Source organism: Hydrogenoanaerobacterium saccharovorans (genome assembly GCF_003814745.1).
Lineage (GTDB): Bacteria > Bacillota > Clostridia > Oscillospirales > Ruminococcaceae > Hydrogenoanaerobacterium > Hydrogenoanaerobacterium saccharovorans.
Window position 1 is genome coordinate 114,462 of sequence record NZ_RKRD01000002.1, and the last position, 230,686, is coordinate 345,147.

Genomic DNA, 230,686 nt, shown 5'->3' on the forward strand with positions numbered 1-230,686 from the left:
ATTGCCCTACGCCAATTGCCTTGGGGTCAATCTTAACCAGTTCTGCCAAAGGGTCTTGCAAACGTCGTGCAATCGAAACCGCACTGCGCAGCGATACATCGTATTCGGGGAATTCTTCCGCGGCAAGTTTGCTAGCGGAATATACCGAAGCACCCGCTTCGCTTACCACCATATAGGCGGCTTGGCAGTCCAGTTCCTTTAACAGGTCGGCAATGAATACCTCCGATTCGTGCGAGGCGGTGCCGTTGCCAATCGCGATGGTGGTAACCTTATGTTTTAGTATAAATGCTTTTGTGATGCGCTTTGCCTCTTCCATTTTACCCGCACTGCCCAATGTGGGGTAGATGACGCCTGTTTCGAGCACTTTACCCGTCGCGTCTACCACCGCAAGCTTGCAGCCGGTGCGGTAGCCGGGGTCAAGCCCCAAAGTTACCGAGTTTTTTACAGGCGGTTGAATCAGCAGATGGCGCAGATTTAAACCGAACACTTTAATTGCCTGTTCCGCTGCAGTTTCGGTAAGCTGGCTGCGGATTTCGCGCTCAAGCGAAGGGAAAATCAAGCGGTCGTAGCCGTCTTCCGCGGCGGCTTTTACAATGGCGGAAGATGAATTTTCGCCTTTGATGTAATGGCGGAATAAAATGGATTTGCACACATCGTTATCTGCCGCTATGGATACTTTCAAGAAATCTTCGCGCTCGCCGCGGTCAATAGCCAACACGCGGTGCCCTGCAATGCGGTTTACCGGCTCCGAATATTCGTTGTACATTTCGTAAACGCCCATATCGTCTTTGGTGCCCGCCGTTTTTACCATACCAAACTTAAACATGTATTGGCGCAGCAGCTTGCGGCAGTCGGCGTTATCCGAAATCATTTCCGCAATAATATCTTGCGCGCCGGCAAGCGCTTCTTCTGTAGTGGCAACGCCTTTTTCTTCGTTGATGTATTCGGTAGCCGCAGTTTGCGGTTGAAACGACGGCTCTTGCAGTAAAATCTTCACCGCAAGTGGTTCCAACCCTTTTTCTTTCGCCACACTGGCGCGGGTTTTGCGCTTTGGTTTGTAAGGGCGGTAAATATCCTCCACCTCAGACAAGGTTTTGGCATCTGCAAGGGCTTTTTCTATTTCTTCGGTCATTTGCTCCAGAGCTGTGATGGAGGTGCGTACTTCGTCTTTGCGTTTTTCTAAACCGCGCAAATAAGTAAGACGCTCAAACAGTTCGCGCAGAACCTGATCGTCCAGCGAGCCGGTAAGCTCTTTACGGTATCGTGCGATAAACGGGATGGTGTTTCCGTCATCAATCAGCTTGACGGTGTTTTCCACCTGCTGTTCGCGCAGTTTGAATTCGGCAGTGAGTTGTTTTATCAAATCCATGTTGTCCCATTCCAATCATAAACAAAATATAGGCATATTATACCATGATGCTGTAATTAAAACTGTAAAATCTACAAATCCTATCGATGGTGTTTGTTTTGTATTACCATAAGTATGTATATTTTTCTGTACTATTATCCAACCCCGTCCTTTTGGAAATTGTGTTTTAGTATACCACAAACGCAACGCGGTTGTGGTATGATAGCGCATCGGAACGGCAGCATGCGGCGCGAGCAAACTGCCCGGCGCATAAAGCTGGTATAATAACCGCGTTGCGGTTATTATACCACAAAACACGTATTTTGTGCGCATAAAACCCAATTTGGGTTGAACCTTTCGTACCGCAAGTATTATTCTTTTCTGATAAAACAGTACGCGGTCGGAACGTGCTCGCGCAAGAAACAGCGGTGATGATGTTGGGCTGCTTTTGAGCACCGTGAGCACCTAAAAATAATATGAGATGTTTACAGTTTACGCTTGCTTTTATACGTTTTTATGTCAAAAAAGCAGGTACATGCGCTGTTTTTCTTGACTATTGCAGAAAACAACCTAAAATAATAGGTAAGGTATTGTTAAATTTGATTATGAGGTGCAGAATATGTTACAAGTGAAACCGTTTCGCGCAATGCGCTTTAACACGCAAAAAGCAGGCACAATCAGTTCCCTTTGCTGCCCGCCGTACGACATTATAAGTGAAGAGCAGCGCAAGGCGTACATTGCTGCAAACGAGCATAATATTATTCGTTTGGAGCTGCCCCGTGGCGAAACCCCTTACGAAACAGCGGGTGCAACCTTAAAAGAGTGGCTTGCCGAGGGCGTTCTTGCGCAAGACGATAAGGCAGGCATCTATCTTTACGAAGAAGAATTTACCGTTAAAGGTGAAACCAAGCGTGTCAAGGGCTTTATCTCGCTGGTAAAGCTGGAAGAATTCGAAAAAGAAATTATTCTGCCGCATGAAGAAACTTTGTCCAAGGCAAAAGCAGACCGATTTAACCTGATGAGCAGTACCTACTGCAACTTTAGCCAAATTTATTCTTTGTATTTTGATGAAAATAGAAAAGTAGCAACTATAATAGAGCGACTCTCCGCCGGCAGACCGGACGTGGAGTTTACTGCGGAGGACGGTATTGTTCACCGCCTGTGGTGCGTATATGAGCAAGAAGAGATCAACGCCGTTGCCAAGCTGATGGAGGACAAAAAGGCATATATCGCCGATGGGCACCATCGTTACGAAACCGCACTGAACTTTCGTAATCATCTGCGTGAGCAGGGCGTTATTACCGATGACAGCCACCTCGGCAACTATGTGATGATGATGCTCGTGAATATGGAGCACGAAGGGCTTGTGGTGTTCCCCACCCACCGCATTGTAAAAAATTTGGCAAGTTTTGATGAGCAAGCTGTGCTGCATGCTTGCGAGCAGTATTTTGATATCGAAACGAAACAGGGTGATATGCAGGCGCCTTTGGAGGAAAAGTACAACCAAGGCAAAAAAAGCTTTGTGCTTTATACAGGCAAAAAAGAGTGGCGCCAGTTAACGCTTAAAGACGATAAAGTGATGACTGAATTGCTGCCCGAAATGAGCGAAGCATATAAAAATTTGGATGTCTCTATCCTGCATACCCTTGTGTTGGAGCGTATTTTCGGCATTGATAAAGAAAACATGGCAAATCAGGTGAATTTGCGCTATACCCGCGATTTTGATGAGGCAATCGAAGCGGTAGACGGCGGTGAAGCAAACTGTGCGTTCATCATCAACCCTACCCGTGTAAGCGAGATTGCGGCGGTTGCGGAAGCAAAAGAAAAAATGCCCCAAAAGAGCACCTATTTTTACCCCAAGCTGATTACAGGGCTTGTGATGAACAAACTGCAATAAGTATAAGTTACGAAAAGAGCTGAGGTTTTGGAACTGCAAATGTTACTCGCAATCCAAGCGATTGCCAACCCGGTATTGGATTATTTGTTTATTGCTGTTACCATACTGGGCGAGCCGATAGCCGCGATTATCGTGCTCACCGTTGTATATTGGTTATGGGATAAAGAAACCGGCGAGTATATGAGTTTTACACTGCTGCTCTCGCTGAATATAAACGGGCTTGTTAAAAATATATTTAAGCTCCCCCGCCCCATAGGTGAAAAGGGCGTTCGCACCTTGCGCCCCGAAACTGCCACGGGCAATTCGTTCCCAAGCGGGCACACGCAAACGGCAGCAACGCTTTATTGCTCTTATGCATGGCGTGTGCGCCGTACGTGGATTACTGCGGGTGCGCTGTTGCTCACCGTGCTGACGGCAGTTTCAAGGCTGTACCTTGGTGTACATTGGCCCAAAGACGTACTGGCAGGGCTGCTGCTGGGCGTTGCAGTTTCTATCGGCGGGTACCTGCTGTTTACCAACATCAACCGCGATGGCTGTGAGCGGGTGTATCTGCTTACGGCGGCAATATTTTTACCGCTTGCAATTTTGTTGGCAGATGCCGATTTTGCCAAAAGTTATGGAATGCTGTTGGGTTTTGCTGTGGCAGTGCCGTTGGAGCACCGTTATGTAAAGTTTTCAACCGATTACCTGACACTTGGTGGAAAACTTAAGCGCGAAGCATTGGGTTTGGCGGTGTTAATAGCCGCCAAGTTATTACTCAAAATGGTTTTGCCTGCTACCCTGCTGTTTGATGCTTTAGAATATGCGATGATTGCGTTTATTACGTTTTTTGTATGCCCTATGTTGTTTGTAAAATTGCGCATTTAAGCATAAAAAGCCCCGATGACGAATTGGTTCATCGGGGCTTTTAGTATGAAGAATCATTATCGTTCGCTGACATAAGAATCATCCTCCCCGTAAAAGATGAAGTCATCCAAATCACCGGACACATGGAACCAATCGAAATGGAGCGGGGTGATGTCATCCGATAGTTTCTGAGGTTCCGTTTGATGGTTTTGGTTGTTTTTATCCATAGTACCGCCTCCTTTTCTTTTGAGAGCTAATGATTATTCTATGCGCAGGCAAAAGAAAAGATGCATGGACTAAAGACGATACGCCCAAAACTACTTATGAAACTGCTAAAGGGACGGTATTACCGTCCCTTTAGCAGTGTTAAACTATTTCTATCGAGTCTAGATGGAGATATCAGTATTTGTACTATAAGCATACAACGAAACCATAAGGTTCGTCAAGCGCTATCGGCTTTTTGCCTGTTTTATTCTACTGTATCATGTTATACTTAGCATAACATAACACCCAAATGTGTTGGGAATATGAAATCTCGGTTGATATCCTACCAAATAATCGGCAAGCAGTACAGCAAAGGAGGGTAAATTCATGCAAATATCCAAGGATAATGCAATGAAAATTGTCACCGAAATCAGCGGTATCATCAATCAGCATGTCAATATGATGGACGAGCGGGGCATCATCATCGCAAGCACTGACCCAGAGCGGCTGGGCACATTTCATGCCGGTGCGGCGCAGGTTGTATCAAATAAGCTGGAAGAACTCATCGTGCAAAACAACAGTGAGTACGAGGGCACACGCAAAGGCATCAACCTGCCCATTGTCTTTCAAAACGAGGTAGTCGGGGTCATTGGTATTACGGGCGAACGCGAAAAGGTGGTAAAATACGGGCAGATTATTAAAAAAATGACTGAGATTCTTTTGCTTGACACCAGTGCCAAAGAACAAAAAAAGATTGATGACCGCATTCGTGCCCGCTTTTTGGATGAGTGGGTTTTTGGCGATGCAGGCAATTTTAATCAGCCTTTTATCGAGCGCGGTATCGAGCTGGGGATAGATATCACGGTACCCCGCCGTGTACTGGTGGCATCGATTATAGAATTAAAAAATTACAGCGATAATCCGGAAGGGCAGCGGCTGATTGACAATGTGAATAAAACGGTAAGGCATATGATGGAACAGACAAGCGGCGGTGTATTTATGAAAACGGCGTTTCAGTTCGTTTGTTTGGTACCCGATTGCCCCGATGAACAAATGAACAGGCTTGCGGAGCAGATTGCCCGCACGGTATATGGTGCGTTCCAGGTGCGCCTCGCAATTGGGATAGACAGCCGAGCGGCAAGTTACAGCCTAATACACCAGTCCTACATCAAAGCAGAAAAAGCTTTGCGGGCATGTGTGTCCTCTTCTGATAAAAAGCCGCGTTTTTATAACGACATCAATGTGGAGCTGTTTATGGGTGATATTCCAAAGGCAACCAAAGAAGAATTTGTGCGCAGAGTATTTCGGGGCTGTACACCGGAAGAAATTGAAAACTGGATGCCCCTTTTGCAGGCATTTTTTGATGTTGACGGCTCGATAGGGCTTGCAGCACAACGCCTGTTTATACACAAAAACACGTTGCAATATAAACTGAAAAAACTACATGAGCTTACAGGATACGACCCCCGCAGCCTTTCGAATGCGGCACTGTTTACCATGGCAATCCAGTTTTACAACGAAAACCGCGATGAATTGCTGCTGTATTGATAAACATGCACAACTTGCCTTGCGTATTTTTTATACGTTTGTTTTGAGTAACATAAAATTGTCAATAATTGTGGTAACGGTAATATAGACATGACTGTTATAGATGCTATACAATAATGATAGTGAACAACTGTTTTGCTATAAAATTTTGTGTAAAATGACAGTTGGGCGGCTGCGGGCGGTATGCCGCATCACAAATTATTACTTGATGGGGGTAGTTACTATGACCGGTATCACACTTATCGTTACCTTTGTCATTGCAATTATTGTAATGATACTCGCAATCTCCAAATTCAAGCTGCATCCGTTTTTAGCCATTATGGGTATTGCACTGTTGCTTGCCATTGTTGTGGGCATTCCTCTCAAAGAGATCCCCTCCACCATTGGCGCAGGCTTTAGCGGCACATTTTCAAGCATCGGTATTGTCATCATTTTGGGCGCGCTGATCGGTTTGTATCTTGAAAAAACAGGCGGTGCTATCAAACTGGCAGATGCGGTCATCAAGGTTGTGGGCAAAAAACGCCCTGAACTTGCCATATTGCTGATGGGCTGGATTGTTTCTATTCCCGTTTTCTGCGACAGTGGCTTTGTCATTCTCAACCCAATCCGCAAAGCAATCCGTCAAAGAACATTGACGTCAAGCGTGGCTATGACGGTGGCACTCTCGGGCGGCCTTTATATTTCGCACGTATTTATTCCGCCTACACCGGGGCCGATTGCGGCTGCAGGTACTTTGGGTATTGGCGCCAATATGCTGCTGGTAATCGGAATGGGCGCACTGGTTTCTATCCCGTGCCTGATTGTTGCTTATTTCTTTGCAAAATACATTGGTAAAAAAGTAAAATCCAAAGATGAAATTGACGATAAAGAAGTAGTCAAAACTTATGAGCAATTGGTAAAAGAATACGGTAAACTGCCAAGCACGTTTATGTCGTTCGCGCCGATTATACTCCCCATTGTTCTGATGGCGTTGGGCTCTGTTTCAGCCATTCTGGGCTGGCAGGGGATGACAAGCGAACTTTGCACCTTCCTTGGTACGCCCATCATTGCGCTTACCGTTGGGTTGCTGTTTGGAATTGGCCTGCTTGCATCTACCAATAAAATGGGCGATTTCCGCGAATTAACCGACGAAACGCTCAAAACAGTTGGCCCTATCCTGTTTGTTACAGCGGCGGGCGGTGTGCTCGGCAAGGTAATTACCACTGCAGGCTTTGTCGACTACATTAAAGAAAACGCTTCGTTCCTCTCCACAATCGGTATCTTCTTCCCGTTTATCATTGCAGCGATTTTAAAAACGGCGCAGGGCTCATCTACCGTTGCCATTACCACAACTGCGGGTATCATGGGCTCGTTTGCCGAATCAGGTACGATGATGGAGGCACTTGGGCTTACCACGCCGTTGGCGGCGGCACTTACCGTAATGGCAATTGGTGCGGGCGCTATGACGGTATCGCACGCAAACGATTCGTATTTCTGGGTTGTTACCAACTTTGGTGAGATGAACCCGCAGGACGGTTACAAAACGCAGACTATGCTCACTTTACTGATGGGTATTGCAGCAATTATCTTCATTTGGGTTCTTTCCTTGTTTATCATCTGACACAAATAAATCTTCCAACACATCCACACTCGCGTTGCAGAACACAGAAAAGCCGGACATTTTCTGTCCGGCTTTTCGGCTAAATAAAGGTGAAATTTATGAAAAAGATATTATTAATCCCCGATTCTTTTAAAGGTACCATGAGTTCAACCGAAATCTGTTCGATTATGGAGGAACGTATTCGTGCCTATTACCCCGATGCGGAAGTGATTTCCATCCCCGTTGCCGACGGTGGCGAGGGCAGCGTAGATTCGTTTCTTGCAGCTGTGGGCGGTAAGCGCGTAGCCGTAACGGTAAAAGGCCCTTATATGCAGGATATAGAGGCTTTTTACGGCGTAATAGACAACGGCAGCACAGCGGTGATAGAGATGGCGGCTTGTGCCGGTTTGCCCCTTGTGGGCGAAAACCGCCAGGCACACAAAACCACCACCTACGGCGTTGGGCAGTTGATGGCACATGCGGCAATCAGTGGCTGTAAAAGAATGATTGTTGGGCTTGGAGGCAGTGCGACCAATGATTTAGGGGCGGGTGCGGCAGCGGCGTTGGGTGTGTGCTTTGCCGATAAAGATGGCAATGAATTTGTACCGGTGGGTGAAAATCTCTCTCAAATCGCACATATTGATACAAGCAGATTACTGCCTGAGCTGAAGAATATCGAAATTATTACCATGTGTGATATCGATAACCCTTTGTACGGAAAAAACGGTGCGGCTTATGTGTTTGCACCGCAAAAAGGGGCAGACCCTGCGATGGTAGAGTACCTTGATGCTCAGCTCAAAGCGGGTGCAGAGGTGATTCGCAGCCAACTTGGTACGGATATTGCACAGCTTGCGGGGGCAGGTGCGGCAGGTGGTATGGGCGGAGGAATGGTTGCGTTTTTCGGCTCGCGTTTGCAGATGGGAATTGAAACGGTACTGGATACAGTGGGCTTTGACAGCCTGCTTCAGGGTGCAGACCTTGTGTTTACCGGTGAGGGTAAAATTGATGACCAAAGCCTGCGCGGCAAGGTGGTGATTGGTGTGGCGCGCCGTACCAAAAAAGTGGGGGTACCGCTGATTGCAGTGGTTGGCGATATTGGTGATCACATCGAAGCGGCATACAGCGAGGGGGTGTCGGCGGTGTTCAGCATCAACCGCGTTGCCGTTGATTTTTCAGAGGCAAAAAAGCGCAGCAAAAGCGATATGGCACTTACCATCGACAATTTGATGCGCTTTATAAAGAGTATGAACTTTTAAACTTACACCTAGTTAATATAGAGGGTGACTTAAAGGCATTATCGTTGACCCGATGATGCCTTTGCCTATGTTACACCAATGCCTGTGCATTCAATCTAAAAAAAACACCTCTTCAAGAGGCTTTTCTAAGAATTTCGAAAGTTTCATAGCCAGCTCAAGAGTAGGATTGTATTTATCATTTTCAATTGCAAGTATGGTTTGCCTTGTAACTCCCAACAAATCAGCTAAATCCTCTTGGCGTAAGCCTTTCGCCTTTCTTAATTGTTTAATTTCATTCCTCATGATGCTTTTCTTCTTTGGTTATTTTATGTGTAAAATACAATTTGCTGAACCAAAAAATTGCCCCTTGCAATGCCACTAATAAAATTACGGGGCTTTCATGGTTACCGCGTGCAAGTTCTACAACTTCCCATATTGAGAGAGTAAGCACTAAAAATACCCAAGAAATTTTCATTGATTTAAAATAAATTGCCATCTCCATTTCGTCTGCTTTTTTAAATAAGTTTTTCATATCAAACACTCCTTGTAAATGTAAAATTGTTTTTACATTTGTAGTATAGCACTTTTTCAAATATTGTAAAGACTTTTTAACATTTTCTTTATTGAAAATATATAAAGTTAGCCCCAGGCTAGTATCTTCTCTTAAATCTTTTAAACGATGATAGAACATAGAACCACCTCAAGCTACATGCTAATATATCTCTAAACGAGATATTGAATTATATCCCAAGATGAGATATTCGTATACCGAAGTGATAATATGGCAGACTACGAAAAAATGTACACGGTGCTGTTTAACAAAGTTACCGATGCAATTGAACAACTGCAAACAGCCCAACAGGTAACCGAAGAAATTTACATCTGTACCGCACAAAAACCCAACGAAAAAGAGGACGGATAACCCCGTCCTCTTTTTTAAATGCCAACGACAGAGCGCAAAAAAGCCACCCGCTTTTACGGATGGCTTTTGCAGCGTTGCTTATACTTGAACTGTTTTAAGTTTACGGTATGTAATATACTGGAATGCAGCTACACCGCCTACCAGACCGATACCGCACAAGTCGGTAATCAACCCCGGTATAATCAGCATCAAACCGCCTGCCAGCAAGAGGATGCGCTCCCACCAAGCAGTTTTTCCCATGAGGTAACCCGTCATACATGCGCTTACACCCAGCATACCAATCAGTGAGGTGCAAATAATCTGAATCACCTCGTACCAAACGGTGTCGATGAGGATAAGCTCAGGTGACAGCACAAAGATATACGGAATAATGAATGCTCCGATGGCAAGCTTTGTGGCATTGCAGCCTGTTTTAAATGCATTGCCCCCCGAAATAGCAGAGCCGGCATAGGCAGCCAAAGCGACCGGCGGGGTGATATCGGCAAGAATACCAAAGTAAAACGCAAACATATGCGCAGCCAGCGCAGGCACACCCAGTTTCATAATAATGGGTGCCGCAATGACAGAGGTAATCAAGTAGTTTGCGGTGGTAGGTACGCCCATGCCCAATACCAAAGAGGTTATCATGGTAAAGAACAGGGTTGGCAAGATTAAACCGCCTGTTAGCGAGAACAGCCCTTCACCCAGTTTGAGCCCCAAACCGGTGAGCGTAACCACACCTACGATGATGCCTGCAACCCCGCATGCACATGCAACACCGATAGTGTTTTTTGCACCCGATACCAATGCCGAAGCTACCTCTTTAAAAGGTACCCAGGTGGATTTTCTTAAATACGGCACTACAATCGAGGCGGCAATACCGCCGAGTGCAGAAAAAGTAGGAGTTTTGCCCATAATCAGCAGGGCGACGATTGCTACCAGCGGGAGCAATAAATGCCCTTTATCGCGCAGCAAAGGCCAAATTTTTGGCAGTTTTTCGCGCGGAACACCTTTGAGCCCCAACTTTTTAGCCTCAAGATGAACCATAATCCAAATACCTGAAAAATAGAGTATAGCGGGAATGATAGCTGCTTTTGCTACATCGAAATAATTTACGCCCACAGCCTCGGCAATAAGGAACGCCGCCGCACCCATAATAGGGGGCATAATTTGCCCGCCGGTGGATGCCGCCGCCTCAACTGCGCCTGCAAACTCGGGCGAATAACCAAGCGATTTCATCAGCGGGATGGTGAATGAACCGGTTGTTACCGTGTTGGAAACCGACGAACCCGAGACAGTACCCTGCAGGGCACTGGTAAGTACGGCAACCTTAGCGGGGCCGCCCGCCGAAAAGCCTGCAATTCCGTTGGATAGATCGATGAAAAACTGCCCGATACCGGTTTTTTCAAGGAACGAGCCGAACAGAATAAACAGAAAAATAAAGGTTGCACATAACCCGAGAGGCATACCCATAATCCCTTCGGTGGTATAAAACAGATGGGAAATAATACGCGATATGCCGTAGCCGCGATGATTCATAAATCCGGGCATATAAGGCCCGAAATAAGCGTAGAGAATAAACAGTGATGCAATCACCACAATGGGGATGCCGACAATGCGGCGGCAAGCCTCAAGCACTAATACAATGCCGATTGCGCCGATAATCAGGTCGAGCGTGGTATACGCACCCGAACGTGCCACCAAGTCTTTGTAGTTGATGATATAGTATCCCGCAATACCTACAAATGCCAATCCTAAAACAAAATCAAGCGGATGCATTTTGTTGCGGTCGCCTTTTGAAGTTGCGGGGTAAAGCCAAAACCCTAAAAGCATGACAAAGCCCAAATGAACCATTCTTTGCAGCTGTGCGGGCAGTGTACCTAAAATTGAGGTTCCCAGCTGGAAGAGCGAAAATGCTATCAGCAGTACCGTTATTATCAAGTGCCACGAACCGCTTAATCTACGGTAAGCAGATTCTTTATCAATATCAGCCAAGAGAGCGTCGGGGTTAACCGAAGGAACAGTGTTGGTATCTTTTTTGGTATCGGACAAATCGATCACCCTTTTCGTTGGTTTATTAATTGTTGGCAAAGGCCCAGCAGCCGCTGAACAGCGCTGGCTTTGCGAACGGTTATTGCAACTGGTTTGCGCGGAGCGAGTTTGTACAAAACAAGGCTTTTATCCTCATAATAAAACATGTGCTGCGATACAATCCCCGCTGTATAGTCAATTTGGTGCCTATAATGATCGGCAAAATCCAAAATGACAAATTGCTCGTCTGAAGAATAGGTCACTTCGGGTGGTACAGTGTCTATCATGCCTGCACCGTAGCTTTCAAAATAGCCTTTATCCAATGTGATGGTAAGGCGTTCTGCGTCGATCTTGTACACTTCGCGTATCAACCCTTTGTTGACCGAATGGCGAAACTGTACTTCAAAATTGTCTGCCTGCACAGGGTACTCCCCCAAAACCTTGCCTTGCGAAACCACCAGCAAGCTGGGCGGAAAGAGCGGTAAAAACAGTAAAATGATGATAATTAAAACGGAAAAAGCGGGCAGGAGAAGTCCCGCCCACTTAACGTATTGTTTCATGGGTGCGCCTTTCGTTTAGGCAATACCTTTTTCTTTAAAATATTTCAGTGCTCCGGGATGAATGGTGGTAGAAATACCGCCCAATGCGGTTTCCAAAGCAACTTCTTTACCTTTTGCATGTGCTTCGCCCAGTTCGCCCAGGTTTTCGAACAATGCTTTCGTCATGTTATAAACAACATCTTCGCTAAGTTTTTCACTTGCAATGAGGGTAGCTTTAATAGCAAGTGTTTTTGCAGGTGCATCGGTGTTGTAAACATCTTTGCCAATTTCAAATGCGGTGTAGAACGGGTATTTTTCAATCATAGCAGCAAGCTTATCATCTTCAAAGCCCAGCAGTTTGATAGGCTGAGAAACCATCAGCTCTACAATAGCGGTGTTTGGCACGCCTGCCGATACAAAAAATGCATCGATTTGACCATCTTGAAAAGTGCTAGCGGATTCTTTAAATGAAAGGTGCTGTGCTTTGATGTCTTCAAAGGTCATTCCGTACATTTCCAAAGTCTGTTTTGCGTTTGCTTCAACGCCCGAACCAACATCGCCAACAGAAACTTTTTTGCCTTTCAGGTCTGCAATCGAGTTGATTCCGCTGTCTTTGCCTACAACGATTTGAACTACTTCGGGGTAAAGGGTTGCAATTGCGGTAAGCCCGCCGATTTTTTCTTTAAAAAGTTCAGTGCCGTTCACAGCGTAGTCCAGCACGTCATTTTGTACAATTGCCAGGTCCGCATCGCCCGATGAAATGAGGCGGAGGTTTTCGGTAGATGCACCGGACGAAGTGATGGTGATATCAACATCTTCTACATGCCCGTTGATAACCTGCCCGATTGCACCCCCAAACGGGAAATATGTACCGGATGTACCGCCTGTTGCCATAATGAATTTGTTGCCGTTGCTTTGCGGTGCACCGCAGCCCGCAAACATTGCAAGCACCAGTGCCGATACAAGCAGCATACTCAATACCTTTTTCATAAAAGTCCTCCTTTTAAAAATAGTAGTTTGTCCGGCACAAAACTACCGGGTTTGTGCCGGATGCCAATGAATTTTTCTTCTTCGTACTATTCATTATAACTGATTAAAGACAGGCAGGCAAGGCTTACAACGTAAAGATGTTAAGAAAATATAAATATTTTTGAATGATGTGACAAATATTCTTGCATAATTTGTGCAAAAATGCCCTTTGCTGTCGAATAATATAAGTGGGGGGTTACTTATGCAGATAAACTCTTGCCTCGTACGGCCGTAATGTAATTTTTTCGGTGCACGGCTCGCAGGGATAGTTGGCAATTAGCAGTTGTTTTTCATCGTCGGCAAAGCGTTGCGGCAGATGATATTCCACGTTTTGCTCTGCAAAGCTGCAAATGGTTAAAAGTTGCTGCTCGCCGCGTGTGCGGGTAAATACAAACAACTCTTCGCTTTCGGGCAAAAGCAGGTCAAAAGAGGCATAAACAATGATGGGATATTGATGCCGCAGTTGGATGAGCTTTTGATAATAAGAGAAAACAGAGCCTTCTACCTCCACTTGCGCCGCTGCATTGATGCGCTTATAATTCTCGTTTACCGCAATCCACGGCTCTGCGGTTGAAAACCCTGCAAACGCGCTGCTATCCCACTGCATGGGGGTGCGTGCATTATCGCGGCTGATGCGGTTGATGTAACAAAGCATCTCTTGGGGCGAAACACCCTGTTGCGTCGTCATTTCATGGTACGCATTGATGGCTTCGATATCACGGCAATCATCAATGGAATGGAACACCGTATTGGTCATTCCCAGTTCTTCCCCTTGATAGATGTAAGGGGTACCCTGCTGCATGTGCAGGCAGGTTGCAAGCATTTTTGCCGATTGCGCCCAATATTTTTTGTCATTGCCAAAGCGAGATACCACGCGCGGCTGGTCGTGGTTATTCCAATAAAGGCTGTTCCATCCGCGGCCCTCCAGCCCCTTCTGCCATTTTGTAAATACTTGTTTGAGGTCGGTCAGGCGAAAGCGTCGGTCAGTCCATTTGCTGCCGCCTGCTGCTTCCAGCCCCATATGCTCAAACTGGAACACCATATTCAGTTCATGCTCATTTTCACCGGTGTAGCGCTGCGCATCTTCTGTAGTTGCGGCAGGTGTTTCGCCTACGGTCATAACATCGTATTTCGAAAGAACGCGTTGGTTCATTTCCTTTAAAAATTCATGCACGCGCGGGCCGTTGATTATATAAGGAGACGGGTTGCCGTAAAGTCCGCCGTATGTCTCGCCGTCCTGAAAAGATTGCTCTTTAGAAATCATATTGATTACGTCCATACGGAACCCATCAATGCCCTTGTCGAGCCACCAAACCATCATGTTATAAATCTCATTGCGTACTTTTGGGTTTTCCCAGTTTAAGTCGGGTTGTTTTTGCGAGAACATATGCAGGTAATATTGCCTTGTTGCATCATCATACTTCCAGGCACTGCCGCTGAACACCGACCCCCAGTTGTTTGGCGGTTTACCGTCTGTTTTACCGTCGCCCCAAATGTAATAATCGCGATAAGGGTTGTTTTTGCTTTTGCGGCTTTCGGCAAACCAAACGTGCTCGTCCGATGTATGATTCACCACAAGGTCTAACACCAGTTTAATTCCGCGATGGTGCGCCTGCTGCAACAGTTCATCAAAATCCGCCATTGTGCCGAATTCTTGCATGATTGCTTGATAGTTGCGGATGTCATAGCCGTTGTCATCATTGGGGGAATCGTAGATAGGAGAAAGCCAGAGTACATCAATTCCCAGCGCTTTAAGATAATCGAGTTTTGAGATGATTCCCTGTAGATCGCCGATACCGTCGCCGTTGCTGTCCTTAAAGCTGCGGGGATAAATTTGATAGACTACACTTTCTTTCCACCAATTTGCCATTTTTATACCGCCTTTCTGTTTTTAGATGTATGATTTCACTTCATTGCAAAAATCCAAAATATTACATTATTATAATAACATGTAATCAAGCAGATAGAAAGCTCTAAATTTACTTGCAGGTATTATGTTTGGGTGCAAAATCTTAAAATGAGACAAATTGTTCTCAAATCAAATATTAAGACATCAAGTAATATTGAGGGGAAATAATGAGAAAAATTGAAAAAAACAGCGATGATATTTTGCGATTTGCCTAGAAACAAGTAGGATATTTATTCAAAATAACGGTAAATATTACAAGTTATCCAAAGCAGAGCTTTAAATTTCAACAAAAATTTTTGTGTCAAAATGATACAAACTGTGAAATTCACTACCGTTATCGACACAGTTCGTAAGTATAATGCACAATAGGACACAACTACAATTGATTTACTATGAGAAAATATCAAATATGCATAAAAACATGTTGAAATACAGATTTTTTGTGAATATACTGAGACTAGAGAAGAAAACATAAGGTATCAAAATGAGACACTGGAGGTCAGCGTTCATGTCGATCAGTAAAGAAAAGTATCAGAAATACGTCAACATTTTAAAAGAAGAACTCATTCCCGCTTTAGGGTGCACTGAGCCGATTGCAATTGCATATGCAGCAGCAAAAGCTCGTGAAGTACTCGGCACAATGCCAGAAAAAATTGTTGCAGAGTGCAGCGGCAACATTATTAAAAATGTAAAAGGCGTAATCGTTCCTACTACGAAAGACCTGCGCGGCATTGAAGCGGCAGCAATCATCGGTGCAGTAGGCGGCGATTCAAGCAAAGAGCTCGAGGTGCTTACCGGTGTTACACAACAACATCTCGATTTGGCAAAAACGATGATTCAAAAACACGTTTGCGAAGAGAAAATTCTCAATACTCCTGCAAAACTTCATATCATTGTTCGTATGTACAAGGGCGACCAAAGCTCAATGGTAGAAATTATTCACACCCATACAGGCATTGTACGTATTGAGAAGAATGACGAAGTATTGCTGGATGTTCCCCACAGTCAAGAAGAAAATAACGATGGGCAAACCGACCGCAGCTGCCTCAATGTAGAAGATATTATTGAATTTGCAAACACTGTCGTTATCGATGACATCAAAGAGGTACTTGCAAAACAGGTGGAGTACAACACCGCGATCTCCAAAGAGGGGCTAAACAAAATTTACGGCGCCAACATCGGCATAACCTTGCTGAGCACTTACGGCGATGATGTTAAGGTTCGTGCCAAAGCGGCAGCAGCTGCCGGCTCAGACGCCAGAATGGGCGGCTGTGAAATGCCGGTTGTTATCAACTCGGGCAGCGGCAATCAGGGTATGACGGTATCGCTGCCGGTTATCGAGTATGCAAAAGAGCTTTCGGTAACCACAGAAAGGCTTTACCGTGCATTGTGTGTAAGTAACCTGATAGCGATACATCAAAAAACAAAAATTGGCAGACTGTCTGCTTACTGCGGTGCGGTGAGTGCGGCAACAGGTGCAGGTGCAGGAATCACCTATTTGTATGGCGGCGGCATAAAAGAAATTTCGCAAACCATCACCAGTACGCTGGCAAATGTCTCCGGTATTGTGTGTGACGGAGCAAAGCCTTCTTGTGCCGCAAAAATCGCATCCAGCCTGGACGCAGCGCTGCTTGCCTGCTATATGACAATGCAGAGCAGAGGCTTTAAATCGGGCGAAGGTATTGTAAAAGACGGTGTCGAAGGCACCATCGACAGTGTTTCAAGATTGGCAAAAGACGGCATGCAGGTGACAGATGAGGAAATACTAAAAATCATGATTGACGATTAAGTTTTAATTGACATCAATGTTACCCGGGAATATAATTCATAACATACTAAACATATAGGAATTTAAAAACGATTCCCGGCACTCACGCATTCTAACTTTATCTGTTCACGGGATAACGCAAAATCTGTTTATGCGCAGCCCGTTGAAAAGAGCCTTAAGAAACAAAGGAATATCAAAAAACGAAAGGAGAAGATTGCTCAATCATCGGTACGGAAAACCGTACGTAGAGCAATCAAGAGCATTATGAAGAGAGCATTAAGCATTATCCTGGCAATTGCTATGATGGTATCCATGCTGGCAGGCTGCGGCGCTGCTAATAATTCTTCTAAAGCAGAATCCGGATCAGAGGCTGATGGCGGCTCGGCACCAGCAACAAGCGGTGTTGTTAAAATTGCTGTAGCAGGCCCTATGACAGGCGACAACGCAGAGTACGGCAAAGGGTTCCTCAATGCTGCTGAAATGAAAGCAGAAGAGTGGAACAAAGAAGGCGGCGTTCTTGGCAAAAAAGTTGAGATTGTTGCATTCGATGATAAAAACTCTGGCGAGGAAGCTGCTTCCATCGCTCAGAAAATTGTCAGCGACAAAGAAATTGTAGGCGTTATCGGTCACTTTGCATCCGGCGTTTGCATGGTTGCTGCTCCCACTTACGAAGAGAATAAAGTTATTGAAATCTCTCCGTCTGCTTCTCACCCCGATTATTCCGGCATCGGCGACTACATCTACCGTAACAATACCGTTATCAGTGTAGAGGCAGCTGCAGGCTTGGATATTGCTGTAAACGATTTGGGTAAAAAGAACATCGGTATCATCTCCATTAAAACCGACTGGGGTACCTCTACATCGGCTGTTGTAAAAGGCTTAATCGAAGAGAAAGCTGCAGACGGCGTTAAATTGGTTGCTCACGAAGAAGTTATGGAAGGTTCTGACGACTACAGCCCGGCTATCACTAAACTGAAAGCTGCCGGTGCAGACGTTGTTATCTGCGTTGGTATGTACAGCTTGGTTGCACCTGTTGCAAAACAGTACAAACAGGTTGACCCTGCAATCGAAATTGTTGGTTTCTCCAACTCCTACAGCCAGCAACTCCTTGAGCTGGGCGGCGAAGCAGTTGAGGGCGTACGTTTCCCGGTAATCTTCTTCTCCGGCTCCAGCGACCCCAAAATCAAAACATATGTTGATACTTTTACAGAGAAATACGGCACTGCACCCAGCGCTTTGACCTCTCAGGCTTACGATTCTGTCGGCATGCTGCTTGAAGCTATCAAAACTGCCGGCACAACCGAAACCGACAAAGTAAGAGAAGCATTGCAGAATATCGATTACCCCGGCGTAACCGGTCAGACCAAATTTGACGAGATTGGTGACGTTCAGAAAGCATTTGTTAAAGTTACTGTAAAAGACGGACAGTTTGTTCAGCTGTAAGTAGCAGAACAAACATAGTTCAGTAGACGGTCAACAGAAATCTTAAGGCTTTTATCGGAAACTTCGGAGGGGTTGCCCCTCCGAAGCCACCCGATCATCGTGCAGGCTGTTATAAACTGAATCGTTGAAACAGAAAATGCGCAGTTACATAGATGCGCAGTTGAAAGTAAAGGGAAGGAGTAATGTTGTCGGGATCTTTCCCCGCCAACCGTGGCAGAAATGATTATACAACAATTATTTAACGGTTTGGCACTGGGTATGGCGTACGCGCTTATTGCGGTTGGCTATTCTCTGGTGTTTGGTATCCTCAGACTGATTAATTTCTCGCATGGTTCCATCTACGCCTTTGGTGCACATATGGCTCTTTTGTTTGTTGGGATGAACTTTGGTATTCTTCCGGCAATCGCGCTGAGTATTTTGTTTACCGGCTTGCTTGGTGTAGTTATTGACAAAACCGCATTGGAGCCCCTCAGAAAGAAAAATTCTATTCCTATTGCATCGCTGATTACCACCATTGGTGTATCAAATATTATTCAAAACCTGCTGATGATCTTCTTCGGCAGTGAAAAGAAAGCATTCCCCGCATTTTTTGACTTCGGTATGATTAGTTTGGGCAGTGTACAAATTAATTCAACACAGATTATTATGTGCCTGGTTTCGCTCATCCTGTTGGTGTTCCTTACGGTTATCATCAACAAAACCAAAATCGGTCTTGCAATGCGTGCAACCGAGCAGAATGCAAAAGCTGCCAGCCTGATGGGCATTAATGTAAACTTTGTTATTTCGTTTACATTCTTCCTCGGCGGTGCTTCTGCAGCAATTGCAGGCGCACTCATCAGCGGCTACTACCAGATTATCTACCCTACAATGGGCTTTATGGTAGGATTAAAAGCGTTTGCTGCGGCAGTACTCGGCGGCATCGGTGTTTTGTACGGATCGGTCGTCGGCGGACTGGTAGTTGGTGTTTCCGAAAGCTTTGCGGCTACATTCCTCGGCTCCACCTACCGCGATTCTTTGGCATTTATCATCCTCATCATTGTACTGATCGTGAAGCCTACCGGGCTGTTCGGTAAGAAAGGTATTACGAAGGTGTAGAATATGAGCAAAATAAATACAACTAATACAACAACCAATAAAAAAAGCGCTATTTTTGAGATGGAAAAGTTTATTGAGAAATATAAGCTCCCCATCGGTATTGTTTCGGCAGTTGTGCTGATTGCCCTGCCTTTGCTGGGCCTGAGCCAGTACATTATGCGTATTCTTATTATGATTGGCATTTACTCTATGCTGGGTATGGGGCTGAACATACTTACCGGTTATACCGGCCAGGTGTCACTCGGCCACGCCGGGTTCTATGCAATCGGTGCTTATTGCTCTGCATTGCTGTCGCTTAAATTCGGTTTTAACTTTATCATTGCGGCGTTGCTGGGTGCTTCGCTTGCCGCAATTTGCGGTTTGCTGCTTGGCTTGCCTACCCTGCGCCTCAAAGGCACGTATCTTTCTATTGTAACGCTTGGCTTCGGCGAAATTGTTAAAATGGTATTGATGAACTGGGATAAGGTTACAAACGGTACGCTGGGCCTTAAAAATATCCCCCGCCCCTCGCTGTTCGGCTTTGAACTTACCCTTTCCAACAATGGTATCTACTACATGATGCTTGCACTTGTGGCACTGGTTACCGTGAGTTGTATTGTTATCATCCGTTCTAAAATCGGCAGAGCGTTTCTCTCGATTAAAGAGGACGAGCTTGCCGCAACGATGATGGGCATTAAAACTACCCGTTACAAAGTTCTGGCATTTGTTATTTCTGCATTCATCACCGGTATTGCAGGTGCGTTTTACGCTTCGATGATCAGCTTTATCGACCCGAACTCGTTTACCTTTGATACCTCTACCCTAATTATAAGCATTGTAATTCTCGGCGGTATGGGTACCATCCGCGGTATGTTCTTGGGCTCTGCAATTCTTATTTCGTTCCCAGAAGTATCACGTTTCTTAATGGATTACCGTTTCGTGGTATACGGTCTCATCTTGATTTTGATGATGAGATTCCGTCCGCAGGGTGTGCTCGGCTGGAAATCGCAGATGCCTTATAAATTCCCCAAGCTTGCCCGCAAGGCAATGGACAAAACAGAAGCAAAAGCATAAATCAACGGAAAATGATAGAAAGGAGAAGCTGTCAGTCATTTGCATCTGACAGCGACCAAAACGAAATGGCATATTTACAGGTGAATGGTATAACCAAACAGTTTGGTGGACTCCTCGCCGTTGATTCCGTCAGCTTCGAGGTAAACAAGGGCGAGATCATCAGTGTCATCGGCCCGAACGGCGCAGGCAAAACCACAGTTTTTAATATGCTCACCGGCGTATATCAAATCGATAAAGGTGAGATAATCTTTGACGGCAAACCAATCCACAACAAAACCCCGCAGGAAATTGTAGAGGCAGGCATCTCCAGAACATTCCAGAACATCCGCCTGTTCCCCAACCTGCGTGTGATCGAGAACGTTCTCGTAGGTACACATATCCGCACCAAATACAACTTCTTCGACGCATTCTTCCGCACAAAACGCTTTCAAGAAGAAGAGGCAGAAAAAACACTGCGCGCTGTAGAAATTCTGCGCTCCATCGGGTTAGAGAGCAAGATGCACGACTATGCGCAGAACCTGCCCTACGGCGAGCAGAGAAAGCTTGAGATTGCCCGTGCAATTGCTACCGATGCAAAAATTATTTTGCTGGACGAGCCTGCTGCAGGTATGAACCCGCAGGAATCGGAAGAGCTGCTTCGCTTCATCCGCGAACTGCGCGACAAAGGCTATACCATCATTCTCATCGAGCACGATATGAGTGTGGTTATGAATATTTCTGACCGTATTTATGTTATCGACCATGGCAAAAAGATTGCGCAAGGTCTGCCCGCTGAGATTGCCAACAACCAGAATGTTATCCAGGCTTACCTTGGAGGTGTGAAAAAAGATGCTTAGTATTAAAGATTTAAATACCTACTACGGCAATATTCACGCACTGAAGGGCATCAACATGGAGATTGAGCAGGGCGAAATCGTATCGCTCATCGGCAGCAACGGTGCAGGCAAAACTACAACTCTGGGCTCTATTGCAGGCCTCATTCCCGCACGTTCGGGTTCGGTTATCTTCAAAGGGCAGGATATTACCAACGTGCCTGCACACAACCTTGTAAAACTGGGCATCAGCTTGTCTCCCGAGGGACGCGAGGTGTTCCCTGCACTGTCGGTGCAAGAAAACCTGCGCTTGGGTGCTTATATTAAAACAGATAAGGCGAAAATCAAAGAATCATTCGAGCGTGTTTACGATTTGTTCCCCCGTTTGAGAGAAAGAATCAACCAGTCGGCAGGTACCCTGTCGGGCGGTGAACAGCAAATGCTGGCAATCGGACGTGCGCTGATGTGTGAGCCCGAACTGCTGCTGCTGGACGAGCCTTCACTGGGCCTTGCACCCAATCTGGTGCTGATGATATTCGAGCTAATCGAATCCATCAATAAAAAACATGGCACCACCATTCTTCTGATTGAGCAGAATGCAAACATGGCGCTTTCTATTTCGCACAGAGCTTATGTACTTGAAACCGGACGCATTTCGATGTTCGGTAAAGCATGCGACTTAGCGAACGACCCGAGAGTAAAAAAAGCTTACCTTGGCCAGATGTAGTAACTCGCTTTATTTTTACGTTTGACATACGAAATACAGATGGAGGTCAAATTATGAAAAAGATTATCAACCACCCCAACCATGTGGTTTCTGAACTGCTTGTTGGTATGGCAAAAGCTCATCCTGAGCTGAAATACACCGAAAAACTGGAGGTTATCTCCAGAAAAGACAAAACCAAAAAGAAAGTCGGCGTAGTTTCCGGCGGCGGCTCGGGCCACGAGCCTGCACATGCAGGTTATGTCGGTACCGGTATGCTGGATGCGGCAGTTGCGGGCAACGTGTTCTCTTCCCCCAGCCCCGACCGTATTATTAAAGGCATTGAAGAAGCAAATAGCGGCGAAGGCGTTTTGCTGGTCATTAAAAACTACTCGGGCGATATCATGAACTTTGGCATGGCAAAAGATATGGCTGAAATGGACGATATCCGTGTGGAAAGCGTTGTAGTAAAAGACGACGTTGCAGTACCTGACAGCACCTACTCCACCGGCCGCCGCGGCATTGCAGGTACCGTGTTTGTTCATAAAATTGCAGGCGCAAAAGCAGAAACCGGTGCAAACCTTGATGAAGTAAAAGCAGCAGCCGAAAAAGCCATTGCAAACATCCGCAGCATGGGTATGGCGATGACCTCTTGCACCCTGCCTGCAGTAGGCAAACCGGGCTTTGTCCTCGGCGATGACGAGGTAGAAATCGGCATGGGTATCCATGGCGAACCCGGCGTTGAAAGAACTACCGTTAAAACAGCAGCCGAGGTTGCACAGATTTTGCTCGACAAAATTCTTGCCGATTACGACTACAGCAACTCTGAAGTTGCACTGCTGGTCAACGGTTTGGGTGCAACCCCTCTGATGGAGCTTTACATCCTCAACAACGAAGTAGAGAAAATTCTCACAGAAAAAGGCATCAAAATTCACAGAACATTTGTGGGCAACTACATGACAGCACTTGAGATGTCCGGCTGCTCGCTGACATTGATGAAGCTGGATGATGAGCTGAAAGAATTGCTGGATGCACCCTGCAACACCCCTGCACTGAAAATTTTCTAGGAGGATTTCGAATATGGGATTTCAATTAACCAGTAAAGACTATACCGAATATATCAAATTGGCATATGCTAAAATTCACGAAAACGGCGAATATGTAACCGCGCTCGACTCTGCAACCGGTGACGGAGACCACTGGTCCAACATCAACATGGGCTTCGAAAGCTTGGTAGAGGCAATCCCCGACCTGGAGACTTTGAATTTGTTCGACTGCTTCAAAAAAATCGGTATGATTATGATGTCGGTTATCGGCGGCAGCGGCGGCGTTTTGTACGGCAGTGCTTATATGGAAGCTGCTAAAACCCTCAAAGGCAAAGAAGTGATTGAAAACCAGGATATGTGCAATGTTTTGGAAGCGATGCTCAACGGCGTTATGAACAGAGGTAACGCAAAACCCGGCTTTAAAACTATGATTGACACCCTGCACCCCGCTGTGGAATGTTATAAAGATTGCATTGCAAAAGGCCTTTCTGAAAAAGAGACCGTTGCTTTGGTAAAAAAAGCTGCTCTTGACGGCGCACAAAGCACCGCCGATATGGAAGCAGTACGCGGCAGAGCTTGCTACCAGGCAAACAAAGGCGTGGGGCACCTTGACCCCGGAGCAGTTACCATGTCCTATCAGGTAGAAATTCTGATGGATTATATTGCATCCAAGCTGTAATTGTTTTTGAAAGAGCAGTCAGAACAGGAGGCTACCCCGAATGTTATTAGCTGAAATGAAGGACGTTGTTACAAAATTTGCGGACGTGATCTCTAAAGTATTGGATGTAGACGTATTGATTGTAGACAGCAACTTAAAAACTGTCGGCAATACTTACCGCTATTTTGATAAATTTACCCTGATTCGTCGTATCTCTGTTATCGGGCAAGTGATTACTACAGGCGAAGTGGTTGCGGTAGATGACCGCGCAAACCATAATGCCTGCAAAGACTGCCCCGATTACAACGAGTGCGAAATGAGCGGATTTATCGGTGTCCCCATTTTTTATAATAATACGGTGGTTGGTGCAATTGCTTTGGTTCTGCCCAAATCGAAAATACCGCAGATTTTTAAGGATGTTCGTAATTCCGTTGAGTTTTTGGAGCGCATGGCGGATTTGCTTTCGAGCAAGCTGCAAAACAGCGACGATTACAACAACCTAAACGTAATCAAGCGCGAACGCGAAGTGATTATGGATTCGATTGACGACGCAATGGTGTCGATGGATGACATCGGTTACATCACTTACTACAACAAACGCTTTGAACAGTACTTCGGTATCAAAGAAAGCTGCGTAGGCAAATTCATCAAGGATGTAATTCCGCACCGTTATATTAGCGAATTTATGTCGAATTACAACGAATTTTCGGGGCGCCTGATGTATTTTGAACAGAACGAAAATACCTTTTACGGGTATGTTTCTTGCCGGAATATCAACATCAACGAAAGCCGAACCGGTATGCTGTTTACCTTCAAATCCATAGGGCATGTCAATGCAGAACTGGCGGATATTGGGTACAACAATACACAAACCACTTTTGCATGGGTAGAAAATGGGCTGATGGCACCGCATATTGTAGAAAAAGCAAAACGTCTTTCCATCACAAACAAGGCAGTGCTCATCTACGGCGAACAGGGTACCGGCAAAAAAATCCTTGCAGAAGCCATCCACAGCTTCTCTAACCGCTCAAGCAACAGCTTCATCAGTGTTTGCTGTGACGGCAGCTACCGCGATCTGCTGGAAACAGCGATGTTTGGTACCGACCAATTTAACCGTGAATTTTCGGGGCTGGGCAAACTTCAGCTTGCGCACAAAGGCACCATCTATATCAGCGAGATTGATCGTTTGCCTTATTTTCTGCAAAAAAAGCTTGCCGACTTTTTGAAAACGAAAATGATTCGTCAAGCAGGGCTGCGTGATGTACAGATTGATGTACGGTTTATCGCCTCGTCCAGCAAAGATTTGGAGCAGTTGGTTCGCGAAGGGCACTTTGATGATGAGCTTTACTACCGCATTTCAGAAAATATCATTAAAATACCGCCCTTGCGTGAAGACAAAGAATATATTGCAGAATTGATTTCTGGCGCAATACGCTTTTATAAAGATAAATATAACAAACCCGACTTAAAGTTTGATGCCGCTGCCATGCAGATATTGCAAGATTACCATTGGCCCGGCAACCGCAGGGAGCTGGAGGAAACTCTGGATTATCTTGTGCGAACGGCACAGCGAACAGTTACATGCCATGATTTAGCCCAGATTAATTTGACAGCTCAAGGCAGCATACCTACAATCCAGGACATGGAGAGAGAGCAGATCGCTTCCTTGCTGCTGTCAAATAAAAATAAAGATGAGGTTGCACGCATGCTGGGTATCAGCCGTGCCACCCTCTACCGCAAAATAAAAACATATAATTTGTAAAAGGAGTACATGATTATGATTAAAAACGTTGCATCTGACAGAGGTCAGCATATTCAGGATTTGAGAGACGCGATTGAGCACAGAGCTACATGGTTCTACTTTTTGGTAGAAGAAGCTATGAAACGCGGTTTGGACTACGACTTTGCAAGAGACGCAATCAAAGGCTGCGGATGCTTCCACGGCAACAACAAATACACAAAAACCGATGATTTGAAAGTATTTGGCCCTGAGTTCATCAGCGAAAATGTAAAAAACATTTTTGAGATGGATGTTGATTGCACCGATGAGCAGCTTAAAATTGATTTCCACTACTGCCCACTGGTATCTGCTTGGAAAAAACTCACCGATGACGAAGAGAAAATTGCTATGATGTGCGACATTGCTATGGACGGCGACCGCGGTATTGCAAGCACATTTGATGCATTTGAGTTCCATCTGGGCAAAACCATCGCAAAAGGCGATGATATCTGCGAAGTTCGTTTTAACAAAGTAAAATAAACAGACACCGAACAGGTTGAAAATACCCCCAAAGCCGATGTTTTTCATTGGCCGAGGGGGTATTTTGCTTAAATTATACAAAACTTCGTCCAAAAGCTCTGCAAGAAACATAGTGACAGTTCCCCCCGCATATAAATGAGATAAACATGTAACGCGGGGAGGAACACGCTTTGAAAGGATTGCCGGAGGAACGAGCAATTGCGCTCGGTACCTATATCATCGAGCATGGCGCAACAGTGCGCAGCACCGCAAAGGAATTTCGAATCAGTAAAAGTACGGTGCACAAGGACGTGTCTGAAAGACTTCAAAAATTAAACCCGGAATTGTATAGCAAAGTAAAGCATGTGCTGGAAATTAATAAGCAGGAACGGCATATTCGTGGCGGCATGGCCACAAAAAATAAATATGCAAAACAAAAAAAGAACGGTTAAAGCGCAGCTTTAACCGTTCTTTGGCGAATAGTCATGTCAGGCATTTGAAGATAACGCATCGAACAAGAGTGCCGACGGGACTATGCGCCAACTTTTTAACAGGCAAAAAGCCTGGTTGCCCCTGAGCCGCCCGACAATATTACATAGTCGGCTGAGGGCACTGTTATTTTAGTTTACCCATGGTTTTCAGCGGGTCAACAAATTTGCCGTCTTGCTTCATAGCAAAATGCAGGTGGCTTTCCAATTTTGCTTCCGCAAGGTTGGTGTCGCCCACCTTGCCAATTGGCTGAGCAATGGTTATGGCATCGCCCTCTTTTACAGCTACGTCTTTGGCAAGGCCGCTGTAAATGCTGACAAGCTTATTCTCGTGGCTTACCTCTACGGTTTTGCCCCAAATGCCATTGTCGTAAACACGGCTTACTTTACCGTCTGCAACACAAAGCACATCGGTGCCCTTGGCAGCTTTCATGTCGATGCCGTCATGGGTACACCATTTGTCCAGCGTTGTGTTTTTAACCAATTCACCATTGCTGTATTGGTTAAACACTTCTGCCGATTTTATGGGCAGCGCGAATGCTGAAGTCTGCTGTTCGAGCGAAAGCATTTGCTGTTCGTATACCTCGCCAGCAGCGGGCTGCGCCTCGGATGATGAGGAAGCAGTTTGTTCCGATGAGGAGGAGCCGGATGATACTTCTACGTTTGGCTTCGGTGTTCCCGCCTCCTCCAGCTCGGGGAAACCCCAACTGGATTCCTCGCTTACGATACTGCTTTGGGATGATGAAGATGACGGGGTACCTGTTATTGAGCCGAGAGTCTTATCCACAACAACCCAAGCAGCGGTTCCTGCACCTACCAGGCAAAGTGCCAGTGCCGCATAGAAACCTTTACCATTCAAAAAATTTGCTAGTCTGCCTTTGTTCGATTTCATATTCTGAAAAACACCTCCGAAAGAAGTTAAAGTTTGTATTGCTTGAACTTATTTTGAGCAAATAAATTGGTATTTATACAGCCGATCGTGGGAACAATTTTATTACAAAGTTTGATTCGCCTGTTTTACACATTCTTTACACAAGCTTTACCGTGTTATGATATTGCAAATTTTTTTAAAAAGGTACAATAAGCTTGCGAAATAAAGAAATAACAAGAATATGATTTGGGATCATTTAAAAGGAGAACGCGAAATGAAGAAAATATTAGCAATTTTACTAAGCCTTACCATGGCAGTTTCTGTTTCAGCCTGTGGTACATCCAACACTTCAGCATCCGATAAGCCTTCCGATACCGTATCCTCAGGCGGTACAACTCCTGCTACCGAGCTTTCGGGTAAAGTTTCTACCAACGGCTCCACTTCTATGGAAAAGGTAGTGGGTGCACTGGCAGAGGCATTTATGCAGCAAAACGGCGGCGTTGATGTTACTTACGACCCCACAGGTTCGGGCGCAGGTATTACCGCAGCAGCAGAAGGCACAACAGACATCGGGCTTTCGAGCCGTGCGCTAAAAGATACCGAGACGGGCCTTACCGGCACGGTTGTGGCTCTTGATGGAATTGCAATTATTGTAAACAAAGCAAACCCTGTAAAAGACCTTTCGGTGGAGCAAATTGCAAAACTTGCTACCGGTGAGATTACCAACTGGAAAGATGTGGGAGGAAGCGATGGCCCTGTTGTTATGATTGGCCGCGAGGCAGGTTCGGGCACAAGAGATGGCTTTGAGAGCATTACCGATATTAAAGATAAAGCAAAATACGCACAAGAACTTACCGCAACAGGCGCGATTATTGCTGCGGTAGAAGCAAATGCAAATGCAATCGGTTATGCATCGCTCTCTGCGGTAAAAGAAACGGTAAAAGCAATTACGGTAGAAGGCGTAGAGGCAACCGAAGCAACGGTGCAAGACGGCACCTACAAAGTGCAAAGACCGTTCTTAATGATTACAAAACAAGGCGAAACTCTCCGCCCCGAAGTGCAGGCATTCATCGACTTTGCTCTGAGCAAAGACAATGCCGAAATCATTGTAAATGCAGGCGCGGTACCGGCTGTAAAATAACACGCAACTAAAATTTCATACTCCTCTTTTAAGATATTCGTTCAACAACATCTCCTCAAAACACCTCCATCTGCAAACGGCATTTGGGGGTGTTTGCATCAAAAGCTATTTAGGTAAAGTTTTTATAAATCAAGGCGCGCACAGCGCACCTGCATAGGAGAACTTTCAATGAAGCTGAAAAAAATAACAGAAAAAATTATGAATACCGTCTTTTTTTTCTGCGGTATGGTTGCCATTGCATCGGTCATGCTGATAAGTGTTTATATGGTTTTATCAGGGCTGCCTGCCATCAAAGAGATTGGGCTGACCAATTTTTTATTCGGTAAGGTATGGCAAAGCACTGCAACCGAGCCCAAATTTGGTATCCTGCCGTTTATACTTACATCAGCATACGGTACTGCGGGTGCTATCCTGATTGGGGTGCCTGTGGGGTTACTTACTGCGGTGTTTCTCTCAAAAGTTGCGCCGCCCAAACTGGCAAATACTGTGCGCCCGGCGGTGGAGCTGCTGGCGGGGATCCCGTCTGTAGTATACGGTTTGGTGGGTATGATTATTTTGGTGCCTGCCATTGCAAAAGCATTCAAACTGGCAAACGGTTCTTCGCTGTTTGCTGCTATTTTGGTACTGGCAATTATGATTCTGCCCTCCATCATCAGTGTGTCTGAAACTGCGCTTAATGCAGTGCCGCCCGAGTACGAAGAGGCATCTCTTGCACTGGGTGCAACCAAAATAGAAACCATCTTTAAAGTAAGCATACCTGCGGCGCGCAGCGGTATAGCAGCCGGCATTGTTCTGGGTATTGGGCGTGCCGTAGGCGAGGCAATGGCAGTGATTATGGTTGCCGGTAATGTGGCAAATATGCCAAAACTGTTTGGGTCGGTCACATTTCTTACCACCGCGGTATCCAAAGAGATGGCATATGCATCGGGCTTGCAAAAACAGGCATTGTTCAGCATTGCGCTCATCCTATTTATTTTTATTATGATTATTAACGTGACGCTCAACTTAATTTTAAAAAAGGGTGGCGGAGGTGAAAAATGATGGTGAATCATAACCACGGCAAAAGCCAAACTGCAAACGCTTTTCGTCTTTCAAAAAAACGCAAAAGCTACGACACCGTCATCAAAGGCTTATTGTACCTTGCGGCGTTCATCACATTTGCGTTACTGGTGGGGCTGATTGGCTACATCTTTTACCGCGGGTTGGGCAACATCACTTGGCCGCTGCTTTCTACCTCGCCCAGTGCTTTAAAGGGTACTATTGGTATATTGCCTAACATTTTAAACACATTGTATATTATTTTAATCAGCCTTGTCATCGTTTTGCCGCTTGGCATTGGTGCGGCAATTTACCTTACCGAATACGCAACCAACAAAAAATTGGTTTGGCTGATTGAGTTTACAACCGAAACACTCACCGGTATCCCGTCTATTATCTTTGGTTTGGTGGGGATGCTGTTTTTCGTGCAGTTTTGTAATTTGCAAACCTCGCTGATTGCAGGTGCACTTACACTGGTGATTATGATTTTGCCCACCATTGTACGCACCACGCAAGAGAGCCTTAAAACGGTGCCTGTCTCTTACCGCGAAGGTGCGTTGGGGCTTGGTGCCACCAAATGGTATATGATACGAACCATTATTTTGCCAAGCACCATCGACGGGATTGTAACCGGGTGCATTCTTGCCATCGGGCGCATTGTGGGCGAATCGGCTGCGCTGCTGTTTACGGCAGGCATCGGCTCGGTGGTTGCCAAAAACATTTTTGCCGCAATGACGCGCTCCGGTGGTACCCTTTCTGTGGCGCTGTATGTGTATGTGTTTGAGCGGGGCGAATTTAATGTTGGCTTTGCCATTGCTGCAATCTTGATGATTTTGGTGCTCATCATCAACTTTGGCGCAAAAGCAGTAAACAAGAAGTTGAAAAATAAGTTCTAAATTAGGGGATAGATAACATGGAAAACATGATCACCACCAAAGACCTTGACCTGTTTTACGGCGCTTTTCAGGCGCTTAAAAAAATCAACCTCGAAATACCCGAGCACGAAATCACCGCTCTCATTGGGCCCTCCGGCTGCGGAAAATCAACCTTTTTAAAAACGCTCAACCGGATGAACGACTTGGTTGCAGGCGTTAAAATTACCGGAGAGGTGCTTTACCGCGGGCAAGATATTTTTGCCCCCGAGGTAGATGTGACATGGCTGCGCAAACGCATCGGGATGGTGTTCCAAAAGCCCAATCCGTTTCCGATGACCATCTACGACAATATTGCGTACGGCCCCCGCTTGCACGGTACGCATTCCAAAGCCGAACTCAACGACCTTGTAGAAAAAAGCCTGCGCGGTGCGGCTTTGTGGGATGAGGTAAAAGATCGGCTGAAAAAATCGGCACTTGGCCTTTCGGGCGGGCAGCAGCAGAGAATGTGCATTGCACGTGCGCTGAGTGTACAGCCCGATGTTATATTAATGGATGAACCCACCTCTGCACTCGACCCCATTTCTACTATGAAAATTGAAGATTTGATGAGTGACCTCAAAGAGCAATACACCGTTGTAATTGTTACCCACAACATGCAGCAAGCGGCGCGTATATCCGATAAAACCGCGTTTTTTCTGTTAGGCGAAATGATTGAATTCAGCGATACTGAGCGCATGTTCTCAATGCCGAGAGACAAACGCACCGAAGATTACATCACCGGACGATTTGGATAAATAGGACTGTATTTTAGTAAGGAGAGAATAAGAATGACTGCACGTTCAACCTTTGAAACAGAGCTGGAACAGCTCAACCTCGACCTCATCAAAATGGGCGGCATGATTGAAGAAGCCATTGCAAAATCCATCGGCGCGCTTGAAACGTCCGATACAAACATTGCCAATGAGATTATCTCTGCCGACCGCACGGTAGATGATATGGAAAAACAAATCGAAGCGCGCTGCCTGCGCCTGCTGATGCGCCAACAGCCCGTTGCGCGCGACCTTCGCGCCATTTCTACCGCACTAAAAATGATTACCGATATGGAGCGCATAGGCGACCATGCGGCTGATATTGCCGAACTCACCATTCGGCTGGACAGCAATAAGCCGCTTTCGATGGCACAGCATATCCCCGAAATGGCAGACATCGCCACGCAAATGGTGCGCGCCTGCGTAAAATCGTTTATCGACAACAATTTGGAACAGGCGAAAGAAACCATTGCGCGTGATGACGAAGTGGATGACCTGTTTAATGTGGTGCGCGATGAGCTGATCAAAACACTTTCAGGCGAGAGTGATGCCGAAAAGGCAAATCAAGCAATCGACCTGATGATGATTGCTAAATATCTGGAGCGCATCGGTGACCATGCCGTAAATATTTGCGAATGGGTTGTTTTTTACGATACAGGCCTGCACAAACAAACTCAAATTATGTAATATATGGTATAATAACCTTGATGCAATTGCGCAATAATACCGCTGCCGCGTTGCGGCTGTGGCTCTATAGATACAAACATACAACAGGAGGAGGTGCCTCTATGAATCATCTTATTTTTGTTACAGAGGATGAGGACAATATCAGAGAACTGCTGCGTTGCACGATTGAAAGCTTTGGCTATGCGGTAGAGTGCTTTGAAACTGCCGAGGATTTGCTGGAACGGCTGAAAACAACCGTCCCCTCTCTCATCCTGCTGGATATTATGCTGCCGGGAATGGATGGACTGGAAGCACTGAAAAAAATCAAAAAGAACCCCGCATCTGCTGCCGTACAGGTGCTTTTGCTTACGGCAAAGTCGAGCGAGGTGGATAAAGTGCGCGGGTTGGATTTGGGTGCAGAAGACTATATTACCAAACCATTCGGCGTATTGGAGCTCAATGCACGCATCCGCACTGCGCTGCGGCGGTTGGAAAGCCCAACCTCGGCAGCGGTTGAACAAGAGGTGCTGCGCGGTAAAGATATTACGCTGGATGTACAAAACCGCGAGATAACATTGGACGGGGCACCGGTAGAGCTGACCTTAAAAGAGTTTGACCTGCTTAAAATATTAATGACAAACAACAACCGTGTGGTAGAACGTGAAGAACTGCTCAACAGTATTTGGGGCTACGATTATGTAGGTGAAACCCGTACACTGGATATGCACATCAAAACCCTACGTGCCAAACTTGCCGACAATGCCGAAAGCCCGCGTTTTATTAAAACGGTGCGCGGTATCGGCTACAAATTTATTGGGAATTGATACCTCAAAATCAGTGCTGAATAACAGAGGTGTAACATGAAAAAGTACATTATAATCCGCTGCATTTTTTTATGTGTGGCGGTGGTGCTGCTATCGGGGCTTGCCAGTGCGGTGATTTTGCAATATAGCAAAGAGCAAGCGATTGTGCGCAACATGAAGGACATCTTAATGTCGATTTCGTTGCAGGACGAGACTGCAAATAAAGATTATGATGCCTTTGCAAAGGCATATACCAAGCTCTCTTTCGAATACCGCATCACCGTCATCAATAAATCGGGCGAGGTATTGGGCGACTCCAACTTTAATTATACCGATATGCCGAACCACGCTGACCGTCCCGAAATCAAACAGGCAATTGCCGCGGGTACAGGATATGAAAAGCGTTCGTCCGAAACGTTTGGCAAACCCATGCTGTATGTGGCACTGCGCGATGGCGACATTATTTACCGCATTGCCTCGCCGGTAGATACCATCAATGCAACGTTTGTGGATTTGCTGCCCGCACTGCTGGCTGGTTTGGTGCTTGCCCTCATTATCTCGCCGGTTTTGGCGGCATCAACGGCAAAGAGCATTACAAAACCCCTTGCAAATGTGGCAGACAGCTTAAAAACCCTCGACAGCGAGGATTACGATATTAAAGTAATGCCGAGTGAATTTGATGAACTGCAGCCGATTGCAAGCACCATCAATTCACTTACCAAGCATATCTCCGAGACGATGCGCGAGCTTGCTGACCAAAAAGAAAAGACAGATTATTTGCTTAACAATATGGAAGATGGACTTATCTTGGTGGATAACAACATGCGTGTACTGCAAATTAATACAGCCGCGCAAAAAATTTTGGGCGAGAGCAAAAGCGTAGAGGGTAAAAATTTATTAATGCTTACCAATAAGCCCAAGTTGTTTGAAGCAGTACAAAATGCGGTGCAAAATGGGGTGTCTACCCTGTTCGATTTCAACAGCAGCGAAACTGCGGGCATGGTGCTTTCGGTTCACGTCACAGCCATACATTCCGATTGGATGGCACAGGGCAAGGCGAACGGTGCAGTCATCCTTATCACCGATGTGACGCAGGAGCGGCAGGCAGAAAGGATGCGTAGCGAGTTTGTTGCCAATGCCTCGCACGAGCTGAAAACCCCCATTACTTCTATCGGTGGTTTTGCCGAGCTGCTTGCAGCAGGTGTGGTGAAAGACCCCGACAAGGTGCAGGATTACCTGGTGCGCATTAAAAACGAAACACAGCGTATGGCACTGCTTATCGAAGATATTCTCAAACTTGCGAGTATCGAAAACAGCGAACAAAACGAGCAGAGTTTTGAGCCTGTAGACCTTAAAGAAGTGATTGAAGAAGTGATAGAAAACATACAGCCTCAAATAACAGCGCGCAATGTTACGGTTACCGCCGACGCGCAGGATGTGGTTATTCATGCAGTGCCCGATGATATGGAGGCATTGGTACAGAACCTGTTGGATAACGCGGTAAAATACAACCACGATGGGGGAAGTGTTACCGTAAAGCTTGAAAAACAAGGGGGCAAGGTTTGTTTTTCTGTAGCGGATACAGGCATTGGAATACGGTACGAAGACCAGCCCCGCATTTTTGAACGGTTTTACCGCGTAGACAAAGGCAGAAGCCGCAAGGTTGGCGGAACAGGATTGGGGCTTTCGATTGTAAAGCATGTAGTATCAAAATACGGCGGAGAAATATTTTTAAAAAGTATAGACGGCAAGGGTACCGCCATTTCGGTTACGATCCCGCTTTAAAAAGGAAATTGCCCAAGAAATATTGTAATCACAGAGATGGGAAAATAAGTTTTTGATATTCTATAATAGAGCAACCTGCAACAAAAAAAGCCTGTATCTGCACGATACAGGCTTTTTGGTCGAGTTTCATCTTTTACTATTTTCGCTTGGGTTTGCGTTTGGATGTAACCGGCTTTTTTCGAACCGAATAGCCAAAGCTGCCCAGTTTTGCACCAAGTTCAAAGTATTCGCCGTGGGCATAGGCAACCAATCCGCACTTATCCAAGTGCAGTTTGCCGTTTTTATCCACATACTGTTCGTCTACATTTACCGCAACTACTTCAGCTAAAAACATATCATGCGAGCCAAGCGGCAGCACCTGTTTTACGCGGCATTCCAGCGAGAGCGGGCTTTGCGCAATCAAAGGGGCAGAAACTTTGCCCGCAGGCTCTGCCGTGAGCTTGCATGCGGCAAACTTGTCTTCTTTTGCACCGGTTTTTACACCGCAGTAGTCGCAGGCGCGCACCAAATCTTTGGTGGTGAGGTTAATGACAAACTCGCCGCTTTCGCGAATCAGCTTATAAGAATAGCGGCTGGGGCGAATAGAAACATAGGTCATGGTGGGGTTGGTGCATACAATGCCTGTCCATGCTATGGTGAGCACATTGGGGTGCTCGAGCGTACCGCAGCTTACCAATGCGGGCGGTACAGGTGCAAGCAGTGTGCCGGGGTTCCATGCAAGCTTACTCATAATAGTTGCTCCTTTATCTTCAGCAATATGCTGGCGTTTTATTTTTTATGTATTTCACAATTGGTGGATGCCTTTTATTTTACTATAATAATGTCTGCTGAACAATTAGAAAATTGCATTCGTTTAGTGGGTATTAGAATGAACTTACAAATGCAAAGGAGCCGACGGCTTGAATCGGCTCCTTTTTACATGTTTGCATTGCAATATAAATACAGTTATTTTATTGCTACCAACACATACACTTCTGCATTATAGTACGCTTGATTGTTGGATGAGATGTTCATATTGGCATTTTGTACCACCACCGCCAGTTTGGCTTTGTCGTTTTCTGTGGTAAAGGTTGCCTCGTCGGTGGATAGTACCGATTTGTTTTCGTTCTTGTTAAGGTATCTTGAAAAAATCTCATCGGTACTGAACCGAATTATTTCTTCATCGCTGCTGCCCCTTAAAATGATACCATACTGGTTACCCTTTCTCTCTTTTTTCAGAGTATATTTAACCCCTGCTTTTTCAATATCACTGATTTTTGAGTTCGATGTTTCGTCTAAGTTAATAGAGGTGCGGGTAAGAACGTCGTAACCTGCTATATTAATTGGCTCCTCCGGTTTTAAATAGACGGTGACATAGCGGGTGTGTTCCGGCTGACCGTATGCCTCAAAACCAAACGTATTGTAAAAATCTTCGTAAACGTGAAAGTCTTTGGGCATATATACAACCTTGTTGGTGTATTGCATCATGCTAAGGTACTCTACAGAAGATACAATTTTCTTTTTATCTTCTTCTTTAATTGAGCTGTTGGGTATAATCGCGTTGTCTTTCAGCATGCTGTTTTGAACAAGTACATTTTTGAGCATGTTTTCTTGGCTCATCCTGCTTACGGTAAAAGCATCAACGGGTGGGATAATGGATATTGCCGAAAATGCAATCAGCATCGCCGCTAAAATGCCGTTTTTTTGTACCGGTACAACACTCATCACAACACCCGCACATGCTGAAAAAATACCAAATAAAATAACAAAGTAACGGGTATGGGTAATGCCTGTTTCTCGTAAGTTCATAATAGAAGATGCGATTTGAAAAACCACAATGGGGATGAGCACTTTAGGGAAAATGAGGCGGAACAAAGCTGCAAACTTGTTTTGCAGCCTGCTGGCTAAGATATAGACAATGATGATTGTAATGGAATAAGAGACAAGCATCGGTTCCAGCAGGTTGTTTGTCCAAAAACTGCCTTGGATGTTCAGTAAAATATACAGTAAAAGTATCACCGTAAAAATTGCCGTTAATGGGATGATAATATAAGAGATAAGAACCTCTAAAAATCTGGGGCAGAATGCCGCGCGTTCAATGATATCATCCAGTTCTGTATTTTTGGCGGCATCTCTTTTTCTAGGATAGATTGGGATGAGTGAAAGGAAAAAAAGCGGTGCAAACACAATAAAAACAATGTTTGCCGTATGGGCATAAGCCTTACTGGGGATATCAACAATGAGCAGGTCTATTGCCGAGATGATAAGGCTGCATCCGCCGAAAATTACGGCTGAATAAAAGATAGAATGGAAAAACGATTTGAACGCAGCCATAAAACTTTCGTTAAAGCTGATTTTGCTGCGGATAACAGGCAGCCATATATACGCAAAGAACAGAGCCAATAATGCCACCAAAGTGCGGATGCCTATTTCTTCACTCAGCTCGGGGGCTGCTTTGATTATCAGGTAGTAAGCCAGAGTAAGGGCAATGCCGATGCCCATGAGCAGCAAACGAGCAGAAGACTTATTAAAAAAACGCTCGTAGGCAGCCTGCAGTGCTGCACATAATACGGCACCTACTACACAAGCCAAAATCAAATTTATATAGCTTTCTCCTGTATGGATGGTAATAGTATTTATAACAGCAGCACTCAAAAAAAACGCAGCAGTCAGTGGGTAACGGGTAATAGCATGGGTGAGCCCCCGCAGTTGGTTTGATAGCATTGTCAACCGTTTCATTTGTGTTATCCTCTCCATCACTCATTATTTAGCTACAAAAACATCGATTGGTTGGCTGTTTCACTGGAACAGCCGGCAGGTAGAGTGAAACAGCTCTTACCTTATTATTCCTGTATATTTTAAAAGATATTCGCTATACCTGTTTAACTGTATTTTGGTCTAAATGCATTATATCATATTTCGCAATACCACACACCAATTTTAATCTGTTTTACATATAAAAAATGCCGCCTAAACTTTGCGCTTAAGCGGCATTGTCCACTGTATTATTGCGAAACAGACGGCAAATTGCCCAAATTGTTGCCTTCGCTGTCATCGGGGAGAGATTTTAAATATTCGTTGCCGTTCCTGCTGGATACACCCACCCCTCGTATGCCGCCTTCTTTGGCTAGCTGAACGCCCTGCTCTTTGTCTAAAATACTTCCGTCCGATAATTGATAGCCGGTTACGCGTCCGCCTTCTTTTACCAACGCTACAATCTGTTTGGCATCTGCTTTGGGTTCGGGAATATCTTGCATAGCCATCATAGGCAACTTCGAAAAATCATTTTGATGATCAGTCATCGCTTTTACCTCCTATTTTAAAGATTATTTTTCTATAATCTTTAAAATAGTTTACCAACAAAGCGTGTTAATATTCTGTTTAACACATTCGATGACAAAAGAGTGTCGCAGTTTATTAATACACACAAACACTCTTTTTTAAATAATTATTGTATTACTTCGGATGACACATGTCCGCACTGGGGCAGTTGGAGCAACTGCATCCGCAAGAGCTTTTGCCTTTCTTTTTATCTTTTATCATCTTTGTAACAATCAGTACAACTAACAGCAAAACCAATGCAGCAACAACGATTGTTGAAAGATTATTAATAATAAAGCTCATAAATCCTCCTTGTCAAAGATTAGTTGAAGCCAACCTTAAATTAAAAATACTGGGTTAGTCAAAGCTAACCCTTACAATTAAATAGCTTACCACCGCTTGCCGAGATTGTCAATAGGTACTTGATATTTCTTGATAATTTGGTTAGTTTGTGCTAATCTAAATAGGACGTTAGGAGGTGTGCGAGTTGAAAAGACAAGAATCCGCTGAGGATTATTTAGAGACTATCCTTGTGCTAAATAAAAGATTGGGAATGGTGCGTTCCATCGATATTGTGAATGAAATGGGTTTTACAAAACCCAGTGTGAGCGTTGCTATGAAGAACCTGCGTGAAAAAGGTTTGATTGAAATGGACGCGGGCGGTTTTATTACGCTGACCGCCGATGGCAAAAAAATTGCAGAATGCGTTTTTGAGCGGCATATGGTGTTAACCCAAGCACTGATTTATCTCGGAGTACCCGAAGATATTGCCAAAGAGGATGCCTGCAGAATTGAGCACGACCTCAGTGCAATAACCTTCGAAAAAATAAAGGACCATATAGATAAAGCACGTTCTTAATGATGCCTCAACTAAAACCAACCTTATTTAATTTGGTGAGGGGGAAAAGAAAATGACGGAAATGTCTCTCGTATTACCCACAATACAGCATGAGAACTTCGCCAATGACTTTAAAAAAGAGTTTTTTGAAAATGGTGAATCGGTAATCAATGGAAGTGCACTGTTTGACCAAATGGAATACAGAGCATGGCTTGAAAATACAAAAAAGAATAGCAGCCCTGCTACCGTTCAGCCAAATTGGGTAGTAGCTACCACCTTTTTTGCTGTAAGAAAAAGTGATGAGAAATTAATAGGGATGATTGACATCAGGCATAGCTTAGATAATCAATTATTAGCAGAATATGGCGGGCATATCGGGTATTCTATTCTGCCGAGTGAGCGGAGAAAAGGATATGCAACCCAAATGCTTAAATTAGGGCTGGACTATGCAAAAACGCTTAACTTGAAAAAGGTAATGTTGGGGTGTAAATCAAATAATATTGCATCGCAAAAAACCATTGTTAAATGTGGGGGGAAGTTAACGGAACAAAAAACATACGTTGACAACACGCCCGTGAATATTTATTGGATTGAATTGTAAAATGAAAAAACCGCTTTGCTGTAAACTTAAGCAGCAAAACGGTTTTTTTAATACCTGATTGTATAAATTGGGGTATGAATTTAACTTAAAAACTCACATTAGCAAAACAGGAACAGCAAAGCAAAAAAGGGGCTGTTATACTATAGTTACCGTACGGAGAAAGGGTGGTGTTGCAGATTGAATTACAGTAAAGATATGGAGCGGTGCGTAGATTATATTGAAAGCAATCTACAAAATGAAATTTCAACCCAGATGTTAGCCGATGAAATTGGATATTCTGTTTACCACTTTTGCAGAGTTTTCAGCGCCTGCAAAGGCATGCCACCAACGGAATATATACGAAAAAGACGGCTTTCACTTGCTGCGCTGGAGCTGTTTCAAAACAAAAAAATAATTGATATAGCACTGAATTATGGTTTTGAAACCGCCGGCGGGTTTGCAAAGGCGTTTCGTAAGGAATATGGCTACAGCCCTGCTCAATACGCCAAACGGATGGCAGGCTTTAACCAAGCTACAATTAAAAATAAGATTGGAGATTATATTATGAACTATGTGATTATGAAAAAGCCGGCTTTTAAGGTTGCCGGTTACGGCATACAAACCGATATATCAAGTGCAAATTACACAAAGGATATTGCTTCTTTTTGGGAGCATTACGAAGGCGAAAATTTGGAATCCAAACTATACGAAATATTAAATCCGCCAAAACATGGCGAAGTGGGCTTGTGCATTCCTGCTTCTGAAAATGGTAACGTAACCTACCTTTTGGGTGTTATTGTAGATGATTTTTCAAAAGTAACAGACGATATGATTACGGTTGAAGTTCCGCAAGCAGAGTATGCTGTATTTACAACACCGCCGGTAGATACAACAAACGACAACGAGCAAAAAGAATTTGCGCAGGTTATTAAAAGCACCTGGAAGTATATTTTTGAGCAATGGTTTATAGACAGCGGTTACGTTTACGACGAAGATAAATTGGATTTTGAGTTTTATGATGAACGCTGCCACTTTAGGCCGGATACCGTAATGGATATCTTTGTGCCGATAAAAAAGAGATTGTAACAGCTATGAGTTATGTTCTGTTTCGGTAACATTGTACAATATTTTAATTTAGAATAAACAGCACCCGCATAACACCATATTATGCGGGTGCTGTTTGTTGATTAATGTAAGGAATGGCAGAAAAAATGGGTTGTATATGCAGCTGCCCAGAGGCAGTAAAGCAAGTTATTGGTAATGTTTTAGGTCTGGCTGATAGCAGAGTAACTGATAACCATTGCAAGCGCAACGGTTAGACTTGCTGTTTACTGAAAAACATCTTGACTTTGTTACAATAACCGGATATAATGACCCAAAAGTCAAAATTGACCAATGGGTCATTTTTATATGAGGTTGTATATTGTGTCAAATGAAAAAAAGTATCAAGTTCGAAATCAGAAGATTCTTGACACAGCCGAAAAATTAATAAAACATAAAGGCTATCATCATTTCAAAATGAGCGATATTTCCGATGAACTGGAAATTGCCAAAGGTACTATCTATAACCATTACCGCTCAAAAGAAGATTTGCTTTTTGCACTAATCTACCCAAAACTGAAACATTTTCGAGATGAGTTAAGGCAAATAGTGGGTGCGAACCACTCGTTTGAAGAAACTTTTCGAATAGCCATTCGCAAAGCGATAGAGAGTGAATATCATCAATTTTTATTGCTGACATTTTCGGATGTTGCCGTTCTGTTCCAAGAAAAGAATCAAAAAGACATGGAATTAATTCAAGGTGAGATTATACAAGAGTTCAAAAACATTTTGATATTGGGGATAAATGAGGGGGTTGTTAAAGGCGATATATCGGTGGATTTTTTAAGTTACCAGATTCTTTCTGCACTGAACCCTCTGCTTCACAGTCTCCTCGTTATTGAAACAGCAAAGATGACACATGATGATTTTGTAAAACAAACCACGGAGCTTTTATTGTACGGCATCAGGAAAGGATAAGATGATGAATAATCAGGAACTATATCAAATCGCTTTTATTGCAGTTAACCATAAAAAACTAAGAAACTTGGGTACTGCGGGGCATGTAGCCTGTGCACTGGAAACGATGAACGGCAACGTTTTTACAGGGATATGCATTGACCTGCCTTGCTCTATCGGTTTATGTGCCGAGCAGTCTGCTATTGCAGAAATGGTAAAGCACAATGAAACGGCAATTAAAAAGATAATTGCTGTTTTTGAAGATGGGAGTATCCTTCCGCCTTGCGGAAGATGCAGAGAGTTTATTGCGCAGATGGACGACCAAAACAGCCAAACCAAAATTGTGTTACCTGAAATGAAAGAAGTACTGCTGCAAGATTTATTGCCCGAAAGGTGGGATAGCAAATGGAACTGAAAAAAATAAGCAATAAGGTGTTCTATTATCCCCATCAACCCGAAACCGACCGCCCGATGCTGGTCTATCTCAAAGGAGAAAAAATTGCGCTTGCCGTTGATGCCGGAAACTCGGCAGACCATGTGGACGAATTTTATAAAGCCTTAAAAGCTCAAGGGCTAAAAATGCCCGACCTCACAGTACTCACCCACTGGCATTGGGACCATACCTTTGGAATGCACCATATCCATGGATTATCTATTGCACACCGTAAAACCAACGAATTTTTGGGTAAAGAAAGAGCCATGCTGTCCGACAGTACATACGTAGATTTTGCGATAAAGAATGATGAATGCCTGTGCAGAGAATATGCAGATGGCAAAAGTATGGTTGTTGTTCCATCGGATATTCAATTTGAGGAGGAGCTTACCCTCAACCTGGGTGAGATGACAGCAAAAATTTTTCACGCAGAGTCCCCTCACTCTGAGGATACCGCATTAATTTATGTACCCGAAGAGAAAATACTTTTTTTGGGGGATGCAACAAGCGAGGACTTTTTTAATGATGGCTTTATGGACAAAGAAAAACTAGAGGCGCTAATAAAGTTGATTGAGTGTACCGACTGCCAATACTGTATTTTGAGCCATACAGAACCTCTGCCAAAGCCTGATTTATTGCATTACTTAAAATCCATATAAACACTCAAAATACATAAAATACAACGGCAAAACCCTCCATCGTCTGTGTGACAATAGAGGGTTTTGTCTTTTTAGCATGTGCTAAACTGTTAATTGCGAATATGCTTTTTGCATTCTCTCGTAAGCTTCTTTTAACAAGCTTTTGGGGCTGCCTAAATTGATTCTGAAGCATCCTTTGCCGTCAATGCCGAACTTAGTGCCCATATAAACTTCGACCTTGGCTTTTTTAATAAACCAATTACTCAGTTTTTCTTCTTCGCAACCCAACTTTTTATAAGACACCCAAAGCAGATAAGTACCTTCTCTTGGCATAATCTCAAATTCAGGAAAGTGCTTTTCAAAATACTCTCTGGTAAACGCTTCGTTTTCATTTACATAAGAGAGCATTTCCTCATACCAATCGTCGCAATGGCAATATCCTGCTTCCACAGCTACCGCTGCAAATATATTGGGGTTGTGCATTCCAAGGCGGTCGATGTCTTGTTTCATTTTATTGCGCAAAGTTTCGTTGGGAACGATAAGATAAGATACAATTACCCCGGGGATATTAAAAGTTTTGGTTAGGGATGATGCTACGATTAATCGCTCTCTTACAGATTCTTTTAACAGCAGTGAAGTTGTAAATTCTGCTTTAGGAGAGACGATATCACCATGGATTTCATCCACAAAAAGAATAAGATTATGTTTTTCGCAAAACTCTCCGATTTTATCCAATTCTTCTTTTTTCCAAACTCTGCCTACCGGATTAAACGGGCTGCAAAGGATGTACATTTTTGTTTTGCTTGTAACAGATTTCTCCAACTCATCAAAATTGATTTGATACTGTTCGCCGTCAAACACCAATGGAGAAGCAATCGGGTTCCGATCATTTTTTACGATTGCCTCGTAAAGTGAATCATAGGATGGAGTGTGAATAATAATATCGTCGCCCTTATTTGTAAAAGTTTCTACCGCAAGGCTAACAGAAATGCTTATTCTCGGGCAAAATACAATTTCTTCTTTTTTTACTGCTGCATGGTTTTTGTCTTTAAACCAGCGAATAATTCCTTTATAAAAGCCCTCATTTAGGTCTGTGTATCCATAAACGCCATGGTCCAAACATGCTTGAAATGCTTCCGTTATTGGCGCAGGTGTCTTAAAATCTAAATCTGCAACACCAAGATGAATTAAATCTTTAGCGCCATATATTGCATCCATAGTATCCCATTTTGCACAATTTGTATTTCTTCGATTAATTACTTCATCAAAACAGATTTGATTTGCCACAACCTCACCCTCTTTCTATTTTTCAACGGTTTCTTTATTCAACTCTAAATACTCGTTATAATAAGGGCTGTTTTCTTTAATTTTCATAATTCCTATTCCCGTAGCCGCTAAAATTAAAGCAAAAATAACACCAGTATAGCAAATGCATGCCCAAGGCAAATACTCCATGGTTGGTACACCCAACGTAGTTGCCATATAAACACCTGCAGCTGTCCATGGAACAATCGGCTCTACAACAGTTGCAGAATCCTCCAATGTTCTGGAAAGGTTTCTGGGTTCCAGCCCTCTTTTAATGTAGGCATTTCTAAACATTTCACCCGGAAGCAAGATAGACAATTGGCCATTTGAAGTTACAAAAACAGCTGTAATGCAGGAAAGAATAGTTGCTGCAATAAGCCCAAATGTGTTTTTAACCAGTGACATTACTTTGTTTAATACAATATCCAAAGAACCCGTTACCGACAGAGAACCGGCAAAAGCATAGGCACAGAAAGAAATGAGAACAACACCCAGCATAGAAACCATTCCCCCGCGCTCAAGCAAACGAGAAACCTCGGGTACAATGGCTGTTGGGTCAATTCCTTCGGTCTGGATCATATTCAGTTTAAAGCCATTTACCGCACTCTCGAAGCATTGCACCAAGCTGAAGTGTTGAAAAACAACTGCGTTAAACATAGCAAATACGCTGGAAAGCAACATGACAGGAATGGTAGGCTTTTTCAGTATTGCTCCGCCCAAAACAATGACGATGGGAAGTATGGTAAGCAGATTAAAATCGTAAATTTTATCTAAAGTATTTAAAATAACCCCTACATTTTCAGGGATTGCAGCCCCCAAACCAACGCCGATTTTTTGCCCTACAATTGTGTACACAATACAGCAGATAACAAAACCGGGAAGGGTTGTCCAAAACATATGCTTAACATGGTCATACAAAGTAGAACCTGCTGCAATGGGTGCAAGGTTGGTTGTGTCCGATAAGGGGGACATTTTATCGCCAAAATATGCGCCCGATACCACTGCGCCTGCAACAATGGGCAACGGTGCACCAAGGCCTGCTGCCACACCCATAAGTGCTACGCCGATTGTACCCGCAGAACCCCAAGAAGTACCTGTACATACAGAAACTACAGCGGTTACTAAAAATGCGGTTACAACTAAATAAGATGGATTAATCAATTTTAAGCCGTAATAAACCATCATTGGGATTGTGCCGCCAATTTCCCAAGTACCAATCAAAAATCCAACAATAATCAAAATAAAAATTGCCGGTAATGTTTTGGATAATTTGCCTACGATTGAATCCATGATGTTGTCCCAGCTATATCCCAAATAAACTGCAATTAAGGATGCAACTGCGGCTGATACTAACATTAACACCTCAACGCTTAGGTCGAAAATTGCATAACCAATTCCCAGTAATAAAACCATTGCAAGGATGGGTAAAATCGCCAAGAAAAAGGTGGTTTGCTTTACTTGTTTCTTATTTGTTTTCATAATGTCCTCCAAAACCTCAAACTATAATGTCTGTTTTAATTTGCGAGAATAAAATGCTTTGCAATTGAATTTGTTTTACCTTTTGGTTTTTTTGCATGCTGGTTAGTAAGTTTTATTGCTATCCTCCTCTAAACATCAGATTGTACTTCTAATTAAAAAACAGTTTTAATTAGAAGACTTAAAGCAGAAATCTCTGCATAGCAACAAATGGTTATGAAAGTGCTGCCAACTGTTTGTAGTTATCCATCAGCGTTGGATAGAGATTTTTGTATACTTCGTAAAATTGGTTATAGCGCTGCGTATTTTCGGCAATTGCCGATTGCGGCGCATTTTTTTTGACAACAGCAGCACAACCCTGCTCTACACTGGTGTAAATGCCGCAGCCAACACCCGCCAAAATAGCGGCACCTAAAGCGGCGCCTTCTCTGGATACTGTAGTTTTGACGTCGCAATCAAACACATCGGCGAGCATTTGGCGCCAAAGCGGGCTGCTTCCGCCACCGCCGCACGCTGTCATATCGCTAAGGTTGATACCCAATTCACGCAGAATCTCCACACAGTCGCGCAGCGAGTAGGTAACGCCTTCCATCACCGCACGCAGCATGTCGTATTTGGTATGCATAGCGGATAGCCCGAAAAATACGCCGCGGCAGTCCGGGTCGAGGTGGGGGGTACGTTCTCCCATCAAATAGGGCAAATAAAGCAGGCGATTGGCACCAATCGGTATCCGCTCTGCCTCTTTATCCATCAGATAATAGGGGTCTACCCCCATTCCTTTTGCTGTATCCATTTCAGCCTGACAAAAATGATCGCGGAACCATTTAAGCGACAACCCTGCCGCTTGGGTAACGCCCATAATATGCCAACAGCCCGGTACGGCACAGCAAAACGTGTGCACACGTCCTTTTGGGTCTATCGATATATTAGAAGTATGGGCATACACCACGCCTGAGGTGCCAATGGTGGTAAACGCCCTGCCGTCCTGCACAACGCCCGTGCCAACCGCTGCGGCGGCATTGTCACCGGCACCGCCTACTACGATAGTGCCTTTGACAAGCCCTGTCTGTTCAGCGGCTTGCGCATGCACTGTGCCGGTAACCTCCTGCGATTCATACACTTTTGCCAAAAGCTTTTTGTCAATTTGCAGCTTTTGCAAAACCTCATCCGACCAACAGCGGTTGGGCACATCCAAAAGCCCCATACCGCTTGCGTCCGAAACCTCGGTGGCAAACTCTCTCGTCAGCTTATATCGAATATAATCTTTGGGCAGTAAAATATGTCTGCATTTTTGATAAACCTCCGGCTCATGGTTGCGTACCCATAAAATTTTACCGGAAGTAAAACCTGTAAGCGAAGGGTTTGCTGTAATTTCAATCAGGCGTTCTGCCCCCACCCTAGTGGTAATCTCATTGCACTCTTTTGCGGTGCGCTGGTCGCACCAGATAATGGAACGGCGCAAAACGTTTCCGCTTTCGTCCAACATCACTAAGCCGTGCATCTGCCCCGAAAGCCCAATGCCTTTAATATCAGCACTGTTTACCCCGCTTTTGGCGAGTACAGTACGTACCGTTTCAACGGTGGCATTCCACCAGTCCTCCGGTTCTTGCTCTGCCCAGCCGTTTTGCGGGCTGTACAGAGGGTACTCTGCAGTGGCCGAAGCAACGACGGCTCCCTCTTTATCGAATAAAACGGTTTTCGTGCCTGAGGTGCCAATATCTAATCCAAGCAAATATTCCAAAGCGGTACCTCCTATCCCTGAAACAGGACGTTGTTCACAATACTTTCTAAATATTCTTGTCTGCCGCTTTTTGGCAGCGACGGTTCTTTTTTAAGTGAATATGCCTCCAGCTCTTGGAAGCCTATTTTGCCTGCAACAATCTCTGCACCAATCCCCGTTTGATAGCTGCTATAACGCTCTTTCACAAATTCATCCACTCTGCCGTCCGCAATCAGCTCTGCCGCTTTGCGCAAGCCAAGTGCAAAGGTATCCATTCCTGCAATATACGAATAGAAGATATCCTCCATAGTATAAGAGCCGCGGCGAGCCTTCGCGTCAAAGTTCAAACCGCCGTTTGTAAAGCCGCCGGCTTTGATCACTTCATACATACACATCATTGCATCGTAGATGTTGGTGGGGAATTGGTCGGTATCCCAGCCCAGCAGCATATCACCCTGATTGGCATCAATCGAGCCGAATGCGCCGTTAACGGCGGCAACTCTCAGCTCATGCTGGAAGGTATGCCCCGCCAGTGTTGCATGGTTCGCCTCAATGTTTATCTTGAAATCTTTATCAAGCCCATAGGTTTTTAAAAAGTTGCAGGCGGTAGCGGTGTCAAAATCGTATTGATGCTTGGTAGGTTCTTTCGGTTTTGGCTCAATGTAAAAATCGCCGGTAAAGCCAATACTTCTGCCGTATTCTACTGCCATTTTCATCAGCCTTGCCATATTGTCGAGTTCAAATTTAACATCGGTGTTCAGCAAGGTTTCGTATCCCTCGCGTCCGCCCCAAAACACATAGCCGTTACCGCCCAATTTAACGGTAATTTCCAGCGCTTTTTTAATTTTTGCAGCAGCATAGGCAAAAATATCGGCATCGGGCGATGTACCTGCTCCATGCATAAAACGGGGGTTAGAAAATGCGTTGCAGGTGCCCCACAGGCACTTTTTACCTGTTTGTTTCATTTTATCCAGTACATAGTCGGATATCTCGTCCAAACGTGCATTGCTCTCGGCAAGGGTTGCGCCCTCTGCAACCAGATCTACATCATGAAAGCAAAAATAATCAATGCTCAGTTTTTCCATCAGTTCAAATCCGGCATCTACTTTTGCTTTTGCGTGCCCCATGACGTCCTCTGCACCAAAGGTTTTGTCTGCTGTGCCAACACCAAACATATCAGCACCCTCTGCGCACAGAGTATGCCACCAAGAGAGCGCAAATTTTAAGTGTTCGCGCATTGGTTTATCCAAAATAACTTCATCGGGATTGAAATATTTGAATGCCAACATGTTCTTGCTTTTTGCACCCTCGTATGCAATTTTGGGGATACCTTTAAATAGTTCTTTCATCATAGCGCTCTCCTATATATTTTCTTTGATTTTAATGATGTTGTTGGTAAAGTATTTATCATTTTTGGGTGTAATGCCGTTGATGAGGTAATCCATCAGTATTTTAATGGGTTTATACCCTTGTTCGTACGGCTGTTGGCAAATAGTTGCCTGGATGATTTCTTCCTGCACAAGTGCACGAGTGGAAGGTGGGTCGTCAAAGCATACAATTTTCACTTTGTTTGCAAGTCCGGCTTCCTTCACTGCCCTGCATACGCCTGCAACACCCGCGGCAGTGATGTAAATCGAATCAATTTCGGGATGTGATTGGAGGGCATGCTGTGTTTGCTCGCAGGCGATTTGGTCATCGTCCAAGCACTCCACAATATCAACGATGTCTATCTCGGGTGTTTGCATTTTAACGCATTTATCAAACCCATGGATGCGCTGATTATGTCCGCTCATTTTAACGGAACCTGTAACAATCAGTGTTTTGGTGTTGCCTCCGGTAATCAGCTTGAGGATACCCGCCGCAGTTTGCCCGCTTTGAACATAATTGCACCCGACATAGCACAGACGGTTGCAGCCTGTTAAATCGGAGTTGGATGCCACTACAGGGATGCCTGAGCGCACAATTTCGTCAATTTTAACGCGCACTGCGCAATCATCTACCGTAACAACACACAAAGCATTTACTTTTTTCTGCAAAAGTCGATCCAAAGCGTCAATATGAGTTTGCACGTCGTAGCCTTTTACCTGTTCTACAATTACAGAAATTCCATAATCCGCAAAGTCTTGGCTAGCGCGGCGAAAGCCATTCAGTACCTTATCAAAATAAGGGTTATCGATAGAGGGAACCAAACAGCCGATGGTGATGGGCTTTTTGCGTGCCGCAAGCGCTTTGCCTGCACGATTGGGCTTGTAGCCCATGGTTTGTATGATTTCTTCTATCCTTTTTTGAACGTCAGGTTTTACTCTACCGCGGTTGTTCAAAACTCGGTCAACGGTTCCGCGGGAGACTCCTGCCTTATTTGCTATATCTTTAATGGTAACTGCCATTTATAAATGTACCCCCAAAAACAGATTATTTAGTAAGCGTGCACGAGCAAACTTTTATGTGCACGAGCACATTATTGGGTTGCTTATATTGTAGTGATTAACTTGAGAATTGTCAACGAATGTGCTTTTTTTTGGATACTGGCATAAAGCACACACGTTGATTTATCAAATTTAATGGTTTTGGCTCAAAAATACGCTAAGGAAGAATAACAAATCAAGCATATCTAAAAATAAAGTGTCTGTTTTTTTATAATACTTTATCAATCAAATTGTTTTGCAGTTTTAATTTTTCTAATAAATCTCTTTTTTTATTGCCATCCGTACTATTAAGAAAAATATCCTGTATGTAGTTAATATTAGTAGGGTATAAGTTAGAAAATAAAATTTTTTTATACAATTCGAATCTTATTTGAAAATCGAGATCTTTTTGGTATTCAATTTCAAGAATATTATACCAATATTCTTGAGGATTTTGCATTAGATATAATTCTGCTACAACATCTACTAATAATAAAATCCTTGTAACATTGTTGCTGATTTCTTTATTATTAGTTAATCCTTCAAGTTTATGTAATGATAGATTTCGATTAAATACTTCTAGAAAATTATTAGTTTCACATTTTTTGAAACTAATATAAAACACTTCTTGCAATATAAATTTTAGATACTCCAAATATGACTCAGGAATGAATCGCCTATCTTTTGGAAAGCACTCATTTTTAATTAAGGAATTAAAATATTCTAAATTTTTATCTATAATCTTACTCATTTTTTCAATAGTTAAGTCAGGAGTTTCCATTCCCCATTTTCTAAACAAAGCTTCTACCAATGGTAGTAAACTAAGATATGCACATATTGCGTTTTTATTATAAACATCATAGGTAGCATACTCTATAACGTGCAGAAAAGGAGTAAATATATTTGCTTTTAAAAATCTATATTCCATTTGATATGCTCTTTGCCAAGGTAACTTTACCATTTGAGTAATTTTATTTACGATTGGTATATTATTTTTCACATCATTATATAACTCATTAACTAAAATTCCATTTATGCATTGATAAGGGGGAAGACATAAAAAATCCTTTTTTAAGCATTTGTTAATCTCTCTAATTTTATATTCTAAAGTATTAGACATATACTTACCCTCAACTCCGCACCAATTTATTAAATAGTTAAAAATTGTTCTACAATTTAATTTATAACATGCTTTTATAAATCAATTATAAACGAAGAACCTCTCAACACATATTATATGTGTTGAGAGGCTTGATTGGCGGAGAGTTAGGGATTCGAACCCTAGGTTCCTTGCGGAACACAACATTTCGAGTGTTGCACCTTCGACCACTCGGACAACTCTCCAGATATAAAGTTTTAGAAAAGCGATTGAAACGGTGCGGAACAACGGGTTGCTGTGCCGCACCATTTGTTTTTTAGTTATGCAAGAATTACTGAACAAGCAGCAATTCACAATACAACGCATATTAGTATAGCAAATTTTCGCATAAACTGCAAGTGCTATTTTATAGAATAAATCAGGCGGATTATAGATTTGGGCGAATGGGGTTGGGGTTGGCTGTAATAGCAACCGATGAACTGGGGTTACTAACCAGTTTTGCCATAACCACAAAGCGTTGGCGGTTGCTGGGCCCAAACCGCCTGGTACAAGTAGAAAGAGTGATGATTTTATCACCGGAAGAAACAGGCACATCGTAGATGTGCTCGCTGCGTGCTTTGGCCCCATCAATAATCCATTGGCCGCCTGCCGAGGAGATATAGTTAAAATCAATATCGGTATAAAAAGCAGCAAAAATCTGCCATGCCATTTCTTCGCTGCCGGTAGAAAACCAAAGGTAAGGATGGCTCTTCGCAAACGACAAATGCTGAAATGCCGTAAGTTGCGCAAAATGAGTATCGGAGGGCGAACCGATACGCGGAACTTCACCGTAATTCGTCCAGTTGTGCCCATAGATAACAGTATTGGGTGAAAGTGTGCTGCTGCCGCCGTTCATGCTGCAGCTGCTGTCTGCCCAAATAACACCTTGTTTGCTGTAGTTTTTATCCATTCCCTTTTCGGTGTAATAATTGGTGTAGGGCCCCTGCACTACGGGGTAGTTGATGTTTGTACCGGGAATTTTCAACCAGCCCTTGGTGTCACTGTTGACTGTTTTCCAATAGTTGATATTGCTGAACCCTGAGCCACCCATAGAAACAGGCGCAGTGGACGCAGATACAGTGGGAACTGTTTTATGCAATTCTTCCAGCAGAGGATGGGTGGAAACCCCTTTGCTGACACCCAGATAGTTTATTACCAGGGCATCTTCCGAGTAACAGGGCATAACGTCTGTTGCAGAAAGTGAAACGGTTTGTGCAACTACAGCCGCCTCAGAAGATTCGGTTGTACTGGGCGCGGCCTGCACAACTACAGGTTGTTGTGTGAGTTTGGCAAGAAGCTTGGTTACTCCCAAACCGCACACAATGACAACTGCAAATAAAACCGACATCCTAAAAATCGCTTTTGGCGGAATGCGGGTTCTTCTTTTGCGGCTTACTCTGCGGCGGCCTCTCGGACGAAATTCAGATGTATTACGTCTGGGTGCATGATTGGGTGACATCTCGGGTACCTCCTGCCATACAAGTGTACTAATCAAACTGTATGATGATATTGGTTTATTATACCATACACATGCAAGTATTGGCAATTATTTTTCCCGAAAAATCCTAAAGAATACATATCAAAAGGCACAAACATGCTACTGCATATTTGTGCCTTTTTGCTCTGATAGCGGATGAATTCCGCTGTTACTCTAAGACATAAACGTTAACGTTTTTAACACCGTTAAGCTGGCTTTCACGGTAGGATTCGTAATACAGGTCAACGTCTATAATGCCTTTCATCAATGCAACTCCTGTATCGGATGCAATTGCATAACCGTATACAAAGCTTCCGTCAGCCGAAGTAATATACAACTTGGAATTATACGGAATAACATTGGGGTTTACGGCAACATGCCCGTAGAACAAGTCGTTGCCGGATGCGCCGTATGCACCGTTACCGGCGCTGTATGCGGTTGCGCGTGCACCCTTTATTACTTTTTTGTATTTGGTGGGTGCGTTGTTTACAATGCTGTAGCCAAAGTTCAAATCGGATACCGGTACTTTTGCACCGACCAGTGCCACCTGTGTAACAGGGCGTACGGTAATGTTTTCGGCAATGAGGGTAGATTCTTCCACAACCCCGTCAATGGTGCGCTCCGAGTAAGTTTTCACCAGTTTGCCGTTCCTCCCGCTTTGCAGTATCTCACTGCGCCCGGGGCGGAGCAAAGGGGTTCGTTTTTCTACACGCTCAAAGGGGATGTCCTCTTCCACCTCAGTATTGCGGTATTTGACGCGATTGATGACAACTTTGTCTCCTTCTTTCACAAAGGTAGACAGCGGGATGTTGATGATATCTTCATTGTTCATCTCTACACCCGCGAGCTTCATTGCATCGCGCACTGTTCCGTTTACCATCGAAACAGCTTTGGTTCTGCCATCTGCCGTAATGCTGACGGGAAATGCTCTTTTGATGTATACCTCCGCAACATTATCTTTGAAGCCTTTAAACTCGATCATGTCGACAGGTTTTGTGGTTATGCCTTGGTTTACAAGTATTTGGTTGATATCGTCCTCAGCGGTATGAACGAGGATGGTTTGGTCTTGCTTGTCATCATGAATATAAACTGTATTGATGGTGGCCGATGTTGCATAAACAGTCATCGACAGCAGTGCTGCAAGAAGTCCCACTGCAAAGATACGTGATTTAAAAAAATTCAATACAGAGAATACCCATTTTAAAATGGTTCTCATACAAATCTCCTTTGGTTTTAATTCTCAAGACAGTTTCCGTTTAAAAGCAAATTTGTTACAAACGAAAAAAGCTTAACCTGCAAAATATGCATTTGGAATTAAGTTCCTTGAGTGTATTTTTACCAGAGCAGTTGTCATTATATTCAATGAAAATCAGATTGTCAACTTTTTGTAAACTTAAAAAAGCGCATGGATAGGCGGTTTTTAGAGAAAAAGAGCGCGATTTATAAGGAAATAGCAACAAAAATGAATATAATTGAACCAATAATTCATCATAATAAACAAAATTTATGGGCGCGGTTTGTTCACATAATGCACAACATAAGTCGACAAACTCGACATTTTTTTGATGTGAACGACAATGTTTTTGGAAATCAATTGGAAATGGTTACAATACGGTAAGATGGTAAAAAGATTATTCTTGCTGCAAAATCATTAAAACGCAAAAGAAAAAGGGTAACAGACATGGTGTCTGTTACCCTTGGTTGTCTCGTAAGTGGCATATCCATTTCCCAAAATATGAGAAATAAATAATTATCTCTTGGAGAACTGAGGAGCGCGACGAGCTGCTTTGAGTCCGTACTTTTTACGCTCTTTCATACGAGGATCACGAGTTAAGAAGCCTGCTTTTTTCAGGATAGGTCTTACCTCATCACCTGTCTGAAGCAGTGCACGGGAAAGACCGTGGCGGATAGCACCTGCCTGGCCTGTAACGCCGCCGCCTGCAACAGTGGTTTCAATATCGTATTTGCCCATTGCATCAAGCAAAGCAAGAGGCTGACGAACGATGAGTTTCAGTGTATCGAGACCAAAGTAATCGTCAATATCTCTGCCGTTGATTTTGATGGAGCCTGTACCGTTCGGGTAGACTCTTACACGAGCAACGGAATGTTTTCTTCTGCCGGTGCCGTAAAAATATGGTTTAGAATCGTACATAGTATTGCCTCCTCCTTATTATAATGTCCACGCTTCGGGTTTTTGCGCGGCATGCTCATGTGCAGAACCTTTGTAAATTCTGCAACGGGTAAGCTGTGTGCGACCCAGCGCGGTGTCGGGAACCATGCCTTTAACAGCTAACATCATAGCTTTTTCGGGGTTCTCAGCCATCAATTTGGAGTATTTTACTTCTCTCAAACCGCCTACCCAGCCGGTGTGACGGTAGTAAACCTTTTGCTCTAATTTTTTACCAGTCAAAACAGCCTCAGCAGCGTTGATGATGATAACATGATCACCGCAATCAGCATGAGGAGCAAAGGTTACTTTGTGTTTGCCGCGCAGCAGATGCGCAGCGGTTGCAGCGGTGTGACCCAGGGGTTTGCCCGCAGCATCAAGCACATACCATTTACGACTTGCAGCGTCGGGTTTTGGCATATAAGTTGACATAAATTCTACCTCCTAGAAATAATCCTTTAAGTTTTTATCAGTGTCCGCCCATCGCCTGCGCTCGCGGCTCGGGCGTGGAACAACAAGGTACATTATAGTATGGACAGAGGTGATTGTCAATACTTTTCGCTAAATTTTTAATATACAATCTGTAATCTCTCGTTATCTCACGTTTTTGGGCTTAATCTCTTCTATACTTCCTCGCCGTTTCAAAAATATGCACTTGATATTCCTATCAAATCACTGTAGAATAAATACAGCAAAAACACGAAAAATCCTACTTATACATGAAACGGAGCATTTAATATGCAAAAAATGATTGGATATATGAGAAAAGCAATTACCGATTACCATATGCTTGAAAACGGCGACAGTGTTGCGGTGGGTGTTTCGGGCGGTAAAGATTCGGTCACCCTGCTGTGCGGGCTTGCAAAACTGCGAAGCATTTTGGGTATCGACTATAAAGTGGTGGCAATTACATTAGACCCCGGCTTTGGTGGTGAACAAACAGATTATTCCCCCATTCAAAAACTTTGCAATGAATTGGATGTGCCTTACATTATAAAGAGGACGCAAATCGGTGAGGTTGTGTTTGATATTCGTAAGGAGGAAAACCCTTGCAGCCTGTGCGCCAGAATGCGCCGCGGTGCGCTGCACGATGCTGCGATTGAGGCGGGCTGTAACAAGGTGGCGTTGGGGCACCATTACGACGATGCAATCGAAACATTTATGATGAACCTGTTTAACGAGGGCAGGGTGGGGTGTTTTCAGCCGGTAACCTATCTTTCGCGCAAAAACATTACGATGATTCGTCCGATGGTTTATGCCCCCGAAAAGGACATAAAAAGCGCAGTGAACCGCTGTGAATTGCCTGTGGTAAAAAGCAAGTGCCCTGCCGACGGCGTTACCGAGCGCACCCGTATGAAAGAATATCTTGTTAATTTAGACCATGAGCACCGCGGAATTAAAAAGCGCATTTTCGGCGCCATGGTGCGCGGGCATGTTTCGGGTTGGTAAGCAGAACACGGATATTAACATTTGTCTATACCAAAAATAAAGCGGGATGCTTTTAAGCATCCCGCTTTATTTTATTTCTTGCTCTAAATGCTCTAAATTATCAAATTCAGCACTGGTGAAAAACTCGCCCAATGTTATCTCCAAACCATCGCAAATTTTTTTAATCGTAGTGATTCGCACATCTTTTCTGGTGGGATCCATTAAACTGTACACCGTAGACGGGGTAAGCCCGCAAAGGTTAGATAATTCATTTATTTTAGACGATAAGCACCGATATTACGATGTCATGTGTTATTACCATTGTTTTTTTCTTCAAATTCGAGTACATCTGAAACATTACATTTTAGCACGCAACAAACACGAGCCAAGATATCCAAATCAAGCTTTTCTAAAGTTCCTGCATAAAGTCGGTCGGCAACTTCAAAACGAGCACCTATCAAAGTAGCAAGACGATTTCGCGTAATTCCACGGCTGTCCATAACCTCTTTAAACTTTAAACGTATTCTGCCGTAATCTTTTATAGTAATCAATCCATCAACAATATCCACATAAACACCTCAAGTACATACTATCTGTATAGTAGAGTATTGACAATTCCGTTATAAATAGTTACTATGTATATAGTATAAAATGTGAAGGGAGCATTAAAATGCCTGACTATCAAAAAATGTATCATGTATTGTTTAACCAAATAACCAATACCATTGAGGATTTGCAACGGGTACAACAGCAAACAGAGGAACTTTACGTCTGTGCCCAAGAGCTTGCCCCATCATTGCCGACGGAGCAGGATGTTCGGTAAGGATTGCAGCAAAACTCAACAAAAAGCAAGAAGAAAGCCATCTAACGCATGCAGATGGCTTTCTTTTTTCTGATTATTTCAAAATTTTCTGTAAAAATATAGTAAATATAGTATAATAAGAGATATTACAATGTAAAGCACGGTTAGTAAACAATAATTTGAATTCGAGGTGTTATGTTATGCGACAGACCATATCCAAAGTATTCACGCTTACTTTAGCATTGGTATTGTTCCTCTCCGTGGCTGCTTGCGGTTCAAAGGCAGAAAGTGAGCAGACAATATCGCAAAGTGAACAGTCTCCATCACAAAGCGAGCAGTTATCTTCCGATGATTCAATTGAACCAAGTGAGCCAAATACCGATAAAAGCAGTTTGTCGAGCAGTCAACCTGTTGTATTGTCGAGTGAAAGCGCCTCATCCTCAACAGAAACAGAAATGGACGAACAAGAGAGCATCCAATACGATTTTTACAGTTGGAACCCTGCGGATTACACCTATCATCGTATGAATTACCGTGATGACAGCGAAAAACTGCGCACTTTGCTGTTAAGCCTAAAGCAAGATGAAACTGCGGTACCCGATAAAAACAGCAAAGAGAAGCTTGGTTTTTTGGTATATATGGAAGATGGCTCGAAAAGCACCTATTACATTACCCCCACGCAGCTATATGATAAAGACGAGCATGCGCTGAAAGCAACTGCCGAGCAATGCCAAAAGCTGTACGATGCCGCAAAACAATGCAACATTAAATATAAAGGCATACCACAGTGGCTTGTTTATATGAGTTTGGAACGCATTACAGAAGTTCGCTTTAAAAGGGCGGCTCAAGATAATGTAGATGAGGATATTTCTTTTGTTACAAAAGATAAAGATGCAATTGAAAGTATATGGCGGGTACTGCGTAATGTTAAAGTAGAGCCCGGATGTACCAAACGTGCTGAATTTAATTTTGATGCGCTTGCAGATTTAATGACGATGAGTTTAACGTTTGATTCGGGAGTTACTTACGATATATTTTTGCAGGGAAAAGCTCTCGGAATTAAATCCAGCGATATAGGTTATACCCTAAGCTACACGGTTCTTTTTGAACAAGATAAGCTGAGAACCGTTGCAGAAGATATCCATTGTAAACTCACCAACACTGCCCCCAGTAAGGAAAAAGACAACCCCGATACTGGCAAACCTGTTATTTACCTATACCCAACTACTAAAACCGATGTTGCCGTAAAACTTAATTTTGGCGGAGAATTATGGTACACCTACCCTGCCTATAACAACGGTTGGCATGTCACCGCCTACCCCGATGGAAGGTTGATAAACAAAGCGGATGGAACAGAACATTTTTATCTGTTTTGGGATGGAAACTCGGATACCAAATGGCGTTTTGATGAGGGATTTTGCGTAGCAGGCAGCGAATTGGAAGCCTTTTTACGTGAAAAACTTGCTTTTATGGGGCTTACTCCGCGCGAATACAACGATTTTATAACATTTTGGGTACCCAAGTTACAGGGTAATGCGTATAACCTAATTACCTTTTCCACCACACAATACGAACAGTTTGCGCCGCTTACGGTTACCCCAAAACCCGATTCGGTTCTGCGTGTGCACATGGTATACAAAGCACTCGAGCATCCTGTTTCTATCCCAGAGCAAAAGCTGACAGCTTTTGAGCGCAAAGGTTTTACGCTTGTAGAGTGGGGCGGTTCACGCGCATAGAAAAAGCGGGCATCATTTGATGTCCGCTTTTTTATAATCTTCTCGTATAAATTCTGCAACTGCATCGTTGTAATTGTACCCGATAACCGCGGTTGCTGCCTGTTTTGCTGCATCCACGGCATTTGCAACAGCATAGCTGCGGTCGGCAGTGTGCATCATGTCTACATCGTTGTAGTTATCGCCAAAGCAAACCGCCTCACTGGCACCGCTATACTGTTTGAGGTAACGCAGTGCGCTTGCCTTGCTTGCGCTTGCGTCAAATATTTCTAAAAACCAAATGCCCTCCACAAAGTCTTTATACATTAATATGTTAAGCCCTTGGGTAACCGTTTTAAGTTCGTCGCAGATGGGCAAAAGCTGTTCGTATGTACCGGTCATGCTAAAAAAGATGACATCCCGTACGCCGAGCAGAGACTGAAAGGTGTCTACCATCTCGAACTTTTTCAGCCCGCTGGATTTGCGCTCGTCACAAAACTTCTGTTGAAATTGGGTTGAAAAGCATTTGTAGTTGGCATAAAGCTGGTTTTGTGCAAACGTGAATACGTAGGCAGTCTGCCCGTATTTGTCCATCACATCCATTACCGTTGCAGCGTTTACGTTATCTATTGCAATATGGTGCGTATAAGTGTGAGTATGAGTATCAAACATCAGTACGCCGTTCATTAAAGCAACGGGCAGATGAAAGTGAATGTCGCTTAGCTTTTCCATAGCCGATGCAGCCGAGCGGGCGGTGGCAACGCTGAACAGCGCACCTTGGTCTATCAATTGGTTGATAATTTTTGCCGAATGCTCGGACACTGCGGATTGCTTATTTAAGAGGGTGCCGTCTAAATCGGTGATGTATAGGGTGCTCATAAAGTAAATTCCTTTAGCGTTAAATCCAAAGCCTTTTGCTCAAGGGTACTGTCAATTTCACGGTAGTCATCCACTGCAAGGCGTTGCAAAATTGTATTCAACAGGTGCGGGTTTTTCACCAAAACGGGGCCAAGCTGCCATGTGCCAAAGTAGTTGTTCAGCAGGTTGCCCTCGTGTGCTGCTTCGGTTTCGTTGTCGCCCGCGCCGGTGTGTACATCAAACAGAAAATCGCCGGTGTTGCCGTCGATATGGGCGGTGCGGTTGATAAACCCGTAGCCGTTGGTATCGGGCGCAAATACAGGGCTTGCAACCACATCGCTGATAAACACATTGCCTGTTTCGCGTGCGGTATAATCAAACAAACCTATGCCTTGATAGGCTGCGCCGTCATATCCGGTAAAGCTTTTGCCAAACAGCAGGCGCGCATTGCCTGTTACGAGGAACACCACGCCGCTTTCTATTGCTTGTTTTGCCTGTTCGGCATACTTATAAAAGTGCTCGCTTGCCTTTGCAAGGTTCTTTGCCTTTCCGGGCCCGATATAAATCATATGATAAAGAGAAAAATCAAGGTTATCGCCAATGCTCAAACGGCTTACTTTTGTTTGGATTTCCATTTTGTTCAGACGGTCGCAGATAATAGTCAGGTTGCCGCTGTCGCCGTAGAGGTCCAGCAAGTCATCGTAAAGCCACAGGATATTGACACTGTTCATTTGCTGATTACCTCCAAAATAGAATTTGCGTCGTAAAGCTCGGTTAAAATACAGATGCTGCCCTTGGTTTCATCAACCACAGGCTTGATATTTGTCACTTCACGCTCAACCTTAATAGCCTCATCGGCAAAGCCGGCAAGCTTTAAGCGCACGGCAAGGTCGTAAGCGCGCGGGCCGGTACATACCACAGAGTGCACTTTGCCCAGCAGGCGTTCAAAGCTGATATCATAAAGCCATGTGGTGTCGCGATGGCCGGTGTGGTTGATGTTGTTTACCAGTGCCACCACGGTTTTTTCACCCGGCAGCTCTAATACATAGCTGATGGACTGGTCGAACGATACAGGGTTTTGGTTTTTGGACAGAATCATAATGGCGGTTCTGTCGCCCACTTTAAATTCATCGTAACGCTGTTTCATTACACGAAAACGCGAAACTGACGCACATACTTTATTGATATCCAACCCCATTTCGCAGCATGCAGCCACAGCGGCTGTCATATTCAAAAGGTTAAACGGCGGGCGGTAATCGGTGCACACCGAAATGCCGTTTATCTTGAATTCGCCGCTTGCAAAATCTACGTTTGTGGCAAAATATTTAGCCTCAGGGGTTTGGTAACCGCACGCAAGGCAAGTAAACTGCCCGATGTGATTGTAATGAAAAAAGTCATAACGCATTCTGCCAAAACATTTGGGGCAAACTTTTGCGTCGTGGGTGATGTTGGGGCAGTCAAAGGTAGATTGCGGGGTTCTGTCCATCCCATAGTAAACGCGCTCGTTTTGGGGCGCGAGGTTGCCGCTGATCGGGTCGTTCGCGTTGAGTATCAGCTTTACCGAGGGCTTAATTGCTTCGTGCAGTTTTTCGATGATGACATCGATGTTGCCGTTGCGGGTAAGCTGGTCGCGGAACAAATTGGTACACAAAAGATAATCGGGTGAAAAAAACTTAAAAATAAGGCGGGAGAAACGCTCATCCACCTCAAGCACGACAAAGTCTTCAGATATAACACCGCCAAAGCTCGATGCAGTAAGCAAAGTGGTTGCCACACCGCCTGTGAGGTTGCTGCCTTTTGCGTTGTTGGCAACCTTGTAGCCTTGGTCGGTGAGGATGTGTGCCAGCATATTGGCTGTGGTTGTTTTGCCGTTGCTGCCCGTAACGGCTATCACCTTGCCTTTAAACTGAAATCTGCCCATCATATCGGGGCAAATTTTCATTGCAAATTCGCCGGGGAGATTGGTAGCTTTGCCCACATATTTGCCTAGGAAATGTATCAGCTTGCCAACCAGTAAAGCCAGTTTGAATCTCATAGTATGTCCACTCCGAATCAGGCGGAGAAAGCTTGTCTCCGTCCGTAATTTATACCGTTTATTATAGCACATTATGGGCATGCACAAAAGCTTGAAAGGTAAAATTCACAAAAATGTAACTGTATCATTTATTTTGTCGATAAAATAGAGTTTGGTTTTGTCAAAATTATTTTGTATCAATAATTGGTTCTATAACAAAAAGCAGAAAGCGAATAGCTCTCTGCTTTTTTAACCTAGCAAAATTATTCATTATTTTGTAAATGCAACAAAACCGCATTCGGTAGGATGATCGATAATACAAGCCTTGCGGTATTTCAGCAGCATCAGCGCAATGGTTGTGTCACCGCCGGCGGCAAGGATGTTAAACAAACTGAGCGTAAGTAACAGGAGATTGCCTCGAACATACGCAACGCCGAACCATACAATGCCCAAGATGAAAAACGGCATCAGCCCGCCCAGCAAATAGCTTTTAAAATTCAGCGGTTCTTTGCAGGTGCAATAAGGGGTGAGTGAGCGCCACATAAAGCCTAAGTGGATGCTTTTCCAACCATCTTTGCAAAAAAGCGCCCATGTTAAGCCGTGCAGCAGTTCATGCACAAATATGCAGATTAATGAAATTGTCAAAAAAACCAAAGGTGCCCATATGGTAAATGTAAAACTGGTTACCTTCCATTTTAGCATATATAAAAAGAAGCAAACAAATGCAACAGGGCCTGCCGTAACTAAAGCCATAACATTTGCTTTTAGCACCGAAATGGTTTTGTTGTGTTTAGTATAACCTTGCAGCAGCATTTCGTTGCATACCTTATTATATTGCTCGATTCTAATTTGTTCTTCGCGATTTTTTTGTTTTGACATATGGAATACCTTTTCTTTACTAAAAATTGAATTAAAATTACGCTGCATTGCAAAGTTTTCAACATAGTGCAGTGCTCTTTGTTGAAAACTAAAGCAGCGAGTGGATAATTGCCTTTGCGGCATCTTTAGGGGTGTGCTGGTTAAAAACCTCAATATTGCAGATGTTTCGATATACAGGCAAACGTTGATTGTACAATTCTTCCAGTTCATCACGGGTGCACCTTTGCACAATCGGGCGGTCGCTGTTTTTAATGCGGTCGTAACAAAGGTGAAATTCGCTGTTCACAAACACAATTGTGCCGCTTTGCTGTGCAAGCTGCACATTGCGCTCGCGCATCAATGCACCGCCGCCGGTTGCAAGTACCTGCCCTTCTCCCCTGCACAGCTCGGCAAGCACTTTTGTCTCCAATTCTCGAAAGCCTTCTTCCCCTCGTTCTGCAAATATCTCAGGGATAGACATACCGGTTACAAACTCAATTCGCTCGTCCATATCTACAAAATCGTAGAAGATACGCGATGCAAGCTCTTTGCCCACCGTTGTTTTACCGCAGCCCATAAAGCCGCAGAGGATAATGTTTTTTCGCTGCATGGTTAATCCTCCAGCCAAAGGCACTTACTGTGCACTGAATTTTTTATCAACCGTTTGAGCCATCTCGTTGATAAGCGCATGAATATCATTTGCGTCATAATCTGCGTTATCCCAAATTTGATGAGCCTTTACCGCCTGCCATACCAGCATTGCCATGCCGCCCGCAACTTTGCACCCTGCCTTTTTGGCTTCGTGCATCAGTTTGGTAACGGTAGGGTTGTAGACAGAGTCGAACACATATTCGCATTGGGGAAGCAGGGCGGCATCAACCGCCATCGTGTCTACTTTAGGGTACATGCCTGCAGGAGTGGCATTGATCAGCAGATGATAGCTCTCGCTTTGCAAATGCAGTTTGGCAATATCTGCAATACGCACCTGTGCGTTGGGGTTTTGCGCCCGGATATCGGACTGTACGCGCCGGGCAAGTTCTATTCCGCTTTCGCGCACTGCAATGGTAACCTGTGCGCCGCAGAGTGCCGACTCAATGGCGAACATTCTGCCCACACCCCCTGCACCAAGTACACACACACTGCCTGAAAGGGATGCCCCCATTTGCTCAATCGATTTGCGAAAACCATAGCAATCGGTGTTGTAGCCAATGTATTTACTGCCGCAGCTTACCACATTCAGTGCCTTGTAACGTTTTGCGGTTTCATCCAGTTCATCCATGTACGCCAAAAGCTCTACCTTATGGGGGATGGTAACATTAAACCCCGCAAGGGCTTTGAGCATAGGCATTTTAGTCTCCAGCTCTTCGGGTGGGATTTCGTAAATATCGTAGTCACCGTCGTGTCCGCTCAATTCAAACAATCTTTTATGGATGGGCGGCGACATGGTATGCCCCAGAGGGTAACCGAGAATGCCGAATTTTTTTGTCATGATATCTGCTCCAATCTGTAAGCACTGGTACTACTGGCAATTAAGAACCCTCCATAATAATATTACAACAGTTCAAAAGCTTTTTCCAGTGCTTTGGGGCTGTCAATATTTGCTGCGGTACACCCTTTTATTGTCTTTTTCACCAAGCCTGTCAATACTTTGCTTGGTCCAAGCTCCAGATAGGTGCTTATTCCCGCCGCCTGCATCGCGTTTAGTTCATCCACAAAGCGTACGGGCGAAACCATTTGTTTTGCCAAATAATCGGGCAGGTTCGAAAAATCGGTACTTTCGCTGCCGGTTACATTGCAGAAAAATCTTGCCGAAGGGGTATGGTTATAGTCTAGCGTAAGCAAGCTTTCGCGCATGCGGTCGGCGGCATCTTTGAGCTTTTCGGTGTGGAACGGTACTTTTACGCCAAGCTGAATTGCCTTTGCGCCCTGCGCCTGTAAAAGCTCTGCAGCGGCTGCAGCGGCACTTGCATCACCCGAAATAACGGTTTGAGCGGGCGAATTGTAGTTGACGGCAAGCACAAAGCCGCCTGTTTTGGCGCATGCGGCTTCTACTGCGGCAGCATCGCACCCCAAGATAGCGTACATTGCACCGTTTAAGCTGCGCCCTGTCTCCTCCATATACTGCGAACGCCATTTCAGTGCGGTAAAGCCTTGTTCAAGGCTGAACACACCGCAAGCGGTAAGTGCCGCCATCTCGCCCAAAGAATGCCCCGCAAATGCCGCGGGTTGCGGCAACCTGGTTTTTACAACTTCGTATACACCCATCGACATGGCATAGATAAGGCGGTGAGATATTGCCGTACCGCTGATTTCTTCCATCGTGCCTTCGAACGACATTTTGGGTACATCAAAACCGAACATGTCGCTTGCGCATTCGTAAATGCGGCGGAACTCAGGGTATTGTGCGTACATCTCTTTGCCCATTCCGACAGATTGCGAGCCGGTACCACTGAATAAAAATGCTATATTGTTCATATTGTTTGTCCTTTCATCGGGTTTAAACAATTGGTAAATTGCTTCCATTAAGGATTGTTGCACATTTTTCACAAAAAATTTATTGACAGCCAGGCGATTAAAAGTTATTATCTAAAATAGATAAAGTGAAACAACTGTTACAAATTATTTGGTAATAGAATATCACTTTTAAAAGAATTTATCAAGGGGGAAGCGAATTGAAGGGAATTAAGATTGTTGCTACCGGCAAGTATCTGCCCCGAAATATTGTAAGTAACAATGACTTCTCGGAGATTGTAGAGACCTCCGACGAGTGGATCAGCCAAAGAACGGGTATGAAAAACCGCCACCTTACCAGCGGCGAACCAACATGGCTGATGGGTGCGTTGGCGGCGAAAGATGCACTTGCCAGCGGCGGAATTGACCCGAAGGAAATCGACCTTATTTTGATGACGTCGGTTACAGCAGATTATATGACGCCCTCTGCCGCTTGTATTATACAGGCAAACATTGGTGCCCAAAACGCCATTTGCATGGATGTGAATGCGGCTTGTTCGGGCTTTGTGTATGCACTGGATATGGCGCGGCGTTACCTTAATTTTGAAGACATCCGCCGTGTGCTGATTGTTTCGAGCGAAACGCTATCGAAAATCACCGATTACACCGACCGTGCCTCTTGCGTGCTGTTTGGTGATGCGGCAGGTGCCTGTGTGGTAGAAGCGGCAGATTCGATGTTTAGTTCCGACCTTGGGGCAGACGGTACCAAAGCACAGCTTTTGTACTGCAAAAACCCGTTAAAGATGAACAACCCGTTTATGAAACCTGAGTTGGTTCCCGAATACGAAGAGATCATCCACGCCGAAACAGATTATTTATATATGGACGGACGTGAAGTATACAAATTTGCGATAAAGGCAATGCCCAAGGCGATTGAAGCGGCGTGCCAAAAGGCAGGCATTCAGGTGCAGGACATCGACCTTATCATTCCGCATCAGGCGAACATCCGCATTGTGGAGACTGCTGCAAAAACACTAGGCGTACCCATGGAAAAGATGTATGTAAACCTCGAAAAGTACGGCAACACCTCCAGCGCATGCATCCCCATGTGCTTGGATGAAATCAGCAAAAACGGTTTGCTCAAACGCGGTCAAACCGTTGCAGTGGTGGGTTTTGGCGCGGGCGTTACCTATGCGGCGGCAGTGTTTAAATGGTAGCGGGCAACGCCCGCTTGTGAGCCGGAGACAGGTTAGCGGAAAAGGCAAGGTTGTAAATCACGAAGCCTTGGGGCACGATACCAAACAACAATCCATCAAATATGCAGTAGAGAGGATACGGACGAATGATTGTAGAACCAAAGGTAAGAGGTTTCATCTGCACCACCGCTCATGCAGCGGGTTGCAGAGAAAATGTGAAAAGGCAGATAGATTATGTAAAGTCACAGCCCAAAGTGGATGGTGCAAAAAAAGTGCTGGTCATCGGTGCATCTACCGGATATGGTCTTGCGTCCCGCATCAGTGCGGCATTTGGCTGCGGGGCAGCTACCATCGGCATTATTTTTGATAAAGAGGCAAACGGAAATCGAACCGCAAGTGCAGGCTGGTACAACACTGCAGCGTTCGAAGAGTTTGCACAGCAGGATGGTATTTATGCAAAAACTATCAACGGCGATGCTTTTTCGCAAGAGATAAAAGACAAGACCATTGCACTGATAAAGAAAGACCTCGGCAAAGTGGACCTGATTGTGTACAGCCTTGCATCCCCGCGCAGAACCGATACAGACGGCACGGTTTACTCTTCGGTGCTTAAAACCACAGGTGCGCCGTACACCAACAAAACCATCGATCTGCGCACCAACATGATTTCTGAAATCACCATCCCAAGTGCCACGGAAGAAGAAATTGCAGCAACGGTAAAAGTAATGGGCGGTGAGGACTGGAAAGACTGGATAACAGCGCTCAAAGCGGCAGATGTGATTGAGGACGGCGCAATGACGGTTGCCTATTCGTATATCGGGCCCGCACTTACCCACCCAATGTACCTTAACGGTTCTATTGGTATGGCGAAAAAGCACCTTTATAAAACCGCCGATGGAATTAACAGCCAGATTGCCGGCGTAAAAGCTTATGTTTCGGTGAACAAGGCATTGGTAACACAATCCAGTTCTGCAATTCCGGTGGTTCCGCTGTACATTTCCATCTTGTATAAGGTGATGAAAGCAAAGGGCACCCATGAAGGATGTATTGAGCAGATGTATCGCCTGCTGCATGAAAGGCTTTATGCACCACAGCTTGCGGTAGACGAACAGGGGCTTATCCGCATTGATGATTGGGAGATGCGCCAGGATGTGCAGGATGAAGTAACCGTATTGTGGCAGAGTATCTGCGACGAAAATGTTAAATTACATGCCGATATTGACGGCTACTGGGAAGATTTTTATCAGATGTTCGGTTTTCACTTCCCGAACATCTGTTACAGCGATGAGATTGAAATCGATGTGAAAATCCCCAGCATAAACGAGTGATTGAATACTATAACAAGGGGTGTCTGTAATGGCTAGAACAGCATTGATAACCGGTTCTGCAACCGGTATTGGCAAGGCAGTTGCTTTAAAGCTTGCCTCGCAGGGCTACAACATTGCGGTAAATTCGCTTAACGAATCAGGCGAACAAACCGCGAAAGAATGCAGAGAATTAGGCGTTGAAAGCGAAAACTTTATTGCCGACGTTACAAATTTTGAACAGTGCGCCGAGATGGTAAAAGCCGTTGTCAAGCGTTTTGGCAGTTTGGACGTACTTGTAAACAACGCGGGAATTACAAAAGACGGGCTGCTGCCCCGCATGAGCGAAGAAAATTTTGATGCGGTAATCAACGTCAACCTCAAAGGGGTGTTTAATATGTGCCGCCACGCAAGCGGCGTGATGATTAAACAGCGCGGCGGCAGAATCATCAACGTCAGCTCGGTGGCGGGCGTTTACGGCAATGCAGGGCAGTTCAACTACTCTGCATCCAAAGCAGGTGTTGTTGGTATGACCAAAACTGCGGCAAAAGAGCTGGGCGGCAGAGGGATTACCGTTAACGCAGTTGCACCCGGTTTTATACAAACTGCCATGACCGATGTATTGCCCGAGAAAACCAAAGAAATGATGCTTGAGCAGATTGCCTTGGGGCGGTTTGGCAAGCCGGAAGATGTTGCCGCGGCAATTGCATTTTTTGCAAGTGAAGAAGCAGGCTACATTACCGGGCAGGTGCTTGTGATCGACGGCTGCATCAGAATGTAACCCATCGATTGGCAGGCAGTATTAACAGCATGCAAAACAGATGACGTAAGGTAAGAATAGATAACCCGCAAACCGATTGAAAGTTACGGAGGTTAGAATAGATGAAAAGAGTGGTTATTACAGGAGCGGGGGTGCTTTCCCCTGTCGGCAACTCAGTTGAAGAGTTCTGGGGCTCGCTAAAGGCGGGCAAACATGGCATATCCGAGATAACAGGATATAAAAGTACAACCCTTACCACCAAACTGGCGGCAGAGATTAAAAATTTTGACCCCACCGAGTTTGGTATCGACAAAAAAAGTGCCCGCCGTATGGACCGTTACTGCCAGTTTGCGGTTGCGGCATCCAAAATGGCTGTAAAAGATGCGGGTACAACGTTTGAAGACCTCGACCCGTTTCGTGTAGGTGTCATTATCGGCAGCGGCATCGGCGGGCTGAACAGCATCGATGAAGAGCACACAAAGTACCTCCAAAAGGGCGCAAACCGCATTTCGGTATTTTTTATCCCGATGATGATTTCTAATATGGCGGCAGGTACGGTTGCGATGGAATATGGCTTTAAAGGAGTAAACTTTTGTGCTGTAACAGCCTGTGCATCGGGTGCGCACGCCATTGGTGAGGCATACCGCAACATCAAGCACGGGTATCTTGATGCAGCAATTACAGGCGGTGCCGAGGCAGCAATTTGCGAATTTGGTATGGGCGGTTTTGAAAATATGGGTGCTCTTTGCACCGCAACCGACCCCGACCGTGCCTCTATTCCGTTTGACAAAGAGCGCAACGGCTTTGTTATGGGCGAGGGCGCAGGTATTTTGGTACTGGAAGAATACGAGCACGCGGTAAAACGCGGTGCAAAAATATACGCTGAAATTGTGGGCTACGGTGCAACCGCAGATGCGTACCATATCACCAGCCCCGACCCGGCTGCACAAGGCCCTATGATTGCGATGAAACTTGCCGTGGATGAGGCGGGAATTGCACCCGACAAGGTAGGTTACATCAATGCACACGGCACCTCCACCGGCCCCAATGATTCCTGCGAAACCAAGGCAATCAAACTGCTGATGGGTGAGGCGGCAAACAAAGTAGCAGTCAGCTCCACCAAAAGCATGACAGGGCACCTGTTGGGTGCAGCGGGTGGCGTTGAGGCAATTGCATCTGCTTTGGCACTGAAAGAAGGCATTCTGCCCCCAACCATCGGTTATAAAGTACCCGATGAGGAATGCGACCTCGATTATATCACCGAGGGTGCAAGGGCATCTGAGGTACATTATGCGCTTTCCAACTCGCTGGGTTTCGGCGGGCACAATGCATCCCTTTGTTTTAAAAAGTATATTGCGGAATAAGCGGAATGAGAGGTTATTATGGCGTATACAACAAAAGAAATCATTGAACTGATGGAAAAAGCAGCACAGTTGGGTGTGAGTGTTGAGGTTACCGGCAGTGATTTTACCGTTAAAATCGACGGCAAAGCAGAACATATTTATGCCGTACCCTCTGCAGAGCTGCCGCAAGCAGCGCCTGCTTCTACCAATATTCAGGCAACGGTAATCAATCCCGCACCCGAGCTGACAAAAGCAGAAGAAAACGGCATCGTTGTAAAATCTCCCATTGTGGGAACCTACTATTCATCCCCTGCGCCGGACAAAGACGCATTTATTACGGTAGGCAAAACCGTAAAAAAAGGGGATGTGCTGTTCATTATCGAATCGATGAAGCTGATGAACGAGGTAACAAGCGAGTACAACGGTGTGGTAAAAGAAATATTGGTAGGCAACGGGCAGGCGGTCGAATTCGGCCAGCCGATCCTTGTCTTGGAATAGGAGAAAAAGGATGGCTTTATTAAATCAAGAACAAATTAAAGAGATTATCCCCCACCGCGACCCGTTTTTGCTCATCGATGAAATTACCGAGTTAGAGCCGGGCGTGCGTGTGGTAGGCAAAAAAACGCTGAAACCCGATGAATTTTGGTTTCAGGGGCACTTCCCGCAAGAGCCGGTTCAGCCCGGTGTGCTAACGGTAGAAATGCTGGCGCAGGCAGGCGCGGTATGTGTGCTCTCTATGCCCCAAAACAAAGGCAGGGTGGCTTACTTTGCGGGCATTGACAAGGCAAAGTTCAGGCGTAAAATCTTACCGGGCGAAACCATTACCCTAGAGGTTGAAATGATTAAGATGCGCAATTCAGTTGGGGTAGGCAAGGGAGTTGCCAGTGTAAACGGCGAGAAGGCGGTTTCGGCAGAATTTACCTTTGCACTGGGTGCTCCGGCGGAGAATGCGGGCAAATAGTTTGATAAAGAAATTTATTATAAACCCGCGTACCGAATACTAGATTTTGCTGAAAGGGCATACAGTTATGTTTAAAAAGATATTAATTGCGAACCGCGGCGAAATTGCGGTGCGCATTATCAGAGCATGCCGAGAGCTTGGCATCCGTACTGTGGCGGTATGCAGTGAGGCAGATAAAATGGCACTGCATGCTCAAATTGCGGATGAAACCATCTGCATCGGCCCTGCACCGAGTAAAGACAGCTACCTTAACATGCAGGCAATTTTGGCAGCGTGCGAAGTTACAGGTGCAGAAGCGGTACACCCCGGTTTTGGCTTTTTGTCTGAGAACAGCTCGTTTGCAAGGCTTTGCGAGCGCTGCGGGGTCAAGTTCATCGGCCCTGCACCCGAATCCATCGACCGTATGGGTGATAAGGCAAACGCCAAAATCACTATGAAAAATGCAAATGTTCCGGTTGTTCCCGGCTCAGACGGTGCGGTAACCTCTGTTGCCGAGGCAAAACGCATCGCACACGAAGTGGGCTACCCTGTTATGGTAAAAGCGAGCGCGGGAGGCGGCGGGCGCGGCATCCGCAAGGTGGACAGCGAAGAGGAACTGGAGAATGCCGTGATTGCGGCACAGCAGGAGGCGCTGCGCTTTTTTTCAGACGATACCATTTACATCGAAAAATTTATTGTAGACCCCCGCCATGTTGAAATTCAAATACTTGGTGATGAGCATGGCAACCTTGTTCATTTGGGCGAGCGCGACTGTTCTTTGCAGCGCCGCAACCAAAAAATGATTGAAGAGTCCCCCTGCCCGTCGCCGCTGATGAACGACGAACTGCGTGCCCGTATGGGTGAGGCTGCGGTAAATGCAGCACGTGCTGTGGGGTACTATAACGCGGGTACTATTGAGTTTTTACTCGACGCACGAGGCGATTTTTATTTTATGGAGATGAATACCCGCGTACAGGTTGAGCATCCTGTTACTGAGTTTGTAACCGGTATTGATATTGTTCAGCAGCAAATTAAAATTGCGGCGGGCGAACCGCTGGATTTAAAGCAGAAAGATATTGTACTGAAAGGGCACGCCATCGAGTGCCGCATCAATGCCGAAAACCCTGCATTCGGCTTTCGTCCGTCTCCGGGTACGGTACAGGCATTACATATGCCCGGCGGCCCGGGAATTAGGGTTGACAGTGCAATGTATGCAGGTTATACTATTCCTCCGTACTACGATTCGATGATTGCAAAGCTCATTGCCTACGCACCTACACGCGAGCAGGCTCTTGCAAAAATGAAATGGGCGTTGGCAGAGTTTTTAGTGGAGGGCGTTGACACAAACATTGAATACCAATTGGATTTGCTGCGTGACCCTGATGTGGAGCGAGGCAGCTTTGATATAGGCTTTTTGGCACGGCGTAAAGAGAAGCATTGCTGAGAGTTTGGCTAACGTAGAATAAGATGGATGTATATTTTGCTGCGAGCAGTATCGGCAAGCGGCGTAAGGAGGGGTGAGCGGAGATGTTACAAGATATTTTCGGCAAGGTAAAAACACGAATGAACGATGGTACACAAGGTGTGTCAGGAATGATGAATAAATTTTCGACACGTTCTGATTTGCTGTTCAAGTGCCCGCGCTGCGGCAATGTCGAAATAGCGGAGGAGTTTGAGAAAAACCTCAAAGTCTGTTCGACATGCGGTTATCATTCCCGAATAACTGCCGAAGAAAGAATGAAAATAACGGTTGACAACGGCACCTTTTATGAATATGATAGGGAAATGACAAGCAAAAACCCCATCCATTTTCCGGATTATGAGGCAAAGATTGCAGCACTGCAAAGCTTGACCGGGCTGCGCGACGCAGTGGTTACGGGCGAATGCAGTATTGAGGGCGAACGCTGCGCAATCGGTGTGATGGATTCCAACTTTATGATGGCATCCATGGGCTCTGTGGTGGGCGAAAAAATTACACGGCTGTTTGAGCGCGCAACCGAAAAACGCTTGCCGGTGGTGCTGTTTACCGCTTCGGGCGGTGCCAGAATGCAGGAGGGGATTGTGTCGCTGATGCAGATGGCGAAAACCTCCGGCGCTGTGGCACGGCATTCCGACGCGGGGCTGCTTTATATCACCGTACTTACCGACCCTACAACGGGCGGTGTTACCGCAAGTTTTGCTTCGCTGGGTGACATTATTTTGGCAGAGCCAAAGGTGCTCATCGGCTTTGCGGGGCGCAGAGTGATCGAGGGTACCATTAAACAGCGCCTGCCCGATGATTTTCAGTCCGCTGAATTTTTGCTCGACCACGGCTTTGTCGACAGCATTGTTACACGCAGCCAACTGCGCAGTGTCTTGTCGCATTTGCTGAGGCTTCACACAAAGGGGGCTGCAAACAATGTCTAAAACGGCGTGGGAAAGGTTAGAGCTTGTCCGTCATAAGGAACGTCCAACGATTGCAGACTATATCCCGCTTATTTTTGATGATTTTTTTGAGATGCACGGTGACCGTCTTTATGGCGATGATGCTGCGATATACGGCGGTATCGGTACGCTGGACGGTACGCCTGTTACGGTAATTGCACAGGTGAAAGGCAGAAACCTTGCCGAAAACCAAAAGTGCAACTTTGCAATGCCCCATCCCGAAGGTTACCGCAAGGCACTGCGCCTGATGAGACAGGCTGAAAAATTCCATCGCCCCGTTATTTGTTTTATCGATACACCGGGTGCATTCTGCGGCATAGCGGCAGAAGAACGCGGGCAGGGCGAGGCAATTGCAAGAAACCTGTTTGAAATGATGCACCTGAAAACCCCTATCATTTCGGTGGTACTGGGTGAAGGCGGCAGCGGCGGGGCACTGGCACTTGGCGTTTGCGATGAGCTTGCCATGCTGCAAAATGCGGTTTATTCGGTAATTTCGCCGCGCGGTTTTGCAAGTATTTTGTGGAAGAATGCCGCAAGAGAGAAAGAAGCCGCGAATATGATGCGAATTACTGCACATGATTTAGTTGAGCTTGGGGTTGCCGAACACATTATAAAAGAGGCGGAAGGCGGTGCCCAAAACGACCCTGTTCGCACTGCCGAAAACATTGCAAACTACCTAAAACAATCTATCAAAAAATATAACGATTACCCTATTGACCTGCTGTTGCAAAACCGCTATGATAAGTTCAGAAAGATTGGCGAGTATGCAGAATAAAACGTTGGCACTGGTGAAAAACATCACCTTATATTTAAATTTATATAATTTTTAGAGGAGGAACTTTCTATGGTATTCGAGAAAGTAAGAGACATCATTGTTGATCAGCTGGACGTTGAGGAAGATGCAGTCACAATGGAGGCTAACATCATCGACGATCTCGGTGCAGATTCTCTTGATGTAGTAGATCTCGTAATGAGCCTTGAGGAAGAGTTCGATACCGAAATCCCGGATGAAGAAGTTGAAAACATCAAAACCGTAGGCGATATTGTTAAATTTATAGAAGACCAGATTTAATCAGTAGCCAAACTCTCAGACACTGCGCTGTTCAATGTGCGGTGTCTGTTTTTTTATCCATTTCTTAACAAGTTTCTTAACGGGTATTCTTTTGCAAAAACATTGAAAAATTTTGGCATATAGGTTACAATATAATCCGTATCGCGCAGCAGAGACTGCGCAACTTGTAAAAAATGAAGGAGAATCCTAAATGGAGTTTTTACTGAACGGAGTTCTTGCTATTACTTGGCAGCAAGTTTTGATGTGGGCAATCGGCGGAATTCTAATCTATCTTGCAATTGGAAAAGGCTATGAGCCGGCGCTGCTGCTACCAATGGGTTTTGGCGCAATCCTCGTCAACCTGCCGCTTTCAGGCGTGCTTGACCAAGTAATGCCGGGCATTGGTGAAACCCACGGAATTATACAATGGCTGTTTGAGACGACGATTGAAGCCTCCGAGGCTTTGCCTCTGCTGCTTTTCATTGGTATTGGCGCCATGATTGATTTTGGCCCGCTTCTTTCGAACCCCAAGATGATTTTATTCGGTGCGGCCGCTCAGTTTGGTATTTTCTTTGCTATTTCGGTTGCAACACTGTTTGGGTTTAATCTTACCGATGCAGCCTCGATTGGTATTATCGGTGCGGCAGACGGCCCTACCGCCATTTTGGTATCGCAGATATTTAAGAGCAACTACATCGGCCCCATTGCGGTGGCAGCATACAGCTATATGGCTTTGGTGCCTATTGTACAGCCGTTTGCCATCAAACTGGTTACCACAAAAAAAGAGCGTATGATTCGTATGCCCTATAACCCCAAAAATGTTTCGCGTACCACACGCTTGCTGTTCCCTGTTTTTGTAACCATCATTGCAGGCCTTGTAGCACCCGCATCTGTTTCGTTGGTAGGGTTTTTGATGTTCGGTAATCTTATCCGCGAGTGCGGCGTGCTGGATTCTCTTTCGCAAACCGCACAAAAAGAATTTGCAAACATTATTACATTGCTGCTCGGTATTACCATTTCGTTCAGCATGGTTGCCGATAAGTTTGTGCGTTTGGACACATTGCTGATTATGCTGATTGGCTTGGTTGCATTTATTTTTGATACCATCGGCGGCGTGTTTTTTGCAAAATTCCTCAATTTGTTCAGCAAAAATAAAATTAACCCGATGGTTGGTGCGGCAGGCATCTCGGCGTTCCCCATGTCTGCCCGTGTTATTCAGAAGATGGCACTCAAAGAGGATAACCAAAACCACCTGTTGATGCACGCAGTTGGTGCAAACGTATCCGGCCAAATTGCTTCTGTTATTGCAGGCGGCATTATATTAGGCTTGGTACCTCAGATGATTAAATAATCAGATAGTCTCCCAGCGGGGGTTCTCCCCGTGCGTACGATAAACTTGTGCTGGTTTCCACGCAAGGCTAGGAGGAATTAGAAATGAACGAATTGTTTATGATGTCTTTAGAATTGATGGGAAAAGGAATGCTGGGTATTTTTGTTGTAATCTTTATTATTTATTGCCTGGTGCTGATCCTTGCCAAAACTACGGCAGAAAAAACAAAAGATAACTAAGAGCATTTTGAATGCTCTAAGAACGTAGCAAGGCTGTTGCTGCAGAAAGGGTCTGCGGGGCGCCTTGCGATAGGAGGACAATATGGCAGATAAGAAAAAAATGGTAGAAGAAATTACCTCAATGGACGTAGACTTTGCAAAATGGTATACGGACGTTGTAAAAAAAGCGGAATTGGTGGATTATTCGAGCGTCAGGGGATGCATGATTATCCGCCCGTATGGCTTTGCGATTTGGGAGAATATTCAGCACATTTTGGATACGCGCTTTAAAGAACTGGGACATGAGAATGTATCCATGCCAATGCTGATCCCCGAAAGCTTGCTGCAGAAAGAAAAAGACCATGTAGAGGGCTTTGCACCCGAGGTAGCCTGGGTTACCCACGGCGGCAACGAAAAGTTAGAAGAACGCCTGTGCATCCGCCCTACATCTGAGACATTGTTCTGCGAGCATTATTCGCATGTCATTCATTCTTACCGCGATCTGCCCAAACTCTACAACCAATGGTGCTCGGTGCTCCGCTGGGAGAAAACCACCCGCCCGTTCTTACGCACAATGGAGTTCCATTGGCAGGAGGGACACACCATGCACGAAACTGCGCAGGAGGCAATTGATGAGACCGAGCAGATGCTCAATGTTTATGCCGATTTCTGCGAAGATTCGCTTGCGATCCCTGTGGTTAAAGGGCAGAAGACGGACAAAGAAAAGTTTGCAGGTGCAGAGGCAACCTATACCATCGAGGCAATGATGCACGACGGCAAAGCGCTGCAATCGGGTACTTCACATTACTTCGGCGATGGCTTTGCCCATGCGTTTGATATTACCTTTACCGGGCGCGACAACAAACTGCAATATCCGCACCAAACCTCGTGGGGTATGTCCACCCGCATCATCGGTGCAATTATTATGACGCACGGCGACGATAACGGCTTGGTTCTTCCGCCTGCGATTGCGCCTATTCAGGTAATGGTTATCCCCATCGCGCAGCATAAAGAGGGCGTGCTCGAAAAGGCTGCCGAAATCCTCGACAGACTCAAAAAGCAGTTCCGCGTCAAGATGGACGACAGCGAAAACTCACCGGGTTGGAAGTTTGCACAGTACGAGATGAAAGGTGTTCCGTTGCGTCTCGAAATTGGGCCGAAGGATATTGAAAACAACCAGTGCGTGTTGGTTCGCCGCGATAACCGCGAAAAATATTTTGTATCTCTGGATGAACTCGAGACAAAAATCCCCGAGCTGTTGAAGGCTGTTCACGATGGTTTGTATAACAAAGCGCTGCAAAACCGCGAAAAACGCACATGGTCGGCAAAATCGATTGATGAAATCAACAAGGTTCTTGCTGCCGACACCGGCTTTGTAAAAGCCATGTGGTGCGGTGACCTCGCTTGTGAAGAGCAACTCAAGGAACAAGCTGGTGTATCCTCCCGCTGTATTCCGTTTGAGCAAGAAAAAATCTCCGATACCTGTGTTTGCTGTGGTAAACCTGCAACAAAAATGGTATACTGGGGCAAAGCTTACTAATTAACATAATTTAGGCGATAACTGCAAGCTTTTGTGGTTATCGCTTTTTTGTTTCCCCCTCCCAAATATATTTTTCAATCCTAATTTTAGTGCCCTGTGGTTTTTATGTATACTTTTATACAAATTTTGATGTAATTGGCCCCTATAGTGAAAAGATTTTATTAAGGGGTGTTTCGATGTATATCAAAAAAATGGTTGCGTATGTATTACCGTATGAGATTTTATCCGATATCGCAAAAGGTAAACTGGATTATTTTAATCCCGCTACAGTTCAAAGCAGCAATTGGAAGCACTGGGTAGCGAAGATGGATGAAAAAATGTGCATTGTCTGCAAAAACAAACATGGCGAAATTTACAGCATGGATGAAGCCCCTCCGGAGGAACCGCCTATTCATTTTGGTTGCCGATGTAAAATAGAAATTATGAGAGCGGTTTTTGCAGGGAATGCAACCAAAGACAGGCAAAACGGAGCAGATTACTGGATAAAACACTATGGAGCTTTGCCGGATTATTATATATCAGAAGATGATTTAAAAAATTTAGGCTGGAGGCGCGGAAATGCTCCTGCTAAATTTGCTCCTGAAAAAATGGCTACAATGGGGGAATATAGGAATGATGATGGTCATTTACCCCAAATAGTTGGGCGTAGCTGGTATGAAGCAGATATCAATTATTATAGCGGAAAGCGTAATAAACACCGTTTGCTTTGGTCGAACGATGGTTTAATATTTGTGACTTACGACCACTACGAAACTTTTATTGAATTAATATAATGGGAGGATTTATAATGAGCCAGAAAGTGATTACTTTAGACCTTACAGACTGCAAGTACATAATGGAGTTTCACGAAAGAATTAAAAAAGCGTTTGATTTCCCCGACTTTTACGGTAGAAATTGGAGTGCTTTTTGGGATTTGCTCAGAAGCGAGTGTGATGCCGATAAAGTAGTAATACTTGGTGAACACACGATGTCCCAAGAATTTGATTGGCATCTAGAAAAAATGCACGAGATATTGCAACGACATAAAGATAATTGTGCGAAAGATGGAGAACGTTTTGAATTTGAAATAATCAGCTAGCAAAATACGAGTGCGTAAAGATAGGTGGTACTATGAGCCAGAAAGTGATTACTTTAGATCTTACAGACTGCAAGTACATAATGGATTTCCATCAAAGAATTAAAAAAGCATTTGATTTCCCCGACTTTTATGGGGAAAATTGGAGTGCTTTTTGGGATTTGCTTTGGAGCGAATGTGATGCCGATAAAGTGGTAATACTTGGTGAGCACACGATGCCCAAAGAATTTGATTGGGATTTAGGAAAAATGCATGAGATACTGCAACGAACTGTAGAAGACCGCAAAAAGCATGGTTTTCACTTTGAATTTGAAATAATCAGCTAGCAAAGTACAAGTGTGTAAAGACGGGGTGATACGATGAGCCAGAAAGTGATTACTTTAGACCTTACAGACTGCAAATATTTGGGCGAGCTCCACCAAAGAATTAAAAAAGCATTTGATTTTCCCGACTTTTACGGGGAAAATTGGGATGCCTTTTGGGATTTGCTTTGGAGCGAATGTGATGCCGATAAAGTAGTAATACTCGGTGAGCACACGATGCCCAAAGAATTTGATTGGCATTTAGAAAAAATGCATGAAGTATTGTATGATTTTAAAAACGACTGTGCGAAAGATGGAGAACGTTTTGAATTTGAAATAATCAGCTAGCAAAGTACAAGTGTGTAAAGACGGGGTGATACGATGAGCCAGAAAGTGATTACTTTAGATCTTACAAACTGCAAGCACATAATGGAATTTCACCAAAGAATTAAAAAAGCATTTGATTTCCCTGACTTTTACGGGGAAAATTGGGATGCTTTCTGGGATTTGCTCAGAAGTGAATGTGATGCTGATAAAGTAGTAATACTCGGTGAGCATGCGATGCCGAAAGAATTTAATGTTGAGTTAGAAAAAATGCACGAGATACTGCAACAGACTGTAGAAGACCGCAAAAAGCATGGTTTTCACTTTGAATTTGAAATAATCAGCTAACAAAATACGAGTGCGTAAAGATAGGTGGTACTATGAGCCAGAAAGTGATTACTTTACACCTTACAGACTGCAAATATTTGGGCGAGCTCTACCAAAGAATTAAAAAAGCGTTTGATTTCCCCGACTTTTATGGGGAAAATTGGGATGCTTTTTGGGATTTACTTTGGAGCGAATGTGATGCCGATAAAGTAGTAGTACTCGGTGAGCAGACTTTGCCCAAAGAATTTGATTGGCATATACGAAAACTGCATGAGGCTTTACAAGATAATAAAGATGAGCACAGACTTTATGGATGGAAGATGTTTGAATTTGAAATAATCAGCTAACAAAATACGAGTGCGTAAAGATAGGTGGTACTATGAGCCAGAAAGTGATTACTTTACACCTTACAGACTGCAAATATTTGGGCGAACTCCACCAAAGAATTAAAAAAGCGTTTGATTTCCCCGACTTTTACGGTGAAAATTGGAGTGCTTTTTGGGATTTGCTTTGGAGCGAATGTGATGCCGATAAAGTAGTAATACTTGGTGAACACACGATGCCCCAAGAATTTGATTGGCATCTAGAAAAAATGCACGAGATATTGCAACGACATAAAGATAATTGTGCGAAAGATGGGGAACATTTTGAATTTGAAATAATCAGCTAAACTTTACCGTTTGAGCGTAAATGAATAAACCGTGCACAAAAGAAAGAGCCATCCGCAATAAATTTATTGCGGATGGCTCTTTGGGTCCGATTTTGCAAAGCAATTTATTCAGCGGCTTTGTTTTCGTCTACGGGTTTTTCGTCAACAGCGAGTACGGCAGGGCTGCAATCGCAGTTACAGTTGCAACTGTCATCTTTTTTGCTGTTTGAAATGTAAGTTTTTAGTGCATTTACAATGGGTTTGGTTGCTTTTGCAAGAAAGATGATAACAAAGATGTACATGATGCACTGTACAACTGCCACAAAGTACGGGAAAAAGTTCATTGCGTAGTAAAGAAAATCGCTCATTTTAAACTACCTCCAAGATAAATTTTTGAGACATACTAAAAATAGTATAACACAGGTTGATGTAGAGCAAAATCCTTTTAGGGTTAAATTTCCATAAAATTAAAAAGTATCACACAGATTGCACACAAATAAAGCCGCAAACACACGGTGATGTTGTTAAACTTGTGCAGAAAAATAGTAATGCACAAGAAATGAAAAAAAGTTTGTTTAAATTGCAAAAAAAGCTTGCAGTACAGCGGGTTTCGTGATATTATAATTAAGCGTGACTGCACAGGCACTTGCAATACAGTGCCAGATATGCGATGAAGCGAGAGGTGGCCGCTGAAATATGCGGGGAATTTTCGCGGAGTATGTCCGATTTTAAACCGGGCGACCAAAATACTGTTGACACAACATGGGCAGTTTACTACCGTTGCGCTCTTGTGTGTCGTATTTGTGACATTTTAGACATGTCAGGTCCCGGGGGAACTTTGCGCTTTCTTGAAAACGCAGGTTCATCCGGTTTTTAAATGTTTAAATATGAAACACACGGCACGGTGTTCAGTTTTTGATTCGTCGTCCCAAAGGCAACTAATAAGGAGGCGATGGTAGTGGCAGTCAAAGAAAAAATCAGAATCAGACTCAAAGGTTACGATCATCAGTTGGTTGATGCATCTGCGGAGAAAATCGTAGAAACCGTTAAGCGCACAGGCGCTCGCGTTTCCGGTCCTATCCCCCTGCCGACCGAAAAAGAAATTGTAACAATCCTGCGTGCTGTGCACAAATACAAAGACAGCCGTGAGCAATTTGAGATGAGAACCCACAAAAGACTCATCGACATTTTGAGACCTTCCAACAAAACTGTGGAAGCGCTTCAAAGTCTTGAGCTTCCCGCTGGCGTAGAAATCGAGATTAAACTGTAATCACCTGCGGTGATGCAAGTCACATCGCTCCACCGAACCAAATAAAGACAAGCTTTTTACTTTGTTAAGGCGGCGGCGGTGAGAAAGTTTAAACCCGAACGAAATGTCCGGCAGGTCAAGTTGGCGGACGCCAACCAATAACCTAAGGAGGTAAATATGTATGCAAAAATGCATCTTGGGCAAAAAGATTGGTATGACCCAACTTTTTGACGAAAAGGGAAAAATCATTCCCGTAACTGTCATTGAGGCAGGCCCTTGTGTCATCGTGCAGAAAAAAACAATCGAGAACGACGGTTATGAGTCGCTTCAGGTTGGTTTCGGCGAGGTCAAGGACAAAAACGTAAACAAGCCGAGCAAAGGCCATTTTGCTAAAGCAGATGTTGCTTGCAAAAAGCATCTCAGAGAGTTTAGACTTGACGACTGCTCTGCGCTGAATGTCGGCGACATCATCAAAGCAGATACTTTCACAATCGGCGACAAAGTGGATGTATGCGGTACATCCAAAGGTAAAGGTTATGCCGGCACAATTAAGCGCTTTGGCAACCATTCCCTGAAAGATACTCACGGTACCGGTCCTGTTCATCGTCACGCTGGTTCGAACGGAGCTTGCTCCGACCCTTCCAGAGTTATGAAAGGCAAAGGATTGCCGGGACATATGGGTTTTGAAACCGTAACCATCCAGAATCTTGACGTCGTCAAGGTGGATGCAGAAAACAACCTTATAGCGCTAAGAGGTGCTATTCCCGGCCCTAAGGGCGGAGTAGTATACATCACTGATAGCGTTAAGGCTTAAGGGGAGGAGGAAGCACTATGCCAAATATTAACGTAATAGACATGGCTGGCAAAGCTGTTGGTGAAATCACCCTTTCCGATGCTGTTTTCGGTATCGAGCCAAACAAAGCTGTTATGCACGCTGTAGTAGTGAACTATCTGGCTAATCAGCGTCAGGGTACACAATCAACACTGACAAGAACCGAGGTTAGCGGCGGTGGCCGTAAACCCTGGAAGCAAAAAGGCACAGGTAATGCAAGACAAGGCTCCATCCGAGCTCCTCAATGGAGACATGGTGGTATCGCACTCGGCCCGAAGCCGCGCGATTACAGCTACACTCTGAACAAAAAAGTAAAGAGACTGGCATTCAAATCGGCGCTGTCTTCCAAGGTGCTTGAGAACAATCTTATTGTAATAGATAAGATTGAGCTGGCTGAATTCAAAACCAAAGCAGTTGTAAGCATGCTCGCTGCAATCGGTGCAGGCAAAAAAACCCTCATCGTTATGCCCGAGGTAGATACAAAAGTTGTAAAAAGCGCAAGCAACGTTCCCGGCGTAAAAACAGCACTTGTAAACACCTTGAATGTTTATGATATGCTCAACTATGACACAATGGTTATAGTAAAAGACGCAGTTGCAAAACTTGAGGAGGTGTATGCATAATGAGAACGGCACAAGACGTTATCATTAAACCTATCATCACAGAGGACTCTATGGCAGCTCTGCAAATGAAGAAATACACATTCAAAGTTGCAAAAGATGCGAACAAAATCGAAATTGCAAAAGCGGTTGAAGTATTGTTTGGCGTTAAAGTGAAAAACGTTAACACCATGAATGTCAACGGCAGAGCAAAAAGACAAGGCCTGCATCAGGGTTACAAACCTGATTGGAAAAAGGCTATCGTAACTCTCACAGAGGAATCGAAAGGTATCGAGTTCTTTGAGAGCATGATGTAAGCAGACCAAACCGGTTTGCACAGTATGGGATGACTCATAAAATCCCGCAAACCATTTATGAGGAGAGTGAAACCGAATGGCTATAAAGACATATAAGCCGACAACTGCGGCGCGTCGCGAAATGACCGTGACCGATTACACTCAGTTGTCAAAGGTTGCTCCGGAGAGATCGCTTACAGAAATCCTGAAGAAGAACTCCGGCAGAAACAACCACGGTAGAATTACAGTTCGTCACCGCGGTGGCGGCGTAAGAACCAAATACCGTATCATTGATTTTAAAAGAGATAAGGGCGGTATGCCTGCTCAGGTTATTACCATTGAGTACGATCCGAACCGTTCTGCTCACATTGCACTGCTTCAGTACGAAGACGGCGAAAAGCGTTACATTTTGGCTCCCAATGAGCTTAAAGTAGGCGACACCGTTGTTTCCGGCCCTGATGCAGATATCAAAGCCGGCAATGCTCTGCCAATGGCAAACATCCCTGTTGGTACATTTATCCACAATGTAGAGCTGTACCCCGGTAAAGGTGCTCAGTTGGCACGTGCTGCAGGCATTCAGGCACAGCTGATGGCGAAAGAGAACGGCTATGCGCTGGTTCGTCTTCCCTCCGGCGAGCTTCGTAATGTTCCCGCAAACTGCATGGCCACAATCGGCCAGGTTGGTAACATCGACCATGAGAACGTTTCGATCGGTAAAGCAGGTCGTAAACGCCACATGGGTTGGAGACCGACTGTCCGTGGTTCTGTAATGAACCCCTGTGACCATCCGCACGGTGGTGGTGAAGGTAAAGCTCCAATCGGTCATCCCGGACCAGTTACACCTTGGGGCAAACCTGCTCTTGGCTACAAGACAAGAAAGAAACATCACAGCTCCGACAAGTTTATTGTTAAGCGCCGCGATGATAAATAAGGCGGTCTGAAAGGAGGCAGATGAATAATGGGTAGAAGTGTTAAAAAAGGACCATTTGTACAGCCAGTTCTGTTAAAACGTGTTCTTGAGATGAACGCAGCGGGTGAGAAGAAAGTTCTCAAAACCTGGAGCCGTTCTTCCACAATATTCCCTGATTTCGTAGGACACACATTTGCTGTTCATGACGGACGCAAACACGTTCCGGTTTATGTAACTGAAGATATGGTAGGGCACAAACTCGGCGAGTTTGCACCTACAAGAACTTACAGGGGCCATGCAGGCTCTAAAAAAACAAATACTGGTAAATAACGCAGACCTAAAGGAGGTTTACACATGGAAGCAAGGGCTTATCTCAGACATGCCCGTATTGCACCTCGTAAGGTTCAAATTGTGCTTGACTTGATTAGAAACAAGCCTGTTGATACTGCGATGGCAATATTAAAGCATACACCTAAGGCTGCTTGTGAGCCACTGGAGAAGCTGCTGAAATCGGCAATAGCGAATGCAGAGAACAATCACAACATGGACAAAAACAGCCTGTTTGTTGCGGAGTGCTTTGTGTGCCCCGGTCCGATTATGAAAAGAATCAGACCGCGCGCGCAGGGACGTGCATTCCACATTCTGAAAAGAACTTCTCACGTGACAATGGTCCTAAGAGAAAAGGAATAAGCTGAAAGAGGAGGTAAACTTATGGGACAAAAAGTAAATCCACATGGTCTCCGTGTGGGCGTCATTAAAGATTGGGATTCCCGCTGGTTTGCTAAGGACAACGCTTTCGGCGATATCCTCGTTGAGGATTACAAGCTACGCGAGTTCTTGAAAAAGACTTTGTATGCAGCCGGTGTCCCACGCATTGAAATCGAGCGTGACGCAACCAAAATCAGAATCCACATCCATTGTGCTCGCCCTGGTATGGTTATCGGTAAAGGCGGCGCAGATATTGAGAAACTTCGCCAGCAGTGCGAGGCTCTCGTCAACAAAGGCAAAGAGAACAAGGTTTCGGTTTTCTTGAATATTGTTGAAGTAAAACAACCCGATAAGAGCGCACAGCTTGTTGCCGAAAGCATCGCTGCACAGCTCGAGCGCAGAGTATCCTTCCGCCGTGCACTGAAACAGGCTATCGGCAGAAGCATGCGTCTTGGCGTTAAGGGTATCAAAACTGCAGTATCCGGTCGTCTTGGCGGTGCTGAAATTGCTCGTTCCGAGCATTATCACGAAGGAACCATTCCCCTGCAAACACTTCGCGCAGACATCGACTACGGCTTTGCTGAAGCAAACACAACCTATGGTAAAATCGGCGTTAAGGTTTGGATTTACACCGGCGATGTTCTCACCGATGTGAAGAGACAGCCCCGTAAGGAAGGAGGCAACAAATAATGCTTCTACCGAAGAGAGTAAAATACCGCAGAGTTCACAGAGGCAGATTGAAGGGTGTTGCTTCCAGAGGCAACACCGTAACTTACGGAGATTTCGGTCTCCAGGCAACCGAACCTGCTTGGATTACATCCAACCAGATTGAGGCTGCTCGTATCGCTATGACTCGTTACATCAAACGTGGCGGTCAAGTATGGATTAAAATTTTCCCCGACAAACCAATCACAGAAAAACCGGCTGAAACCCGAATGGGTTCTGGTAAAGGTTCGCCTGAGTACTGGGTTGCCGTGGTAAAACCCGGCAGAGTGATGTTTGAGATCGGCGGCGTAACCGAAGATCTTGCTCGCGAGGCTATGCGTCTTGCAGCACACAAACTGCCAATCAAATGCAAATTTGTTTACAAAAATAAGGAAGAGGAGTGTGAAAAGTAATGAAGGCCACCGAGATTCGCGAAATGTCCGCTGCAGAGCTCAATCAAAAGCTTACTGACCTCAAGGCCGAGCTTTTCAATCTGCGCTTCCAGCACGCTATCAACCAGCTCGATAACCCGATGCGCATCAAGGCCGTGAAAAAAGACATTGCTCGCATCAAAACGGTTATGCACGCGTTGGAACTGAAAAACGTGCAGTAATTGAAGGGAGGATTTAGCTTTGGAGAGAAACCTGAGAAAAACTAGGGTTGGTAAAGTTGTCAGCGATAAAATGGACAAAACAGTTGTCATTGCAATTGCAGATAACGTAAAGCACCCCCTTTACAAGAAAATCATAAGAAGAACCGTTAAGTTGAAGGCTCATGACGAGAACAACACTTGCGGAATAGGCGATAGAGTTCTGGTTATGGAGACACGTCCCATCTCGAAAGACAAAAGATGGAGAGTTGTAGAAGTAATCGAGAAGGCTAAGTAATTGATTACCACAAATTAGTCTATTCGGAAGGAGGAACGCTCTGTGATTCAGATGCAGACCTATCTTAAGGTAGCCGATAACACCGGTGCAAAGGAACTTATGTGTATTCGTGTACTGGGAGGCACCCGTAGAAGATACGCCAACATCGGCGACGTTGTTGTTGCTTCCGTTAAAAAAGCAGCACCCGGCGGCGTTGTGAAAAAAGGCGACGTAGTAAAAGCTGTCATTGTTCGTTCTGCTAAAGGACTGGGTCGTGACGATGGAACATACATCCGTTTCGACGAGAATGCAGCAGTTATTATCAAGGAAGATAAAAACCCGAAGGGCACACGTATTTTTGGCCCGGTAGCGAGGGAACTCCGTGATAAGGATTACCTCAAGATATTAAGCCTCGCACCCGAGGTGCTCTAATTGGAGGTGCACTTATAGTGAATAAAGTTCACGTCAAAAAGGGCGACACAGTCGTCGTTTTGTCTGGTAAAGACAAAGGCAAAAAGGGCAAGGTTCTTGAAGTAAGCCCGCGTGAGGAAAAAGTCATCATTGAAGGTATCAACATGGTTTCAAAACATGTTAAACCTCGTAAGATGGGTGAACCCGGCGGTATTGTCAAGGCTGAAGCACCTATGTATGCCTGCAAAGTAATGCTTGTTTGCCCAAAATGCGGCAAACCGACAAGACTTGCTCATAAAATCATGGCTGATGGATCCAAACTGCGCGCATGCAAAAACGAAAAATGCGGCGAAACATTCTAAAGAGGAGGAAAAAACATGGCTAGATTGAAAGACTTTTATGCAAATGAAGTAGCCCCGGCAATGATGAAAAAATTTGGCTACAAAAGTGTCATGCAGATTCCGAAACTCGAGAAAATCGTTGTTAACGTAGGTTGCGGCGAGGCGAGAGATAATCAGAAAATGATTGACGCTATCATCACCGATTTGCAAGCAATTACCGGTCAAAGACCTGTAGTTTGCAAAGCTAAAAAATCGGTTGCAAACTTTAAGCTCCGTGAAGGACAAAACATCGGTGCGAAGGTTACCCTTCGTAACGGTAACATGTATGAGTTTCTCGACAGACTTTTCAACGTGGCTCTGCCCCGTGTAAGAGACTTTCGCGGAATTAATGCCAACGGCTTTGACGGCCGCGGCAACTACAACATGGGTCTGCGTGAGCAATTGATTTTCCCTGAGATCGAGTATGACAAGATCGACAAGGTACGCGGTATGGACATCTGTTTTGTAACCACCGCAAACACGGACGAAGAAGCTCGTGAGTTACTCACATTAATGGGCGCTCCGTTCGCTAAATAAGGAGGGTAATTTAGTGGCTAAGAAGTCAATGAAAGTTAAACAACAGTTGGCACCTAAATTCTCCACTCGCGCTTATAACAGATGTAAAATTTGCGGCAGACCCCATGCTTATATCCGCAAATTCGGCATTTGCCGTATCTGCTTCAGGGAACTTGCCTACAAAGGCCAGATCCCCGGCGTGAGAAAAGCTAGCTGGTAAGCTTAAGAGCGAAGGAGGTTGACTGTATGCATATCACCGATACAATTGCAGATTTGCTGACTCGAATCAGAAATGCAAGTTCTGCAAAACATGATACGGTTGATATTCCGGCGTCTAATATGAAAAAGTCAATCGTACAGATTCTGTTGGATGAAGGTTATATCAAGGCTTACACTGTCATTGAAGACGGTAAGCAGGGTATCATCCGTGTTACATTGAAATACGGACCAAACAAATCACAGATTATCACCGGGCTGCGTCGTGTTTCTAAACCGGGCCTGCGTATTTACACCAATTGTGAAGATATGCCGAAGGTAATGAAGGGGCTGGGTATTGCTATCCTCTCTACTTCAAAAGGAATCATGACAGACAAAAATGCTAGAAAAGAGAATGTAGGCGGCGAAGTCCTTGCATTCATTTGGTAAGGAGGTGCAATAAATGTCTCGTATAGGTAGAAAACCCATTACGGTACCTGCCGGTGTAGATATTAAAATCGACGGCAACACCGTAACAGCAAAAGGACCAAAAGGCTCTTTGACGGAATCCTTTCACAAGGATATGGCAATCACACTTGAAGGCGGAGAGATTATCGTTTCTCGTCCGTCCGAGGACAAATTGCACAAAAGCCTGCATGGTTTAACCCGTACACTCGTTGCCAATATGGTTGAGGGTGTTACAAACGGTTTTAAAAAAGAACTCGAGATTAACGGTGTTGGTTACCGTGCCGCTAAAGCTGGCAAAAGAGTAACCCTGATTCTCGGCTTCTCTCACCAGGTATTCGTTGATGATACGGATGAGATCACCGTAGATGTTCCTGCACCAAACAAACTGATTGTTTCCGGCATGGATAAACAAAAAGTTGGACAGTTTGCTGCGGAAATTCGTGAGCTGCGTCCGCCCGAGCCGTACAAGGGCAAAGGTATCAAGTATGTTAACGAGGTTATTATCCGTAAAGAGGGTAAAGCTGGTAAAGGCAAGAAGTAATGAAAGGAGTGTCGTAACATGGTGAAAAAGCCTGATAGTAACAAGGCAAGGCTTAAGAGACACTACAGAGTCCGCAACAAAATCAGCGGATCGGCTGAGTGCCCGCGCCTTAATGTATTCCGCTCCGCCAAACACATCTACGCCCAACTGATTGACGATGTCAGCGGTGTAACGCTTGCAGCAGCATCCACAGTGGATAAGGGCTTCGAAGGTTTCGGCGGTAATAAGGAAGCTGCTCACAAAGTAGGAGTGGCAATTGCAGAACGTGCTCTGGCAAAAGGCATCAAAGATGTGGTTTTTGATCGCAGTGGTTATATCTACCACGGCCGTGTCAAAGACCTGGCAGAAGGTGCACGCGAAGGCGGACTCAATTTCTAACAAGGAGGGATACTTTTGGCAAGAATAGATGCTTCTACACTCGATCTTCAGGAGAGAGTTGTGTCCATTAACCGTGTTTCCAAAACGGTTAAAGGTGGACGTATATTCAAGTTCGCAGCGCTTGTCGTTGTAGGTGACGGTAACGGCACTGTAGGATTTGGATTAGGAAAAGCTTCTGAGGTTCCCGATGCTATCCGCAAAGGAATTGAGGACGCTAAGAAAAACTTAATCAAAATTTCGCTAAAAGGCACTACAATTCCGCATGAGGTAATTGGTGTGTTTGGCGCTGGCAGAGTTTTGATGAAACCGGCTCCAGAAGGTACCGGCGTTATCGCCGGCGGCCCTGTACGTGCGGTTCTTGAAACAGCCGGCATCCGCGACATTCGTACAAAATGTCTGCGCTCCAACAACCCTTGCAATGTTGTAAATGCTACTATCAACGGGCTTGCTTCACTTCGCAGTCTTGAGCAAGTTGCAGCAATCCGTGGTAAAACAGCGCAAGAAATCTTAGGATAGGAGGGCGTGCAGTATGGCGCTTAAAATTAAACTGGTTAAGAGTTTTATTGGAAGAAAAGACGACCAGATTGCAACCGCAAATTCAATGGGGCTCCGTGTGATCGGTGACCAGACTATCCAACCGGATAATGAATCCACAAGGGGTAAAATCGCAAAAATTTCCCACCTCATTGAGGTAACCGAAGAGTAAGCAAGGAGGTGCGAGTATCATGAAATTGCATGAACTTTCCGCGGTTCCAGGCGCTAACAAAGAATGCTACCGTAAAGGTAGAGGCGCTGGTTCCGGTAATGGCAAAACAGCTGGTAAAGGCCACAAAGGCCAAAACGCGCGTTCAGGCGGCGGTGTAAGACCGGGCTTTGAAGGCGGACAAATGCCGCTGCAAAGACGTGTTCCGAAAAGAGGATTCGTCAACATTTTTGCTACAAAGTATGCTACAATTAACGTTTCAGATTTAAACAAGTTTGAAGACGGTGCTGTTGTAGATGCACAGGCGATTGTTGCAGCTGGGCTATTGAAGAAGACTCTGGATGGCGTTAAAGTACTGGGCAACGGCGAGTTGACCAAAAAACTCACCGTCAAAGTGGCTGCCTTCTCCGCTTCTGCAAAGCAGAAAATTGAGCAGGCAGGCGGATTGGCGGAGGTGAAATAGGGATGTTTAGTACCTTGAGAAATGCTTGGCGTATTGCCGACATTCGAAAGAAACTTCTATACACCTTAATGATTCTGATTATTTTCAGAGTCGGTTCCGCCATCCCCGTTCCGTTTTTAGATCCATCTGTGCTGAAAGAAATGGTATCCACCCAGGGCAGCCTGTTGGGGTATATTGACATTCTCACCGGTGGCGCATTTGCCAATGCAACGATCTTCGCAATGTCTATTTCGCCTTATATTACATCTTCCATCGTAATCCAGCTTCTCACCATTGCAATCCCTGCATTGGAGAGACTGGCAAAAGAGGGCGAAGAAGGCAGAAAACAAATTCAAAAAATTACAAGATACACTGCTGTGGGTCTTGCGCTGGTACAGGCAACCGCATACTTTATTATGCTCAGAAACCTCGGCGCATTAACTCACACTCAAGGCTTTGCATTTTGGTTCTCTGCAATCGTCATTATCAGCACCTTTACAGCCGGTGCTTGCTTAATCATTTGGTTGGGTGAAAGAATTGACGAAAGAGGAATCGGCAACGGTATCTCCATGATGCTGTTTGCAGGTATCGTATCCAGAGGGCCGGCGGCAGCTATGAAGATGTGGACATACATCAAATTGGCGAACGAGGGCGAAACTCAGTACTATTTCTTAGTACCTGCTGTGCTTGTTCTGTTTGTTGCAATCATTGGTTTCATCGTATTGATGACCAATGCTGAAAGACGTATTCCCGTGCAGTATGCAAAACGTGTTGTCGGCAGAAAGATGTACGGCGGACAGTCTACACATATTCCCATCAAGGTGAATATGTCGGGCGTTCTTCCCATCATCTTCGCATCCGCCCTGCTTTCCATCCCAGGAACGATTAAGGGCTTTGTGTATACCGGCGCAACCGCAAACACCGAGAGCTTTATGTTTAAATTTCTCTCTCTGTTTGATTATAACAACATTGCATATGCAATTCTTTACTTCTTGTTGATTATTGCTTTCAACTACTTCTATGTAGCTGTTCAGTATAATCCTATCGAGATGGCAAATAATCTGCAGAAAAACAACGGCGGTATCCCCGGTATCCGTCCGGGCAGACCTACCTCCGAGTTTATTGCAAAGGTAATCTCAAAGATCACACTTATCGGCGCTTTGTTCCTTGCTGTTATTGCAATCCTGCCTATCGGTTTGGGTGCACTGACAAAGATGAACATTTCGCTTGGAGGTACTAGCGTTCTGATCCTTGTAGGTGTTGCGCTTGATACAATGAGACAACTTGAGTCTCAGATGATGATGCGTCATTACAAAGGTTTCTTGGAATAACCCTTCAGAAAGAGGTGTGTCGAGTATGAATTTAATACTATTGGGAGCACCTGGTGCAGGAAAAGGCACACAGGCAGAAATGATCTGTGAAAAGCTGAACATTCCTGCCATCAGCACAGGTAATATTATCCGTGAGGCTTTAAAAAACGGCAGCGAACTGGGGCTGAAAGCCAAATCCTTTATGGATTCGGGCGCACTGGTTCCCGATGAGGTTGTCATTGCAATCATTAAAGAGCGTTTGGTTCAAGATGACTGCAAAAACGGTTTTATTCTTGACGGTTTCCCCAGAACAGTACCGCAGGCGGAGGCTCTCGACAAGATGGGCGTTCGCATTGATAAGGTAATTGATATTGAGGTTGCCGACGAGAAAATCGAGCAGAGACTTTCCGGCCGCAGAGTTTGCGAAAAGTGCAGCGCATCTTACCACATTTTGTATAAACCGTCGGTGAATGACACCGATTGTGCAAAATGCGGCGGTAAGCTGGTCATCCGCAAAGACGACCAGCCGGAAACGATCAGAGAGCGTTTGAAGGTTTATCATGATCAGACTGAGCCTTTGAAAGACTACTACGCGAAAACCGGAAAGTTAACGGTAGTAGAAGGTCAAGAGGAAGTTTCGGATACCACAAAACTTACCTTTGCCGCTTTGGAGGCGTAGCCTATGGTTGTTTTAAAAACCACCAAGGAGCTCCAGCTTATGAGCGAAGCTTGTAAGCTGTCGGCTCAGGCTCTTAAAATCGGCGGTGCGGCGGTGGAGCCGGGTATTACTACCCGCGAAATTGACCACATCATCAAAAAGTTTATTACTTCACAGGGTGCAACTCCTTCGTTCTTGAATTACGGCGGCTTTCCGGCCAGTGCCTGTATTTCCATTAACGATGTGGTGATCCACGGTATCCCTTCTTCTCGAAAAATTGCCGAGGGAGACATTGTAAGCATCGATGTGGGTGCACATTACAATGGCTACCACGGGGATAATGCTGCCACTTTTGCGGCGGGTAAAGTTTCGGATGAAGCGGCGAAACTGATGGAAGCAACTGAAAACAGCCTGTATCTCGCGATAAAGGCAGCGCAGCCCGGCGCTCGTATCGGCGACATCGGTAATACGGTGCAAGCATATATTGAGTCACTGGGGTTTGCGGTAGTACGCAAATTTGTCGGTCACGGTGTGGGTTCGAAACTCCACGAAGACCCTGAGGTTCCCAATTACGGAACAGCGGGTCACGGAATACGCCTGTTGCCCGGTATGACAATTGCGATCGAACCGATGGTTAACATCGTCGGCGAGGATGTTAAGGTTCTTGCAGACGGATGGACCACGGTAACCAAAAGCGGAAGCCTCGCAGCGCACTTTGAGCACACCATCGCCATTACGGAAAGTGGTCCGGTAATAATGACGAAAGCTTAAAGGAGGTGCCGCGATGCAGATAGAAAAAGGCTGTGTAGTCAGGTCGATTTCAGGGAGAGATGCGAATCGCTTTTACGTTGTTATGAGCTTGGAAAAAGACTTCGCGCTTATCAGTGACGGCAAGGTGAGGGTAATTGACAAGCCAAAACGTAAAAATATTAAGCATCTGCGTCCCACGAAAACGTTCATCGACGTCGATAGCCTAACTACAAACAATCAACTCCGGCAGGCACTGCGGGCATTTAATAACCCCGAAGCTGTCTAGCTCGTCCACCAAAGGGAGGTATATCACTTGTCTAAGGAAGACGTAATTGAGATTGAAGGAACAGTCGTTGACGCCCTGCCTAATGCTCAATTTCAAGTTGAGCTGCCGAATGGCCATGTCATTTTGGCACACATTTCAGGTAAACTGCGCATGAATTTCATCCGCATTTTACCCGGAGATAAAGTTACGGTGGAGATGTCTCCATACGATCTCACCAAAGGACGCATTACTTGGCGTTCGAAATAACGCAAAGGAAACGTCAAAGCGATGTCTGTGAAGGCATCTACTAAGGAGGTAATTTCAAATGAAAGTAAGACCTTCAGTGAAACCCATCTGCGAAAAATGCAAGATCATCAAACGCAAAGGTCGTATTATGGTAATCTGTGCTAATCCAAAACATAAACAGCGCCAAGGCTGATTTATTCGGATTTGCAGAGGAACTAGGTATAGTTTGGAAAACTATATAATGGAGGTGCAACAAGTATATGGCTCGTATAGCTGGTGTCGATTTGCCTCGTGAGAAGCGAATTGAAATAGGCTTAACTTACATCTTTGGTATCGGTCGTCATATGGCGAGCGACATCATGAAAGCAACAGGCGTAAACCCTGACACTCGTGTCAAGGACCTGTCTGAAGATGATTTGGCTAAGCTTCGTGAATACATCGACAAAAACTGCCACGTTGAGGGTGATCTTCGCAGAGAAGTAGCACTTAACATTAAACGACTGGTAGAAATCGGTTGTTATCGTGGTGTTCGTCACAGAAAAGGGCTGCCCGTAAGAGGTCAGCGCTCCAAGACAAACGCCAGAACCAGAAAAGGTCCTAAGAAAACAATCGCTAATAAGAAGAAATAATCCAGGGAGGGATAAATGAGATGGCAAAAGTTGCAACAAAGAAAGCCACTCGCCGTCGCCGCGAAAAGAAGAATATCGAGCGTGGCGCCGCTCATATCCAGTCCACATTTAACAACACCATCGTAACCATCACAGACACTCAGGGTAATGCATTATCTTGGGCAAGTGCGGGCGGTCTGGGCTTCAGAGGCTCCAGAAAATCCACACCGTTTGCTGCTCAGACAGCTGCTGAAACAGCTGCGAAAGCTGCAATGGAGCACGGTCTGAAATCGGTTGAAGTGTTCGTTAAAGGACCTGGTTCTGGACGTGAGGCTGCTATTCGTGCACTGCAGCAAGCAGGATTGGAAGTTAACATGATTAAAGATGTTACCCCGATTCCGCACAATGGTTGCAGACCGCCGAAAAGAAGACGCGTCTAATCACACAGTAATAGGAGGTGTAACCAAATGGCAAGATATACCGGTGCGGTATGTAGATTATGCAGACGTGAAGGTGCGAAACTTTTTCTGAAAGGTGAGAGATGCTACTCTGATAAGTGCGCTATCAACACCAGAAAAAATTCGTTAACTCCGGGTCAGCACGGTCAAAGCCGCAAAAAAGTTTCCGAATATGGTATTCAGCTTCGTGCTAAACAGTCCGCTCGTCGTTTTTACGGCGTACTTGAGGGACAGTTCTTTAAATACTATGAAATGGCTGAACGTCAGGTTGGCGTAACAGGTGAAAACCTGCTCAGAATTCTGGAAAGCCGCCTTGACAACGTTGTTTACAGATCAGGCTTTGCTTCTTCCAGAAAAGAAGCGAGACAGTTGGTTCTGCACTGCCACTATACAGTTAACGGCAAGAAGGTCAACATTCCTTCCTACCTTGTAAAAGCTGGCGATGTGATTGCAGTTGTTGACAAATTCAAAGCAACCGACAAGATGAAAGCAGTTGTGGAAGCAAACGGCTCGCGCCCTGCTCCAAAATGGCTCGAAGTTGACCAGGAGAAATTAACCTCTCGTGTTGCCCAGCTTCCAAACCGTGAGGACATTGACCTTGAGGTTGAAGAGCATCTGATCGTCGAGCTTTATTCTAAGTAATAAGCACGAATTAATCGGCAAGGGAACGCGAAAAATTAGACGGGTTCTAATCAAGCTCGTCATTCAAGGAGGGTTTTAAATGATAGAGATAGAGAAGCCAAGAATTGAGACTGCGGAGATAAAATCCGATGGCACCTACGGCAGATTTGTCGTAGAGCCTCTCGAACGCGGCTTTGGTACAACATTAGGTAACAGCCTAAGACGTGTGCTACTCTCCTCGCTTCCTGGTGTTGCTGTCACATCGGTTAAGATTGACGGTATACAACATGAGTTTTCAACCATCCCAGGTGTAAAAGAAGATGTCACCGAAATCATTCTGAACATCAAAGGGCTCACCGCTAAGCTGTATTGCGACGGCCCCAAAACCGTTGTAATCGATGCTACCGGCGAATGTGAAGTTACTGCCGATTCGATTGCCGATGACGCAGAGGTTGAGATTCTGGATCCAAGTATGCATATTGCTACATTGGGAGCTGGTGCAAAGCTGTATATGGAAATTACGCTCGACCGCGGCAGAGGCTATGTCCCTGCGGAGCGTAACAAACAAAACATGCAAGCGCCAACTGCACAGCAAACATTAGGCACAATACCGGTAGATAGTATTTATACACCGGTTCTGAAGGTAAACTACACTGTAGAAAACACTCGTGTCGAGCAGATTACTGACTACGACAAGTTAACCCTTGAGATATGGACAGACGGCACAATTTCTGCCAAAGAGGCCGTATCTCTGGGCGCCAAGGTCCTCAACGAGCATCTCAATTTGTTCGTTGACCTTTCCGACGAGGCTTATCACACCGAAATTATGGTGGAAAAAGATGATAACGGCAAGGAAAAGGTCCTTGAGATGACCATTGAAGAGCTTGACCTGTCTGTTCGTTCTTTCAATTGCTTGAAGAGAGCAGGCATCAACACAGTGGAAGACCTGATCAGCAAGTCCGAGGATGAAATGATGAAGGTTCGTAACCTCGGCAAAAAATCTCTGGAAGAGGTTATTGCAAAGCTTCACTCTTTGGGCTTTAACCTCACCAAAGAAGAAGAATAATTACTTTCGTTTATGGTACTCATAAACTAGGTAAAGGAGTGAATTTCGATGCCAGGTACCAGAAAGCTCGGTAGAACATCTGACCACAGAAAAGCAATGCTCAGAGCGATGGTAACTTATCTGTTTGAAAACGGTAAGATTGAAACCACCGTAACAAGAGCCAAAGAAGTTCGTGCTATGGCCGAGAAAATGATTACAATAGGCAAACAAGACAATCTCCACTCCAAGCGTCAGGTATTTTCCTTTGTTACAAAGGAAACCGTTGCGAAAAAGGTGATTGACGAGCTCTCTCCCAAATATAAGGAGAGAAACGGTGGTTACACCCGTATCGTTAAAATCGGCCCTCGCCGCGGTGACGCCGCTGAGATGGCAATTATTGAGCTTATCTAATTAATTTTTGATAGCACAAAAAAGAGGATGGTTTTACCATCCTCTTTTTGCATGCTGTTTTAACTATTTTAATTACCATTATTTACAATTATATATGCTTTTCTGTAACCGTCTTCTCTTAGGGCGGCAATTTCTTTACAATTAGGCGAAGAGTTTATGGAATATATCTTTGCACCTACCCGCAGACTATTTGAATCGCCATTCTGATTATTTTTATAGTTTGAAACACCCTGATACCTCTTCACTTCACCAATCTGTTCTAATAATTCATCTTGCTCTACTGGTGTATTGCTTACAAAGTAATATTGATTGTTGATATACAAATAATTGTAGTTGTACTCTTTTAGCTTTTGGCTAAGCAAGAACATACCTGATATAAAAACAATAACCAGAATAGCGGGAACATATCTTTTTGTTTTCATATGTTAGAACCTCGCAATAAGTTGAATTCTATTAAGTTTTCACAATCAACTTTTTCAGGTTGTTGGTATAGTAATCCGCAATATCAACCAAATAAAGGTAATCTTGTAATTTAACAAAATTCATTTCAAATCTGATACATCCTATTTCATCAGAACAACTAGTATCTGTTAAAGAATCACCATTTGAGTTCATTATTTCTTTCACATCGTTGTTCCAGTTGTTTACTTCTTTTTGTAATCTGTCTTTAAAACTACCTTCAACAATGAATGGGGCAAAATTATAGATGTTGTATTCTTTGTCGCTGTATACAATGTAATCTTTTAAATCTGCCATATTATAATGGTCAAGCTCAATCATTGTTTTGTACTTTGCACTACAATTTTCTTTTTTAAAAGCTTGTAAGCACATTAAGGGTAATGGAAGGATATCCCGATCAAGAGAAAAATAATTATAAATTGAAACGGTTGTATAACTGCCTAAAACAGGTCTGCTTAAATTATCGCTGTAAGATTTGATTCTGCTGTAATCTTCGATTTTGTTACCGTCAAAGATGAGATTCGGCGGTAAATTTATATGATAGCCTGCATCCTCTAAAGACATCCCATTTACGGCTTGCAATCCATCTACTCTGTATTCTTTGGGCGGCAAACTGCTTGCCGCCGCAGGTGCAGAGGCAGATTTAGCAAGAGGTTCCCACATAAAAAAGGCAGCTGCGCCCAAAAGCAATAAAGTATAGCGGCAGAAATATTCTTTTACTCATAAAAAACCTCATTTTAAAAGTAGACAGCAAATTATTAAAATAACTTGCTGTCTTCAAATAATTAATAATTTTCAAATATAACGTATCTATCAATTGACCATTTAGGGTAATAGTGACTTATTAGTGTACCCCCGATATCACTTTCTGGATCTCTAATGTATATTGATACTGATTCTTCAGATATCATATAATATCCATAAGCAACAACGTAATGTAAATTACTACTTTTTTTAAGCTTAAAACTACGGCTTTGTTTTTATTAATAGCACCTATCATTTGATCCTCAAAATCTATTTTGTTATTGAATCTTCCTGTTTTTGCATGCTGTAAACTCAGACTTTCGCAATCAGATTTTTTAGGTTGTTGGTGTAGTAATCCGCAATATCTACTAAATAACTGTAGTCTTCATATTTGGTAAGGTCTTTTTCAGTTGGCCTTATTCTATCCTCAGGCCAATCTTCTTCTGTAAAGGTTTTCTTTATCCGCTCATTATAATCAATCACCTTTTCGTTAAGTGCTTCTTTAAACGTTTTGCTATCTACAAAGCTAGCAAAATTATAAATTATTATATCATCATCAACGTATACAATATATTTTTTCAATTCGTCAACTGAGTAATAAACTTGATTAATATTTATTCTGGTATTTGTATTATAATTATCTTTTTCAAAAGCTTGCAAATACATATAAATAATTTCATCTGCACCGCTCATGTCAGGGAAAAGAACATTAACAATTGTGTATGTTCCAGGCAAAAACTTTGCCACATAGTTCTTATCAGTTGAAATGTAACTATATCCATACAGTGACTTATTATCACCAAAAGTTATATCCTCTGGTATTTTAATTTGATAATTTAGTTTTTCTAAAGACTTTCCTTCTAATATATCAAGCTCGGAAGATGCAATTTTTTGTTGCGTTGTGGTACTCATGTCAACAGATGTTTTGTTACGCAACAAATATAAAAATATAAAACCAAGTAGAGTTAACCCTATAAAAATCCATAGAAACAATTTTCTATTCATACAATAAATTCCTTTAGAAAAATTTGTAAGGTGCCGACTTATGAAAAGATAATTAAAGTCGTCCGCACCTTATTTACAGTATTTTATCCTATTATTACAAAACTTAAAATGCTTGAATCACGATAATAATCACTAAGGGTAGTTCGACCATAATCACCTTCTGGGTCACGAATGTAAATTGTTACGCTGCCTTCTGTAGTAATATAATAACCACATACTACAAAATAGTGGCTACCCCCTTTATCTACTCTAACAATCACAGGTTTATTTTGATTAATTGCTCCCATCATTGCGTTTTCAGTTTGAGTTCTATTTCCTGATTTTCCAGCAGTTGCAGTTTTCCCAATCAACGACGCTGCTCTTTTCGAGGTTTGATTACAGGATCATTTTTTTCTGTTCCATAATACTTTTTAGCAAAAGTGACAGGTGTTTCACTCGAGTTTCCAAAATGTCTTGAAATCATTGCATAGCTCATCATCGCACAGCCATGTGGACAAAAGGTAGTATGTCTACATGGATACTTTGTGCTTGCCCATCTAGAATCATCTTGCAATAGTAATGGAACGTTCAATTTTTTATAGTGGGGGCAGTTCTCAAAATGAATTTAGATTTACCAACAGATTTACGTACTAATGCGCCTTGCCGAGCATCGTCAATTTTCTGTCTATCACGTTATGCCAAAATTATAGATAATACTTTTTCCATAATGCGTCCTTCCTTTTAATGCTAAAGTAAATAACTAATGCGCACAGTTCTCTTAAGCATATGGTAACATATACACATTAGGCAGTCAAATAAAAAAAGTAAAAAAAAGTAAATTTATACAGAATAAAGTTAATTGATATTATAAAAAGCTATCTGCCGTGGGCAGATAGCTTTCGATTTATTTGTTGCCGTTAGCTACGAGGGAAAAAGCCTTGTGCTTTGACCAGACCCAGATTGGGTACCGCCTACAGGCTACGAGGTTTACAACTTTGTGAATTATACGCACCTTTCCCGCGGCTTACCTACAGGCGCTGCCCGACCCCACTTAGTTTTTAAGCGATTGCAGCGGTGCGGGAATACGTCCGCCGCGGTTGATAAACTGTGCAGGGCTGTACGTATTCAGCTCCATAACGGGGCCGAAACCGAGCAAACCGCCAAAGTCGAGCTCTTCGCCTTTCTTTTTGCCGATGGCGGGGATAAGCCGAACCGCTGTTGTTTTGGAGTTAACCATGCCGATTGCCGCTTCGTCTGCGATAATTGCCGAAATCACCTCAGGGGTGGTGTCGCCCGGAACTACAATCATATCCAAGCCAACCGAGCACACAGCGGTCATCGCCTCGAGTTTTTCAATGCGCAATGCACCGCAGCGAGAAGCGGCAATCATACCTGCATCTTCAGTAACGGGGATAAATGCACCCGATAACCCGCCGACATGCGAAGATGCCATTACGCCGCCTTTTTTCACTGCATCGTTAAGCAGGGCAAGCGCGGCAGTTGTGCCGTGGGCGCCGCACTTTTCAAGTCCCATTGCCTCAAGAATATAGGCAACCGAATCGCCTACCTCAGGTGTGGGAGCAAGCGAAAGGTCAACAATACCGAACGGCACGCCAAGGCGTCTGGATGCCTCGGTACCAACCAGCTGCCCCATACGGGTGATTTTAAACGCGGTTTTTTTAATCGTATCGGCAACGCCGGTGAGGTCGCAGTTCCCTGCCTTTTTCAGTGCGGCACGCACTACACCAGGCCCCGATACACCCACATTGATGACGCAATCTGGCTCACCCGGCCCGTGAAACGCACCTGCCATAAACGGGTTATCTTCGGGTGCGTTGCAGAACACCACCAGTTTTGCCGCACCAATGCAGTCGCGGTCGGCGGTGAGCTGTGCGGCTTTGAGCACCTGCTGCCCCATCAGCTTTACCGCATCCATATTGATGCCTGATTTTGTCGAACCAATGTTGACAGAGGAGCACACATGGTCAGTCACTGCCAAAGCTTCGGGTATCGACTCGATGAGAGCACGGTCGCCCGCTGCAAAGCCTTTATGTACCAGTGCTGAGTAACCGCCGATGAAGTTTACCCCTACCGCTTGGGCTGCACGCTCTAAGGTTTTGGCGTACTCCACAGGGTTGCCGCCGCTCGCAGCCGCAATCATGGCAATGGGAGTAACCGAAATGCGTTTGTTGATGATAGGGATACCGTATTCTGCCGAGATATCTTCACCTGTTTTAACCAAATCTTTTGCAAGACGGGTGATTTTGGCATAAATCTTTTCGCAGCTGCGGTGAATATCACTGTCACAGCAATCCAACAGAGAAATGCCCATGGTAATGGTGCGGATATCAAGATTTTCATCTTGTATCATTCGTATTGTTTCCAAAATATCATTGGTGTTTAACATGTTTTCGCTCCTTTACCGCTATATACGATGCATAGAATTAAAGATATCTTCGTGCATAACATGGATTTTTAAGCTCATATCGTTTCCAAGCTGATCCATTTTTGCCCCAAGTTCTTTAAAATCGCAATTAAGATTGGAGATGTCCACCATCATAATCATTGCAAACATATCCTGCATAACCGACTGGGTTACGTCATTTACATTTGCATTGCACGCCGCACAAATTGCAGAGACTTTCGCCAAAATGCCTACCATATCTTTTCCTACAACAGTAATAACTGCACGCATAATGAGTACCTCCGAATATATAAATTTTGTTACTTACACAATAAAGTCTTCCAACTCTTCAAGCAGCGCTTTGCAGCTTGCGTCGGAGGGCATATAAAAGTTTACACCCAGCAGATTGGTTTCGGTAATCGACGCGGCATCCGGCGCACAGCTGCGTTTGAACTGTCCGCCGAAAAACCGTTTGATGAACAAAACCAGTTTGTCTTTGATATCTTCAGCGTCAAGCTGTGTACCAAACGCCACGCAGGCATAGCGGTACAGCTTAACCGGGCGAAAACCGTATTTTATAAAATAATAAGTGAAAAAGTCGTGCAAATCGTATTTTCCAAGAATATCCTCGGTTTTTTGCACTATTTCACCGTTATTGTCGGCAGGTAAAAGTTCGGGGCTTACAGGGGTATTTAAAATATCCTTTAAGACACTGCGAATCTCTTTGCCTTCGAACAAATCGCTATCGGCTGCGTATTTTACGGCAGCACGAACCATATTCTTAGTAAGGCAAATATTTACGTTAAAATTGGCGAGGTGGTCGCCGCCGAAAGTGCACCATCCCAAAGCTTCTTCCGAGAGGTCGCCGGTACCCACTACAAGCCCGCCGTTTTGGTTGGCGAGGTCAAGCAGAATCTGCGTGCGCTCGCGTGCCTGTGCGTTTTCGTAGGTGACATCGTGTATATCCGGGTTGTGCCCGATGTCTTTAAAATGCTGTAAGCAGGCTTCTTTAATCGGTATTTCACGGCATTCGCAGCCAAGCAGTTCAATGAGGCTGAGTGCGTTTTGGTAAGTGCGATCGGTGGTGCCGAAACCGGGCATTGTAACAGCAAGGATGTTGCTCGCAGGCAGGCCCATACAAGCGATTGCACGTGCCGAAACCAACAGAGCCAGCGTACTGTCCAGCCCGCCCGAGATGCCCAGAACCACGCGCTGGATGCCGCTGTTTTGCAGGCGATTCATCAAAGAGGATACTTGCAGTGCAAACAACTCACTGATATAGGCGTCGCGGTTAGAATAGTTGAGAAACGGGTTTTGAGGAATGCGGCGTAAAATACCCTTTTTAGTTTCTTCAACGTCGATGGTATAATAGGGTTTTACATAAACCCCGCCGAGCTTTTGAGAGCCGATGATATCCAAATCGATATCTGCGTTTACAATATCCGCATAGGTTTCGGGGTCGGCATTTTTGTGAGCAATAAAGCGCATTTCATCGCCGCATTCGTAAATACCGGCAAACCCGCCAAACAGGTGCGGTGAAGAAGTATCGCCCGTACCGCCGTTGCAAAGCGCGATGGCACAGCCTAACGACTTTGATATCAAACGCACTGCGCGGCGTACATCGCTGATATAGCCTGCATAAATAGGTGCACAAGAGGGGCACAAAACCAAGTCGCATCCGCTTGCAAGAATATCGGCTGTTTTTAGTGTGAGTTTGTCTGGTGTGCACGAAAGCACGGTAAAACGGCAGCCACCCACACTAAACACGGTATTGGCGGGCAGCACTTTATCCGAGTATTCGCCGTCAAACTGCATGGTAACGCTTTTTTCGGCAGGCACAAAGCCAATCAATTCTCCTTTGTGCAGTACCGCGCAAACCGGTGCGGGTTTATTCCAGTCGTCAATCACAAGCCCCGCTATCACAAAGCAAGGCATATCCGCAGTAATCAGGCGCAGCTCGTCCAACGCATTTTTGGCGCTGTCGAGCAAAGCAATATTATGAAACAAACTGCCACAGCCTGCAGATGTTAATGCAAAGCTGGGCAGAACAATAATGTCGGGGGAGCTTTCGCGTACCTCGTCGATGGCGTTACAAATAGAGTCCAGGCATTCATCGGGACGCATAGAACGCACTCGATTGGAGATGCAGCAAACACGGATGAGAGAATTCATTAGCCACACCCTTTCTAATCAATAATAGATAAAATAATTCTATCACATTTGCACAATTAGTCAAATAAAAAGTTGTGTGTACATCTATAAAAAATAAAGTAAATGTGATACAATAAACTCATTGTAGATTTACCAAAATTTTTATATTGGCAAGAGCCAATTTCCATACAATATGCCTAACAACAAAAGGAGTTGTTTTTATGCTTTACAACCTATTTGACAGCCATACGCACAGCGATAATTCTTTTGATGGAATTCACTCTATTATGTTTATGTGCGAAGCAGCCATCCAAAAGGGGCTTTTGGGTATTGCTGTAACCGACCATGCCGACATGGATTATTTAGAAGAACAACAGTTTTTACAGCGCCTCAAACAGTCTTACTTTGATGTGCGCAAGGCGCGAATGGCGTTTGGCAACAGCTTTATTTTATCGTCGGGGATAGAGCTTGGCGAACCGGACGTAGATTATGAACTTGCCGAGCGTACCCTCCATCTTGAAAATTTTGATTTTGTAATTGGCTCAATACATACAATCGACGATAAAAATGACTTTTATTACAGCGATTTTCGGCAAACAGACCCGTATTATGTGCTCGACCGCTATTTTGAGCGTTTGCTGCTGCTCGCACAGTGGAACAAATTCGATGTGCTGGGGCATATCACTTACCCGATGCGTTACATCGCTCGTGATGGCAGAACAGACGTTACCCTCGAACGTTACGACGAGATTGTAGATGAAATTCTCAGGCTGATTGTGCAGGGCGGCAAAGGCATTGAAATAAACACCTCTGGCTTAAGGCAGGATTTGGGCGAGACCATGCCTGCCATCAAGTACCTGAAACGATATAAAGAGCTTGGCGGAGAAATTATCACCATTGGTTCGGACGCACACCGAGCCGAGCATTTAGGCAGCGGAATTGCCGACGGAATGGAACTGGCAAAAGAGGCCGGCTTTGCCTATTTTAGTTTTTACAAGCACCGCGAGCCGCGCATGTTGACAATTTACTAGCAGGGCTTTGCAATTTGGCAGGATGTAACTTGCAAAAGCAGGTAAACTGTGATAAAATTTGCCTTAATCACCACGGTCAGACGTGGTAATAATTTGAAAAAGATGGAGTGAAAGTGTCATGGATAAACTGTTAAAATTACTCGAAGATAACGCCAGAATGTCAAACGCGCAGCTGGCCGTCATGCTTGATACAAGCGAGGAGAAAGTGACCGCCGCCATTGCGCAGTACGAAAAAGATGGCGTCATCCATGGCTACACTACCTTGATAGACTGGGAGAAAACAGGCAGAGACCTTGTGATGGCACGTATCGAAATTAAAGTTTCACCAAAAAAGGACAGAGGCTTTGAAGAAATTGCCGAAACCATTATGGAGTTTGATGAAGTAGAAACGGTATATTTGATGAGCGGAGGTTACGACCTTGCGCTTACCGTAAAAGGCAAAACCTTTAAAGATGTTGCCATGTTTGTGGCACACAAGCTGTCTCCGTTGGATTCTGTGCTTTCTACAGCAACGCATTTTGTGCTGCGCAAATACAAAGAGCGCGGCTTTAAAGTTGTCGGCGAGGAACACGACGAGAGGAGTGTCACTCTGCTGTGATAAATTACGAAAACATACTTTCGGGTAAGGTGAAAACCATCAAACCCTCCGGTATCAGAAAATTTTTTGATATCGCTGCGGAAATGGATGATGTCATCTCGCTCAGCGTTGGTGAGCCCGATTTTAAAACCCCGTGGGAGATCCGCGAGGCGGGGATTCGTTCGCTTGAAAAAGGTAAGACTTGGTACACTGCAAATGCAGGCTTAACTGAACTGAAAGAGGAGATTTGCAGTTACCTAAAACGCCATTTCAACTTAACCTATCAGCCCAAAGGCGAAACACTGGTAACGGTAGGCGGTTCCGAGGGGATTGACATCTGCATCCGTGCACTGGTGAACCCCGGCGAAGAGGTAATTGTGCCCGAGCCATGCTATGTTTCGTATGCGCCCATTGCAGAACTTACCGGTGCTGTGGTGGTGCCCATTGCAACCAAAGCAGAAAATGGCTTTCGCCTTACGGCAGAAGAACTCAAAGCGGCAATCACACCCAAAACCAAGCTGCTGATACTGCCATTCCCCAACAACCCAACCGGTGCGGTTATGCGCCGCGAGCACCTGGAGGCGATAGCCGATGTGCTGCGCAGTACCGATATCATGGTGCTTTCGGATGAAATTTATGCAGAGCTTACTTATGGCGATAACCGCCATGTTTCTTTTGCTGAAATAGATGGAATGTGGGAACGCACCATTCTCATCAACGGCTTTTCCAAAGCATATGCCATGACAGGCTGGCGTTTAGGCTATGCCTGCGGGCCGGAACCCATCATTAAGCAGATGACCAAAATTCATCAGTTTGCCATTATGTGTGCACCTACCACCAGCCAGTATGCGGCAATTGTGGCGCTGAAAAACTGTGATGAGCAGATTGCAAATATGCAAAACCAATATGATATGCGCCGCCGCCTGCTGGTGAGTGAGATGAACAAGCTGGGGCTTACCTGTTTTGAGCCGGAGGGTGCGTTTTACGTGTTCCCCTGTATCAAGTCTACAGGCATGACCTCGGATGAATTCTGCGAAAAGCTTTTGCGTACCAAAAAGGTTGCGGTTATCCCCGGTACCGCGTTTGGAGACAGCGGCGAGGGCTTTGTACGAATTTCTTACTCCTATTCCATCAACCATTTGATGGAAGCGGTGAAACGAATCGAAGCATTTATCGGCGAATTGAAGTGAATCGACCGTTACGGCACCGAAAACAGCAATAGCGGCATGGTAGCCGTATAGCAACAGGAGGTTCTCTTGGACAAAGTATCGATTATAACCACAGAAGATTACAGCCCGTATTTACTGGACTCAGCGGTTGAAAGTCATTTTCAACTGCTGGGTCTTGACTCTTTTTTGCACCCAGGTTTGCGTGTAACACTCAAACCCAACCTGCTGATGAAGCGCACCCCCGCAGAGGCAACCACCACACACCCCGAGGTGGTGGCGGCGGTGGGACGCGCGCTGAAAAAACGCGGCATCACCGACATTACTTTGGCGGACAGCCCCGGAGGATTGTACACGGTGGGGGCGCTTACCGGCATTTATAAAACCTGCGGTATGGCAGATATGGCACAGCGCGAAGGGGTACAGCTCAATTACGATACAGGCTGGCAAGAGATTACCACCCAAACACAGCGTGTTACAAAGTTCAATATCATCAACCCTGTTGCACAGGCAGATTTGGTAATCAACATCTGCAAACTGAAAACCCACTGTATGACGGGGCTTTCGGGTGGGGTGAAAAACCTCTTTGGCTGTGTGCCGGGGCTGCAAAAACCCGAATTTCACTATCGTTTTAAAAATGCGGATGAGTTTAGCGATATGCTGATTGATTTGTGCGAAACGGTAAAACCTGCTATCACCTTTGTAGATGCTGTGGTATCGATGGAAGGGGACGGGCCGTCAAGCGGCAACCCAATTCATACAGGGCTGACGCTGTGTGCGGCAAACCCTTATGCACTCGATGTGGTGCTGTGCAGGCTCATCCGTATGGAAGAAAAACAAGCACTTACGGTAAAAGCCTCATTTGAACGCAAGCTTGCACTGTACTATGATGATATAGAACTGGTGGGGGATTCGCAAAAGATAAATTCGGTTGCAAACTTTCGTATGCCTGCAACCAAATCGGTGGACTTCAATACACGTCTGCCAAACTGGATGCAAAGCGCGGCGAATTTTATTACTGACCGTTGGTTGGTGCCAAAACCTGTAATCCACCGCAACCAATGCATAGGCTGTGGCAAGTGCGCCGAAAGCTGCCCTGCCAAAACCATTGCGTTGCACAAACGCAAAGCGTACATCAATTATCAAAATTGCATCAAGTGCTACTGCTGCCACGAAATGTGCCCTGTCAAGGCAATTCATGTAAAGCGCAGCAAACTGTTAAGTTCTTGAGGGAGGCTGCCATATGCCAAGCGTAAAATTGAAAGCACCCGCAAAAATCAACCTCACACTGGATGTGGTGGGCAAACGGGAAGACGGTTACCACTATATGGAAATGGTAATGCAGGCGGTAGACCTGTACAATCTTGTAACAGTGGAGCTGACCGATACACAAGGCATTGCCATTACCTGCTCGAACCCCGAAGTGCCGTGCGATGAACGCAACGTGTGCCATAAGGCGGCGCGCCATTTTTTTGCTGCAACGGGTATTCAGCCGCAAGAGGGTTTGGCAATTGATATTCGTAAAACCATACCAATGGAGGCAGGGCTTGCAGGCGGCAGTACGGACGCGGCAGCCACGCTTGTTGCACTCAACGAACTGTACCGCACCAACCTTACCCGCGAGCAGTTGTGCGAAATTGGGGTAAAAGCGGGCGCCGACGTACCATTCTGCATTGTAGGCGGTACTGCGGTAAGCGAGGGAATTGGAGATTTGCTCACCAATTTGCCGCCCATGCCCCCCTGCTGGATTGTAATTGCAAAGCCGTACGAGAGCATGAAAACACCCGAGTGCTTTGCCCGCTACGACAACACCGTGATTGAAAATCGCCCCGACATCGACAGTATGGCGGTGGCAATCATCGCTCAAGATTTGCACGGCATTGCTCAACATCTGTGTAATGTGTTTGAGCAAGTAACCGCCTTTGAAAGCGTAAGTGAAATGAAACGTGTTATGCAAGAATACGGCTGTTTGGGCGCTGCCATGACAGGCAGCGGAACCGCAGTGTTTGGCTTGTTTGCAAACAAGCGGCTTGCACGACGCTGTATGAACAAACTGATGGGCAGTTGTAAATCGGTATTCATCGCACGCCCCATCAACCATGGCGTAAAAATTACAGAGATTACTGAATAATACCATATTTTCCCGTCCACACTAGAGATAACATCTTAGTAAGGGCGGGATTTTTACATATGAAACGCTGGGAGCTTTCTATACTGATTGGACTAATTTTATCAATTATAACTAGTAGCATTACAGGGTTTGCCGCGCAGTGCGACGTAGTGCGAGACAGCACCATTCGCCTGCACATTTTGGCAAACTCCGACAGCAAAAGTGACCAAGCACTCAAACTGATGGTACGTGACGCCGTACTGACCGAAGCAGCCGATGTATTCGGCGGTGCACCCACCAAACAACGTGCTGTAGAACTTGCACAGCAAAACATAAACAAGATTACTGCGGTGGCAGAAAAAACTTTGCGCGCAAACGGATGCAACGATAAAGTAACCGCGCAGGTGGTAAACATGTTTTTTGCAACGCGCCAGTACGGCAATGTGGTGATGCCTGCGGGGCACTATGATGCGGTGCGTATTCTGATTGGTGAGGCAGCGGGTAAAAATTGGTGGTGTGTGATGTTCCCGCCCATGTGCCTGCCTGCTGCCGAAAAAAAGCAGAGCAACGAAATTACCAAAGCAGAGCAGGTGCTTATTACTGCACAGCCCGAATATGAGCTGAAATTTGCAGTGGTAGAAGCGTACGAAAAGCTCAAAGAAGAGTGGCAAGAAAGGTTCGGCACGCATAAAAGTAATGAGAAAAGCAAGAATATGTCTACCGCCGCACCACCAAAGCAAAGTAAATAGATGCATATTGTGTTACGATTCAAACAATGCCCGACCGCACTTTTGTGCGGTTGGGCATTCTTTATCTGCTAACAAAAGGATGGCAGACAGCTTTTAACTACTTGACAAAGTAAGCCCTGCATGATAAATTAAGTAGTATGTAGTAAGTAGACAGCATATAATAAAAGGGATACATCAAAATAATATGTTTTCGCAAATTCAACCGCCACAAGTCTTTCAGTAAAAAATGCTTGGAATAAGCGAATATTATTGTAAGGAGAGATTGTTACGAGAGACCTAAAATTAACAGAAAGTTTTTCGATGATTGCATTAAATGCGCAGGATAGCCTGCATATGACAACCGTAAAAAAAGTTGCACTGCGTTGCATAGCGGCTGCGGTAATTTTAGAAACCTACCTAAACAACAGTTTTATACAAACTGAAGGTAAATTGAGTTTAAAACATGATGATTACAGCCAACTTGAATTGATGTTCTATCAAGAAGCGGTGTTAAAACCTTTATTACACAAAAAAGATGCCCAAATGCGCGATTTAAATTGGTGGTTAAAAAGGGCTTCTATGCTGCCCAACAGACAATTGAAGCTGGTAGAACGTACAATAGCAGATTCTCTGAAGGGTATGCATTTGCTTGAAGAAATCCCCAACCTTCTGGGGTGCGACCTGTACTATACATCCGCAGATGTGACAATCAAAGAATATCGCAGCAATGTGGAAGAATACACAGGAATTACCGAGAGTCTGCGGGCAGAAATTCTCGAAGATGGTGTTATAGCAGATGAGACAATTTGTATGCTTTGGCTTTTACGTGAAAGCGGCGGATTGCATGATATCTTTTCAAATAATGAGTTGGAAATAGTAACAAACAGAATGAATGAGCTCTATCAGAGCTCTTCGCTAGCAAAAGCAGTCTTCCCAATCAATATACATCAAGATATTGAGATAATAATAAAGGGGATCCTCAATTCAAAAAAGCTGGCAATCAAAAATTCTGTGGGGACAGGTGTAAACTTTGCTTTTCCTGTATTTGAGCGCTCGCAATCTGTTTTTATTGAAACAGAGGCTTGGTTTTCCAACTCCGAGCAAAGGCTAAAAGATGTAAAAGCGCGGTTAGAGTCCAAAGGTCATATCTATAAAGTGATGCACGAAGGTGAAGTTCCGCTAATTAAAGTAGATAATATTGTGTATGAAGCAATCCCCGCAGCGATTGGGGGCAGAGTACCCATTCATGGTGTTCGTCTGCGCAAATACTCAATTTAAAGGAGTTGAGTAAAATTGTCGAGACAACGATCTATGGATTCCATCTTAGCATCTGATTTTGTAACGATTGGCGAACTGGTAAGGCTTACGAATTGCCGGTATAGTACCCTGAAATTTTATACAGAGGAAGGGATGCTGCCATTTGAACAGGCGGAAGAAAACTTGACAAGAAGGTTTCCCCGTGAAAAAGCAATTGCGCGAATTGAAAAAATTCAGATGTTAAAAAAGCAGGGGCTAAGTATCCCTGAAGTAAAAAAACTACTGGATAAACATTGATAGAAAAAGTCGGTGGTAATAGAAAAAGGGGTGCATTCATGAAACGTCTTACTGGAATTATTTTTTTAATTGTTACGATGCTTGTTTGCACTAGCTGTACTGCTATGCCGAGCAATACCCAACAAGAGGATAGCAGCAGCTTTACATCATTCAGTACAGCAGATTTATCGAATGAGAAAATTCCTTCGCAAAACGAAAACTACTATTTCTCATTTGAGGATGATTTACCGCAAGACTTGCCACCGCAGTTGATTGAAGACAATGAAACGGCTTATCGGTTATCACTCACAGTGAGTAATTTTTTGTTCTATGGCGGAAACCGCTTGGATGATTTTGATGAAAAAACAAAAGAAAATGCCGTAGGAGTTTTGGAAACGGCTATCTTCCATACAACCCCTTTGAATTTAAACTATTCTTATGGGGTGGGTGAAGGTTTTGTGTGCGAAGATTATCCCAATCACGCTATCACAAAACTTGTGGAAACACTGGTGCGGGATGGGAGAGAGCCAACGGCAATTTTTTATGCAGATGATGTAAAAGATACAGCGAAAAAATTGTTTGGGCAGGCGGTAAAGTATAAAGACGCCGATGTAGCATTCTATGGGTATTTTCCTGAGGAAAAGGTATATGTTCAGTTTGGAGAGCTATCAGGTCCCAGATTGCCTTATCCGCAGATAACTTCTTATAGCAAAACAGAACAGGGTTACACCTGCGATGCGGTTTTGGTTGCAGCTCTGGACAAGGACACACCCATAACCATTGACGATATAACGCTGACCAAAGAAAATTTTGAGGAGCTAACCGCAAAAACTGCAAAATATAGATATACGTTTACAAATCAAACAGATGGAATATTTATTTTAACAGGACTTAAAATTTTAAAATAAGCAGATGAAATCGCGGTAATTTTGTTTTTAACAATCTGTTACATTACGAAGTATATTTCAATCTGCTTTTGCAGCAACAAATTGTAAAAGAGCGTTTCGCCACACCGGCGGCGAGTACTACTTCTTTTGTAAAACGACAAAAGAAGTGTACCAAGAAAAGCGTTTTAGGCTACGAAAGCAGTCTCGCGCCCTGCGCGACGTTCTTAATGAAACCCCTTTTGAGGATAGGGGTTTCAAACTTCCCCAAACCTTTTTATGATAATCTGTAATTTAAACGGAACTTTCTATTCTATATTGGTGCACCAATTATGCGAAGCGCAGCTTTATTTTGCGCCCCTGTTTTCGTCTTCTCGCCCGAATAAATATTCTAACGAAACGTTTAAAATTTTTGATATTGCATCAATTTCTATATCCGTAACAGTGCGTTCGTTGTTTTCTAAACGTGAAAATGACCATGGGCACACATAAATACCCATCAACTCTAATTTCACGGACAGTCCTTTTTGGCTTATTTTTTGCTTTTTCCTTTCTTCACGAATGTATTTACCTACAATATTATTTTTAGCTCCATCAATAATCCTTGCCACAAATTTCACCTCACATCTTTTAATAAAACATAACCAGTATAAACTAAAAAAGAATAAATCCTGTCCTATAACAAGACAAACAAAAAATAAAAACAATGCATTGTGAAGCACAAAATATAAAAATATATGTGGCAACGAAATTTGCCATCTGTGTATTGATAAATATCATCTGCAAGATTGTAAAAGATGTGTTTTTCTTGACAAGTAAGCCTTAATATCCTATAATACAGAAGATAATGTAAACATGCGTTGAAAAGACCAATCAAGCCTGCTTGGCACCCACAGAGAGAGGATTGCTTTGCTGAAAAATCCTTGTTGCCGCTGTTTGATAGCCATCTTGGAGCACCGCAAGAAATTGCGGCGTTTGCCCTTGCGTTAAAGGGGTGCAAAGTGGCACAGAAATGTGCAATTTGGGTGGTACCACGGAGTATTGTTTAGACCTTCGTCCCTATCGGGATGGAGGTCTTTCTGTATTTTTTACAACTAATTGGCATATTTTAATGATTTAATACAAAGAGGAGAGTACACGCAAATGAAGTGGATGGGACTGAATGAAATTCGAGAGAAATATCTCTCTTTTTTCGAAAGCAAAGGACATACAAGACTTCCCAGTTTTCCGTTGATTCCGATTGATGACAACAGCCTGCTGCTGATTAACTCCGGCATGGCACCGATGAAAAAATTCTTTTTAGGGCAGGCGGTTCCTCCGAATAAACGCGTTACCACTTGCCAAAAGTGCATCCGCACACCCGATATTGAAAACGTGGGCAAAACGGCTCGCCACGGCACCTTTTTTGAGATGCTGGGCAACTTTTCGTTCGGCGATTACTTTAAAGTAGAGGCTACCGCTTGGGCGTGGGAATTCCTCACCAAGGTGATGGAGATGCCGGAAGACCGCCTCTGGGTTACCATCTACGAAGACGATGATGAGGCATTTGAGATTTGGACAAAAAAAGTGGGTATCTCCGCCGAAAAAATTGTGCGCATGGGCAAAGAGGATAACTTCTGGGAGATTGGCTCCGGCCCCTGCGGCCCTTGCTCCGAAATCCATTGGGACAGAGGCCCAGAATTTGGTTGCGGTAAACCCGGCTGTGCGCTTGGCTGCGATTGCGACCGCTACATGGAGGTTTGGAACCTTGTATTCTCGCAGTTTGACGGCGATGGCAAAGGCAACTACGAGCGCCTTGAACATCCGAACATCGACACCGGTATGGGGCTTGAGCGCCTTGCGTGTGTTATGCAGGGTGTCAACAACCTGTTTGAAGTAGATACCGTACAGAATATTATGCAGCATATCCGCAAAATTGCGGGTGTTGAATACGGCAAAGAATACAAAACCGACGTATCTCTGCGCGTTATTACCGACCATATCCGTAGCACCGTGTTTATGATTGGCGACGGCGTTATCCCCTCCAACGAGGGCAGAGGCTACGTGTTAAGAAGATTACTCCGCCGTGCTGCACGCCATGGCAGACTGCTGAATATCAACGAACCGTTTTTGTATAAAGTTTGCGAAACAGTGATTAAAGAAAACGAAACCGCTTATCCTGAACTGATTGAGAAAAAAGATTACATCCAAAAGGTAATCAAAGTGGAAGAAGATCGTTTTGCCAAGACCATTGATATGGGTATGGAAATGCTCAACAACCTGATGGACAAACTTTCGGCAGATAGCATCAACGGCAAGCTGCTTTCGGGCGAAGAAGCATTTAAACTGTACGATACGTTCGGTTTCCCCATCGACCTCACCAAAGAGATTATTGCAGAACGTGGCATTGAGGTGGACGAGGACGAATTTAAGCGCCTGATGAACGACCAACGTGACCGTGCCAGAACCGCACGCCTTTCGGGCAATGTCATCAGCTGGGCAGATGATATTTTTGCCGATTTAAAAGAAGAACATGTCAACTTTACCGGCTACGCTAAATTGGCAGACGAGGGCAGCATCATAGCAATGGTAAAAGACGGCGAAATGGCCGACAGCATGCATGCAGGCGACAAGGGTACAATTATCCTCGACCAAACCCCGTTTTATGCAGAAAGTGGCGGACAAATCGGCGACACCGGAGTGCTGAAATTGGGCGATAATCTGTTCCATGTTTACGAAACCAAAAAGACCGCCACAGGCTTATTTTTGCACAACGGTGAGATGGCAAGCGGAATGCTGACTATGGGCAATAAAGTTACCGCAATCATTGATGACGAGCGCCGCCGCGCGATTATGCGCAACCATACTGCTGCTCATCTGCTGCAAAAAGCACTGATTGATGTACTGGGCAACCATGTGCAGCAGGCAGGCCAGTTGGTGGACGAAGGCCGTGTGCGTTTTGACTTTACCCACTTCAGCGCCATGACACCCGATGAAATAAAACGAGTTGAAGATATTGTAAACGGGCTGATTATGCATGCGTACGATGTATGTATTAAAGAGATGCCCATTAAAGAGGCAAAAGAAATGGGCGCAACTGCCTTGTTTGGCGAAAAATACGGTGATGTGGTGCGCGTGGTAAACGTATCGAACGAGAGCATTGAGCTGTGCGGCGGTACGCATGTTTCCAACACCTCCAAAATTGGTTTGTTCAAAATCATTTCCGAAAGCTCGGTTGCGGCGGGTGTACGCCGAATTGAGGCTGCTACCGGTTTAAATGTACTGGAGCTTTTCAATGAAAACCAAGATATGATGCTCAAAACTGCTGAAAACCTCAAGGCAAGTAACCCGCACGAGCTGGTGGCAAAATCCGCTCAGGTTATGGCAGAGCTGAAAGATAAAATCAGAGAGATTGAAGAAATCAATGTGAAAATTGCCGAGGCAAAATCGAATGAGCTGTTTGCCCAAGCAAAAGAAGTATGCGGAGTAAAATACATTTGCGCTTCGTTTACCGGTACCAAACCGGAGGCAATTCGCGCAATGTGCGATAAAATCAAAGCAGAGGCACCCAACATGGTTGGTGTTATCTCCACCGTTACCGATGGCAAAGCATCTATTTTTGCATCTTGCGGTAAAAATACCATTGAAAAAGGGATGCATGCAGGTAAACTGATAAAAGCAATTTGTGAGTTTGTGGGCGGTAAAGGCGGTGGACGCCCAGACAGCGCGCAGGGTGGTGCAACCGAATTGTTTAAAATTGACGAAGCATTTGCACAGGTGCCGTCGCTCATTGAAGAAATGGTAGGCAAAAAATAAAAAATGGCGGGGGCATCCCCGCAGGAGGCGAAAAATGATGGATTGTTTATTTTGTAAAATTGCAGCCGGTGAAATCCCCTCCAAAAAAATTTATGAGGACGATAAGGTATTGGCGTTTTATGATATTGACCCCAAAGCGCCAGTGCATTTTTTAGTCATCCCCAAGCAGCACATCCCCAGTGCGGATTACATTACAGCTGAAAACAGCGCCATTGTAGGCCATGTGTTTGAAGTAATAGCCAAAATTGCTGCCGAATTAAAGCTCGAAAAAGGCTATCGCGTTGTAAATAACTGCGGTGAGCACGGCGGACAAACCGTTGAGCACCTGCATTTTCATATTTTGGCAGGCAGAAGTTTGGCGTGGCCTCCGGGCTGAGGTGCTTTGCGCAAATCCTTTAAGGTTAAATCTTTGAAAGAGGTGTCATGATGGACAAATACTATAAACTCACAGTTGCGGGTTTGGAGCGCGACCTAAAAATCTGCCCTGTTAACGAACATCTGGATATTGCATCCTTTATTATGTTTAGTGATGTGGAGCTGACGGTGCGCTGTGCGGAAGAACTGCTCAAGCTTGCACCTGAGTTCGATGTACTGCTTACCGCAGAGGCAAAGAGCATCCCGCTTGCATACGAAATGGCGCGCCAGTCGGGCAAGCCGTATATTCCCGTACGCAAAGGCAAAAAAGCTTATATGACAGACCCTGTGTGTGTAAATGTAAAATCAATCACAACGGCAAATGTGCAGACGTTGTACCTCGACAAAAAAGATTTGGATTCGCTTAAAGGCAAACGTGTGCTGATTGTGGATGATGTCATCAGTACAGGTATGTCGCTAAAAGCGCTGGAGGAATTTGTTGAAAGGGCACACGGTACCATTGCCGCAAAAGCTGCCGTACTTGCCGAAGGCGATGCAGCCGACAGAACCGATATTATCTTTTTGGAAAAACTGCCGTTGTTTTTTAAATAGCTTTTTAATCCCAGAAAGTACACTTTAAGATGGACCGCATAGTTTTTTGCGGGATGTACGGGCGTTTTCCGATCGTATCCCAGTAAAGAATAAGTGAGGTAACACAAATGAAGCGACCGATTGCTGTAATAGGGCTGACCTATCTTTTCACAGCGGCGGTCGCTGTTTGTTTTTCTTGGGCAGTTTGCCTTTGGGCGGGTGCGGCAATGGGTGCTTTTGGGCTTTTGGCACTGTTTTCGCATCACCCGATGAAACGCTGCGTCAGCACGGTGCTGCTTACGGCAAGCATTGCGTGCATGGCAGTGATGCTGTTTACGTTGTGGCAAATTGAGCCGCAGAGGGCGTTGGAGGGCAAAACGATACCCGTTGCGGGTACGGTAAGCAAGGTGACGAGTGCGCACTCGATTGAATTAAAGCTTGACAATGGCACAGTCATGGCGGTGTCTTCGCGCGAATCGCTCGATGCCGAAATCGGCGATCGTTTTTCAGGGACGGTTGCACTATCGCTTTACGAAAGCAATAACAATTCTTTATATGCAAATCGCAAAGCCAAAACCGTACCTTTGCGCGGCTTTGTATTGGGTGGCTATACCGTTGAACCGCCTCAAGGCGCCATTCGCGGTTGGCTGTACCAGCAGAAACAAACCATGAGCAACGGGGTGCGCCGCATGCTGCCCAAATACCAGGGTAATGTGCTTGCGGGTATGCTGCTTGGGCAGAGGCACCTTATTGCCCGGGAAATAGCAGATGATTATTCTGCATCAGGTATTTCGCACATTCTTGCAATTTCGGGGCTTCATATTGCAATGATTGCAGGCTTTTTTCAAATTATGTGGTGGGGGCTGCACTTGGGCAATCGGCTGAGTTGTATTCTTACTGCCGCTGCCATTGTGCTGTACATGGCTCTGGTGGGGTTTACGCCATCGGTGGTACGTGCGGGTGTTATGCTTATTTTGCACCTGATAGCAAAGCTTGTATCGCGCAGGGCAGATTCGCTTACCTCCCTTGCCGTTGCAGGGCTTGTTATTTGTTTGCCCAACCCGCTTGCCGCAAGTGATGTAAGCTTTCAACTCTCCTTTACAGCAACGCTGGGTATTGTACTGCTTTCAGCCAAAATGAGCGATGCCATAGAAAAACGACTGGGGCAAACACGTTTCCCCCGAATACAGCAATTCTTTGCATCGGCGTTGGCAATGACCCTGTGCGCAACGCTGTTTACCCTGCCTGTGATGGTATTCAGCTTTGAACAGGTGGCGCTTTATGCGCCGCTTACCAACCTGCTTATTGCGCCGTTGATTCCGCTGGTTATGGTGTTTGGGTTATTTGCGGCTGTGCTGAGTGCGGTACCGTTTATCAGTGTGGCTGCGGTACCGTTTGCATTTTTATCAGGCATTCTGGTTAACATCATATCGTCTGTATCGGCATTGATTGCAGCACTGCCGTTTTCACAGCTCCCTGCAGGAGCGGGCTTTGTGTCTGTTTGGATGTTAGGGGCAGCGGTGCTCATTGGATTGACGGCACTGCACCCCACACAAAAAAAGATAGCGGCGTGCTCAGCACTGTGCGCTATCTCGCTCATGACAGGGATATTATCTTACCAGCTGGTGCTGCGGGGCGCAGTAAGCATCACGACCCTTATCACAGAAAATTCTGTGGTGTTCATAGCAGTAAAAGACAGGAGAGCGGCAGTGCTCGGTGACATCAACAGCAAAAGTGATGTGTATCGTGTGCAGGCGGTGCTCAAGCGATATTCTATCGACGGCATCGACCTGTTGGCGTTACAGCCCACCGCAAAGCAGCGGAACGGTGCAGTGGGCAGTTTGTTTCACCTTTACCCTGTGGGTGCTGTGGTTCTGGGTAAAGATGATTGCGCCGATGAGCGCATTGCAATGGCTGCACAAGCCGCAGATGCTGTGTACGAGTGGGGCGATATGCGAATTACACTGTTTGGCGGCGATGAGGTGCAGCTGTATCAAAACGATATTTCGGCTGAATTTAGCGGCATAAAAACTTCCATTCTGACAGGGAAATGTGATATACTAAGCAGTAGCAGGCGGTTTGGCTGCTGCGACATTGCCGTTTTGGCAGGGGGTATTCCGCAGGGCATCGGCAACCTGCGCTGCAATACACTTATCACCAACCGCATTTACGGCGGCGAGGTACATGCCGGGCTTGCAACATCCACCTATGTCATGGACGAGGACAAGCCTGAGATAAGCTATATTGTAAAAAATGATAGGCTGAAAATGCTTGAAGACGGATAGAATGTTCTGCAAATAGGCAGAAAGGGGGCAAAAATTTGATTTATAAAGCAGAGGCCGATTTTGCGGCAAAACTTAAGAATTATGCCCCGCATAATGTTTACTTTTTGTATGGCGAACAAAACTACCTCAAAAAGATGTATGTGAAAAAAATTATTGATAAAACAGTGGATAAGACATTTGCAGATTTTAACCTCAACCGTTTTGACGGTACAAGTGCCGGCATGGATGAAATATCGGATGCAGTAGAGGCATTGCCGATGATGGCACAGCGCAAATGTGTAGTCGTCAACGACCTTGATGTGGGTAAACTTTCGGCAACGGAAAATAACAAACTTAAAGAACTGCTGTCATCCCCGCCCGAAACAACGGTACTGGTTTTTACCACTACCGATGTTACAGTGGATTTAAAGAAGAGCGCAAAATGGAAAGCTTTTATTAAGTTGGTAGATGCCGTAGGTGATGTGGTAGAGCTGGGCAATCGTTCTTCGGGCGACAACAATCGCTTTTTAAAAGCAATTGCCGAAAAAAACGGCTGTACGTTATCCACTGACAATGCTTATTATCTGGTTGAGCGTTGCGGCGCAGACATGCAGGTTCTTAAAAACGAAATGAACAAGCTGTGTGCCTATAAAAGCACGGGAGAAATCACCAAAGCGGATATCGACCTGTGCGCTATTCCGCAATTAGATGCCAGCGTGTTTGATCTTTCTAAGCTGATAATCAAGGGCGATTACCAGGGCACCATGCAAAATCTTGGTGAACTGCTGTATATGCGCGAAGAGCCTGTCATGATTTTGGGGGCACTTTCTGCCAGTTTTATTGACCTTTACCGCGCAAGAGTGGCAAGAGAAAACAGCAAAACCGCCGCAGACCTCAGCCGCATATTTAGCACCTACAAAGGTAAAGACTGGCGCGTACGCAATGCGATGCGCGACTGCGACCGCTTTAGCAAAACCCAGCTCGGCAGCATTTTGGCTCTGCTTGCAAAAGCAGATTACAAACTGAAAAGCAGCAAAACCGACCATGTGGTTATTTTGCAAGAAACCATAACCCGTATTTTTGCGGTGGGAAATGCACGGCGTTAAAAGGAGAATACCTGTGATAAAATTAAAGCAAGCTGTTGTGGTAGAGGGCAAGTACGATAAAATTAAGCTATCATCAATTTTAGATGCTACCATTATAGAGACCAACGGCTTTCGCATTTTTAAAGATAAAGACAAAATTGCCCTGCTTACCGAACTTGCCAAGCGAACTGGGCTTGTGGTTTTAACCGATTCGGATACAGCGGGTTTTACGATAAGAAATCATATTAAAAATTGCGTTCGCGGCGGGAAAATCTATCACGCTTACATCCCCGAGATTTTGGGGAAAGAAAAACGCAAAACCGTAGGCTCTAAGGCGGGTACACTTGGGGTTGAGGGGGTGCCTGCCGATATTATCATCGCAGCACTTGAAAAAGCAGGTGTGCATGCAGAGCCAAGCGGCGGACGTACACACCAAATTACAAAATCCGATTTATATCAAGACGGATTATCCGGTACGGCGGGCAGCCACCAAATGCGCATAAAACTTCTTAAAAAGCTGGGGCTGCCGCAATATCTCAGCGCAAACTCGATGTTGGACGTGCTGAACACGATGTTCGGCTATGAAGAATATAAAAATCTGGTGGCAGAGCTGCAAAGGACTGAATAATATTTTGAACCTGTACAGTTTGACGTTTATCTATTTATTTCTGCCGCTTTCGGTGCTGGTTTATTATGCTACACCCAAGCGTGCCAAAAATGCAATACTGGTTCTCATATCACTGAGTTTTTATACAATGGCAGAGCCGAAGTATCTGCCGTTGATGGTAGGCTCGGTGCTGTTCGATTACTGCGCAAGCCGCCTGATAGAATCCTTTGATACCAAAGAAAAGGTACGCAAAGTGTTGATGCTGTTTGTGCTCATCAAAAACGCACTGTTGGTAATATTATTGTCCTCGTTTACGCAAAACCGCGAGTTGTGGCGCCCGCTGGGAGTAATGATTTATGCTATTACAAGTTTAGGGTATACGCTTGATGTGTATAAACGCGAGACTCAGTGCGAACATAATCTGATTGATTTTGCACTGTTTTGTGTTTTGTATGTTAAGCTGCCTGCGGGCCCGCTGGTGCGTTGGAATGAGCTGCGAGACCAAATCAAAGACCGGCGACCATCACTCTCTATGATCAGCGATGGTGTGGTTCTGTACATTCAAGGGCTTGCCAAAAAAGTAATTATCGGCAGTACGATGACTTCGATTTACGACCGCCTTGCTGCATTTACACCATCCGAACAATCGGTGGTGTCATCATGGCTGATGACCGCAGCCTTAGCATTTGCCATTTATTTTAACCTTTCGTCGCTTTGCGACATGGCGCGCGGCCTTGCAAAAATATACTCGATTGAGCTGCCACGAAACTTTTGCTACCCCTATCAATCGCGCAGCATAACCGAGTTCGTCAGCCGCTTTAATATTACGGTAAGCAAATTTTTTCGCGCATATTTGCCCGAACGGCTGCGCGGCACCCCGCTAACGGGCACTGCTATGGTACTGAATATCGGCATTGTTACCCTGTTTTGGGGTGTGTGGTTTGGCTTTCGTGTAAACTTTATTATTTGGGGGCTTTACTTTGTGCTGTTTCAATTGCTTGAGCAACTGGGGCTTGGCACTACGCTGAAAAAAATACCGGTTTTGTTTTCGCGCCTGTATACGTTTGCGGTAGTATTGCTCTCTTTCGTTATTTTTGCAGGTAATAATGTAGACCAAAGCATACGCTATTTTACAACCATGCTTGGGCTGGGCAACCCTAAACTTTATACCGACCCTGCTATGTATATCGCATCTTCCAATTATATTCTTCTTATTTTGGCTTGTATCTTTTGTACCAACTTGGCAAGTACTATACTTGCAAAACTGCGCAAAAAAGTACCTGTATTCAGCGAGCTTTTAAGCAGTGTACTCAATGCGGTTTTGCTGTTGCTTTCCACCGCTTTTCTGTTGGTATAGCAGGGCGAATCTGCCGTTATATTATAAAATGATGAAGGAGGGAATGGCATGATAGGGAAGCGAATCAGTGCGATGTTTTTTTTGCTCATGATGCTGCTCGTCCCCGTGGCGATGTGGGCTAACGGCGGTTTTAATGCGTTCCCTGTGTTTAATATTTTGCAGGTTGCCTCCGGCGAATACTCCCAACAGGCAGAGCAAAGGTTTGAAGAGAATTTTCCTCAGCGCGAAGAGCTATCGAACCTTGCTTGGAATTTGCGTTACCGTATGGGAGTCAAAGAAATAGACGGATATTTTATAACCGATACGAGTATTATTAAAAATGTGGGCAAACCAAACCGCGATATTGTTAAAAAAAACAAATCCGCTATTATGGAGTTTACGCAAAGGGTAAACAATAAAACCTATCTCATGCTGCTGCCTACAGCGTCGGCAATCAAACAGCGGCAGTTGCCCGATTTTGCTACACCGTACAACCAAAAAAGTTTTATTGAAGATGTATACAAAAGCTTTGGTGGCGAACTGCTTACAGTGGATGTTTACCCGATACTGTTTGCCAACCAAAACAAAAACCTATATTATAACACCGAGGACCAGATTACCCCATTGGGCGGTTACTACACATATATGGTGCTGGGGGATAAGTTAGGAACCAATGTGAACTCGCTTGACCGGTATACGATTGAATATGTAAAACATGATTATGAGGGCAAGTTAAAAGCAAAGTTCCCGTATGCACAGGTGAAAAGCGATGTGATTACGCTTTATAACTACCGCCTTGATAAATTCTTTCGTACCTATACGGTTCGGCGTACGCAAGGCAATGAGTATGCTTCGCTGAACGATTTGTATGACCGCAGCAGTTTGCGGGGCGAAAACCCGCTGGATGTTTATTTTGGCGGAATGTCGCAAATTGTAGATATTACAATTCGTACCGGTTCGGACAAACCCAGCCCCAATAAAACCAAGCTGCTCATCGTTGGGGATGAAACGGCGAAGAGTTATGTCCCTTTTTTAACACCGCATTACAGCCAAATACAAATCATTAACGCGGTTACCGCCACACCGCAGCAGCTTGCCGATGCGGATGTTTCAAGTTTTGATCAGGTGCTGTTTGCTTTTTCTACCGACACCTACATGCACTGCGAAAATCTATCTGTAATAACAGAATTGGCAAACTCATAAACCAATGCATCGTTTAAAATTTTGCATAAAAAACTCCCGCTTAACCAAGCGGGAGTTTTACTTATTTATGGTACAGTTTTTTGGTTTGATACTGTGGCTCGCAAGTGAGGTTCATCCCCAACTTTTTAAATACCGAGTCATCCACCTGAGAGAGTATGACCGAAGAATGTGCCTCGCATCCCCGCAGTTTTTCTAATTGTTTCATTGCCAGTTCAGCGGTAGGGTTGGTTGCCGCACTCATGGATAACGCAATCAGAGTTTCATCGGTGTGCAGGCGGGGGTTCAGGTTGCCGAGATGATCCACTTTAAGATGCTGAATCGGCTCAATGATGATGGGCGAAATAAGGTGCATATCGTGGCTGATACCGCCCAGATATTTCAGCGCATTCAGCAGTGCCGCAGAAGAAGCCCCCAACAGAGAAGATGTTTTGCCGGTAATAATGGTGCCGTCGGGCAGTTCGATCGCAGCTGCGGGCATTCCGGTATCGGCAGCTCGTTTTCTTGCAAGTACGGCAACGGCGCGGTCGGTATGGCAAACGCCTGCTTGCTTCATCAGCAGCTCAATTTTATAAATAGAGGATGCTTCTGCCCGCCCTGTACGCTGGTCGCACAGCATATGATAGTAGCGGCGAATAATCTCCTGCTTGGAGGCATCGCGAACAACGTCATCATCAGTAATGCAGAAGCCCACCATATTTACACCCATATCGGTGGGGGATTTGTATGGGCTTTCGCCCAGTATTTTTTCAAATATTGCGTTCAGTACAGGGAAAATTTCAACATCGCGGTTGTAGTTAACCGTGGTTTTGCCATAAGCGTCAAGATGAAACGGGTCAATCATGTTGACATCGTTTAGGTCGGCAGTTGCAGCTTCATATGCCAAATTAACCGGATGTTTGAGGGGGAGATTCCAAATGGGAAATGTCTCGAATTTGGAATAGCCCGCTTTGATACCGCGTTTGTACTCGTGGTAAAGCTGCGAAAGGCAAATTGCCATTTTACCGCTGCCCGGCCCCGGTGCTGTAACCACTACAAGCGGGCGGGTTGTTTCGATATATTCATTTTTGCCGTAACCTTCATCGCTTACAATCAATGGAATATTGGAGGGGTAACCGGCAATGGGATAGTGCAGAAATACACGTACACCCAAATTTTCAAGCCTCTTTTTAAATGCATCTGCAGCAGGCTGGCTGGAATACTGCGATATTACAACGCTGCCTACATACAACCCAATGTCGCGAAAAGCGTCTATCAGGCGCAGTACATCCACATCATAAGTAATGCCAAGGTCACCGCGAACTTTATTTTTCTCGATATCCGCAGCACAAATAACAATAACAATTTCTGCGCTTTCTTTCAGCTGCATCAGCATTTTTACTTTACTGTCGGGTGCAAAGCCGGGCAAAACACGTGATGCATGAAAATCATCAAAAAGTTTGCCGCCAAATTCGAGATATAGCTTATTGTCAGACTGTGAAATGCGATCCAGAATATGTTCCGATTGCATTTTCAGATATTTTTCGTTATCAAATCCAATTTCTTTCATAATTCCCTACCCCTCTATTTTTAAACATACACCTTATATTATAAAGACTTGTGCGGTTATTTACAACCGCTGACGTAATGTTTTTAAAGCTTACCCAGAACAATTGCTTAAAAATAACAAAAAAGCAGTACATCCAACGGATATAACTGCTTTTTGCTCACTATATAATTTTACATATGCCAGTGCGAAATATTACCTGAAAGATCGTTATCGGTTTGGAATATATTTTTCTTTATCGTATCAGAACCGCTTTGCTGCACATCACTAAATTCTGGTGTGGGCTTAATGTCTGCTTCATAGGCAACTAAAACTATATTTTTACCTGTATCGTGTTGAACTTGTTTTTGAAAGCGTTCAAGCTCACCGGCCATTCGCGGCGAAATATTTGCAATTTTGTAATCAGAATTCAAAAAAATCACCTCAAACATATTTTGCACCGATGATGTGAATTTATAAACGGTAAGTTTTTGAAAAAAACCGCCCCTTTTCAGGAGCGGGAGGCTTTTATCTGGTATGAATGTAGCTGGCATCTGCAGCAATTTGGTACCCCATTTTGTTCAGACAATACTCAATATTGTCATAAGATACTCCCGAGCTGTTGTAATCAACAGCTACAAGGTGGGTATTGTTATCAACATAGACGGATGAAATTCCATGCAAGTTATCAAGTTTTGTTTTAATATCTTGCATATTGTGGTTGCCTCTTGTATCTTCGACAATAAAGTAAGCATTTTCAATCATACTATCACCTCAATGATAGTTTCTCCAAGGGTATAGCGAAAATGAAAAGCAATTTCTGCAAATCGATTTATTCTTTTTTCGATTTATATTTTTCATCCATTACTCCGGGTTTTGGAATAGAGTAAATATCGGTGTAGGATTCGGCTTCTTCATCGCTTAAAGGCGGAGTTGGTATCAGCCCTGTGCATTCGGTAGCAGATGCGATTGTGTCGAAGTCAAAAAAATCGTCATCCTGTTCGCTTTGCGGTGCAATATTTTTTTTATTTTTATCAGACATAAGTAATCTCCTTTAAAGTTTTATGTATTTAGTATATGCATTTGGCTAAAATCAATTCAGTTTTTATTATTATCAGTACTTTGAGGCGAAAGTTGTTTTTGGTTGCAAAAGCCTCTTTGTATCGAAATGGTAGTCAACGTATCTCCCAGCTGATTGAATATGCTGCCAAGCAAGTTCAGTTCGTCGTCTGACAGACATTGCGCAATTGTATTAGCGAGCGCATTCACAGCAAAAGTAAGTTCGCAAGCATTCATAAAATTCACCTCGTAACATTGTATGCTGCAAATGGCTTGGCGGCTTATGGCTGTTGCAATATGAGTTATAATCAGCGCTGAATTTGATGAACAAAACAGGGCGGCAGGAATACTAATTCCCTAAGTTTTCGCGGTATTCAGACGGAGATACACCTGTAATGCTTTTAAAAATTCTGCTGAAGTAATGCTGGTCAAAGTAACCGACATACTCACTTATTTGCTTTACCTCCATTGCAGGGTTGTCGTGCATGAGCTGTTTCGCGGTAGCAATTCTCAAACCGATCACATATTTCATAGGGGTTTCGCCGGTACTGCGCTTGTACATTTTTATAATGTAGGATGGTGTAAAGTTGAATTTTTGAGCAATATCGTCTAGCGTAATATTACTGTTGTAATTTTTTATGAGATAGTTTTTAATTTCCGTAATTAACTCTTGATTCTCCACTGCAACCGAACTGTTAAACATCACCGGCAATGAGTTCCAAAAATTAGTTGAAAGGTTTAACGTGCTGAGGGGGAGTGCCATTTTATCAAAAATTGTATACTCAATATGATAAAGCTCCGCTTCGCTCATACATGTGGTGTGCTGCTGCAATAGTTTAAGCAGTTGGTGAATATATTCCTCAATCCATATTTGAGGCATTTTGTTTTTAATAATATTGTCCAATTGGGTTGTAATTTCGGTCTCGATTAAATCTGTATCTTCGTTGTTAATAAGATTAATCAGCCTTGTTTTAAAATCTCTGCCTAAAACCGAGATAGGCAATTTCGAATCGGTCAAAGCAGCTTCCATTAATATAGTTTCATCCATAACAAGCTGCCGCCTTAGCACAAGGCGCAAATCTTCCACTTGAGTACTCAGGCTTTTTAAAGTATCGTAATACGAATAATAAATATGTACCTTAATTTGTTTAAATTCTTTTTTAAAGTAATCATACAAAGAGTCTAATAACTCTATACATTTATCTTTATTGTTGATAGAAAACATAATGAATTTAGTATTTGGGCTTAATTCATCAAAGACAAATGCCTCACAGTCTTCGCTTGGTAAAAAACCGAGGTCGACCTCGTCCCATAAGCTATTAAAATAACTCCTTACTAAGGTGGAAGGCACGTAGTTGCATAAATTGCCTAAGTTTACAATGGATAAAATGTTGGTACAATCTGCCAATCTGCAAGGAAGATCTTCAAGCGACTCTGTGTTAATAATCTTTTGCAGCTGCTGCTTTGTTTCAAAATGTTTATTCTTTTGCAGCACATGTTTCAGTTTTGTTAGTATATTTTTAAGCGCATTGGTTCTGATTGGTTTTAGCAGATAATCTTCAACACCCAGCCTTATGGCGTGTTGAGCATATTCAAATTCTGCATAGCCGCTTATGATTACAACTTGGATGTTGGGGCAAATCTGTTTTGCTTTTTCAGCCAATACCAGCCCATTCACAATTGGCATTCTTATATCGGTAAAGAGTACATCCGGCTTTAGAGTATGAATCAGTTCTAACCCATCTTTGCCGTTTGTGGCAGATGCACATATTTCAAAGCTTGGGTCACATAATGTTATACTTTCAATAATGTTATTTCTTATGAGCTTTTCGTCCTCAACTACGATGGCTTTAAAGGTTAAATTCATACTGCTCCTCCTTATCGGTATCCAGTAAACCACCTATTTTAACAAATGCACCGCCGCTGGTGTTGTTACCATATTCAAATAGAGTGTTTTTACCATAATGCAAAAATAGGCGCATGTAAATATTTATTAATCCCATACCATCCAACTCATAGAATTGACGGTTTTCTGCTGCACTGCTTATTTGCCGGTCAAGCTCTTGTATCGTTTCGGCAGTAAATCCATCACCATTGTCGCTCACACGAACCATCCATTCGGTTTCGTTTATCTCTCCATCAATTTGTATGTGCCATGGGGGAGCGCAATTGGTGGCATACTTTGTACAGTTTTCAACCAGGGGCTGGATGATAAGCTTTGGGATTGTTACGTTTTCTATCGATTTAGGGATATTTACAGAAAGCTTAATATCATCTTCGAAACGCACTTGCATCAACTCAATATAAGATTGGGTATGTTGCAATTCTTCGTGGATTGTGACTAAATTGGCTGAGCCGGATGAAATGTATCGCATCATGTCGGTAAGGTCGCAGCACATGGATATAATTTTTTCATCTTCGCCCTTATCGGCTAAAATGCTTATAGTAGTTAAAGTGTTATACAAAAAGTGGGGGTTCATTTGAGACTGCAACGCCAACATTCGCGATTGCATTTCTGCACTTCGCATAGAAACAATTTCGTCAAGTGAATTTTGGAGCCTCATACACATGTTTTTATAAGTCAAAATCAAATTATCAAGTTCATCAATGTTAGAATTTATCATTTGTGGTTCGCTGTTTGGCAATTGGGTTAGTGTTAACTTGGTTATGGCTTCATTTATATGTTTAATTGGCATGGTTAAACTTTTTGAAATCGTATATGTAATTAAAAGGGTGATGTACATCCCCAATAAACTCAATATAAAAACACTGTCTCTCAGTTTAAAGATGGGTGCAAATAAGCTAGAATGCGGCTGAGCGATTACGACATCAAATCCGGTAAAATCAGAGCTTCGCCTTACAATTGTTTGCTTTGTTTTTTCTATCGCAGCTACAACTTGATTTTTATTTGAATTTTCAAAAGGCAGCAAATACATTTTTGCGCGGTCCGTATTTGACAGAAACGGATAAACCAAATTTCCATGAGAATCAAACACAAAAATTTCCATCCCATCAGCGTCAGTGCTGACATTTTTTATGATGTTTTCTATGGAACTGTATGTCAGTTGGATTTCCAGAAATCCATCTTTTTCGGTACCCCATTGCTTAGAAAATGTGCGGCAAAGCGATAAAACAGGTTTTCTGTTATTAAAAAATGGGGCAAAATGTGTGCCCACAATTGTTTTTGCTCCATTGCTTTGTTCACTATCAGCTAACCACATTACTTTACCAATATCTTGTTTTGAGAGTGTGGTAAATACCGAAGTGTTTCCGCTTGCAATAAACTCGCCGCTTTTGCGAAAAACATTCACTTGATATTTGGATACAGAAGGCCCCAAACAAGAATACAAATAAGAATTGAACTGGTACTGCAGCATTAAGCTCCCGCTTTTGTAATTATACATATCAGAATAAACAAGGTTTACAAATTCAGGCGAATAAAGTAAACGCGTGGATAAATCATTTACTTCGCTAAATAAATTATCTAATTCTTTGTTTAATGTATTGCTAAGCTGCAACATCGAAGCCGTGGCATTTTTTTTTAATGTATTTGCAGTAAAATAATAAAAAAATAACGAAAAAATTAGCATAATGCACATCACCAGTACACCATACCAAGCAAACAACTTCATCTTAATACTTTTAAATATTTTCATAACATCACCTGTCTGCGTTTATTATATCAAAATTTATCAAAAATTGCCATACTACATAAAAAAACTCAATATTATCCACATGTTTGATATAAAGTGTACTATATAATCCACCAGCGATAAAATCCACTTAGAATGTTTGATATAATCCATTCCATTTAAAGGAAGATTGGATTAAAATTTAATTACAGGTTAATAAAATATTTAGGAGGTACATTATGAAAAAATCGTTGGTTAGTATTTTTTTGGCAGTTGCCATGACAGCATCTGTTTTGTCGGGTTGTGCATCAGCTCCTGCTCCTTCCGCGTCAGGCAGCGCCTCGCCTACTGAGGCAGAACCGGCTAAGGACGTTACACTTGTTGTTGCATCTTCTGCAAACTGGACAAAGGATATTGACAAGGAAATTGCTGAGAAGTTTACAGCAGAAACCGGCATAAAAGTAGAATTTCAAGCAACTCCCGATGACCAGTATTCCAACGTACTAAAAGCAAAACTTTCTACCGGCGAAGGCCCCGATATTTTTCTTTGCCAGTCGGGCGTAGGTATGAACGAGTTCCTCCCGGATAAAAACTTCCTTGATTTGTCGAACGAGCCATGGGTAAGCCGTTATGTTGACTGGGCAAAGTCAGGTACAACCTATAATGGTAAAATTGTAGCAATGAACCTGTGGTCGGCTGATGGCTGGGGTCTGCTTTATGACCCGGCAAAATTTGAAAAAGCGGGCGTTACGGCGGTTCCTAAAACTTATGAGGAATTTGATGCTGCTTGCTCAAAATTAGTGCAGGCAGGTTACGTGCCTGTTTACGAATTCGGCAGTGCAATTTGGCATCAGCCTCTATGGCTGAATGCAGTAGGCAGCACGGCAGAAGCTACAAATCCCGACTATTTAAAGGCCTTGAACGATAACACATTAAAGTTTGCAGATGTTCCATCCTATGAGCTTGCGCTTACACAGTTAAAGCAGTTTGCAGATAAAGGCTATTTCGGAAAAGACTTTATGGCGCAAACATGGGAAACCTCTATCGATAATATGGCAGCAGATAAATATGCAATGATATTGACTTATACAACCTACCCGAACGAGGTTATGGCGGCTCACCCCAACAGCGGTGCGGATAAGTGGGAAATGTTCCCCGTCCCGTTTGCAGACAACACCAAATTTGCCATGTCTTCCGGCGGCGTAGTTCATGCCATCAATAAAAATTCAAAAAATATCGATGCAGCAAAAGCTTATTTGGAATTCCGCTCCAAAAAAGAAAATGCAGCACAATTTTATGCCGCGCGCACTGACTTGGGCTCGACAGCATTTAACGATGTTGAGGGGAAAATTACTTTGGCATTTGATACCGTTAACAAAAATTCAAACGCTTCGGTGCTTGACCTTCAAACAGGCAGCCAGTTCTTCGATTTAACGACAATGGGCAAATACTTCCAAGAATTGTACATGGGTACAAAAACACCCAAGCAAGTTCTCGAAGCTATTGACAGTGACCGTGCAAAGATGTTTGAGGCAATAGCAAAATAACATTTACGATTTGCAAGGGACGCTGGTAATGTCCCTTGCAATTCTTTTTTATGGAGGTCAAGGATGAAAGCGAACAAAGTATACTCTAATTGGTTTTTAATTCCGGCAGTAAGCTTATATACAATCTTGTTTATAATTCCGGTTATCATTGGGTTTACATACTCATTTACCAACTGGAACTCTATGTCGGATGCCGTGAAATTTATTGGATTAAAAAATTATCAAGAAATCTTTACACTGAACAGTCCGTATTTATACAGTATCATCATTACGTTTGTATTCACATTTTTTACAATTATCTTTAAAGGTACTTTGGGGCTTGGTCTTGCACTTCTTCTTAATTCCAACATTAAGTGTAAAAATGTTTTACGCGGAATATTCTTTTTGCCATATGCTCTTTCTCCCCTGATTATTGGCATTGTTTTTATTTCTGTTTTAAGCCCCAACGGTATTTTTAACGAGTTTTTACGCTTGATTGGCTTTGATTCTATTGCCAAAGGGTGGCTTACTACACCCAATACCGTGCTGGGCGCTACAATCGGGGTAGAATCTTGGAGAATGATTGGCTGGAATATGGTAATTTATCTTGCCGGGTTGCAGGCAATTCCCAAAGATTATTACGAGGCATCTTCAATTGACGGTGCAAGCGCATGGGTTCAGTTTATAAAAATCACAATCCCATTTCTAATGCCGTCATTAACCATTACTACGGTTCTTAACACTATTCACGGCCTTAAAACATTCGACCTTATTTTTGCTTTAACCGGGGGCGGCCCTGGCAGTTTAACTGAAGTTATTAATGTTTCAGTGTTCAGAGAATACTCTTTAGGCAGATATGGTATGTCTACGGCTTTAGGAGTAGTAGTATTCTTAATCACATCAATCATAGCACTTACCATGAAAAATGTAATGACAGGTAAGGAGGTAAAATAACAATGAGAACAAAAAAAAGAACCATCATTTTAAAAACGATTCTGGCATGGATACTGTCTCTTATCATAATTGCGCCTGTTTTAGTTGTTATTTTTTCTTCCCTCAAGTCAACTCAAGAAGCTGCTCATATGAACTTGTCATTGCCATCTGCAATTAAGTGGGAGAACTTTGCAGAAGCAATTAAAAGAGGCGGCCTTGTAAAATCGTTTTTTAACAGCTTGCTTATTTCTTCTTTTTCTGCTGCAATCAGCTTATATTCATCTGCAATGGCTGCATTTGTTATGGCAAGGCGGCAATCAAAGCTGAACAAAACAATTTTCAATTTTATTTTTCTTGGGTTAATTGCCCCGCTTAATTATGTGGCAACAATAAAGTTTTTTCAAGTTTTAGGGCTGTATAACAGTTATATCGGTATCATTTTATTAAATGCCACTCTTGGTATTCCTTTTGCAGTTTTTGTTTACTATGGTTTTATGAGTTCAATCCCCAAAGAATTGGATGAAGCTGCAATTATTGACGGCTGTAGTTCGCTTACTTTATTCTCTAAGGTTATATTTCCGCTGCTCAAACCGGTTACCATGACCGTACTGGTGCTTAATTTTATGGGTGCATGGAACGATTTTATTTCGCCGTTATATTTATTAAGTTCGTCTAAAAAATGGCCGATGGTTATGTCGATTTATAACTTCTTTGGCTCACATTTTAACGAGTGGAACATGATATGTGCAGTGATTGTGCTTAGCGTAATACCCATTATGGTTCTTTATATTGCAGGGCAAAACTATATTGTGTCTGGTATGACATCCGGAGCGGTAAAACAATAAAAAACAACAAATAAATGAGGTACAAACAATGCATAACAACATCTTATTAAGTAGTTTTACTTTAGGCGATTTACGAATTGATTACTTGAAAAATGAGAATAACCAAGTAGGGATGCTGCTGTTGCCTGCCGGACTGCAAAACACGGTATTTATCAATAAAAGTGAAATTGATAGCCTGGTTCATGTAAAAGTGATGGGGGATGCTTATGCCACCGGTTTTGCAAGCGGGTCATCTTTACGGTGCTCATCCACCACCCAAAGCCTACAGTATTTAAGCCAGCATACGGTTAAAACACAAAATAAACTTGAAATCATCACTGCCCTAGCGGGGGATAATGGCATTGCGGTTGATCATCACATCGTATTACAAGAAAACTTAAAAGCGGTAGTATGTTTTGCTGTTGTAAAAAACAAAGGTGAAAAAGATGTGACAATTGAGATGATAACATCGTTTTCGCTTGGTAACCTCACGCCTTATGCTGAGGATGAAGCGGTAAACCAGATGATACTGCATACCATACAAAGCACATGGGCCGCAGAGGGCAAAATGCTTTCGCAATCTGTGGAGCAATTGAATTTTGAAACCTCGTGGGCAGCACATGGCATGCGCTCCATCCGCTTTGGCCAAGCAGGTTCTTTACCGGTAAAGGGTTATTTCCCTTTTGCTGCATTAGAGGATAAGATAAACCATGTGACATGGGCGGCTCAAATCGAGTGCGCATCCTCTTGGCAAATGGAGTATACCAGATACGGCGACGGAATCTGTATGTCGGGCGGGCTGGCAGACAGAGAGTTTGGGCACTGGTATAAAAACTTAAAAACGGGCGAAGAGTTTGCAACGCCGCATGCCATTGTTACCGCAGCAATGGGTGATGTGGAAGAGGCTTGCCGCAATATCTACAGCTATCTTAATACGACGATCAGCTCTGTAGACGGAGAAGAAGACCTGCCTATTGTATTTAACGAATTTTGTACCACATGGTGCAACCCCAATATTGAAAATATAAAAAAGATTGTTGATGCCATAAAGGGCAAAGGCTTTCAGTATTTTGTCATAGACGGCGGATGGTATAAAACCGAGAGCGGGAATTGGGAAGATGATTTAGGCGATTGGAATGCATCCCCCAAATTGTTCCCCAACGGGCTGAAAGAAGCCGCAGATTACATAAGAAAGCATGGTATGATACCCGGGCTTTGGTTCGAATTTGAAAATGTAGGCATCCATTCGGCGTTGAGCAAGCGCAAAGACTGGGTACTTACGCGTGATGATAACATTATAAAAAGCGGTAAACGTATCTTTTTGGATATGGAAAACCCAGAGGTACTCGAATACCTGAACCAAAAGGTAGTGAAACAGCTCAAAGACAATGGCTTTGGTTACATCAAGGTGGATTACAACGAGACCATCGGCATCGGGTGTGACGGTTACGAATCGCTTGGTGAAGGCGTTAGACGAAAGGTATTGGCAACACAGCGCTTTTTCAAGAAGATGACAGAAGAAATACCGCATTTGATTGTTGAGAATTGTGCCTCGGGCGGAAATAGGTTAGAGCCTTCTATGCTGAAAGTCTCCTCCATGACCAGTTTTTCAGACGCGCATGAATGCCCCGAAATACCTGTAATTGCAGCCAATGTCGGCAGATTAATCCCCGCAAAACAAGCTCAAATATGGGCAGTGCTGCGAGCCGGCGACAGCCCGCAAAGATTGTATTATTCTTTAGCTGCTACCATGTTGGGCAGAATTTGTATTTCCGGCGATGTGCCTGAGTTGAGCAGTGAGCAATGGAATATTGTAGCGCAGGCAATCTCTTTTTATAATCTTGCAAAACCTGTTATAAAGACAGGTGATTTATATATTACCCGCGAAAATGTCAGTTCGTACAGAAAGCTGACAGGGTACCAAGCTACGGTACGTATGTGCTGCGAAAAAAACCAAGCCTTAGTGGTAGTGCATAATTTCACAAATGAAGACACAATAAAAATAAGTTTAGGCGCTGATGCAAACCCGCAGATTTGCAGTTGTTTCGGCGTAGAAAAAGACCAAATTGAAATAAAACAGAATGTATTACACATCAAACCACCCGTGCACTTTTGGGGCTGTGCCATATTATTAAATATAAACATGTAAACAAAGATTGCTTTTATTTGGTTGAGCGTTTACTTATGTAGCCCAAGGTGGATAACACCCTTCTATGTTCTTTAACGGTGTTATTCATTGCCTAGTAGGATGGATTGCCTAAATTAATGCTCCGTTTCGTACAGAATCGCCCAAATGAGCACCCAAAACAAAGTACATAAAAAGCCGATGAAAAGGGCATTTTTGATGCCCGATTCATCGGCTTTTGGGTTTATTTTTGTACTATTTCCAGTAGAAGCTTATTGCATACTGCCCGATGGTACGATGCTTACCATCTCGCCTGCGGCAAGCGAAAGTGTAATAGTTCCGTCCGATACGTCTACATCAGACGACAGCAAGGCAGTACCGGTTTTGTTTACGGAATAAATGTCAACCGTTTGTGCTTGGAACTCTTTTTGGAATTGCCATGTTTTATTGGTGTAACCATTTACGCTGTAAGCAATAACCTCGTTTTCGGCCCATGTAGCCGGTACAAAAATATCATCCTGGGTTCTTATCAGCTTATTATTACGCATTACCATGCGGTTATTGGCGTTCGCCACAAGCCCGTCGGAATAGGTAACAACATTGTTTTGCAGTGTAAGGCGGTTGAAGGTGTTTTGGTAAGCCCAAGGCAAGGTTTGCGTACAGAACTGGAATTTAAATTCCTTGTCCCAATTTGGGCGTGTAAGGCCGTAAACTTCGCGCTGTGTCAGTAAATCTTCACCCCACATACTGCGCCCAAACAAAATCTCAACGGTTTCTTTGTCGCCGCCGTATTTGATATCGTTGATTCCGCCGCCTGTCACCATAGAGGCAGGTCTTGTCATATAAGATTGAATGCTTTGGTTAAAATGCCAGGTCATAGGTAAAACGCCAAGCAAACCGCTGCCGTCTCCGCCTGCACTGTTTTCGTTGCCGTCATGCAAAAACTCGGTGGTAAGGTCTATTCCGCAGTCACGCCAATAGCGTATCATCCGAATACGAGCTTCTTGCTCGGTGCGGACATTGCTTTGCTTTGAACTGCGGCAGAAGAATGCATCACTGTGGATGGTACCTGCGCGTTGCAGTCTGCCGTCCAGCATGTTGATTAAGTTATCCACTCGCTGCTTATAAAACCCTTTTTCCCACTCGTTTTTGTAGTTTACCTGGTAAGCGGTTTCACCCTCCCAAGTGCCAATGCTTTTTAACGTACCAAATATGGTTTTAGAAATCAAATCATTATCTACATAGGTTTGCCACAGGGGGCTGTCTTTATAAGCATCGGTAGAGTTGATATGCAGGCTGACCCTTGTATTGTATTTTTCGTATGCTTCGTCCATCAGCCATTTTAAGCAATCTAAGCTGGTTACATGGTTGCACGAGGTGCATTTTAAATGCTGGTTTACCTGCCCCCATGCCGGGTATTTATCGTCATGCCCTTGATACTGCCAACCCACAAGATAAACAATTTTGGGTATTTTTCGGGTTACATTATCCACCTGCCGTATAATATCCAGTGCATCGTCAAACCTTGCAGACACGATGGAACCTGTTTGGCTGCCTTTTTGCGGTACTGCCATTACCAGTTTCATAGTAAGTGTGCCGGGATAATTTATGATAGAAGGCCGTTCCAATACACCTGCGTTTTCATCTGCAAATGCGGTGGGGATATTGCGCCATGTGCCGATGTGCACGGTATAGCTTCGGCTGCCCTTTGCACCGCTTACCTGATATACAACCGGTTGCGTAAAGTTATTTATGGTTTCTCCGCTTTGCTGCGGTACTCCGGCTACCGTTACGGTATTCCATTTTCCGGCACTGAAAACGGGTGCAATTGCAGAGCGGTCTGTATTTTCGGGCACTGTAACATAAATATCGTTTGCATGGATGATGCCCGTACCTTTTAAAAGCTGATTGTCGGGCAACCGAACTTGGAATGATTTGAACTGAGCGGAATCCGTAAAACGAATCACATAAGTTTTGTCCTCAATTTTAATAACAGCCTCGTTAGATTCGCTGGTTGCCTGTGTAATTTGCACCTGCGCGCCTTCTGCCGCCTCTACCGATACAACCGGAATGTCCGGATATTTTTCGGCAGAAACTTCGTAATTGTAAACGGATGGCAGAAATTCAGCTAGGTGTTCTCCGTTAATTTTAATGGAACATAAATTTGCGCTCTTATAATAAAGTTTTGCATCTGCCAAATCAAGGTCGTCACTCCAGTCATTCCCGTTATCACCTTGTGTAACCGCAAACTTCAGCTCTTGCACTCCTTTCACATCCAGTTGCAGGTCGATTAAATCTTTGTTGTGAAAGTTAATGTGGTCGTTGCGGTAAATTTGGAGGTTATCGGCATAAACCACAAGCCCCATGATGCTCATATTTCGGCTCGGTTCGGCATTACAGCCGTTATCCGGTGCAACAATTGCAGAAAAAGATTCGTACGCACCTTGAAGGGAATACACAATTTCGTGCCCTGCATGGGTACCAATTCCTTTTTCGTATACCGTTCCGTAAATGTTAATGGGGGTGTAGTTAATGTTGGCATCTTTTACTGGCAATTTGCCAAGAGATGTATTGGCAGACTTCCAAGTAAGGTCGCTGAGGTAACGGGATTGCGAAGACCCCGACGCCTTTTGTAAAAGATTTATGCTGTCTCTCAGCCTTGTTTCAGCTGCTGTGTAGGCAGCCTCATCGTCGCCTGCGGCAACCGTTTTTGCATTGGCGAGTGCATCTGCAAATACAGCCCAACTTTCAGCAGTATAATCTGTTTGATTGAGTTGTTCTGCCTCGGTAATTGCCTGCGCTAATTTTTCTTTCGGCGTAAGCTGTTTTACTTGCAACCGTGCATTGCCCCAAATACTCCAGTCAGAATCGCCTCCGTCACCGGCATCATCTACCACAATGCGCAGCTTTGCGGCACCGGTAACGTCTACCTCAATTGGTTGCAGCGCAGTATGGATGGTAATTGGGGCACTGCTTGCCCACCTCGGCTCGGTCTCATCATCGACATAAACAGAGCAGTGAATCGAGGTCGGCTTCTTTTTATCTTTGTTGGTATAGTCGGTGCCAACATCTGCCATAAACTTTGTATAATTGCCTTTGAGCTCGTAAACCACAGTACCCACCGCATGCAGCCCGATTCCCTTAGAATAAGGTACTGCCGCACCGTCTGTGCCAATCATGCGGATTGGCTGATTTTCGCAGTTTAAATCTTTTTTAGGCTGTGCCCAGTCATCCTGAGAATGGGGGTGTACCTCTTTCCAGTTTAAATCGCTGAGATAAACTTCTTGGGCTATTTCCTGTGCTAAAGTGGGGAGTGCATTTAAATTAAAAACGGTAAAAATAATTGCAATAGCCAATGCCATAGACAAACCTTTTTTTAACGTCGTTTTCATATTGCTCCTCTTTTCTTATTTTAAATAAACACAGTAAAAATTTTAGGCATTTGCGGGGGATACTTTTAAGCTCTCAGTTCTTGCACACAGACAGACTTGCCCTGTGCAATGCGTGATTCTTCGGCTGCAAGCGCGACGTAATGGCTTTCTAACGATTCCTCTAAATTGCTGCACATTTTTTTGTTTTCTTCGTTTGCCAAGTACTCGATAAACTCTTTCACCATTTTAACATCCCCGCCGCCGTGGCCGGAAAAATCATCGCTTAACTTTGTAACATCAATGATTTGGGGCTGATCACCAAAACGGCACACTTCAATGGTATTGGCACCCATATCCGCTTCGATATCGCCCATTGTCCCCATCACTTTTAAGGAGCGATGGCCTTTGCTGGTAAAAGCACACATGGTAAGACTTGCCGTTACACCATTTTCCATTTGCATGTTGACGATTTGATGGTCTACTGTGTCGTTGTCGCAGTGATAGACACAGCGCCCATAAGGCCCCTTTTCGATTGCTTCTGTAATGCTTGCCTCTGTAGGGTACAAAGCCAAAACATTACACGGCCAACCAACATTGCCATGCAATACGCCTGTTTGAGGATTGGTAAGGTAGATTTTTTCTGCATCGTAAGGGCAGCTTTCTTTTGCCTTACAGCCCTGTGTACAGCGCAGTGCAGCACCTTGCGGGGCTTTATCGGCTTTAAACAAAGCCGTATCGCCAAAAGAGGATACTTCACTGCACCGCTGACCCATCAGCCAAACTAAAATGTCCAAGTCGTGGCAGCATTTTGCCAAGATCATAGGGCTTGTTTCAGCGGTGTTTCGCCAGTTGCCGCGTACAAAGCTGTGCGCCATATGCCAGTAACCAACGTTTTCAATTGCCTGCAACGAAACGATATCACCAATGATGCCGCTCTCAATAACTTCTTTTACCTTACGATAAAACGGTGTATACCTTAGCACATGGCAAACCACCACCTCCCGGTTGTACTTCTTTGCTTCTTTTAACAGCGCACGGCATTCTTCTGCACTGGGCGAAATGGGTTTCTCCAGCAAAATGTGGTAGCCCTTACGGATGGCAGGGATGGCATGACCTACGTGCTGACGGTCTTGCGTACATACAAATAGCACGTCGGCAAGCTTTTCGCTCTCAAGCATTTCTTCTACGGTGCGAAAGCACTGCTCATCGGTAAGGCTAAATTGCTGTTTTGCTTTTTGCAAGCGTTCAGGCAGCATATCTGCCACTGCAACTATTTTCATTTTATCGGGGATTTTTTTTGCAACTACGGCATAGGTATCAAGGCCTCTGCCGCCGCAGCCTGCAATTGCTACTGTAATCTGTTTCATTTATCTTCCTCCTTTAAAATGACAGCCGCCGCTATAGGGCTTGGCAATTCAAAAAATTCTGAGTTCACTTCTAAATTTTCTGCAATTTTTACAATGGTTTCGGCAGACAAAGTGACCATATTGTGCCAAACACCTTTATGTAAACATACCGGGCAATCGAGTAAAAATGCATGGTAATCGTGCGGGGTTTCGGGTGCCGCTGCCAGTAGAATACCTGTACCGCGAACCGGTTCAAAGCTTTCCAAAGAGGTGGGGTGGCACTCCAGCCTGAGGCATTCGGTGTTTTTTACACGGAACATGGCAAGCCGCCAAGGGCTTTTTTCTTCGGTAACAATAATTTCAAAACATGTGTCAGGTTTTTCGCCGCTAAATTGCAAAACCTTACCGTATGGTGCAAAGCTTTCTGCTGTAATTGTTTCAATTATTTTCATAGCGAATCCTTTATTTTCAATTTAAATTGGTGCTTGCATTTTGCATGCAAAGAGCACCTTGCAGGTATTTATGGCGATAATAACTGTTCTGTTATGCCTATACCGTAAAACACGGTTTGTTCTATTTGGTTATTCATGCAGTACCACTATATCTGCAGTAATATCCTGCGGCACCATCCCCCTTGTACTGATATTTGCGCCAAGTACTTCACCGATCAGCAAATTGTTTTGCACAGCAACCTGCGAGCAAAACTCAAAACGCAGCATTTCTTTTTGCCTGTTCCATGGGAGATAGGTATTACTGCGGATAATTCTGTTGTTTGCAAAACGCAGGCTTTGTGTACTAAGCGCATATAAAACAGGAGCGTCGGACGTTTGCACAACATTATTTTCTATTACGATATTGCGGTGAAACGGTTTTTCTTTTACAGGGTGCTCCACCTCCGGATGAATGGAGATAATCGCTTCACCCCCCAAATAGGATGAGGTTAAGCAGCAATCTGCCCGATTCATACCAATAATTTGCATCGCCTGCTATTAAAATTGCCGCACCTGCCGATTCGAACACATTGTTCTGTATAAGTACCGGTTTGGGGTTAGCAATTAAAATGCCCCTGGCACGGCAGCTGCCAAAATAGTTGTTTTGGCAAACAAGTTCTGCCGTACATGTTAAATTCTCCATAGAGTCGTCCGCTGCAATGCACTCAGGGATGGGCTCATCAAACTCAATTTCAAACTCGGCGGCATTCAGCAAAGTAAAGCGCTTTACATTCAGTACACCGGCACGGCTCAAATCTTGTGCATGCAGCAGCGCTACTTTTTGCCCGGGTTGCGCCCAGTGCTCAAAGCCCTGCGATTGCTCATGCGCAAACTCGCCGTGCAGTGTATACTTTGAGGCAACATGTTTGATGCGCGTAGCTACCCCGTGCAAATTCAGCGGGTCATCCATTAATCCGCTGAAATAACATTCTTCTACAGTAATTTTGCCTTTGTTGGCAGTAAGATGAATCCCATCGTCATGCCCCGAGGTAAATTGCCTGCCGCGTTTGGTGTTCGGTATCATTTTTATACGGCGAAAGCGTAGGTTGGTGCAAAACTGCGCCAGCATGCCAAGGCCGCCGGTACTGTGCACAGTAACATTTTCTATGGCGATATCTGTGCTGTTTTGCATAAATATGCCTGCATGAATGCGCTTGTTATGCCGCAATACCAGTATATTGCCAATATGGGGTATTCTTTTAAAGTCGCCATAAAAACGCACCAACCCGTTGGGCAGTTGTTCTTGCGTTGTTTGGGGGAAAGTATCCCCCATCCGGTAGGCTACTTTATGGGTATGTACGTCAAATTCTGTATTGCCCCATTGCCAAACCGGTTCTTTCCAGTCTTCACCTATAAAAAAGAGCGTATTATTTTCAACTTCATAGGGGAAATATTGTCTGTCAATATTAACGTCGATATAAGAGGCTGTTGCGGCTGTAATTGTCCCCTCTGATGTAAGGGGAATTTCCCAATCTATCGTAAGGTTTTTGATGGTGATATCGCTGCTGTTATCCACCGTGAACGGCATTGTTCGCCCGTGGAACACAAGTTCTGCCCCATTGCCGTTAAAAACAACATGGTTCATACCGCACAGCTGCAGCGAAAGGCGGCGCGGATTGATAATATCACTGTTGGACAAATAATAATCTCGCAGCTCGGCATTTTCTGCGTAAAAATCATATCTGCCGGGCTCAAGCACAAATTCTGTTTCACTGTTGCTGCTCGCCAGCATTACCGCAAATGCTTGTGTAACATCTTTTTTTGTGTTTGGCAAAATGCCATGCTCTGTTGCTTTTATTACTTGCATATGCTACCCCTTTATACTGGCACCTGCCATGCCTTCAATAAATCTGTTTTGAAATATAAGATAAACAATTAATACAGGAATGACCGCAATACTGGCACCTGCCAGCATTTTTTCTATAGGTGTTCCGTATTGCCCGTTCAGTGCACCCAAACCAAGTGTGATGGTATATTTGTTTACATCGTTGAGCATCAGCATCGGCCACAGGTAAGAGTCCCATGTCCATAAAAACTGCAAAATTGCCAATGCAGATAACGGGTTTTTAAACATTGGCATACATATTTTGTGGAAAATACGAAACTCGCTTGCACCATCGATGCGTGCCGCCTCCAGCATTTCTTTTGGGATGTTTTCAGAGAACTGCCGCATCATAAACGTGCCGAACAGGGTAATCAGGTTGGGGATAATAACCGATTTGTAAGTGTTAATCCATTTGAACCACATCATCATTTGATAAAGCGGAATAACATTAATTGTGGTTGGCACCATCATACAAAACATTACCGCCATAAAAATAAGGTTTTTGCCGCGGAACTGATATTTGCCAAGCACAAACCCAAACAGTGCCGCTGTATAAAGCTGTGCGCAAACACAGATTGCCGTAATAAAAAGGCTGTTTGCAAAAAACTTGGCAAAATTAAATTTCTGCCATAAGACCTGATAATTTTCCATCGTGGGGTCTTTGGGGAAGAATGTCGGCGGCATTGACAATATTTCTACCGGCGTTTTAAAACTGGATAGTACCATCCAGATAAACGGAAACAGCATACAAATAGATACCGCAAACAGAATAAAATAAACCAGCCACAGTGCGGGCCCTTTTTTTAATTTTTGCATGACTATCCCTCCGATTTATTCAGCCGGAACTGAATGACAGTAAAAATAAGTATTACAAGCACAAGTGCATATCCAATCGCCGATGCACGGCCGAAGTTGAAATCTTTAAAGCCTTTTTCGTAGATTAAAAGCATGGCTGTGTAGGATGATGTACCCGGGCCGCCGGGAGATTTGCCGGCGGTGCTTGTCATCAGCATAACCTGATTGAACACCTGTAAAAAGTTAATCATGCCGGTTACCGCAACCAAAAGCGTAGTGGGCTTTATCATAGGCACAATAATAGATTTAAACGACTGAATGCGGTTTGCACCGTCTATGGTTGCAGCCTCAAAAAGCTCACCCGGTATTTCATTAAGGCCTGCCACAAAAATAATAATGGCGTAGCCAATTTCTTTCCAAACAGTCATTGCAATAATGCAGCCGATGACTTGTTTTTCATCCAACAGCCACATCTGCGGATTTAACCCAAAAAACTCTAAAATAACATTAAAAACACCGTTGTTCGTATTATAAAATGCATATTTCCATAAAAGCGAAACCGCTACGCCAGATGTAATAACAGGCAAGAAATAGGTAGTGCGAAAAAAACCTTGAAACCTTGGTACCGAGTAAATCATGGTAGCAAAAATAAGCCCCAAAAACACATACAAAAAACAAGCGACTAAAGCAAATATCAAGGTGTTGCCCATAGATTTCCAAAACAAAGGCTCTTTAAACATCCATATGAAGTTATCAAACCCTGCAAATTTAAAAACACCTTTTATCGGCTTCCAGTTAAAAAAACTGCCTATAAAGCTGTATAGTATAGGGAAATAGTTAAAAATACCGATATAGACAACAAGAAAACTCATCGAGAAAAAAATCATCCATCGCTCTTGTTTGCGCTGTGTTTTAGGCATTTTTAACGCTGCATTTAATTTCAAATGCCATCCCTCTCTTTCTTCGATATTGAGAAAAAGGCAGGAAATCAAGCTTATTTCCTGCCTTATAAAACGCCTGTTCAGGGTTTATTTCAGATACTGAGCAAGAGGTGATTTTCTCTCTGCAGTTGCAAATTCTGCCTCACCGGCAAGTTTTGCGTTTTCATCATCAAACTTCTGCAAAGTTGTTTTAGCATCTTTACCCTGAATGAAGAGTTCATCACCAAGAATTTGGTTTACAGCAGGGTCAAAACCACTGGTGCAGATACCTGTCCAAACGGTTTTATCAATGTAGCTGGCAATTGTAGAAACTACCTCGTTGCTTACAATGGATGGATCGGCCATGCAGGAGAATTTTGTAGGTGCGGTATAGGTTTTGTTTGCCAATTCTACCAAATAGCTGTCGCTCGCAAAGTAGAAACGCAAAAAGTCCATTGCAACGGCTTTGTTCTTGGGGTCTGATTTTGCATTTACAACCGCAGATACTTCGGGATTGTTGCGGTCTACCACCTGGGTATCGGCACCAAAGGTAGGTGTTGGGAAAATACCCCATTCAAAACTGTCGCCCACGTTGCCTTTCAGCCAGCCGCCTGCCCATGTCCAGTTGTACATCATAGCCGATTGCTTGTTGCCGAAACGCTCTTGCGCAGCGCCGGAGCCTGGTGCAAAAATTTTATCGTTGGTAATAAAGCCTTGCAGCATTTTGGCTGCCTCAATCGCACCGGGGTTATTCATTTGGGTGTGTTTTCCGTCTTCAGCAAACACGTTATAGCCCTTTTGGTAGTTCAGTGCCAGCAAGAAGTATCCATCGGGGATATCCATGCCGTTGACTACAATTTTATCGCCGTCTTTTTTCGTGAGTTTTTTTGCAGCCTCACGCAATTCATCCCAAGTTTTGGGGATGTCTTTATCGGTTAAGCCTGCTTCTGCCCACATCTCTTTGTTGTAGAAAATGGCGCCGGTCATGTTGCCTACAGGGATGGTATAAGTCTTGCTTTCATACATCATAGGCTCAACACCGCTAAAACCTTCTACAAGGGCGGCGGTCAAGTCATCGGGATACGGTTCGGCAAGGCCGGGGATAAAATCGCCGTACCAGTTCAGGTGGAAGTGCATCAAATCCGGCCCTGTGCCGTTGGCTACCGCAACCGGTAGTTTTGCCCAGTAGTCGCCCCAGCCAAGAGATTTATTAACATCAAACTTTACGTTAGGGTGAATTTTCTGATAATCCTCAATTGCTTGCGCATAGCGCTGATAACCTTCCGGACCCGGATCATCATACCAAAAACTGATGGTGATATCTTCACCATTGTTTACAGGTGCGTTGGGGTCGTAAGTAACGGAACCGGTACCAATTACATCAAGCTTTGCATCGGTAGATGCGGACTCGCTCGCAGATTCGGGGGCTGCGGCACTGCTTGTAGGTGTTGTTTTGCCGCAGCCTGCAAAAGCAGTTAGGGCAAACGCCAGAACAAGCATCATGCTGATTAATTTTTTCATTGATGTTTTCCTCCTTTTATTTAGGATGAAGCATTTCCGTTTTTGGAAGAGTTGCTTTCCGTAATTTCATCATAGCAAGTATTCTGCAATGGCTAAAGAGCATTTTTCAACCCTCTGCATTATCCTCTAAAAGTGTACCGAAACAAAAAAATGGTGTACTTTTCGATTCTTTACTGTAGTTTTCAATCATTTTATTGTGGTTTTGTTGTAATAAAATAAGTGCCGTTTGTGCGCATTGTCCTTTTTATCTGCATAACTCACAAAAAAACTCCTCTGAATTTTGCATAAAATTCAGAGGAGTTTATCATGTTTATTGTTTAAATTCATTATAATACTTATAATCTTCCAACGCAGAATCGAATTCATAGGTTTTTAAAATTTTGTCAATCTCTTTATCTGTAGCATGCAGCAACTCACTAATACCATAGGTACTGTCAGCCATATTGGCATCCAACACCGGAGACAAATAAGCATAAATCACCTGTGGCAATATCCCCTTAAAAGCTGTGCGGTCAATATAGGTTGCCTGTACCTGTATTACCTTGCCCAGCTCCCCACTGCGCGTTTTCATCAGCGATGTTTTTGTTGGCACCATTTTTGCCTGTTCGGCGGTTTTTAGCAATACATTGTCGTTACTCAGGTAAAATAACAGCAAATCTTCTGCTACTTGTTTTTTAGCGGGGGATACAGCACGGTTTATTGCAAAGCTTGTTTCATAATTATTGTATTCGTAAGCAGGCGGCACCTTTTCGCTCCATGCAGGAATACGAAAAAAGCCATAATCCACAGTGGGGTAATTCATTTCTAAATGGTTTGCTCCCCAAGGCCAGCCATAAATCATAGCAGCGCCGCGCTGCCCAAGCAAATCATAAGCAGAAGCCTCGTTTACGCGGCATACTTTGTCTTCGTTGCAAAGCTTGCGTAAAAAATTGATATTCTCTATATTCTCAGGATTGCATAAATTGGAACGCTGACCATCTTCAGAAAAAAGCGGAACACCTTTTTGTGCCTGCATAGCAAAAAGCAAGCTTTGCGCCTCGTTGTTAAAATTAAAGCCGTCCACTACAATATTCCCCGATGCATCGTATTGAGTGAGCTTTTTAGCAACCGCCCGCAGTTGCTCCCAAGTAACAGGGATGTCGCGCTCGGTGAGGCCGGCGCGCCTCCAAAGCTCTTTGTTGTAAAAAATACCGCCGGTAGTGCTGCCCAAACTGATAAAATAAAGCTTGCCGTCTATTTTAGATATGCCATGATGTGAAAACGATGAGCTTAAATTGTTTTCATTAAAAATATCCGACGAAAGCGGCTCCATATAAGACAGAAAGTCTTTTCCAAGACTGTTGTGCATGTGAAAAATATCGGGGCCGTTACCGTTTTGCAGCGCCAGCCGCATTTTGGTCCAGTAGCTTTTCCACGGGAACTGTACCAGCTGAATGGTGACATTGGGGCGGTATTTGGCGTACTCTCTTAAAAGGTAAGTGTAACTGTCGCCCCAGTCTTCGTTTACCCACATAGTAAGCGTAATGGGCTTACCGTCGTTTACCGGGTGGTCGGTAAAATACTGCAACGTTTGGTCTTCGAACAGATCCGGCGAAAAATCGGTTATTGTTATAGCATCTTCATTTTGTAAAGTTGCATTAATTCCGCATCCGGCAAACAGGCAGAAAACAAGTGCCAACGCAGCAACTTTTCTCACGGCTTTCATTTTATCCCCACCAATTTTTATTTATTTCGAAATTCAGACGGCGTCATGCCTTTATATTTTTTAAATATTTCAATAAACGAGCGTTGCTGTACATACCCAACTTGTTTGCTGATTTCCCATACCTTTTTATTTGTATTTGTTAACAGCTCGCAGGCAAGCGCAATGCGTTTTTGGGTAATATACTCTTTTACAGAAACACCTGTAGAAAGTTTAAACATTTTGCTGATGTAAGAAACACTAAAATTCAGCTTTTGCGAAAGCACTTCGAGGTCTAAATCAGGCGAAATAAAACTATCGTTTATAAACTCAATTGCAGAAAGTGCAATGTCGTTTGTATGGTCGTTGCGCTTTTGATTGATTTTTTCACAAAGCTGGCAGCAATACTCTTTCAGCAGTTTTACCACATCTGCCCAACAATTACTTTGCAGTATCCCTTGATATACAGTATCGGTTACAATGTTATTTAAATTATCGGGGCTTGTCTCTTCTGCCGTTTGCATAATATCGGTATACAAATGGATAAACGATAACCGTATTTTTTCGGTATCTTGAATATTTAAAAGTGCATAATGTGCAAAGTGATCAATTTCGGTGCAAACATCGTGGTACAAACCTTGTTTTAAATTGGACAAAATAATTTTTTCGATGTTCCATGGATAGCGATAGTTTTTAGCCACGTTTTCCGGTAAATCGCCAAAACTGATAATGCGGGATGTTCCAAGCACAAACTGATATTCCAATGCTGCTTGTGTCTGCTGATACAAATATGGGATTTGCGCAACATCTTGCGAAATATGGCTGTATCCAACTGTAACCGCATGGTGGTGTGAGTTTTCCACATCCTGCCTTACAAGCGATAGCAGCGAGCTCACTTGCTGCTCAGAAATACTTGGGTTATTCATCGCAAAAATAATAGTTACTTCATTTGTATCCATATTGACCGATTCAAAAAAAATATCGTTCTTCATTTGAGTTTGATTTTGTAAAAATTGTTCGATTTGGATTAAAAGCATCAGCGTTTCTTTGCGGTTTGCATAGGTAGGCATTGAGGTTACGCTTTGTTCTACCGCTAAAGTTGCAACCATATAGCGCATTTTATCTGTAAAAAGGATGTTGTAAGACTCAAAACTTTCATAGAGCGATTCGTACAATTCTACTTGATTTTCAAGCAGCTGCCTTAAAAATGCGTTTTTTACAATGAGCTCACTCTCCGTTAGCTTTTGCTGCATGAGTTTGTTTTGGCTGATAAGCGCAGTTACGCCGGTACGCAAATTATTAAAGGCATCTCCCTGTGGGGGCATTGCGTCCTTTACTACGCTCAATTCACCCGATAATGCTTCTATGGGCGTATATATTTTCCCCGCTAATATCCTTGCAATTGCAAAGCCGACGATACCACACAGCAACGCAGCAAAAAGTGCAGTTACAAGCAAAAAGTTAATTTTGTAGTAAATTGTATCCAGCGGTACAATATATAAGTAGTTCCAGCCGGACACTTGCGACACTTCATAAGTGGTCATGTATTTTGTATGATTCATTGTTTGAATAAAATTGCCCTTAAGGCTTGTTTGCGCAGATTTTAAAAAGCGTTCTACCACCTCTTTGGGCGGAGAATCGCTTCCAATCCAGTTGGAGTGCTTGTTTGAAATATAAACCTGAGAGTCTGCCAAAAGGCTGATGTTTTTGAGGTTTTGAAAAAAGTAAGAGCTGTCAACCGTAACAATCAGCAGGGGAGGCTTTACAATCTGCGAAGAACACTGTACCGGCACGCACATAACCCATTCTGTTTCTCCGCCCGTTTTTACAATGGAGTACAAGGGGCTTTGTTCTCCTCCGCCTGCAAGGTGGGCGGCATATGCTGCATCGATCAGTTTTTGATTGCTGTTTTCGTAAATAGATTTATAATTCGGTGTATATACATTTACATCAATCACGGTTTTTTGTTCGGGATAATACACATAGCAGGAGGTAAAAAAGGTGTTCATGTTCAGCACATCGGAAATACGGTCGAACACTGCTTTTTTTACACGGTAATCCCTTATGGTATCGTATCGAATCCCGAAAAACTCCAAATCGGAATAGCTGGTAAATGCCTTTAAAGATTGTTCCATATTTTCTAGAAGCAAATCGTTTGTATTTTTTAACTGCGCCAATGTGTCCGCAGCCTGCTGCCTGGCACTGTCCGTCATAAGTTTGCGGCTATTTAAGTAGTTAATACCGCTGAGGCTAATGACAATTGTTAAAACGATTATGATGAAATAAAGCAGTATCTTTGTTTTATAACCTACTTTTTTTAACATGGTTTCCTCCGCTCGCTAATCATAAAACGTTTTGTCTACTCGGCTTTAACAACTAAGATATATACTATTTTACCATTATTTGTTTCATAGCACAACGATATTTTAGTTTACTGTAACAACAAACTATGTCAATAAAACAAAAGCAAAGATAGAACCGTTGTAATTGTTGCATTTTACTGTTAAAATTCTATGTTATTTTTTATACAATGCCCCTCAAGAATAAATAATCGAAAATAAAACCAACCAACTAAAAATAATTCTATGGTATTGTATCCCCAACGCGGTTATGATGCCAGCTTTATGCGCTTGGGCAATTTGCACGCAATGCTTGCTGCGCCCCGATGCGCTATTAAACCCCAACCGCGTTACATTTGTGGTATAATAGACACGCAAACTATATCATCGAGCAATAAGTTTTACGTTTTTTACAGAGGGAAAGGATTTTTATGAAAAAGCTTCACGCAAGCAGTCAATACATTGGACTGCTAAATAAACTAAAAATCGATTGCGAAAAATGCAGTGGGTTATGTTGCGTTGCATTGTATTTTGCAAAAGCAGAAGGGTTCCCCGCCGATAAAGCGCCCGGCGAACCTTGTAAAAATTTAATGCCAGATTTTCGATGTTCCATTCATTCAGAACTTGCGCAATGTAAATTAAAAGGCTGTATGGCATTTGATTGTTTTGGTGCCGGGCAAAAAGTGACGCAAAGTATCTATTCGAATAAAACTTGGTGTAACACACCCAAAAAAGCAAGTGAGATCTACGATGTATTTTTAATTGTATATCGCCTTCATCAGATGTTATGGTATTTGCTCGAAGCTTTTGCAATCGCCCCTGCAGCAATGTTAGAAAAAGATATGGAGGCACTCATTCTCGAAAATGAACATATGACAAATCTCCCACCTGACGAAATACTTACTTTAGATATAGACAACTACCGTACAAGGGTGAATCAGGTGCTGAAAAAAGCGGCAAAACTGGTTTTTGCTGCAACCAACAGCACTGCCGAAAGTAAAAAAGGCACCGATTTTATGGGCAAAAATTTTAAAAATACAAATCTTGATGGCAAAGATTTTAGTATGGCATTGCTCATTGCAGCAAATCTTGAAGGGTGCAGCTTGTACGGCACCAATTTTTTGGGAGCAGACCTGCGAGATACCAATATTAAAAATGCAGATTTAAGCGAAAGCATCTTTCTTACTCAGGGGCAAGTGAATGCAGCAATCGGTAACCGAAACACCAAGTTGCCCGCGGTACTTACTTACCCGACTACTTGGCAGTAGGATCGTTAGTTGTTAAAGACGGCGGTTAAGAATGCTTATCAACCATATCGCCAGTGTTTGCATTTTTAATTTGTGTGGCAAAGTTACTCCAGTAATACTATTGGATGGCTTGACCTTGACTTATATATTTTGAAAAACTAGCCTTTGACTGTCACAGGAATGGATACAACAACAGCCGCTGCCATCATATTTGCCCAGTTGTTTTGGAACTCGCCCAAATAGGTAAGCACTAAACCCGGTCGCGGGTTTAAGTGGCATATTAATAAGCTACAGCAACGGTAAAAAACAAAACCTCCAAAATGATATAAAATTTAAAATGATTAAATAAGGATGGCACAATAACATGGAAAATAGTTGCAACGTGCCACAAGCAGTACAAGATCATTATGTTAATTAATACAATAAGAAAACCCTCACACTCCCAAAGAAGTGTGAGGGTTTACTGGTGCCGCTGACCGGAATTGAACCGGTACGATGTTGCCATCGAGGGATTTTAAGTCTTACATATGATTTATTATAAACTGAATTGTATGAGTGTTATAATAATGTTAATCAAGACAATGGAGGTAACATTATGTCAGATCAAGAGCTTTTAAAATTATTAGATTGCCTGAAGCTTAATATTGATGTAATTAATGACAATTCAGTTCTATTTGGTGACTACATGAAAGATTGGTTAGAGATTCATAAAGTGAAAATTCAAAAATCAACTTATGAAGGGTATTATAAAGTAATTCACAATTACATCTCGCCATATTTTCTGAAAACTGGGAAAAAAGTAAATCAAATAACAACAGAAGACATCGAAAAATATTATTCTTTTCAAATATCAAAAGGGCTTTCTGCCAATACAGTTCTTAAACATCATGCAAATATTCGTAAAGCTTTAAGTTATGCCAAAAAGAAACATATTATTAGGTATAATCCAGCAATAGATGCAGAGTTACCTAAAAAAGATGTTTACATTCATACTTATTATACACCTGATGAAATTAAGGAATTATTAAAGATTGTTGCAAACACAAAATTATTTATTCCAGTTCTTATATCATCGTTACTTGGGTTGCGAAGAAGCGAAATAGTAGCATTGCAATGGGATTGCATAGATCTTAAAAACAATACAATTGTAATTAAAAGGAAAGCAACTTTTTTAAGGTCAGACAACTCACTAGTTATAGAAAACAAACTCAAAAATAGTTCGAGTTATAGAACGTTATGCATTCCTCAAATTCTTTCTGATTACCTTAATCAAGAAAAGAAAAAACAAAAAGAAAATATAGTTAAAAATAAAGAACAATATAATAGTAAATATAAAAATTTTGTTTGTATTGATGATTATGGAAATATAATATCTCCAGATTATATCACTTATACATTTAGGAATTTTATTAAAAACAACAATTTAAAACCAATAAGGTTCCATGACCTAAGGCATAGTTTCGCTAGCGCATTAAGAACTCAGGGTGTAGATATGAAGCAAATACAAGAATGGCTAGGACATAGTAATTACTCAACTACAGCTAATATATATACTCATGTGGATTTTATAGATAAGCGTTATGCAGCAGAAAAAATTAATCAGCTAATGCATTAGCAATGATTTAATTATACAATTTAAGCAAGTCGAATATTGTTTTTTGAAGAGTACAGCTATGATTATAGTTGTACTCTTTTTATTTTACAACAAAACATCAAGGAGGAAAAGACATGGATGAAAAAAGCAGCCAGCAAAATGAAATCTATAGGGGTTATTGCTTTTTGGAAGACGGCGAGTATTGTCCACCCATTCCGTTTGCAAATTTAGCGCAGGCAATCCACTACCTAAATTTGCAGCGATTGCTGCAGTACCGAGTCATCATTGTAGATGATAGTGATTGTATCATTGCTGAAGCAATCGAAGGAACTATTACATTCCCAAATAATATGGAGGAACAACTCCATGAACATTAAAGTTTATAGCATGCATCTTTGCTCATCGCCGCTGGTCAAGGCAATCGCAGCCATCACTATAAATGGCAAGTTTGCCGTTAATAGCATTAAGGTGGTGCAGCTGGATGAGCGCCTTATAGTGCAAATGCCCAGCATAGAAAATAAGCAAGGCATACATCACGACTTGATACACCCTGTAAATGAAGAAACAAGAAAACAGCTGGAAGAAGTTATTTTAACAGAATACAAAAATAAAACATCAGGAGGAAAACAAAATGAACAATTATAAGAAAGAAATTGATGCAGTCAGGGAACAAATGCTCACAATCCTATCAAACCTTTCGGATGCAGATGTACAGCGCATTTCAGAAAAAGATGGTGTAGCAGGAATTACTGCTTTAGAGTTACTACAAAACTTTATTAGTGATTTAGTCAAGGACACTAATGGTTCAGACGAAACGCCTCAATATTCTGATATTTATAAAAAACTCCCCGTTCCCTTTGGTTCACAGATTTTTATTCCAATCAGATATAAAGAAGTTCTGGACAATTCTATCCAGGAAAGTGTTGAGCAGTTTACGCTTGTGGGCATAAGAAGAAAAGGAAATAAAGATGTGTATTTAGTATCATCCGGTGAGGATACTGATGAAGCGGAAATAGATGGAGTGTTTGTAACGGAAGAAGCCGCTCAACAATGGCTCATTAAAAACAAAGAAATTACATTGTAGACAGATTGTCAACGTCAAGCCGTGATATTTCAAAGCATTATGATCACGTGAATATTATAAAAAACAACAGGAGGAAGACAGAATGAGTAAAGTAATTGCAGTGGCAAATCAAAAAGGTGGAGTCGGCAAAACAACAACAGCTATATCTTTAGGATCAGCTTTAATGAAAGAAGGTAAGAGAGTCCTGTTAATTGACTTTGACCCACAAGGTAGTCTTACCATATGTCTTGGAATTCACGATACCGACGCACTGGAATATACTAGTGCAGCACTTTTAGTTGACAGTATTAACGAGGATACCAAAGAACCGCAGCGGTATATTAATGAAGAACACAGCATCCCCTTTATTGCAGGAAACCTTATGCTGTCGAGTGTAGATGTTCAGTTAGTGAATGTCATTGGTCGTGAAATGGTGCTGAAAGAATCGCTCGAACCGTTCCTTGCAATGTTTGATTATATCATTATTGACTGTATGCCGAGCCTGGGTATGTTAACCATCAATGCTTTAACAGCGGCAGACAGTGTAATCATACCGGTGCAGGCACATTTCCTCAGTGCCAAAGGGCTTGAAGAATTCAGTTCAACGCTGAGAAAAGTTAAGAAGATTAACCCCACACTTACAATTGATGGTATCTTATTTACAATGTATAATAAACAGCTGAATTTTTCAAAAGAAGTTGTACAGGCAATAAAAGATACCTACGGCGAGTCCATCCGTGTCTTTGAAACAATGATACCGAATAGCGTTCGAGCAGTGGAATCTACAGCCGTTGGAAAACCCATTATTGAGTACTGTCCCTACAATCCTGTTGCTATTGCCTATCAAGATTTTGCAAAGGAGGTATTAAACATTGGGTAAAATGGTAATGCAGGACATTTTCAGTTTAAAAAATCATTTCACAGAAGATGATAAAACAGAACAGCAATCCAATGCTTCAAACGGTGAGCAGATAATTTCAATCAAATTAAGCGAACTGCTTCCGTTTCCGAACCAACCATTCCGTCCCTATTCGGATGAAAAACTTTGGGAACTAGCAGCAGACATTAAACAAAACGGTGTACTGTCCCCCATTATTGTCCGCCCGTTCGGCAACGCTTATCAAATCCTTGCGGGACACAACCGAGTCAATGCGAGTAAGCTAGCAGGTTTGAATGAAATCCCCTCTATCGTAAAAGATGTGGACGATGATGCCGCGAAGCTAATACTGGTCAACACCAATATAAACCAACGCGACAAGCTTCTTCCAAGTGAAAAAGCCTTTGCATATAAAATGCAGCTAGATGCTATGAATCGGCAAGGAAAACGAACTGATTTAACTTCGTGCCAAGTTGGCACGAAGTTGGCAGGTAGCCGTTCAGACGTTCGGCTTTCTGAATGTTCAACCGATAGTGCCCGAACGATTCAACGTTATATTCGGCTTACTGAACTCATTCCTGAGCTGTTAGAGATGGTGGATAATGAAAGCCTTGCCTTTATGGTTGGTGTCTATCTGTCCTACCTATCACAAGAAAAGCAGCAGCTGCTATATGAGTATATGGATGCCAACGAACTGAAAAAAGTGAGTTTGGCACAAGCGGAAGTTATCAAGAGCTACAAAGAAGCTCTTGATGATAACCGTCTGAAACTAATATTCTTCGGACTGAAAGAAGAAAAGAAAAAAGCTACTACAACTTACAAGCTTCCAACAGACCGCATTACTAGTTATTTCCCTGATTTAGAAAAGTCGGAGATTGAACAAGAACTAATCAAAATACTGGACGAATATTTTAAACGAGGAGGTTAGTCATTGGCTGATTCAATCATCACGAATATATTTGCACTTGCTAAAAACAAACAGCAAAGTGCTGCACCCGAACCACCTCAATCCATAGAAATTGTTGATAAGGTAGTCAACGAAGAAATAATTGAAAAACCGAATGTCCTGTCAATATCAGTAGACAAATTGATACCCTACGACCACAATCCATTCCACCTGTATGAAGGTGAACGGCTTACCCAGCTGATTGAGAGTGTACGCGAGAATGGAATTATAACCCCACTCATTGTAAGACCAATGGGTGGGGATTTTCAAATCCTTGCGGGACACAACCGGCACAATGCCGCTTGCATTGTTGGACTTGAAACAGTACCTTGCATTGTGCGTTATGTTGATGATACAGAGGCACTGGAAATCGTACTGGAATCCAACTTTACACAGCGTTCTATTACAGATATGCTGCCCAGTGAGTTGGCGAAGTCATTACAAATGCAGGTGGAATTGTTTAAGACTTGTGGAAAAAGAACCGACTTGGTTAGCCAAATGCAACAGTTAATGGAAGATAAATACGGAGAGGAGGAAACAGTAGAAGATGAAAATTCAACCTCCGGTCGCGGTGACCGAAGGTTGAAAAATAATTCTGTTATTACGCTCTCAGAGAGCACCAGGAGGCGCTATATGCGCCTTAATTTACTACATGAGGATTTGCTTGCACTGGTGGATAACGGCTTTATAACGGTGTTGTGTGGCGTTGAGTTATCCTATTTAAGGGCGTTTGAGCAGGAGCTACTTGTTGCATTTCTAGAAGAAAATACAGCAGAAATCAATAAAAAGAAAGCGACTAGGCTGCGTGAGTTATCCAGGGAAAACGCGTTAAACGCATTGAAAATTAAAACTGTGCTGTCAGAGCGAGAAACGAAAAAAGAGTTTGCACCAAAAATCACAAAGCCGAGCCAGGCAATTAAAAGCCTATTCCCTGCCGGCACAAAACCCAAGACCATAGAGAGCACGATAGTGACGGCGCTGAAATTTTACTTTGAAAATAACCCCAAGGAGCGACAACATGAAACTGAATGACAGAATACAATATCTAATCAATTTGTTCGAACAAACAAGAAATGAAATCACTGCAACCCCCCAAAGTTATATAAAGTTTTTATCCTTTTGCAGTAGGAACTACAAGTACGGCTATACCAGTCAGCTGCTGTTCTACGCGCAAAATCCAAACGCAACAGCAATTGCAAGTTATGACGAGTGGAAGCAACTTAACAATCCTGTTAAGCGTGGGGCAACGGCTCTTTGGTCATTTAATGAGGATATGACCAAACCGCAGCATTACTTTAATATTGCCGACACGGTGCATCCCAATAAGTATGAGCCATGGGCAAATGTTAAAGAGGAGTATAAACCGGCTGTACTTGCCCAACTGGAAAAGATGCTTGAGAAATACCAAGTGAAATACCCTAAAACTGAAGATGTAAATGCTAATTTGGAAAATTGTGTGGTACAATACACATTAGACTATTTAAAAGGAAACCAGGCGGTGCAAGCAGAACAAGAACTGGTTATCCGCAGTGTACAGGTTGAAGTGTGCAGCAGGTTTGGTATTGCCACACATTTCAACCCCGACGTATTTAGCAGACTTGCTAAAATGACAAATCATCAATTTGTAAATTTGCAGATTGCAATTCATAACATTACGGGCAGTGTTTTAAAAACTGCTGAACAAACCATCAAACGTTTAGAAAGAGGTAATAACTATGAAAACAAAATTCATCAACGGAGTCAAACATCTCTTTTCGGAAGAAACACAGACCTTTCTGCCAATCGTCAAGACAATGAACGGGATAACCTACAATTTGGACGAGGGAACAATGACCTATCAAGCGGAAATGAATCTGCCGGAACAGTCAACGGGCATCTTCATAGCAGCACTGAAAACTATGCTACAGGAGAACACACCAGCATTTTGGGAGGAACTCAAAACAACGATGCAGCTAAACGGGTTCCTGGTGCAGAAAGACAGGGAATACACAGACACATATCAACAAATACTGAAACAGCTTCAGGCACAAAACCCGTGTCCAGTAACGAACCACTATATGGAGATAGTACAGTGGAACAACCAGACAACGCAACAGGCGAAGGAGTTCGTAATGCAGGAAATGTCAGAGGAAGTAATGGCACTCAGCGAATTGAAAAAAGCATAGAACTAGAACCCACATTGACTGATGATAGCGGTGTGGGTTCTTCTGTTTCAGACAATAAAATTCGAGTTTTAGTAGTAGAGCCAAAAAAAGAGCCTTATGTCAGAGAAATTTCCAAAGGCTATAAGGCGTTGCAGGAAATTATTCAAGGTACATTTACTGTAACCGAACTTGCTGCTGGTGTCGATATTATCAGTGCTGATGAATATCCAGCTGAGCCAACTATAAACCGTATTGTAAAAGGCTTTCCTTTTTATGAGACTTTTGTAGTAGCCGGAGTCGATAAAACAACAGGCAAAACCATATCACTTTCAGAAGAAAATATTTCAAAGTATCAAGAACAATTTAAGGCACCAACCTATGAGATACCAAAAGCAGTCGAGCAAAAAACTACTAAGAGCCATCATGAGATTGTGGAGAGCGTTCTACTGCGCGGAGCTAATGTAGAGGAAAGTCAAAAACGCATTTATACCTTTTTCAGAAACAACAGCAACAAAAAAGAGCGTATTAAGTTTTTGAAAAAGGAATACGGATGGAGCGGTTCTGCTTCTCCGCTGGACAATGGCGGACATATTCAGATCAACTATAACTCAAAGGGTGCAGTGATAGATTATCAAGATGATAACCTGCAATTTGTCGACAAGTTTACTTGGGCACAAATGGAAAACGGTATTGATGCACTGATTCAACAGGAAAAGTACCCAGTTCCCGACGATTGGGTAGAACCGGAAGTCGACATTCCGCAATATAAAAGCAAACCCTTTAAGGTGGATAGCAGTCTACCGGAAGATACTGAGTATGAGCAGATGAGCTTATTTGCAACGCAGGAATATGAGGAAGAAGTCGAAGAACCAATACAAGAAAACCGGACAGCTGAGCCTGCTTTACTAGGTAAGGCTGAACCAAAGGTACCGGAAGCAGAACAACCGTCAGTTGCAGATAAAGAGATTACCGAAACGCCACACTATAAGGTCGGAGATTACGCAGAACTGGATTATAGCGGCACATCAATTAAAGGTGAAATAAAATATGTTGGCGATAAAGATGTGTCTGTCTTTACCGGTCCTTATTCGTGGGATGTACAGGTAATAAACCGAAAATACTTTGAAAAACATCTTCGTAGTAATCCCAACAATGAGCAATTGCATTACACATTGCAAAATTACCAATTCCCCGCCGACTTGGCTTTACCCAATGGGCAAAAAGCAAAATATCAATGCAATATTTCAGCCATCAAACTGCTAAAACAGCTTGAGGCGGATGGTGCACAGGCAACAGCAGAACAGCAGGATGTGTTAGCGCACTATGTTGGTTGGGGCGGAATTGCACAAGCGTTTGATGAAAGCAATACCACTTGGTCAATCGAGTACAAAGAGTTGAAATCCGTATTTACAGAAGATGAATATGAGAGTGCCAGGGCATCGGTGAACAATGCACATTTTACCAGCCCTCTAGTTATCCGTGCAATTTATAATGCATTGGAGAAGTTTGGATTTAGAGGTGGCAACATGCTCGACCCAGGGCTTGGCATTGGCAACTTCTATGGTGCTTTGCCGGAGCGACTGCAGGACTCCGGCACCTATGGAGTCGAGATAGACAGCATTACTGGACGTATTGCGAAACAGCTTTACCCGAATTCTAATATCCAAATTAATGGCTTTGAAAACACAGAGTTCCCCGACAACTTTTTCGATGTATGCAATGGTAATGTCCCGTTTGGTTCATACTCTGTTTTTGACCCCCGATACAACAAGCTCAATCTAAATATCCACGATTACTTTTTCGCTAAATCGTTGGATATTATAAGACCCAACGGTATTATTTCGTACATCACATCTAAGGGTACATTGGATAAAGCAAGCCCAACATTCCGAAAGTATCTTGCACAGCGTGCAGAGCTGATCGGCGCTATACGTTTACCGAATACAGCATTTAAACAAAATGCGGGTACAGAAGTAACCAGTGATATTATCTTCCTCAAAAAGCGAGAACGCATGTCGGTGGAAGAACCCGACTGGGTGCACCTTGGTTTAACCGAAGATGGAATACCGGTGAATCAGTATTTTGCGCAGAACCCTCATATGATGCTAGGTAAAATGGTATATGACACAATGTACGGGGGTGAGGATAGAAAAGAGACAGCGCTGCATGCGGATGAACGAGATTTAGAAACTGCTTTGCAAGAGGCAGTTTCTTTTTTACCCTCAGACATTTATGAGCAACAAAAAAACATACAAGAAGTTGAAAGCGAGGATGTTCTTCTCGCTTCCCCTGATGTAAAAAACTTTACTTACACCAAAGCGGATAACGGCTCGATTTACTACCGCGAAAATTCGGTGATGATAAAACAGGAATTTTCCTATGCCAATCAACGGCTGCTGTCCGACTTCTGCGAATTAAAAGGTTGCATTCGGTATCTTTTAAATATCCAAATGGATGGATGCAGTGATGAGGAACTTGCACAGGCTCAAAAAGAACTCAATCAGTTGTATGATGATTTTGTATCGAAGCACGGATATGTGACCAAGAAATCAAACTACAACGCACTGCAAAAGGATACCGACTATTTTCTTATTTCATCGCTTGAAAATGTAAACGAGGATACGGGTGAAGTTACCAAACGAGATATTTTTACAAAGCGCACCATTACACCTAAACGAGTGACTAACAGCACCGAAACTGCAAAGGATGCGCTTGCCGTATCATTATCTCAGAAGGGCAAGATTGATTTTAATTATATGCAGCAGCTTTATAAAAAGCCGTTACCCGAGATAATCGAGGAACTGGGCGCACTCATCTATCTCAATCCCGTCCATTACAACGAAGAAAACCCAACCGACGGTTATGAAACAGAAAGTGAATATCTAAGCGGTAATGTCAGAGAAAAGCTCAGAACTGCAAAGCAAGCAGCAGAACAGCACCCCGAACTCTTTTTAAAAAATGTTGAGGCATTGGAAAAGGTTCAGCCAAAAGACATTTTACCGGATGAGATTGAAATTCATTTGGGAAGTAATTTTATTCCATTGGAGTACTACAGTCAATTTATTTATGACACGTTAAATCCCACAGCTGCTCATCGCGGTGAGGATGCAAAACGGCATATCTTTGTAAGATACAATCGGTTTAACAACTCCTACTTTATTACCAATAAAGCATTGGAATATAAATCGGTATTGGCAAAAGATACCTACGGCTCAGAGCGGATGAGTGCTTACCATATTATTGAAGCAAGTTTAAACTTGCAGAGTGCTGTGGTAAAGGACGATATATCAGAACCCGGTGAGAAACCGCGTTATGTCATTAATCATACTGAAACCACGGTGGCAAAACAAAAGCAGGAACTTCTGCAGGACACTTTCAAAGAATGGCTTTTCCGCGATGTAGAACGGCGTGAGAAAATCGTTCGTATGTATAATGAGAAATACAATAGCATTCGGCTTCGTGAATATGACGGGTCCCTGTTATCACACATAGATGGCTTGAACCCCGAATGGAAGCTGAGACCAAAGCAAGCGGATGCCGTTGCAAGGGGTATTTTTAGTGGAAGAAACGCATTATATGCGCACTGTGTTGGTGCAGGAAAAACGCTTACTTGTGTAACCGTAGCAATGGAACGCAAGCGGCTGGGACTGTCAAACAAGACGATGATAGTTGTCCCCAACACCTTAACCGATCAGTGGAAAAGTTCTTTTTTGGAATACTTTCCTGGGGCAAACATTCTCGTGTCTACGAAAAAGGATTTTGAAAAGAACAACCGCCGGAAGTTTATATCTAAAATCGCAACCGGCAATTACGATGCCGTGATTTTAGGCTTTTCGCAGTTCGAGCGTATCCCTGTATCTGATACCTTGATGTCGCGAGAATTAAGAAATCAGATAGAAGATATTACGGAATGTATCAAAGAACTAAAGGAAGAAAACAGTGAAAAGTGGACGGTCAAACAAGCAGAAGCTGAAAAAAAGCGGTTGGAAAATCAACTGAAAAAACTGATGTCAGGCAGAAAGGACAGCACCATAACCTTTGAAGAGTTGGGCGTAGACAGCTTAATTGTAGACGAAGCGCATAATTATAAGAACTGTGCTATCTTTACAAAGCTGCGTAATGTCGCAGGGCTGAGCACTGCCGGCGCTCAAAAATCTACCGATTTATTGCTCAAAATAAGATACCTCAATGAGCTGAACCAAGGAAAAGGCTGTGTTTATTTTGCAACCGGCACACCATTGTCCAACTCCATGACAGAAATGTTCACAATGGAACGTTATCTGATGAATGATGTGCTGGAGAATATGGGGTTTGATTACTTTGACAACTGGGTATCGGTATTCGGCGAGACAGTGACCTCAATGGAACTTAAACCCGAAGGCACCGGTTACCGCCCAAGAACCAGGCTCTCAAAATTTGTAAACCTGCCAGAGTTGGTAACATCGTTTCGGTTGGTTGCAGATATACAAACAGCGGATATGCTTAACCTGCCAAAACCCAAGCTTGTTGATGGCAAACCTCAAATAGTAGTGGCACCTCCCAGTAAACCACTGGAGCTATTTTTGCACAATGCGGCAAAACGAGCAGAAGACATACGAAGCGGTGCTGTTGAACCTTACGTGGATAATATGCTCAAGCTTACCGGAGATGCCCGCCGTGCCGGCACAGATATACGGCTGATTGACCCCAATGCTGTTGATGACCCTCATTCAAAGGTCAATCAGTGTGTGCAAAAGGTGTATGACATTTACCAAAGTTCTAATGATTTTAAAGGTGTGCAGCTTGTGTTCTGCGACATTTCAACACCCAATCCAAATAAGTTTAACGTGTATGATGATATGCGTCAGAAGTGGATTGAGATGGGCATACCAGCAAAGGAGATTGCCTTTATCCATAATGCAAACAATGAGATACAGCTTGCGAAACTGTTTTCGCAGTTACGAATGGGGCAAGTACGAATTTTAATTGGTTCCAGTGCGAAATGCGGTGCAGGGATGAACGTGCAAGACCGGCTGATAGCGTTGCATCACTTGGACTCGCCGTGGACACCAAAGGACATTGAACAGCGCGAAGGTAGAATTTTGAGACCCGGTAACAACTGCAAAGAGGTATACATTTTCCGTTATGTCACAGAGAAAAGCTTTGACAGTTATATGTGGAGCATCCTCGAAAACAAACAGCGTTTTATTTCTCAGATTATGACTTCCAAAGAACTGCCCCGTATTTGCGAAGATATTGACGAAAGCGTTTTATCTTACGCTGAAGTTAAGGCAATAGCAAACGGCAACCCAAAAATAAAAGAGAAAATGGAGGTGGAAGTTGAACTTGCAAAACTAAAAGTTTTGAAGAATGAATACAGTAAAAAACGTTTTCGGCTGCAAGATGAATATGAAGTGAAATACCCTCGCAGCATTGACCAAAATAATACATCTATTAAGAAATACGAACAAGATATTGTTTTAAGAAATGAAAATACAAAGGAAGATTTTAATATTCTACTTGATGGTGTTGTTTTTACTGATAAAGAGCAAGCCGGTGAAACAATAATTGCTATGAGCCAAAAGCTGAAAAAGTTACAAAATCTTTCGATAGGTTCGTATCGTGGTTTTTCGCTGGAGCTTACAATGGATTATTGGTTAGTGTGTTATGTGCGCATTTGCGGTGCAGAGAATTACCGGGTTCTGTTATCTGATAAAAGCGCAGGTGTAATTCAAAGGCTTGATAATGCGTTAAACAGTTTTGAAAAGCAAGTATCAAAATTGGAATTTGAAAACGCTCAGAATGAAGAATACATTTTGCAATCCAAAGCGGAATATGAAAAGCCGTTTGAACATGAAGATAAACTGCAAGCACTGATGCAGAAACAGGTCGAACTGGAAAAGGAACTACAGTTTGACGAGAAAACCAAAGACGAAATACCATCAAGAGAGGATGATGATATTGAACTGATTGATGCCTTGGACGATGAACTGGAGGATGATTTTGAATTAGAGGAATAGGAGGTTGTGTGTTGAAAAGAGAATTTAAAATGCCTGATGACTCAATTTCTATTGCAGAAATGGAAGATTACGGATATGTTTACGACGTATCTAATGAAATGTTACCATTAAACCTCGAAAAAGCATTGGAACTTTTTAAATATTGTTCAATTTATAGATTAGACAGGGATAATTCAGAGGGATTAATGGAAAGCGAAGAGGAAATTAGAGAACATTTTGAATACGGTGGTATTGTAGGAGTCGAAATGGATAGTTACGTGAATATTTTCGGCATAGAAAGAAAACGGCTCTTCGTTGACATGGACGGTACTCTAGCAGTATTTAAACCGACAAACCGGTTGGAAGCCCTCTATGAAAAAGATTATTTTGCAAACCTAAAACCAATTGATAGTGTTATCGGAGCAATTAAACTAATAATAAAACAGCACCCCGAAGTCGAGGTCAACATTCTATCCTCTTATTTATCCGACAGCCCTTACGCTTTACAAGAGAAAAATGAGTGGCTAGACATGTACCTACCAGAAACAAATAGTGACAAACGCCGAATATTCCTTCCATGCGGTCAAGACAAGAAAGATTATGTTGCAGGCGGAATTAAAGAAACGGATTACTTGCTGGATGACTATACCCATAACCTCAGCCAGTGGGAACCGCCTGCAAAAGGAATTAAACTATTAAACGGCATCAACCACACCAGGGGAACTTGGGACAAGGACCGAATACGTTTTGATAAATCCTCTGAACAGTTGGCATCTGATATTATTAATGTGATGGCAGGCGTAGCACAAGTCAAAGATGATAAACCGGAATTAACAGATGGAAAGGAGCAAGCACAAATGGCAGACTTTATGGATAGTACAATCGTTGAGGTTCTAAAGCAGAAAGGCAATGTAATGCTGCTGCAATGGCATTATCCAAACAATAACTTTGAGTACTCCGTGCACTATCTAGATGCAACGTTAGATGGTGTACGAAATGGCACTTATTTTGATAAAGATAACCTTGATAAGTGCCAAGCTCGCTTTGATGAGAAAACCAAAGATATAACAGAAACCGCTGAAAAAGATTTCAGCGGTTTTTCTTATCCCTATCAAAAAGGTTACGTCCTGTTTAATAAGCCAATTAATCACGAAGTCGACCATGCACCAATCAAAACACAGCCGGTTCAGGAGCAGCCCCCAAAGTTAGAACGTATCACAAGCTTTGTTCGTGAAATTCTTTCTGAACCGTCACAGACTGGTGAAAACAAATATTATGGGTATTGCAACGGAACACGAGAAACGGAAGGCTTTGATACTATTGACGAACTCATTAAAAACAACAGCCGGTACACCCGTGCAGACATTGCCGCCAACGCACCTATGCCGGATTACAACATTCTGAGCCTGTATTACAGCGATGGAACAGTATTCCGAATTAAGGGCGATGAGCACAACGTTGACTTTACAAAAATGCCTGCAAAAGAATTAAAAGAATTCGTTGATACTTTTCAGAAAGAGCAACCAAAATCAAAGTACAAATACAAATCACAGACAGCACCCCACCAACAACCGAAAAAACAATTCAATGAACAGCAATACGAACAGGCAAAAAACACAAACTTGGTTGCATTCCTCCAAGGTCGAGGTTATGACCTATACCCATCCGGAGGATGGTACCGATGGAGAGACCATCCAAGCCTTGCGGTGAACGAAGATGGGCGTTGGGCGTGGCATTCTCAGAACCTCAAAGGAGGTCCGATTGACTTTCTTGTAAAATGTGAAAACTACCAATTTGTGGATGCTGTACTTAAGCTTGCCGGAGATACAAATTCATATGTTCCAAATCTTGAAGAAATCCGCAAAGAGAAAGCGGAAGAACCCAAGCCGCCGATGAAGCTTCCACCCGCAAACAGCGACAACAAAAGAGCTATCGCTTATCTTGTTAAAACAAGAGGACTGGATGAAAAAATCGTAAAAAGCCTTATAAAAGATAAAATCATTTACGAATCAGCAGATTACCATAATGTTATATTTGTGGGTTATGACAAAGACGGTGCAGCTAAATACGCAGCACAGCGTGGTACCATTACTAATGCGAAAATGCCCTTTAAGCGTGACGTGCAGAACAGCGACAAAAGCTACGCATTTCATTTGCGCGGTACATCCGCAACTAAGATTGCAGTGTTTGAAGCCCCAATCGATGCTATCAGCCACAAGTGCATACAAAAGATTTTTAAGCAAGATTACAACTCCATCAATCGTATTGCACTGGGTGGTGTATCCGACAAAGCTCTGGAACGTTACCTGCAGGACAATCCACTGATAACCGATATAACGTTTGGTACAGACAATGATGAGCGCGGACATAAAGCGGCTAAGGAGCTGATGCAAAAGTATAAAGACCTGGGTTACAACGTTTCAAGAATGACACCCAGGGGCAAAGATTTTAACGATGACCTGCTTAATATACGAACAGAGTTCGCCCAACAGTCTGCCAGGGTACAGGCACAACCACAAAATGAACAGGGAGCTGAACCGGATATGGGGTAGCCTTTTCTTTTGATAAAGTTAACTTATTTTATACTAATTACTTGGTTTGTTATCAAAGGGCAGGATAAGGCGTATTACATACGCCCAAAAACTCCTTGAAAGCAAAGCTTTCAAGAGGTATTACAACAGGCTATGAAGTAATACAAACGTATTACTTCATAAACCGCTAAAGAGGGATGATTAAGAATGAAGTATTTAAGAAACGAGGATGGAGAAATCGTTACATGTAAGACTTGTAAACAAGCTCTTACAGATAAGATGGAGTTGGAATACTCTCAAGAAGCTACTGAATTGTTTTGTTCACCAAATTGTGCTATGGACTTTTACTTTAACCGCATGGAAAGCAAACCAGTAACTTTTGAAGAAGCTTTAGAACTAATAAAATAGAGTGAAAACGATTGGAGGTAAATAGTGGCATATAAGATAATACGAATAAATAACAACAAGTATGAAGAAACGCGTCTGTACCGCCTGCTTGAAGAAAAAGAACTGCCAATCTACATAGGCAGCTCTTTTTTAATTGAAAAGGACGAACACGGCGCGTTTTGGATTTATGTAATGACATTGAAGGAGGACAAAATATATCATGATAAGAATACCCAATCGAGTAATCGCACTGGTTTTAGCGGTTACAATGCTGCTGTCTGCAACGTCCCTAACGACCTTTGCAGATGACAGTCATTATAATGACAGCGGATATTCAGACAGCGGTACTTACATGGAAGAACCACAAGATTTTAGTGACGAGTATGCCGAATATCTTATACAGCTAGATGAGAAAAATAAAGAAGATGGTATACAAAGCACTTTGTGGCTTGATTATATGATAAAGTACGGCAAAGCTTTACCATATGAACAAACTCCACATAGCTATGTGTATAAAGAGCCTCAGATACAACCGTATCAAGGCTTGAGAAGAATGAGGAGGTCATTACAAAGCAACACAGTCACTACATTGGGACAACTACCATTGGGGGCAAAAGTAGTCGATGCTGCAACCCAATGGGGCGATGAACCAATGATATGGATAAAATCATCAGACCACGTAAGAGTATCCTATGGAAAAGATTTAAATACAACTCATTACGGTTTGACACATCAGATGGATGTAAATGATGAATGGGGTTATACATCTGCAAAAGGAGCTTCCTATTATGTATCAGAAAAAATTATAGGTCAATTTCCCAAAAGTATTGGATATAACGAAACTTATTTCTCAAATATGCTGTTAAAATGGCTAAATGAGCCTAATCAAAACCACTTTTTAGGTAAGAATTTTTATACCGATGTTCTCTCCGAAGATTTAAGACGAAACATGCAGGTAGCAACTTTTTATGGTAATTATGTGTATCATAAAACATATAATAATGGCAGAAAAATAGGAAAAAATGTAATAATGGATGCATGGGTAGGGCAAAAGGGAGTTGAATTTATAAGAGCTTTCCAAGGCAAATTAGAAAATGATACACAATATTCATATGATGCAGGGATTGAAGATTCAGATTTGATGCATAAATATCACCCAATTATAGGAGAAACAAAACCATTTAGACCATATAAGGGTGTATGGGGTGGTGTTGATGAAAATAAAAATCTATTACCAAGTGAACTTGTTTGGGGAGGAACAGACGGAGATGGCAGAGATGATGATGGAAGTGATGGATACTATGCATGTGATTCATTACAAAACGCTATTGGTGGTGGCTCTTTATTATTATGTAGTGGTCGCATAGCTGCAAATGTAAGACCTGTTATTGCATTAAAAGATAATACAAAGGTATATGCAGTTCCGGACGGAAATGGTATTTATACCTTAGTACCAAGTTTGGAAAAGCCGGTTATATCGCAAACTTATAACTCATCAAATAATAAAGTAATAGTAACAGCTACTTCGCCAGAAGCCCAATCAATGCAGATACTTGAAAACGGTGTTGAAATATCATATATAAGAGGTAATTTTATTGAATATGAAATATCAAAAAATGGTAAATACTCCGCAAAAGCTATAGCAAATATAACAAAGGAAACAGAATTTGATGTCAATGAGATTGATGAATTAGGACCCCAAATTACTTATACCCCGCTAACAACAGGTTGGGCAAGGTCAAAGAGCACAACTATCACTCTTACAGATGCCAAAACTCCGAGCGGTATGCAGTATCAAATCAATGGTGGAGCGTGGACGAACTATACTGCACCATTTTCTTATGATTTTACATCAAACGGCAGTATTACTGTTAATGCTCGTGATAAGTGGGGTAACCCATCTAGCACCACTACAATCACTGCAAATCAGGTTGATACTACGCCTCCTACACCACCTGTCATTACAAAATCACCACCCAATTTGTGGTGTAAAGATGATGTTGTGGTCAGTATCGACGGTGGAAGCGATACTGATAGTGGAGTAAAGGGATATTTATATAGTATAGACAGTGGAAATTGGCAGAATTACATAATTCCATTTAAAATTACACTCGCTAGAAGTACTGTAATTCATGCACGAACAATTGACAATGTGGGATATGTATCTCAGTTAATAAATAGAGTTGTCAATATCGAACGAGTTAAACCCACAGGTGTAATCACCTACAACAAGGCTTGGACAAATGGTAACGTGGAACTTACCTTTAATGCTTCAGATTTAGGTGGCTCAGGTGTACAGCACGTTCGCCCCGCAGGTGGCAGCTGGACAGACGGCAACACGGTTAAACATTCTGTATCAACCAACGGTACTCACAGCTTCGAGGTTGAGGACAACGCGGGGAATGCCGAAAGAATCAGCGAAGAAATTAATAACATAGATAAGGTTCTGCCCGTAATTGAAGAAATCAACTTTGTTAAGGAAAATGATGACCTTATTCAAAGCATATTACATTTCTTCAATAAGCAAGTTTCAGTACACATTAAAGCAAGCGATGATGCTTCTGGTGTAGACAAAATTGAATACCAACTTATTGAAAAAGGAAGTACAATCAAAGAGGATGGATGGCTGCTTTACAATCCCGATGAGTTACCGAAAGTGTCCCGTCGTTTCAGCGGTACGGTGGCTGCGCGTTGCACCGATGTGGCAACCAACATGTCATTGGTGAAAGAAGAACCAGTTACAGTTGAAGATACCCCACCTACAGCAACGCACACGCTGAGCACAACCGACTGGACAGACGGTACAGTCACAATCAGGCTAAAGGCACAAGATGACCTATCCGGTGTAGCAAATATCACTCTGCCCGATGGGACAGTTGTGGACGGGAATACCGCAGAGTTTACAGTCAGCCAAAACGGTACTTACCGTTTTATAGTTGTTGATAAGTGCGGCAACATCTTAAACTACGATGTCGAGGTCAAAAAAATCGACCTTACCCCCTGCACCGCAACCCACACGCTTAGCCCAAACGGGTATACAAACGGGCGTGTTGAAATTACTGTTATTGCTGAGGATTTAGAAAGCGGTGTGAAATCTATTACTTTGCCCGATGGCACAGTGGTGGATGGTAATACCGCATCCTACACTGTGGATGCTAACAGCACATACACGTTTCAGCTTACCAACAATGCGGGAACTACATCCGATTACGTAGTTACGGTGGATAAGATAGACAAAGCAAACCCCACCATAACCAAGTTTGAGTTGCGCGAGACACAGGATAGTCCTGTCAAGCAGTTCTTCCGCAGTATTCTGCCCAATACCAATATGTTTCGGAAGCAAGTAGAATTAATTGTTGAAGCAGAAGATGACCATTCTGGAGTAAACAAAATAGAGTATCAAGCCGTACCCAAAGGTAGTCAAGTATTAGACAGTGGTTGGAAAACGTACCACGGCGGTGATAAACCGTCACGGCTGAAAAAGGATATGGATGCAACGGTTTATGTAAGATCATTGGATAATGCTACAAACATATCTGCCATTGTTTCCAAAGACGCTATTATTGATGGCACTGCACCGACCGCAACCTATACGTTAAGTACAACCGACTGGGTAAAAGACGGTATTGATATTACCATCAAGGCAAAGGATAATATTGTTGGCGTTGCATCCATCACCCTGCCCGATGGTACTGTGGTGGATGGGGATACGGCTACCTACCATGTTACTCGCAACGGTGTTTATACATTTATCCTTACGGATAAGTTGGGTACAAGCTGCAAATACACAGTTACAATTAATAACATCGAGGAGCAGCTGCCAACACCACCAAAAACAGAACCACAACCAACCGACCCGAACCAACCCGACGAGTTGGAACTGGAATGGTCAAAAGCGCCCGAAGAACTGGATGTTAAAGCAGAAGCACCCTCTGGCATTTTGAAGTATCAGTATCGAATTACAAAGGTATCCAACCCTATACCCACACCACCGGATGAGAAACTACCGAACAAGGCAAAGGTGCTAGGAACTTTTGTAACAGACTGGTTAGAATGTAACGGTAAAATAACCGTTACAGATGAGGGGATTTTTGATGTCAATGTTCGTTCGGTATCGTTCGCAGGTAATGTGTCACCTGAATCCAAATATACAGTAAAAAACGACTTTACACCGCCTACCGTAACTTACAATACCACACGCAACTCCATTGAACTCAAAGCTGAGGATAATCTCTCAGGCGTTGCTAAAATAGTATGTGAGCATGGCGAGGTTTTGGGCAGTGAAGTTTCCTGCCCGATGAAACGAACCGAAGAACATGTCTATACCGTTACGGATGACGCAGGCAATCCTACGGTAGTTACCGTGAAGTTTAAGCGGAGAAGCAACCCATCAAAACCCGATTACGAGCCACCTTTAGAAACTGGGGACACAACAGCAAAACCCGATAAGCCGCATCCGCACGAACCGACCCCAAGCGAACAGCAAACAACTACGGATAACAGCACACCAGCTGAAGCGCCAGAAGTGGATACTGTAAACAGTCTGCCCAACGTACCCGAACAAACAAAGCCAAACGATACAGCATCTACTGAGCCGAAAGAAAAGACGGATAGTGCTTATCAAATTATTGTGCAATTAATCAGTGATTTTGTACGGAACCCCGTCAAAGCTTTACAGAATTTGTGGTCGTGGATTATGAGACTGCCGATGGGCTGGCGTGTAGCTGTCCTCAGCTTGCGGGGGCTGCTGATTGTGTTGGTTGCTTACGCTGTAAGCAAAAAAATACACAAAAAACACAGCAAAAAAAAGAGCACATCCAATAACTAGATGGCTCAATAAACAAACTTATAAAATTTGACGCTTTACCCCAAAATATGCTAAAATACCGAAAGCAAGAGGTAAATCGTAAAAGCAGAGTGTGGTTGCCGACACCCTCCGAAAGGAGGTGGTCGACCATTGGTTACTTATGAGGCATTAACATTTTGTATCGCGCTAGCTACGCTGGTTGCATATATCATTGTAAATTGCTCCAAAAAGTAACAATCACCCTGCCTAGCCCGCAGAGTGATTGTTTGGAGTAATCTAAATTCACTTACGCGGCAACCGCACTAGCGGTACGGTTATCTCTTGCTTTCATTATATCCTGAAGTATTTATTTTGTCAAACAATAAGCTAGTGTCTTTTAGGGCAAACTATGAGTATAGAGCATATTAATAAAACAGCAAAACGCCTTTACCTTTAACCCAAAATATGGTATAATTAATTTAGGGAATAGTATCCTAAAAAGGAGATGTAGACCATGACTAAAAAGACGAAAATCATTGTAACAGCATTGGCTGCAATCGTTGTAGTCTTTGCAGGTGTTGGTATTTATATGTTGACAAAGGACTCACCGTTCATTGTCGACCCCGTTCACGTTCTAGCCGAAGAAGCAGCATCTGAGCCGACTTCAAAGGCAGATGATACGGATGATCAAGAATATAAAGTCCCGCCGATTGTAGTAACCCCTCCGGCTGAAAAAACCATCAAAGATACAAAAAACAGCACCCCAGAGGAAAACACCGAGGTAGTTACCAAAAATCCCGATGGGACAAAAACCACTGAAATCGTGAGACCAGAGTTTGAAAAGCCAGAACCGCCAGCACCACCAGAGGTAGATGAGAAAGAAGCAATGGACCCCGAAAAGCCACCCGAATACACACCTGAACAAAAAAAGCCAAACAAAGAACCTAAGAAACCAACAGGCGGAGAATCCAACAATAAAGGTGAGATTTATGTTCCAGGCTTTGGTTGGCAAAAACCTGTAGAGAATACATTTGAAGTTGCAGAAAATGCAGGTACAGGTGAAGTAATCGGATACTAAAAATTGACATTTATGTACTCCTGTGTTATATTTTAAAAAATAGCATAGGAGTAATATTATGGGAATAGACACCAAAAACACTATTTTACTGATTGTATTTGTCATAGTTGCGGCAATTGTCTTAACGGCTGTTGGATATGGTATCGTATGGCTTGTTATACGTTATTTTACTTATGATTCAAGAAAGCTAAAAGCTCAACAACAGATGTTAGAACAATCTTTAATAAAATTTAAAGAGCCTGCTTCCAATAGTCAGTATACAAAAATACAGGACAAAGATACTTATGCAATACAGCAGCTAACCCAAAGAGTTTATAAGTTGGAGCAAGAAATAAAGAGTTTAAAATGTAAAATTTAATAAAACCTTATTTAAAAAGCACAGATGTAAATCTGTGCTTTTTTGTTAGAGGAGTTGATTAAGCTGAAAAGGATTATAACATTATTTTTTTGTTTTATCCTATTATTAATATCACTACCAACAATCGCCTATTCAGACGGTGATCCGAACATGGACGGCGGTGGCGGTGGAACAGAAGACGGGACCAAAGAAAACAGTTGGAATATAGGAGACGATGGAGTGAGAGTTACAATTGTACGAATAAGTGATAAAAGAGCCATCACATCCCCCGTAGATTTTAGCAATAAAAATCCTAATGTTAGTGTTTTCTTTGGCTATAGTAGTAAAATTCAATATAAGAGCGGAAAATCTCTGCAATCTAATATGGGTGCATACAATAGAATAAATCCCGCTTCTCCTATACCTTCTGTAGTAACAGCCAATGGCGGGGGTAACATTGATTCGGTCAAGACTTATTTCAGCAAAGAGGGTACTTTGCAAGACATCTGTGATAAAACAGGATTTGACTATGACGAGTTAATTAGCGGTGACTATGTCGTTATGCTAGAACCGTTGGTGTACATCACTTATAACGGAATAAAGTTTTGTATGACGGCTACGGAAGCTGCACTGTATGACCGTATGACAAGCGGAGATCTGCGCAGTAAGCTTGGTAACATAACACACCAAAACCTACCACTAGCCATGTTTTTGGAAAAGCCCGACTTAGGCTTCCCCGCTTGGAGCGGTTCAACCAGTGGTATTCGCAGCAATGAAGACATCATATCATCTCTTGGCATTGGTACGGTACGTTTCACTGAACAGCCGGAAGAACCAAAGGATGAAGATGATACACCGCCCGCAGGAACAAAGGTGTACGAATACCATACCAACACGGATGTCATTACCGCAATCGAGGTCAAAGACACCAAAGGCGGTAAAAGCGGGATTTCGCCCGATGACAAAGCAAAGGTCACCTTTCGTGTGAATGGCAGCACTTACACAAAGTCATTTGTCACCCCGCCTCACGAAAGTACTCCGTTGTGGATTAAATGGCGCACCCCTTCTACTCCACAAAAGGTTACTATCAATGTTAGTTCCACCCACGGGCAGGTAATCACCCCCACCGTGATTGCTAATGTTACCGAGCTTACCGAAAGCACCCCGCCCGACCCGGAATCAAGAGACACAAATAAGGGGTTTCGCGTACCCAAAGTACCCAAGCAAATGAATGTTACCCGGTTAACCTGGGGCGAATGGTTACCGAAGTGGCATGAAAACTGGGAATGGGAATCGGACTGGCAGTGGAAAAAGAAAGGACATAACAGCAACTGTAAGCCCGATTGCACCAAGAACCACGGAGGGAAATGGGTAGATAAAGGCAAGTACGTCGATAACGGTTGGTGGGTTTACACATGGCGTGAGTATTATGCAACTGCCAGTGCAGAGTCAACTGTAAAACCCGCAGACCAGGTGCCAACGGCGTATAAAAGCGGAAACACGTACAAGATGAAGTCCGGGTATGGTATCAACATTGATGTAAAAGCGAAAGTGTTTACTACAGGAAAAAACGGGGATATTACAACCGCACAAAATGCAATTGCAACGTTCCCTGAGTTTGGGTATAGCACTTACAACCGCGTGTTGGAGCTTACTGGTCGCAACGAATTTGCATTTCGTCGCAACCCGTACAGTATGTACAAAGCACCGGTTCATTTTTTGCCTGTTTGGTATCCGGACAGATCAGACTATGCACCTCAAACAGTAGTCCTAGACATTTGGACACCCAGCGGTCAGCTGATGGTTTACAGCGACGATAAGCTACGTATAGACGGCAGTTATTTTGATGATTGGCACGTTGCACCGCAGCTTGTAAGATAAGGAGGCAGATAAAATGAAAAGCCGGAGGAGACTACTTGTACCGGTTGTTTCTTTAGCAGGCGGTACATTGTTTGGAATAGCAGGTGCTATTTTCGGTATACGTAGTGTGCTCAGCAACGAGTATCCGGAACTTGCTGTAACGGTGCTTATGGTAGTTATCTTTGCACTTATTCTAAATGTTTGCGTTGTCATTGATTTCATTCGTGATTTATGGGAGGTGGAACATGAACAAGAAACCAAAAGTTCTCAAGACTAAAATCTCCTTGGATGTCACAGACGAGGTAAACGAGCAACTCGAAAAAATGGCGGTGCAAAACATCAAGGGAGCAAATAAAGCCGAGGTTGTCCGTAATTTAATCAACGAGGGATTGGCAATCGAGGGGCTGAAAAACCAAGAACAAATTATACGCAGAATTATCAGACAAGAAATAGATAATAAAATGGATGGTTACATGAATAGAATTGTAAGCATTTGCGTTAAGGGCAGCATTACTTCGTCAGCTGCCTATTTTTTATCGGCTCTTGCCCTTTCGGATTTCGTTCGCCCCGAACTACAGGCAAACTTTGACCAGGCAGTAAAACATGCAAAACAAATGGCTGTCAGCTATGTAGGATTGCAGGATGATACCGTAGAAGATTACCTTGCAGCAGGTTTGCAAAAGATAAGAAGAAATCTTAATAAAGGAGGAACAGGCTATAATGAGTAAAGCGCGCATAACAGATCCGAAAATAGAAAACACCATTACGAAACCTATTGATGAAGTTGGCAGAATACATATTCCAATTATGTTCTACAAAAGAATAGGGGTACAATATAGCGATAAAGTTATGGTAACCTCTACAGATGATGCTGTCATCATCACTCCGAAAAAGCATGTTTGCTATTTATGCGGAAGTCAAAAAGACATTCAGAAATGCGGTGAGAAATACTTTTGCAAAAGTTGCATTGAAGAAATCGCAAAGCAAAAGGATGAATAACCATGGTGGTCTTCAAACAGCTGTCGGACATCAAAAAGGACGGCACAAAGTATAACAAACAAGATTATATGTTTTACACCAATTACATTGCCACACGGGACGGCGCAGTTTATGGGGATGAATTGGAGCACGGCTTGTTTGGCAAGTATGGCGACATAGAACAAGCGTCAGACATTAAATGTTTGCGCGATGCGGAAACCTATGTAGGAAACATCTATGACGATGATAAAGAAATTTACCGATGTGTCATTTCTCTTACAGAGGAAGAAGCGGTAGAGTTTGGCTATACCGACCGAGAAAAATGGACGGAATTGCTGAACAGTAAGATGTTTGATATCGGAGAAGAATACCACATCAAATATGCAGATTTAGAGTATATGGCAAGCGTTCATTTTGAACCAGGACATCCGCATGTACAATTCAATTTTTGGGATAAAAACCAAACAATTAAAAACAAAATCATATCAAAACCGCAGTTTGAAAAACGGACGGAACGTGTACGGGCTTGTCTAGCTAAGGAAGTATACAAAGACAATATACGGGACATTCTGCAAGGCAAAGAGATGCAGGAAAAAACAGTTGTTTCCGGCTTTAACGCATTTTTAAGGGGCATTTCGCAGCAGGAAATAACCGCGGCAGAACTGGACCTCAAAAGCATTTTTCCGGAACTCTGCGAAGAAAAAATGATGAACATCAAGGATATGGATGATCGCTACCTAAGTTTCGTTTATGACGATATGCAGAAAGTAGAGCAATCCATATTAGAACATTACCCCAAAGGCGCCCTCAAATATAAATACCTGCCGTCGGAATGTAAAGAAACACTAAACTCTTTAACCGATACCATTTTACAGCACCCCGACTTTCGTAAAGAGTTTAACTGTTACCTGCATTCAGTAAAGCTGTATTCTACCGCACTCGGTAATGGCTCTAAAACCATTGCAGACACACAGCGCAAAGCCGCCAAGGAAATATATAAGAAGTTTGGTAACAGGATACTCAATAACCTGAAAGAAAATATCCATCTTCCAACGCAAGGCGGTGTAGACATTGTTATAAATGAAGCTTTGGATGCGGCAAGTATCTTTGACCAACGTATTATAAATCTCTGCGATGATAACCGAGTTTTTCATCTTGAAGATTTAGACGGAAACGAGCGCCTGCAATGGAGAGTAAGTAAACTGGAGAAATTAGGAGCAATCACCAACTACGGTATGCGCTACGAAGTTTCGCAAGAATTTGCAGAGAAAGTAAAGGAACTGGTTAGCAATTTTAAGCAAAACAAGCTTTGGGGTATCGACCGACACTTTGTGGAACTCAAACAGTTCACTTTGGACGATTTAAAAGGTCATCCCAAAAATGAAAAAGGCAAAATGGAAAAACGACTTCCACTGCTGCTTGTAACGGGACTTATTGAAGAAAAAGACGGGGCTTACGTTATTACAAAAGAGTACCGGGAACTATACAAGATGCAGCTGGAACGCTACAAGCAAGAGCAGTTTGAAAACTGGTTCAAAGAGAATATCGACAATGACGTCACCATCAGTATTTATGATGGTGTGTTTTTGCGTATGGGGGAAAATGGTGCATTTACCCGAGCAGATATGGAACAGGCAGACAACAGTTCGAAAACAGAATTTCGGTTGCGCAGGTTAGTTGCAGAGGATTACATCCTAAATGACGGCGATACTTTTACATTAACCGAAAAATTTCGTGAGGAAATCGGTGCAAAACTGGAGGAGTTCAAAAGCCGGCTCTATAGGGTAGATAAGGCTTTCGTTCATCTGGAATGTTTTACAATAAAAGACATCCAAGCAAATGAAGAAAACCGCAAAAAGAACGAAATGGATGAACTGGGAGCGATGGAAAAAAGGTTGCCGGCATTGCTTGCGACAGGTTTTGTTTTAGAGCAGGACGGCGTGTACATGGTTTCGGATGAGTACCGCACTGCAGTGCTTACCTCAACCGCTGATTACCACCAAAAATACTTTGATGAAAAGAACCAAGCTCAAAGCCCAAACATTTCAAGGTTAAACTTGTTTGACAGTGAATTTTTATGTATTGCAAAGGACAACCAATTTTCGCAAGCAGAAATTGAACAACACAACGAAAGCGGTAGGTTGGACTGGAGATTAAGGCAACTCATCGGTAGTGGGTTAATTGAAGCAGACGGTATCCAATACACCCTTACCGACCGCTTTCTTAAAAAAATAGCTTTTACGCAAAAGCTATTTGAGAAGAACTTCAAAGTCGAGTACAAAGACAGTGCCTTTGTACGGTTAGCGGTGGATGGTTGTATCAGCAAAGAAACGCTGCCGTCACATAAAAATAGCAGTTATTTAAAATGGCGCATCTATGGATTGCAGTACAAAGGGCTTGTTCACTTTGATGGCAGCACTTATTCCTTGACAGATGAGTTCTACGAAAACATTGCACTTTCCAAAGAAAAATATTGTAAAACCTTTCAAGTTCGCTTGGTTGATAAACTGTTCGAACGAATCGGTAATGAGTTCACGACCGAAGATATCGCCGCTCATCCGCAGGCAGATCTGCTTATCGGTCGATTGGAAGGGCTGCGATACAAGGGGCTTATAAACTTTGATGGCGAAAGCTATTCTATTACCGAAGAACTAAAGCAGCAGGTGCAAAATTGTTCCGAGAATTTTTTATTCAAGGCTTCGGATGGAGCACTTTTAAAATTTTTGGAGGGTGATAAAACAGAAATACTGAAAACAGCGATTGAAAATGATTTTCGATACGATTGGTTGAAGATGCGCCTGCAGGAGTTTCTTATAAAGGATTATGCAAAAGAAAATGAAAATAAGTACATTCTAACAAAGGATGCAGTGGAGGGAATAAAGGAAGCTGCTCAAAGCAATATGGGGGAATTTAGACTCAGATACTTTGACAGTAACTTTCTTGAGTTTGATAGCTGTTTTACCTTGGATGATGTGGAGTGCCATAAAGAGGGTTTGTTTTTAGTGGATAGAATCCGTGCTCTTGTGAAAAACGAGTATCTTGAAGCTGAAGATGACCACTATATGGTCACAGATAAACTCTTTCATGAATTGGAAGAGCTTGACGAAAGTGTCGAACCTAATGCCTTTGATATGAACCTTCTTCGCATGGCAGACGAGGACAACACCATCTTACACAGTACCATATCGGAATTGGAAAGCCCAATAAGAACCGAATACCGACTGCAAGACCTTATCTGCAAAGGCTATGTAACACATAACGGCGACGGGTATCTGCTAGAAGACGATTTTGTTGAACAGGTCAACCAATGTTACGAGGAATTCAAAAGCCATTTCTTAGTACAGCCCTATGATGACAGCTTCATCCAATTGAGCAAAGAGGGTGTGTTAGAGGAAAAAGCATTATCAACAATGGATGATTTTATAAAAAAACGCCTTTCCTCTTTACTGCTCATTGAATATGTCAAAAAGGAAGATGACCGCTATATTATTTCAGATACACTAAAACAAGAGGTATGTGAAGCAAAAGAAAGCTTCACGATCAATCATTTTGATTATGATATTGTTAGGCTTTCCAATGGTAACGGGAAAGTTCCTTTTGATAAGGTACTAAACTCTGCAAACGGCGAGTATCTGGAACGCAGAGTTTATTCTCTAATAGCTATGGGTGAAATCACCTTAAATGATGGTCAATTAATGCTTACACAACATTTTTGCAACGCGGCAAAGCTTGCACACCAACAATTCGATGCTCATTTCAAAATCAGTAGCTATGACATCAAGTTCTTACAATTAAACGGCACGCTTGTCTTTTCCAAAGATGACTTGGAAAAAGATGAGGACTTTGTTTACTTGTCAAGCCGATTGCGAAGCCTTGTACAACAGGGTTATATTAACCGATTGGACGAAGATACTTACAAGATAAGCGATGACCTGATTACTGATGCTCAAAAAGCTTTTGACGAGTTCGAACTGTTTTATTCCGATATTCGGTTTTTACGCATCAACGGAACGAATCAATTCACCGATGAGGAAATGGATTATAGCTACAGCAAAAGGCTGCGGGAACTCATGCAGCAGGGATGTATCAACAAATCAGAGGATACTTACTCGATGGGGGAGAAATTCGTAACAGATGTGCAGGCACTATACGATGAGTTCAAAGAGGATTTCACCATCCAGCCTTGCGATGGTTACTTTACCGCGTGGGCAAAAGACGGCGGCTTCCGGTTGGAGGACCTCAACCAAAACGAGTTTTTTACTAACCGGTTGTACTCATTGCTGTTACTGGAGTATATCAAAAAGGACGGTGAACAGTATGTGGTGACAGAGGAACTGAAAAACGCAGTAATTCAAGCAAGGCAAGAGTTCAGCTTTAACCATTATGACATTGAGTTAATTAAGATTTCAGATAAATATGGGAACCTTACCGTAACCGATGTTCTCAGCAATATCAATGCAGATTATCTGGAAAAAAGGATGTACTCCCTCATTGCTACAGGGCATATCCGTATGCAGGGTGACCGCATCCACTTGCCACGGGAATTTATCTGTGCGGCGAATCAATGTGCTCAAAGCTATATATCAACCTTTAAGGTGAATTGTTATGACTCTGAGTTTTTTAAACTTGGTACCAAATTCACCAAAGAACAAGTGGAGAAACACGAAGATAGTCTTTATCTGAAAAGCAGGCTGCGCAGTTTACTGCAAAAGAACCTGATTTGGTTTGACGGCAAGGATTACAATATTAACCCATTACTTGCCCCATCGGTTGATGTGGCGATTAAGCGGTTTGAAATTAAAGGGACAGATAACCGATTCCTGCAAATCAACGGAACAGGTTCTTTTTCGCAAAAGGAGGCAGATGCACATTTTGAACTGGGAGCACGATTGCGTGATTTGTGCAGCACAGGTTGGATTATGAAAACTAAGGATACTTACACTGTATCGGAACAAATGAAGCTGCAAATCAAATGGCACACAGCCGAATTTGCCCAAACAAAAATTGGTATATGGGATCTGCCCTTTCGCTCTTTGGCTTATCCTCAAGGCTTTACCAAAGCAGATTTGAAAGTAAGATTCTCTGAACAATACGAAGCGTTATCCAATCGGCTGGATTATCTGCATGCCAATGATCTGTTTGAAAAAATAGGCGAACGTTATTTTATCAAGCAACCACTTTTAATAGGGATTGAACGTGCTGAGCAAGTACAGCGAGGCTTTCGCCGGCAAGCGGCGGTGAGCTTGCTGATGGATGTATATAAGCTGTTCAGCAAAACGGTAAATCAGGAAAACTTATCACGGTCAAACAAGCGGAAACACTTTAAAGATATGAGTGAAGAAGCGAAAAAGGACATGGCAGCAGAACAGTCGAGTGCAGGAACGAGTTGGGAGGAATACGAAAGATGAGGTGGTACAATTGAAAAAAGTAAGGCGAACAGCAGTTTTTATAATGCTGTTCATTTTTTTATCTGTTATAGCAGCCTACGGGGCATATCTAACGCACCAGTTGCTTATCAGCCGCTTTAGCAATATCAAGGGGCTGGATTACAATGCAATTAACGCTGTACAATGCTTAATCTCAGAAAGAAAAGCTTTGATACTGTTTGGAGGATTGGAAGCAATTGCAGTGGGTTGGCTTTTCTTTTGTGTGTATACAAGCGGCACACAATATCAAAACGATATGCAGAGAATTACACCAGATATTGTCACCCCATATCCATCCGGACAAAAGCAGCATGGTGCAGCACGGTGGATGCGAAAAGAAGAATACAAAAAAGCATTTAAAAAAAACACATTTTTTAAGCTAAGACCGAGCATACGGAAGCTGATGCAGTACGGCTACCGTGACTTAAGCTTTTACAAGCGCAACTACTTGTTTAAAACCGCTGAAATTGAGAAGATTTATTTTAGTACTGAGGACAGCATTGTGCAAAAACATTTTGTAATTGGCAAATACCAAAAGACACAGCGGTATAATCACCTGTTTCTTGCAACGAAAAAGCATACACTTGTGTTTGGACTCCGGTACATACCAATACCGAATAAAAACTTAAAATTTCGTTTAGCCGTACCGGATGTCTATTTATTGAGTTCAGCGTTTGCATTATCGGATATTGTGCTTGAAAAGCCCCTGATTGAAAACGGAGGCTACGTGGTCAGCGGTCAGCAAAATCTTTTATCCGATACCTATTACAGCGTTGCAAAAGATATACACAGTGTCACGGTGGGCGGTACACGCGTGGGTAAAACTCGTTTTGCTGTGCTGCCTACCATTTGTTTACTGGCACTTGCCGGTGAAAGCATGGTTAATATAGACGTCAAAGGCGAATTGTACCTTTCGAGTTGTATGTTTCTCAAACGATTGGGCTACAAAGTGTATGCACTGGATTTTGTAGAGCCGGAAAAAAGCAACCGCTACAATTTTTTAAAGCCGGTCATTGATTACCTGCAACAAGATGAAATTTCCAAAGCAAAGGATGCCACCTGGGATATTGTTTCATCCTTAGTTGGAGAAGCAAAGGGCGAAAAGATATGGAATAACGGTGAATGTTCGGTCATCGCTTTCTCCATCTTCTGCGTTGCGTGGGAGAATATGAGCAACCCACAATTCCAAAATATGACCAACGTCTATCATTTCATAGCCGAAATGTGCCGTGCGGTTGAAAAAGGTACGCTGCCGATTATCAAGTATGCAGAGCAGCTGCCTGATTCGCATCCGGCAAAAAGTCTTATTCGTATCAGTGAGGTTGCACCACAGCGTACAAGAGGCAGCTTTTTCACTTCTGCGCTTACCACACTTCGCCTGTTTACAAACGACTCCATCTGTCATATGACAAATGCCAGTGACATTGAAATTGACAAAACCGGAGATGAAAAGACCGCCGTTTTTATCATTCTGCCGGATGAAAAAACCACCTACAACAGCATTGCGACCTTGTTTATCAATCAGCAGTATCAGCAATTAGTAAAACAAGCAAGACAGCAAGGAAACCGCTTGAACATTCGTGTTAACTTCAATGAGGATGAAAAAGGCAACTTTCCCGCCATACCGGACTATGATACCGCAATCACCGCAGGCGGTGGCCGCGGTATCCGGTTTAACATGTTCTTGCAGAGCTTTTCACAGCTTCAAGAAAAGTACGGCAAAGAAAAATCAGAAACCATCATCCACAACTGTGAGATATGGAACTTTATGCAAAGTACCAGCGAGAGCACCATTAAGCAGTTCCAGGAGCGTATGGGCAGTTATACCGTCAAGAGCCAGTCCGGAAGTTCCAGTGCAAATATGTCCGGGTATAATTCTTCGTTTTCATCCGGCTATAATTTAATGGCTCGAAAGTTGCTTGAAACAGACGAGTTTGCAAAAATCAACCGACCGTATCAGCTCATCTTATCGAGGGAAAGTCCCGCCATGATGACAGCATTACCACTGGAAAAAACCATGTTTAACAAGATGATGGGACTTGGAAATGAAGCCCATAACCAAAAAGTATACGAAGAGCGCAACGCGCGCCGCCCCATAGCAGATGTGGCACAGACCGGTAACAACCTATGGGGCATTTGGAAAGTATACCAGGCAAAAGAAAAAGTACAGGAAATCGACCCATCACAGGTTCAGGGAGATACCACGCAATATTACAGACAGAACTCAGATGGGTATGATGATTATTACAAAAACTGTGCGACAAAGGAGGAATACGACGAAGGGCTAGACGAGGATTAATCACAATAAAAAATTATGACAGAAAAAGGATGATTGAAAATGAAAAACTTAAAAAACAAATCACGTTTTTGCCGTATCGCCGTTCTACTTATGACGGCAATTTTTTTATGTACCTACGCAATTGTACCCGCACTTGCGGTGGATGAACCTACCGGGGATGGAGGGGCAATTGCAAGCAGCAAGTTTGCCACCGGAACAAAAGCACTGATTAATGACGCATCGGTATGGGCTATGGTCATTCTACCGATTTCGGTCACATTCCTTTGCATTTATTTTAATATGCGGAAAGCAGCGGCAGAAGATGAGCAAGAAAGCAAAGCCTGGAACAAAAAAATTAAAATCGCTTTGTTCTGTGTTGTCTTAGGTGAGTGCGCTGCCATGCTGGTAAATGTTATTGTAAGTTATTACTGAGTATTGCGGTGAATAAGCCATGACAGACATATTAAAAAACTTCATTTTAGACATCATTGGAGATACAGGAAACATTTTCGATGTTACCATCACGAACTTTGTAATGATTGTTTTTTATGCGGATAAAAGTATCCAGGGTATTTTGGGAAATGAAATTATATTTGATTTTGGCAAAGTGTGGACAATTATTTATTCCGCAGGACTCTCGTTGCTTGGGGTAAAATGTATGAGAAAAGGGTTCGACCAGTATATCCTTTGGACGGATGGAGATGCCGACACCCCGCCGCTTGAAATGGTGGTGAAGCTTGGAAAGGCAATCGCCATAGCAGTTTGCTTTCCGACGCTCTATAAATGGTTGGTAGATATTATGACCGGATTTACCAACAAATTGCTGGCAGCGATTACCCCCTTGCCCGTGCAGAGTTCTACCATTTTCTCAATCCTCCAAAGTTCGCCGATGGATTCAGCGAAGAGCGCTTTTCTGGGTGCACTGGTGATGCTCATTTATTTAATCCTTATCGTAATTATAGTATTTCAATTTTTTAAAAAGGGAGTGGAAATGTTGGTGCTGCGTTTGGGAGTACCGTTTGGTATTGTTGGATATATAGACAGTGACCAAGGCATAGCTAAACCGTATTTTCGTATCTTTTATCAGTGTGCCTTTACAGTAATGATTCAAGTGGTACTTTTTAAATTCAGTATCGGACTTTGGATGCGATGTGAAAACCCTGCATGGGCAATCGCAGTAATGATGGCTGCTGTATCAACTCCGAAATTCATTTCACAATTTCTTGTTCAATCCGGTGGAGGCGGAGGAGCTTCTTCCAGCATTTATCTTGTTTCCAATCTTGCTTCACGTGCGGCATCTCTCTTTGGAAAGTAGGTGGTATGCATGACTTTGGATAAAATCTGCAACACACTGCTTATTTTAATTCCCATTGCGGGAATCGCACGAATTATCTATTGTGCAATGAGCATTGCAGCAAACAGCGATGAAAGCGGAAAGATGAATCGAAGAATTAAAAACATCATCGTTTTTATTGTTCTTTCTGAATGCTTAGTGTCCATTATAGCAATTATTGAAAGCTATTATAAATAAGGAGATGACACCTATGGATGAAGAATATAGCTTGTTTATTCCAGAAGATATTAGCACCAACAAAGAGTTTGGTTTTGGACTGGAAAAAGCCGATACCAAGAAAGCGGTAATTTTATCGCTTATCGGCGGAGTACCGATTGCACTTAGCTTTTTTCTTACGCATAGTGATATGTTTTCCATTATCGGTACGTTAACCTGGATATTCATATCATTTGGTGGATATGCAAAAATGCCAAACGGGAAACGCCACTCTTTTGAACAGGCAAAGATTATGCTAAACTTTCGCCGTTGTCAAAAATATTTTCCATATCAATACAAAGAGGAATGGAGGTAAACACTTGAAATCAATCCTACGTAGAGCGCCGAAAATCAGCCCGGAGAAGTTGACCGCACAGGATTTTGTCAATGTGTTGGATATACAAGACCGAATACTTTTTACAAAAGATAAGCTTATTTTTACCTATGCGCTCATCAAAAGCAACGACTTGTCTCTAATGACACCCAAAGAACAAAAGCGGTTAATTGATGATGTCAGCAGAGCGTTAGTGATACAGAAAAAACCATTTAAACTCATTTTATTACCGAGGTCAATTGATATAACCGGAATGCTGGAACAGTTAATTGAACTCAAAAACAGCACCAACGACCCGATCCGCTTACAGCTCATCCGCAAAGAGATGGACTTTATCAGCACCTTTACTGAACGGGAACAGGATACGAAAGAAAATGCCTGCTACCTGGTAATGTGGGAGGAAGGACAAAAGCAAAGCAATCAGAATGCATTGCTCAAAAGAATGGATATTGCGATTGCCGAATTGCAGAAAAGCGGCGTTATGGTAAAAACTTTGGATAAACCCGAAATCACATTTATGTGCATTCTGTTTACCATTCCGCAATATATCCACGGCTATAATGATGACGATTTATCCCCATCATTACCCACATTGGAGGACAACAACAATGAAACAGAATCGTAAAGTAATCGAAGATAACACGCTCATTAATCTGATTACCCCGGTGGGATTAACGTTTCAAAAAGACTCCGTCACTGTAGGGGAAATCAAAGGTTCTATCTACGGCGCTTATAAATACCCTCAAAAAGTCGGATACGGCTGGATAGCGGATATTGCAAGTGAAAAGAATGCGATTACCACCATTACCTATTATCCGGATGATTCCCTTTTAGAGGGGCTGAGTGATTCCGTTAAAAAATACAAAGAGAAAGCTGCAAATGCCAAGACAGCATTGGAATATAGCCGCGCCACAAGAGCTGCTGAATGTGCCAATGAAATGGTAACTAAAATTGATTCCAACAACGAGAGCATTGGTCAAATTTCCATACTCACTATGCCGCTTTGTACAAAGGAAAACGAAGAAGCAATCCAGGCAGTTGACCGCAGTGTTAAATCCGCTTATATGCGCAATTTTATCAAACTACATAAAATGAGCAGAGAACAAGAACAGGCATACAAAGCGATGAGCCCTTATTATGCCAATCAGCCGCAGATAGATACCATGCTCAAACGCATTATGCCGCTTTCCACCGTGGTCGGCGGTTTTCCGTTTGCATCTTCCGGCTTTGTGGACGATAACGGATATTATTGGGGCTTAAACAGCGAAAAGGGACTGATGGCACTGGATGCCTGGTGCCGTGGCGGAGACCGGACAAACAGTAACTTTGCTGTGCTCGGTAAATCCGGCACAGGTAAATCCACGTTTATCAAGCACCTGATTGAAATCGAATATATGCGTGGCACTCGAATTTTGATCATTGACCCCGAAGGCGAATATGCAAAAATAACAACTATGCTAGGCGGTCAGGTGCTTAACGCAACCGGAGGCAAAGGAGCGCGCAGCAATCCACTGGAATTTAAGGCAGCACCCAAACTGAATAAAGATGATATTAAAGATGATGATGACAAAAAGGCAGACCTATATAAGGATTCCATCGGCGCACTTGCCTTACATTTAAAAACACTGGAAGTTTTTTATCGGCTGTACAAGCCATCACTTACCGATGCTCAAAGTGACCTGCTTAAACAGGTTCTAATTGAGCTATACCTAAAGTTCGGAATTACATGGAACACAGACGTTACAAAGCTAAAGAGTACAGACTACCCGATACAGTCTGATTTGCTCGAATTGCTCAAAGAAAAAGCAAAGGACAAAGCTTCTCCATATAAAAGTGACTATGACCAACTGGTACTGTATTTTACCGATATTGCACAAGGTGGGGACTCATTTATTTGGAACGGTCATTCCACTATCAATTCCAACAGCAACGTGATTTGTTTTGATACAAATGAACTGCAAAATGTGTCACCAAACATTAAAGGCGCACAATACTATAACCTTACCACTTGGTGCTGGAACGAAATGACCAAAAATCCGAACGAAAGAGTGCTGCTTATCTGCGACGAAGCACACTTGATGATTGATAAGCGCGTACCGGAAGCCCTATATTTCTTAAAATCCGCATCGAAACGGTGTCGCAAATTTACAAGTGGTATTGTGGTTGCATCTCAATCGGTAGTCGACTTTCTTGCAGATGAAATCAAGGCAGCCGGTCAGGCATTGCTGGATCAGCCGTGTTACAAAGTGCTGTTTGGTACGGACGGGCAAAATCTTACCGAAACCGCAAACTTGTTTAACCTTACCAATCCTCAAATTGAGTTGCTTGAAAAACAGGAAATCGGCGTAGGAATTACTATTGTCGGTAAGAACAAAATGAAAACCTATTTTGACCTGCCCGACTACAAATTCGAGTTTATGGGCGTTCCAAAGGTTACCGGTGGTGCAGTTGGTAGAAAGAAATCAGCATAGGGAGTGATTGTGTGGCAATGGACCCTGTAACAGCCGCGAAAGTCACCGGCACAGTTGTTAAGAATCGAGATAAGATATTCAAAACCATTGTGGCAATTATTCTATCCATTTGTGCGGGGCTAACAATGCTTACTTCGGTTACGGTTTACTTACTTGCTGCACCGATGGAAGAATTGCAGAAATATTTTAAGACACCGCTTGAATATGCGGCATTGGTCGCTTTTCGCACCGTATATGGACACATTATCACAGATTATTCCGGCAGCTTTGATAACAGTTATTCAGGTGATTATCTGTTCCCCGTGCCTGTGTGGAGAATCACCAGTGATTACGGTTGGCGCATTCACCCTACTAAGGGATTCCGCGATTTTCACAACGGATTGGATATAGCAACGGCACATCATACGCCCATCAAGGCAATTGATAATGGTTCCGTTGCAGTAATCGGTTTGGATAAGTTTTTCGGCAGATACGTCATGCTGCAGCATGAACGTACCGTGATTACCGGCTATGAGAAAATTCCAAAGGATGACCCGGAGTACGATGAAAATGCACCTACAAAAAAGAGACCAAAAAAAGAAAAAGAAACGTTTTATTCTTTTTATGGGCATCTTGCAAAAGTCAATGTTATCTGCACCGGGCAGGAAGTCAAAAAAGGGGTGTCCATTGGGCTAGTTGGCGGAGACCCGAAAAAAGATGCGTTCCCGGGTGAGAGTACCGGGGCGCATCTGCACTTTGGTATATATCACGGGCTAAACATTTTTAATGATGCGGTTGACCCGCGACCCTATATGACCAATCAAAAACAGAAAAAGGAGGAATCTGCTTGATTTTGTATCTGCACCCCAAAGGCAAAGCAAAGCTGCTGGATGAAATAGCACTCGAAAGCAATCAATACCTGAAAACAATTTGTACCGCAGATATTGAAAGTTTAAATACGTTCGTGATGTATTCGCAGGGGAATTTCCTCAACAGCAATTATTGTGTCTTTTATTTAATCCCCTATGAATTAAGTGCCAATCAAAAGGATGACCTTATCAAGTCAATACAAACATACAAGTGTATTTACAGTGCACGGCTTATCTTAATTTTACCCGACTTACAAAAGGACAGCGAGCTGATGAGCCGCGTGATAGCGGAGGATATACGCAATTTAATTACCTGCATCGAGGACGAGGACATTCTAAATGAGTGCCGGCAGTGTCTTACTGAAAACGGAAAAGAGTTTCAAGATACGGCGCATTTCTTTGCACAGGAGAAAATCAATACCGCGATTGATTACATTAAGCCGCATGTAGAAACGCCATCTAAGCCTATTCACATTGCGGTAGGTGGTTCTTTGAGCCGCATCGGTGTAACAACCCAAGCACTTGCAATCTATCGTTATTTGGAGTGGCTGGGGCTGAAATGCTGCTATATTGATACCTCCGGCAGACATATGGAAGCATTAAGCGCTCTATATGGAAAACCAATTACAGACGGTACGGTAACAATAGAAAATATCCGTATGTATCAATCCGTGCCGGCGGATGAAACCTGCAATGCATTTATCCTGGATTACGGTGTACTGGATGACAGTAATTTAAAATCATACACAGACAGCGACGTGATGGTACTATGCTGCGGGACGAAAGCCTGGGAGTTGCCCTGTCTTGCGGATTTACTTGTGAAGTCTGAAAAACTGCATCAAGCGTTGATGCTCTTCTCTTTTGCCGGAGATTCCGAACGGGAGAGTGCAGCCAATCTACTTGCTTCCATTACGAAGCAAGTATTTTTTTCGCCTTATGCACCGGGCATTTTCGATTCTAAGATAAATACCGATTTTTACAGTTCTTTATTATTAAATCAAATTCAAAATAAAACTCAGGAGGTTGTGACGTGAAAGCTTACGGATTATGCGTACTGATTGATGAGGTTGCCCTGCAGACAATAGACGGACCCGAAGGCGAAGTAAAAGTATTAAATAACCGTGTAGTCAGTTATGTATCGAAAGAAAAGAAACACTACATCGACATAACTGCGTGGGGAAAAACAGCACTTATAATTGCCGAGAACTTCAAAAAAGGCGATGAAATTTTTATTGAAGGTACTCTCAGCAACCAGCCGATTAATCCCGCAAAGTTTGGCAATTTGAGTGACAGTGTCATTACAGTGGAATCCATTGCCTTTACCCACGGGCGGCGTTCCAAGCTTGGAGGCGGTGGGTTATGATAGTACCTTTGCTTAGTTCAGTGTTACTGTCGATTGGAATGATTACAGCTACGGTACAAGACATCCGCTTTCATACCATACCCAATGCTGTTTATGTCTTACTGCTTGCAGGAGGGGTATGTTCTCTTGTTCCGTTATCTCTTTCGGCAATTGCAGAGAGATTGCTATTCGCATTGCTGATAGGACTAGCGATGCTGTTTGTTGCAGTGAAAACCGACCAGCTCGGCGGTGGAGATGTGAAGATGATAGCGTGCCTGGCATTTTATTTCGCACCCATTGTTACGCTATACGCGCTAATGGCTGCTTGCTGTATTGCACTGTTATACTGCTTAGGGTATCGACTGATAAAAAAGGCAAAGCCACAAAGCTTTGCCTTTGCACCGTTTTTAACTGTGGCTTATGCAGTAACTACAATTTTAATATGAAAGGTAGGAAAAAAGAATGAATGAAAACAAGGATTTAAATACTTGCGCAAGATTAATCCTTGGTAAACCGGGAGTAGGTCGAAAAATTTACACAAAGGATTGGATTGAACAGACCGATGCTGAAAGAAAGGCACGGGGCTTACCGCCCGAAAAAATTGCGGTAATTGAGCCAGAAAAAGAATATCAAAAATTGATGCGATTGGAGCGTGAGAAATTGTATGGAAAAAATGATCATTGGCAATGTAATTCATCACTTAACCATTACCCAAGAGGATATAGTGGATTGGGATTGGCTGGCAGGACTTAATGGATTGACTGATATTAGGTTTGAAAACGTACCAATTAATACCGATACACTTGTAAAGTGTAAACGCTTAGTCGAATTAACTTTAATAAATTGTAGTGTTAACGACCTATCCTTTGTTGGTCATATCAAAGGATTAGATACTTTTATAGCCTTCGATATGCCACACTGTGATTTTTCAAAACTCAATAATGCTAGCCAACTTGATACACTTTGTCTTTTCAACAGTTCAATTTCTGATATTCAATTTTTGTCTGGATTGTCATTAGGTTTCTTACAACTAGAAGATAATGCAATCAAAAATATTAATGTTCTTGAGGAAATGACATCCTGTGATACGATACTCCTCGACAATAATATGATTGAAGATATCAGTGTGTTTTCTAGGATTAAATATCATTGTTCTGAATTATCTATAACAGATAATAGAATACAAGATATATCAGCGATTTTAGCAGAAGACACGATTTCATCACTATACATTCAGCGAAACCGCTTATCTAAACGCGATAAAAAGAAACTACTAAACGAATTTGAACAGCATCGTAGGTGGATTGAAGTTTAACGTTAGCGTAATCAAAAGTAATATGACATCATGGAGGTCAGAAAATGAAGTTTATTAAAAGCAAATTGTTTATTGGCATTGTCTGCTTTTTAGTAGCGATCCTTGTGGGTTTTGTTGGTGTACCAATGGTAAACAAAATGACCAATGAAACCGTATCGGTAGTCCGTTTCAAGGAGGACATCAAAAAAGGCACGGTAATTACCCAGCAGAGCATCGAGGTCGTAAAAATCCCCCCTGCAGGGTTGCCGGAGAACGCTATCTCGACCCCGACGGAGGTAATAGATAAGTTCGCGGTAACAGATCTGCAAAAGGAGGATTTCGCTACAACAGCAAAGGTATCCGCCTCTGCACCCGATTACCTGCACGAGCTGCCAAAAGGTAAAATGGCAGTATCCTTTTCAGTGAATTCTTTTGCATCAGGGTTATCCGGTAAGGTTCTGCAGGACGATATTATCAGCTTATTTACTGTGGTGGGAGATATTCAAAACTTAACCAAAACGGAGGAAGTCACGGCAGAAAATCATCCTGCGCTAACCTACCTCAAGGTGCTTTCTGCGACTTCTGCAACAGGCATCGATACAGACAACAAAACCAAGGACGAAGACGGTAATCTATTACTGCCGGCTACCATTACCGTGCTTGTTAATGCTGAGCAAGCGAAACTGATTGCCGGCTTAGAACAAAACGGCACGATACAGGTTGCGGTTGTATCAAGAGGAAACACCGAGTATGCAGAAAAGCTGCTGAGTGTACAGCAAAACTATTTTGACCAGTTATCCTCACAAGAAAAGCAGGAGCTGGAGTTGAAAGAGGTACCCCAACCTACCGACACTTTACCGACGGAAGCAGAAAAAGATTTAACACCGGAGGGAGGAAAAAAGAATGAGTAAAACCATTGCATTTTGGGGCAGCAGCGGAAGCGGAAAAACAATCAACTGTGTTGCGGTTGCTGAAAAATTGACAGATGAACAGAACAAAGTAGTGGTAATCAGTACAGACAGCCAGTCACCTGCATTGCCCGTTTACCTGCCGAGCAAAGAAATTTTGACGGCATACTCCCTGGGAAATCTTTTGATGTCCAATAACTTTGCATTTTCCAACGTTTCAGATAAATTGCATTTGCACCCCGATAACCCGAACCTTGCTTTTATGGGGCTTACACAGGGGGAGAACATCACCACATATAACAGCTTTGAGAGAGACAAGATTATAAAGCTGATGAAGACACTGAGCTTAGAGCTGGATTATATCCTTATAGACTGCAACACACAGCCTCTTTTGGATATGCTGAGCCTTACGGCGTTGGAGCTTGCAGACGAGGCTGTGCGCTGTATTACCCCGGACAATAAAGGCATACAGTTTTTATCTACGCAGCTGCCGTTGTTGACTGATTCAAAATTTAAAACAGACAGACACATCAAAGTGCTGTCCAATATCACTCCGAAATCTCCTGTTGATGCAGTATGCAAGCGAACAGGAGATTTCGATTTTTATCTGCCCTATTCAGTAGACATATATGAAAAGTTTATTGAGGGTTCGGAACTAAAGGGATTTCGTAAACAGTCGTTTCTAAATGACAACAACGGGTATCGCTATGAACAGGAAATCAGCAAGCTTGCAGAAAGGGTGAAACAGGTTGCCGATACCGATTCAGACACAGAAAGCACCGATTAATTTAACCGGTATTCTATATTCCTCTCAAGCAGAACCATATGAGCACATACTCACGAAAATACAAATTCACATGAAAGACAACTACGCACGAGAATTAAGCGAATTCAAGGGTGACAACGACACGGAAAAGTTTCTCCGAGAGTGCATCCAAAAATATCTTAAAGAGAACCGGGCTGGGTGTGACAACGGGGAGGACTTGGAGTCTCTTACTAACCGGTTGTTTCACGATATGGCAGAGCACTCCTTTATTTCGCGCCTTGGCATCTTAGATATGGACGGATTTGAAGAACTCAACGGAAACGCCTGGAACGATATCGAACTGATTACCAGTGAGGGATACAAAAAACTGGATGAGACGTTTTTAAATCCCCAGCAGGCGGTTGATGTTATTAAACGTATTCTGAGTCGCCGTGGTGTCACCATTGACAACGGGATGCCGTATGCATACGGAGATATGGGCAAAGGCATTCGTATCACGGTTGCAATGCCGCCTATCGTAGATGAAGAAGTGGGTATAGTGTTTTCTATTCGAAAGGTTGACGTAAATAATATCAGCGAAGAAAAGCTTATCCAGAAAGGCAGTGCTGCAAAAGAAGAACTGGAAATGTTAAAGGTACTGGTAGAACGAAAAATCAGTATGGCATTTGGTGGTGGTACGGGTTCCGGCAAAACCACAACCGCAGCCTGGCTTCTTTCTACCCTACCGACCAAATACCGCTTATTTACCATTGAGGAAAGCAGCCGAGAAATTGACCTTATCAAAAGAGATGAAAATGCTAAAATCATTTCTCGTGTTGTGCACACCTTGACCATGACGTCCTCCAATCCTCAGGATGCGATCGACCAGACACGGCTGCTTGAAATTGCTTTGCGATTTCACCCCGACATTATCTTTATGGCAGAGATGCGAAGTAAAGAAGCCTTTGCAGTACAAGAAGCAGCACGTACCGGACATGGAGTGTTGGCAACCCTGCATACCAAGTCAGCGCCGGCTACCTATATGAGGTTAATGACATTAGCGAAACAAGCACAGCCCACCTTCGCCGATGACACGCTGATGAAGATGATGATTGAGGCATTCCCCATTATCATCTATCAAAAGCAGTTGGATGACGGCTCTCGCCGTATTATGCGTGTTATCGAAGCAGAGAAATACAAGGACGGCGAAGTGATTTATCGCACGTTATGGCGGTTTGTGGTGGAAGACACAGTAACAAATTCGGATGGGTTTGTAAAAGTAATCGGGCACCATGAACGCTTGGATGGTATATCCAAAACTCTGTACGATGAGCTGATAGAAAACGGGTGCCCACGTCGAACTGCCGACAAGCTTTACGCGCCGACAGGAAAGGAGTCTGAGTGTGCTTGATAGTATCAATCCTTGTCTTTGTTTTACTTATAACAGGCTTTGTACTAATTTTTGATTTTTCAATTCTACAAAAACTGAAATTAATCAAAATACGAGACAGGCAGAAGCCAAAAAAAGTAAAACAAAAATTGACCTTGAAGAAAAAGCTTCAGGAACTCAAAGGTCATAAAAAAATAGATTTCTTAAACAGAAACATTTTAGACGCGCAACAGGTGCTCACCAAAACAGGCAGAGCAGGCAAGGTCAAATCGACGATGACACTCTGCTCAGTGTGTGCAGCAGCCGGTTTTGTAATCAGCCTTTTGCTTGGCAACTTATTGTTGAGCCCCATACTCACCGTTGGCTTTTACTTAGCACCCTTGTGGTTTGTAAAAATCACCGCGAAAAACTACAAAAAGCATCTGAGCAATGAGCTGTCAACCTGTCTGTCTGTGATAACGGCTTCTTACATCCGCAATGAAAACATCATTACGGCGGTGGAAGAAAATATGGTTAATCTACGACAGCCCGTCAAAGAGCCGTTTTCCGTTTTTTTGACACAGGTAAAATACATCAGTTCGGATGTAATAGGCGCGCTACGAACTCTGCAAGGTTCGATAGATAACCCTATTTTCCAAAGCTGGTGCACTTCTCTCATTCAGTGTCAAAGCGACCGCAATTTGAAATATACCCTGCAGCCCATCGTCAATAAATTTTCGCAGACAAAAGCAATTCAGGCAGAACTAGAAACCGAATTCATGAAGCCGCTTGCTAATTTTATTACGATGTCGTTGATGGTGATTGGTTGTATACCGGGGTTTTATGTTATCAACAAAGAGTGGTTCTTATGTTTGACAGACACTATTTGGGGGCAGTTGGCAATGACCATTACCGCCCTTGGCATTTTATTTGGCATCAATAAGGCGGTCAATTTATCCCAACCGATAGAACCAAAGAGATAGGAGGTGAAAAAACATGTTTTATTTATCTTGTCTTACAGCAGTATTAGCAGGCTTTTCAGTTTACTGTATCTTTTCACAATTTGTAACTTTTCCGAGCAGCAAAGCAGAAAAGATAATTTTAAATGCCGGCAAAAAGAAGACACTGAAATCTTCTATGGAAACTTCTTTTTTAATTCCTCTAGCAAACAAAATTGAACCGCATATCAAACTGGAGGAATACCGACGTGAGGCATTACAGCTAACTCTGAATACCGCAGGCTTGAGTTTATCTGCCGAGAAGTACACGGCAAATGCTATTGCATATGGATTTTTATACTTTTTCATGTTGCTACCAGTGGGTATACTACTATCTCCTGTTTTTTTTCTGGCGGCTCTCATTCTTGGCTTTATGTGCTACAAACAGCGCATGGACTCCGCACAAAAAGTGGTTACAGAAAAGCGAAGGCAGATTGAGTCGGAACTGCCGCACTTTGCATCGACCATTCATGAGCAACTCAACGTTACTCGTGATGTGATGAAGATTTTTGAGAGTTACCGCAAAATCTGTTCCAAAGAATTTGAGGAGGAAATTACCAAAACGCTTGCCGATATGAAAACTGGCAACCAAGAAAAGGCATTGCGGAACTTTGAAAACCGCATGGGAAGCTATAAGCTGTCTGAGGTTATACGAGGGCTTATCGGTGTGTTGGGAGGAAACAATCAAATCATTCACTTTGAGATACTAACCAATGACCTGATTAAGTCAGAGAATGAGGAGTTAAGGCGCGAGGCAATCAAGCGCCCCGACAAGCTGAAACTGAATGAATTTATCTTATTAGGATGCTTCTTATTAATGATTGGAATAGCAATTGGTCTGCAAGTCTATGGGAGCATTAAGAGTTTTTAAGTCATCCGCAGTCTGGAGACTGTATAAATAACATTATATTTTTGGAGGAATTATCATGACAGAATTGAAAAACAAAATCAACGTAAAATTATTTAAGGGAATGGCAGTTATTCAGCTTGCGACAATCGAATTGAAAAATAAGGTAAGAAACAAACTGGTATCCAATGAGGGAGCAATTTCGGATTATGCAGCAGGTGCTGCTATCGGTTTAGTAGGTGCCGCAATAATTCTAGGCATTATAAAAGTTCTGCTGAAGGATGAGGTTGAACCCGGACTTACTGCTAAAACGAAAGAAATCTTTTCAACTAAGTAATCATTAAAAAACGGGGCGGGGTAATTCTCGCCCCAATCATTTAAAGGAGTATCATTATGCTACATAAATTTCGTGACAACCAAGGCTCTGCGGCGCCTGAAATAGCAGTTGGTTTTTTGGTTTTTATGATGTTTTTGGTTCTTGCAGTAACGTTTCTTCCGCAATATGTGCGAAAGCAAGAACTAGATACGGCAGCAACAGAAATAGCCCGTTACATTGAAATAAAAGGTGTCGTAAATGATGATGTCTATTACTACGTAGAGGAAATCAAAGATGTAATTAATATGGATTTTAACTGTTCTATTGATGCGGACTATTACGGAAGTTCAAGGAAAATTCAGTTAGAAAAGAAGTTTAAAGTAACCTTGTCCTATGATTCCAAATTTGGAATAGGCGGTGTTATTTCGGTGCCATTGCCCATTAAAGGTCACGCTTATGGGGTTAGCGAAAAATACATAAAGTGAGGAGGTGATAATATGCTAAAGCTCAAAAGCAACTACGGCTTTGCAGGTGAAAAGGTCGTACTGATAGTTATGGTTGTTTCAATGTTGATGTCAGTCATTATGGAGTACCAACGGTGCCATGTCATCGGTCAGAACGTGGATGAGGCGCTGCAGGCTGCCACCAACACGGTTGGCGTACAGAATATGCACAATGCATCTAAAGGAATCCGTGAGGGCAACAGCGGCGCATACCGTTACGATTTTTTTACAGATGATTGGGATGAAAACATAACAGCCTCTCAAATTGCAGACGAAGTAAAACAATCCCTTGGGCTGAGCAGCAAAGGCGGTAAGTTGGAGCTTAGAACAAACACAGGATTGGAATACAGTGTATCCAAAATTGAAATTGATTATGAGAATGCACGTTTTGCAGGTAATAACAACAGAACTCTAACGTTTATTACATCCGCACAGCTTGAAATACCTATTACCATTATAGGGGATGCTTTACCGCCGATTAAGCTCGACAGAAAAGTGAAAACATCTTACATGAACAAGTACTGATTTAAACATAATAATTCATAAGGAGAATATAAAAATGATTTCTTTTGCTTTACAGAACTTTGTCCTATCCGCTGATGCAATCCCATCTACCGCCAAAGCTGTTTATATGCAGCTTATGGCGAGAGCCGATGAATACCGCAAATGCTTTCCGTCCATTGATACACTCGCTTATTATGTCGGACGCTCACCTCGCACCGTACAGCGTGCGCTGAAGGTCTTATGTGAGCAGGGACTCATTAAAAAAGAGTCCCGGTACAGACTGAACAACAGTCAAACCAGTAATCTGTACACACTAGTTGAACATAAAGAGATTGCAGATACCCAACAAAAAGAACCGCCAAAATCATATGTATCAAAAACAGCCTTCACGGAAAGCCAGGGAGCTTCCAATGAGGGCTGTTCTTTTTACGACTCTGATATCATTATTGAAGCCCAGGGCGAAGTACCTGTTTCCCCTATTGTAGAAGAAACTGTATCAGAAGAAAAAGTGCAAAAAGAAAATGACACATGTGTTGCACCACATATGCCATCTGAAAGTGCTTATCCAAGCACGCCTATCAACACCACTAAGGTATCACAAGATGGCGTGACTTGTCAAAAGCAACCCGTTAAAAAGTCTTACATAATGCGTAAAGCAACCATAGCAATGCTATTCGCACGTTATTTTATATTCACCGGCATACCATACAAGGAGGTTTACCGTATGATGACTTCACCCGACCTGCAGGCATCCATTTTTTCAAGCAAAACATTGTCCAACACAGCCAAACTCGTATTTATCTACCTCTGCGCCAAAGCGGATGAAACCCGGCAATGTGTTGTAAATCCCTCTAATCTTGCACAGAGCTTCGCGCGCTCTAAAAGAACCATCCAGCGGGCATTGGCGGAACTTTATGAACAGAACATGATTTCAACAGATGACCGATATAATCTTACCGGGAATAGGACGAGCTGTATCTATACCATCCGCAAAATCGACTAGCTTTTTATTCTTACGTGTCACCCGGGAGGATGTCACACATGTCACCCCCATAATAAGACCAGATAGATATTACTTATTCAAGAAGAGATATTAGATATTTGAGGTTAGATGTTAAAGACTACTAGACTCATATAGGCTTCAACTTTCTTAGTTTTCAACAATACATACTTGTTTGTTCTTTGGATGGTGAAAAGTTTTTCTTGAAATTATACGTGATTACAAATAAAGATTCAACAATTTAGTTATACCTATGTAATTAGATGTTCTCGATATAGATAATTGATGAACAGATGATTTTAGAGGCAAACTATTCAACAGACTTTAGATTGTATTCCAATATATATTGACAAATATTTACATAAAGTCTACAATAAATACAATCAAGTAACAATTTGGAAAAAATGAGGTGGTTTTTAATTAATAAATTAATTTCTTGTTTTTTTCAAACTAAATTATTGAGGAGTGTGAACGAATTGGGTAAAAAGTTAAAATTGGTATTATCTTTTTTAATTGTTGCATTAATAATGACGTTTACTTCAGTGATAACATTAGCTAGTACAGGCATAGATGTAAATGGACAACCAGTGGATCTTTCAAATTGGAAATACGAATACCTCCACGATTTTTATGGGAAGGGTTCTTATCTTACTTTAACTTCTTATACCGGTGGATTTACGGAAAAAGGTGAAATAATAGGCAGTGTTCCGGCTTGTATAGATGGTAAACCTGTATCTAATATGATTTACACTTTCAAAAATTGTAAACAACTAAGAATTGCCCCAGAAATACCATTTATAAATAGTGCAAAAGGTTTATTTTATGGGTGTTCACAATTAGTAACTATACCAGATAATTATACAAATAATATTATAAGTGATGTTTCAGAAATGTTTTATGGTTGTTCTAGTCTAAAACAATTACCTAATAATTTCAAATTGCATCCAAGAATAACAAATATGTATGCAATGTTTGCAGGCTGCTCAAGTTTAGAAACTATACCATTTAATCTTCCAGAAAACGTATCGTACATAGGTAGTTTGTTTTATAATTGCTCTAATTTGAAATACCTACCTGAAAATTTCTATATACAAAGTTATGTAATTAAAATTAATAGTATTTTTTCGGGATGTTCTAGTCTAGAGAGGCTTCCTGAAAAGTTTATAATACCTGATTCTGTAGAATATATGCAAAATGCATTTTTTGGTTGTTCAAGCTTGGCTTCTTTGCCTAATGATTTTACTATTCCACAAAGTGCTAAAAATATTACCAGTGCATTTTCTGGTTGTTCAAAATTAACTGGATTACCTAATAATTTTGAAATACCCAATTCAGTAACTGATATATCTTGGCTCTTTTATAAATGTGGTTTGAAATATCTTCCTGATAATTTTACTATACCTGACAGTGTAAAAAAAATGGAGAGAGCCTTTTCAATGTGTACAAATTTGACTGAATTACCAAATAATTTTAGTATACCTGAAGGAATTGAAAACATATCAAGTGCTTTCTCATTTTGTACAAAACTTTCTACATTACCAGATAATTTTAAAATACCAAATTCAGTAACTGATATGTCTTGGCTGTTTTACAAGTGTTATAAACTTTCAACACTTCCAAATGACTTTACAATACCTAATAGCGTAAAAAATATGAGCTATTCATTTGGAAATTGCAAAAATTTAACTATCTTGCCTACAAATTTTAGAATATCAAGTAATGTTGTTGATATGTCCTATGCATTCACTGGTTGTGAAAGCCTTAAAACACTTCCAAACGACTTTAAATTACCCGACAACGTAGAAGATATAAGTGGTGTATTTTCTTCTTGCAACAATTTAACTACCTTACCTACAAATTTTAGAATATCAAGTAATGTAATTAATATGTCCGATGCATTCTCTGGTTGTATTAGCCTTAAAACACTTCCAGATGACTTTATAATACCTAATAGCGTAAAAAATATGAGATACGCATTTAAACATTGTGTAAATTTAACTACCTTACCTACAAATTTTAGAATATCAAGTAATGTTATTGATATGTCCTACGTATTCTCTGGTTGTGAAAGCCTTAAAACACTTCCAAACGACTTTAAATTACCCGAAAACGTAGAAAATATAAGTGGTGTATTTTCTTCTTGCAACAATTTAACTACTTTACCTACAAATTTTAGAATATCAAGTAATGTTATTAATATGTCCGATGCATTCTCTGGTTGTATTAGCCTTAAAACACTTCCAGATGACTTTATAATACCTAATAGCGTAAAAAAAATGAGCTACGCATTTAAACATTGTGTAAATTTAACTACCTTACCTACAAATTTTAGAATATCAAGTAATGTTATTGATATGTCCTACGTATTCTCTGATTGTGAAAGCCTTAAAACACTTCCAGATGACTTTATAATACCTAATAGCGTAAAAAATATGAGCTACACATTTGCACATTGCAAAAATTTAACTACCTTGCCTACAAATTTTAGGATGCCAAATCATGTTGAAAATATGTCCTACGCATTCCAAGGTTGTAAAAGCCTTAAAACTCTTCCAAATGACTTTACAATACCAAACTCAGTAATTAATATGTCTAATGCCTTTTATGGTTGTGACCAATTGGAATTACCATCTTCATTTAAAATACCTACAATACTTTTTCAAAGTGGAAAACAAATTTTTGGACCAAAAAAAATTGATACAGGTGTACAAGCACAATTTGTAACATATCATAATAATAATATGAAAGCATATGCTATGGCACATCCAGATGAAACAAATTGGATTGAGGGCGAAATACAAACTGAATATGATGCTGGACAATTCTACAACTTTACCGTTTCGGCAAACAATGTTACAAACTTTAAAGATATTGTATATGTATTAAACTATGACAATAAATATTTTGACATTGTAAATCTGTTTAATGGTGTGAACCCGACAAAGACCACGATTGGTGAAGTGCCGGGAACGGAAATTACAATTCTTGAAATTACTCCTACTAAAATTAAATTTAAATGCAATAAAGAAGTACCTGCTGGCAAGTCTTGGTCTGGAGTAGTCAATATTATAACGCTCAAAGCAAAACAAAACACTTTGTCGAATGTAAGTGTTTCTACCGAAACGAAATAGTGAATGACAGAATAAGGAGAACATAAGATGAATAAGATTTTTCAAAAAGCACTCAGTCTTATCCTCTGTATTTGCATGTTGCTGAATATGCCTTATGTAACCTATGCAATGGAACAAATTAATGTACAGGGTATAGTTAATGAGAAAGCAACCGTTATAGATAGCGGATTTCCAAAAACTCCTGAATCAGATAAAGATGGAAATATAGAAGAACAGAAACAAAATCAAGAGTCTGAAATAAACTCTAAAGAAAAACCAACTGTACAAGATGAGCCTTCTCAAACTGGATTTAAATACAGTGACGAAGAAGTTGCACACATTATGGAACAGCATAGCTTGACAAAGAATGAAGTCATGAGCTATGAAGCAATGTGCATCTGGCCAGAGCAAATTGAAATGATGTTAAAGCTAAAATCGAAGTACCAATTTACTCAAGAACAGGCATATACTCTAATACACTATTATCCTGGAGATTCTTTTACAGAAAAAGCGGTTGAAAAATTAAATCAACTTGTAAAGGTAAATTATAAAAATATTACATCACGAGAAATTCAAGATTATTTTTGGGCGGGGTACGATGTTGATCATATCCGCGAAGCAATAATAATTTCTGAGGTGATGGATCAACCATTTGCATCTGTAATAGTAAAAAACCCTGTTTATTCTTTATCAAATCGTCAGGCAATAGATTATATAAAAAAACAAAGCAAGCAGACAGAAGAAAAAGCTGATAAACAAGAAGATAATAATTCCATCACAGCTCCTGATTTAAAGGCAGAAAACCCACCCAAGGATACTTTAAATAACTCTGAAATAACGAATGAAAACACGCAAGGTGTACAGAAAGGTGTAGAAACACCTAAACAAGATGAAAAAGAATCTCCTATAAATCCTGATCTAAATGTAGGAAACTCTAACAAAGATACCTTGAACAGCACTGAGTCGGAAAACAGAGTACCGGGAACACAGAAAGATGAAAAATTACAGGATCAAGGTGAAAAAGGCACTGTCATAAAATCTAATTTAGATTCAGAAAACGCTAAAGAAGAAATTTTAAAGAGCACTGAAACAGAAAGTAATAACAAGCAAGTACAGTCAGAGGATTTTAAGTCCAACAATGGGGCAGATGAAAAACTTTTTAAACTTGCGAATAAGAATTCTCTAAATTTGCAAGAAAAATTGAATAAGCAGCAGAATGACCTACCAGTGATACCATCAAAAATCAATACTGTCAGTGTAAATGCTGATTCGCTTATAGATTTTTTAAAAAGTTCCACAGTAGAAACATTTGAAGCAAAAAAAGACGACACACTGGAATCAACAACTGAAGAAGAAGACATATCTGATATAGAACAACCTAAAAGAATGCCTTTTGCAGAACAATTAATTTTGGGACAAAAAAGGCTATCAAATCGTATACAGGCTAGAGAAATTCAAGGTTATGAAGCAACAGTACTTACCATTACTCCTGAAAACTTTGGAGATTATTATCTGGTGAATTTCAATTTTATTTTTGATAAACTAAATTGTACCGAAGATTTAATGGATACCAACTGCCAATGGAATGAACTGCTCAATAAAGCTATTACATGGGAAGTAGCCACTTATGGAGAGTTTGAAAATCAAACTGTTGAACAAAGCAAGAGCGAAGAAGTAGAAGGTAAAACAGAAGAACCCCAATATAATACTTCTAGGTCAAAGCGTTCGGCATCAAGGTTACCTACACCGTCTAATACCGGCGAAGATAATGTACAACATCCTGAAGTATCTGCGCCATATTCGGTTAGCGGAGGGAAAAACGAAACAATTAGTATGGCAACAGGTGCATTTCAATTCGATTATCCTATAGCCAATTTACAGTCGTCAAATTCAAACAACAGTTTTAATTTAAATCTGATTTATGATCTTGACGAAGCAGGAGAGAGTAAACGTTATATTAGAACGAGAGATAGAGAAGTTTACACACTAATATTGCAAGATGAAATTTATGAAGGCAATCGGCTTGTAAAGAAGAAACCTAAACACTATGTATATTTTTTAACTGAAAAAGCGCGAGATGCGGCTGCTAAAACAGTAGATGCATGGTACAAAAAGAATTGGAGCAGCGAAAACGCAACAACAAAAAATCTTAATGACAGCGGTTCAGAAACAATTAAAGTATATGTTAATTTAAAGAACGAAGGGCAAAACCCAATAGAAGAAGCGACCCATTTGGGCGATGGATGGATGTGGAATATACCTATTTTTGATATAGGTGTTGGTAATTCGTCGGTCACAATTTTTACTCTTCATCTTCCCGGAAAAGGCAAATTTATTTATAACCCCGAGAAGAGCAAAACAAAATTTGTCGGGTATCCACGAAGCGATATTTCGATTCGGCAATCCGGAAATCAATATATTGTTGAGACCAAAGACGGTATGCATTATTATTTCTCTACTACAAGTGGATTGATAAGTCAGCAAATAGACCGTTATGGAAATCAGATAACCTATACATACAATTCACAAAACCAACTAACAGCTATTCGAGATATGTATAACCGTACAATCAGATTTGATTATTCATCTGGGCAGGTAAAAGTAACATCTCCAGATGGGAACGCGACTATTCTGCATCTTACTAATGGTATGCTGAGCAAAATAACAGATGGTGAAGGGCGTGAAAGCAAGTTTACATATGAGAAAAGTGCTGTTAGCTATAGTTTCTTAAAAGAAGTAAAGGCAATATCAGCTACTAATATAAATCCTAAATATGGAGAAGCGGTTGTAGTTCCCGATGTCGGAAGCGATTCTATTACCAAGCTGAAAAGTGTAGAGCATCCTACCGGGGTGACTACAAATTATATTTATACTAAAATTGAAGAAGATCTTGGACAAGGCTCCGTTGATCATTATAAACTCAGCGAAAGATCTGATTCTATTAACGGGCAAGTATTTAACCAAAAAAAATATACACATGTTAAATACACTTCCTCAGATAAAACTTACACCTATACTTCTAGCTACCGCGACATACTTGATAACAATGAAATTCGCAAATACAGCTACAAGTTCAATGAAAAACATCTGCCTATCGAAGAAGAGTTTAACGCACCTGCCGCGGCAGGCAGCAAAGCCCTAAACAAAAAAACAACCCGTGTTTTTGACAGCTATGAGTTGCCGGAAAGAGAAACCGAGGTTATCTCGAATGGCTCTGCTACCAAAACACTCATTCGTTTGTATGACTACGATTCTAAGGGTAACTTACTGTCTGAAACAAATGAAAAGGCAGAGGGCAATGCAAACGGCGAGTACACAACCACCTATACTTACGATTCAAACTACAGCCTGCCGTTAACCAAAACGTACAAGCAGGATGTGGGTGCCACAATCAAAATTGAAAACATCCTGGCACCCGGCGGAAAGGATATCGGCTGGATAAACACGTACGAGAACGGCGCCCTCAAAAACAAGGTGCAGTATCTGTACGATGGATTCGGAAACGTCACAGAAAAGCAGGAGTTCCCTGATGTGAACGGTACTCCGATTTCTACCTATTACAGCTACAGCGGTGGATACAACGGTGCAAACCGCACCAAAGAATGGGTGACCGATGTAAAAGATGCAGACGGCCAATCACTCGGTACTGTTGAAAAATTGTATACCTACGACGCCATGGGCAGGCTGCTGACTGAAAAAGACGGCAACGACAATACATCATCGACCGCATACGATAAAGTAGGCAGACCCATAAAAATAACCGATGCCAAAGGTGCGGTGCAGTCTTATTCCTACAACGATTCTGCCAACACCACAACATTTACCGATAAAAATCATACTTCCTATCTCTACAGCTATGACTCATTAGGAAGATTGGTTTCTACCAAGAACATGACGGCAAACGGATTGCTGATAGCGGCCAAAACCTACGATGCAATTGGCAGACTGCTCAGCGAAAGCAAAAACCAAGATACACAGGGCATTCGCAATATTCGTTATCAGTACGATAATCTAGACAGAAAAACCGGGATGTCTTACTACGAGAGCAGTTCCTCCGGCACTCCAGTTTACAATGAAGCTTATCGTTACGAAGATGTACTGGGCAATGGTGGCAGCAAGCTGACCAAAACAGCCGGAGACCGCACAACAACCCAGTATTGGAACAAATACGGTGAACTGGTTCAAGAAGGCGGTGTGCTTGGCGGTTCTGACCAGATGACAAGTACCTACCACGACTACAACTACGTGGGGCAAAAAACGGCGGACAAACATTATATCAACGGCCAGTTAACGGTGGTATCCGCCTATGACCTTGACCATCAGGGGCAGGCAATCAAAACCACCGACGCTTTAGGCGGCTCTGTCACTGCTCGTTTCGATGGAATGGGACGAGTTGTCGAGCAGACCGACAAAGCGGGGAAAACAACCGTTAGCATCTATGATAAACTGGGCAGGCTGATTAAGCAGGAACTTCCGTTTGCGGGAAGCAAAAAATCGCTAAAGGTACATTACTACGATAAAAACGGCAATGTGGTAAAAACCAAGCAGACCAATCAGGCCGACAACAGCGATGCAGTCACATTTGCTCAAACGGAATACATCTACGATGCAACCAACAAGCTGACCGATACTATTTTAACCACCGATGCATCCAGCAAGATGTACACGCATTATACGTTTGATGCGGCGGGGAACACTACGGCAATGTATACCGGGCTGACACAACCATACTCAGCATCGTTGCCTGCGTCTGCATACACCGTTACAAAGTATGAGTATGACAGTGAAAACCGTTTGGTTAAAACTATTTATGCAGATGGCACTACGGAAACGGTTGAATACGACAAAAACGGCAATAAAACCGCAACCACCGACCGCAACGGCAATCGCATTGTGTTTACCTATAACACCCTAGGCAAGCTTACCAACGAAAATGCAGGAGCAAAGCAAAAGAATTATACCTATACCAACTCCGGCGAGCTTTTGACGGAAGAAGAAAGCAGTATAAGAATTCAATATGCATACGACGATTTGGGCAGGCAGATTCAAATTACCGAGCCGAACGGTGTGGTGAAGAATTACACCTACGATAACCTCGGAAATCGTATCACCTTTACGTTATCCGTTGATGGCAAGCAAAAAACAAATACATCGTATGGTTATGACAAGCTCAACCGCTTGACCACGGTAAAAGAGAACGGTGCAGCTGCTGCGTCTTACACTTATGATGCAAACGGCAACCGCAAAACCTTAACCAATGCCAACGGAACAGCAGTCGATTATACCTACAACGATGCGAATTTGGTAACCGGATTGACAAACAAAAAAGGGACAGCTATACTCAGTTCATACAGCTATACCTACAATTTGGATGGCAACCAGAGAACCAAAACAGACCATACCGGTAAAACAACGGCATATACCTACGATTTGGCGGGACGTCTGACCAAGGAAGCGGAAAGCGGCGGCAATACCATGGCATATACCTTCGACAGCCGCAACAACCGCTCCACCCTTACCGTTACAGGCAAAGAGAACTACAGTGTGGCATATACTTATAATCCCGCTAACAACCGATTACTGCAAGAGACAAAAACGGTTGGCGATAAGCAGGAAATCAGCACCTATTCTTACGATAAGAACGGCAACCAGCTTTTGAAAATGCAGTCGATGCTTGCAGCGGCAACCGGTGCACAGCCGGAGGTATCGCTGCATATCAGTGCTCCGGAACCGAGCGACCTTGGCGCGACCATTTCCACTTACGATGTTTGGAACCGTTTGACACAGGTGGAAAATAAGAGCGGTATCAGTAGCTATGCTTATTACCCCAACAACCTGCGTTACACCAAGGACGTAAACGGCACGGCGTTATGTCAGGTATGGGACGGCTCGAACTTAGCACTGGAGTACACACCGCAAACCAAGGTGGACGTGCGCAGATATGTAAGGGGCATTAACCTCATTTCGATGGACGCAGGTGCGAACAAGAGCTACTACCTGTTCAATGCGCATGGCGATGTGGTTCAGTTGACCGATGCAGCAGGTGGGGTTACCCAAACCTACGATTATGACGCATTCGGCAACCAAAAGACCGATACCCCGACCGACACCAACCCCTTCCGCTACTGCGGTGAGTATTTCGACATCGAAACAGGCACCATTTACCTCAGAGCAAGGTATTATGACCCTGCTATTGGACGTATGATTTCACAGGATACCTTTGCAGGCAATCCCTCTGACCCACTGAGTTTGAACCTGTATACCTACTGCAATAACAATCCGGTTAGTTATCATGATCCAAGTGGACATGTTCCAACGGCTGTAGTTGGTGCACTGATAGGTGGCGCAATTGGATATGGCGTTAACCTGTTTACTCAACTTAGCTCTAATGGTTGGAACTGGAGTTCACTAGACCAAAGAAGCTTGTGGGCAAGTGCCGGTGCTGGTGCGGTTTCCGGAGCTATGGCAGGAATGACCGGAGGACTATCTCTGCTTGGTTCAGTTGGCTCAGGTGCGTTAATTGGCGGAGCTAATTATGGTACTTACAATTTGCTAAATGGAACAGACCCAACCCTTGAAGGATATGCTTTATCTATGGGTACCGGTGCCGCAATGTCTGGCATTACCTATGGAATTAGTAATGCAGGTATTAAGGGTGGGATTAATGGCATTAAATACTCGCCAGTAAATCCAGGACCTTTAAAACAAAGTATTGCTGAAACATTTACTGGGGCATCTTACACACAAAAAGCACTTGAAGCAAATACAGTATTTTACAGAGTGTCGACAAATGAAGCGGGTAAAGTTGGTTCGTATATGACAAGAACTCCTCAAATGGGGGGAATGCAGTCTCAATTAGATTTAGCATTGAATCCTGAATGGGGAAATACTGCTCAAGTTGTCACAAAAGTAACAGTTCCTAAAGGCACAGTGATCTATGAAGGTACAGCTGCGCCACAAGTAATTAATGGTGGAGCAGGTATGTTACCAGGTGGAGGTAATCAAATATACATTCCGGAGGTGAATCCAAAATGGTTCAAGTAAAAAAATGTGATTGCAATGAAAGAATTGAAATAGATGTTTCAACCGAGAAGACCTTTCAAGAACTTAAGAATTTTTTCAGTCAACAAGTTGAAAATGGTATTTTCAAAGATATTCCCGTAACAGAACCATTTTATGTTGGAGAGGGAAAACTTGAGAGCATTAGTTGGTATGCGAATAAATGGTATAAATGCAATTATTGTGGATGCCTATGGGAGTTTGACTACCCTGACTTTCCAGCAAAAGGATTTGTTAGAAAATTTGAAGATGGTATTTACAAGTCTGAGAGCCAAGGTGAATAATTAATTTGAAACTGTTTGAAAGAAATTAGAATTACGAAGTATGTTATGAACGACCACCCAAACAGCACCTATAAAACGGTTAAAAATGCGGGTTCAATATCATTTACAGCAACCTGTACAGCACAAAAACCGTTTTACAGCACCTAGACTGAATTGCTACAACGTCGGCACTGCCGGCGAGAGTCACTGGAAGGTGGTCGCTTGCGACCACCTTCCTTTATCCTGCACCGAAATAATATTCAGAGCAGGCAGTGGTTTTGATCTTAAAAAGCGAAACGGAACGCTCGCTAAATTCGCCCCAAACAGGCGTTTCTCACCTCCAGTGGTATCTTTACTCCACTTGGGATGAGAAAACGCCATACAGGGCGAACGTGTGCATCACGTGGGCAAGCAAGCACCTAAGCTAGTAACGGCAATACTTTAGTCGTCATAGGTTTGAATGGCTGCTCACAAAATAATCGATCACAAAGCCCCAAATTCGGCTTCGATTACCCTCAGTGGCATCCTTGCTCGCCTGAGGACTAGAAAATGCGACACAGGGCGAACGCAGGGCACACAAAGGCAAGATTAACTCTTAGCCCAGTGATGCCAGTGGTTTAAGTTTAAAAACAGCGTTACTTCTCAGCTAAAAGTTCTGTCCTCAATCAGCTAGACTGAATGTCATCTCCGACCCCCTCGGTTCATGGTGAACCCCTACTTGACAGCTATTTTGGCTTCTGGTAAACTGGGACGCAACAGGGGGGGTTAAGGGGGGCGACGGGTTCTCAAAAATTCCTAGCTGGTCAAAAATTCCTAGCTGGACTGACCAGAATAGAATCTAAAAACACAATCAACAGCAGAGAAGAAAAAGGTTTTAAATACTTTTCTTTCTCTGCTGTTATTATTTTTTGAATCATTGTGTTTTCAACATTTTCCTCAAAGTTTGACTTGTAATCGAGCTGAACCAGAGTTAATATCACACACACGACTTCGAGATAATTAGTCTATTTCCAGAAGTTACCTGTTTCTGACAGGGTGTACTCTTGCTAAGGAGACTGGTTCTCCCAGACCCAATAATACTTACCCACCCTTGTCCCCTTGGTCGTCAGAGGATGTAATTCCAGGAGAGAGACTTATCAGTTGAGGTTGTAGTTCGGTTGCCAAACAGGAGGAAAATGTAAATGAACAAGCGTAAGGAAGATCTGATTTATGTGGGCATAGACCTGCATAAAGACTCTCACACCGCAGTCATTTTAGACTGTTGGAACACAAAACTCGGCGAAATTACCTTTGCCAATACACCAGCTGAATTTCCAAAGCTGATAAGAAAAGTGAGTAAATTCTGTACCGAAAACAAAGAACCTGTCTATGGTTTAGAAAATGCCTACGGCTACGGTCGAGGGCTAGCAGTGTGGCTTATTGCCAAAGGCTTGATGGTCAAGGATGTGAATACTTCCCTTGCTCATAGACAAGCCAAGTGCCGAGCTATGTACAAAAAAAGTGATAGTGACGATGCAGAAGCCATTGCTCTTGCCACAATCAATATGCTAGATTCACTGCCAGATGCCTGTCCAAACGATGCCTACTGGTCACTTTCACAAATGGTTAATCGCAGAGACAACATCATGACTCAGCGGATCAGGCTTAAAAACCAACTCCATGAACAGCTGTGTATCGCTTATCCAAGCTACAAGCAGTTCTTTGAGGACATCCGCCGAAAAACAGCCCTGTTCTTTTGGGAACACTACCCGTCTGAGAAATATCTCAGAGGCAAAACGCCTGAAAGCCTTGCAGATGAAATGAAAGACGTTGGTCACAACAGTTTTTCTGTGAGACGCTGCAAAGTTATTCTAGATGCTGTAAAGCGTGACCACACCAAGGCAAAGGAATACCAAAACTATCGAGATGTGATCACGAAGGGGCTTGTCAAAGACCTTCAGCATTACGATGAGCAGTTAAAGGCTGTAGACAAGGAATTGGAGCAACTCTACCACGACCTTGGCTGTACTTTAGCCACCATGCCCGGTCTGAACATTACCACGGCAGTTAAAATCATGTCCGAAATCGGCGATGTGAATCGCTTTCCAAACCCTGCAAAGCTGGCACAGTTCGCAGGCATAGCCCCCATTAATCTCTCATCAGCTGGTAAGGGCAAAGACAAAGCATCAAAACAAGGCAATCGCAGACTCCAAGCGACCCTTTACTTTCTTGCGATCCAAATGATTCAAGTATCCACCAAAGGCAAGCCAAGAAACCCCATATTCAGAGACTATTACGACCGCAAACTGGCAGAAGGTAAAAATGCCAAGCTGGTCTTAGTTAGCATAGCCAGAAGACTGGTGAACATCATCTATGGCATGCTTAAGAATAAAACCGAGTATCGACTTCCATGCCTTGAAACAGGTGAAGTTTCGGAATAATGGTACTCGAAAATAACAGAACATGGTAAAATGTAGGCAGTAGTGATTTTTTAAAGAACAGAGTGCTGAAAAGCACTGATTTTTTTAGAGAACAGCCACCGTCCACTTTAACATAAGGAGTTGGAGTGTATGTCAAGGGTGGGAGCCAAACACTTAATCCGAAGGATATTCACTTCATGCAAAGCTCAATTAAAAACCAGACAGGTAGCCATACCGTTCTGGAAAACATCGATGCACTCAAAAACGGTACTTTGAAACCAGAAGATCTTCCGACAATTAAAGTTTGGCAAGATGAGGCAGGTAAAATATGGACGTTAGATCATAGAAGACTTGCTAGCTTTAAAGGTGCTGAATTGGATAACGTTCCAGTTCAATGGGCTACACCGCAGGAAGTTGCAGATCAAATGTGGAAGATGACAACCCAAAATGGTGGAACTTCAATTAAACTGAAACTAGGTAATGGGCAAAGCACTATCATTAAATAATTGGTGGAGAATAAATATGAACGAAATTTTGAAGAATGTAAAATCAAAAGAAGATTTGTTAGAATTCATTAATGTCTTAATTAAAGATTTGAATGAAAAACCAGAAGAATGGGAAGACAAACCTGTGATGTTGTATCTCGAATCAATGCAATCATGGATTGAGGATATGGAAGGATATTACACCAACACAAAACAAGATATGCCTCAAGACATTAACTGGAATTTTATTGCAACTCTTCTCTATGTCGGCAAAATATATGAATAGTGAATACTGTCACCTAATAAGCCACCTATAAAATGGCTTGAAATGGCGGTTATAAAGAACAGTCGACCATCTATTTGACACACAAGGGGTCGTTTCGACCACGTAACAAGAATCTCTGAATCGTCGGCTATTGCCGGTCGAAGGTCACTGGAAGGTGGTCGCTTGCGACCACCTTCCTTTATCCCGCACCAGAATAATATTTCGAGTAGGCAGTGGTTTTGACCTAAAAAGTCGAAGTGGAACGATCGCCAAATTCGCTCCAAACAGGCGCTACTGATCGCCAGTGGTATCTTTACTCCACTTGGGATGAGAAAACGCCACACAGGGCGAACGGTACACAAAAGCTACTACCTATTCAATGCGCATGGCGAAGTGGTTCAGCTGACCGATGCGGCAGGTGCGGTTACCCAAACCTACGATTATGACGCATTTGGCAACCAAAAAACCGATACCCCAGCCGACGCCAACCCCTTCCGCTACTGCGGTGAGTATTTTGATGCTGAAACAGGCACCATTTACCTCAGAGCAAGGTATTATGACCCTGCTATTGGACGTATGATTTCACAGGATACCTTTGCAGGCAATCCCTCTGACCCACTGAGTTTGAACCTGTATACCTACTGCAATAACAATCCGGTTAGTTATCATGATCCAAGTGGACATGTTCCAACGGCTGTAGTTGGGGCACTGATAGGTGGTGCAATTGGATATGGCGTTAACCTGTTTACTCAACTAAGCTCTAATGGTTGGAACTGGAGTTCACTAGACCAAAGAAGCTTGTGGGCAAGTGCCGGTGCTGGTGCGGTTTCCGGAGCTATGGCAGGAATGACGGGAGGACTGTCTCTGCTTGGTTCGGTTGGCTCAGGTGCGTTAATTGGCGGAGCTAATTATGGTACTTACAATTTGCTAAATGGAACAGACCCAACCCTTGAAGGATATGCTTTATCTATGGGTACCGGTGCCGCAATGTCTGGCATTACCTATGGAATTAGTAATATTAAGGGTGGGAGTAACGTATTAGAAAATGCTAACTTTGCTCAAAAAACCTTTAGTAACACTTTTAGTCCAGAAGGAATTAAGAAGTATTCTGAACTAGCAGGTCAACCAATAAAGACTATTGACGATTTAGTAGCAGCTTTAAAATCGGGGACAGTTAGCCCATCTGATCTTCCTGTAGAGTACATTGCTAGAGATGGAAATACATTGATATTAAATACTAGGACTTCACAGGCATTGACACAGGCGGGAATACCTAGAAGCCAGTGGAGTACAATCAATCAAACGGGAAACGAGTTCTTTGAGGACTTGTTAACAGGTCAATTATCTAGAAATGGTCTCACATCTGCGGGTACACCAACGGTTAGACCAAGTGGAGGTACAAAATAATGCAAATTAACAAATTATGGTCACTACCAATACTTTCTTCAGAGATTGAGGAAGGCGTTAGTATCAGCAGCGATGGCATGGATATAATTCTAAGTTTCAAATGTGCACTTGAAAGCGGCAGGCAAAAGAAATACGAAATCAGATTTGAGTCCGTATTATGTCATACGCATACATCAGAACGATTCACCCCAAAAATGTTTGATTCTTATGACACCTTAGTAAGTTTGGAGGAATCTGAATGGCTTAATAATCTCAAAATCCTTAATTCTAGAGATTTTGAATTTTGGAAGCCCAAGCATTTTGTTATATATTTCGACGGTTCTGGGCAGTATCAATTTATAGCACGTGAATTCGTCGTTAGTGAAAAAGAGGTAGAATAAGTGAACTATCAAGAATTAAGTAAAGAAGTATCATATGCATTAAGACATGCACCTTGGGAATATGAGCTTGAACTAGACGATGATGGCTGGGTAGGTGTTGACCAATTACTGACAGCATTAAAGCTAAACCCCAAATGGAGCGATGTCAAAATGGCTGATTTAGCACTTATGATATCTGAATCAGAGAAGAAAAGACATGAGATTGTAGACGGTAGAATTAGAGCTTTTTATGGACATTCTGTACCAAATAGGATTCTAAAGACCCAAGCAACCCCACCTGCAATTTTGTATCATGGAACTGCGAGAAAGGTTAAAGATTCTATTTTGCAAGAAGGCTTAAAGCCAAATCAAAGACAGTATGTGCATCTATCTCAAGATGTTGAAACCGCCATGCAAGTTGGGAAACGTAGAGATTCTGATCCCTTTATTTTTGAAATTGATGCCAAACTCGCTCATGAAAATGGAGTTAAGTTTTATCTCGGCAATGAAAAAGTGTGGCTTGCGGACGTTATTCCTCCACGGTATCTAAATGCTATTGAAAAGGGGGAATCTTCGTTACATCCACCTAATGAACACTTAAAAAACGGCTTGAAATAGCGGTTGTTCACTACTGCCGACCACCTAGTTGACACACAAAGGGTCATTTCGACACGTACTAAAAATCCCTACACCGCCAGCATTGCCGGCGGTTGTGGGTGCGAGGGGCAGCAAGGCGGCCCCCTCGTTTTATCCTGCACCGTAATAATATTCAGAGCAGGCAGTGGTTTTGACCTTAAATAGCGAAGTGGAACGCTCGCCAAATTTGCCCCAAACAGGCGTTACTCACCGTCAGTGGTATCTTTAATCCACTTGGGATGAGAAAACGCCACACAGGGCGAACGGTACACAAAATCTACTACCTGTTCAATGCGCATGGCGATGTGGTTCAGCTGACCGATGCGGCAGGTGGGGTTACCCAAACCTACGATTATGCATTTGGTAACCAAAAGACCGACACTCCAACCCCTTCTGATATTTTAACTTTCACTTTTACTGAGGAAAAAGAATAGGCAGTACCGATGTACATCCTCCCCCACGTTAACAGAGACTAAACCAATTAAAAATTGAACCCAAAGAATTACCGAAAGCAAAAGGATAGATAGTGCTGTTTTGCACTGTCTATCCTTTTGTAGCAATATGTGGAATTTTGTAGTATAATATTTTCAAATAATAAATCTGCTATTATGTGCTTGAGCGGTACAATGAATTGTGCGTAATAGCAATACTGGGAAGTTGTAAAAAATAATTTAGAAACAGGACGTGATGTGATTGAAACACTTTTTAACAAACAAGATAAGGGCGTAGTAAGACTGTTTCTTTATTTTTCATAAATTCAAGGATACAACCCAATAATTACAAACGAGTGAAGTAATTCGTGAATGCTTACTGCCAAAGCTGATGAGCGGAAATATTCCTATGCCTACGGAGGTGGATTAATAAATGGAGTTCTATAAAAGCAATAAAGCGTTAAATAAAAGTAAAAAAATAACAGTTATCGCATTTATTCTTTCTATAATACTTATGTTTGCTCCAATAATGTATACGGTATATCAAAATATATTAAAATCAGATATGTTATCTAAATTAACTACTTTAGAAAATTTATATTACTTATCGGGTATAGCAGTGGTTCCAATTTCTATAATGGGTGTTATTGTTGCGAGTTTAATTCCCAAAAGAGTGGCTGTATCACAAAACAATGCAACACTTTTATCTATTAGGCTACAAAACTATGTTGAAATTTTTGAATATATAGAAAGTCTAGATTTTGAAATAGAATATGAGGATGTAGCAAATAACAACCCAGAAAAATATAAAATATTAAATTATAAAATTGATAAGTATAAGTACATATTTAGTTATGATATTTTTTGTTTAGTTTTCGATTATATAAGTTGTTATAGTCACTATACTAGTAGTAGAAGATTAGCAATAAGTTATTTGAAAAGTGGTGATTTTACCAACGATCACTATTGTGAGTATGTCAAAAGAATTTGCAACTATTATAATTTGCTTTACACAAGTTGTGATAGCCGCAATACAGGTCTTATAAATGGAATTGACGATTTGATTCAAAACATTCGTTTAAGTATCCCTAATCAAGATGAGTTCAAATATTTGGTAAGTGTTAAAGAGCAAATTCTTAAACGAAATGAAATATATTTTGCTTTAATGGATGAGTTTGACAGACTATTTAAACAATAGAAATTCACATAGGAGGCGATGTCCTTCACCGAAAAAACTACAAAAACTGGGTTATAGATATTTAGATAGAAACTCAAGTAACCGTTGCGAAATCAAAGTATATGATAAGCTTGAGGATGTAGGAAATTACAATAGTAAGTGATTGTAAATTGGATTGACAATAAAGGTAACAGATTCTAAGATTAGCCGATTTCTTATTATGTTTATAAATTCTAGAAAGGATTTTAAAATGTCACATAAATTATTTGATATTCGCAACTTAGAATATTATAAAAGTTACAACGTTTTTACAGCAAGTAAAGACAACTTCAGGTACAAAATTACTCCAAGAGATCATATATTCTACGTTGAAGTTTGGTACGGGAAGCTTTGTTATGAAAAAAGCCAAATAGTAGAAAAATCAGAATTTACGCTTGACCAAGATGGTTTTGAAAATCTTATAGCTTGGTTAGAGGAAAAATATAATTTAAAGCCTATATGAGAGTAAGCCATAGCGTTGATGCTATGGCTTACTTTTGTCTATACACTCTTTCGGTTCTTTATCACACAATACCACACAAAGAAAAGAATGGCTATAAAAACATTTTAGGTAATCTCAAATGCATATGCATTCAAATAAAATTATTATCGCTAATTCCACTATCGTTTTATAAATGTCCTTTGTTATACTTTTCCACCCACGCCTTTAAACTTGTCGACAAAAGCAGATATTTTTTGAAAAACACTTTGTTTTTTTGTTAAATACTTGGGATTAAGGGGACTCATTTTAGGAAGAATTTCATTTAATTCTGTTCCGTTTTCACTTGCATACTCTTTTTTTAATGATGTAAGAATATATCTTTTAGCAGCATCAACATTTAGCTCTTCTTCTCTAATCAATTCTTCCGCTTCTCTTTTTTGCACCGCTTGTGCAAACGAGAAAAAAGCATCTATAATGTCGGATTTATCTTGAATTTCATCTAAATCTGTTTGATTTATAAAATCGACTATCAAACTTTCTTTTGCACGATTACCTGTACTTGAACGAATTAATCGGCGAACTTCATCAATCAAAGCTTCTTTATCTTTTACTTTTTTGTTCTTTTCAAAAATTAGTTCAAGAATATAATCTAAATTTATTTCTTGTGACTTTAAAAGGTCAACTTCAAAGATAACATCATCCCAATCAACTGAAGATTTTTCTTTATCATTCCCGACTTTTTCTCGACGAAGCCACTCACGAATATCGTTATAAGTTGACCGATAATCTTGAATTGATCTTTCCTGTGGAACCTCTATTTTTTGCAAAGCTGCAATATCTTCATCGCTTAAGTAATGAGTAGCCTTAAATTCTTCCACAGCCTTCGAGTCAGAAATGTCAACTGATTGCAATGCTTTTAAGCTTGCAAACTCGTCATAGTTTTGCAATATATTTTCAACTTTCAAAAACTCACCAAATAGTTTGGCAAATTCTTTTTTGTCATGTTCTGTGACAATATCTTGCACATTTGGGAAGCGTAAATTTAATTCTTTAACTACATCTATATAACCACGGCGTGCGTCCCCAGTAGCTATATCTTTAAAGCCATCCATATATTCCTTATAGCTTTTCTCAAGCACAACATTTTTCGTATTTTTATCACCAAAAAGTGTAATAGCGTCAATGGTTGCTTGCTCTAAATTTCTAAAAGTAACAATATTACCAAATGTTTTTGTAGAATCATAAATGCGGTTAGTTCTTGAAAAAGCCTGGATTAAACCATGGTAACGCAAATTTTTATCAACAAATAGTGTGTTAAGTGTTGGTGCATCAAAGCCTGTTAAGAACATACCGACCACAATTAACAAATCGACTTCCTGCTTTTTCACTCTGTTTGCAAGGTCACGATAATAATTTTGAAATTCCTTGCTTTCTACACCAAAGTTAGTTTTGAACACCCTGTTATAATCATTAATAGCCATTGTTAAAAATTCTTTTGCACTGCTGTCCATTGCAGTTGGTTCAAAAGTTTCATCAACAATTTCGCCTATCGCACTTTGTTCTTCGTTTGCAGCAAAAGAAAAAATAGTTGCAATTTTCAAAGGTTTTTCGCTATCTTTCTGTAAGTTATTTAAAGATTCATAATATAGTTTTGCTGCGTTAACACTACTAACAGCAAACATAGCATTAAAGCCCTTTGCTCCGATATGAGAACGATGGGTTTTTATTCTAAAATTATTTAAAATGTACTGTGATATTTCTTTAATTCGCTCAGGGTGCAATAAGGCTTCTTTGGTTTCTGCAGCTGAAAGTTTTTTCTCATCTTGCTCCATCTCAATAGAATTAAACCTTGGACGAACATCGTTATAATCGACTTTAAACTTTAAAACCTTTTCATCTCTAATAGCGTCGGTTATCACATAAGAATGTAACTCTCTGCCAAATACAGAAGCGGTAGTTTCCGCTCCCAAAGCATTTTCAGGGAAGATTGGCGTGCCTGTAAATCCAAACTGGTAGTACTGTTTAAACTTCTTATGAATGTTTTTTTGAGCCTCGCCAAACTGGGAGCGATGACATTCATCGAAAATGAAAACGACTTGTTTATTGTAAACAGGCAACTCTGTTTCACTTTTAATAAGATTATTTAGTTTCTGAATAGTAGTAACAATGATTTTATTATCGTCTTTTTCAATATTGCGTTTAAGCCCGGCTGTGTTTTCAGAGCCATTTACGCTATCGGGAGAAAAACGCTGATACTCTTTCATTGTCTGATAATCTAAATCTTTTCTATCTACCACAAAAAACACTTTGTCTATAAAGTTAAGCTCAGTAGCAAGGCGTGCGGCTTTAAAGCTTGTCAGCGTTTTGCCGCTGCCTGTTGTGTGCCAAATGTATCCACCGCCCTCAACCGTTCTCCACTTTTTAGCTTGGTGTGAGCTTTTAATTTTCCACAATATTCTTTCTGTTGCAGCTATTTGATATGGTCGCATAATCAGTAGATTGTTGCTTGAATCAAATACAGAATAATTAAGCAAGACATTGAGTATTGTGTTTTTTTGAAAAAAAGTAGCAGTAAAATCCTTTAAGTCTTTAATCAGTGTATTATCGGATTTTGCCCAGTTCATTGTAAAATCAAAACTGTTCTTATCTCGTTTCGTTGTGTTTGCAAAATAACGGCTATCGGTACCGTTAGAAATTACGCAAATTTGTAGATATTTATATAGTGAATTTTCGGCATTAAAGCTCTCCTTACTGTATCTATTCACTTGGTTGAATGCCTCTTTGATGGCTACACCACGTTTTTTCAGCTCCACTTGTACCATTGGCAAACCATTTACCAAAATAGTAACATCGTAGCGGTTAGCCTGTGTACCCGTTTGCTCAAACTGTGAAATTACTTGCAATTTATTTTTGGTAATATCATTTTTATTTACTAAATAAATGTTTTCAATATGCCCATCATCAAACACAAAGTCATAAATATGGTCATTATGTATTTTGCGGGTTTTATCAATTAGACTATCGCTTGCCTTGTCTAAATATTCTTCACAAAATCGTCTCCATTCATCATCGGTAAAATGAGTGCCGTTAAGGTTTTGCAACTGAACCCTAACATTATCAAGCATTTTGTCAGATGTAGTTAAATCTTTAAGGTAATCATAGCCTTGACTTACTAAGTCTTCTATTAGTTCACGCTCTAAATCGGCTTCGGCTTGATATGTAGCTCCACATTGGTCGATTTTAGTGTATTTATCTAAGACTATAAAATTGTTAGATTCTGCTATGGGGTTGTAATCACACATTTTTTATTTCTCCTTAACATGTGTATTTTGCTTGATGTTAAATTTATATATTTTTGAAATTTCTTGAACAAGATTTTTAAGCATTCTTTTGTCACCATCTGTAATCATAACAATTTCCTCAGCTGAATGTTTAGAATGACTTGATAAGTTTAGTATTCTTTTAATATACGATTCACGCTCTCCTTTAACAGGGGTTAATAAATCGCCCCAATTATCATATCCTAGAAAAGTTGCTGTTTTCTCTAAAATATTTCTTAAAAAACTAAAGTGATATTTGTATATTTGTTCAGTCTCAATAGCTGTTTCAATTTCATCTAATAAAAATAAGTGGTAAGAAAATGGTGAATCATTTGAGTTGTTTAATTCATAATTCAAATCTTCATTTTTTGTTAGACAATACTTTTTGAAATGCTTGTTAGGATTGTACCCTGATTGCTTATTTTTATTATTAAATTCGTTACTAAGTACATTATAAAACAGTGGATTATGAGTTGTAATGATAAATTTTAGTTCAGATTTACTATCTTTAATTATCTTTGCCAAGTCTACCGCTATTTGAATTAAGTGGTTTTCATCTAAGGATGTTACAGGGTCATCAATAAACACATATTTTAAATTATCAAATTTATCTGTTTCTCTTTCTTGGTATATACTGTCTTTATCAATATTCAAAACCTCTGTGACTTGTTCAAGCAACGAGTAAAACACGCTCCATATAAAGCAGCTTTCTTCGCCTTTAGAAATTTTAATATTATTAGAGCTATCATTATTACCACGCTCATAAGAAAAAGTCACTTCTGAAAAAGCAGATACTTTAACATCTTTGCCCTCATCATCTTTGAAAGTATGATCTGCATTAAAATGTGGTGTTAGCCTTTCATCAGTGTAGTGTTGAAAGATGTCAATGCTATTGTTTTCTTGTCCTTGGTCTACAAAAACCCAATGCGTAAAAACATTCGGCTGTATTTTAAGTTTTGGTTCAGAGTCATTATCCAAGTCATTATCCCAATAAAACAAATCTTCTGTAAAGGCATTATAATAGAGGATTTTTTTGCTTTCCAACCCTGTTTCTTCTGAATCAGCTTTAGGGTCAACCAATGCCCTGAATTCTTTTGAAAGTCTTGTTTTGCCCGTTCCGTTAAAAGCATAGATGAGTTGAACTTTTTTATTACTATCTTTTAGCTCTTGAGCAATTTTATTTAAACTTTTCCCCATATCTCCACCTCTATATTTGCTTCTCTTTAAATGTCAAAAGCTTATCCCTATAATACTCATACTGTTGTTGTCTTGCTTTTATTTCAGCAGGCAAACCAACGGAAATATCGTTGCAAAGGGTGTCGAAACGGTCGAGAATATCAACAATCCGTTGTTGCTCGGCGAGGGGTGGAACGGGAATGGGAATTTTATTTAATACAGATTGAGTTAAGCTTGGTACACCACCAGCAGTATTATATTGCTCAAGATGTTCTTTTTGTAAATAATAAAATACAAATTTAGGAATAATGATATTTGTATATATATCAGTATAAAAAATTGTATCAACTGTCCAAAATGGAGTATCAATATAATACAATTTATTAATAGAGCCTTTTCTTGGAATTAATACTGATGGTCTATCTAACACAAATGTATCTATATATGTCATTATTCCACCAGAACCATATACAGGTATTTCACCTTCTTCAAATTGCTTGTAGTCTTTTCCATTTTTTATTTTCAAAACATCAGATAATGTTTTCCACTCCACCTCATCGCCAAAGGTGAGCAAACTATCCCTATAATACTCATACTGTTTTTTTCTTGCTGTAAGCTCCGCTGTAAGCTCCGCTGTAAGCTCCGCTGTATGCTCCGTGAAATTATCCAAAATGCGGACAATTTCCTCTTGCACAGGCAATGGTGGGAGGGGGATAATAAACTCCATCATTTTTACGGAACTTAAATTTGGTTGTGCTCCAGTACCTGATGAAATATTTAAAATATCATTTGATTTACTTAATAACCAATGAAATAAATATCTGTTGTTTAGTTTCTCTTTGAATGGAATAAACATTCCAACTCGTTGATTTAAATAATAAGTATTATCACTATAGTTGTATCCTATTTTTCCAGTAGTTGCACCAGACATAGCAACAACTATACTGTCTTTTTTCACCTTATATTGTTCAAGGTTTTCTTTATAATCCTCTTTGTTAAAATAAATATATCCATCATTTGATAATTCACCAGAATTGATATTTGTTATTCTCAAAATAGGAAATCCTGTATGGCTAAATTTACTACTCTTAAATGCAAATCCGTTCTGAAATTTACATATTTTATTTAGTTTTGCATACTCCACACCATCAGGGCAAAGCTCTTTTATAAGCTCATCTAATTTACTCATTTGCTTCACCGCCTTTTTTCAAAAGCTTTTTCACTTGCTTTTCAAAATCAGAATTGATTTTTTGTGTTTTATTAAACTCGTCATATTCTGCCTTTGCTTTTTTATCTGCCTGACTTTTGCTTATTCTGCCTTTACCCTCTAAAATATCATATTTTCTAAATGATAAAAACTCGTTTATGCTTGTAGCAAACTCATTCATGGTAAAAGTGTTTTCACGCTCGATTAAATCTTCAATATAGTCAAAATAGCCTGTAACCGCACGTTCAAGCTGTCTTATCTGTTTTTCATCAAGATAATTTTTTGCAACTGTTACATCGCTTTTTAAAACTCTGCCATCCGGTGCGTTTTTCCAAGTGGTTAGACCCATGTTTTCCTTTGTTCGGTCTGCCCCTGTATCAATAATTTCTGCCGCAGTTTTGCCTGTAATTGCAAAGTGAAATTTGTTTTGCACCATTGCATAAAACTCTTTTGTAATTTCGGCATTTTTATCATAATCTATGCTGCACTCTGCAAAAATGTCTGTAATTTGCAGCCAAATTCTTCGCTCGCTTGCACGAATAGAGCGAACACGTTCTAAAAGTTCTTTAAAATAATCTTTACCAAATGCTGTTTTTCCTTGTTTTAAACGCTCATCGTCCATTGCAAAGCCTTTGGTCATATATTCCTTTAAAACAGAGGTAGCCCAAATTCTAAAATTAGTGGCTTTACGAGAATTTACACGATAGCCAACAGAGATAATTGCATCAAGATTGTAAAAATCTAAAGTGCGTTTTACATCTCTACTACCCTCAGTTTGAACTATTTCCATTTTGGAAACAGTTGATTCTGGTTGTAATTCACCTTCTGAAAAGACATTAGAAAGATGTTTTGAAATCGCCGGTACTTCAACATCAAACAATTCTGACATAGCTTTTTGCGTGAGCCAAATGGTCTCGTCTTTCACTACTGCATTGACAGATACATCTTCTTGGGGTGTATTATATATTAAAAATTGCAATTCCTTATTCATATTTACACCTCAATTTCTGCAATAATTTTATCTATTTCAGCACGAAGCGTGTCAATTTTTGCAACAGTGGTTTTAAGCTCTGCATTTAACTTGTTTATATCAATAACCTCTCGTGTATCTTTTGCCTCTACATAAGAGCTTACAGAAAGATTATAATTTTCCTCTGCTATTTTATCCTTATCAACCGATTTTGTAATGTATTCTACATCTTTTTTATTCTCAAATAGCTGCACAATTTTTTCAATATGTTCTTCTGTTAAAATATTATTATTAGTTTCTTTCTTAAAAAAGTCTTCTCCGCTGGCATCTATAAACTGAACCTTAGTATCGCTTTTGTGTTTAGACAGCACCAAGATATTAACGGCTATTGAAGTGCCGTAAAAAAGGTTTGGTGCAAGAGAAATCACCGTTTCAACAAAGTTGTTTTCAATCAAATATTGTCTTATTTTTTGCTCTGCACCGCCACGATAAAATATACCGGGAAAACAAACAATAGCGGCACGCCCTTTGCTTGAAAGATAGCTTAGTGTGTGAAGAACAAACGCAAAATCCGCCTTTGACTTTGGCGCAAGTACACCGGCAGGTGCAAAACGCTCATCATTAATAAGAGTTGGGTCATCGCTGCCAACCCAATTGATTGAATAAGGAGGGTTTGATACAATGGCATCAAAAGGCTTGTCATTGCCAAAGCGTGGGTCTGTTAAGGTATTACCCAGTGCTATGTTAAATTTATCATAGTTTACATTGTGCAAAAACATATTCATACGAGCAAGGATATAGGTTGTGTGGTTAATTTCTTGTCCATAAAATCCGTCTTCAATAATATGTTCGTCAAATTGCTTTTTCGCTTGCAGTAGCAAAGAACCCGAACCGCAAGCCGGGTCATAAATTTTATTGATTGTCTTTTGACCTTGAATTGCTAATTTTGCAATAAGTTTAGACACGCTTTGAGGTGTGAAAAATTCTCCTCCCGATTTACCGGCATTGGCAGCATAGTTAGAAATCAGAAACTCATAGGCATCGCCAAACAAGTCAATGTGATTATCTTCAAAGTCACCGAAGTTAAGCCCTTCAACACCTTTAATAACAGCGGCTAAACGACTATTTTTGTCTTTTACTGTGTTTCCAAGCCTGTTGCTTGTTGTATCAAAATCTGCAAACAAACCTTTAATATCAAGTTCGGACGGATAACCATTTGCGGAGCTTTCAATGGCATCAAAGATTGTCTTCAAATCGGTATTTAAGCTATCGTTTTTGTTTGCATTTTTTGCAATATTACAAAAAAGCTGACTTGGATAAATAAAATAGCCTTTTGTTTTAATTGCATCTTCTTTGATTTCATCAGTGATAATATCATCGGAAAGCTCTGCATAATGAATACTATCATCGCCACCTTCGATATAGTTAGCGAAATTTTCGCTAATAAAACGATAAAAAAGTGTACCTAAAACATATTGTTTAAAATCCCATCCGTCAACCGAGCCTCTGACATCGTTGGCTATTTTCCATATTTGAGATTGTAATTCTGCTCTTTGTGCTGCACTTGACATTATTTATTCCTCCATTTAGCAATATAGGGCATGTATACTCTATATTCGTTATTTTTTTATGTGTTCCATATTTTCAATATCATCGGGTATGATTTCTAAAATTTCATTTGATGTGCATTTTAAAACATCACAAATTTTCATCAGAACATCCATGCTCACAGGCTCGTTTCTTCCTAATTTAGCAAGCGTGGTTGTACCAATTCCCGATAGGTCTTTTAATTCTATTTTTTTTAATTTTTTATCTATCAGTAATTTCCACAATCCATTATACGATATTTGTGCCATCTGCTTTCACCTCGTAATCATCTTTGTAATTAAGTGTACCACATAACATTGTATTACAACAATAAAAGTCTCATTTCCCGCAATTAATTTATTGATTGTCATATTAGATTGCTATCGTAATAAGTGATGCACACAACGTAAATAGAACCCTCGCATTGATAGGCAATAGCGCAGACTACGTCAAGGCAATTTATGAGGAATTAGGCGAATAAACTCGGATACCTTGCGCCGCCGCACCGGACAAAGCGACGGCATTCAGATAAAAAAAGAGAGACAAAATGTCCCTCAAATTAATTGGTAAATCCTTGCAATATTGGCTCTATAGTGATATAATATATATTATAAAACAAAATAACACCCTCACAGCGCACTATCTGTTGACAGCAGACAATGCGCATGCGCCTTAAAGATGAAAAGACCATCTTGTAAGACTTATGAGAGCGTATTCATACTGTGATTTTAACACAGTTTTGAATAGATTTCAAGAGCTTCTTAGATGCTGTCCTTCCGTCGGTAGGCATCTGGAGGCTCTTTTGTTTTGATTTAAGGTGGTCTTACCGACCATTTTAAATAAATCCATACCGAATATTGCTTTGTTCCTGTCGAATGAACCTAATCGGTATGTATCGCGGAAAGTGCGCTAGCAAATACCCAGCGTACAAACCACGGTTGGGGTACATTGACAACAGAATCGGCGTCAATAATTATGGACTGGCATCTTCGACCTAGCAAACGCCACGACTACCTGCGGATTAAAACCGTAAAAAAGATTGCATCAAAGGTACGAGCGACAAATTTGCACCGCAAAAGATGTTCTTCTCTTGGAGGGGGTACTGCGAATATGGTGAAACCTATCAATGGTATCAGATACAATGAATCCGCTTGTCTGGTCAACAAGTAATCCATATTATTCCCTGTATCGTGGGGACTAGCAACGGAACAATCCTGTTGTTCTGGATAATAACGATACAAGCGCAATTTTTATATAATCACCGAGCGGAGAATGTAAAGGGCATTCTCTGCTCGGATTATATATCTCGTTATACCACAAAAGAGCCTACACTGCATAGACTTTTTTGTGATATAATCATGGTATTGGTGCCGCTGACCGGAATTGAACCGGTACGATGTTGCCATCGAGGGATTTTAAGTCCCTTGCGTCTGCCGATTCCGCCACAGCGGCAAACTATTTGAAATCGACTAAATAATGATACAATATTTCTTGGCTAATGTCAATACAAACTATCGTAAGTTGGGGGGCGATTAGCTAGTCCCACATCTTGTGGTAATTTTTTTACAAGGCACAAGAAAAATGAATATGTTCATAAAATGTTCGATTGTTTACAATTTGTAAATGGTTTGTGTATATTTAGGATATATTTGGTGGTATAATAATCATATGGAATATTAAAAGGGAATGCTTACAAGTGTTTCTGAAATTAGTTACAATTTAGTTACAATTAAATGTCAAATTAGAGTTGACATTATTTACCGATTGTCGTATACTAGTTCATGAGGAGTAGGGGAGCTAGAGACCCAGAAACTATGATACGTAGTATTCAAACAATATAAACTATTTCTATTTTATTAGGAGGTACAAATGATGAAAAAATTGTTAGCAGTTGTTCTCGCACTGACACTTACACTGGGCATGACCACAGTTGCATTTGCAGCAAGCAAAACCGAAGACATTAAGATTGATGATTCAACGGTGTATACCTACGATTCTGATAGCAAAACAATGGAAATTGCAAAAAAGTATGAACCGGGTAAGACCTATTATATTCCAGTTTGGGACCAAGATGATAATTACAATGGAACTAACAGAAACATCACTTCGACAAGCGCTTTGAGCAATTATAAACTCAGACGCTCCATTGATGAAGGTGCAAAAATAATTAGTGGTGTTGATTTTGTAATTAAAAATGTTGATAAATTTGATACAGCATCAAATAACAATAATGTAAGCAATAATAAAGCGGCGTTTATTAGCATTACCACCAAAGATGTTTATTCTTCTGACGATATTGACGTGGAAATGGAAATTTATGTATACGGGAATAGCACATATAGAGTAAATGGTAAAGATAGTGAAACTATAAATTTTGACAAACCCTTTGAATATGGTTCAAAAGATGCTACCAACTATATCTCTGTATCTAACTCTACCCCAATTGTCAACTTCGACGACATCGACAGCGATGAAATCGAAATCGGCTTTAACGAAGCAAAAGATGATGTTCGCTTTGTAGTGAACGCAAAAGGTCAGAAAGAATTGTTCCTGCGCTACAGCAACGACGACGGCAGCTCCATTGCTGCACCTATCGTAGACAAATACCCAGAGGCTGCTCTTGATTTCCATCTGTTTGAAGGCAACAATAAAACCTTCCGCAGAACCGGTAAGCTTTATATCCCTGCAAGCGAGATTGAAGTTAAAGACGGCAAAATGGGTGCTCCGTACCTGTACGAAATCGTAAACGGCAAACTGACTGAAATCAAAGCAACTTACGATTCCAACGCAGAAGAATTTGTTATTTCTACAAATAAACTCGGCAACTATGTAGTTTCCGACACAAAATTGAAGAGCACAACTGAAAAAGATGAGAGCTCTTCGAAAGATGAAACTTCCTCAACCACTGAAACCACCACAACCAAACCTGGTACATCAACCGGCAACCCCGATACCGGTGCAAATGACGTTGTAGGTGTAGCAGTAGCACTCGCAGTTGTTTCTCTAGCAGCAATTGGCGCTACTTCTTCTTTCAAAAAACGCACTAAATAATTAACCTTTCAGGGTATTAAAAAGGGACACTTCGGTGTCCCTTTTTAAATTAGTACGAATTCGTTAGATAATAGGATATAACACAATAATATGGAAATAATGATTGATAATAATGCCAGCCTGCGTTATAATTAATATAGAATAGTATAGTTTGGGGGAATAGCCCTATTATATAGGAGGATTTACAATGAAAAAGTTATTGGCAATCGTTTTGGCAATTGGCGTAATGCTCGGAATGTCTACTGTTGCATTCGCAGCGCGTGTTGTTGATATGGGCAGCTTGGGCTCAGATTTGTTTTTGTATAACGCGTCTAAAGAAGAGATGGGGTCAATCGGTGTAGGCGGTGAGCCTGTTCCGTCAGGATCTACTCTATATATTCCGCTTACTACCAGGGCAGATATCGATGGTAAAGTAAAAGGCACCAGAATTTCAAGGTTATCTGACCTTGGTGATTATAAACTTAAATTGCGTGTTACCGACGGCAAAAACATGGTTGAAAGTGCGCGTTTTACCATACAAGATGATTTTGAGGGACGAAATGCGGCTCATATTGCGGTTAAAACCAGAGAAAATAACACAGGCAAAAAGGTTGAGGTTGCCTTTACTTTAACTGTAACCCCCGATAACGGAGCAACGTTAGAGGGAATAGACTCGGATAATGAATACGAATTCTATTTTACGGTTGCACCGGCTAAAGAAAAAACGGATTCATCAACTAGCAGCGAAGAGGAAGAAATAAAAGAGGAGAACACGGCATCAAAGCCGACTGTTCCGGAGAAGAGCGACAGCAAAGAGAATAGTACCAATCAAAATGTTCCTTCCGATGTAGAAAAGAACCCCGAAACAGGTGCGAGCAGCGTTATCGGCTTTGCTATTATGGCAGTTTGCACAGGTGCAGCGGCACTGACGCTCAAAAAGAAGTAAACAGTATACAACCATGTAAAAGGGAGTGCGTTGCACTCTCTTTTTTATTGCCATGATTTAAACAATCTGCATGGAAATTATTACAATATGTAACAATTAGCAATTCAAAATTACAAATTGGTAACAAAAACCTCTTGCTTTATAACCTTTTCACATCTATAATGAAAAACAAGCCAAGCATAACACTGAACTTCGTTGTGCTGAGAGCTGCATAATAATTCAGGAGGAAAAAAAATGAAAAAGATCATTGCTATGATTCTTGCTCTGACAACAGCTGCTAGCCTCGCGGTTACTGCAATCGCTGAGACACCTGACAATAATACACCTGCTGCAAACCCCAGCATTTCTTTTGATAAAGATGCTGACGGCGTTGAGCTTAACAAAGACACCACTCTTACCCCCGGCAAAACATACTACTTCCCTGTAAAATACACCGCTGCAGGCGGCACCGCTTCCGAGGCTCTTACATCCGAACAGTTCAGCAACTACAAATTCTACTTTGCAAACGAAGAGGGCAAATCTTCTATCGAAAGCATGAAAGTAGAAAAACACAAATCTGTTTACAGCCTTGCAGTTAAAACAAAAGCTGGCTGGCCTACCACAATTGCTGATGTTTCTTACACAGTAAGTGTTATTGACAAAAAAAATACCGACGCTAAATTTGATGCAGCAGCTTTGAACTTCAAAGTTGGCTACAAAGCAATCGACGAAAATGCACTTAAAAACCCCGATTATGTTGTTGTAGACCCTTCTGCTCCCGTAATCACAAAAGATAACTTTGACGAGCTCAACAAACTTGCAGACGGTAAGGAAGTTACTTTTGCAAACGGCGACTGGGAATTCACTGTCCGCGTAAACGGTATGAAAGATATCAACTTGGTATCCAATACAGACGAAATCGACGCGATCATTGAGAAATTCCAAGATCAAGAATTCAAATTCATCTCTTTCCCTGCAGGCCCCGAGTTCCGTACAACCGGTACTTTGAAAATCGATGTATCCGATGATATGGATCTTTATGCAGGCAACTTCTTTGTATACAGATACTTGGGCGGCAAACTCACCAAAGTTGCAGCTACAATCAACAAAGACGATGAAGTTTTGACCCTTAAAACAAAACAACTCGGCAGATTTGTTATCACAAACAAAGAGATTAAAGATAATACAGTTGTAGATGACAGCTTTAACTCTAACGGTTCCAGCTCCAACGGTTCCAACTCCAATGGCGCTGAGAAAAACCCCGACACAGGCGCTAACAATTTTGTTGGTCTTGCTGTAGCTATGGCTGCTGTTGCAGCTGCAGGCATCGTGGTTGCTCGCAAACGTAAATAATCTGCAAAATATCTACTCATATGGGGACGCTTCGGCGTCCTCTTTTTTTATTCTGTATAAGCAGCATTGACAAACAAATGCAAATCAAATAACATGAATGCAAAATATGCAATAGGTTACAGCTATGCAAGAAAGCAGATGAAATATGAATACTGATGTTTTAAAATACGATGTAGTTGCTATCGGCGAATGCCTGATTGATTTTGTATCGCGCAAAGATAAAGGGGAAAACAAGCTTTTGCTGGAGGGCAATGCGGGAGGTGCACCTGCAAATGTGCTGGCAATGGCATCGCGGCTGGGGCTGAAAACAGCCTTTATTAGCAAAATTGGGCAGGATGGATTTGGGGATTTTCTCAAAGATACCTTAGAAAAAGCGGGCATTGATACCCGCAAAATGATTGTGACGGATGAGTACCCCACTACACTTGCTTTTGTTACTCTCGACGATACCGGTAACAGAAGTTTTGCGTTTTACCGTAACCGCACCGCCGATGTGATGTTGGAAGAGCATGAACTTGATTACAACGAAATTACAAAAGCAAAAATTTTTCACTTCGGTTCTGTTTCTATGTCTAAAGAACCGTCGCGCACCGCAACACTAAAAGCAGCAGAATACGCGCACAGGCAAGGCTTAATGGTGGCTTACGACCCAAACCTGCGCGAACCCTTGTGGAACAGCCTGCAAGAGGCAAAAGAAGTAATGCTCAAGGGAATGCAGTATGCGGATGCGGTAAAGGTATCGGATGAGGAACTGATTGTTCTGGCAGGTGTTAGTGATGTAGAGCAAGCGATGGAAATACTGTTTGAAAAATACAACCTCAAGCTGCTTGCAGTTACGCTGGGTGCCAATGGCTGCATTTGCCGCTGCAAAAACGGTATCTTCCGTGCCCAAACCTTTGATGTAGCCTGTGTGGACACCACGGGAGCAGGAGACGCGTTTTGGGGTGCCTGCCTTTACTGGATGATTAAGAATAATAAAGAGCTTGATGACTACACTGCGCAGGATATGACGGAGTTGATGGATTTTGCAAATGCTGCGGGTTCGCTTGCTACTACACAAAAAGGGGCAATCCCTGCTATGCCCACCAAACAGCAGATTTTAGATTGCATAGCAACAATGCCTCGTTGCAGATTACAGGGAATATAAAAACAAAATGCAAAAAGGCGGGCATCCATTCGGATGCCCGCCTTTTTATAATTTGCTTTATTTAAATTTAGGTGCTTTTGGGGATGGGTTTTTTACAGCGTTAACCGGGTCGGTATCTTTTTCGCCGGTATGGAGCAGTCTGCCCATTACAACAAAACGCTGCTGCTTATTGCTTACACCGCCGAATTTGTAAGTACAGGTAGAAAGCGTAATAATCTTGTCGCTTGCGGTGACGTTTACATCAAAATTATGCTCAGAACGAGTTCTTGCTTCTTTTACCAAATCGGTAAACTGGGTAACATCGTTGAATTTTGTTTTGATGTAATCGAAAGCAGTTTCGGTATAAAATGCAGCAAACACTTTAAACACCATTTCATCTTCAGCGGTGGTGAAATGAATGTAAGGATGTGCTTTTGCATACTCGAGGTCGGTGTAGTTCATCAGCTGCGCAAAACGCACACCGTTCTTTTTATCATCATTCAGGTTATGGCCGTAGATGATTGTATTTTTGCCCAGTGATGCACGGTTTTGGGTGGCAATGCGGTAATCTGCAAAAAAGCAGCCCTCCAAAGCCCATTTGCCATTATTATCCAGACGCATATATTTTTCATTTCCGTTGGGGTCTTGAAAAACAATATCGTCGATAAGGGTGCCCGGAATAGTTAGCCAACCCACTGTCTCTTTGTTTTTTGCCTTATATTCGTTGATTTTTTCCACCTTGGTTTTATCCGGTTCTACGGGGGTGTTGTCGTTGGCAATATAAGCCGGCTCTGTTAACGGGTTATAAAAAGTGTAGGTGCTTACGGGTGTTTCACCCTGTGAGCTTGCATCTGTTTTTTTAGAGCAGGACGCAAAAGACAAGAGCATGACTGCTGCAAAAACAAGGCAAAGAATTCGTGTGCGTTTGTTCATATGGGTACCTCCAATGTAAAGTATACACGCTGCCTATGCGATTAAGCTTTGAGCGGAGAATTGCAAACAATGCCTCTTGCCGCATCAATCGTTACCGCCGTGCCGGATTTCAAAATATCAGTAGCATGGCTTGCTCCAACAAGTACAGGGATATCCAGCGTAAGACCGACTATGGCGGCGTGGGAATTCAACCCGCCTGCCTCGGTGACGATACCGGATGCTTTTTTTAAAAGAGATAAAATATTGTTGGAGGTTTGCGGTATAACCAATATATCACTTTGCTTAAAGTTGGTCAATGCTTCTTCTTCATTCCTTGCAACACAGATGTTGCCAAATGCCCTAAGGCAGTTTACACCCTGCCCTGTTACAAGTACATCGCCAACCATGTGCACCTTAAGCAGGTTGGTGGTGCCGGAAATACCCAAAGGTACGCCGGCTGTAATTACAACAATGTCTCCGCTTTTTACAAGGTTGTTGCCCTGTGCCACATCAACGGCATGCTGAAAGAGCTCGTCGGTAGATTCTTTCTCCTCCATTAGAATGGGGATAACACCCCAAGACAGGTTCATCTGGCGGTATACGGTGGGGCTGGTTGTGCCGCTGATAATGGGCATTTCGGGGCGGTATTTTGAAATCATCTTGGCTGTTTTGCCCGATTTGGTTACGGTAATGATAGCGGCAGCACCAAGGTCGTATGCGGTGGTGCAGGTTGCGTGCGAAATTGCGTTTGTTACACCTTGGCGTGTATTCATTTCACGTTTGAAAAATCTCCCGCGGTAATCAATATCATCTTCAGCGCGTACGGCAATACGAGCCATGGTTTTAACCGCCTCAATGGGATATGCGCCTGCTGCTGTTTCGCCGGAAAGCATAATTGCGCTGGTGCCGTCGTAAATAGCATTCGCAACATCGGTTGCCTCTGCTCGGGTTGGGCGCGGGTTCTTCATCATACTATCCAGCATTTGGGTAGCGGTGATGACCTGCTTGCCGGCGGAATACGCTTTTTTAATCAGCAGTTTTTGCACTACTGGTACTTCTTCAAAAGGTATTTCTACGCCCATGTCTCCGCGTGCAATCATAACACCGTCAGAAACACGAAGAATTTCGTCTATATTAGCAACACCTTCAGCGTTTTCTATTTTGGCAATGATACGCACGCTGTGGCAGTTTTTGCTATCCAATATTTTGCGTATTTCAAGAATATCTTCTGCGGTACGGGTAA

231 protein-coding genes and 2 tRNA genes (2 of these 233 only partly in view) are annotated in these 230,686 nt (G+C 42.6%); 164 read left to right on the forward strand and 69 right to left on the reverse strand.

Annotated features, from left to right (window positions below; all coding sequences use genetic code 11):
- Positions 1-1,369 carry the 5' portion of a Tex family protein gene (locus EDD70_RS10610; protein ID WP_092755005.1) on the reverse strand. Its footprint begins 785 nt before the window's first position, so 1,369 of the gene's 2,154 nt are visible here — the first part of the coding sequence; the start codon lies at positions 1,367-1,369; its stop codon lies off the left edge, out of view.
- 598 nt (positions 1,370-1,967) lie between these two features.
- Between EDD70_RS10610 and EDD70_RS10615 the strand changes: the two genes are divergently transcribed.
- Together EDD70_RS10615 and EDD70_RS10620 are read left to right on the forward strand one after the other, a co-directional pair.
- Positions 1,968-3,245 carry a DUF1015 domain-containing protein gene (locus tag EDD70_RS10615; protein WP_092755009.1) on the forward strand — a complete coding sequence of 426 codons (1,278 nt, stop codon included), beginning with the start codon at positions 1,968-1,970 and terminating at the stop codon, positions 3,243-3,245.
- Positions 3,246-3,272: 27 nt separating this feature from the next.
- On the forward strand, positions 3,273-4,112 hold the full coding sequence (locus EDD70_RS10620; RefSeq protein WP_092755011.1) for a phosphatase PAP2 family protein: 840 nt from the start codon (positions 3,273-3,275) through the stop codon (positions 4,110-4,112).
- A 56-nt stretch (positions 4,113-4,168) separates the two neighbouring features.
- Here EDD70_RS10620 and EDD70_RS14950 read toward each other — a convergent pair whose 3' ends face one another.
- A complete protein-coding gene (locus EDD70_RS14950; protein ID WP_162840897.1) occupies positions 4,169-4,318 on the reverse strand; it encodes a hypothetical protein in 150 nt (49 codons plus the stop codon).
- A gap of 364 nt (positions 4,319-4,682) precedes the next feature.
- Here EDD70_RS14950 and EDD70_RS10625 point away from each other — a divergent pair, with 364 nt between their 5' ends.
- From EDD70_RS10625 to EDD70_RS10635, 3 genes are all read left to right on the forward strand, one after another.
- Positions 4,683-5,843, forward strand: a complete 1,161-nt coding sequence (locus tag EDD70_RS10625) for a CdaR family transcriptional regulator (RefSeq protein WP_092755013.1) — start codon at positions 4,683-4,685, stop codon at positions 5,841-5,843.
- A gap of 223 nt (positions 5,844-6,066) precedes the next feature.
- Positions 6,067-7,443 (forward strand): GntP family permease, encoded by a 1,377-nt coding sequence (locus EDD70_RS10630; protein ID WP_092755015.1) that lies wholly within the window; start codon positions 6,067-6,069, stop codon positions 7,441-7,443.
- A 98-nt stretch (positions 7,444-7,541) separates the two neighbouring features.
- Positions 7,542-8,678 carry a glycerate kinase family protein gene (locus EDD70_RS10635; RefSeq protein ID WP_092755018.1) on the forward strand — a complete coding sequence of 379 codons (1,137 nt, stop codon included), beginning with the start codon at positions 7,542-7,544 and terminating at the stop codon, positions 8,676-8,678.
- Positions 8,679-8,768: 90 nt separating this feature from the next.
- On the opposite strand, the gene EDD70_RS10640 is transcribed toward EDD70_RS10635, so the two are convergent.
- Both EDD70_RS10640 and EDD70_RS10645 read right to left on the reverse strand, forming a co-directional pair.
- Positions 8,769-8,960 carry a helix-turn-helix transcriptional regulator gene (locus EDD70_RS10640; protein ID WP_092755021.1) on the reverse strand — a complete coding sequence of 64 codons (192 nt, stop codon included), beginning with the start codon at positions 8,958-8,960 and terminating at the stop codon, positions 8,769-8,771.
- Positions 8,950-9,348: a hypothetical protein gene (locus EDD70_RS10645; RefSeq protein WP_092755024.1), complete on the reverse strand. Its 399-nt coding sequence runs from the start codon at positions 9,346-9,348 to the stop codon at positions 8,950-8,952. The genes EDD70_RS10640 and EDD70_RS10645 overlap by 11 nt, the downstream gene beginning before the upstream one ends.
- A 90-nt stretch (positions 9,349-9,438) precedes the next feature.
- On the opposite strand from EDD70_RS10645, the gene EDD70_RS14955 reads away from it, so the two are divergent.
- Positions 9,439-9,579, forward strand: coding sequence for a hypothetical protein (locus tag EDD70_RS14955; RefSeq protein WP_162840898.1), 141 nt, complete (start codon positions 9,439-9,441; stop codon positions 9,577-9,579).
- Positions 9,580-9,657: 78 nt separating this feature from the next.
- Here the strand turns inward: EDD70_RS14955 and EDD70_RS10650 are convergent, their stop codons facing one another.
- The 4 genes from EDD70_RS10650 to EDD70_RS10665 all read right to left on the reverse strand — a co-directional run bounded on the left by EDD70_RS10650 (position 9,658) and on the right by EDD70_RS10665 (position 15,027).
- Entirely contained in the window at positions 9,658-11,610 is a 1,953-nt protein-coding gene (locus EDD70_RS10650) for a TRAP transporter permease (protein ID WP_092755027.1), read from the reverse strand.
- 5 nt (positions 11,611-11,615) lie between these two features.
- Entirely contained in the window at positions 11,616-12,149 is a 534-nt protein-coding gene (locus EDD70_RS10655; RefSeq protein ID WP_092755030.1) for a DUF1850 domain-containing protein, read from the reverse strand.
- Positions 12,150-12,164: 15 nt separating this feature from the next.
- Positions 12,165-13,118 (reverse strand): TAXI family TRAP transporter solute-binding subunit, encoded by a 954-nt coding sequence (locus tag EDD70_RS10660; RefSeq protein WP_092755033.1) that lies wholly within the window; start codon positions 13,116-13,118, stop codon positions 12,165-12,167.
- Between the two features lie 235 nt (positions 13,119-13,353).
- Positions 13,354-15,027, reverse strand: a complete 1,674-nt coding sequence (locus EDD70_RS10665; RefSeq protein ID WP_092755036.1) for an alpha-glucosidase — start codon at positions 15,025-15,027, stop codon at positions 13,354-13,356.
- A 547-nt stretch (positions 15,028-15,574) separates the two neighbouring features.
- Here EDD70_RS10665 and EDD70_RS10670 point away from each other — a divergent pair.
- From EDD70_RS10670 to spoIIID, 11 genes are all read left to right on the forward strand, one after another.
- On the forward strand, positions 15,575-16,855 hold the full coding sequence (locus EDD70_RS10670; protein ID WP_092755040.1) for an L-cysteine desulfidase family protein: 1,281 nt from the start codon (positions 15,575-15,577) through the stop codon (positions 16,853-16,855).
- A gap of 243 nt (positions 16,856-17,098) precedes the next feature.
- Positions 17,099-18,277, forward strand: a complete 1,179-nt coding sequence (locus EDD70_RS10675) for an ABC transporter substrate-binding protein (protein WP_205408613.1) — start codon at positions 17,099-17,101, stop codon at positions 18,275-18,277.
- Between the two features lie 219 nt (positions 18,278-18,496).
- Entirely contained in the window at positions 18,497-19,372 is an 876-nt protein-coding gene (locus EDD70_RS10680; RefSeq protein WP_092755747.1) for a branched-chain amino acid ABC transporter permease, read from the forward strand.
- Positions 19,373-19,375: 3 nt separating this feature from the next.
- Complete coding sequence (locus EDD70_RS10685) at positions 19,376-20,425, forward strand: branched-chain amino acid ABC transporter permease (protein WP_092755046.1); 1,050 nt, start codon at positions 19,376-19,378, stop codon at positions 20,423-20,425.
- Positions 20,426-20,490: 65 nt separating this feature from the next.
- Positions 20,491-21,261: an ABC transporter ATP-binding protein gene (locus tag EDD70_RS10690; RefSeq protein ID WP_092755049.1), complete on the forward strand. Its 771-nt coding sequence runs from the start codon at positions 20,491-20,493 to the stop codon at positions 21,259-21,261.
- On the forward strand, positions 21,254-21,964 hold the full coding sequence (locus EDD70_RS10695) for an ABC transporter ATP-binding protein (protein ID WP_092755052.1): 711 nt from the start codon (positions 21,254-21,256) through the stop codon (positions 21,962-21,964). Before EDD70_RS10690 ends, EDD70_RS10695 begins: the two co-directional genes overlap by 8 nt.
- 53 nt (positions 21,965-22,017) lie before the next feature.
- Positions 22,018-23,007: a dihydroxyacetone kinase subunit DhaK gene (dhaK, locus tag EDD70_RS10700; protein ID WP_092755055.1), complete on the forward strand. Its 990-nt coding sequence runs from the start codon at positions 22,018-22,020 to the stop codon at positions 23,005-23,007.
- Positions 23,008-23,020: 13 nt separating this feature from the next.
- On the forward strand, positions 23,021-23,665 hold the full coding sequence (gene dhaL, locus EDD70_RS10705) for a dihydroxyacetone kinase subunit DhaL (RefSeq protein WP_092755058.1): 645 nt from the start codon (positions 23,021-23,023) through the stop codon (positions 23,663-23,665).
- A gap of 40 nt (positions 23,666-23,705) precedes the next feature.
- The gene (locus tag EDD70_RS10710; protein WP_092755061.1) at positions 23,706-25,406 is read left to right on the forward strand and encodes a sigma 54-interacting transcriptional regulator; all 1,701 of its coding nucleotides are present in this window, start codon (positions 23,706-23,708) and stop codon (positions 25,404-25,406) included.
- 15 nt (positions 25,407-25,421) lie between these two features.
- Positions 25,422-25,904: an L-2-amino-thiazoline-4-carboxylic acid hydrolase gene (locus EDD70_RS10715; protein ID WP_092755064.1), complete on the forward strand. Its 483-nt coding sequence runs from the start codon at positions 25,422-25,424 to the stop codon at positions 25,902-25,904.
- Positions 25,905-26,074: 170 nt separating this feature from the next.
- Complete coding sequence (gene spoIIID / locus EDD70_RS10720) at positions 26,075-26,335, forward strand: sporulation transcriptional regulator SpoIIID (RefSeq protein WP_092755067.1); 261 nt, start codon at positions 26,075-26,077, stop codon at positions 26,333-26,335.
- Positions 26,336-26,498: 163 nt separating this feature from the next.
- Here the strand turns inward: spoIIID and EDD70_RS10725 are convergent, their stop codons facing one another.
- Positions 26,499-27,263, reverse strand: coding sequence for a M23 family metallopeptidase (locus EDD70_RS10725; RefSeq protein WP_092755070.1), 765 nt, complete (start codon positions 27,261-27,263; stop codon positions 26,499-26,501).
- Between the two features lie 253 nt (positions 27,264-27,516).
- Between EDD70_RS10725 and EDD70_RS10730 the strand changes: the two genes are divergently transcribed.
- The 7 genes from EDD70_RS10730 (at position 27,517) to EDD70_RS10760 (ending at position 34,359) form a co-directional block, all read left to right on the forward strand.
- Complete coding sequence (locus tag EDD70_RS10730) at positions 27,517-28,383, forward strand: phosphate ABC transporter substrate-binding protein (RefSeq protein ID WP_092755073.1); 867 nt, start codon at positions 27,517-27,519, stop codon at positions 28,381-28,383.
- Between the two features lie 168 nt (positions 28,384-28,551).
- The gene (gene pstC, locus EDD70_RS10735) at positions 28,552-29,424 is read left to right on the forward strand and encodes a phosphate ABC transporter permease subunit PstC (protein WP_092755075.1); all 873 of its coding nucleotides are present in this window, start codon (positions 28,552-28,554) and stop codon (positions 29,422-29,424) included.
- Positions 29,421-30,317 (forward strand): phosphate ABC transporter permease PstA, encoded by an 897-nt coding sequence (pstA, locus tag EDD70_RS10740; protein WP_423230127.1) that lies wholly within the window; start codon positions 29,421-29,423, stop codon positions 30,315-30,317. The genes pstC and pstA overlap by 4 nt, the downstream gene beginning before the upstream one ends.
- 17 nt (positions 30,318-30,334) lie before the next feature.
- Positions 30,335-31,090 carry a phosphate ABC transporter ATP-binding protein PstB gene (gene pstB / locus EDD70_RS10745; protein WP_092755078.1) on the forward strand — a complete coding sequence of 252 codons (756 nt, stop codon included), beginning with the start codon at positions 30,335-30,337 and terminating at the stop codon, positions 31,088-31,090.
- Positions 31,091-31,123: 33 nt separating this feature from the next.
- Positions 31,124-31,792 carry a phosphate signaling complex protein PhoU gene (gene phoU / locus EDD70_RS10750; protein WP_092755081.1) on the forward strand — a complete coding sequence of 223 codons (669 nt, stop codon included), beginning with the start codon at positions 31,124-31,126 and terminating at the stop codon, positions 31,790-31,792.
- A 101-nt stretch (positions 31,793-31,893) separates the two neighbouring features.
- The gene (locus EDD70_RS10755; protein ID WP_092755084.1) at positions 31,894-32,595 is read left to right on the forward strand and encodes a response regulator transcription factor; all 702 of its coding nucleotides are present in this window, start codon (positions 31,894-31,896) and stop codon (positions 32,593-32,595) included.
- A gap of 36 nt (positions 32,596-32,631) precedes the next feature.
- A complete protein-coding gene (locus EDD70_RS10760; protein ID WP_092755087.1) occupies positions 32,632-34,359 on the forward strand; it encodes a sensor histidine kinase in 1,728 nt (575 codons plus the stop codon).
- Between the two features lie 136 nt (positions 34,360-34,495).
- Here EDD70_RS10760 and EDD70_RS10765 read toward each other — a convergent pair whose 3' ends face one another.
- From EDD70_RS10765 to EDD70_RS10780, 4 genes are all read right to left on the reverse strand, one after another.
- On the reverse strand, positions 34,496-35,089 hold the full coding sequence (locus tag EDD70_RS10765; protein ID WP_092755090.1) for a flavin reductase family protein: 594 nt from the start codon (positions 35,087-35,089) through the stop codon (positions 34,496-34,498).
- A gap of 215 nt (positions 35,090-35,304) precedes the next feature.
- Positions 35,305-37,077, reverse strand: a complete 1,773-nt coding sequence (locus tag EDD70_RS10770) for a DUF4153 domain-containing protein (protein ID WP_162840900.1) — start codon at positions 37,075-37,077, stop codon at positions 35,305-35,307.
- A gap of 266 nt (positions 37,078-37,343) precedes the next feature.
- Positions 37,344-37,640 (reverse strand): DUF3892 domain-containing protein, encoded by a 297-nt coding sequence (locus EDD70_RS10775; RefSeq protein WP_092755096.1) that lies wholly within the window; start codon positions 37,638-37,640, stop codon positions 37,344-37,346.
- 154 nt (positions 37,641-37,794) lie between these two features.
- Positions 37,795-37,962 (reverse strand): FeoB-associated Cys-rich membrane protein, encoded by a 168-nt coding sequence (locus EDD70_RS10780; RefSeq protein WP_092755099.1) that lies wholly within the window; start codon positions 37,960-37,962, stop codon positions 37,795-37,797.
- Positions 37,963-38,146: 184 nt separating this feature from the next.
- On the opposite strand from EDD70_RS10780, the gene EDD70_RS10785 reads away from it, so the two are divergent.
- The 6 genes from EDD70_RS10785 to EDD70_RS10810 all read left to right on the forward strand — a co-directional run bounded on the left by EDD70_RS10785 (position 38,147) and on the right by EDD70_RS10810 (position 42,167).
- Positions 38,147-38,518: a metal-dependent transcriptional regulator gene (locus EDD70_RS10785; protein ID WP_092755102.1), complete on the forward strand. Its 372-nt coding sequence runs from the start codon at positions 38,147-38,149 to the stop codon at positions 38,516-38,518.
- Between the two features lie 52 nt (positions 38,519-38,570).
- Entirely contained in the window at positions 38,571-39,098 is a 528-nt protein-coding gene (locus EDD70_RS10790) for a GNAT family N-acetyltransferase (RefSeq protein ID WP_092755105.1), read from the forward strand.
- A 177-nt stretch (positions 39,099-39,275) separates the two neighbouring features.
- Entirely contained in the window at positions 39,276-40,163 is an 888-nt protein-coding gene (locus EDD70_RS10795) for an AraC family transcriptional regulator (RefSeq protein WP_092755108.1), read from the forward strand.
- Positions 40,164-40,502: 339 nt separating this feature from the next.
- Positions 40,503-41,096 (forward strand): TetR/AcrR family transcriptional regulator, encoded by a 594-nt coding sequence (locus tag EDD70_RS10800; RefSeq protein WP_092755111.1) that lies wholly within the window; start codon positions 40,503-40,505, stop codon positions 41,094-41,096.
- A 1-nt stretch (position 41,097) separates the two neighbouring features.
- Positions 41,098-41,490: a cytidine deaminase family protein gene (locus tag EDD70_RS10805; RefSeq protein WP_242943151.1), complete on the forward strand. Its 393-nt coding sequence runs from the start codon at positions 41,098-41,100 to the stop codon at positions 41,488-41,490.
- A complete protein-coding gene (locus EDD70_RS10810; protein WP_092755114.1) occupies positions 41,481-42,167 on the forward strand; it encodes an MBL fold metallo-hydrolase in 687 nt (228 codons plus the stop codon). Before EDD70_RS10805 ends, EDD70_RS10810 begins: the two co-directional genes overlap by 10 nt.
- An 81-nt stretch (positions 42,168-42,248) precedes the next feature.
- On the opposite strand, the gene EDD70_RS10815 is transcribed toward EDD70_RS10810, so the two are convergent.
- The 11 genes from EDD70_RS10815 to rplM form a co-directional block, all read right to left on the reverse strand.
- Positions 42,249-43,433, reverse strand: a complete 1,185-nt coding sequence (locus EDD70_RS10815) for a MalY/PatB family protein (protein WP_092755117.1) — start codon at positions 43,431-43,433, stop codon at positions 42,249-42,251.
- 15 nt (positions 43,434-43,448) lie between these two features.
- Entirely contained in the window at positions 43,449-44,930 is a 1,482-nt protein-coding gene (gene nhaC / locus EDD70_RS10820; RefSeq protein WP_092755120.1) for a Na+/H+ antiporter NhaC, read from the reverse strand.
- Positions 44,931-45,141: 211 nt separating this feature from the next.
- Positions 45,142-46,668 (reverse strand): xylulokinase, encoded by a 1,527-nt coding sequence (xylB, locus tag EDD70_RS10825; RefSeq protein WP_092755123.1) that lies wholly within the window; start codon positions 46,666-46,668, stop codon positions 45,142-45,144.
- An 11-nt stretch (positions 46,669-46,679) separates the two neighbouring features.
- Positions 46,680-47,996: a xylose isomerase gene (gene xylA / locus EDD70_RS10830; protein ID WP_092755126.1), complete on the reverse strand. Its 1,317-nt coding sequence runs from the start codon at positions 47,994-47,996 to the stop codon at positions 46,680-46,682.
- A 12-nt stretch (positions 47,997-48,008) separates the two neighbouring features.
- Complete coding sequence (locus EDD70_RS10835) at positions 48,009-49,034, reverse strand: LacI family DNA-binding transcriptional regulator (protein ID WP_092755129.1); 1,026 nt, start codon at positions 49,032-49,034, stop codon at positions 48,009-48,011.
- 247 nt (positions 49,035-49,281) lie between these two features.
- Positions 49,282-50,172, reverse strand: coding sequence for a hypothetical protein (locus EDD70_RS10840; protein WP_092755132.1), 891 nt, complete (start codon positions 50,170-50,172; stop codon positions 49,282-49,284).
- A gap of 136 nt (positions 50,173-50,308) precedes the next feature.
- Positions 50,309-50,396, reverse strand: a tRNA-Ser gene (locus EDD70_RS10845).
- 182 nt (positions 50,397-50,578) lie between these two features.
- Positions 50,579-51,649 (reverse strand): class B sortase, encoded by a 1,071-nt coding sequence (locus tag EDD70_RS10850; RefSeq protein ID WP_092755135.1) that lies wholly within the window; start codon positions 51,647-51,649, stop codon positions 50,579-50,581.
- A 187-nt stretch (positions 51,650-51,836) separates the two neighbouring features.
- Complete coding sequence (locus tag EDD70_RS10855; RefSeq protein ID WP_092755138.1) at positions 51,837-52,883, reverse strand: 3D domain-containing protein; 1,047 nt, start codon at positions 52,881-52,883, stop codon at positions 51,837-51,839.
- Between the two features lie 534 nt (positions 52,884-53,417).
- Positions 53,418-53,819 carry a 30S ribosomal protein S9 gene (gene rpsI, locus EDD70_RS10860; RefSeq protein WP_092755141.1) on the reverse strand — a complete coding sequence of 134 codons (402 nt, stop codon included), beginning with the start codon at positions 53,817-53,819 and terminating at the stop codon, positions 53,418-53,420.
- A gap of 18 nt (positions 53,820-53,837) precedes the next feature.
- Positions 53,838-54,266, reverse strand: coding sequence for a 50S ribosomal protein L13 (gene rplM, locus EDD70_RS10865; RefSeq protein WP_092755144.1), 429 nt, complete (start codon positions 54,264-54,266; stop codon positions 53,838-53,840).
- A 306-nt stretch (positions 54,267-54,572) separates the two neighbouring features.
- Between rplM and EDD70_RS10870 the strand changes: the two genes are divergently transcribed.
- The gene (locus EDD70_RS10870; protein WP_092755147.1) at positions 54,573-55,283 is read left to right on the forward strand and encodes a tRNA 2-thiocytidine biosynthesis TtcA family protein; all 711 of its coding nucleotides are present in this window, start codon (positions 54,573-54,575) and stop codon (positions 55,281-55,283) included.
- A 66-nt stretch (positions 55,284-55,349) separates the two neighbouring features.
- Here the strand turns inward: EDD70_RS10870 and EDD70_RS10875 are convergent, their stop codons facing one another.
- Both EDD70_RS10875 and EDD70_RS10880 read right to left on the reverse strand, forming a co-directional pair.
- The gene (locus EDD70_RS10875) at positions 55,350-55,538 is read right to left on the reverse strand and encodes a helix-turn-helix domain-containing protein (RefSeq protein WP_092755150.1); all 189 of its coding nucleotides are present in this window, start codon (positions 55,536-55,538) and stop codon (positions 55,350-55,352) included.
- A gap of 29 nt (positions 55,539-55,567) precedes the next feature.
- On the reverse strand, positions 55,568-55,831 hold the full coding sequence (locus EDD70_RS10880; RefSeq protein WP_242943153.1) for a helix-turn-helix domain-containing protein: 264 nt from the start codon (positions 55,829-55,831) through the stop codon (positions 55,568-55,570).
- A gap of 101 nt (positions 55,832-55,932) precedes the next feature.
- Here EDD70_RS10880 and EDD70_RS14960 point away from each other — a divergent pair, with 101 nt between their 5' ends.
- Together EDD70_RS14960 and EDD70_RS15150 are read left to right on the forward strand one after the other, a co-directional pair.
- Positions 55,933-56,085, forward strand: coding sequence for a hypothetical protein (locus tag EDD70_RS14960; RefSeq protein ID WP_162840901.1), 153 nt, complete (start codon positions 55,933-55,935; stop codon positions 56,083-56,085).
- Between the two features lie 179 nt (positions 56,086-56,264).
- On the forward strand, positions 56,265-57,800 hold the full coding sequence (locus EDD70_RS15150; protein WP_242943154.1) for a hypothetical protein: 1,536 nt from the start codon (positions 56,265-56,267) through the stop codon (positions 57,798-57,800).
- Positions 57,801-57,812: 12 nt separating this feature from the next.
- Here the strand turns inward: EDD70_RS15150 and EDD70_RS10890 are convergent, their stop codons facing one another.
- The 7 genes from EDD70_RS10890 to EDD70_RS10920 form a co-directional block, all read right to left on the reverse strand.
- Positions 57,813-58,655 (reverse strand): HAD family hydrolase, encoded by an 843-nt coding sequence (locus EDD70_RS10890; RefSeq protein WP_092755153.1) that lies wholly within the window; start codon positions 58,653-58,655, stop codon positions 57,813-57,815.
- On the reverse strand, positions 58,652-59,365 hold the full coding sequence (locus EDD70_RS10895) for a hypothetical protein (protein ID WP_092755156.1): 714 nt from the start codon (positions 59,363-59,365) through the stop codon (positions 58,652-58,654). The genes EDD70_RS10890 and EDD70_RS10895 overlap by 4 nt, the downstream gene beginning before the upstream one ends.
- Positions 59,362-60,669: a MurT ligase domain-containing protein gene (locus EDD70_RS10900; protein ID WP_162840902.1), complete on the reverse strand. Its 1,308-nt coding sequence runs from the start codon at positions 60,667-60,669 to the stop codon at positions 59,362-59,364. Before EDD70_RS10900 ends, EDD70_RS10895 begins: the two co-directional genes overlap by 4 nt.
- A gap of 249 nt (positions 60,670-60,918) precedes the next feature.
- Complete coding sequence (locus EDD70_RS10905; RefSeq protein ID WP_092755162.1) at positions 60,919-61,527, reverse strand: DUF3267 domain-containing protein; 609 nt, start codon at positions 61,525-61,527, stop codon at positions 60,919-60,921.
- 88 nt (positions 61,528-61,615) lie between these two features.
- On the reverse strand, positions 61,616-62,116 hold the full coding sequence (locus EDD70_RS10910; protein ID WP_092755165.1) for a shikimate kinase: 501 nt from the start codon (positions 62,114-62,116) through the stop codon (positions 61,616-61,618).
- A gap of 24 nt (positions 62,117-62,140) precedes the next feature.
- Positions 62,141-62,995 carry a shikimate dehydrogenase family protein gene (locus tag EDD70_RS10915; RefSeq protein WP_092755168.1) on the reverse strand — a complete coding sequence of 285 codons (855 nt, stop codon included), beginning with the start codon at positions 62,993-62,995 and terminating at the stop codon, positions 62,141-62,143.
- Positions 62,996-63,057: 62 nt separating this feature from the next.
- Positions 63,058-63,981 carry an ACP S-malonyltransferase gene (locus tag EDD70_RS10920; protein WP_162840903.1) on the reverse strand — a complete coding sequence of 308 codons (924 nt, stop codon included), beginning with the start codon at positions 63,979-63,981 and terminating at the stop codon, positions 63,058-63,060.
- 197 nt (positions 63,982-64,178) lie between these two features.
- Between EDD70_RS10920 and EDD70_RS10925 the strand changes: the two genes are divergently transcribed.
- The 20 genes from EDD70_RS10925 to EDD70_RS11015 all read left to right on the forward strand — a co-directional run bounded on the left by EDD70_RS10925 (position 64,179) and on the right by EDD70_RS11015 (position 78,761).
- The gene (locus tag EDD70_RS10925; RefSeq protein WP_092755174.1) at positions 64,179-65,174 is read left to right on the forward strand and encodes a beta-ketoacyl-ACP synthase III; all 996 of its coding nucleotides are present in this window, start codon (positions 64,179-64,181) and stop codon (positions 65,172-65,174) included.
- A gap of 125 nt (positions 65,175-65,299) precedes the next feature.
- Positions 65,300-66,481: an enoyl-ACP reductase FabV gene (gene fabV, locus EDD70_RS10930; protein ID WP_092755177.1), complete on the forward strand. Its 1,182-nt coding sequence runs from the start codon at positions 65,300-65,302 to the stop codon at positions 66,479-66,481.
- 28 nt (positions 66,482-66,509) lie between these two features.
- The gene (gene fabG / locus EDD70_RS10935; protein WP_092755180.1) at positions 66,510-67,238 is read left to right on the forward strand and encodes a 3-oxoacyl-[acyl-carrier-protein] reductase; all 729 of its coding nucleotides are present in this window, start codon (positions 66,510-66,512) and stop codon (positions 67,236-67,238) included.
- 101 nt (positions 67,239-67,339) lie between these two features.
- On the forward strand, positions 67,340-68,581 hold the full coding sequence (gene fabF, locus EDD70_RS10940; RefSeq protein ID WP_092755183.1) for a beta-ketoacyl-ACP synthase II: 1,242 nt from the start codon (positions 67,340-67,342) through the stop codon (positions 68,579-68,581).
- Positions 68,582-68,599: 18 nt separating this feature from the next.
- Positions 68,600-69,058 carry an acetyl-CoA carboxylase biotin carboxyl carrier protein gene (gene accB, locus EDD70_RS10945; RefSeq protein ID WP_092755186.1) on the forward strand — a complete coding sequence of 153 codons (459 nt, stop codon included), beginning with the start codon at positions 68,600-68,602 and terminating at the stop codon, positions 69,056-69,058.
- A gap of 10 nt (positions 69,059-69,068) precedes the next feature.
- Positions 69,069-69,521, forward strand: a complete 453-nt coding sequence (fabZ, locus tag EDD70_RS10950; protein WP_092755189.1) for a 3-hydroxyacyl-ACP dehydratase FabZ — start codon at positions 69,069-69,071, stop codon at positions 69,519-69,521.
- A gap of 67 nt (positions 69,522-69,588) precedes the next feature.
- A complete protein-coding gene (gene accC, locus EDD70_RS10955; protein WP_092755192.1) occupies positions 69,589-70,944 on the forward strand; it encodes an acetyl-CoA carboxylase biotin carboxylase subunit in 1,356 nt (451 codons plus the stop codon).
- A 149-nt stretch (positions 70,945-71,093) separates the two neighbouring features.
- A complete protein-coding gene (gene accD / locus EDD70_RS10960) occupies positions 71,094-71,906 on the forward strand; it encodes an acetyl-CoA carboxylase, carboxyltransferase subunit beta (RefSeq protein WP_242943166.1) in 813 nt (270 codons plus the stop codon).
- Positions 71,899-72,699, forward strand: coding sequence for an acetyl-CoA carboxylase carboxyltransferase subunit alpha (locus EDD70_RS10965; protein ID WP_205408614.1), 801 nt, complete (start codon positions 71,899-71,901; stop codon positions 72,697-72,699). Before accD ends, EDD70_RS10965 begins: the two co-directional genes overlap by 8 nt.
- Before the next feature lie 69 nt (positions 72,700-72,768).
- Positions 72,769-72,996: an acyl carrier protein gene (locus EDD70_RS10970; RefSeq protein WP_092755201.1), complete on the forward strand. Its 228-nt coding sequence runs from the start codon at positions 72,769-72,771 to the stop codon at positions 72,994-72,996.
- 190 nt (positions 72,997-73,186) lie between these two features.
- Positions 73,187-74,326, forward strand: coding sequence for a sodium ion-translocating decarboxylase subunit beta (locus EDD70_RS10975; protein ID WP_092755204.1), 1,140 nt, complete (start codon positions 73,187-73,189; stop codon positions 74,324-74,326).
- 83 nt (positions 74,327-74,409) lie between these two features.
- Positions 74,410-74,544, forward strand: a complete 135-nt coding sequence (locus EDD70_RS15230; RefSeq protein ID WP_278320601.1) for a hypothetical protein — start codon at positions 74,410-74,412, stop codon at positions 74,542-74,544.
- Between the two features lie 82 nt (positions 74,545-74,626).
- Positions 74,627-76,063, forward strand: coding sequence for a proline--tRNA ligase (gene proS, locus EDD70_RS10980; RefSeq protein ID WP_092755207.1), 1,437 nt, complete (start codon positions 74,627-74,629; stop codon positions 76,061-76,063).
- Between the two features lie 176 nt (positions 76,064-76,239).
- Positions 76,240-76,836 (forward strand): minor capsid protein, encoded by a 597-nt coding sequence (locus EDD70_RS10985; RefSeq protein WP_092755210.1) that lies wholly within the window; start codon positions 76,240-76,242, stop codon positions 76,834-76,836.
- 14 nt (positions 76,837-76,850) lie between these two features.
- Positions 76,851-77,141, forward strand: a complete 291-nt coding sequence (locus tag EDD70_RS10990) for a barstar family protein (protein WP_092755213.1) — start codon at positions 76,851-76,853, stop codon at positions 77,139-77,141.
- A 32-nt stretch (positions 77,142-77,173) separates the two neighbouring features.
- Entirely contained in the window at positions 77,174-77,464 is a 291-nt protein-coding gene (locus EDD70_RS10995) for a barstar family protein (RefSeq protein WP_092755216.1), read from the forward strand.
- A gap of 33 nt (positions 77,465-77,497) precedes the next feature.
- A complete protein-coding gene (locus EDD70_RS11000) occupies positions 77,498-77,788 on the forward strand; it encodes a barstar family protein (protein WP_092755219.1) in 291 nt (96 codons plus the stop codon).
- A 33-nt stretch (positions 77,789-77,821) separates the two neighbouring features.
- Positions 77,822-78,112 (forward strand): barstar family protein, encoded by a 291-nt coding sequence (locus EDD70_RS11005; RefSeq protein ID WP_092755222.1) that lies wholly within the window; start codon positions 77,822-77,824, stop codon positions 78,110-78,112.
- A 32-nt stretch (positions 78,113-78,144) separates the two neighbouring features.
- Positions 78,145-78,438: a barstar family protein gene (locus EDD70_RS11010; protein WP_092755225.1), complete on the forward strand. Its 294-nt coding sequence runs from the start codon at positions 78,145-78,147 to the stop codon at positions 78,436-78,438.
- Positions 78,439-78,470: 32 nt separating this feature from the next.
- Positions 78,471-78,761: a barstar family protein gene (locus EDD70_RS11015; protein ID WP_092755228.1), complete on the forward strand. Its 291-nt coding sequence runs from the start codon at positions 78,471-78,473 to the stop codon at positions 78,759-78,761.
- Positions 78,762-78,865: 104 nt separating this feature from the next.
- Here the strand turns inward: EDD70_RS11015 and EDD70_RS11020 are convergent, their stop codons facing one another.
- Positions 78,866-79,108, reverse strand: a complete 243-nt coding sequence (locus tag EDD70_RS11020) for a hypothetical protein (RefSeq protein WP_092755231.1) — start codon at positions 79,106-79,108, stop codon at positions 78,866-78,868.
- Between the two features lie 350 nt (positions 79,109-79,458).
- On the opposite strand from EDD70_RS11020, the gene EDD70_RS14965 reads away from it, so the two are divergent.
- The 33 genes from EDD70_RS14965 (at position 79,459) to rplQ (ending at position 95,311) form a co-directional block, all read left to right on the forward strand.
- On the forward strand, positions 79,459-79,617 hold the full coding sequence (locus EDD70_RS14965; RefSeq protein ID WP_162840904.1) for a hypothetical protein: 159 nt from the start codon (positions 79,459-79,461) through the stop codon (positions 79,615-79,617).
- A gap of 81 nt (positions 79,618-79,698) precedes the next feature.
- Complete coding sequence (gene rpsJ / locus EDD70_RS11025) at positions 79,699-80,010, forward strand: 30S ribosomal protein S10 (protein WP_092755234.1); 312 nt, start codon at positions 79,699-79,701, stop codon at positions 80,008-80,010.
- 160 nt (positions 80,011-80,170) lie between these two features.
- Entirely contained in the window at positions 80,171-80,803 is a 633-nt protein-coding gene (gene rplC, locus EDD70_RS11030) for a 50S ribosomal protein L3 (RefSeq protein WP_092755237.1), read from the forward strand.
- A 17-nt stretch (positions 80,804-80,820) separates the two neighbouring features.
- Positions 80,821-81,444 (forward strand): 50S ribosomal protein L4, encoded by a 624-nt coding sequence (gene rplD, locus EDD70_RS11035; RefSeq protein ID WP_092755240.1) that lies wholly within the window; start codon positions 80,821-80,823, stop codon positions 81,442-81,444.
- Positions 81,444-81,737 carry a 50S ribosomal protein L23 gene (gene rplW, locus EDD70_RS11040; RefSeq protein WP_092755243.1) on the forward strand — a complete coding sequence of 98 codons (294 nt, stop codon included), beginning with the start codon at positions 81,444-81,446 and terminating at the stop codon, positions 81,735-81,737. The genes rplD and rplW overlap by 1 nt, the downstream gene beginning before the upstream one ends.
- A gap of 76 nt (positions 81,738-81,813) precedes the next feature.
- The gene (gene rplB, locus EDD70_RS11045; protein ID WP_092755246.1) at positions 81,814-82,647 is read left to right on the forward strand and encodes a 50S ribosomal protein L2; all 834 of its coding nucleotides are present in this window, start codon (positions 81,814-81,816) and stop codon (positions 82,645-82,647) included.
- A gap of 27 nt (positions 82,648-82,674) precedes the next feature.
- On the forward strand, positions 82,675-82,956 hold the full coding sequence (gene rpsS, locus EDD70_RS11050) for a 30S ribosomal protein S19 (RefSeq protein ID WP_092755249.1): 282 nt from the start codon (positions 82,675-82,677) through the stop codon (positions 82,954-82,956).
- A 24-nt stretch (positions 82,957-82,980) separates the two neighbouring features.
- A complete protein-coding gene (gene rplV / locus EDD70_RS11055) occupies positions 82,981-83,316 on the forward strand; it encodes a 50S ribosomal protein L22 (RefSeq protein ID WP_092755252.1) in 336 nt (111 codons plus the stop codon).
- A gap of 21 nt (positions 83,317-83,337) precedes the next feature.
- A complete protein-coding gene (gene rpsC / locus EDD70_RS11060; RefSeq protein WP_092755255.1) occupies positions 83,338-84,024 on the forward strand; it encodes a 30S ribosomal protein S3 in 687 nt (228 codons plus the stop codon).
- Complete coding sequence (rplP, locus tag EDD70_RS11065; RefSeq protein WP_092755258.1) at positions 84,024-84,452, forward strand: 50S ribosomal protein L16; 429 nt, start codon at positions 84,024-84,026, stop codon at positions 84,450-84,452. The genes rpsC and rplP overlap by 1 nt, the downstream gene beginning before the upstream one ends.
- Entirely contained in the window at positions 84,452-84,652 is a 201-nt protein-coding gene (gene rpmC, locus EDD70_RS11070; RefSeq protein WP_092755261.1) for a 50S ribosomal protein L29, read from the forward strand. The genes rplP and rpmC overlap by 1 nt, the downstream gene beginning before the upstream one ends.
- Positions 84,653-84,671: 19 nt before the next feature.
- On the forward strand, positions 84,672-84,926 hold the full coding sequence (rpsQ, locus tag EDD70_RS11075; protein ID WP_092755265.1) for a 30S ribosomal protein S17: 255 nt from the start codon (positions 84,672-84,674) through the stop codon (positions 84,924-84,926).
- A 42-nt stretch (positions 84,927-84,968) separates the two neighbouring features.
- Positions 84,969-85,337 (forward strand): 50S ribosomal protein L14, encoded by a 369-nt coding sequence (gene rplN, locus EDD70_RS11080; RefSeq protein WP_092755268.1) that lies wholly within the window; start codon positions 84,969-84,971, stop codon positions 85,335-85,337.
- Between the two features lie 17 nt (positions 85,338-85,354).
- The gene (gene rplX / locus EDD70_RS11085) at positions 85,355-85,678 is read left to right on the forward strand and encodes a 50S ribosomal protein L24 (protein WP_092755271.1); all 324 of its coding nucleotides are present in this window, start codon (positions 85,355-85,357) and stop codon (positions 85,676-85,678) included.
- Between the two features lie 15 nt (positions 85,679-85,693).
- Positions 85,694-86,233, forward strand: coding sequence for a 50S ribosomal protein L5 (rplE, locus tag EDD70_RS11090; RefSeq protein WP_092755274.1), 540 nt, complete (start codon positions 85,694-85,696; stop codon positions 86,231-86,233).
- 13 nt (positions 86,234-86,246) lie between these two features.
- Positions 86,247-86,432, forward strand: a complete 186-nt coding sequence (locus EDD70_RS11095) for a type Z 30S ribosomal protein S14 (RefSeq protein ID WP_092755277.1) — start codon at positions 86,247-86,249, stop codon at positions 86,430-86,432.
- Positions 86,433-86,458: 26 nt separating this feature from the next.
- Positions 86,459-86,857: a 30S ribosomal protein S8 gene (gene rpsH / locus EDD70_RS11100; protein ID WP_092755280.1), complete on the forward strand. Its 399-nt coding sequence runs from the start codon at positions 86,459-86,461 to the stop codon at positions 86,855-86,857.
- A 13-nt stretch (positions 86,858-86,870) separates the two neighbouring features.
- Positions 86,871-87,416 (forward strand): 50S ribosomal protein L6, encoded by a 546-nt coding sequence (gene rplF / locus EDD70_RS11105; RefSeq protein ID WP_092755283.1) that lies wholly within the window; start codon positions 86,871-86,873, stop codon positions 87,414-87,416.
- 18 nt (positions 87,417-87,434) lie between these two features.
- Positions 87,435-87,794: a 50S ribosomal protein L18 gene (gene rplR, locus EDD70_RS11110; RefSeq protein WP_092755286.1), complete on the forward strand. Its 360-nt coding sequence runs from the start codon at positions 87,435-87,437 to the stop codon at positions 87,792-87,794.
- Positions 87,795-87,809: 15 nt separating this feature from the next.
- Positions 87,810-88,310, forward strand: a complete 501-nt coding sequence (rpsE, locus tag EDD70_RS11115; protein ID WP_092755289.1) for a 30S ribosomal protein S5 — start codon at positions 87,810-87,812, stop codon at positions 88,308-88,310.
- Between the two features lie 13 nt (positions 88,311-88,323).
- Positions 88,324-88,500, forward strand: a complete 177-nt coding sequence (gene rpmD / locus EDD70_RS11120) for a 50S ribosomal protein L30 (protein ID WP_092755292.1) — start codon at positions 88,324-88,326, stop codon at positions 88,498-88,500.
- A 19-nt stretch (positions 88,501-88,519) separates the two neighbouring features.
- Entirely contained in the window at positions 88,520-88,960 is a 441-nt protein-coding gene (gene rplO, locus EDD70_RS11125; protein WP_092755295.1) for a 50S ribosomal protein L15, read from the forward strand.
- A gap of 2 nt (positions 88,961-88,962) precedes the next feature.
- Positions 88,963-90,270 carry a preprotein translocase subunit SecY gene (secY, locus tag EDD70_RS11130; protein WP_092755298.1) on the forward strand — a complete coding sequence of 436 codons (1,308 nt, stop codon included), beginning with the start codon at positions 88,963-88,965 and terminating at the stop codon, positions 90,268-90,270.
- Between the two features lie 25 nt (positions 90,271-90,295).
- Positions 90,296-90,928, forward strand: a complete 633-nt coding sequence (locus EDD70_RS11135; RefSeq protein ID WP_092755301.1) for an adenylate kinase — start codon at positions 90,296-90,298, stop codon at positions 90,926-90,928.
- Between the two features lie 3 nt (positions 90,929-90,931).
- Positions 90,932-91,678, forward strand: a complete 747-nt coding sequence (gene map, locus EDD70_RS11140) for a type I methionyl aminopeptidase (protein WP_092755304.1) — start codon at positions 90,932-90,934, stop codon at positions 91,676-91,678.
- A gap of 13 nt (positions 91,679-91,691) precedes the next feature.
- Positions 91,692-91,943 carry a KOW domain-containing RNA-binding protein gene (locus EDD70_RS11145; protein ID WP_092755307.1) on the forward strand — a complete coding sequence of 84 codons (252 nt, stop codon included), beginning with the start codon at positions 91,692-91,694 and terminating at the stop codon, positions 91,941-91,943.
- Between the two features lie 27 nt (positions 91,944-91,970).
- Positions 91,971-92,189, forward strand: coding sequence for a translation initiation factor IF-1 (gene infA / locus EDD70_RS11150; protein ID WP_092755310.1), 219 nt, complete (start codon positions 91,971-91,973; stop codon positions 92,187-92,189).
- A gap of 58 nt (positions 92,190-92,247) precedes the next feature.
- Positions 92,248-92,361, forward strand: coding sequence for a 50S ribosomal protein L36 (gene rpmJ, locus EDD70_RS11155; protein ID WP_016317597.1), 114 nt, complete (start codon positions 92,248-92,250; stop codon positions 92,359-92,361).
- A gap of 67 nt (positions 92,362-92,428) precedes the next feature.
- Positions 92,429-92,797 (forward strand): 30S ribosomal protein S13, encoded by a 369-nt coding sequence (rpsM, locus tag EDD70_RS11160; protein WP_092755313.1) that lies wholly within the window; start codon positions 92,429-92,431, stop codon positions 92,795-92,797.
- A gap of 20 nt (positions 92,798-92,817) precedes the next feature.
- Positions 92,818-93,216: a 30S ribosomal protein S11 gene (gene rpsK, locus EDD70_RS11165; RefSeq protein WP_092755316.1), complete on the forward strand. Its 399-nt coding sequence runs from the start codon at positions 92,818-92,820 to the stop codon at positions 93,214-93,216.
- A 27-nt stretch (positions 93,217-93,243) separates the two neighbouring features.
- Positions 93,244-93,876 carry a 30S ribosomal protein S4 gene (gene rpsD / locus EDD70_RS11170; protein ID WP_092755319.1) on the forward strand — a complete coding sequence of 211 codons (633 nt, stop codon included), beginning with the start codon at positions 93,244-93,246 and terminating at the stop codon, positions 93,874-93,876.
- Between the two features lie 79 nt (positions 93,877-93,955).
- Positions 93,956-94,921 (forward strand): DNA-directed RNA polymerase subunit alpha, encoded by a 966-nt coding sequence (locus EDD70_RS11175; RefSeq protein ID WP_092755322.1) that lies wholly within the window; start codon positions 93,956-93,958, stop codon positions 94,919-94,921.
- Positions 94,922-94,969: 48 nt separating this feature from the next.
- Positions 94,970-95,311, forward strand: coding sequence for a 50S ribosomal protein L17 (gene rplQ / locus EDD70_RS11180; protein WP_092755326.1), 342 nt, complete (start codon positions 94,970-94,972; stop codon positions 95,309-95,311).
- Positions 95,312-95,379: 68 nt separating this feature from the next.
- Here the strand turns inward: rplQ and EDD70_RS11185 are convergent, their stop codons facing one another.
- The 7 genes from EDD70_RS11185 to nadE form a co-directional block, all read right to left on the reverse strand.
- On the reverse strand, positions 95,380-95,733 hold the full coding sequence (locus EDD70_RS11185) for a hypothetical protein (protein WP_092755329.1): 354 nt from the start codon (positions 95,731-95,733) through the stop codon (positions 95,380-95,382).
- Positions 95,734-95,764: 31 nt separating this feature from the next.
- Complete coding sequence (locus tag EDD70_RS11190) at positions 95,765-96,433, reverse strand: hypothetical protein (RefSeq protein WP_123811041.1); 669 nt, start codon at positions 96,431-96,433, stop codon at positions 95,765-95,767.
- A gap of 393 nt (positions 96,434-96,826) precedes the next feature.
- Positions 96,827-97,519: a hypothetical protein gene (locus tag EDD70_RS11195; RefSeq protein WP_092755335.1), complete on the reverse strand. Its 693-nt coding sequence runs from the start codon at positions 97,517-97,519 to the stop codon at positions 96,827-96,829.
- An 83-nt stretch (positions 97,520-97,602) separates the two neighbouring features.
- Positions 97,603-97,869 carry a papain-like cysteine protease family protein gene (locus EDD70_RS11200; RefSeq protein WP_092755338.1) on the reverse strand — a complete coding sequence of 89 codons (267 nt, stop codon included), beginning with the start codon at positions 97,867-97,869 and terminating at the stop codon, positions 97,603-97,605.
- 680 nt (positions 97,870-98,549) lie between these two features.
- Positions 98,550-99,905, reverse strand: coding sequence for a PFL family protein (locus tag EDD70_RS11205; RefSeq protein WP_092755341.1), 1,356 nt, complete (start codon positions 99,903-99,905; stop codon positions 98,550-98,552).
- Positions 99,906-99,923: 18 nt separating this feature from the next.
- The gene (locus EDD70_RS11210; protein ID WP_092755344.1) at positions 99,924-100,193 is read right to left on the reverse strand and encodes an ACT domain-containing protein; all 270 of its coding nucleotides are present in this window, start codon (positions 100,191-100,193) and stop codon (positions 99,924-99,926) included.
- Between the two features lie 33 nt (positions 100,194-100,226).
- Positions 100,227-102,074, reverse strand: a complete 1,848-nt coding sequence (gene nadE / locus EDD70_RS11215) for an NAD(+) synthase (protein ID WP_092755347.1) — start codon at positions 102,072-102,074, stop codon at positions 100,227-100,229.
- A gap of 200 nt (positions 102,075-102,274) precedes the next feature.
- On the opposite strand from nadE, the gene EDD70_RS11220 reads away from it, so the two are divergent.
- The 9 genes from EDD70_RS11220 (at position 102,275) to EDD70_RS11260 (ending at position 110,106) form a co-directional block, all read left to right on the forward strand.
- Positions 102,275-103,084 carry a histidinol-phosphatase HisJ family protein gene (locus EDD70_RS11220; protein WP_092755350.1) on the forward strand — a complete coding sequence of 270 codons (810 nt, stop codon included), beginning with the start codon at positions 102,275-102,277 and terminating at the stop codon, positions 103,082-103,084.
- Positions 103,085-103,202: 118 nt separating this feature from the next.
- Positions 103,203-103,682: an Lrp/AsnC family transcriptional regulator gene (locus tag EDD70_RS11225; protein WP_092755353.1), complete on the forward strand. Its 480-nt coding sequence runs from the start codon at positions 103,203-103,205 to the stop codon at positions 103,680-103,682.
- The gene (locus EDD70_RS11230) at positions 103,682-104,851 is read left to right on the forward strand and encodes an aminotransferase class I/II-fold pyridoxal phosphate-dependent enzyme (RefSeq protein ID WP_205408618.1); all 1,170 of its coding nucleotides are present in this window, start codon (positions 103,682-103,684) and stop codon (positions 104,849-104,851) included. Before EDD70_RS11225 ends, EDD70_RS11230 begins: the two co-directional genes overlap by 1 nt.
- Positions 104,852-104,917: 66 nt before the next feature.
- Positions 104,918-106,057, forward strand: coding sequence for a DUF362 domain-containing protein (locus EDD70_RS11235; protein WP_092755356.1), 1,140 nt, complete (start codon positions 104,918-104,920; stop codon positions 106,055-106,057).
- A 13-nt stretch (positions 106,058-106,070) separates the two neighbouring features.
- Positions 106,071-106,958: a 4-(cytidine 5'-diphospho)-2-C-methyl-D-erythritol kinase gene (gene ispE, locus EDD70_RS11240; RefSeq protein WP_092755359.1), complete on the forward strand. Its 888-nt coding sequence runs from the start codon at positions 106,071-106,073 to the stop codon at positions 106,956-106,958.
- 59 nt (positions 106,959-107,017) lie between these two features.
- On the forward strand, positions 107,018-107,686 hold the full coding sequence (gene spoIIR, locus EDD70_RS11245; protein ID WP_092755362.1) for a stage II sporulation protein R: 669 nt from the start codon (positions 107,018-107,020) through the stop codon (positions 107,684-107,686).
- Positions 107,687-108,019: 333 nt separating this feature from the next.
- Complete coding sequence (locus EDD70_RS11250) at positions 108,020-108,943, forward strand: hypothetical protein (RefSeq protein ID WP_242943155.1); 924 nt, start codon at positions 108,020-108,022, stop codon at positions 108,941-108,943.
- 15 nt (positions 108,944-108,958) lie between these two features.
- On the forward strand, positions 108,959-109,219 hold the full coding sequence (locus tag EDD70_RS11255; RefSeq protein ID WP_092755368.1) for a helix-turn-helix domain-containing protein: 261 nt from the start codon (positions 108,959-108,961) through the stop codon (positions 109,217-109,219).
- Between the two features lie 38 nt (positions 109,220-109,257).
- Positions 109,258-110,106 (forward strand): hypothetical protein, encoded by an 849-nt coding sequence (locus EDD70_RS11260; RefSeq protein WP_092755371.1) that lies wholly within the window; start codon positions 109,258-109,260, stop codon positions 110,104-110,106.
- Between the two features lie 323 nt (positions 110,107-110,429).
- On the opposite strand, the gene EDD70_RS11265 is transcribed toward EDD70_RS11260, so the two are convergent.
- Positions 110,430-110,693, reverse strand: a complete 264-nt coding sequence (locus tag EDD70_RS11265) for a helix-turn-helix domain-containing protein (protein WP_092755374.1) — start codon at positions 110,691-110,693, stop codon at positions 110,430-110,432.
- Positions 110,694-111,225: 532 nt separating this feature from the next.
- Here EDD70_RS11265 and alaS point away from each other — a divergent pair.
- From alaS to EDD70_RS11305, 8 genes are all read left to right on the forward strand, one after another.
- Positions 111,226-113,877 (forward strand): alanine--tRNA ligase, encoded by a 2,652-nt coding sequence (gene alaS / locus EDD70_RS11270; protein WP_092755376.1) that lies wholly within the window; start codon positions 111,226-111,228, stop codon positions 113,875-113,877.
- 34 nt (positions 113,878-113,911) lie between these two features.
- Positions 113,912-114,253: a histidine triad nucleotide-binding protein gene (locus EDD70_RS11275; protein ID WP_092755378.1), complete on the forward strand. Its 342-nt coding sequence runs from the start codon at positions 113,912-113,914 to the stop codon at positions 114,251-114,253.
- Between the two features lie 50 nt (positions 114,254-114,303).
- Complete coding sequence (locus tag EDD70_RS11280; RefSeq protein WP_092755380.1) at positions 114,304-114,843, forward strand: phosphoribosyltransferase family protein; 540 nt, start codon at positions 114,304-114,306, stop codon at positions 114,841-114,843.
- A 107-nt stretch (positions 114,844-114,950) separates the two neighbouring features.
- Complete coding sequence (locus EDD70_RS11285; RefSeq protein WP_092755382.1) at positions 114,951-117,107, forward strand: ComEC/Rec2 family competence protein; 2,157 nt, start codon at positions 114,951-114,953, stop codon at positions 117,105-117,107.
- A gap of 35 nt (positions 117,108-117,142) precedes the next feature.
- Positions 117,143-118,192, forward strand: a complete 1,050-nt coding sequence (gene holA / locus EDD70_RS11290; RefSeq protein WP_092755384.1) for a DNA polymerase III subunit delta — start codon at positions 117,143-117,145, stop codon at positions 118,190-118,192.
- A 13-nt stretch (positions 118,193-118,205) separates the two neighbouring features.
- Positions 118,206-118,799 carry a ribonuclease M5 gene (locus tag EDD70_RS11295; RefSeq protein WP_092755386.1) on the forward strand — a complete coding sequence of 198 codons (594 nt, stop codon included), beginning with the start codon at positions 118,206-118,208 and terminating at the stop codon, positions 118,797-118,799.
- Positions 118,753-120,135, forward strand: a complete 1,383-nt coding sequence (locus tag EDD70_RS11300) for an MBOAT family O-acyltransferase (RefSeq protein WP_092755388.1) — start codon at positions 118,753-118,755, stop codon at positions 120,133-120,135. Before EDD70_RS11295 ends, EDD70_RS11300 begins: the two co-directional genes overlap by 47 nt.
- A 48-nt stretch (positions 120,136-120,183) precedes the next feature.
- Positions 120,184-121,317 carry a DHHW family protein gene (locus tag EDD70_RS11305; RefSeq protein WP_092755390.1) on the forward strand — a complete coding sequence of 378 codons (1,134 nt, stop codon included), beginning with the start codon at positions 120,184-120,186 and terminating at the stop codon, positions 121,315-121,317.
- A 61-nt stretch (positions 121,318-121,378) separates the two neighbouring features.
- Here EDD70_RS11305 and EDD70_RS11310 read toward each other — a convergent pair whose 3' ends face one another.
- From EDD70_RS11310 to EDD70_RS11340, 7 genes are all read right to left on the reverse strand, one after another.
- The gene (locus EDD70_RS11310) at positions 121,379-122,863 is read right to left on the reverse strand and encodes a DUF1846 domain-containing protein (RefSeq protein ID WP_092755392.1); all 1,485 of its coding nucleotides are present in this window, start codon (positions 122,861-122,863) and stop codon (positions 121,379-121,381) included.
- A gap of 170 nt (positions 122,864-123,033) precedes the next feature.
- Complete coding sequence (locus tag EDD70_RS11315; protein WP_092755394.1) at positions 123,034-123,402, reverse strand: hypothetical protein; 369 nt, start codon at positions 123,400-123,402, stop codon at positions 123,034-123,036.
- Complete coding sequence (locus EDD70_RS11320; RefSeq protein WP_092755396.1) at positions 123,368-123,604, reverse strand: cation transporter; 237 nt, start codon at positions 123,602-123,604, stop codon at positions 123,368-123,370. The genes EDD70_RS11315 and EDD70_RS11320 overlap by 35 nt, the downstream gene beginning before the upstream one ends.
- A 67-nt stretch (positions 123,605-123,671) precedes the next feature.
- On the reverse strand, positions 123,672-123,881 hold the full coding sequence (locus EDD70_RS11325) for a hypothetical protein (protein WP_123811043.1): 210 nt from the start codon (positions 123,879-123,881) through the stop codon (positions 123,672-123,674).
- 56 nt (positions 123,882-123,937) lie between these two features.
- A complete protein-coding gene (locus EDD70_RS11330) occupies positions 123,938-124,135 on the reverse strand; it encodes a DUF6774 domain-containing protein (protein WP_092755398.1) in 198 nt (65 codons plus the stop codon).
- Between the two features lie 112 nt (positions 124,136-124,247).
- Positions 124,248-125,765, reverse strand: coding sequence for a response regulator transcription factor (locus tag EDD70_RS11335; RefSeq protein WP_092755400.1), 1,518 nt, complete (start codon positions 125,763-125,765; stop codon positions 124,248-124,250).
- A complete protein-coding gene (locus EDD70_RS11340) occupies positions 125,749-127,554 on the reverse strand; it encodes a cache domain-containing sensor histidine kinase (protein ID WP_092755402.1) in 1,806 nt (601 codons plus the stop codon). Before EDD70_RS11340 ends, EDD70_RS11335 begins: the two co-directional genes overlap by 17 nt.
- 215 nt (positions 127,555-127,769) lie before the next feature.
- On the opposite strand from EDD70_RS11340, the gene EDD70_RS11345 reads away from it, so the two are divergent.
- The 4 genes from EDD70_RS11345 to EDD70_RS11360 all read left to right on the forward strand — a co-directional run bounded on the left by EDD70_RS11345 (position 127,770) and on the right by EDD70_RS11360 (position 132,962).
- Positions 127,770-129,077 carry an ABC transporter substrate-binding protein gene (locus EDD70_RS11345; RefSeq protein WP_092755404.1) on the forward strand — a complete coding sequence of 436 codons (1,308 nt, stop codon included), beginning with the start codon at positions 127,770-127,772 and terminating at the stop codon, positions 129,075-129,077.
- A 63-nt stretch (positions 129,078-129,140) separates the two neighbouring features.
- Positions 129,141-130,010, forward strand: a complete 870-nt coding sequence (locus tag EDD70_RS11350) for a carbohydrate ABC transporter permease (RefSeq protein ID WP_092755405.1) — start codon at positions 129,141-129,143, stop codon at positions 130,008-130,010.
- Positions 130,011-130,012: 2 nt separating this feature from the next.
- A complete protein-coding gene (locus tag EDD70_RS11355) occupies positions 130,013-130,834 on the forward strand; it encodes a carbohydrate ABC transporter permease (protein WP_092755407.1) in 822 nt (273 codons plus the stop codon).
- Positions 130,835-130,862: 28 nt separating this feature from the next.
- Positions 130,863-132,962: a glycoside hydrolase family 36 protein gene (locus EDD70_RS11360; protein WP_092755409.1), complete on the forward strand. Its 2,100-nt coding sequence runs from the start codon at positions 130,863-130,865 to the stop codon at positions 132,960-132,962.
- A 248-nt stretch (positions 132,963-133,210) separates the two neighbouring features.
- Here the strand turns inward: EDD70_RS11360 and EDD70_RS11365 are convergent, their stop codons facing one another.
- From EDD70_RS11365 to EDD70_RS11410, 10 genes are all read right to left on the reverse strand, one after another.
- Positions 133,211-136,330, reverse strand: a complete 3,120-nt coding sequence (locus EDD70_RS11365; protein WP_092755411.1) for an NPCBM/NEW2 domain-containing protein — start codon at positions 136,328-136,330, stop codon at positions 133,211-133,213.
- 65 nt (positions 136,331-136,395) lie between these two features.
- Positions 136,396-137,676, reverse strand: a complete 1,281-nt coding sequence (locus EDD70_RS11370) for a Gfo/Idh/MocA family protein (RefSeq protein ID WP_092755413.1) — start codon at positions 137,674-137,676, stop codon at positions 136,396-136,398.
- Positions 137,673-138,107, reverse strand: coding sequence for an ureidoglycolate lyase (locus EDD70_RS11375; RefSeq protein ID WP_092755415.1), 435 nt, complete (start codon positions 138,105-138,107; stop codon positions 137,673-137,675). The genes EDD70_RS11370 and EDD70_RS11375 overlap by 4 nt, the downstream gene beginning before the upstream one ends.
- Before the next feature lie 129 nt (positions 138,108-138,236).
- Positions 138,237-138,620, reverse strand: coding sequence for a hypothetical protein (locus EDD70_RS11380; RefSeq protein ID WP_123811044.1), 384 nt, complete (start codon positions 138,618-138,620; stop codon positions 138,237-138,239).
- Complete coding sequence (locus EDD70_RS11385; RefSeq protein ID WP_092755420.1) at positions 138,574-139,953, reverse strand: alpha-1,3-galactosidase-related protein; 1,380 nt, start codon at positions 139,951-139,953, stop codon at positions 138,574-138,576. The genes EDD70_RS11380 and EDD70_RS11385 overlap by 47 nt, the downstream gene beginning before the upstream one ends.
- Positions 139,954-139,956: 3 nt before the next feature.
- Positions 139,957-140,787: a carbohydrate ABC transporter permease gene (locus EDD70_RS11390; protein WP_092755422.1), complete on the reverse strand. Its 831-nt coding sequence runs from the start codon at positions 140,785-140,787 to the stop codon at positions 139,957-139,959.
- 2 nt (positions 140,788-140,789) lie between these two features.
- Positions 140,790-141,710 (reverse strand): carbohydrate ABC transporter permease, encoded by a 921-nt coding sequence (locus tag EDD70_RS11395; protein WP_123811045.1) that lies wholly within the window; start codon positions 141,708-141,710, stop codon positions 140,790-140,792.
- Between the two features lie 84 nt (positions 141,711-141,794).
- On the reverse strand, positions 141,795-143,207 hold the full coding sequence (locus EDD70_RS11400; protein ID WP_092755426.1) for an extracellular solute-binding protein: 1,413 nt from the start codon (positions 143,205-143,207) through the stop codon (positions 141,795-141,797).
- A 310-nt stretch (positions 143,208-143,517) separates the two neighbouring features.
- Positions 143,518-144,912, reverse strand: coding sequence for an ABC transporter substrate-binding protein (locus EDD70_RS11405; RefSeq protein ID WP_092755428.1), 1,395 nt, complete (start codon positions 144,910-144,912; stop codon positions 143,518-143,520).
- 17 nt (positions 144,913-144,929) lie between these two features.
- Positions 144,930-147,212: a response regulator transcription factor gene (locus EDD70_RS11410; protein WP_092755430.1), complete on the reverse strand. Its 2,283-nt coding sequence runs from the start codon at positions 147,210-147,212 to the stop codon at positions 144,930-144,932.
- 446 nt (positions 147,213-147,658) lie between these two features.
- Here EDD70_RS11410 and EDD70_RS11415 point away from each other — a divergent pair, with 446 nt between their 5' ends.
- From EDD70_RS11415 to EDD70_RS11675, 51 genes are all read left to right on the forward strand, one after another.
- Entirely contained in the window at positions 147,659-148,495 is an 837-nt protein-coding gene (locus tag EDD70_RS11415; RefSeq protein ID WP_092755432.1) for a pentapeptide repeat-containing protein, read from the forward strand.
- A 574-nt stretch (positions 148,496-149,069) separates the two neighbouring features.
- Complete coding sequence (locus EDD70_RS11425) at positions 149,070-150,089, forward strand: tyrosine-type recombinase/integrase (protein WP_092755434.1); 1,020 nt, start codon at positions 149,070-149,072, stop codon at positions 150,087-150,089.
- A 113-nt stretch (positions 150,090-150,202) separates the two neighbouring features.
- Positions 150,203-150,445: a hypothetical protein gene (locus EDD70_RS11430; protein ID WP_123811046.1), complete on the forward strand. Its 243-nt coding sequence runs from the start codon at positions 150,203-150,205 to the stop codon at positions 150,443-150,445.
- Positions 150,435-150,713 (forward strand): septation protein SpoVG family protein, encoded by a 279-nt coding sequence (locus EDD70_RS11435; RefSeq protein ID WP_162840905.1) that lies wholly within the window; start codon positions 150,435-150,437, stop codon positions 150,711-150,713. Before EDD70_RS11430 ends, EDD70_RS11435 begins: the two co-directional genes overlap by 11 nt.
- Positions 150,700-151,152, forward strand: coding sequence for a hypothetical protein (locus EDD70_RS11440; RefSeq protein ID WP_092755438.1), 453 nt, complete (start codon positions 150,700-150,702; stop codon positions 151,150-151,152). The genes EDD70_RS11435 and EDD70_RS11440 overlap by 14 nt, the downstream gene beginning before the upstream one ends.
- An 82-nt stretch (positions 151,153-151,234) precedes the next feature.
- On the forward strand, positions 151,235-152,011 hold the full coding sequence (locus EDD70_RS11445) for a ParA family protein (protein WP_092755440.1): 777 nt from the start codon (positions 151,235-151,237) through the stop codon (positions 152,009-152,011).
- Position 152,012: 1 nt separating this feature from the next.
- A complete protein-coding gene (locus EDD70_RS11450; protein ID WP_242943168.1) occupies positions 152,013-152,936 on the forward strand; it encodes a ParB/RepB/Spo0J family partition protein in 924 nt (307 codons plus the stop codon).
- 3 nt (positions 152,937-152,939) lie between these two features.
- On the forward strand, positions 152,940-153,986 hold the full coding sequence (locus EDD70_RS11455; RefSeq protein WP_092755444.1) for a ParB N-terminal domain-containing protein: 1,047 nt from the start codon (positions 152,940-152,942) through the stop codon (positions 153,984-153,986).
- Positions 153,973-161,097 (forward strand): DUF3846 domain-containing protein, encoded by a 7,125-nt coding sequence (locus EDD70_RS11465; protein WP_242943156.1) that lies wholly within the window; start codon positions 153,973-153,975, stop codon positions 161,095-161,097. Before EDD70_RS11455 ends, EDD70_RS11465 begins: the two co-directional genes overlap by 14 nt.
- 11 nt (positions 161,098-161,108) lie before the next feature.
- A complete protein-coding gene (locus EDD70_RS11470) occupies positions 161,109-163,628 on the forward strand; it encodes a 5' nucleotidase, NT5C type (RefSeq protein WP_092755450.1) in 2,520 nt (839 codons plus the stop codon).
- A gap of 186 nt (positions 163,629-163,814) precedes the next feature.
- Positions 163,815-164,015, forward strand: coding sequence for a hypothetical protein (locus tag EDD70_RS11475; protein ID WP_092755452.1), 201 nt, complete (start codon positions 163,815-163,817; stop codon positions 164,013-164,015).
- A 24-nt stretch (positions 164,016-164,039) separates the two neighbouring features.
- Complete coding sequence (locus EDD70_RS11480) at positions 164,040-164,303, forward strand: hypothetical protein (RefSeq protein WP_092755454.1); 264 nt, start codon at positions 164,040-164,042, stop codon at positions 164,301-164,303.
- Complete coding sequence (locus tag EDD70_RS11485; protein WP_123811047.1) at positions 164,215-168,822, forward strand: hypothetical protein; 4,608 nt, start codon at positions 164,215-164,217, stop codon at positions 168,820-168,822. Before EDD70_RS11480 ends, EDD70_RS11485 begins: the two co-directional genes overlap by 89 nt.
- A gap of 472 nt (positions 168,823-169,294) precedes the next feature.
- Positions 169,295-169,858: a DUF6550 family protein gene (locus EDD70_RS11490; RefSeq protein WP_092755458.1), complete on the forward strand. Its 564-nt coding sequence runs from the start codon at positions 169,295-169,297 to the stop codon at positions 169,856-169,858.
- A 58-nt stretch (positions 169,859-169,916) separates the two neighbouring features.
- Positions 169,917-170,216, forward strand: coding sequence for a hypothetical protein (locus EDD70_RS11495; protein ID WP_092755460.1), 300 nt, complete (start codon positions 169,917-169,919; stop codon positions 170,214-170,216).
- Between the two features lie 54 nt (positions 170,217-170,270).
- On the forward strand, positions 170,271-172,076 hold the full coding sequence (locus EDD70_RS11500) for a DUF8193 domain-containing protein (protein ID WP_479723805.1): 1,806 nt from the start codon (positions 170,271-170,273) through the stop codon (positions 172,074-172,076).
- Between the two features lie 13 nt (positions 172,077-172,089).
- Entirely contained in the window at positions 172,090-172,332 is a 243-nt protein-coding gene (locus EDD70_RS11505; RefSeq protein ID WP_092755464.1) for a hypothetical protein, read from the forward strand.
- Positions 172,301-172,783, forward strand: coding sequence for a hypothetical protein (locus EDD70_RS11510; RefSeq protein WP_092755466.1), 483 nt, complete (start codon positions 172,301-172,303; stop codon positions 172,781-172,783). Before EDD70_RS11505 ends, EDD70_RS11510 begins: the two co-directional genes overlap by 32 nt.
- The gene (locus EDD70_RS11515) at positions 172,776-173,054 is read left to right on the forward strand and encodes a hypothetical protein (protein WP_092755468.1); all 279 of its coding nucleotides are present in this window, start codon (positions 172,776-172,778) and stop codon (positions 173,052-173,054) included. Before EDD70_RS11510 ends, EDD70_RS11515 begins: the two co-directional genes overlap by 8 nt.
- 2 nt (positions 173,055-173,056) lie before the next feature.
- Positions 173,057-178,441, forward strand: coding sequence for a relaxase MobL (locus EDD70_RS11520; RefSeq protein ID WP_092755470.1), 5,385 nt, complete (start codon positions 173,057-173,059; stop codon positions 178,439-178,441).
- A gap of 10 nt (positions 178,442-178,451) precedes the next feature.
- The gene (locus EDD70_RS11525; protein ID WP_092755472.1) at positions 178,452-180,758 is read left to right on the forward strand and encodes a VirD4-like conjugal transfer protein, CD1115 family; all 2,307 of its coding nucleotides are present in this window, start codon (positions 178,452-178,454) and stop codon (positions 180,756-180,758) included.
- Between the two features lie 39 nt (positions 180,759-180,797).
- Entirely contained in the window at positions 180,798-181,169 is a 372-nt protein-coding gene (locus tag EDD70_RS11530) for a hypothetical protein (protein WP_092755474.1), read from the forward strand.
- Between the two features lie 19 nt (positions 181,170-181,188).
- The gene (locus EDD70_RS11535; protein WP_092755476.1) at positions 181,189-182,052 is read left to right on the forward strand and encodes a conjugal transfer protein TrbL family protein; all 864 of its coding nucleotides are present in this window, start codon (positions 181,189-181,191) and stop codon (positions 182,050-182,052) included.
- A 9-nt stretch (positions 182,053-182,061) separates the two neighbouring features.
- On the forward strand, positions 182,062-182,268 hold the full coding sequence (locus EDD70_RS11540) for a hypothetical protein (RefSeq protein ID WP_092755478.1): 207 nt from the start codon (positions 182,062-182,064) through the stop codon (positions 182,266-182,268).
- Between the two features lie 13 nt (positions 182,269-182,281).
- Positions 182,282-182,602, forward strand: a complete 321-nt coding sequence (locus EDD70_RS11545; RefSeq protein ID WP_092755480.1) for a hypothetical protein — start codon at positions 182,282-182,284, stop codon at positions 182,600-182,602.
- 4 nt (positions 182,603-182,606) lie between these two features.
- Complete coding sequence (locus EDD70_RS11550) at positions 182,607-183,245, forward strand: hypothetical protein (RefSeq protein WP_092755482.1); 639 nt, start codon at positions 182,607-182,609, stop codon at positions 183,243-183,245.
- Positions 183,229-185,091: a VirB4 family type IV secretion system protein gene (locus tag EDD70_RS11555; protein WP_162840907.1), complete on the forward strand. Its 1,863-nt coding sequence runs from the start codon at positions 183,229-183,231 to the stop codon at positions 185,089-185,091. The genes EDD70_RS11550 and EDD70_RS11555 overlap by 17 nt, the downstream gene beginning before the upstream one ends.
- A gap of 17 nt (positions 185,092-185,108) precedes the next feature.
- Complete coding sequence (locus tag EDD70_RS11560) at positions 185,109-185,921, forward strand: M23 family metallopeptidase (protein WP_242943169.1); 813 nt, start codon at positions 185,109-185,111, stop codon at positions 185,919-185,921.
- Positions 185,918-186,973: a hypothetical protein gene (locus EDD70_RS11565; protein ID WP_092755488.1), complete on the forward strand. Its 1,056-nt coding sequence runs from the start codon at positions 185,918-185,920 to the stop codon at positions 186,971-186,973. Before EDD70_RS11560 ends, EDD70_RS11565 begins: the two co-directional genes overlap by 4 nt.
- Positions 186,970-187,302 (forward strand): single-stranded DNA-binding protein, encoded by a 333-nt coding sequence (locus EDD70_RS11570; protein ID WP_092755490.1) that lies wholly within the window; start codon positions 186,970-186,972, stop codon positions 187,300-187,302. The genes EDD70_RS11565 and EDD70_RS11570 overlap by 4 nt, the downstream gene beginning before the upstream one ends.
- Entirely contained in the window at positions 187,299-187,727 is a 429-nt protein-coding gene (locus tag EDD70_RS11575) for a prepilin peptidase (RefSeq protein ID WP_092755492.1), read from the forward strand. Before EDD70_RS11570 ends, EDD70_RS11575 begins: the two co-directional genes overlap by 4 nt.
- Before the next feature lie 16 nt (positions 187,728-187,743).
- Positions 187,744-188,034, forward strand: a complete 291-nt coding sequence (locus EDD70_RS11580) for a hypothetical protein (RefSeq protein ID WP_092755494.1) — start codon at positions 187,744-187,746, stop codon at positions 188,032-188,034.
- Positions 188,006-188,596, forward strand: coding sequence for a leucine-rich repeat domain-containing protein (locus tag EDD70_RS11585; RefSeq protein ID WP_092755496.1), 591 nt, complete (start codon positions 188,006-188,008; stop codon positions 188,594-188,596). The genes EDD70_RS11580 and EDD70_RS11585 overlap by 29 nt, the downstream gene beginning before the upstream one ends.
- A 44-nt stretch (positions 188,597-188,640) precedes the next feature.
- Positions 188,641-189,486 (forward strand): Flp pilus assembly protein CpaB, encoded by an 846-nt coding sequence (gene cpaB / locus EDD70_RS11590; protein ID WP_092755498.1) that lies wholly within the window; start codon positions 188,641-188,643, stop codon positions 189,484-189,486.
- Positions 189,479-190,270: a ParA family protein gene (locus EDD70_RS11595; protein ID WP_092755500.1), complete on the forward strand. Its 792-nt coding sequence runs from the start codon at positions 189,479-189,481 to the stop codon at positions 190,268-190,270. Before cpaB ends, EDD70_RS11595 begins: the two co-directional genes overlap by 8 nt.
- The gene (locus tag EDD70_RS11600; protein WP_092755503.1) at positions 190,233-191,639 is read left to right on the forward strand and encodes an ATPase, T2SS/T4P/T4SS family; all 1,407 of its coding nucleotides are present in this window, start codon (positions 190,233-190,235) and stop codon (positions 191,637-191,639) included. Before EDD70_RS11595 ends, EDD70_RS11600 begins: the two co-directional genes overlap by 38 nt.
- Entirely contained in the window at positions 191,636-192,580 is a 945-nt protein-coding gene (locus tag EDD70_RS11605) for a type II secretion system F family protein (protein ID WP_092755505.1), read from the forward strand. Before EDD70_RS11600 ends, EDD70_RS11605 begins: the two co-directional genes overlap by 4 nt.
- Positions 192,581-192,593: 13 nt before the next feature.
- Complete coding sequence (locus EDD70_RS11610) at positions 192,594-193,466, forward strand: hypothetical protein (RefSeq protein WP_092755507.1); 873 nt, start codon at positions 192,594-192,596, stop codon at positions 193,464-193,466.
- A 55-nt stretch (positions 193,467-193,521) separates the two neighbouring features.
- On the forward strand, positions 193,522-193,779 hold the full coding sequence (locus EDD70_RS11615) for a hypothetical protein (RefSeq protein WP_092755509.1): 258 nt from the start codon (positions 193,522-193,524) through the stop codon (positions 193,777-193,779).
- 56 nt (positions 193,780-193,835) lie between these two features.
- A complete protein-coding gene (locus EDD70_RS11620) occupies positions 193,836-194,243 on the forward strand; it encodes a DUF4320 family protein (protein ID WP_092755511.1) in 408 nt (135 codons plus the stop codon).
- A gap of 12 nt (positions 194,244-194,255) precedes the next feature.
- Entirely contained in the window at positions 194,256-194,786 is a 531-nt protein-coding gene (locus tag EDD70_RS11625; RefSeq protein ID WP_092755513.1) for a hypothetical protein, read from the forward strand.
- Between the two features lie 34 nt (positions 194,787-194,820).
- Complete coding sequence (locus EDD70_RS11630) at positions 194,821-195,768, forward strand: helix-turn-helix domain-containing protein (RefSeq protein ID WP_092755515.1); 948 nt, start codon at positions 194,821-194,823, stop codon at positions 195,766-195,768.
- Between the two features lie 473 nt (positions 195,769-196,241).
- Positions 196,242-198,896, forward strand: a complete 2,655-nt coding sequence (locus tag EDD70_RS11635; protein WP_170162799.1) for a BspA family leucine-rich repeat surface protein — start codon at positions 196,242-196,244, stop codon at positions 198,894-198,896.
- Positions 198,897-198,923: 27 nt separating this feature from the next.
- On the forward strand, positions 198,924-205,919 hold the full coding sequence (locus EDD70_RS11640; protein WP_092755517.1) for an RHS repeat domain-containing protein: 6,996 nt from the start codon (positions 198,924-198,926) through the stop codon (positions 205,917-205,919).
- Positions 205,907-206,218, forward strand: a complete 312-nt coding sequence (locus tag EDD70_RS11645) for a hypothetical protein (protein WP_092755519.1) — start codon at positions 205,907-205,909, stop codon at positions 206,216-206,218. Before EDD70_RS11640 ends, EDD70_RS11645 begins: the two co-directional genes overlap by 13 nt.
- A gap of 1,160 nt (positions 206,219-207,378) precedes the next feature.
- Positions 207,379-208,617, forward strand: a complete 1,239-nt coding sequence (locus EDD70_RS11650; RefSeq protein ID WP_162840910.1) for an IS110 family RNA-guided transposase — start codon at positions 207,379-207,381, stop codon at positions 208,615-208,617.
- A 176-nt stretch (positions 208,618-208,793) separates the two neighbouring features.
- Entirely contained in the window at positions 208,794-209,102 is a 309-nt protein-coding gene (locus tag EDD70_RS11655) for a hypothetical protein (protein WP_092755763.1), read from the forward strand.
- 16 nt (positions 209,103-209,118) lie between these two features.
- Positions 209,119-209,367, forward strand: coding sequence for a DUF7660 family protein (locus tag EDD70_RS11660; protein WP_242943157.1), 249 nt, complete (start codon positions 209,119-209,121; stop codon positions 209,365-209,367).
- A 306-nt stretch (positions 209,368-209,673) separates the two neighbouring features.
- Positions 209,674-210,753, forward strand: a complete 1,080-nt coding sequence (locus EDD70_RS15070; protein ID WP_092755521.1) for an RHS repeat-associated core domain-containing protein — start codon at positions 209,674-209,676, stop codon at positions 210,751-210,753.
- Positions 210,753-211,133 (forward strand): hypothetical protein, encoded by a 381-nt coding sequence (locus tag EDD70_RS11670; protein ID WP_092755523.1) that lies wholly within the window; start codon positions 210,753-210,755, stop codon positions 211,131-211,133. The genes EDD70_RS15070 and EDD70_RS11670 overlap by 1 nt, the downstream gene beginning before the upstream one ends.
- Positions 211,134-211,730 (forward strand): RNA 2'-phosphotransferase, encoded by a 597-nt coding sequence (locus EDD70_RS11675; RefSeq protein WP_092755525.1) that lies wholly within the window; start codon positions 211,134-211,136, stop codon positions 211,728-211,730.
- A 221-nt stretch (positions 211,731-211,951) separates the two neighbouring features.
- On the opposite strand, the gene EDD70_RS14970 is transcribed toward EDD70_RS11675, so the two are convergent.
- Positions 211,952-212,119 (reverse strand): hypothetical protein, encoded by a 168-nt coding sequence (locus EDD70_RS14970; protein ID WP_162840911.1) that lies wholly within the window; start codon positions 212,117-212,119, stop codon positions 211,952-211,954.
- A gap of 493 nt (positions 212,120-212,612) precedes the next feature.
- Between EDD70_RS14970 and EDD70_RS11680 the strand changes: the two genes are divergently transcribed.
- Positions 212,613-213,377, forward strand: a complete 765-nt coding sequence (locus EDD70_RS11680; RefSeq protein ID WP_092755527.1) for a hypothetical protein — start codon at positions 212,613-212,615, stop codon at positions 213,375-213,377.
- Positions 213,378-213,606: 229 nt separating this feature from the next.
- Positions 213,607-213,858, forward strand: coding sequence for a hypothetical protein (locus EDD70_RS11685; RefSeq protein ID WP_092755529.1), 252 nt, complete (start codon positions 213,607-213,609; stop codon positions 213,856-213,858).
- A 182-nt stretch (positions 213,859-214,040) separates the two neighbouring features.
- Here EDD70_RS11685 and EDD70_RS11690 read toward each other — a convergent pair whose 3' ends face one another.
- The 7 genes from EDD70_RS11690 to EDD70_RS11720 form a co-directional block, all read right to left on the reverse strand.
- Positions 214,041-217,139, reverse strand: a complete 3,099-nt coding sequence (locus EDD70_RS11690; RefSeq protein ID WP_092755531.1) for a type I restriction endonuclease subunit R — start codon at positions 217,137-217,139, stop codon at positions 214,041-214,043.
- 3 nt (positions 217,140-217,142) lie between these two features.
- The gene (locus EDD70_RS11695) at positions 217,143-218,354 is read right to left on the reverse strand and encodes an AAA family ATPase (RefSeq protein ID WP_092755533.1); all 1,212 of its coding nucleotides are present in this window, start codon (positions 218,352-218,354) and stop codon (positions 217,143-217,145) included.
- Between the two features lie 10 nt (positions 218,355-218,364).
- The gene (locus EDD70_RS11700) at positions 218,365-219,522 is read right to left on the reverse strand and encodes a restriction endonuclease subunit S (RefSeq protein WP_092755535.1); all 1,158 of its coding nucleotides are present in this window, start codon (positions 219,520-219,522) and stop codon (positions 218,365-218,367) included.
- Positions 219,515-220,531 carry a virulence RhuM family protein gene (locus tag EDD70_RS11705; RefSeq protein WP_092755537.1) on the reverse strand — a complete coding sequence of 339 codons (1,017 nt, stop codon included), beginning with the start codon at positions 220,529-220,531 and terminating at the stop codon, positions 219,515-219,517. The genes EDD70_RS11700 and EDD70_RS11705 overlap by 8 nt, the downstream gene beginning before the upstream one ends.
- A 2-nt stretch (positions 220,532-220,533) precedes the next feature.
- The gene (locus EDD70_RS11710; protein WP_092755539.1) at positions 220,534-222,081 is read right to left on the reverse strand and encodes a type I restriction-modification system subunit M; all 1,548 of its coding nucleotides are present in this window, start codon (positions 222,079-222,081) and stop codon (positions 220,534-220,536) included.
- A 48-nt stretch (positions 222,082-222,129) separates the two neighbouring features.
- Entirely contained in the window at positions 222,130-222,366 is a 237-nt protein-coding gene (locus tag EDD70_RS11715) for a helix-turn-helix domain-containing protein (protein ID WP_092755541.1), read from the reverse strand.
- A gap of 1,096 nt (positions 222,367-223,462) precedes the next feature.
- Positions 223,463-223,549 (reverse strand) — tRNA-Leu (locus EDD70_RS11720).
- A gap of 417 nt (positions 223,550-223,966) precedes the next feature.
- On the opposite strand from EDD70_RS11720, the gene EDD70_RS11725 reads away from it, so the two are divergent.
- From EDD70_RS11725 to EDD70_RS11740, 4 genes are all read left to right on the forward strand, one after another.
- On the forward strand, positions 223,967-225,148 hold the full coding sequence (locus EDD70_RS11725) for a hypothetical protein (RefSeq protein ID WP_123811049.1): 1,182 nt from the start codon (positions 223,967-223,969) through the stop codon (positions 225,146-225,148).
- 187 nt (positions 225,149-225,335) lie between these two features.
- Positions 225,336-226,073: a hypothetical protein gene (locus EDD70_RS11730; RefSeq protein ID WP_092755545.1), complete on the forward strand. Its 738-nt coding sequence runs from the start codon at positions 225,336-225,338 to the stop codon at positions 226,071-226,073.
- 234 nt (positions 226,074-226,307) lie between these two features.
- Positions 226,308-227,405, forward strand: coding sequence for an NPXTG-anchored protein (locus EDD70_RS11735; RefSeq protein ID WP_092755547.1), 1,098 nt, complete (start codon positions 226,308-226,310; stop codon positions 227,403-227,405).
- A gap of 145 nt (positions 227,406-227,550) precedes the next feature.
- Positions 227,551-228,552, forward strand: a complete 1,002-nt coding sequence (locus EDD70_RS11740; protein ID WP_092755549.1) for a carbohydrate kinase family protein — start codon at positions 227,551-227,553, stop codon at positions 228,550-228,552.
- Positions 228,553-228,609: 57 nt separating this feature from the next.
- On the opposite strand, the gene EDD70_RS11745 is transcribed toward EDD70_RS11740, so the two are convergent.
- Both EDD70_RS11745 and pyk read right to left on the reverse strand, forming a co-directional pair.
- Positions 228,610-229,464, reverse strand: a complete 855-nt coding sequence (locus tag EDD70_RS11745; RefSeq protein ID WP_092755552.1) for a class B sortase — start codon at positions 229,462-229,464, stop codon at positions 228,610-228,612.
- A gap of 41 nt (positions 229,465-229,505) precedes the next feature.
- Positions 229,506-230,686, reverse strand: the 3' portion of a protein-coding gene (gene pyk / locus EDD70_RS11750) for a pyruvate kinase (protein ID WP_092755554.1). 574 nt of this gene lie beyond the right edge of the window; 1,181 of the gene's 1,755 nt are visible here — the last part of the coding sequence; its start codon lies beyond the right edge, outside the window — the gene reads right to left on this strand; it ends in the stop codon at positions 229,506-229,508.

What these genes read in the sequence shown, in the direction of transcription:
- EDD70_RS10725 (WP_092755070.1), bottom strand. Translation starts at nt 27,263, where the DNA reads ATGAAATCGAACAAAGGCAGACTAGCAAATTTTTTGAATGGTAAAGGT.
- EDD70_RS15070 (WP_092755521.1), top strand. Translation starts at nt 209,674, where the DNA reads ATGAGAAAACGCCACACAGGGCGAACGGTACACAAAAGCTACTACCTA.
- EDD70_RS10805 (WP_242943151.1), top strand. Translation starts at nt 41,098, where the DNA reads ATGATGAATAATCAGGAACTATATCAAATCGCTTTTATTGCAGTTAAC.
- rplR (WP_092755286.1), top strand. Translation starts at nt 87,435, where the DNA reads ATGGTGAAAAAGCCTGATAGTAACAAGGCAAGGCTTAAGAGACACTAC.
- fabV (WP_092755177.1), top strand. Translation starts at nt 65,300, where the DNA reads ATGATTGTAGAACCAAAGGTAAGAGGTTTCATCTGCACCACCGCTCAT.
- EDD70_RS10660 (WP_092755033.1), bottom strand. Translation starts at nt 13,118, where the DNA reads ATGAAAAAGGTATTGAGTATGCTGCTTGTATCGGCACTGGTGCTTGCA.
- EDD70_RS14965 (WP_162840904.1), top strand. Translation starts at nt 79,459, where the DNA reads ATGTCCGATTTTAAACCGGGCGACCAAAATACTGTTGACACAACATGG.
- EDD70_RS10810 (WP_092755114.1), top strand. Translation starts at nt 41,481, where the DNA reads ATGGAACTGAAAAAAATAAGCAATAAGGTGTTCTATTATCCCCATCAA.
- rpsI (WP_092755141.1), bottom strand. Translation starts at nt 53,819, where the DNA reads ATGTACGATTCTAAACCATATTTTTACGGCACCGGCAGAAGAAAACAT.
- EDD70_RS10680 (WP_092755747.1), top strand. Translation starts at nt 18,497, where the DNA reads ATGATTATACAACAATTATTTAACGGTTTGGCACTGGGTATGGCGTAC.
- rplP (WP_092755258.1), top strand. Translation starts at nt 84,024, where the DNA reads ATGCTTCTACCGAAGAGAGTAAAATACCGCAGAGTTCACAGAGGCAGA.
- EDD70_RS11735 (WP_092755547.1), top strand. Translation starts at nt 226,308, where the DNA reads ATGAAAAAGATCATTGCTATGATTCTTGCTCTGACAACAGCTGCTAGC.
- nadE (WP_092755347.1), bottom strand. Translation starts at nt 102,074, where the DNA reads ATGAATTCTCTCATCCGTGTTTGCTGCATCTCCAATCGAGTGCGTTCT.
- EDD70_RS11285 (WP_092755382.1), top strand. Translation starts at nt 114,951, where the DNA reads ATGAAGCGACCGATTGCTGTAATAGGGCTGACCTATCTTTTCACAGCG.
- rpsD (WP_092755319.1), top strand. Translation starts at nt 93,244, where the DNA reads ATGGCAAGATATACCGGTGCGGTATGTAGATTATGCAGACGTGAAGGT.
- EDD70_RS11445 (WP_092755440.1), top strand. Translation starts at nt 151,235, where the DNA reads ATGAGTAAAGTAATTGCAGTGGCAAATCAAAAAGGTGGAGTCGGCAAA.
- EDD70_RS11390 (WP_092755422.1), bottom strand. Translation starts at nt 140,787, where the DNA reads ATGCAAAAATTAAAAAAAGGGCCCGCACTGTGGCTGGTTTATTTTATT.
- EDD70_RS10640 (WP_092755021.1), bottom strand. Translation starts at nt 8,960, where the DNA reads ATGAGGAATGAAATTAAACAATTAAGAAAGGCGAAAGGCTTACGCCAA.
- EDD70_RS10670 (WP_092755040.1), top strand. Translation starts at nt 15,575, where the DNA reads ATGTCGATCAGTAAAGAAAAGTATCAGAAATACGTCAACATTTTAAAA.
- EDD70_RS11710 (WP_092755539.1), bottom strand. Translation starts at nt 222,081, where the DNA reads ATGTCAAGTGCAGCACAAAGAGCAGAATTACAATCTCAAATATGGAAA.
- alaS (WP_092755376.1), top strand. Translation starts at nt 111,226, where the DNA reads ATGAAGTGGATGGGACTGAATGAAATTCGAGAGAAATATCTCTCTTTT.
- EDD70_RS14950 (WP_162840897.1), bottom strand. Translation starts at nt 4,318, where the DNA reads ATGGATAAAAACAACCAAAACCATCAAACGGAACCTCAGAAACTATCG.
- EDD70_RS11330 (WP_092755398.1), bottom strand. Translation starts at nt 124,135, where the DNA reads ATGAATGCTTGCGAACTTACTTTTGCTGTGAATGCGCTCGCTAATACA.
- EDD70_RS11370 (WP_092755413.1), bottom strand. Translation starts at nt 137,676, where the DNA reads ATGAAACAGATTACAGTAGCAATTGCAGGCTGCGGCGGCAGAGGCCTT.
- EDD70_RS11620 (WP_092755511.1), top strand. Translation starts at nt 193,836, where the DNA reads ATGCTACATAAATTTCGTGACAACCAAGGCTCTGCGGCGCCTGAAATA.
- EDD70_RS11415 (WP_092755432.1), top strand. Translation starts at nt 147,659, where the DNA reads ATGAAAAAGCTTCACGCAAGCAGTCAATACATTGGACTGCTAAATAAA.
- EDD70_RS10835 (WP_092755129.1), bottom strand. Translation starts at nt 49,034, where the DNA reads ATGGCAGTTACCATTAAAGATATAGCAAATAAGGCAGGAGTCTCCCGC.
- EDD70_RS11325 (WP_123811043.1), bottom strand. Translation starts at nt 123,881, where the DNA reads ATGTCTGATAAAAATAAAAAAAATATTGCACCGCAAAGCGAACAGGAT.
- EDD70_RS10715 (WP_092755064.1), top strand. Translation starts at nt 25,422, where the DNA reads ATGATTAAAAACGTTGCATCTGACAGAGGTCAGCATATTCAGGATTTG.
- EDD70_RS11715 (WP_092755541.1), bottom strand. Translation starts at nt 222,366, where the DNA reads ATGGCACAAATATCGTATAATGGATTGTGGAAATTACTGATAGATAAA.
- EDD70_RS11490 (WP_092755458.1), top strand. Translation starts at nt 169,295, where the DNA reads ATGACTAAAAAGACGAAAATCATTGTAACAGCATTGGCTGCAATCGTT.
- EDD70_RS11685 (WP_092755529.1), top strand. Translation starts at nt 213,607, where the DNA reads ATGTCACATAAATTATTTGATATTCGCAACTTAGAATATTATAAAAGT.
- EDD70_RS11680 (WP_092755527.1), top strand. Translation starts at nt 212,613, where the DNA reads ATGGAGTTCTATAAAAGCAATAAAGCGTTAAATAAAAGTAAAAAAATA.
- EDD70_RS11660 (WP_242943157.1), top strand. Translation starts at nt 209,119, where the DNA reads ATGAACGAAATTTTGAAGAATGTAAAATCAAAAGAAGATTTGTTAGAA.
- EDD70_RS11405 (WP_092755428.1), bottom strand. Translation starts at nt 144,912, where the DNA reads ATGAAAGCCGTGAGAAAAGTTGCTGCGTTGGCACTTGTTTTCTGCCTG.
- EDD70_RS11375 (WP_092755415.1), bottom strand. Translation starts at nt 138,107, where the DNA reads ATGAAAATAATTGAAACAATTACAGCAGAAAGCTTTGCACCATACGGT.
- EDD70_RS10755 (WP_092755084.1), top strand. Translation starts at nt 31,894, where the DNA reads ATGAATCATCTTATTTTTGTTACAGAGGATGAGGACAATATCAGAGAA.
- EDD70_RS15150 (WP_242943154.1), top strand. Translation starts at nt 56,265, where the DNA reads ATGCGACAGACCATATCCAAAGTATTCACGCTTACTTTAGCATTGGTA.
- EDD70_RS11740 (WP_092755549.1), top strand. Translation starts at nt 227,551, where the DNA reads ATGAATACTGATGTTTTAAAATACGATGTAGTTGCTATCGGCGAATGC.
- xylA (WP_092755126.1), bottom strand. Translation starts at nt 47,996, where the DNA reads ATGAAAGAACTATTTAAAGGTATCCCCAAAATTGCATACGAGGGTGCA.
- rpmJ (WP_016317597.1), top strand. Translation starts at nt 92,248, where the DNA reads ATGAAAGTAAGACCTTCAGTGAAACCCATCTGCGAAAAATGCAAGATC.
- EDD70_RS11020 (WP_092755231.1), bottom strand. Translation starts at nt 79,108, where the DNA reads ATGAGCGATTTTCTTTACTACGCAATGAACTTTTTCCCGTACTTTGTG.
- EDD70_RS10635 (WP_092755018.1), top strand. Translation starts at nt 7,542, where the DNA reads ATGAAAAAGATATTATTAATCCCCGATTCTTTTAAAGGTACCATGAGT.
- EDD70_RS11655 (WP_092755763.1), top strand. Translation starts at nt 208,794, where the DNA reads ATGCAAAGCTCAATTAAAAACCAGACAGGTAGCCATACCGTTCTGGAA.
- EDD70_RS11145 (WP_092755307.1), top strand. Translation starts at nt 91,692, where the DNA reads ATGCAGATAGAAAAAGGCTGTGTAGTCAGGTCGATTTCAGGGAGAGAT.
- spoIIR (WP_092755362.1), top strand. Translation starts at nt 107,018, where the DNA reads ATGAAACGCTGGGAGCTTTCTATACTGATTGGACTAATTTTATCAATT.
- EDD70_RS10870 (WP_092755147.1), top strand. Translation starts at nt 54,573, where the DNA reads ATGCAAAAAATGATTGGATATATGAGAAAAGCAATTACCGATTACCAT.
- EDD70_RS11695 (WP_092755533.1), bottom strand. Translation starts at nt 218,354, where the DNA reads ATGGGGAAAAGTTTAAATAAAATTGCTCAAGAGCTAAAAGATAGTAAT.
- EDD70_RS10685 (WP_092755046.1), top strand. Translation starts at nt 19,376, where the DNA reads ATGAGCAAAATAAATACAACTAATACAACAACCAATAAAAAAAGCGCT.
- EDD70_RS10910 (WP_092755165.1), bottom strand. Translation starts at nt 62,116, where the DNA reads ATGCAGCGAAAAAACATTATCCTCTGCGGCTTTATGGGCTGCGGTAAA.
- EDD70_RS11410 (WP_092755430.1), bottom strand. Translation starts at nt 147,212, where the DNA reads ATGTTAAAAAAAGTAGGTTATAAAACAAAGATACTGCTTTATTTCATC.
- EDD70_RS11705 (WP_092755537.1), bottom strand. Translation starts at nt 220,531, where the DNA reads ATGAATAAGGAATTGCAATTTTTAATATATAATACACCCCAAGAAGAT.
- EDD70_RS11275 (WP_092755378.1), top strand. Translation starts at nt 113,912, where the DNA reads ATGATGGATTGTTTATTTTGTAAAATTGCAGCCGGTGAAATCCCCTCC.
- EDD70_RS11310 (WP_092755392.1), bottom strand. Translation starts at nt 122,863, where the DNA reads ATGAAAGAAATTGGATTTGATAACGAAAAATATCTGAAAATGCAATCG.
- EDD70_RS11400 (WP_092755426.1), bottom strand. Translation starts at nt 143,207, where the DNA reads ATGAAAAAATTAATCAGCATGATGCTTGTTCTGGCGTTTGCCCTAACT.
- EDD70_RS10915 (WP_092755168.1), bottom strand. Translation starts at nt 62,995, where the DNA reads ATGACAAAAAAATTCGGCATTCTCGGTTACCCTCTGGGGCATACCATG.
- accD (WP_242943166.1), top strand. Translation starts at nt 71,094, where the DNA reads ATGATGAATAAATTTTCGACACGTTCTGATTTGCTGTTCAAGTGCCCG.
- EDD70_RS10965 (WP_205408614.1), top strand. Translation starts at nt 71,899, where the DNA reads ATGTCTAAAACGGCGTGGGAAAGGTTAGAGCTTGTCCGTCATAAGGAA.
- EDD70_RS11340 (WP_092755402.1), bottom strand. Translation starts at nt 127,554, where the DNA reads ATGAAAATATTTAAAAGTATTAAGATGAAGTTGTTTGCTTGGTATGGT.
- EDD70_RS11495 (WP_092755460.1), top strand. Translation starts at nt 169,917, where the DNA reads ATGGGAATAGACACCAAAAACACTATTTTACTGATTGTATTTGTCATA.
- EDD70_RS11535 (WP_092755476.1), top strand. Translation starts at nt 181,189, where the DNA reads ATGACAGACATATTAAAAAACTTCATTTTAGACATCATTGGAGATACA.
- EDD70_RS10905 (WP_092755162.1), bottom strand. Translation starts at nt 61,527, where the DNA reads ATGTCAAAACAAAAAAATCGCGAAGAACAAATTAGAATCGAGCAATAT.
- EDD70_RS11650 (WP_162840910.1), top strand. Translation starts at nt 207,379, where the DNA reads ATGAACAAGCGTAAGGAAGATCTGATTTATGTGGGCATAGACCTGCAT.
- EDD70_RS11135 (WP_092755301.1), top strand. Translation starts at nt 90,296, where the DNA reads ATGAATTTAATACTATTGGGAGCACCTGGTGCAGGAAAAGGCACACAG.
- EDD70_RS10675 (WP_205408613.1), top strand. Translation starts at nt 17,099, where the DNA reads ATGAAGAGAGCATTAAGCATTATCCTGGCAATTGCTATGATGGTATCC.
- rplF (WP_092755283.1), top strand. Translation starts at nt 86,871, where the DNA reads ATGTCTCGTATAGGTAGAAAACCCATTACGGTACCTGCCGGTGTAGAT.
- EDD70_RS11195 (WP_092755335.1), bottom strand. Translation starts at nt 97,519, where the DNA reads ATGAATAGAAAATTGTTTCTATGGATTTTTATAGGGTTAACTCTACTT.
- EDD70_RS11530 (WP_092755474.1), top strand. Translation starts at nt 180,798, where the DNA reads ATGAAAAACTTAAAAAACAAATCACGTTTTTGCCGTATCGCCGTTCTA.
- EDD70_RS14955 (WP_162840898.1), top strand. Translation starts at nt 9,439, where the DNA reads ATGGCAGACTACGAAAAAATGTACACGGTGCTGTTTAACAAAGTTACC.
- EDD70_RS10630 (WP_092755015.1), top strand. Translation starts at nt 6,067, where the DNA reads ATGACCGGTATCACACTTATCGTTACCTTTGTCATTGCAATTATTGTA.
- dhaK (WP_092755055.1), top strand. Translation starts at nt 22,018, where the DNA reads ATGAAAAAGATTATCAACCACCCCAACCATGTGGTTTCTGAACTGCTT.
- EDD70_RS11510 (WP_092755466.1), top strand. Translation starts at nt 172,301, where the DNA reads ATGAACAAGAAACCAAAAGTTCTCAAGACTAAAATCTCCTTGGATGTC.
- EDD70_RS11205 (WP_092755341.1), bottom strand. Translation starts at nt 99,905, where the DNA reads ATGTTAAACACCAATGATATTTTGGAAACAATACGAATGATACAAGAT.
- EDD70_RS10615 (WP_092755009.1), top strand. Translation starts at nt 1,968, where the DNA reads ATGTTACAAGTGAAACCGTTTCGCGCAATGCGCTTTAACACGCAAAAA.
- EDD70_RS11435 (WP_162840905.1), top strand. Translation starts at nt 150,435, where the DNA reads ATGAACATTAAAGTTTATAGCATGCATCTTTGCTCATCGCCGCTGGTC.
- EDD70_RS11000 (WP_092755219.1), top strand. Translation starts at nt 77,498, where the DNA reads ATGAGCCAGAAAGTGATTACTTTAGACCTTACAGACTGCAAATATTTG.
- EDD70_RS10645 (WP_092755024.1), bottom strand. Translation starts at nt 9,348, where the DNA reads ATGTTCTATCATCGTTTAAAAGATTTAAGAGAAGATACTAGCCTGGGG.
- EDD70_RS11730 (WP_092755545.1), top strand. Translation starts at nt 225,336, where the DNA reads ATGAAAAAGTTATTGGCAATCGTTTTGGCAATTGGCGTAATGCTCGGA.
- EDD70_RS10730 (WP_092755073.1), top strand. Translation starts at nt 27,517, where the DNA reads ATGAAGAAAATATTAGCAATTTTACTAAGCCTTACCATGGCAGTTTCT.
- EDD70_RS10710 (WP_092755061.1), top strand. Translation starts at nt 23,706, where the DNA reads ATGTTATTAGCTGAAATGAAGGACGTTGTTACAAAATTTGCGGACGTG.
- rpmC (WP_092755261.1), top strand. Translation starts at nt 84,452, where the DNA reads ATGAAGGCCACCGAGATTCGCGAAATGTCCGCTGCAGAGCTCAATCAA.
- EDD70_RS11505 (WP_092755464.1), top strand. Translation starts at nt 172,090, where the DNA reads ATGAAAAGCCGGAGGAGACTACTTGTACCGGTTGTTTCTTTAGCAGGC.
- EDD70_RS11700 (WP_092755535.1), bottom strand. Translation starts at nt 219,522, where the DNA reads ATGAGTAAATTAGATGAGCTTATAAAAGAGCTTTGCCCTGATGGTGTG.
- EDD70_RS11250 (WP_242943155.1), top strand. Translation starts at nt 108,020, where the DNA reads ATGACAACCGTAAAAAAAGTTGCACTGCGTTGCATAGCGGCTGCGGTA.
- EDD70_RS11225 (WP_092755353.1), top strand. Translation starts at nt 103,203, where the DNA reads ATGGATAAACTGTTAAAATTACTCGAAGATAACGCCAGAATGTCAAAC.
- EDD70_RS10760 (WP_092755087.1), top strand. Translation starts at nt 32,632, where the DNA reads ATGAAAAAGTACATTATAATCCGCTGCATTTTTTTATGTGTGGCGGTG.
- rplE (WP_092755274.1), top strand. Translation starts at nt 85,694, where the DNA reads ATGGCTAGATTGAAAGACTTTTATGCAAATGAAGTAGCCCCGGCAATG.
- EDD70_RS11485 (WP_123811047.1), top strand. Translation starts at nt 164,215, where the DNA reads ATGATAAGAATACCCAATCGAGTAATCGCACTGGTTTTAGCGGTTACA.
- rpmD (WP_092755292.1), top strand. Translation starts at nt 88,324, where the DNA reads ATGGCGCTTAAAATTAAACTGGTTAAGAGTTTTATTGGAAGAAAAGAC.
- proS (WP_092755207.1), top strand. Translation starts at nt 74,627, where the DNA reads ATGGCAGATAAGAAAAAAATGGTAGAAGAAATTACCTCAATGGACGTA.
- rplW (WP_092755243.1), top strand. Translation starts at nt 81,444, where the DNA reads ATGAGAACGGCACAAGACGTTATCATTAAACCTATCATCACAGAGGAC.
- EDD70_RS11745 (WP_092755552.1), bottom strand. Translation starts at nt 229,464, where the DNA reads ATGAACAAACGCACACGAATTCTTTGCCTTGTTTTTGCAGCAGTCATG.
- EDD70_RS10655 (WP_092755030.1), bottom strand. Translation starts at nt 12,149, where the DNA reads ATGAAACAATACGTTAAGTGGGCGGGACTTCTCCTGCCCGCTTTTTCC.
- EDD70_RS11580 (WP_092755494.1), top strand. Translation starts at nt 187,744, where the DNA reads ATGAATGAAAACAAGGATTTAAATACTTGCGCAAGATTAATCCTTGGT.
- EDD70_RS10690 (WP_092755049.1), top strand. Translation starts at nt 20,491, where the DNA reads ATGGCATATTTACAGGTGAATGGTATAACCAAACAGTTTGGTGGACTC.
- EDD70_RS10895 (WP_092755156.1), bottom strand. Translation starts at nt 59,365, where the DNA reads ATGAACAGTGTCAATATCCTGTGGCTTTACGATGACTTGCTGGACCTC.
- EDD70_RS11220 (WP_092755350.1), top strand. Translation starts at nt 102,275, where the DNA reads ATGCTTTACAACCTATTTGACAGCCATACGCACAGCGATAATTCTTTT.
- EDD70_RS10695 (WP_092755052.1), top strand. Translation starts at nt 21,254, where the DNA reads ATGCTTAGTATTAAAGATTTAAATACCTACTACGGCAATATTCACGCA.
- EDD70_RS10990 (WP_092755213.1), top strand. Translation starts at nt 76,851, where the DNA reads ATGAGCCAGAAAGTGATTACTTTAGACCTTACAGACTGCAAGTACATA.
- rplM (WP_092755144.1), bottom strand. Translation starts at nt 54,266, where the DNA reads ATGTCAACTTATATGCCAAAACCCGACGCTGCAAGTCGTAAATGGTAT.
- nhaC (WP_092755120.1), bottom strand. Translation starts at nt 44,930, where the DNA reads ATGAAAACAAATAAGAAACAAGTAAAGCAAACCACCTTTTTCTTGGCG.
- map (WP_092755304.1), top strand. Translation starts at nt 90,932, where the DNA reads ATGGTTGTTTTAAAAACCACCAAGGAGCTCCAGCTTATGAGCGAAGCT.
- phoU (WP_092755081.1), top strand. Translation starts at nt 31,124, where the DNA reads ATGACTGCACGTTCAACCTTTGAAACAGAGCTGGAACAGCTCAACCTC.
- EDD70_RS11545 (WP_092755480.1), top strand. Translation starts at nt 182,282, where the DNA reads ATGGATGAAGAATATAGCTTGTTTATTCCAGAAGATATTAGCACCAAC.
- rpsC (WP_092755255.1), top strand. Translation starts at nt 83,338, where the DNA reads ATGGGACAAAAAGTAAATCCACATGGTCTCCGTGTGGGCGTCATTAAA.
- EDD70_RS10975 (WP_092755204.1), top strand. Translation starts at nt 73,187, where the DNA reads ATGGAGTTTTTACTGAACGGAGTTCTTGCTATTACTTGGCAGCAAGTT.
- pstB (WP_092755078.1), top strand. Translation starts at nt 30,335, where the DNA reads ATGGAAAACATGATCACCACCAAAGACCTTGACCTGTTTTACGGCGCT.
- EDD70_RS11670 (WP_092755523.1), top strand. Translation starts at nt 210,753, where the DNA reads ATGCAAATTAACAAATTATGGTCACTACCAATACTTTCTTCAGAGATT.
- EDD70_RS11425 (WP_092755434.1), top strand. Translation starts at nt 149,070, where the DNA reads ATGTCAGATCAAGAGCTTTTAAAATTATTAGATTGCCTGAAGCTTAAT.
- EDD70_RS11645 (WP_092755519.1), top strand. Translation starts at nt 205,907, where the DNA reads ATGGTTCAAGTAAAAAAATGTGATTGCAATGAAAGAATTGAAATAGAT.
- EDD70_RS11560 (WP_242943169.1), top strand. Translation starts at nt 185,109, where the DNA reads ATGGACCCTGTAACAGCCGCGAAAGTCACCGGCACAGTTGTTAAGAAT.
- EDD70_RS11540 (WP_092755478.1), top strand. Translation starts at nt 182,062, where the DNA reads ATGACTTTGGATAAAATCTGCAACACACTGCTTATTTTAATTCCCATT.
- accB (WP_092755186.1), top strand. Translation starts at nt 68,600, where the DNA reads ATGGCGTATACAACAAAAGAAATCATTGAACTGATGGAAAAAGCAGCA.
- EDD70_RS11440 (WP_092755438.1), top strand. Translation starts at nt 150,700, where the DNA reads ATGAACAATTATAAGAAAGAAATTGATGCAGTCAGGGAACAAATGCTC.
- EDD70_RS11380 (WP_123811044.1), bottom strand. Translation starts at nt 138,620, where the DNA reads ATGAATCGGGCAGATTGCTGCTTAACCTCATCCTATTTGGGGGGTGAA.
- rpsM (WP_092755313.1), top strand. Translation starts at nt 92,429, where the DNA reads ATGGCTCGTATAGCTGGTGTCGATTTGCCTCGTGAGAAGCGAATTGAA.
- EDD70_RS11365 (WP_092755411.1), bottom strand. Translation starts at nt 136,330, where the DNA reads ATGAAAACGACGTTAAAAAAAGGTTTGTCTATGGCATTGGCTATTGCA.
- EDD70_RS11465 (WP_242943156.1), top strand. Translation starts at nt 153,973, where the DNA reads ATGAAACTGAATGACAGAATACAATATCTAATCAATTTGTTCGAACAA.
- EDD70_RS10840 (WP_092755132.1), bottom strand. Translation starts at nt 50,172, where the DNA reads ATGTCTAATACTTTAGAATATAAAATTAGAGAGATTAACAAATGCTTA.
- EDD70_RS11615 (WP_092755509.1), top strand. Translation starts at nt 193,522, where the DNA reads ATGACAGAATTGAAAAACAAAATCAACGTAAAATTATTTAAGGGAATG.
- rpsS (WP_092755249.1), top strand. Translation starts at nt 82,675, where the DNA reads ATGGGTAGAAGTGTTAAAAAAGGACCATTTGTACAGCCAGTTCTGTTA.
- EDD70_RS11625 (WP_092755513.1), top strand. Translation starts at nt 194,256, where the DNA reads ATGCTAAAGCTCAAAAGCAACTACGGCTTTGCAGGTGAAAAGGTCGTA.
- EDD70_RS11515 (WP_092755468.1), top strand. Translation starts at nt 172,776, where the DNA reads ATGAGTAAAGCGCGCATAACAGATCCGAAAATAGAAAACACCATTACG.
- EDD70_RS10920 (WP_162840903.1), bottom strand. Translation starts at nt 63,981, where the DNA reads ATGAACAATATAGCATTTTTATTCAGTGGTACCGGCTCGCAATCTGTC.
- EDD70_RS11190 (WP_123811041.1), bottom strand. Translation starts at nt 96,433, where the DNA reads ATGTGGGAACCTCTTGCTAAATCTGCCTCTGCACCTGCGGCGGCAAGC.
- EDD70_RS11300 (WP_092755388.1), top strand. Translation starts at nt 118,753, where the DNA reads ATGAAGAATATAAAAATCTGGTGGCAGAGCTGCAAAGGACTGAATAAT.
- rplC (WP_092755237.1), top strand. Translation starts at nt 80,171, where the DNA reads ATGCAAAAATGCATCTTGGGCAAAAAGATTGGTATGACCCAACTTTTT.
- EDD70_RS10765 (WP_092755090.1), bottom strand. Translation starts at nt 35,089, where the DNA reads ATGAGTAAGCTTGCATGGAACCCCGGCACACTGCTTGCACCTGTACCG.
- pstA (WP_423230127.1), top strand. Translation starts at nt 29,421, where the DNA reads ATGATGGTGAATCATAACCACGGCAAAAGCCAAACTGCAAACGCTTTT.
- EDD70_RS11350 (WP_092755405.1), top strand. Translation starts at nt 129,141, where the DNA reads ATGAAAGCGAACAAAGTATACTCTAATTGGTTTTTAATTCCGGCAGTA.
- rplO (WP_092755295.1), top strand. Translation starts at nt 88,520, where the DNA reads ATGAAATTGCATGAACTTTCCGCGGTTCCAGGCGCTAACAAAGAATGC.
- rplD (WP_092755240.1), top strand. Translation starts at nt 80,821, where the DNA reads ATGCCAAATATTAACGTAATAGACATGGCTGGCAAAGCTGTTGGTGAA.
- EDD70_RS11555 (WP_162840907.1), top strand. Translation starts at nt 183,229, where the DNA reads ATGAAACAGAATCGTAAAGTAATCGAAGATAACACGCTCATTAATCTG.
- EDD70_RS11005 (WP_092755222.1), top strand. Translation starts at nt 77,822, where the DNA reads ATGAGCCAGAAAGTGATTACTTTAGATCTTACAAACTGCAAGCACATA.
- EDD70_RS11175 (WP_092755322.1), top strand. Translation starts at nt 93,956, where the DNA reads ATGATAGAGATAGAGAAGCCAAGAATTGAGACTGCGGAGATAAAATCC.
- EDD70_RS11450 (WP_242943168.1), top strand. Translation starts at nt 152,013, where the DNA reads ATGGTAATGCAGGACATTTTCAGTTTAAAAAATCATTTCACAGAAGAT.
- EDD70_RS10850 (WP_092755135.1), bottom strand. Translation starts at nt 51,649, where the DNA reads ATGTCACCCAATCATGCACCCAGACGTAATACATCTGAATTTCGTCCG.
- EDD70_RS11610 (WP_092755507.1), top strand. Translation starts at nt 192,594, where the DNA reads ATGTTTTATTTATCTTGTCTTACAGCAGTATTAGCAGGCTTTTCAGTT.
- EDD70_RS14960 (WP_162840901.1), top strand. Translation starts at nt 55,933, where the DNA reads ATGCCTGACTATCAAAAAATGTATCATGTATTGTTTAACCAAATAACC.
- EDD70_RS11360 (WP_092755409.1), top strand. Translation starts at nt 130,863, where the DNA reads ATGCATAACAACATCTTATTAAGTAGTTTTACTTTAGGCGATTTACGA.
- EDD70_RS15230 (WP_278320601.1), top strand. Translation starts at nt 74,410, where the DNA reads ATGAACGAATTGTTTATGATGTCTTTAGAATTGATGGGAAAAGGAATG.
- EDD70_RS11335 (WP_092755400.1), bottom strand. Translation starts at nt 125,765, where the DNA reads ATGAATTTAACCTTTAAAGCCATCGTAGTTGAGGACGAAAAGCTCATA.
- rplV (WP_092755252.1), top strand. Translation starts at nt 82,981, where the DNA reads ATGGAAGCAAGGGCTTATCTCAGACATGCCCGTATTGCACCTCGTAAG.
- EDD70_RS10780 (WP_092755099.1), bottom strand. Translation starts at nt 37,962, where the DNA reads ATGAGCTTTATTATTAATAATCTTTCAACAATCGTTGTTGCTGCATTG.
- EDD70_RS11475 (WP_092755452.1), top strand. Translation starts at nt 163,815, where the DNA reads ATGAAGTATTTAAGAAACGAGGATGGAGAAATCGTTACATGTAAGACT.
- EDD70_RS10995 (WP_092755216.1), top strand. Translation starts at nt 77,174, where the DNA reads ATGAGCCAGAAAGTGATTACTTTAGATCTTACAGACTGCAAGTACATA.
- fabF (WP_092755183.1), top strand. Translation starts at nt 67,340, where the DNA reads ATGAAAAGAGTGGTTATTACAGGAGCGGGGGTGCTTTCCCCTGTCGGC.
- cpaB (WP_092755498.1), top strand. Translation starts at nt 188,641, where the DNA reads ATGAAGTTTATTAAAAGCAAATTGTTTATTGGCATTGTCTGCTTTTTA.
- EDD70_RS11010 (WP_092755225.1), top strand. Translation starts at nt 78,145, where the DNA reads ATGAGCCAGAAAGTGATTACTTTACACCTTACAGACTGCAAATATTTG.
- EDD70_RS11640 (WP_092755517.1), top strand. Translation starts at nt 198,924, where the DNA reads ATGAATAAGATTTTTCAAAAAGCACTCAGTCTTATCCTCTGTATTTGC.
- EDD70_RS10985 (WP_092755210.1), top strand. Translation starts at nt 76,240, where the DNA reads ATGTATATCAAAAAAATGGTTGCGTATGTATTACCGTATGAGATTTTA.
- EDD70_RS11430 (WP_123811046.1), top strand. Translation starts at nt 150,203, where the DNA reads ATGGATGAAAAAAGCAGCCAGCAAAATGAAATCTATAGGGGTTATTGC.
- EDD70_RS10625 (WP_092755013.1), top strand. Translation starts at nt 4,683, where the DNA reads ATGCAAATATCCAAGGATAATGCAATGAAAATTGTCACCGAAATCAGC.
- pstC (WP_092755075.1), top strand. Translation starts at nt 28,552, where the DNA reads ATGAAGCTGAAAAAAATAACAGAAAAAATTATGAATACCGTCTTTTTT.
- EDD70_RS11260 (WP_092755371.1), top strand. Translation starts at nt 109,258, where the DNA reads ATGAAACGTCTTACTGGAATTATTTTTTTAATTGTTACGATGCTTGTT.
- EDD70_RS10900 (WP_162840902.1), bottom strand. Translation starts at nt 60,669, where the DNA reads ATGAGATTCAAACTGGCTTTACTGGTTGGCAAGCTGATACATTTCCTA.
- rpsH (WP_092755280.1), top strand. Translation starts at nt 86,459, where the DNA reads ATGCATATCACCGATACAATTGCAGATTTGCTGACTCGAATCAGAAAT.
- rplB (WP_092755246.1), top strand. Translation starts at nt 81,814, where the DNA reads ATGGCTATAAAGACATATAAGCCGACAACTGCGGCGCGTCGCGAAATG.
- EDD70_RS11595 (WP_092755500.1), top strand. Translation starts at nt 189,479, where the DNA reads ATGAGTAAAACCATTGCATTTTGGGGCAGCAGCGGAAGCGGAAAAACA.
- EDD70_RS11575 (WP_092755492.1), top strand. Translation starts at nt 187,299, where the DNA reads ATGATAGTACCTTTGCTTAGTTCAGTGTTACTGTCGATTGGAATGATT.
- secY (WP_092755298.1), top strand. Translation starts at nt 88,963, where the DNA reads ATGTTTAGTACCTTGAGAAATGCTTGGCGTATTGCCGACATTCGAAAG.
- EDD70_RS10970 (WP_092755201.1), top strand. Translation starts at nt 72,769, where the DNA reads ATGGTATTCGAGAAAGTAAGAGACATCATTGTTGATCAGCTGGACGTT.
- EDD70_RS11320 (WP_092755396.1), bottom strand. Translation starts at nt 123,604, where the DNA reads ATGATTGAAAATGCTTACTTTATTGTCGAAGATACAAGAGGCAACCAC.
- EDD70_RS11280 (WP_092755380.1), top strand. Translation starts at nt 114,304, where the DNA reads ATGGACAAATACTATAAACTCACAGTTGCGGGTTTGGAGCGCGACCTA.
- accC (WP_092755192.1), top strand. Translation starts at nt 69,589, where the DNA reads ATGTTTAAAAAGATATTAATTGCGAACCGCGGCGAAATTGCGGTGCGC.
- EDD70_RS10790 (WP_092755105.1), top strand. Translation starts at nt 38,571, where the DNA reads ATGACGGAAATGTCTCTCGTATTACCCACAATACAGCATGAGAACTTC.
- ispE (WP_092755359.1), top strand. Translation starts at nt 106,071, where the DNA reads ATGCCAAGCGTAAAATTGAAAGCACCCGCAAAAATCAACCTCACACTG.
- EDD70_RS11520 (WP_092755470.1), top strand. Translation starts at nt 173,057, where the DNA reads ATGGTGGTCTTCAAACAGCTGTCGGACATCAAAAAGGACGGCACAAAG.
- EDD70_RS11210 (WP_092755344.1), bottom strand. Translation starts at nt 100,193, where the DNA reads ATGCGTGCAGTTATTACTGTTGTAGGAAAAGATATGGTAGGCATTTTG.
- EDD70_RS10855 (WP_092755138.1), bottom strand. Translation starts at nt 52,883, where the DNA reads ATGAGAACCATTTTAAAATGGGTATTCTCTGTATTGAATTTTTTTAAA.
- EDD70_RS10665 (WP_092755036.1), bottom strand. Translation starts at nt 15,027, where the DNA reads ATGGCAAATTGGTGGAAAGAAAGTGTAGTCTATCAAATTTATCCCCGC.
- EDD70_RS10775 (WP_092755096.1), bottom strand. Translation starts at nt 37,640, where the DNA reads ATGACTGATCATCAAAATGATTTTTCGAAGTTGCCTATGATGGCTATG.
- EDD70_RS10770 (WP_162840900.1), bottom strand. Translation starts at nt 37,077, where the DNA reads ATGAAACGGTTGACAATGCTATCAAACCAACTGCGGGGGCTCACCCAT.
- rpsK (WP_092755316.1), top strand. Translation starts at nt 92,818, where the DNA reads ATGGCAAAAGTTGCAACAAAGAAAGCCACTCGCCGTCGCCGCGAAAAG.
- EDD70_RS11015 (WP_092755228.1), top strand. Translation starts at nt 78,471, where the DNA reads ATGAGCCAGAAAGTGATTACTTTACACCTTACAGACTGCAAATATTTG.
- EDD70_RS11185 (WP_092755329.1), bottom strand. Translation starts at nt 95,733, where the DNA reads ATGAAAACAAAAAGATATGTTCCCGCTATTCTGGTTATTGTTTTTATA.
- EDD70_RS11355 (WP_092755407.1), top strand. Translation starts at nt 130,013, where the DNA reads ATGAGAACAAAAAAAAGAACCATCATTTTAAAAACGATTCTGGCATGG.
- fabZ (WP_092755189.1), top strand. Translation starts at nt 69,069, where the DNA reads ATGGCTTTATTAAATCAAGAACAAATTAAAGAGATTATCCCCCACCGC.
- EDD70_RS10890 (WP_092755153.1), bottom strand. Translation starts at nt 58,655, where the DNA reads ATGAGCACCCTATACATCACCGATTTAGACGGCACCCTCTTAAATAAG.
- EDD70_RS11345 (WP_092755404.1), top strand. Translation starts at nt 127,770, where the DNA reads ATGAAAAAATCGTTGGTTAGTATTTTTTTGGCAGTTGCCATGACAGCA.
- fabG (WP_092755180.1), top strand. Translation starts at nt 66,510, where the DNA reads ATGGCTAGAACAGCATTGATAACCGGTTCTGCAACCGGTATTGGCAAG.
- rplQ (WP_092755326.1), top strand. Translation starts at nt 94,970, where the DNA reads ATGCCAGGTACCAGAAAGCTCGGTAGAACATCTGACCACAGAAAAGCA.
- EDD70_RS11725 (WP_123811049.1), top strand. Translation starts at nt 223,967, where the DNA reads ATGATGAAAAAATTGTTAGCAGTTGTTCTCGCACTGACACTTACACTG.
- EDD70_RS11385 (WP_092755420.1), bottom strand. Translation starts at nt 139,953, where the DNA reads ATGCAAGTAATAAAAGCAACAGAGCATGGCATTTTGCCAAACACAAAA.
- EDD70_RS11690 (WP_092755531.1), bottom strand. Translation starts at nt 217,139, where the DNA reads ATGTGTGATTACAACCCCATAGCAGAATCTAACAATTTTATAGTCTTA.
- dhaL (WP_092755058.1), top strand. Translation starts at nt 23,021, where the DNA reads ATGGGATTTCAATTAACCAGTAAAGACTATACCGAATATATCAAATTG.
- EDD70_RS11630 (WP_092755515.1), top strand. Translation starts at nt 194,821, where the DNA reads ATGATTTCTTTTGCTTTACAGAACTTTGTCCTATCCGCTGATGCAATC.
- EDD70_RS11305 (WP_092755390.1), top strand. Translation starts at nt 120,184, where the DNA reads ATGATAGGGAAGCGAATCAGTGCGATGTTTTTTTTGCTCATGATGCTG.